Origin of the sequence: Chryseobacterium pennae, from assembly GCF_003385515.1 — a bacterium.
GTDB lineage: Bacteria > Bacteroidota > Bacteroidia > Flavobacteriales > Weeksellaceae > Chryseobacterium > Chryseobacterium pennae.
The window spans coordinates 1-207,831 of sequence record NZ_QNVT01000007.1; the positions used below are offsets into that span (position 1 = coordinate 1).

At 36.1% G+C, this 207,831-nt stretch carries 167 protein-coding genes, 8 tRNA genes and 1 other RNA gene; 85 read left to right on the forward strand and 91 right to left on the reverse strand.

The window, feature by feature from the left end:
• Positions 1 to 270 precede the first annotated feature (270 nt).
• From DRF65_RS08985 to rpsU, 10 genes are all read right to left on the reverse strand, one after another.
• Positions 271 to 342: transfer RNA gene (locus DRF65_RS08985), tRNA-Thr, on the reverse strand.
• Between the two features lie 41 nt (positions 343 to 383).
• A tRNA-Gly gene (locus tag DRF65_RS08990) sits at positions 384 to 456 on the reverse strand.
• 89 nt (positions 457 to 545) lie between these two features.
• Positions 546 to 626, reverse strand: a tRNA-Tyr gene (locus tag DRF65_RS08995).
• Positions 627 to 646: 20 nt separating this feature from the next.
• Positions 647 to 720 (reverse strand) — tRNA-Thr (locus DRF65_RS09000).
• 89 nt (positions 721 to 809) lie between these two features.
• Positions 810 to 882 (reverse strand) — tRNA-Gly (locus DRF65_RS09005).
• A gap of 88 nt (positions 883 to 970) precedes the next feature.
• Positions 971 to 1,051 (reverse strand) — tRNA-Tyr (locus tag DRF65_RS09010).
• Between the two features lie 19 nt (positions 1,052 to 1,070).
• Positions 1,071 to 1,144: transfer RNA gene (locus tag DRF65_RS09015), tRNA-Thr, on the reverse strand.
• 107 nt (positions 1,145 to 1,251) lie between these two features.
• Positions 1,252 to 1,542, reverse strand: coding sequence for an HPF/RaiA family ribosome-associated protein (locus DRF65_RS09020; RefSeq protein ID WP_115970438.1), 291 nt, complete (start codon positions 1,540 to 1,542; stop codon positions 1,252 to 1,254).
• Entirely contained in the window at positions 1,539 to 2,426 is an 888-nt protein-coding gene (locus DRF65_RS09025; protein ID WP_115970439.1) for a tyrosine-type recombinase/integrase, read from the reverse strand. Before DRF65_RS09025 ends, DRF65_RS09020 begins: the two co-directional genes overlap by 4 nt.
• 79 nt (positions 2,427 to 2,505) lie before the next feature.
• Positions 2,506 to 2,703, reverse strand: a complete 198-nt coding sequence (gene rpsU, locus DRF65_RS09030; RefSeq protein WP_045501128.1) for a 30S ribosomal protein S21 — start codon at positions 2,701 to 2,703, stop codon at positions 2,506 to 2,508.
• Between the two features lie 272 nt (positions 2,704 to 2,975).
• On the opposite strand from rpsU, the gene DRF65_RS09035 reads away from it, so the two are divergent.
• The gene (locus DRF65_RS09035) at positions 2,976 to 6,392 is read left to right on the forward strand and encodes a choice-of-anchor L domain-containing protein (protein WP_115970440.1); all 3,417 of its coding nucleotides are present in this window, start codon (positions 2,976 to 2,978) and stop codon (positions 6,390 to 6,392) included.
• Positions 6,393 to 6,524: 132 nt separating this feature from the next.
• Positions 6,525 to 6,923: a transfer-messenger RNA gene (gene ssrA / locus DRF65_RS09040) on the forward strand.
• Between the two features lie 54 nt (positions 6,924 to 6,977).
• On the opposite strand, the gene DRF65_RS28810 is transcribed toward ssrA, so the two are convergent.
• The 5 genes from DRF65_RS28810 to catB all read right to left on the reverse strand — a co-directional run bounded on the left by DRF65_RS28810 (position 6,978) and on the right by catB (position 10,705).
• A complete protein-coding gene (locus DRF65_RS28810; protein ID WP_228438593.1) occupies positions 6,978 to 7,262 on the reverse strand; it encodes an NADPH-dependent FMN reductase in 285 nt (94 codons plus the stop codon).
• Entirely contained in the window at positions 7,237 to 7,539 is a 303-nt protein-coding gene (locus tag DRF65_RS28815; protein WP_228438595.1) for an NADPH-dependent FMN reductase, read from the reverse strand. The genes DRF65_RS28810 and DRF65_RS28815 overlap by 26 nt, the downstream gene beginning before the upstream one ends.
• A 95-nt stretch (positions 7,540 to 7,634) precedes the next feature.
• Positions 7,635 to 8,426, reverse strand: coding sequence for a helix-turn-helix domain-containing protein (locus tag DRF65_RS09050; protein WP_115970441.1), 792 nt, complete (start codon positions 8,424 to 8,426; stop codon positions 7,635 to 7,637).
• Between the two features lie 72 nt (positions 8,427 to 8,498).
• Positions 8,499 to 9,914 carry an aldehyde dehydrogenase family protein gene (locus tag DRF65_RS09055; protein WP_115970442.1) on the reverse strand — a complete coding sequence of 472 codons (1,416 nt, stop codon included), beginning with the start codon at positions 9,912 to 9,914 and terminating at the stop codon, positions 8,499 to 8,501.
• 161 nt (positions 9,915 to 10,075) lie between these two features.
• Complete coding sequence (gene catB, locus DRF65_RS09060; protein ID WP_115970443.1) at positions 10,076 to 10,705, reverse strand: type B chloramphenicol O-acetyltransferase; 630 nt, start codon at positions 10,703 to 10,705, stop codon at positions 10,076 to 10,078.
• A gap of 394 nt (positions 10,706 to 11,099) precedes the next feature.
• On the opposite strand from catB, the gene DRF65_RS09065 reads away from it, so the two are divergent.
• From DRF65_RS09065 to pyk, 5 genes are read left to right on the forward strand one after another with little or no spacing between them, the layout of a single operon-like run.
• Entirely contained in the window at positions 11,100 to 11,339 is a 240-nt protein-coding gene (locus tag DRF65_RS09065) for an acyl carrier protein (RefSeq protein WP_002976354.1), read from the forward strand.
• Positions 11,340 to 11,373: 34 nt separating this feature from the next.
• Positions 11,374 to 12,618: a beta-ketoacyl-ACP synthase II gene (fabF, locus tag DRF65_RS09070; protein ID WP_115970444.1), complete on the forward strand. Its 1,245-nt coding sequence runs from the start codon at positions 11,374 to 11,376 to the stop codon at positions 12,616 to 12,618.
• Positions 12,619 to 12,627: 9 nt separating this feature from the next.
• A complete protein-coding gene (gene rnc, locus DRF65_RS09075; protein WP_115970445.1) occupies positions 12,628 to 13,392 on the forward strand; it encodes a ribonuclease III in 765 nt (254 codons plus the stop codon).
• Positions 13,370 to 13,843, forward strand: a complete 474-nt coding sequence (locus DRF65_RS09080) for an IPExxxVDY family protein (RefSeq protein ID WP_115970446.1) — start codon at positions 13,370 to 13,372, stop codon at positions 13,841 to 13,843. Before rnc ends, DRF65_RS09080 begins: the two co-directional genes overlap by 23 nt.
• Positions 13,836 to 15,281, forward strand: a complete 1,446-nt coding sequence (gene pyk / locus DRF65_RS09085; protein WP_115970581.1) for a pyruvate kinase — start codon at positions 13,836 to 13,838, stop codon at positions 15,279 to 15,281. Before DRF65_RS09080 ends, pyk begins: the two co-directional genes overlap by 8 nt.
• A 112-nt stretch (positions 15,282 to 15,393) precedes the next feature.
• Here pyk and DRF65_RS09090 read toward each other — a convergent pair whose 3' ends face one another.
• From DRF65_RS09090 to hutI, 4 genes are all read right to left on the reverse strand, one after another.
• Complete coding sequence (locus tag DRF65_RS09090) at positions 15,394 to 16,686, reverse strand: aldehyde dehydrogenase family protein (RefSeq protein WP_115970447.1); 1,293 nt, start codon at positions 16,684 to 16,686, stop codon at positions 15,394 to 15,396.
• 137 nt (positions 16,687 to 16,823) lie between these two features.
• Entirely contained in the window at positions 16,824 to 17,747 is a 924-nt protein-coding gene (gene hutG / locus DRF65_RS09095; protein ID WP_115970448.1) for a formimidoylglutamase, read from the reverse strand.
• A gap of 160 nt (positions 17,748 to 17,907) precedes the next feature.
• Complete coding sequence (locus DRF65_RS09100; protein WP_115970449.1) at positions 17,908 to 18,972, reverse strand: DUF695 domain-containing protein; 1,065 nt, start codon at positions 18,970 to 18,972, stop codon at positions 17,908 to 17,910.
• Positions 18,973 to 18,984: 12 nt separating this feature from the next.
• Positions 18,985 to 20,211 (reverse strand): imidazolonepropionase, encoded by a 1,227-nt coding sequence (hutI, locus tag DRF65_RS09105; RefSeq protein WP_115970450.1) that lies wholly within the window; start codon positions 20,209 to 20,211, stop codon positions 18,985 to 18,987.
• A gap of 227 nt (positions 20,212 to 20,438) precedes the next feature.
• Here hutI and ruvB point away from each other — a divergent pair, with 227 nt between their 5' ends.
• The 4 genes from ruvB (at position 20,439) to coaE (ending at position 23,651) form a co-directional block, all read left to right on the forward strand.
• Complete coding sequence (gene ruvB / locus DRF65_RS09110) at positions 20,439 to 21,461, forward strand: Holliday junction branch migration DNA helicase RuvB (RefSeq protein WP_115970451.1); 1,023 nt, start codon at positions 20,439 to 20,441, stop codon at positions 21,459 to 21,461.
• A 63-nt stretch (positions 21,462 to 21,524) separates the two neighbouring features.
• Positions 21,525 to 22,136, forward strand: coding sequence for an FMN-binding negative transcriptional regulator (locus tag DRF65_RS09115; protein ID WP_115970452.1), 612 nt, complete (start codon positions 21,525 to 21,527; stop codon positions 22,134 to 22,136).
• A 12-nt stretch (positions 22,137 to 22,148) separates the two neighbouring features.
• Entirely contained in the window at positions 22,149 to 23,015 is an 867-nt protein-coding gene (locus DRF65_RS09120; protein ID WP_115970453.1) for an MBL fold metallo-hydrolase, read from the forward strand.
• A 9-nt stretch (positions 23,016 to 23,024) separates the two neighbouring features.
• Positions 23,025 to 23,651 (forward strand): dephospho-CoA kinase, encoded by a 627-nt coding sequence (gene coaE / locus DRF65_RS09125; protein WP_115970454.1) that lies wholly within the window; start codon positions 23,025 to 23,027, stop codon positions 23,649 to 23,651.
• A gap of 64 nt (positions 23,652 to 23,715) precedes the next feature.
• On the opposite strand, the gene DRF65_RS09130 is transcribed toward coaE, so the two are convergent.
• The 13 genes from DRF65_RS09130 to lpxB form a co-directional block, all read right to left on the reverse strand.
• Complete coding sequence (locus tag DRF65_RS09130; RefSeq protein WP_115970455.1) at positions 23,716 to 28,743, reverse strand: GEVED domain-containing protein; 5,028 nt, start codon at positions 28,741 to 28,743, stop codon at positions 23,716 to 23,718.
• 245 nt (positions 28,744 to 28,988) lie between these two features.
• On the reverse strand, positions 28,989 to 34,151 hold the full coding sequence (locus tag DRF65_RS09135; protein WP_115970456.1) for a fibronectin type III domain-containing protein: 5,163 nt from the start codon (positions 34,149 to 34,151) through the stop codon (positions 28,989 to 28,991).
• Between the two features lie 775 nt (positions 34,152 to 34,926).
• A complete protein-coding gene (locus DRF65_RS09140) occupies positions 34,927 to 35,592 on the reverse strand; it encodes a DUF6048 family protein (RefSeq protein WP_115970457.1) in 666 nt (221 codons plus the stop codon).
• Positions 35,558 to 36,013: a DUF6452 family protein gene (locus DRF65_RS09145; protein ID WP_228438597.1), complete on the reverse strand. Its 456-nt coding sequence runs from the start codon at positions 36,011 to 36,013 to the stop codon at positions 35,558 to 35,560. Before DRF65_RS09145 ends, DRF65_RS09140 begins: the two co-directional genes overlap by 35 nt.
• A 53-nt stretch (positions 36,014 to 36,066) precedes the next feature.
• A complete protein-coding gene (rlmD, locus tag DRF65_RS09150) occupies positions 36,067 to 37,479 on the reverse strand; it encodes a 23S rRNA (uracil(1939)-C(5))-methyltransferase RlmD (RefSeq protein ID WP_115970459.1) in 1,413 nt (470 codons plus the stop codon).
• Positions 37,480 to 37,587: 108 nt separating this feature from the next.
• A complete protein-coding gene (locus tag DRF65_RS09155; protein WP_115970460.1) occupies positions 37,588 to 39,120 on the reverse strand; it encodes a TlpA family protein disulfide reductase in 1,533 nt (510 codons plus the stop codon).
• 312 nt (positions 39,121 to 39,432) lie between these two features.
• Positions 39,433 to 40,200, reverse strand: coding sequence for a succinate dehydrogenase/fumarate reductase iron-sulfur subunit (locus DRF65_RS09165; RefSeq protein WP_115970462.1), 768 nt, complete (start codon positions 40,198 to 40,200; stop codon positions 39,433 to 39,435).
• Positions 40,201 to 40,224: 24 nt separating this feature from the next.
• Entirely contained in the window at positions 40,225 to 42,237 is a 2,013-nt protein-coding gene (locus DRF65_RS09170; RefSeq protein WP_115970463.1) for a fumarate reductase/succinate dehydrogenase flavoprotein subunit, read from the reverse strand.
• 15 nt (positions 42,238 to 42,252) lie between these two features.
• Complete coding sequence (locus tag DRF65_RS09175; protein ID WP_115970464.1) at positions 42,253 to 42,915, reverse strand: succinate dehydrogenase cytochrome b subunit; 663 nt, start codon at positions 42,913 to 42,915, stop codon at positions 42,253 to 42,255.
• Between the two features lie 147 nt (positions 42,916 to 43,062).
• A complete protein-coding gene (locus DRF65_RS09180) occupies positions 43,063 to 44,835 on the reverse strand; it encodes a ComEC/Rec2 family competence protein (protein WP_115970465.1) in 1,773 nt (590 codons plus the stop codon).
• Between the two features lie 155 nt (positions 44,836 to 44,990).
• Entirely contained in the window at positions 44,991 to 45,176 is a 186-nt protein-coding gene (locus DRF65_RS29100; RefSeq protein WP_115970466.1) for a hypothetical protein, read from the reverse strand.
• A complete protein-coding gene (locus tag DRF65_RS29235) occupies positions 45,152 to 45,301 on the reverse strand; it encodes a hypothetical protein (protein ID WP_115970582.1) in 150 nt (49 codons plus the stop codon). Before DRF65_RS29235 ends, DRF65_RS29100 begins: the two co-directional genes overlap by 25 nt.
• Positions 45,302 to 45,420: 119 nt before the next feature.
• Entirely contained in the window at positions 45,421 to 46,524 is a 1,104-nt protein-coding gene (gene lpxB / locus DRF65_RS09195; RefSeq protein WP_115970467.1) for a lipid-A-disaccharide synthase, read from the reverse strand.
• 146 nt (positions 46,525 to 46,670) lie between these two features.
• On the opposite strand from lpxB, the gene DRF65_RS09200 reads away from it, so the two are divergent.
• From DRF65_RS09200 to DRF65_RS09210, 3 genes are all read left to right on the forward strand, one after another.
• Positions 46,671 to 47,180, forward strand: a complete 510-nt coding sequence (locus DRF65_RS09200) for a DUF2480 family protein (protein WP_115970468.1) — start codon at positions 46,671 to 46,673, stop codon at positions 47,178 to 47,180.
• Between the two features lie 2 nt (positions 47,181 to 47,182).
• Positions 47,183 to 48,442 carry a protein O-mannosyl-transferase family gene (locus DRF65_RS09205; RefSeq protein ID WP_115970469.1) on the forward strand — a complete coding sequence of 420 codons (1,260 nt, stop codon included), beginning with the start codon at positions 47,183 to 47,185 and terminating at the stop codon, positions 48,440 to 48,442.
• A gap of 82 nt (positions 48,443 to 48,524) precedes the next feature.
• A complete protein-coding gene (locus DRF65_RS09210; protein ID WP_115970470.1) occupies positions 48,525 to 49,181 on the forward strand; it encodes a DUF937 domain-containing protein in 657 nt (218 codons plus the stop codon).
• A gap of 58 nt (positions 49,182 to 49,239) precedes the next feature.
• On the opposite strand, the gene DRF65_RS09215 is transcribed toward DRF65_RS09210, so the two are convergent.
• The 3 genes from DRF65_RS09215 to DRF65_RS09225 all read right to left on the reverse strand — a co-directional run bounded on the left by DRF65_RS09215 (position 49,240) and on the right by DRF65_RS09225 (position 52,750).
• The gene (locus DRF65_RS09215; RefSeq protein WP_115970471.1) at positions 49,240 to 49,359 is read right to left on the reverse strand and encodes a 30S ribosomal protein THX; all 120 of its coding nucleotides are present in this window, start codon (positions 49,357 to 49,359) and stop codon (positions 49,240 to 49,242) included.
• Positions 49,360 to 49,418: 59 nt separating this feature from the next.
• Positions 49,419 to 51,161, reverse strand: coding sequence for a hypothetical protein (locus tag DRF65_RS09220; protein ID WP_115970472.1), 1,743 nt, complete (start codon positions 51,159 to 51,161; stop codon positions 49,419 to 49,421).
• A gap of 194 nt (positions 51,162 to 51,355) precedes the next feature.
• Positions 51,356 to 52,750 (reverse strand): MATE family efflux transporter, encoded by a 1,395-nt coding sequence (locus tag DRF65_RS09225; RefSeq protein ID WP_115970473.1) that lies wholly within the window; start codon positions 52,748 to 52,750, stop codon positions 51,356 to 51,358.
• A 182-nt stretch (positions 52,751 to 52,932) separates the two neighbouring features.
• On the opposite strand from DRF65_RS09225, the gene aspS reads away from it, so the two are divergent.
• The 4 genes from aspS to DRF65_RS09245 all read left to right on the forward strand — a co-directional run bounded on the left by aspS (position 52,933) and on the right by DRF65_RS09245 (position 58,711).
• Complete coding sequence (gene aspS / locus DRF65_RS09230) at positions 52,933 to 54,687, forward strand: aspartate--tRNA ligase (RefSeq protein ID WP_115970474.1); 1,755 nt, start codon at positions 52,933 to 52,935, stop codon at positions 54,685 to 54,687.
• 34 nt (positions 54,688 to 54,721) lie between these two features.
• Entirely contained in the window at positions 54,722 to 56,881 is a 2,160-nt protein-coding gene (locus DRF65_RS09235; protein WP_115970475.1) for a hypothetical protein, read from the forward strand.
• Positions 56,882 to 56,956: 75 nt separating this feature from the next.
• Positions 56,957 to 58,090: a DUF6438 domain-containing protein gene (locus DRF65_RS09240; RefSeq protein WP_115970476.1), complete on the forward strand. Its 1,134-nt coding sequence runs from the start codon at positions 56,957 to 56,959 to the stop codon at positions 58,088 to 58,090.
• A gap of 24 nt (positions 58,091 to 58,114) precedes the next feature.
• Complete coding sequence (locus DRF65_RS09245; protein WP_115970477.1) at positions 58,115 to 58,711, forward strand: hypothetical protein; 597 nt, start codon at positions 58,115 to 58,117, stop codon at positions 58,709 to 58,711.
• A gap of 23 nt (positions 58,712 to 58,734) precedes the next feature.
• On the opposite strand, the gene DRF65_RS09250 is transcribed toward DRF65_RS09245, so the two are convergent.
• Both DRF65_RS09250 and DRF65_RS09255 read right to left on the reverse strand, forming a co-directional pair.
• Positions 58,735 to 60,003, reverse strand: a complete 1,269-nt coding sequence (locus tag DRF65_RS09250; RefSeq protein WP_115970478.1) for an adenylosuccinate synthase — start codon at positions 60,001 to 60,003, stop codon at positions 58,735 to 58,737.
• A 300-nt stretch (positions 60,004 to 60,303) separates the two neighbouring features.
• On the reverse strand, positions 60,304 to 60,876 hold the full coding sequence (locus tag DRF65_RS09255; protein ID WP_115970479.1) for a Crp/Fnr family transcriptional regulator: 573 nt from the start codon (positions 60,874 to 60,876) through the stop codon (positions 60,304 to 60,306).
• A gap of 144 nt (positions 60,877 to 61,020) precedes the next feature.
• Between DRF65_RS09255 and ku the strand changes: the two genes are divergently transcribed.
• From ku to DRF65_RS09275, 4 genes are all read left to right on the forward strand, one after another.
• The gene (gene ku / locus DRF65_RS09260) at positions 61,021 to 61,806 is read left to right on the forward strand and encodes a non-homologous end joining protein Ku (protein WP_115970480.1); all 786 of its coding nucleotides are present in this window, start codon (positions 61,021 to 61,023) and stop codon (positions 61,804 to 61,806) included.
• Positions 61,806 to 62,411 carry a DNA polymerase ligase N-terminal domain-containing protein gene (locus DRF65_RS09265; protein WP_115970481.1) on the forward strand — a complete coding sequence of 202 codons (606 nt, stop codon included), beginning with the start codon at positions 61,806 to 61,808 and terminating at the stop codon, positions 62,409 to 62,411. The genes ku and DRF65_RS09265 overlap by 1 nt, the downstream gene beginning before the upstream one ends.
• Positions 62,412 to 62,482: 71 nt before the next feature.
• The gene (gene ligD / locus DRF65_RS09270) at positions 62,483 to 64,366 is read left to right on the forward strand and encodes a DNA ligase D (protein WP_115970482.1); all 1,884 of its coding nucleotides are present in this window, start codon (positions 62,483 to 62,485) and stop codon (positions 64,364 to 64,366) included.
• Positions 64,367 to 64,396: 30 nt separating this feature from the next.
• Complete coding sequence (locus DRF65_RS09275) at positions 64,397 to 64,948, forward strand: hypothetical protein (protein WP_115970483.1); 552 nt, start codon at positions 64,397 to 64,399, stop codon at positions 64,946 to 64,948.
• 64 nt (positions 64,949 to 65,012) lie between these two features.
• Here the strand turns inward: DRF65_RS09275 and DRF65_RS09280 are convergent, their stop codons facing one another.
• The 5 genes from DRF65_RS09280 to DRF65_RS09300 form a co-directional block, all read right to left on the reverse strand.
• Positions 65,013 to 65,858, reverse strand: a complete 846-nt coding sequence (locus tag DRF65_RS09280; protein WP_115970484.1) for a mechanosensitive ion channel family protein — start codon at positions 65,856 to 65,858, stop codon at positions 65,013 to 65,015.
• 341 nt (positions 65,859 to 66,199) lie between these two features.
• Positions 66,200 to 66,934, reverse strand: a complete 735-nt coding sequence (locus DRF65_RS09285) for an SDR family NAD(P)-dependent oxidoreductase (protein WP_115970485.1) — start codon at positions 66,932 to 66,934, stop codon at positions 66,200 to 66,202.
• Positions 66,935 to 67,256: 322 nt separating this feature from the next.
• Positions 67,257 to 67,622 (reverse strand): preprotein translocase subunit YajC, encoded by a 366-nt coding sequence (gene yajC / locus DRF65_RS09290; protein WP_115970486.1) that lies wholly within the window; start codon positions 67,620 to 67,622, stop codon positions 67,257 to 67,259.
• A gap of 10 nt (positions 67,623 to 67,632) precedes the next feature.
• On the reverse strand, positions 67,633 to 68,142 hold the full coding sequence (locus tag DRF65_RS09295; RefSeq protein ID WP_115970487.1) for a DUF1573 domain-containing protein: 510 nt from the start codon (positions 68,140 to 68,142) through the stop codon (positions 67,633 to 67,635).
• 1 nt (position 68,143) lies between these two features.
• Positions 68,144 to 69,049, reverse strand: coding sequence for a transcription antitermination protein NusB (locus DRF65_RS09300; RefSeq protein WP_115970488.1), 906 nt, complete (start codon positions 69,047 to 69,049; stop codon positions 68,144 to 68,146).
• A 91-nt stretch (positions 69,050 to 69,140) separates the two neighbouring features.
• Here DRF65_RS09300 and DRF65_RS09305 point away from each other — a divergent pair, with 91 nt between their 5' ends.
• Entirely contained in the window at positions 69,141 to 70,802 is a 1,662-nt protein-coding gene (locus tag DRF65_RS09305) for an ABC transporter ATP-binding protein (RefSeq protein WP_115970489.1), read from the forward strand.
• Positions 70,803 to 70,901: 99 nt separating this feature from the next.
• Positions 70,902 to 71,237 (forward strand): DUF3276 family protein, encoded by a 336-nt coding sequence (locus DRF65_RS09310; RefSeq protein WP_034701927.1) that lies wholly within the window; start codon positions 70,902 to 70,904, stop codon positions 71,235 to 71,237.
• Positions 71,238 to 71,393: 156 nt separating this feature from the next.
• On the opposite strand, the gene DRF65_RS09315 is transcribed toward DRF65_RS09310, so the two are convergent.
• From DRF65_RS09315 to DRF65_RS09375, 13 genes are all read right to left on the reverse strand, one after another.
• Positions 71,394 to 76,436 (reverse strand): DUF4132 domain-containing protein, encoded by a 5,043-nt coding sequence (locus tag DRF65_RS09315; protein WP_115970490.1) that lies wholly within the window; start codon positions 76,434 to 76,436, stop codon positions 71,394 to 71,396.
• A gap of 26 nt (positions 76,437 to 76,462) precedes the next feature.
• Positions 76,463 to 76,897: a hypothetical protein gene (locus tag DRF65_RS09320; protein WP_115970491.1), complete on the reverse strand. Its 435-nt coding sequence runs from the start codon at positions 76,895 to 76,897 to the stop codon at positions 76,463 to 76,465.
• Positions 76,898 to 77,252: 355 nt separating this feature from the next.
• Positions 77,253 to 77,328 (reverse strand) — tRNA-His (locus tag DRF65_RS09325).
• Between the two features lie 35 nt (positions 77,329 to 77,363).
• Positions 77,364 to 78,083, reverse strand: coding sequence for a bacillithiol biosynthesis deacetylase BshB1 (bshB1, locus tag DRF65_RS09330; protein ID WP_115970492.1), 720 nt, complete (start codon positions 78,081 to 78,083; stop codon positions 77,364 to 77,366).
• 82 nt (positions 78,084 to 78,165) lie between these two features.
• Positions 78,166 to 79,818, reverse strand: coding sequence for a tetratricopeptide repeat protein (locus tag DRF65_RS09335; protein ID WP_115970493.1), 1,653 nt, complete (start codon positions 79,816 to 79,818; stop codon positions 78,166 to 78,168).
• A gap of 92 nt (positions 79,819 to 79,910) precedes the next feature.
• Positions 79,911 to 80,789, reverse strand: coding sequence for a PstS family phosphate ABC transporter substrate-binding protein (locus DRF65_RS09340; protein WP_115970494.1), 879 nt, complete (start codon positions 80,787 to 80,789; stop codon positions 79,911 to 79,913).
• A complete protein-coding gene (locus DRF65_RS09345; RefSeq protein WP_185018900.1) occupies positions 80,779 to 80,976 on the reverse strand; it encodes a C4-dicarboxylate ABC transporter in 198 nt (65 codons plus the stop codon). The genes DRF65_RS09340 and DRF65_RS09345 overlap by 11 nt, the downstream gene beginning before the upstream one ends.
• 77 nt (positions 80,977 to 81,053) lie before the next feature.
• Positions 81,054 to 81,896 (reverse strand): energy transducer TonB, encoded by an 843-nt coding sequence (locus DRF65_RS09350; protein ID WP_115970496.1) that lies wholly within the window; start codon positions 81,894 to 81,896, stop codon positions 81,054 to 81,056.
• A gap of 27 nt (positions 81,897 to 81,923) precedes the next feature.
• Positions 81,924 to 82,490 (reverse strand): ExbD/TolR family protein, encoded by a 567-nt coding sequence (locus tag DRF65_RS09355; RefSeq protein ID WP_115970497.1) that lies wholly within the window; start codon positions 82,488 to 82,490, stop codon positions 81,924 to 81,926.
• 10 nt (positions 82,491 to 82,500) lie between these two features.
• Positions 82,501 to 83,109, reverse strand: a complete 609-nt coding sequence (locus tag DRF65_RS09360; protein ID WP_115970498.1) for an ExbD/TolR family protein — start codon at positions 83,107 to 83,109, stop codon at positions 82,501 to 82,503.
• 55 nt (positions 83,110 to 83,164) lie between these two features.
• On the reverse strand, positions 83,165 to 84,028 hold the full coding sequence (locus DRF65_RS09365; RefSeq protein WP_115970499.1) for a MotA/TolQ/ExbB proton channel family protein: 864 nt from the start codon (positions 84,026 to 84,028) through the stop codon (positions 83,165 to 83,167).
• 240 nt (positions 84,029 to 84,268) lie between these two features.
• Positions 84,269 to 87,082, reverse strand: a complete 2,814-nt coding sequence (gene leuS, locus DRF65_RS09370) for a leucine--tRNA ligase (RefSeq protein WP_115970500.1) — start codon at positions 87,080 to 87,082, stop codon at positions 84,269 to 84,271.
• Positions 87,083 to 87,261: 179 nt separating this feature from the next.
• Positions 87,262 to 87,741 (reverse strand): lipocalin family protein, encoded by a 480-nt coding sequence (locus DRF65_RS09375; protein WP_115970501.1) that lies wholly within the window; start codon positions 87,739 to 87,741, stop codon positions 87,262 to 87,264.
• Positions 87,742 to 87,939: 198 nt separating this feature from the next.
• On the opposite strand from DRF65_RS09375, the gene DRF65_RS09380 reads away from it, so the two are divergent.
• The 3 genes from DRF65_RS09380 to DRF65_RS09390 are packed head-to-tail and all read left to right on the forward strand — an operon-like array spanning position 87,940 to position 90,325.
• Positions 87,940 to 88,917, forward strand: a complete 978-nt coding sequence (locus tag DRF65_RS09380) for an acyltransferase family protein (protein WP_115970502.1) — start codon at positions 87,940 to 87,942, stop codon at positions 88,915 to 88,917.
• A gap of 24 nt (positions 88,918 to 88,941) precedes the next feature.
• Positions 88,942 to 89,697, forward strand: coding sequence for a glycosyltransferase family 2 protein (locus DRF65_RS09385; RefSeq protein WP_115970503.1), 756 nt, complete (start codon positions 88,942 to 88,944; stop codon positions 89,695 to 89,697).
• Position 89,698: 1 nt separating this feature from the next.
• Positions 89,699 to 90,325, forward strand: a complete 627-nt coding sequence (locus DRF65_RS09390) for a calponin homology domain-containing protein (protein WP_115970504.1) — start codon at positions 89,699 to 89,701, stop codon at positions 90,323 to 90,325.
• On the opposite strand, the gene DRF65_RS09395 is transcribed toward DRF65_RS09390, so the two are convergent.
• The 7 genes from DRF65_RS09395 to DRF65_RS09420 all read right to left on the reverse strand — a co-directional run bounded on the left by DRF65_RS09395 (position 90,317) and on the right by DRF65_RS09420 (position 97,789).
• Positions 90,317 to 91,555, reverse strand: coding sequence for a 3-deoxy-D-manno-octulosonic acid transferase (locus DRF65_RS09395; RefSeq protein ID WP_115970505.1), 1,239 nt, complete (start codon positions 91,553 to 91,555; stop codon positions 90,317 to 90,319). The two genes, DRF65_RS09390 and DRF65_RS09395, sit on opposite strands and share 9 nt — an antisense overlap.
• A gap of 11 nt (positions 91,556 to 91,566) precedes the next feature.
• Complete coding sequence (locus DRF65_RS09400) at positions 91,567 to 92,034, reverse strand: DUF1648 domain-containing protein (protein ID WP_115970506.1); 468 nt, start codon at positions 92,032 to 92,034, stop codon at positions 91,567 to 91,569.
• A 3-nt stretch (positions 92,035 to 92,037) separates the two neighbouring features.
• Entirely contained in the window at positions 92,038 to 92,754 is a 717-nt protein-coding gene (locus DRF65_RS09405) for a C40 family peptidase (RefSeq protein WP_115970583.1), read from the reverse strand.
• Positions 92,755 to 92,825: 71 nt separating this feature from the next.
• Complete coding sequence (locus DRF65_RS09410; protein WP_115970507.1) at positions 92,826 to 93,473, reverse strand: O-methyltransferase; 648 nt, start codon at positions 93,471 to 93,473, stop codon at positions 92,826 to 92,828.
• 138 nt (positions 93,474 to 93,611) lie between these two features.
• A complete protein-coding gene (locus tag DRF65_RS29340) occupies positions 93,612 to 93,767 on the reverse strand; it encodes a CCPGW family putative bacteriocin (RefSeq protein WP_409013142.1) in 156 nt (51 codons plus the stop codon).
• 483 nt (positions 93,768 to 94,250) lie between these two features.
• Positions 94,251 to 96,746, reverse strand: a complete 2,496-nt coding sequence (locus DRF65_RS09415) for a M1 family metallopeptidase (protein WP_115970508.1) — start codon at positions 96,744 to 96,746, stop codon at positions 94,251 to 94,253.
• A gap of 209 nt (positions 96,747 to 96,955) precedes the next feature.
• Positions 96,956 to 97,789, reverse strand: a complete 834-nt coding sequence (locus DRF65_RS09420) for an OmpA family protein (RefSeq protein WP_115970509.1) — start codon at positions 97,787 to 97,789, stop codon at positions 96,956 to 96,958.
• Between the two features lie 87 nt (positions 97,790 to 97,876).
• On the opposite strand from DRF65_RS09420, the gene tilS reads away from it, so the two are divergent.
• The 6 genes from tilS to DRF65_RS09450 all read left to right on the forward strand — a co-directional run bounded on the left by tilS (position 97,877) and on the right by DRF65_RS09450 (position 104,639).
• On the forward strand, positions 97,877 to 99,226 hold the full coding sequence (gene tilS, locus DRF65_RS09425; RefSeq protein WP_115970510.1) for a tRNA lysidine(34) synthetase TilS: 1,350 nt from the start codon (positions 97,877 to 97,879) through the stop codon (positions 99,224 to 99,226).
• Positions 99,216 to 101,285, forward strand: coding sequence for a protein-disulfide reductase DsbD family protein (locus DRF65_RS09430; protein WP_115970584.1), 2,070 nt, complete (start codon positions 99,216 to 99,218; stop codon positions 101,283 to 101,285). The genes tilS and DRF65_RS09430 overlap by 11 nt, the downstream gene beginning before the upstream one ends.
• A gap of 249 nt (positions 101,286 to 101,534) precedes the next feature.
• The gene (locus DRF65_RS09435; RefSeq protein ID WP_115970511.1) at positions 101,535 to 102,062 is read left to right on the forward strand and encodes an ExbD/TolR family protein; all 528 of its coding nucleotides are present in this window, start codon (positions 101,535 to 101,537) and stop codon (positions 102,060 to 102,062) included.
• A gap of 106 nt (positions 102,063 to 102,168) precedes the next feature.
• A complete protein-coding gene (locus tag DRF65_RS09440) occupies positions 102,169 to 102,951 on the forward strand; it encodes an alpha/beta fold hydrolase (RefSeq protein ID WP_115970512.1) in 783 nt (260 codons plus the stop codon).
• A gap of 5 nt (positions 102,952 to 102,956) precedes the next feature.
• Positions 102,957 to 103,769, forward strand: a complete 813-nt coding sequence (locus DRF65_RS09445) for a hypothetical protein (protein WP_115970513.1) — start codon at positions 102,957 to 102,959, stop codon at positions 103,767 to 103,769.
• Between the two features lie 45 nt (positions 103,770 to 103,814).
• A complete protein-coding gene (locus DRF65_RS09450) occupies positions 103,815 to 104,639 on the forward strand; it encodes a patatin-like phospholipase family protein (protein ID WP_115970514.1) in 825 nt (274 codons plus the stop codon).
• Between the two features lie 19 nt (positions 104,640 to 104,658).
• Here the strand turns inward: DRF65_RS09450 and DRF65_RS09455 are convergent, their stop codons facing one another.
• A complete protein-coding gene (locus tag DRF65_RS09455; RefSeq protein ID WP_115970515.1) occupies positions 104,659 to 106,272 on the reverse strand; it encodes a T9SS-dependent choice-of-anchor J family protein in 1,614 nt (537 codons plus the stop codon).
• Between the two features lie 77 nt (positions 106,273 to 106,349).
• Positions 106,350 to 107,363, reverse strand: a complete 1,014-nt coding sequence (locus DRF65_RS09460) for a DHH family phosphoesterase (RefSeq protein ID WP_115970516.1) — start codon at positions 107,361 to 107,363, stop codon at positions 106,350 to 106,352.
• Between the two features lie 236 nt (positions 107,364 to 107,599).
• Here DRF65_RS09460 and rpmH point away from each other — a divergent pair, with 236 nt between their 5' ends.
• Both rpmH and DRF65_RS09470 read left to right on the forward strand, forming a co-directional pair.
• Entirely contained in the window at positions 107,600 to 107,758 is a 159-nt protein-coding gene (gene rpmH, locus DRF65_RS09465) for a 50S ribosomal protein L34 (RefSeq protein WP_115970517.1), read from the forward strand.
• A gap of 153 nt (positions 107,759 to 107,911) precedes the next feature.
• Positions 107,912 to 108,622: a cell division ATP-binding protein FtsE gene (locus DRF65_RS09470; protein ID WP_115970518.1), complete on the forward strand. Its 711-nt coding sequence runs from the start codon at positions 107,912 to 107,914 to the stop codon at positions 108,620 to 108,622.
• Between the two features lie 38 nt (positions 108,623 to 108,660).
• Here DRF65_RS09470 and DRF65_RS09475 read toward each other — a convergent pair whose 3' ends face one another.
• From DRF65_RS09475 to DRF65_RS09485, 3 genes are read right to left on the reverse strand one after another with little or no spacing between them, the layout of a single operon-like run.
• Complete coding sequence (locus tag DRF65_RS09475) at positions 108,661 to 109,368, reverse strand: tRNA1(Val) (adenine(37)-N6)-methyltransferase (protein WP_115970519.1); 708 nt, start codon at positions 109,366 to 109,368, stop codon at positions 108,661 to 108,663.
• Positions 109,368 to 110,822: a sensor histidine kinase gene (locus tag DRF65_RS09480; protein ID WP_115970520.1), complete on the reverse strand. Its 1,455-nt coding sequence runs from the start codon at positions 110,820 to 110,822 to the stop codon at positions 109,368 to 109,370. The genes DRF65_RS09475 and DRF65_RS09480 overlap by 1 nt, the downstream gene beginning before the upstream one ends.
• 1 nt (position 110,823) lies before the next feature.
• Positions 110,824 to 111,408 (reverse strand): riboflavin synthase, encoded by a 585-nt coding sequence (locus DRF65_RS09485; RefSeq protein ID WP_115970521.1) that lies wholly within the window; start codon positions 111,406 to 111,408, stop codon positions 110,824 to 110,826.
• 48 nt (positions 111,409 to 111,456) lie between these two features.
• Here DRF65_RS09485 and pdxA point away from each other — a divergent pair, with 48 nt between their 5' ends.
• The 5 genes from pdxA (at position 111,457) to accC (ending at position 115,497) form a co-directional block, all read left to right on the forward strand.
• Complete coding sequence (gene pdxA, locus DRF65_RS09490) at positions 111,457 to 112,548, forward strand: 4-hydroxythreonine-4-phosphate dehydrogenase PdxA (RefSeq protein ID WP_115970522.1); 1,092 nt, start codon at positions 111,457 to 111,459, stop codon at positions 112,546 to 112,548.
• A gap of 85 nt (positions 112,549 to 112,633) precedes the next feature.
• Positions 112,634 to 113,164, forward strand: coding sequence for a YceD family protein (locus DRF65_RS09495; protein ID WP_115970523.1), 531 nt, complete (start codon positions 112,634 to 112,636; stop codon positions 113,162 to 113,164).
• Positions 113,165 to 113,231: 67 nt separating this feature from the next.
• Positions 113,232 to 113,435 carry a 50S ribosomal protein L32 gene (gene rpmF, locus DRF65_RS09500; RefSeq protein ID WP_002976251.1) on the forward strand — a complete coding sequence of 68 codons (204 nt, stop codon included), beginning with the start codon at positions 113,232 to 113,234 and terminating at the stop codon, positions 113,433 to 113,435.
• A gap of 127 nt (positions 113,436 to 113,562) precedes the next feature.
• A complete protein-coding gene (accB, locus tag DRF65_RS09505; protein ID WP_115970524.1) occupies positions 113,563 to 114,048 on the forward strand; it encodes an acetyl-CoA carboxylase biotin carboxyl carrier protein in 486 nt (161 codons plus the stop codon).
• A gap of 93 nt (positions 114,049 to 114,141) precedes the next feature.
• Complete coding sequence (gene accC, locus DRF65_RS09510; protein WP_115970525.1) at positions 114,142 to 115,497, forward strand: acetyl-CoA carboxylase biotin carboxylase subunit; 1,356 nt, start codon at positions 114,142 to 114,144, stop codon at positions 115,495 to 115,497.
• A 20-nt stretch (positions 115,498 to 115,517) separates the two neighbouring features.
• On the opposite strand, the gene DRF65_RS29240 is transcribed toward accC, so the two are convergent.
• Positions 115,518 to 115,646 (reverse strand): DUF4751 family protein, encoded by a 129-nt coding sequence (locus tag DRF65_RS29240; protein ID WP_394337815.1) that lies wholly within the window; start codon positions 115,644 to 115,646, stop codon positions 115,518 to 115,520.
• Here DRF65_RS29240 and DRF65_RS09515 point away from each other — a divergent pair.
• From DRF65_RS09515 to rocD, 3 genes are all read left to right on the forward strand, one after another.
• The gene (locus DRF65_RS09515) at positions 115,589 to 117,436 is read left to right on the forward strand and encodes a WG repeat-containing protein (protein WP_165852196.1); all 1,848 of its coding nucleotides are present in this window, start codon (positions 115,589 to 115,591) and stop codon (positions 117,434 to 117,436) included. The two genes, DRF65_RS29240 and DRF65_RS09515, sit on opposite strands and share 58 nt — an antisense overlap.
• A gap of 57 nt (positions 117,437 to 117,493) precedes the next feature.
• Positions 117,494 to 118,045 carry a YdcF family protein gene (locus tag DRF65_RS09520; RefSeq protein WP_115970527.1) on the forward strand — a complete coding sequence of 184 codons (552 nt, stop codon included), beginning with the start codon at positions 117,494 to 117,496 and terminating at the stop codon, positions 118,043 to 118,045.
• A 294-nt stretch (positions 118,046 to 118,339) separates the two neighbouring features.
• Complete coding sequence (rocD, locus tag DRF65_RS09525) at positions 118,340 to 119,590, forward strand: ornithine--oxo-acid transaminase (protein ID WP_115970528.1); 1,251 nt, start codon at positions 118,340 to 118,342, stop codon at positions 119,588 to 119,590.
• Here rocD and DRF65_RS09530 read toward each other — a convergent pair.
• Together DRF65_RS09530 and DRF65_RS09535 are read right to left on the reverse strand one after the other, a co-directional pair.
• Positions 119,587 to 120,672, reverse strand: coding sequence for a glycosyltransferase family 4 protein (locus DRF65_RS09530; RefSeq protein WP_115970529.1), 1,086 nt, complete (start codon positions 120,670 to 120,672; stop codon positions 119,587 to 119,589). The genes rocD and DRF65_RS09530 overlap by 4 nt on opposite strands.
• Before the next feature lie 5 nt (positions 120,673 to 120,677).
• Positions 120,678 to 121,805, reverse strand: a complete 1,128-nt coding sequence (locus DRF65_RS09535; RefSeq protein WP_165852197.1) for a glycosyltransferase — start codon at positions 121,803 to 121,805, stop codon at positions 120,678 to 120,680.
• Between the two features lie 40 nt (positions 121,806 to 121,845).
• Here DRF65_RS09535 and DRF65_RS09540 point away from each other — a divergent pair, with 40 nt between their 5' ends.
• From DRF65_RS09540 to DRF65_RS09555, 4 genes are all read left to right on the forward strand, one after another.
• The gene (locus DRF65_RS09540; RefSeq protein ID WP_115970530.1) at positions 121,846 to 122,748 is read left to right on the forward strand and encodes a glycosyltransferase; all 903 of its coding nucleotides are present in this window, start codon (positions 121,846 to 121,848) and stop codon (positions 122,746 to 122,748) included.
• Positions 122,745 to 123,575, forward strand: a complete 831-nt coding sequence (locus DRF65_RS09545) for a glycosyltransferase family 2 protein (protein ID WP_115970531.1) — start codon at positions 122,745 to 122,747, stop codon at positions 123,573 to 123,575. Before DRF65_RS09540 ends, DRF65_RS09545 begins: the two co-directional genes overlap by 4 nt.
• Positions 123,576 to 123,768: 193 nt before the next feature.
• Positions 123,769 to 125,496: a glutamate--tRNA ligase gene (gltX, locus tag DRF65_RS09550; RefSeq protein ID WP_115970532.1), complete on the forward strand. Its 1,728-nt coding sequence runs from the start codon at positions 123,769 to 123,771 to the stop codon at positions 125,494 to 125,496.
• Between the two features lie 49 nt (positions 125,497 to 125,545).
• Positions 125,546 to 126,502, forward strand: a complete 957-nt coding sequence (locus tag DRF65_RS09555) for an acetyl-CoA carboxylase carboxyltransferase subunit alpha (RefSeq protein ID WP_115970533.1) — start codon at positions 125,546 to 125,548, stop codon at positions 126,500 to 126,502.
• 57 nt (positions 126,503 to 126,559) lie between these two features.
• Here DRF65_RS09555 and DRF65_RS09560 read toward each other — a convergent pair whose 3' ends face one another.
• Positions 126,560 to 127,324, reverse strand: coding sequence for a DUF6759 domain-containing protein (locus DRF65_RS09560; RefSeq protein WP_115970534.1), 765 nt, complete (start codon positions 127,322 to 127,324; stop codon positions 126,560 to 126,562).
• A 143-nt stretch (positions 127,325 to 127,467) separates the two neighbouring features.
• On the opposite strand from DRF65_RS09560, the gene tsf reads away from it, so the two are divergent.
• The 9 genes from tsf (at position 127,468) to DRF65_RS09605 (ending at position 142,190) form a co-directional block, all read left to right on the forward strand.
• Positions 127,468 to 128,292 carry a translation elongation factor Ts gene (gene tsf / locus DRF65_RS09565; protein ID WP_115970535.1) on the forward strand — a complete coding sequence of 275 codons (825 nt, stop codon included), beginning with the start codon at positions 127,468 to 127,470 and terminating at the stop codon, positions 128,290 to 128,292.
• A gap of 251 nt (positions 128,293 to 128,543) precedes the next feature.
• Positions 128,544 to 131,825: a gliding motility-associated C-terminal domain-containing protein gene (locus tag DRF65_RS09570; protein ID WP_165852198.1), complete on the forward strand. Its 3,282-nt coding sequence runs from the start codon at positions 128,544 to 128,546 to the stop codon at positions 131,823 to 131,825.
• 78 nt (positions 131,826 to 131,903) lie between these two features.
• On the forward strand, positions 131,904 to 134,729 hold the full coding sequence (locus DRF65_RS09575; protein ID WP_115970537.1) for a T9SS type B sorting domain-containing protein: 2,826 nt from the start codon (positions 131,904 to 131,906) through the stop codon (positions 134,727 to 134,729).
• 113 nt (positions 134,730 to 134,842) lie between these two features.
• A complete protein-coding gene (locus DRF65_RS09580) occupies positions 134,843 to 138,238 on the forward strand; it encodes a T9SS type B sorting domain-containing protein (RefSeq protein ID WP_165852199.1) in 3,396 nt (1,131 codons plus the stop codon).
• A gap of 194 nt (positions 138,239 to 138,432) precedes the next feature.
• Entirely contained in the window at positions 138,433 to 139,239 is an 807-nt protein-coding gene (locus DRF65_RS09585) for a hypothetical protein (protein ID WP_115970538.1), read from the forward strand.
• Between the two features lie 244 nt (positions 139,240 to 139,483).
• Positions 139,484 to 140,257, forward strand: a complete 774-nt coding sequence (locus DRF65_RS09590; RefSeq protein ID WP_115970539.1) for a DUF6759 domain-containing protein — start codon at positions 139,484 to 139,486, stop codon at positions 140,255 to 140,257.
• A gap of 100 nt (positions 140,258 to 140,357) precedes the next feature.
• Positions 140,358 to 141,035: a tRNA (guanosine(46)-N7)-methyltransferase TrmB gene (trmB, locus tag DRF65_RS09595; RefSeq protein ID WP_115970540.1), complete on the forward strand. Its 678-nt coding sequence runs from the start codon at positions 140,358 to 140,360 to the stop codon at positions 141,033 to 141,035.
• 21 nt (positions 141,036 to 141,056) lie between these two features.
• On the forward strand, positions 141,057 to 141,743 hold the full coding sequence (locus DRF65_RS09600) for a DUF6759 domain-containing protein (protein ID WP_228438599.1): 687 nt from the start codon (positions 141,057 to 141,059) through the stop codon (positions 141,741 to 141,743).
• Positions 141,744 to 141,749: 6 nt separating this feature from the next.
• On the forward strand, positions 141,750 to 142,190 hold the full coding sequence (locus DRF65_RS09605) for a DUF6759 domain-containing protein (protein WP_115970541.1): 441 nt from the start codon (positions 141,750 to 141,752) through the stop codon (positions 142,188 to 142,190).
• A 281-nt stretch (positions 142,191 to 142,471) separates the two neighbouring features.
• Here the strand turns inward: DRF65_RS09605 and rpsB are convergent, their stop codons facing one another.
• The 3 genes from rpsB to rplM form a co-directional block, all read right to left on the reverse strand.
• Positions 142,472 to 143,233, reverse strand: coding sequence for a 30S ribosomal protein S2 (gene rpsB / locus DRF65_RS09610; RefSeq protein ID WP_045501217.1), 762 nt, complete (start codon positions 143,231 to 143,233; stop codon positions 142,472 to 142,474).
• A gap of 207 nt (positions 143,234 to 143,440) precedes the next feature.
• A complete protein-coding gene (gene rpsI, locus DRF65_RS09615) occupies positions 143,441 to 143,827 on the reverse strand; it encodes a 30S ribosomal protein S9 (RefSeq protein ID WP_045501218.1) in 387 nt (128 codons plus the stop codon).
• Between the two features lie 6 nt (positions 143,828 to 143,833).
• Positions 143,834 to 144,289, reverse strand: a complete 456-nt coding sequence (gene rplM / locus DRF65_RS09620; RefSeq protein WP_047385928.1) for a 50S ribosomal protein L13 — start codon at positions 144,287 to 144,289, stop codon at positions 143,834 to 143,836.
• Positions 144,290 to 144,805: 516 nt separating this feature from the next.
• Here rplM and DRF65_RS09625 point away from each other — a divergent pair.
• Complete coding sequence (locus tag DRF65_RS09625; protein ID WP_115970542.1) at positions 144,806 to 145,909, forward strand: DUF3667 domain-containing protein; 1,104 nt, start codon at positions 144,806 to 144,808, stop codon at positions 145,907 to 145,909.
• A gap of 43 nt (positions 145,910 to 145,952) precedes the next feature.
• On the opposite strand, the gene DRF65_RS09630 is transcribed toward DRF65_RS09625, so the two are convergent.
• Entirely contained in the window at positions 145,953 to 146,285 is a 333-nt protein-coding gene (locus DRF65_RS09630) for a hypothetical protein (protein WP_115970543.1), read from the reverse strand.
• 256 nt (positions 146,286 to 146,541) lie between these two features.
• Between DRF65_RS09630 and DRF65_RS09635 the strand changes: the two genes are divergently transcribed.
• The 3 genes from DRF65_RS09635 to DRF65_RS09645 all read left to right on the forward strand — a co-directional run bounded on the left by DRF65_RS09635 (position 146,542) and on the right by DRF65_RS09645 (position 152,004).
• The gene (locus tag DRF65_RS09635) at positions 146,542 to 149,889 is read left to right on the forward strand and encodes a methylmalonyl-CoA mutase family protein (RefSeq protein WP_115970544.1); all 3,348 of its coding nucleotides are present in this window, start codon (positions 146,542 to 146,544) and stop codon (positions 149,887 to 149,889) included.
• Between the two features lie 176 nt (positions 149,890 to 150,065).
• Positions 150,066 to 150,935 carry a hypothetical protein gene (locus DRF65_RS09640; protein ID WP_123947308.1) on the forward strand — a complete coding sequence of 290 codons (870 nt, stop codon included), beginning with the start codon at positions 150,066 to 150,068 and terminating at the stop codon, positions 150,933 to 150,935.
• A gap of 37 nt (positions 150,936 to 150,972) precedes the next feature.
• The gene (locus tag DRF65_RS09645) at positions 150,973 to 152,004 is read left to right on the forward strand and encodes a hypothetical protein (RefSeq protein ID WP_123947309.1); all 1,032 of its coding nucleotides are present in this window, start codon (positions 150,973 to 150,975) and stop codon (positions 152,002 to 152,004) included.
• 130 nt (positions 152,005 to 152,134) lie between these two features.
• On the opposite strand, the gene DRF65_RS09650 is transcribed toward DRF65_RS09645, so the two are convergent.
• On the reverse strand, positions 152,135 to 154,867 hold the full coding sequence (locus tag DRF65_RS09650; protein ID WP_115970547.1) for a M16 family metallopeptidase: 2,733 nt from the start codon (positions 154,865 to 154,867) through the stop codon (positions 152,135 to 152,137).
• A 127-nt stretch (positions 154,868 to 154,994) separates the two neighbouring features.
• Between DRF65_RS09650 and DRF65_RS09655 the strand changes: the two genes are divergently transcribed.
• Positions 154,995 to 155,705, forward strand: a complete 711-nt coding sequence (locus tag DRF65_RS09655; protein ID WP_115970548.1) for a Dph6-related ATP pyrophosphatase — start codon at positions 154,995 to 154,997, stop codon at positions 155,703 to 155,705.
• Between the two features lie 151 nt (positions 155,706 to 155,856).
• Here DRF65_RS09655 and DRF65_RS09660 read toward each other — a convergent pair whose 3' ends face one another.
• Entirely contained in the window at positions 155,857 to 157,266 is a 1,410-nt protein-coding gene (locus DRF65_RS09660; RefSeq protein ID WP_115970549.1) for a pyridoxal phosphate-dependent decarboxylase family protein, read from the reverse strand.
• 176 nt (positions 157,267 to 157,442) lie between these two features.
• On the opposite strand from DRF65_RS09660, the gene DRF65_RS09665 reads away from it, so the two are divergent.
• The 3 genes from DRF65_RS09665 to ruvC all read left to right on the forward strand — a co-directional run bounded on the left by DRF65_RS09665 (position 157,443) and on the right by ruvC (position 159,844).
• A complete protein-coding gene (locus tag DRF65_RS09665) occupies positions 157,443 to 158,549 on the forward strand; it encodes a serine hydrolase domain-containing protein (RefSeq protein WP_228438601.1) in 1,107 nt (368 codons plus the stop codon).
• Positions 158,550 to 158,647: 98 nt separating this feature from the next.
• On the forward strand, positions 158,648 to 159,178 hold the full coding sequence (locus DRF65_RS09670; RefSeq protein WP_115970551.1) for a 2'-5' RNA ligase family protein: 531 nt from the start codon (positions 158,648 to 158,650) through the stop codon (positions 159,176 to 159,178).
• A 111-nt stretch (positions 159,179 to 159,289) separates the two neighbouring features.
• Complete coding sequence (ruvC, locus tag DRF65_RS09675) at positions 159,290 to 159,844, forward strand: crossover junction endodeoxyribonuclease RuvC (RefSeq protein WP_115970552.1); 555 nt, start codon at positions 159,290 to 159,292, stop codon at positions 159,842 to 159,844.
• A gap of 63 nt (positions 159,845 to 159,907) precedes the next feature.
• On the opposite strand, the gene DRF65_RS09680 is transcribed toward ruvC, so the two are convergent.
• Both DRF65_RS09680 and DRF65_RS09685 read right to left on the reverse strand, forming a co-directional pair.
• On the reverse strand, positions 159,908 to 160,363 hold the full coding sequence (locus DRF65_RS09680) for a hypothetical protein (RefSeq protein ID WP_115970553.1): 456 nt from the start codon (positions 160,361 to 160,363) through the stop codon (positions 159,908 to 159,910).
• Between the two features lie 262 nt (positions 160,364 to 160,625).
• Positions 160,626 to 162,566: a zinc-dependent metalloprotease gene (locus DRF65_RS09685; protein ID WP_115970554.1), complete on the reverse strand. Its 1,941-nt coding sequence runs from the start codon at positions 162,564 to 162,566 to the stop codon at positions 160,626 to 160,628.
• Positions 162,567 to 162,781: 215 nt separating this feature from the next.
• Between DRF65_RS09685 and DRF65_RS09690 the strand changes: the two genes are divergently transcribed.
• From DRF65_RS09690 to DRF65_RS09710, 5 genes are all read left to right on the forward strand, one after another.
• Positions 162,782 to 163,852 (forward strand): DUF4407 domain-containing protein, encoded by a 1,071-nt coding sequence (locus DRF65_RS09690; protein WP_115970587.1) that lies wholly within the window; start codon positions 162,782 to 162,784, stop codon positions 163,850 to 163,852.
• The gene (locus DRF65_RS09695; RefSeq protein ID WP_228438603.1) at positions 163,852 to 165,729 is read left to right on the forward strand and encodes a hypothetical protein; all 1,878 of its coding nucleotides are present in this window, start codon (positions 163,852 to 163,854) and stop codon (positions 165,727 to 165,729) included. The genes DRF65_RS09690 and DRF65_RS09695 overlap by 1 nt, the downstream gene beginning before the upstream one ends.
• Positions 165,730 to 165,835: 106 nt before the next feature.
• The gene (locus DRF65_RS09700) at positions 165,836 to 166,429 is read left to right on the forward strand and encodes a phage tail protein (protein ID WP_115970555.1); all 594 of its coding nucleotides are present in this window, start codon (positions 165,836 to 165,838) and stop codon (positions 166,427 to 166,429) included.
• Between the two features lie 5 nt (positions 166,430 to 166,434).
• The gene (locus DRF65_RS09705; protein ID WP_115970556.1) at positions 166,435 to 167,121 is read left to right on the forward strand and encodes a T9SS type A sorting domain-containing protein; all 687 of its coding nucleotides are present in this window, start codon (positions 166,435 to 166,437) and stop codon (positions 167,119 to 167,121) included.
• A gap of 22 nt (positions 167,122 to 167,143) precedes the next feature.
• A complete protein-coding gene (locus DRF65_RS09710; protein WP_228438605.1) occupies positions 167,144 to 167,410 on the forward strand; it encodes a KTSC domain-containing protein in 267 nt (88 codons plus the stop codon).
• Between the two features lie 51 nt (positions 167,411 to 167,461).
• Here the strand turns inward: DRF65_RS09710 and guaB are convergent, their stop codons facing one another.
• The 7 genes from guaB to DRF65_RS09750 form a co-directional block, all read right to left on the reverse strand.
• On the reverse strand, positions 167,462 to 168,922 hold the full coding sequence (gene guaB, locus DRF65_RS09715; RefSeq protein WP_115970557.1) for an IMP dehydrogenase: 1,461 nt from the start codon (positions 168,920 to 168,922) through the stop codon (positions 167,462 to 167,464).
• Between the two features lie 225 nt (positions 168,923 to 169,147).
• Positions 169,148 to 169,648, reverse strand: coding sequence for a DUF4252 domain-containing protein (locus DRF65_RS09720; protein WP_115970558.1), 501 nt, complete (start codon positions 169,646 to 169,648; stop codon positions 169,148 to 169,150).
• Between the two features lie 10 nt (positions 169,649 to 169,658).
• Positions 169,659 to 170,939 carry a DUF4252 domain-containing protein gene (locus DRF65_RS09725; RefSeq protein ID WP_115970559.1) on the reverse strand — a complete coding sequence of 427 codons (1,281 nt, stop codon included), beginning with the start codon at positions 170,937 to 170,939 and terminating at the stop codon, positions 169,659 to 169,661.
• Between the two features lie 49 nt (positions 170,940 to 170,988).
• Entirely contained in the window at positions 170,989 to 171,660 is a 672-nt protein-coding gene (locus DRF65_RS09730; RefSeq protein WP_185148460.1) for a hypothetical protein, read from the reverse strand.
• Positions 171,635 to 172,144, reverse strand: a complete 510-nt coding sequence (locus DRF65_RS09735) for an RNA polymerase sigma factor (protein WP_115970560.1) — start codon at positions 172,142 to 172,144, stop codon at positions 171,635 to 171,637. Before DRF65_RS09735 ends, DRF65_RS09730 begins: the two co-directional genes overlap by 26 nt.
• 99 nt (positions 172,145 to 172,243) lie before the next feature.
• Positions 172,244 to 173,404: a putative sugar nucleotidyl transferase gene (locus DRF65_RS09740; protein WP_115970561.1), complete on the reverse strand. Its 1,161-nt coding sequence runs from the start codon at positions 173,402 to 173,404 to the stop codon at positions 172,244 to 172,246.
• 261 nt (positions 173,405 to 173,665) lie between these two features.
• Positions 173,666 to 173,917, reverse strand: coding sequence for a type B 50S ribosomal protein L31 (locus DRF65_RS09750; protein WP_027375398.1), 252 nt, complete (start codon positions 173,915 to 173,917; stop codon positions 173,666 to 173,668).
• 183 nt (positions 173,918 to 174,100) lie between these two features.
• On the opposite strand from DRF65_RS09750, the gene DRF65_RS09755 reads away from it, so the two are divergent.
• From DRF65_RS09755 to DRF65_RS09780, 6 genes are all read left to right on the forward strand, one after another.
• A complete protein-coding gene (locus DRF65_RS09755; protein WP_115970563.1) occupies positions 174,101 to 175,510 on the forward strand; it encodes a hypothetical protein in 1,410 nt (469 codons plus the stop codon).
• Entirely contained in the window at positions 175,510 to 175,836 is a 327-nt protein-coding gene (locus DRF65_RS09760; RefSeq protein WP_065395382.1) for a nucleotide pyrophosphohydrolase, read from the forward strand. Before DRF65_RS09755 ends, DRF65_RS09760 begins: the two co-directional genes overlap by 1 nt.
• A 73-nt stretch (positions 175,837 to 175,909) precedes the next feature.
• Positions 175,910 to 177,136: a 3-phosphoshikimate 1-carboxyvinyltransferase gene (locus DRF65_RS09765; RefSeq protein WP_115970564.1), complete on the forward strand. Its 1,227-nt coding sequence runs from the start codon at positions 175,910 to 175,912 to the stop codon at positions 177,134 to 177,136.
• 85 nt (positions 177,137 to 177,221) lie between these two features.
• Positions 177,222 to 177,710: a hypothetical protein gene (locus tag DRF65_RS09770; RefSeq protein ID WP_115970565.1), complete on the forward strand. Its 489-nt coding sequence runs from the start codon at positions 177,222 to 177,224 to the stop codon at positions 177,708 to 177,710.
• An 18-nt stretch (positions 177,711 to 177,728) separates the two neighbouring features.
• Entirely contained in the window at positions 177,729 to 178,394 is a 666-nt protein-coding gene (locus DRF65_RS09775) for a hypothetical protein (protein ID WP_115970566.1), read from the forward strand.
• Between the two features lie 238 nt (positions 178,395 to 178,632).
• A complete protein-coding gene (locus DRF65_RS09780) occupies positions 178,633 to 179,628 on the forward strand; it encodes a phosphatidylinositol-specific phospholipase C (RefSeq protein ID WP_228438607.1) in 996 nt (331 codons plus the stop codon).
• A 197-nt stretch (positions 179,629 to 179,825) separates the two neighbouring features.
• Here DRF65_RS09780 and DRF65_RS09785 read toward each other — a convergent pair whose 3' ends face one another.
• The 3 genes from DRF65_RS09785 to DRF65_RS09795 all read right to left on the reverse strand — a co-directional run bounded on the left by DRF65_RS09785 (position 179,826) and on the right by DRF65_RS09795 (position 186,218).
• Complete coding sequence (locus DRF65_RS09785; protein WP_115970567.1) at positions 179,826 to 181,652, reverse strand: alkaline phosphatase; 1,827 nt, start codon at positions 181,650 to 181,652, stop codon at positions 179,826 to 179,828.
• 142 nt (positions 181,653 to 181,794) lie between these two features.
• Positions 181,795 to 183,303, reverse strand: a complete 1,509-nt coding sequence (locus DRF65_RS09790) for a RagB/SusD family nutrient uptake outer membrane protein (protein WP_115970568.1) — start codon at positions 183,301 to 183,303, stop codon at positions 181,795 to 181,797.
• A gap of 26 nt (positions 183,304 to 183,329) precedes the next feature.
• Positions 183,330 to 186,218, reverse strand: a complete 2,889-nt coding sequence (locus tag DRF65_RS09795; RefSeq protein ID WP_115970569.1) for a SusC/RagA family TonB-linked outer membrane protein — start codon at positions 186,216 to 186,218, stop codon at positions 183,330 to 183,332.
• A 401-nt stretch (positions 186,219 to 186,619) separates the two neighbouring features.
• On the opposite strand from DRF65_RS09795, the gene DRF65_RS09800 reads away from it, so the two are divergent.
• From DRF65_RS09800 to DRF65_RS09845, 10 genes are all read left to right on the forward strand, one after another.
• A complete protein-coding gene (locus tag DRF65_RS09800; RefSeq protein ID WP_115970570.1) occupies positions 186,620 to 187,414 on the forward strand; it encodes an SDR family oxidoreductase in 795 nt (264 codons plus the stop codon).
• 132 nt (positions 187,415 to 187,546) lie between these two features.
• Entirely contained in the window at positions 187,547 to 189,151 is a 1,605-nt protein-coding gene (locus tag DRF65_RS09805; RefSeq protein WP_115970591.1) for a BamA/TamA family outer membrane protein, read from the forward strand.
• Positions 189,152 to 189,556: 405 nt separating this feature from the next.
• On the forward strand, positions 189,557 to 192,715 hold the full coding sequence (locus tag DRF65_RS09810) for a SusC/RagA family TonB-linked outer membrane protein (protein WP_115970571.1): 3,159 nt from the start codon (positions 189,557 to 189,559) through the stop codon (positions 192,713 to 192,715).
• Between the two features lie 19 nt (positions 192,716 to 192,734).
• The gene (locus DRF65_RS09815; protein ID WP_115970572.1) at positions 192,735 to 194,228 is read left to right on the forward strand and encodes a SusD/RagB family nutrient-binding outer membrane lipoprotein; all 1,494 of its coding nucleotides are present in this window, start codon (positions 192,735 to 192,737) and stop codon (positions 194,226 to 194,228) included.
• Between the two features lie 83 nt (positions 194,229 to 194,311).
• Positions 194,312 to 196,657 (forward strand): phosphocholine-specific phospholipase C, encoded by a 2,346-nt coding sequence (locus DRF65_RS09820; protein ID WP_115970573.1) that lies wholly within the window; start codon positions 194,312 to 194,314, stop codon positions 196,655 to 196,657.
• A 186-nt stretch (positions 196,658 to 196,843) separates the two neighbouring features.
• Positions 196,844 to 197,422 carry a hypothetical protein gene (locus DRF65_RS09825; RefSeq protein WP_115970574.1) on the forward strand — a complete coding sequence of 193 codons (579 nt, stop codon included), beginning with the start codon at positions 196,844 to 196,846 and terminating at the stop codon, positions 197,420 to 197,422.
• Positions 197,423 to 197,525: 103 nt separating this feature from the next.
• Complete coding sequence (locus DRF65_RS09830; protein ID WP_115970575.1) at positions 197,526 to 198,326, forward strand: WxL protein host-binding domain-containing protein; 801 nt, start codon at positions 197,526 to 197,528, stop codon at positions 198,324 to 198,326.
• Entirely contained in the window at positions 198,319 to 201,069 is a 2,751-nt protein-coding gene (locus DRF65_RS09835; protein WP_115970576.1) for a COG1470 family protein, read from the forward strand. Before DRF65_RS09830 ends, DRF65_RS09835 begins: the two co-directional genes overlap by 8 nt.
• On the forward strand, positions 201,066 to 201,590 hold the full coding sequence (locus DRF65_RS09840) for a hypothetical protein (RefSeq protein ID WP_115970577.1): 525 nt from the start codon (positions 201,066 to 201,068) through the stop codon (positions 201,588 to 201,590). The genes DRF65_RS09835 and DRF65_RS09840 overlap by 4 nt, the downstream gene beginning before the upstream one ends.
• Positions 201,591 to 201,600: 10 nt before the next feature.
• A complete protein-coding gene (locus DRF65_RS09845; RefSeq protein ID WP_115970578.1) occupies positions 201,601 to 202,179 on the forward strand; it encodes a hypothetical protein in 579 nt (192 codons plus the stop codon).
• 101 nt (positions 202,180 to 202,280) lie between these two features.
• Here the strand turns inward: DRF65_RS09845 and DRF65_RS09850 are convergent, their stop codons facing one another.
• Both DRF65_RS09850 and DRF65_RS09855 read right to left on the reverse strand, forming a co-directional pair.
• Positions 202,281 to 204,176 (reverse strand): SusD/RagB family nutrient-binding outer membrane lipoprotein, encoded by a 1,896-nt coding sequence (locus tag DRF65_RS09850; protein WP_115970579.1) that lies wholly within the window; start codon positions 204,174 to 204,176, stop codon positions 202,281 to 202,283.
• A gap of 16 nt (positions 204,177 to 204,192) precedes the next feature.
• Positions 204,193 to 207,096: a SusC/RagA family TonB-linked outer membrane protein gene (locus tag DRF65_RS09855; RefSeq protein WP_115970580.1), complete on the reverse strand. Its 2,904-nt coding sequence runs from the start codon at positions 207,094 to 207,096 to the stop codon at positions 204,193 to 204,195.
• Positions 207,097 to 207,831: the final 735 nt, after the last annotated feature.

Consider the following 207,831-nt stretch of genomic DNA (forward strand, 5'->3'; position numbering starts at 1 on the left):
AAAATCAAAAACTTTAGATTACAGCTCAGAGGAGTAAAAGATAAATCTTTTTTTCTTTTTAGATTAACCAAACTTTTTGCGTAATCCACAACTTTTGGTGCTGATCCTAGATTACCTAAGCTTTTTGTATCACCTGAAGTTTTATACCGATCCGATCTTTTGTTTATTTTTAAACAAGTGTATAACTATTTTACTCTATCACCATCAGTATTTTTCTTAATCTGAATTTTGAGCAAAAAAAAATTCCCGAAAAAATTCGGGAAAATCGAGAGCCAACTACGGGACTTGAACCCGTGACCTCTTCCTTACCAAGGAAGCACTCTACCGCTGAGCTAAGTCGGCATCAACTAAAAAAATCACACTAAGTAGCATGATTTTTATTGAGCGGAAGACGGGGGTCGAACCCGCGACATTCAGCTTGGAAGGCTGACGCTCTACCAACTGAGCTACTTCCGCAATTTTGTTTCCAAAATTATTGGTAAACGCTTTGCAAAACTAAGAATTAATTTTTAATTCTGCAAACTTTTTTCTAATATAAAATATAGTGGGGAGAGCAGGATTCGAACCTACGAAGCCGAAGCAACTGAGTTACAGTCAGTCCCATTTAGCCACTCTGGAATCTCCCCAGATATTTTATATTAAATTGAGCCTCCAGAGGGATTCGAACCCACGACCCCGAGATTACAAATCACGTGCTCTGGCCAACTGAGCTATGGAGGCAATTTAACTTTTAGACTGAAAGCGATTGAGAAACTCTACTCTACGCATTTCAGTGTTAAAAAAATCAACTTTAAATATTGATTTTTGTGAGCGGAAGACGGGGGTCGAACCCGCGACATTCAGCTTGGAAGGCTGACGCTCTACCAACTGAGCTACTTCCGCAATTTTGTTTCCAAAACTATTGGTAAACGCTGTGCAAAACTAAGAATTATTTTTTAATCTTGCAAGTTTTTTTTTCAAAAATATAAAGTGGGGAGAGCAGGATTCGAACCTACGAAGCCGAAGCAACTGAGTTACAGTCAGTCCCATTTAGCCACTCTGGAATCTCCCCAGATTTTTTATATTTTATGAGCCTCCAGAGGGATTCGAACCCACGACCCCGAGATTACAAATCACGTGCTCTGGCCAACTGAGCTATGGAGGCAAAATAAAAAAGAATTCAAAAGATCGCTGTTCCTTTTTTGCGATTGCAAAGATAGAACGGATTTTTTGAATTCTCAAATATTTTATAAACTTTTTTTATTTTTTTTTCTATGCCATTTCTTTTTTCTTGATTAATAGCTTTTTAGCAGTATCAACGCAAAGGTCCAAACTTTCCTCAAAACTTGCACTTGTCTTTTTTACTACAATATCATCTCCCGGAACCGCTAAAATAATCTCAGCTGTTTTGTTAGCTTTATCAGCATTATTTTCTACTTTTAGAAATATTTTACACTCATGAATTTTATCATAGAATGTTTCTAGCTTGCTTACTTTTTTTTCGATGTGTGATTCTAGTGGTTCATGTGGAGTTAAACCAATTGATTGTACTGTGATCTTCATAATTCTTCTTTTTTTGATGCTCGAGGGTGAGCTTGATTAAACACTTTTTTCAATTGTTCAATATTAGCATTCGTATACACTTGAGTACTTGCAAGACTGGAATGCCCTAATATTTTTTTTACTTTGGAGATCTCCGCCCCATTATCCAATACGTGAGTAGCAAAGCTATGCCGAAGGATATGAGGACTTTTTTTTTCTTTCGTTGTTATAAGACTAAGGTACTTATTAACTACCACATAAACAAATTTTTCGTTGAGTTTTTTCCCTTTCTTATTGACAAAAAAACAGGTTTGATATTCTGCCTGCGGATTTCTTATTTTCAAATAATTTTTAAGAAGCTCAGACAACTCTCCGGAAATAGGAACTACTCTTTCTTTGTTCCCTTTTCCGATGATTTTTAATTCATTTCCATTTAAGTCAACATGTTCAAATACCAGGCCACAAAGTTCCGCTTTACGCATTCCTGTCTGATAAAGAACCTCCATAATAGATTTCTCCAATATATCATGCATTTGCCCAAAGACACGTTCATTAAGATCTTTCATTTCTTCTTCAGACATAGGGATCTGTTTTTCAGCATAAAACTTAAGAGAAGAGACTCCTTCCGTGGGAGAAATTTTTATTTCACCTATTTTTAATAGAAATAGATAAAAACTTCTAAGAGAAGATAATTTCCTATTGATACTTCTTTTTGAGATATTCTTTTCACTTAAATCAACAATAAAGTTTCTGATAATTTTTTTATCAGCTTTCGAAATATCTTCAGAAGATTCTGTTCGGAGATAGAAATGGGAAAAGTCGTCAAGGTCTTTTTTGTAGCTTGTAATCGTGTGGGGAGAGTACCTTTTTTCGAATTGTAGATATTCTAAAAACTTTTCCAGCATCATGGGATATAAAATAAAAATTCACTTCTCAAATATAAGAATTTAAGAAGTGAATTAATATGTGTTTAAGAAAAAATTCTTAAGCCTGCTCTTCCTTGCTAAGTGCTCTTTGCTTGTAAGCAGCTTTCAACTTAGATTGTCTCAAAGTTACAGAAGGCTTGATAAACGCTTGTCTAGATCTTAATTGACGAACTGTACCTGTTTTATCAAATTTTCTTTTGTATTTTTTTAAAGCTCTGTCGATGGATTCACCATCTTTAACTGGAATTATTAACATATTTTACATCTCATTTTGGATTGCAAAACTAAACATTTTTTCTTAAAACACAAAATTAAAAGCATTTTTATTTTCAACAACTCATGGAATTCCCTAATCCTCCATCCTTTATAAAACTAATAAGTTAAAGAATCCACCGAAACAAGTTATTAATTTAGAATAAAATTCTATTAAAAATATCTCAAACTTGAAAAACAACCTAAAACACTAACTAACAGTGTTTTAAATAGGAAATAAGAATAGTAAATTTTATTTTGCAAAAAAACACACAAATGACTCGACACCTGTTTATTTCCTTAATTTTCTTCAGCAGTTTTGTATTTTCTCAGCAAAGAACTAAGATACCTCCACAGAAACCAGGTCCGGCCAGTATGAAAGCTGGTGCTTTTATAGATATTAACTCTGCTCCATATCCTGAGTCCAATTATGACATAACACAATTAGTAAAAGATGTACTTATTACAGGAGGATCTACATGTACTGGAGCTAATGTTAGCAATGTGATGGTATCTCTGAATTTGGCTGCCACCAACCAGAACAGAAGCTGGGGATACTTTAATAAGGCTACTACAAATTTCCCATTTGAAAAAGGCATAATGCTTTCAACCGGATTTGCCAGAAGAGCAGGAAATAATTTCCAGGCAGATTTAGGCGATAATCTCCCTTCCGGCGGAGATACAGATTTGGCAACAGCATTAGGAATTTCCAATTCAGATTTATTCAATGCCACTTTTATAGAATTTGATTTTATTCCTTTATCCACTGAGGTATCATTTAAATATTTATTTGCTTCTACGGAATATCAGAGTAATTTTACATGTAGTTTTACCGATGGTTTTGCCTTACTATTAAAAAAAGTGGGAGACCCTGATTATACTAACCTTGCTGCCCTTCCTAATGGAGAACCTGTAAGTGTAACCAACATCATTCCTTCCCAGTTGTCCTGCGGGCCAAAGAATGTTCAATACTTTGGTGGATTGAATCCTTCACAAACTGTAACCAATTTTAAAGGCCGCACAATACCATTAACAGCAAAAGCTACGGTCATTCCCGGCCAGACCTATCATTTCAAAATAGTTCTGGCAGATTTTGGTGATTCTCTATTTGATTCCGGGGTATTCCTGGAAGCAGGTTCTTTTGATATCGGAGTCAAAATATTAGACCCTACAGGTGTTCAACTCCCCCCTTTCATCAACCTTTGCGATAACAAGTCACAAGTTCTTACTGCATCGGTTCAGGCCGGAAACCCTACCTATCAATGGTCATTCAACAACATTCCTATTCCAGCTGCCACCTCGGCAAACCATACCGTAACACAGCCAGGAGTGTACAGTGTACAAGTGATCCTACCTGGAAATGCATGTCCAGGGACAGCCAGTATCACCGTCACAACAGGTACATCTGCTACAGTACAAAATACTAAATTAACAACATGCTATACTTCCGGAAATGCTATATATAACTTAACCTCAGCACAATCTTCTATAAGTACAACACCAGGGGTTACATTTCACTATTATCAAAACCTATCTGATGCTAATTCCGGAAATACAAATACCATTGGTACCCCAACAGCCTATTCAAGTCCTGGAAATCAGACAATCTATGTATTGGTAAAAAATGGATTATGTAATAAGGTCGCAGAACTCAGCCTAGTCAAGGCCAATGAAATCATTACCACTATTACAGCTTCCACATCCACTATATGTTATGGACAGAGTGCAACACTAACCTCCAATCATGCCTCCGGCAACACCTGGTCTACTGGAGAAACCACCCAGTCAATTACCATCACAACATCCGGAGTCTACACTTTAACAAACAGCTTAGGAGAATGTACAGGCCAACCAGCTTCTGTAACCATCACCGCCGAAGCAGATCCTAACATACAGATAACCGGCAAACTCTCATTATGCAACGCTCCAACACAGCTCACCGCATCTTCATCGGGAGCGGGAAACACCTATACATGGTCAAATGGAGCAACCGGAAACTCTATCACCGTTTCCACAGCTGGAACTTATACTGTCACAGTAGAAACCAGCAATGGATGTAAATATCAAAAATCAGTAACAGTAACGCAAGATATAATACCTATTCCAACAATCTCAGCTTCCTCTCAAGTAATCTGTGGTAACAATAGCATAATCCTGACTTCCAATCTTCCAACAGGCAATACATGGTCAACCGGAGAAACTACGCCAAGCATTACTGTGACCACTCCAGGCACTTATACGCTAACGAACAGCAACGGGGCCTGTACAAGCCTTCCCACCTCTGTCACAATTACCAAAGAAGCAAATCCTAACCTAAACATCATAGGAAATACAACTTTCTGTGGAGGAGCTTCTACCACATTAACCGCTACTGCAACAGGAAATGGAAACAGCTTTTCCTGGTCAAACGGGGTAAACACCGCCAGCAATACTGTAAGTACTCCCGGAACTTATACTGTTATTGTAACAACTGGAGCGGGATGTCAGTATCAAAAATCAATAACTGTAACAATGGATCCCAAGATCACAGTCAACATTGCTATACCCGAGGAGATCAACTGTATCAATAAGCAAATTACATTAGATGCTACTACATCCGTTTATCAAGCAGGAGCAACATTTTTATGGACTGCAGCAAATGGAGGGAATATTGTATCAGGCACTAATACTTTGACTCCCATTGTAAGTAACAGTGGAGTCTATACACTTACTATTACTAATCCCACCGCCAACGGATGTACAAAACAAGCTTCAGTAACTGTAACAAAAAATACAACTCTTCCTATAATTTCTATTTCAGCTTCATCTCTCACAATATGTCAAGGAGATTCTGTAATCATTACAGCTTCAGGAGCTACAACCTATACATGGTCCGGATTATCGGGAACAGGAAATACTCAAACCGTAGCACCCACTATCACCACAACATATTCAGTTACAGGAACCAATCCAAACGGCTGTAGCTCTACAACAACCGTAACCATTAAAGTTGTCCCTGAAATTATATCTACACTACATAATATTGAAATATGCCAAGGTGATAAAGCCCTTTTAGATGCAGGCCCCGGGCCCCAATACACTTACCTATGGAACAATGGAGCCACGACCCAGACAATTCTCACCAATACTGCAGGAAGTTATTCTGTAAAGATCAGTAACGAAAATTGTTCTAAAATCTTTACAGCAACCGTTTCTTATATTGCCGTACCGGAAATACAGGAAATAACCTACAAATACAATACATTAACAATACATGCAAAGAATAATGGGAATACACCTTTAGAATACTCTATTGATAATGGTGTCACCTGGCAGTCTTCTCCTGTTTTTCAAAATATTCTCAGAAATTCCCAATATTATATTGTTGTAAAGAATAAAGGAGCATCATGCGCATCCCATATTGAATATTATACTTTTTTCATGGCCAATATTATCACGCCCAATTATGATGGTATCAATGATGTCATCGATTTCAGTATCATCAGTAAATATGGAAATTTTCAGGGTAATATATTTGATAGGTATGGAAAAAATGTTTTCAAAATAGGTACTAAAAAACCTGTCTGGGATGGGACATTTTTAGATCGTCCACTTCCTACCGGCACTTACTGGTATACATTATCATGGGAAGACCGAATTACTAAAAAACCTGTCACATCATCAGGATGGATACTCTTAAAAAACAGAAACTAAAATTTTATATGCCGGCCATTGTGCCGGCATTTCTAATTGATCATCACTGTCTTCATTATTATTTTAAAAAGTAATCCAGAGTATTAATGGTATGTAAACAAAAAGTATTACCTTTGCATTCACTTTATTCATGGGGTTGACTGGTTTCGACAGCAAGATCAATGGGTAAGTAAGCATGCAGAGAACCGTAGCGCGATCTCTTAAATCCCTTGCTACAAAATTTTAACTGGCAACGAAGAGTTCGCTCTTGCAGCTTAATCCGAATAAAGTAAGATTCAAGCGCTTTCCCGAAGATAGTAAGGAAGCAAGATGTCTCACAAATGCTCCGTTCTACGGCGTTTGATCCTGAGATATAGTAATGTAGAAATAAGATTTCAGAAGCTTCGGCTGAAATTCGAAAACCTTAGAAGATAAGCTGGAAGTTGGGTGTCTATCCTCTGCCTTCAGTCGAAAACCAATGGTAGAATAAGCATGTAGAAAGCTTATGTGTTGCTTGTTTGGACGAGGGTTCGAATCCCTCCAACTCCACAGAAATATAAAAACCACTGATTTATTCAGTGGTTTTTTTCTATAATACAACATATATTATGAAGTGCTATTCTTTTTAAACCATTCAATATAAGCACCTACAGCTTTCTGGAGAAAATTTCTCACTTCTTCATCTTTTAAATCCCCGTTTTCATCCCATACTTTATCAATATGAGGCAAATAAGCTTCAGGTTGCTGCATCGCAGGGACATTCAAAAAAACAAGACTTTGCCTCAAATGATGATTAGCTCCAAAGCCTGATAAATTTCCCGGCGAACTACTGAATACCGCTCCCGGCTTTCCATCCCATACATTCTTACCTGGCAGGCCTCGAACCAACATCTATAGCATTTTTCAATACCGCGGGAACAGATCTGTTGTGCTCTGGGGTAATAAAAACAACTCCGGCAAGGTTTTTTATTTCATCTCTGAATTTCACATAAGATTCAGGAACATTATTATAATCATCAAAATCCTGGTTGTATATTGGCAAATTGTCTATTGAAATAATTTTAAACTCAAAACCATGAGGAGCCATAGAAATTAAGGCTTTTGCTATTTTTTTAGAGAAAGATTCTTTCCGTAAACTGCCGGCTATAAGTCCGATTACTTTGTTCATAATAATAGTATTTAAGTGATTATACTATTGATAACAGCAAAAATAATGCGACAATATCAGGAAAATCCGGATTACCAGATAACAGCAATAGAATATTAAGATATCATACTGGGGGATAGACCAAACTGCTTTTTAAAGGTAAAAGAAAAATGAGACAGGTCTTCAAATCCCAGATCCAGATAAATATCAGACGCTTTTTTGCCTTTCTCCAACAAATACCGGGCTTCCTGTAACCTCTTTTGAAGCAGCCATTTTCTGGGAGCAATTCCAAAGATTTTTTCAAAGTCTCTTTTAAATGTTGCCAAACTTCTTCCGGTGAGATAAGCAAAACGGTCTAGCTTTACATTAAAATGATAATTCTTCAACATAAACTCTTCAAGGTTGATTTTATATGGATCATAACTGTCATATAAAATATTTTTAAGGGTTACATCGTGTCCAAATAAAAGCAACAACGCCTCTTTTTGCTTTACCAAAGCTAGTTCTGGAGATTTATTTTCTAAAAGATCCTGATATTGCAACAAAGATTCCATAAAATATTTTAAATATGAAACTTCTGATAAATTGATAAATGCCGGTGTTTTCTTTTTTTCCTGCAATATAAAATCTTCCTCAGTACTCATTTGCTTTAGTAAAGTATCATCAAATCTTATAGACAGTGATTTAAATCCTTCCTCTTCACATGGCTTTTTCAGGAATTTTAAAAGCTGATTCTTCTGAACAAGATACACATCTCCACTTCGGAACACTCTTCTATGTACTCCGTCATTAAGTTCCATTTCTCCTGAAATCACCATAGACAATGCATTATAAGAAACAAACTGTTCTCCTTCACGGAAAACCGTAAAGTAACATGAGTAATTGATATAATCCAGATTTTCAGACATGATAATACTTTGAAATACAGTCAAACCAAAAAAATTCTGATGTGACTGTTAAAGATACTGCTTTTAATTATTTTATACTAAAATAGATTTCGGCTCAAGGTATTCTTCTAAGCCATAAACCCCAAATTCCCTTCCTATACCCGACTGTTTAAAACCTCCAAAAGGTGCTAAGGGATCATGTTTAAAACCATTTACACAAACTCTTCCCGCATCTATCTGTGAAGCTACGTTTAATGCACGCTGTTCATCTGATGATGAAACATAAGCAGCTAATCCATATGTAGTGTCATTTGCAATCGCAATAGCATCTTCTTCATTCTCATATGGGATGATTGAAAGTACCGGACCAAAAATTTCGTCCTGTGCTATTCTCATTTCATTCTTTACATTGGTAAAAATAGTAGCCTTGACAAAGTTACCATTTTCCAGACCTTCAGGCTTCCCTATACCTCCTGACAATAACTCGGCACCCTCTTCTACTCCAATCTTAATATAACTTTGTACCCGTTCATATTGTTTTTCTGAAACCATTGGTCCTACATTCGTGTTTTCATCCTCCGGATTTCCTACCCTTACCTGTTGAATCACTTCTTTTGCAATAGTGTTTACTTCCGCAAGCTTTGAATAAGGAACCAGTAAACGTGTTGGAGCAACACAAGCCTGACCACTATTCATATAGGCACCAAACACTGCCTGAGGAATTACCTGTTTCAAATCAGCATCATCAAGGATAATATTTGGTGACTTTCCTCCGAGTTCCAATGTTACCCTTTTCATAGAACCTACAGCCTCTTTCGCAATCATTTTCCCTGTCTGTGTAGAACCGGTAAATGATATTTTAGAAATATAAGAACTATTTACTATTTCACTTCCAACAACATTCCCTAATCCATTCACTAAATTAAAAATTCCTTTTGGAAGTCCCGCATTATGGAAGCACTCCATAATAACCTGCGTTTGCATTGCACTCATTTCACTAGGCTTTACTACCACTGTACAACCAGCAGCAACAGCTGTTGCAAATTTGCTACAGATAAAACTATTACTGGAATTCCAAGGGGTAATAATTCCCACTACTCCTACAGGTGTCATTTCTACCCTGGTGTTTCCTGCTTTTCGGGTAAATTCAAAATGACGCAAAACTTCTATCATACTATCGAAGCCACTTAGCATATTTTGAAAACTCATGGTACAAAACTGTCTAGTTCCACCATATTCCAGAATCATCGTCTCAATGAGATCTTTTTCTCTACTTTCAACAGCTTTCCTTACATTTTGAAGAATAACAATACGTTCTTCTACAGTTGACTTTGAAAATGTTTTAAAAGCTTCTTTTGCAGCAATAATCGCTTTTTGGGTATCTATTTCATTTCCCAATACCACCTCTCCAATTTTCTGATGGTTGGAAGGATTAATGAGGTCAAAAGTTTCAGTACCACTCAGTGTAATAAATTCGCCATTAATATAGGCTTGGTCAATATTTTTCATATGTATTTATTTTAATTTTACATGACAAATTTCTGACAATAGATCACTCATAGCTTTGCCAAGAAGCTCAATTCAACTTTGTTAAAAAGCTCAAAAAAATATAACGTGAAAAACATACCCATTAGAAAACAAAAAAGACCCTTAAAATAGGGCCTTTTGAATTATTTCATCTTTTTATAAAATTCGTAGAGTGCATCAATATCTGCAGAGCAAAGTATGGGAAGCACTTTCTCAAGAATTATTTCATCCCATTCCCACCATTTCATTTCAAGCAACAGTGCTATATGATGTTCACTAAACCTTTTTCTGATGGGTTTTGCTGGGTTTCCCCCTACAATTGTATAAGGTTCTACATCTTTGGTTACCAGAGCACGGCTCCCAATCACTGCTCCGTCACCAATTTTAACTCCAGCCATGACCATTGCCTCCGTACCAATCCAGACGTCATTTCCGATGACAGTATCACCTGCTGATTCAAAGGCATCTTTACTATTTTGAAAGCATTCCACTTCTGACATATAATAGAAGGGAAAACTTGAAATCCAGTCATAGCGATGTCCCTGATTTCCACACATGATAAAACTGGCACCACTTCCTATGGAACAATAGGAACCAATAATTAACTTATCTACATCATTTCTATCAGGGAGCAGATACCGGGCACAGTCGTCAAAGGAATGACCGTGGTAATATCCTGAATAATAAGAATATTTTCCAGCAATAATATTGGGGTTCTGAATATGGTCTTGTATGATTTTGCCTTTAAAAGGACTTTCAAAGAAATTTTTCATTTTTTAGCTTTTAAATATAACAATAGAGATAAAGAGAACAGCTGTAAGCCATTCTTTAGAAAAAAATAGGTTTTGTTAATTCAAAAAAGCTAACGTGTTAATTTCATAACACACAAATATAGGTAAAAAAGCATAGACTTTTCATTCATTTTTGATCCGGAAAAGACAAAATCTGACTTTTTTCAACCATTTTATTCAGAAAATAATTCAGTCTATCAGCAATTTAAAATTAATACTCTATAATCCAATCAAATATAAATAGCTGAAAACTAAAACACTAAACACAGCTCATCTAAAATGAAAACTCTCTGTCCACAAAAAAGACTAAAAAAATGTTTTATCGTAAAGAATTTTATATATTTGCAGCATCTAACAATTAAAAAAATAATTTACTATGTCAGACATTGCATCAAGAGTAAAAGCTATCATCGCTGATAAGCTTGACGTTGAAGAAACAGAAGTAACTCCTGAAGCTAGCTTCACTAACGATTTAGGAGCAGATTCACTAGATACAGTTGAGTTAATCATGGAATTTGAAAAAGAATTTAACATTCAGATCCCTGATGACCAAGCTGAAAAAATTACTACTGTAGGGCACGCTATCGCTTACATCGAAGAAGTAGTAAATAAATAATATTCTTCAACAAAAAAGAAATTAAACAAAGTTTATGGAATTAAAAAGAGTAGTTGTAACAGGTTTTGGAGCAATAACACCAATCGGAAATAATGCAAAAGAATACTGGGAAAATCTTGTAAAAGGTGAGAGCGGAGCCGCTCCGATTACTCTTTTTGATGCCACAAACTTTAAAACCAAGTTCGCTTGTGAGGTGAAAGGTTTCGATCCATTACAGCATTTCGATAAGAAAGAAGCTAAAAAAATGGACCGAAATACTCAATTGGGGCTTGTTGCTGCTAAAGAAGCAGTAGCACATTCCGGCATTATTGAAGATAATGTAGATAAAAACAGAGTTGGTGTAATTTGGGGCTCCGGAATCGGAGGTCTGGAAACATTTGAAACGGAAGTTTTAGGATGGGCAAATACGGAGATTCCTAGATTCAACCCGTTCTTTATTCCTAAGATGATTGCTGATATGACTCCTGGTCAGATCTCAATTGAATATGGTTTCCATGGTCCTAACTATACAACTGTATCTGCATGTGCTTCTTCAGCTAATGCTATAATTGATTCCAAGATGCTTATCCAATTAGGGAAAGCAGACGTGATTGTGTGCGGAGGCTCTGAAGCAGCCGTTACGGCAAGTGGTGTCGGTGGATTCAATGCAATGATGGCACTTTCTACAAGAAATGATGATCCTACAACAGCTTCAAGACCTTTTGACAAAGACAGAGATGGATTTGTATTAGGTGAAGGTGCTGGATGTATTATTCTTGAAGAATATGAGCACGCGGTAAAACGTGGGGCTACAATTTATGCAGAATTATTAGGAGGCGGTATGAGTGCAGATGCATATCATATGACTGCTCCACATCCTGAAGGCCTTGGTGCTTATCTGGTAATGAAAAACTGTTTGGAAGATGCAGGCTTAACTGCTGATGAAGTAGATCATATCAACATGCATGGTACTTCTACTCCATTAGGAGATATCGCAGAATCCAACGCAATTTCGAAATTATTAGGCGAGCATGCTTTTGACATTCAGATCAATTCTACAAAGTCAATGACAGGTCACCTTTTAGGGGCTGCAGGTGTTATTGAGGCTATCGCTGCGTTAGGAACTATTATTCATGGTATTGTTCCTCCTACCATTAACCATTTCACTGATGATGAAAAGATTGACAGCAGACTAAACTTTACGTTTAACACTGCCGTTAAGAAAGATGTAAAAGTAGCCATGAGCAATACTTTTGGATTTGGCGGGCATAACGCTTGCGTTCTATTTAAGAAAATCTAAATTCAATGAATGGAGTTACAGAAATACTTTTCTAAATTCCTTCTCAAAAAAAGAAAAAGACAATTAACGGAAAGAGATTATTTCCTCAGTACTGAACTTAAAAAAGTTTTGGGTACAGAGGTAGAAAATATGGCTCTTTACCGTGAGGCTTTTTCTTTAAAAAATTCTTCTAAAAATCAAGACAGTAATTACGAAAGGCTTGAATTTTTAGGAGATTCTGTTTTGGGTACAATTATTTCTTGTCATTTGTTCCAGACCTATCCTCAGGCTAATGAAGGATATCTGACACAGATGAAATCTAAGATTGTTAATAGGAAAAATCTTAATAAATTAGGGGAAGACCTTAAGCTTACAGACCTTCTGCAAAAGCAGAATAATTCTTCAGCTTTAGGGGAAAATATCTCTGGAAATTTATTTGAAGCTTTAATCGGTGCCGTTTATCTGGATTTCCATTATGATGCTTGCAGAAAGATCATTCTGGAAAGACTTCTGACCCCTTCCGAAATTAACAAACTTGAAAATAAAATTGTCAGCTACAAAGGTCTCCTTCTTGAATGGAGCCAGAAGAAGAAGGTAAGTATAAAGTACGAAACCTGTGAGGAAATACAGCCCAACAAGGCAGTTATGTTCCGTTGTCATGTATGGCTGGGTGATGAAAAGATTGCCAATGCCACAGAAACCTCCAAGAAAAAGGCTGAAGAAAAGGCAGCACAGAGGGCTTTTTATATTTTAAATAAAAAAGAAAATATACTTGGAAATTCAAAAACTTTATGATCTGGATGAGGTAGAATTTGAAGATATTGCCATAGGATTGGTAAGATTAGCAAAAGATATACCCGCTCATGAGTTTTTCTATAAAATAAATCAACTTAACAATCTCAGTTTTTCAAGAAAAAAAGACATGGTCTTTCATGGGGATTATTATGATTATTTTTTTCCAAGGTTTGAAGCTTATCACAAGTTTTCTAAGACCTGTTTTACCTTTATTTCAAATAAATCTTCTGAAAGTAAACAAAAAAAAGTTCAAACCGAGCTCTTTACAGAAGAAGAAAATATTAAATTTTTATTAAATAATCAGGTAGATGTAGAATATATTCTGCATAGTTCGGAACAGTTTCCTGATTTTTCCGTAATTTTGCTCCCTGAAAATCTTGTTTTTCCAATTCAAGATTATACACTGAGTTCTGATGAGGAACTTTATCAAATTATCCAGTATTATGAATAAGTATTTAAAGAAGACAAAAATTATCGCAACACTAGGACCTGCTTCATCATCGAAGGAGGTAATGTTAGATCTAATGAAGGCGGGTGTTGATATTTTCAGAATAAATTTTTCCCATGCAGATTACGACTTAGTTCGATCAAATATTGAAATAATTAGAGAGCTAAACAACGAGTATGGTTATTCAGTGGGTATCTTAGGAGACCTTCAGGGACCTAAGCTAAGAGTAGGTGTCGTAAAAGAAGGATCATATCTGAACCCTGGAGATATTCTTACTTTCACTAATGAAAAGATGGAAGGAGACTCTACCAAGGTTTATATGACTTATCAACAGTTTCCACAGGATGTAAAAGTAGGGGAAAGAATCCTTATTGATGATGGAAAACTGATGTTGGAGGTTATCGAAACCAATGAAATAGATACTGTAAAAGCAAAAACCATTCAGGGAGGTCCGTTAAGTTCTAAAAAAGGAGTTAATCTACCTAACACGAATGTTTCTCTCCCTGCATTGACAGAAAAGGATATTCAGGATGCTAACTTCATGCTTGACATGGAGGTAGACTGGATTGCTCTTTCTTTCGTACGTCATGCACAGGATATCATTGATTTGAAAGAATTAATTGCAAAACATCCAAACGGTAAATTCAAAACTCCGATTATCGCTAAGATTGAAAAACCTGAAGGGGTTAAAAATATTGAAGAAATCTTATTGGAATGTGATGGACTGATGGTTGCCCGTGGTGACTTAGGAGTTGAAGTTCCAATGGAGGAAGTTCCAGCTATCCAGAAAAACCTGGTAGAGAAAGCAAGATTCTATTCCAAGCCGGTAATTATTGCCACTCAGATGATGGAAACAATGATCAACAGCTTAACGCCAACCAGAGCGGAAGTAAATGATGTTGCCAACTCTGTATTGGATGGAGCTGATGCGGTAATGCTTTCAGGAGAGACTTCTGTAGGTAGATATCCGGTACAGGTGGTAGAAAATATGGCTAAAATTGTGAAAAACATTGAAACCACTCACTTCTATCAACACAAAAACGAACCAATTGAAAAAGACTACAACTGCATCGATGAGAGATTCATTACGAACAGGGTATGTCTTGCAGCGGTAAGAATTGCTAAAACAACAAACGTTTCTGCGATCGTAACCTTGACTCACTCAGGATATACAGCTTTCCAGCTTGCAGCTCACAGACCTAACTCTCAGATTATCGTATACAGTGGAAACAAAAGAGTAATTACTATGCTGAACCTTCTTTGGGGTGTTCACGCTTACTATTACGATATGAAAAAATCTACTGATGAAACAATCATCCAGGTAAATATGCTAACCCATAATTACGGTTATATTGAGACAGGTGACTTCGTTATCAACATCAATGCTACTCCATCGTATGAAGGGGGTAAAACTAATACGTTGAGATTAACGACAGTTTAATTGAATAAGCAATAAGCAATAAGCAATAAGCAAAGTTACTTTTTGCCAAAGCATAAAAAACTCCCGGAAATTGATTTTCGGGAGTTTTTATTTTATAATATAGGTTTAAAACTTAGTTACCTACAATAGTCTTTGCGGTTACAAACTCTTTTAAAGCATGTAAAGAAAGCTCTGTTCCATACCCTGAACCCTTTGAGCCTCCGAATGGGAAACGTGGGTCAGAACTGGTCATTCTGTTGATATTAACAGTTCCTGATTCCAGGTTTTCAATAAAGAATAGCTGACGGTCTTTGTCTTTAGTCCAGACAGAGTTTGAAAGCCCGAAAGGAATATCATTGGCAATCTGTAATGCTTCTTCAGCATCCTTTGCAATCATGACCATTCCAAGTGGTCCGAAAAGTTCTTCTTTTAAGATTGGATTTCCTTCCTTAACTCTGATTAAACCCGGTTGAAATTGATTCTCTGAAATTCTCTCCAAAGGAAGAATGATTTCAGCACCATTTTCCAACGCTCTGTTGAACTGAGCTTCTAACTCATCAGCCAAGTCTGGTCTTGCCATTCCTGCTAATCTAGTTTCTTTATTTAAAGGATCTCCGATTTCATATTTTTTATATTCTTCAATGAAAATAGGTAAAAACTGATCTTCGATCTTTTCATCAATAATAAATCTTTTAGCTGCAGTACAAGTTTGTCCACAGTTTTGAAGCCTTGATTTTGCTCCGGCTTTTGCAGCTCCTTCAAGATCTGCATCCTCAAAAATGATAAATGCATCACTTCCTCCCAATTCAAGTAAAGATTTTTTAATATTTAGGCCTGCAATAGATGCTACTTCACCTCCTGCTTTTCCACTTCCTGTAAGACTTACTCCCTTTACAGCATCGTGCTCAAGAATTTCTTTTACTGCTTTGTGACCTACTTCAAGATTCTGGAATACTCCTTCTGGGAAACCTGCTTCCAAAAGCACTTCTTCTATTGCATTTCCGCTTCCGAAACAAATTGAAGCATGTTTTAAAACCACTGTATTTCCAGCCAAAATTGCAGGAACAGCAAATCTCAATACCTGCCAGAAAGGAAAGTTCCAGGGCATTACTCCTAGGATTACTCCTTTAGGAGCATAATGAACTTCAGAATAGGTAAATTCAGATTCTATTTCTTCGGGTTTTAAAATATTTTCAGCATTGGCATAATAGTTCATCATTAAAGCGCACTTTTCTACCTCAGCAATCGATTCCGAAATGGGTTTATTCATTTCCGTAGTAATGATCCTTCCAAATTTCTCTGAATTATTTTTTAGTATTTCTGCTGCTTTTGCGATTAACTTCTGCTTTTCTTCAAACGGCACTTTTCGCCACACTGAAAACACACCATCTGCTTTAATAAGCTTGTTTTCAATTAATTGTTCCATAATATAATTTCTGTTTTAAATTCAGCTAATGAATTTATGAGCACTTTTATTTTAAAAGCACGATAAAGTCAGCAAATTCTATTCCTTAAGGGTCAAAAAAAGAATGATTTTCTCTATCGGAAGAATATAGACTTCTCTTAAATCATTAGCCATTCATTCACCAGACAAGCTGCAAGTCTTGCCGTTCTGTCCTGAATATCGAACGACGGATTGACTTCTGCTACATCCAATGCAACCAGTTTTTTGTTTTTTAAGATATGCCTGTAAAAATGCATAAAGGTTGCGTCTGCAAAGATACCATTATATGCTGAAGCTGAAACCCCCGGAGCGATAGATGCATTAAAAACATCCATACAAATGGTAAGATAAACATAATCTACATTCTCCAGCAAGTCATCAATACGCTGATAAATAGAAGGGAGGTTTTCAAAGAATAATTCATCTGCAAGGATATACTTCATTCCATATTGATGCGCTGTATCAAAGAGTTTTAAGGTATTGGAATTCCTCTGAATCCCGATGTGTAAAGAATTAATAGATCCTTCCTGAGCTATTTGCCAGAATCCGGTTCCTGAGCTTGGTCCTACTCCCTTTTCCGGTTGCCTGTTATCAAAGTGAGCATCAATATTGATAATTCCTATTTTTTGTTCCGGAAAAGCTGTTTTAATCCCCAAATAATGAGCGTAGGTCACTTCATGTCCCCCACCCAAAACGAGTGATTTACCACTTTTTAAAAGCACTTTTGAAACATTTTTGGCAAGATTGTTCTGAGTATTTTCCAGGTTACCATCCTCACAAGTAATGTTTCCGAAATCCAGCATGGCAAAATTGGGAAGAATTACTGGAAAATTAGCCATATTTTTTCTGATCACGTTGGGGGCATCTTTAGCACCCTGACGGCCTTTATTCCTCCTGACTCCTTCATCCACGGCAAAACCGTGCAAAGCGAAATCATTCGTTAAAATATTATCGTAATTCTGTTCTTCCTTTACTCTCTGAAATAGCCTGTGGAAAAGAAGCTCTTCTCCATCTAATCTACCCTGCCAAATATTTTGAAGCATAATCCTTTAAAATTCAATTTTAGTCACATCATTCTATTCAGTAAAGCTAATTAATATTGTTTACATATAAAAACTCCTTTGCACATTATATAAAGAATTCGTTGCAAGAATATTACCTATAAAAAATGTGGAAAAGAAAAGCTTATCCACATTTTTTATTTTAAACAGCGTTATTATAATACTTAAAATACTGCCAGTATTTATCTTTAAAGATATTGAATGAGATTTTATATTCAGGGTTTCTATCTTTTATGGTTTTAAAAACTTTAGAGATTTCTCTGAAATCTTTACCTGCAAAATAGCTTTCTTTGATGTTGTCTGAACTTTCCCTGCCTATATACAGATATCCTTTTTCTTTCAGGTTTTCAATAGCTTTATCTTCAATTTCACTTAATATTTCAAAATCTTCTTTTTCCGGAAGTCCATCATTATGCTCACCGTTATAATGGAACTTAAGGACTGATATCCATGGATAGGAAGCTTTTTCATGATAATTTAATAAAGAGAGATTCATACAGGCGATGAGGGGTTTTTCATTATCAAGAGTTGCTCTTAGAATAGAAAATTCTTCTTCAACATCAGCGCTCTTTATACTTTTATACTTTTCTGTAAATTCTCTTTCCCGCCATGACAGGAAGTCTTTCAGTTTTTCAATAGGAACAAGGTCCTGTTTAGCCTTGTCTATTTCAACTACAGTGAAAGTATCAATCTGAGTCGCAAAATTCAATTCTCCTAAAAAGCTATCCAAAAAGATGCAGACACCTGTTGTTACAGCGTTTTTATTTTCAGCATTTCCATCATAAACAAAGACTAAGTCAATTTCATCGGGATATTCTTCCTGCTCTTTGGAATAGAAGAAAATATTATCTTTCGAAAAGCTATACTCTCCCATCTCAACGCCTACATTTTCTATATTTTTTTCAGGCTTTAAGGCTGTAAACTTCCAATGACCAAGTGTAGGAGCTGCTTCTATAAGTTCTTCTATAAAAACAATGTTCCGGATTTCTCCATCTGCCGTAAAAACTAATTCTGCTGTAGAATCATTGCTCATCCCGGTCAGAAAGTAAAATCCTTCATTGATCTGTCTTAGCTTGGCAGCAATATGATCAAAAAAATCTTTTTCAATTGCTTCCTGGCCACCGTTTTTAACGATCTCATAAAAGTATTTTTCTTTTGCTAGAAACCAATCCCAAAAATCTTTATAATCCAACTGCTTCTGCTCCATTTCAAATAGTATTTAATCAATTTGCTTACCGTCAATATAAACATGTTCAGCCTTAAGACTTCCCTGATTATAAAGAACATTTTGGAAATTATTAGTTTTAAACGTCACAAAATCTGCTTTTTTTCCCGCTTCAAGTTTCCCTCTGTCTTCAAGATTAAGAGCATACGCAGCACGGTAAGTCATTCCGGCTAATATCTCAGCTGTTGTCAGCTTCTGGAATGTGGCCAAAATAGAAGCCTGAGTGATCAGGTTTCCCATAGGTGCTGACCCCGGATTCCAATCACTTGCAATCGCGACAATAGCTCCTGCATCTAATAATTTTCTTGCTGGTGTAAATTTTTCGCCCAATCCTAAACTTGCTCCCGGCAATGCGGTTGCTACAGTATCCGATTTTGCCAGGAAATCGATATCTTCATCAATGGTAGCTTCCAGATGGTCTGCTGACTTCGCTCCCACTTCTACTGCAATTCTTGAACTTCCCGGTGTAAACTGGTCTGCATGAACGGTTATTTCAAAACCTAAATCTTTAGTTTTAAGTAAAAATTCTTTACTTTCTTCCGGTTGAAATGCCGATTTCTCAATAAAGATATCTACACGCTTCGCCAGATTTTCTTCTTTTACTTTTGGAAGTATTTCGGTCAGAATATAGTTAAGATATTCTGGATTACTACCTTCGAAATCTCTTGGTTTTAAGTGAGCGGAAAGACAGGTAGGAACTAAAGTTGCCTTTGTGGATTCCTGAGCTTTTTTAATGATTCGAAGCATTTTTAATTCGTTCTCCACATCCAGTCCATAGCCACTTTTAACTTCAATGGTAGTAATTCCAAGATCCACAAGGAACTTGATTCTTTCCAGCAATGTTTTCAATAATTCTTCTTCTGAAGCATTTCTTGTATGCTGTACAGAACTCCAGATTCCACCACCACTTTCAGCAATCTCCAAATAAGTTTTCCCTGCATTACGCATCGCAAAGTCATTGGCTCTGTTTCCACCAAAGCAAATATGAGTATGTGAATCTACAAAGGCAGGCAGAACCACCTGTTCTCCTTCAATGGATTCTATTTCTATTGTTGGATTTTCATTTTTCAAAGTTTCAAAATTACCCATTTTCTTAATGGTTTCATTTTCAACTATTATTCCTCCATCAACAATAATTTCTAATTGTTCGTCTGTAAGTTTTCCTCTTAGCGGAAGGTTGGCAAGTGTTACAACCTGCTTAAATGGGCCTATTAATTTCATTTATTTAGGATAAAGGTTAGAAAATGAATGATCTCTATTTAATTTCAAATACAATCAATCAAATTTTAATTTTCCTCTCAAAAATACTTAAAATATCTCAATTTCGTTCTTAGTCTCAGTGTAAACCTCAGCCTAAATCTTAATCTCAGTTTCAAATTCACCTTTTCTCAATCTTCATTTCAATCTTAGCCTAAATTTGCTATCTTTGAGGTAAATGAAATGAATTAATGCCAGATTTTTTACATCCAGATAAGGAAAACTACTCTCGGGAGGAGTTGATGCAGGAAGAACAAATTCGTCCCCAAAGCTTTAAAGATTTTGCGGGACAGAGAAAAACGCTGGAAAATCTTGAGGTTTTTGTGACTGCTGCCAAGAGACGTGGCGGTGCACTTGATCATGTCCTTTTACATGGTCCACCAGGTTTAGGAAAAACAACTTTAGCCAATATTATTGCCAATGAACTTGGGGTAAACTGTAAGATTACCTCTGGTCCTGTATTAGATAAACCCGGAAGTTTAGCCGGCTTACTCACCAATCTGGAAGAAAATGATGTTCTTTTCATTGATGAGATTCACCGTCTTTCACCGGTTGTAGAGGAATATCTGTATTCAGCAATGGAAGATTATAAAATCGATATTATGTTGGAAACAGGTCCTAACGCAAGAAGTGTACAAATCGGACTGAATCCTTTTACGCTGGTGGGAGCAACTACCAGAAGCGGTATGCTTACCAAACCTATGCTTGCAAGATTTGGTATCCAAAGCCGGCTGGAATATTATTCTATTGAACTTTTATCGATGATTATTCAGAGAAGTGCAAGGGTTTTAGGAGTAGTTATCTATGAAGATGCTGCTATTGAAATTGCAAGAAGAAGCCGTGGAACACCAAGGATTGCCAATGCTTTACTGAGAAGGGTGCGTGACTTTGCAGAAATCAAAGGGAATGGTGAAATTGAAATTAATATAACCAAATATGCCTTGAACTCTCTAAACGTGGATGAGTTTGGATTGGATGAAATGGATAATAAGATCATGCGTGTTATGATTGAAAACTTTAAGGGAAAACCGGTAGGAATTTCCGCTTTGGCAACGTCTATTGGAGAAAATCCGGAAACACTGGAAGAAGTCTATGAACCGTTTTTAATCCAGGAAGGGTTTATTATCAGAACTCCTAGAGGTAGAGAGGTTACTGATAAAGCGTATCAGCATTTAAGTATTTCAAGACCGAAAAATCCGGGAGAACTCTTCTAGCTTAATGTTCAGGTTTTTGTTCAGGTTTTGAGTTTAAGATTTAAAAAGAAGAATTGCTAATTTATGTTTGTTCCTAAATTGTACAGAAGTGAAGATATGGATGTGATGAGAGAAATTATCAAGGTAAATTCTTTTGCATTGTTCATTTCTTCTGTTGATAAAATCCGTGCTACACATTCCATGATGATGCTGAATGAAAGTGATCCGGAAAATCCCTATATTGAAACTCATATTTCAAGGGCTAATCCGCAGGCGAAAACCCTGAAAAACGGAGATGAAGTGTTATGTGACTTTTTAGGTGCCCATACTTATATTTCCAGCAGCTGGTATGACCATATCAATGTTTCCACATGGAATTATGAAGCAGTACAGATCTATGGAAAAGTGGAGTTAATGGATCAGGATGAACTGTATGCACATCTGGATAAATTAACCTCGAAATATGAACAGTTTCAGCAATGTCCCATGATGGTAAAAGATATGGGAAGAGAATTTGTGGAAAAGGAAATGAAAGGAGCCTTCGGGATAAAGGTTATTCCAACAGAAGTCTTCATCAAACAAAAACTGTCTCAGAACAGAAAGGAGGATGATTTTAACAATATCATTTCGCATCTGGAACAATCGGATAAAGATGCCCGGAAAATTGCTGAGAAAATGAAATTAATAAAGAAATAAATCAAAATATATATGAAGTTATATCCAATACAATGTGGAAAATTTAAACTGGACGGCGGTGCTATGTTTGGTGTCGTCCCAAAGAGTCTGTGGGAAAAAACTAACCCGGCAGACGAAAAAAACTTAATCGAATTAGGAACCCGCTCCCTGCTTATTGAGGATGGAAAAAAACTGATCCTTGTAGACTGCGGTCTGGGCAACAAACAGGATGATAAATTCTTTGGGCATTATTCTCTTTGGGGAGATGATACCTTAGATAAAAATTTAAAAAAATATGGCTTTGTAAAGGAGGATATTACTGATGTATTTCTTACTCACCTTCACTTTGACCACTGTGGCGGTGCTATAGAATGGAATGATGACAGAACAGGCTACAGGCCTGCTTTTAAAAATGCACAATTCTGGACAAATGAAAACCATTGGCAGTGGGCAACAGAGCCTAATGCAAGAGAAAAAGCCAGCTTTCTGAAAGAAAATATTATCCCTATTCAGGAAAGCGGACAGCTGAACTTTTTACCCCTTCCTACTACCGGAAATTACGGATTTGCTCCTGATCTGAAAATGGATGTCATTTTCGTAGACGGACATACGGAGAAACAAATGCTTCCTGTTATTCAGTACCAGGAAAAAACAGTTGTTTTTGCGGCAGACCTTATTCCTACTGCAGGACATATCAATCAGGTATATGTGATGGGATATGATACAAGACCCCTTTTAACACTGGAAGAAAAAGGAAAATTCCTTAAACAGTGTGTAGATAATGAATATTTATTATTTTTTGAACATGATGCTCACCATGAGCTGGCAAGCCTTAAAATGACTGAAAAAGGAGTAAGGCTTGATGAAACGTTCAGTTTTAATGATGTTTTTGGGTATTAATTTTTAATTATGGAAGAATTACATTCAGAGGCTCAACAAGCAGAGCCACCCGCACCCAAGATCATTGGTTTAACAGGAGGAATTGGCTCGGGAAAATCTACAGTTGCTAAATTCATTGAAGAATTTGGTTTTCCGGTTTATTATTCTGATGATAGAGCAAAAGATATTGTCAATGATAATGAGGATCTGAAAGTTCAGATCAAAACATTACTGGGAGATGAAGCTTATGATGAAAATGGCTTATATGACAGGAAATTTGTAGCAGCTAAGGTTTTTAATAACACTGATCTCCTTCAGCAATTAAATGAGATTATTCATCCTGCAGTACGCATTGATTTTGAATCTTGGATAAAGCAGCAAACCAAATATCTGGTTTTTAAGGAAACAGCTTTATTATTTGAGCTAAGACTCAACAGACAATGTTATAAATCTCTATTGGTAACTGCAGAGGATAATATCCGAATCAAAAGAGTAATGGATAGGGATAGCAAAACCTATCGTGAGGTAGAAGCTGTTATGGAAAAGCAAATGCCTGAAAAAGATAAGATTAAAATGGCAGACTGTATCATTTATAATAATACAAATCTGGAAGAACTGAAAGAGCAAACCGAAAAGGTCATCTTTGCTATTGAATAAATCGTTAGTTTTCCTAACTTTTATATAAAAAAGCCCTCATTTCTGAGGGCTTTCTTTATATACATTATTCTTTAATAAATTTCTTTTGTGCAGTTTTATCATTATCATCAATATCTATTACATAGACCCCTTTGATAAGCCTGCTTACATTGAGTTGATTATTCAGAAGAATCCCGTTTGTTACAATCTGTCCTGCTGTATTGTAAATTTTATATTTTGCTTTCTTGCTGATATTCTTCACATACAATACTGAACTTACAGGATTAGGATAGATTAAAATATCTGTTTGGTTCAGAGGATTAGGAGTATATTTTCCAGATATCCTTATGGAATAGTCTTCTACTTCTCCGTTTTTAATATTAACACAGTTTACAGGAATACCATCACGCTCCATTGCAACCCGCATCACTACATACTTATAATCTGTCATACTTACAAAAGCGTCTGCCGGCACATTGAATCTTCCCGTAACAGGAGTTGTTGTATTTGGTGGGGAGGCGAGCACTTTTTCATCAATATCAAATTCTCCATTTCGGTTAAAATCAATCCATACGGCAATTCCTTCCTTATGGCTGGTTCCTGTCCATTTTTTTTCAATTGTGATTTCATTATCTGTAGACCCCTGAACCATTTCTATAAATGCCTTAGGAACTCCGGAATAATCCGTATAAGTTGATGCTCCTGAGGCATTTTCCATAACCGGCTTTCCATTTGGTCTTACAGTGACCTTGGCAATGTGTTCATTCGTAGCATTTCCGGAAACCATTTTACAATACGTTACAATTGGGGTTATAAAATAGTATGGAAGTGTGAATGTTCCTGATGATGCTCCGTTACACACATTGGCGACCTGCATTTCGTATTTTGTATTCTCCAGTAATCCTGTTAATGTATAGGCATTTGTGGCTACAGGAATATTGGTCCAGCTTGGAACCCCCACTCTTCTATATCTGAGAATATAAGTTACTCCTGGGAAAGAATCCCATTTAATTTCTGCTGAAGTAGGTAATAACTGGGTGATGGTTAATCCTGGTGGAGGAAGCTCACAGTTTCTTTCTGTCGTAAATACAATTGAATTTGAATATGAATTCCAGATCGTCTCATTCGCACACTGGCTTGCAATCTGTACTTCATAGGTAGTAGAAGGAACTAATCCAGATAACATATAACTATTAATCGGGGCAGCCGGAAGATCAATTTCAGGATTAGGCCAACCTGTAACCCCTACTTTTCTCCATCTCATTTTATATTTTACATTTACTACTGCAGTATTCCAGGTAACAACTGCAGTATTTGTTGTAACACTACCTACCATAACACCTGGCGGAGCAGGATCACATCTTGTCGTGAATGTTTGGACAGGAGTAAATATTCCTGCTGTTTTTCCACAATTTGCAGCCACCTTTACTTCATAGGTAGTAGAAGGAAACAGATTATTAAGCGTATATGGAATACTTGAAACGTATACATCGGTCCATGTTGGGGTCCCTTGCACTCTATATTGCAGAAGATAGGTAAGGTTATTAGCTGCTGCCACCCAATTAATGTTGGCTGAATTATGGGTTATTGTATTCACCATAAAACCTGTTGGAGTATCTGTACTGCATGGTCTTAAACGTACTACATAATCTTCCACTTCCCCATCTATTGCATTCTGGCACATTACAGGAGCGCTGTTTCGTTTCAGGACAACTCTCATTGTAGTTGTTAACGGGCCAGAATAGGCTCCTGCAGGAACATTAAATTTAGCAGTAACAAGAGTAGTTGAACTGGCTGCAGAAATAAGAATACTTTCTGAATTATCAAAAACACCATCTCTGTTAAAATCAATCCATGCTGTAACCGCTACACTTCCTGTAGCCCCGGTCCAATCTTTAACAACGGAAATCTTATTATCAACAGAACCTATTTCCAGTGTGATCAATGTAGCCGGAGTTGTATAGCTTATATAATTTGTTTGTGCAGAATTATTACTCATTACCGGCAATCCGGGATTTATTGGAGTAATCGTCACATTTGAAATATGATCATTGGTTCCTGTTCCGGTCATAGAACAATATGTTAATATAGGAGTGGTAAATTGCTGTGAAGGAGAAAATTGCCCCTGCACAGCTCCATTACATTTGGTAGCTACCTGAACTTCATACTGAGTCTGCTCCGTTAAGCCTGAAATAGTATAATTATTTATGGGAGCTGGTACAGGATTTATAGTGGTCCATGTAGGGCCTCCTATTTTTCTGTATCTTAAAACATAGATAGCCCCCGTTGTTGCAGCCCATGACACATTTGCAGAATTGGGGGTAAGGTTAGTGATTGTGATATTAGAGGGTGCAGCATTGGTACATGCTGGTATATCAATAATTTTCACTGCATAATCCTCAACTTCACCATTAGTAAATGAGGTGCATACATTAGGATTATTCACATCTCTTAAAATTACCCGCATACGTGTTGTAAGTGGTCCTGCATAGGCACCTGCCGGCACCTGAAATGTTCCTGTTACAGGAGTAACTGTATTATTGGATACATTTAAAATTCTTTCAGAAGTTTCAAAAGTACCATTTTTATTAAAATCAATCCAGGCACTTACAGCTTTGTTACTCATAGCAGCAGGCCAGGATTTGGAAACTGAAATGGTATTATTGTTAGTTCCTCTAACTACAGTAATTAACTGTGCAGCATTTACAGAATAATCTGTATAATTATTGGCTCCAGAGGAATTACTCATAGTATAAGAATTTGTTGCAGCTACTGTTACATTAGAGATATAACCATTGTCTGTATTACTGGAGGTTACTGCACAATAAGGAGTCATAAACAATGTTGGCGCGGAAAAATTACCGGTTATCCCTGAGCAGATATTGGCAATCTGAACTTCATAATGTGTTCCTGCTGTTAATCCTGTAAGTGTTACCGTATTTGTAATAGGATTTGGTGCATAAGTTGTCCAGACAGAAGTTCCTGCAACACGATACTGCACAATATAGGTAGCATTAAATGAAGCATTCCAGGTGATTGTTGCAGAGTTTTGAGTCAGGGTTGTAGCTACTACCCCTCCCGGAGGATTGGAAGTACAGATTGGTAATGTATCTATTGAAGCACTACCTACAGCATAAAATACATTATTGATAGCACTTACCCTGATTTTGGCAATCCCGCCAACTGTAAGGGGAAAGGAACTAAAGTCTAACGTTTCACTTCCGTCATTAGGAGTTGAAGCAGTCACTACGTTCCAGCTTCCTCCATTATCTGTAGTAAAATCTATTTTGACATTGGCTGCATTATAAGGTGCTGTATTAGTTCCTACAACATCCCAGGTTACGTTTGTTGGTCCGTTATTATAAACCGTGGTGGGATTTACTTTGAAAGGACCGTTATTTCCTACAATAATAGTCTGAACCGCGGACTGAGTCTGTTGCTGATTGGCAAGTGGATGATTATCCCTTACTGTTATTGAAAATTTTGTTGTTCTTGCAACTGTAGACACTGCTTCCCAACCATTGATATCATGTAAAACTCCTGCTAATACAGAGGACAATTTAGGAAAATAACGAATAGGGCTCGTAGATGGTATTACAGATCTGAATGATGCACCGGAAATTGTATTTCCCAAGTTGATATTATCAATAGGAGGAGTGTTATCAAGCATAGCATCCGCCTGTTCCCAAGTATAGGTCATCGGATCATTTTCAGCATCTGTGGCTGCAGCTGTCAGAACAAATGCTGTTCCTTTAGGAATATTATAGGTAGGCAGAGCAGCAATTACTGGAGAATTATTTGTTATTGCTGTTTCTATATCACATGTCGCGGTAGCTAAGACTGTTTGAACCTGATTAATACTGTTTCTAAGGAAATAAGCATCACTATTGGGCTGTATATCAAATGTTCCTCCTGGAGAAGGGGCAGTACCGGCATTGCCATTTGCAACTCCTGCATAGCCCATAATTGTTGTACCTGAGCCGGGTTCAAATTGTGTATTGGGTCCTTGAAACTCATACATAAATGTATGATTTCCTCCCAGTTGATGTCCCATTTCATGAGCAACAAAGTCAACATCAAAAGTATCTCCCTGTGGAACTCCATTAGCGGGAGAGGTATAGCCTGAACCTTTACCGTTTCCTGTTGCTGGATTTGGATTGCCTGGATCTAAACAAATACAGCCAATACAGCCAGCCATCCCTCCTCCTCCTGATGCACCAAATAGATGTCCAATATCATAATTGGCATGTCCCACATTGGAAGCTAGTGTTTGCTGCAATTCTGTACTCCATGGAAAATTTGGGGGTGAATTTCCTATGCTTGCAGGAGAGTAAGGATCAGTATTGGGATTTGTATATATGACATTCGGGTAGTTTTGTAAATTTAAATGAAGGGCAAAATCTTTTTCAAAGATTCCATTTACCCTGGTGAGTGTAGCGTTAATAGCTGTTAAAGCTCCTGCCACTGTACCTCCAAAAAACTGGGTATATTCACCCGTAACAGACATAACTAATCTCAACGTTCTATATTTTCGGTCAGAAGATCGTTTAAAATCTGTAGGTTGATTAGTAAAAGATTTCCCATATTGATGAAGATTTTCTATTTCTTGCTGATCACCCTCTCGTTCCCTAGTTGAACATATAAAACCATTTTTTCCACCTGATGTTTTCGGGTGGACTTCGTAGATTGTTTTATCTACATTGGCTGGTTCTATAAACTCGGTTCCTTCACTGGTCATAATCATAGACTGAAAATCATTAGGAGCCAGGCTAAACCGTAAATATTTAGAGGGATCATCTACTCCTACCCCTACATAGGAGCCTAACTGATATTGATCGGCCAACTCTTTCACTACAACAGGAAAACTATACACAGCAAATCTTTCAATTTTTCCACTTACAGTGGGTAAAGATATAGTGACAGGCCGAGCGTTTTGACCTGTCTCCTGTGCGCTCTCTAATTGAGATTTTAACAATGAAATGTCCAAAGAATAAAAGTTTTTGGCCTGTGAGCCCTCGTGAATCGCTTTTCCTCTGAATGCCGAAGGAGTCCATTGTGCATGGAACATTGCCAACAAGCTAAGGAAAAAGAAAGAAGTAAAAATTTTCTTCATAGTATTTCTCAAAACTTTGTATTAATCTCACAAACCTACTCACTTTATTATCAATAAACAACATTAAAACACAAATACAATATAAAGTCACTAATAAAACATTAAATAAATTGAAAATTTAAACAAATAATCAATATTCGAATAAAAATATCAACAATTGTTGATTTATTTTCCTTAAAATAAAAATCTGAACAAAAAAATAAGCCTTCATTTCTGAAGGCTTATTCTATATGAAATTTAGCTAATTATTCTTTGATAAATTTCTTTTGAGCAGTATTACCGTTATCATCGATATCTATTACATAAACACCGTTAATCAATTTGCTAACGTTAAGTTCATTATTTAATAGAATACCTTCTACTACGATTTGCCCTGCAGCATTGTAGATTTTATATTTAGCTTTTCTGCTGATATTTTTCACATACAATACTGTACTTACAGGATTAGGATAGATCAGGATCTCTGTCTGGTCAATCGGATTAGAAGCTCCCAGTTTAGAAATTCTAACTGTATAATCTTCAACTTCTCCGTTTTTAACATTCACACAGGCTACAGGAACCCCATCTCTTTCCATTGCCACTCTCATTACTACATATTTGTAATCTGTTGTACTTACAAATGCGTCTGCCGGTACACTGAACTTACCTGATATAGGAGTGTCAAGGCTTGGATATGAAGTCAGGATTTTTTCGTTGATATCAAACTCTCCATTTCTGTCGAAGTCAATCCAAACTGAAATTCCTTCTTTATACGTTTTTCCAATCCATTTTTTCTCGATGATAATTTCATTATCCGTAGATCCCTGGATCAGTTCAATCATTGCCTTAGGAACACCTGTATAATCTGTATAGCTTGATCCTTTTGATGCATTTTCCATTTTAGGTTTTCCATTTGGAATAACAGTTACCTTAGAAATGTACTCTGCTGCTGAATTTTCTGATTTCATCTTACAGTAAATCACAGTAGGTGTTGTAAAGTAGTACGGAGGAGTATAATTTCCTGGTTTTCCGCTACAGATATTAACGACCTGCATTTCATACTTTGTCATTTCCACAAGACCGTCCAGTACAGCTTTATTAACAGGTGTAGTAATTTCTGTCCAGCTTGGAATACCCACTTTTCTATATCTAAGGATATAGGTAGCTCCCGGATATGCATCCCATGCAACCTCTGCAGTCGTTGGCAATAGTTGAGTAATTGTCAGTCCCGGAGGCGGGATTTCACATATTCTTGTGGTTGTAAATACCTGAGAATTTGAGAAATCATTCCAGTTGGTTTCACCAGCACATTGATTGGCAATCTGAACTTCATAAGTAACAAATGAATCCAGATTATTCAGTACATAAGTGTTGGTAGGAGCAGCAGGAAGATTGATTTCAGCATTTGGCCAATTTGGAGTTCCTACTTTTCTCCATCTCATTTTATATATAGCATTTGGTACTATTGGATTCCACGTAATCAAAGCACTTGTTGGGGTGATATTGCTTACGGTTACTGTCGGAGGTGTTGGATCACATCTCGTCGAGAAAGTCTGAATTGGTGTAGCTGGTCCCACTGTTCCACCACACATTGTAGAAACTTCAATTTCGTAAATTGTTGCAGGATTTAATCCTGTAATAGTAAGTGGAACATTTCCTAATACTGTAGATGCATAAATCTGCGTCCATGTAGAAGTTCCCTTTACTCTATATTTTACAAGATAAGTTGTCGTATTAAGAGCTCCTGATAAATTAACAACAATCGAAGTATGAGCCGGAGTCCCAAAAACAGGTGGATTTGGCATCGCATTACTACATGGTCTGATTCTTACCGCATAATCTTCAACTTCACCATTAGCAGCATTTGCACAGGCTGTTGGAACACTTCCATTCTTCAGCATTACTCTCATCGTTGTAGTATATTGTCCTGTATAAGCTGTAGGAACATTAGGAACAGTAAACAGATCAGTAACCGGAGTGGTAGTACTTGCCGGAGAATTAAGAATTCTTTCAGAAGTTTCAAACTGTCCGTTTCTGTTATAATCGATCCAGGCTACAACGGCATCATTACCTGATGATCCTGTCCATCCTTTTCCAACAGCAATTTTATTACCACTTGAATTTGCATCTAAAGTAATAAGGGTAGCTGGTGTTGTATAGCTTGTATAATAGTTCTGAACAGTTGTGTTGCTCATCACAGGAACACCTAAATTAGATGAAGTAACAGTAACATTTGAAATGTGATCGTTATCTCCACTACCTGTTACCGGACAATATTGCAGCGGTAATGTAGTAAATGGCATAAGTGCAGACCAAGCTCCTGTTACCCCACCACAGATCGTAGCTACCTGAACTTCATACTCAGTTTGCTCTATTAAAGTGTTTGTTGGAATAGTATAAACATTTCCGGGTGCCGGTATTGTGTTAATAGGAACCCAAGCATTCCCTGGTGCCACTTTCTTTCTATACTGTAGTTTATAGGTTGCCCCAGTAGCTGCAGTCCAAGAGAATGTTGCACTTGTATCAGTAATGTTTGAAATCGTAATATTTGTTGGCGGAGCCGTTGTACATACTGGCTGGTCAATCAATCTTACTCCATAATCCTCTACTTCTCCATTGCCTGTAAAAGGCCCACAAGGAGAGTCAACATCATCATTCAGCATAACCACTCGCATACGGGTCAAAAGAGGCCCATCATAAGTAGCGGGAGATGGAGGAAGTGCTATTGTGAAACCAGTACCTGTTGAATTCACAGGATTGGTTGTGCTATAAGAACCATTAACAAATCTTTCAGTAGGTTCAAAAACTCCATTTCTGTTAAGGTCAATCCATACTCCTATTCCATAGCTTGATGAAGAACCAGGCCAGAATTTAGTAATCGTTATTTTATTATTTGATGTACCTCTCACTAAAGTAACTAATCTTGTAGGATCAGCAGAGTAATCTTTATATCCATCATATCCTGAATTACTCACCATTAACGGACCGTTCGTAGGAGTAACTACAACTTTACCAATATACCCGCTTGGCATAGCAGTAGGCGGAACATTAGCACAGTATGTAAGAGCTGGTGTTGTAAAATTAGTACTTGCAGAGAATGGTCCCTGTGGACTACCGTTACAAATTGTTGCGATCTGAACTTCATATGTAGTTCCATCTGCCAAATTAATCAACTGTTGATTACTAGCCAGAACTGCTGTAGCTGGCAACGTTTTCCAAGGTCCACCAGAAGTTGGCCTGTATTGTACCACATAAGTAGCTCCTAGTGAAGGCGTCCATGTAACAATAGCAGTACTTGAAGTAATACTATTTATGGCAATATTAGTAGGTGGTACTGCAGAACAAGGTACAAGTTCTATCCCAGTAAGTCTGATTTTCGGAATATCTTTGTGTCTACTAGTTGCAGTTGGAGGAGAAGCAGGATCTGGATTGGTGCTATCATTTCTGTATAACATTCCTCTCTCAACACTAACTGGGAAACTTCCCCATCTGGCTTTCGTAGCTGACGCATAGCCGGGAGAGTTTTCATCCACAGCAATAACAATATTACTTGTTCCATCCCATAACATCGGAGTAGTTAATGGTATGGTAACCCACGTTCCGGCTGTCATTGTAGGAAGAGTACCTTCCCATACTTTTTTCAAAGAAGAATATGGTACCCAACTTGAACTTCCAGGAAAACTATTTTGCGTGGTATTGCCCATATAGACTACCCACTCATTATATTTATTCTGCTCAGCAGTAACAGGCTGTTCAACATAGAACTTAAGTTCAGTGATAAATTTGCCAGCTCCTACAGCTCCTAAAACTTCTGCAGCAGTGTAAATCTGCTGAGAATAGTTATATCCATAGTATGCATCTACAGGAAGTTGTTCTGTATAAGCAGTTCCGGTTCCAATCTGCCCAGGGGCAAATGCAGGTCCCTCAACCCAGGAGCTTTTGTCTGTAGGTGTACAAACGGCTCTTACCCACCAATAATAAGTGGTTCCTGATACCAATGGAGATAAAGGGGCAGAAGTTCCTGCAACAATAGTTCCTATTGTACCAACAGCTGAAGTCGGTGGTGTCCCCGTTGTATTGTAATATACTTCATATCCTCCTGCAGGTGCTGAACTCGAAGCTGCCCAACCAACAACAACACTTGTAGGTGTCATTGATCCTACCGTCAGGGAACCAGCAGTTGAAGGAACCGGAAGACACGTAGGTGGTGTTGCAAAAGATTTTGGCGTAGTATTCCAGGCACTTTGATCTGTTGCACTACATCTTGCCCTTACCCATACATAATAGGTTGTATTAGGAAGTAAAGGAGTAAGTGTTGCACTTGTTCCTGACGGAACATTCTGTGTTGCCGGAGCTCCTGGAGGAGGCGTTGCCCCCGTAGTATTATAATAAATATCAAATCCTAATGCAGGTGTATAACCAAACGCAGTCCAGGAAATTGCTGCTGTTGTAGGCGTTATTGTTCCTGTTGTAATAGTTCCGGCAGCAGGCATTGCCGGACATGTAGCCGGCGTAGCAAAGGCAAATGATGCAGACCACTCACTTTGATCAGTTGCACTACATCTTGCTCTTACCCAAACATAATAAGTTGTATTAGGAAGCAATGGACCTATCGTAGCGGTAGGTGTTGCCGGCGGGACAGTTACATTAGGTGCTGTGCCGGCTCCCGGTGGTACATTAGTTGTGTTATAATACACATCATACCCTAATGCAGGTACCGGTACATAAGCAGGCCACTTGATCTCAGCACTTGTTGCTGTAATTGTTCCTGCAGTGATTACACCACCAGGAGGCATAGACAAACATGATGGTGGTGTTCCGAAGGTCATCTGAATATTAGGTCTGTTACCCGTAACCGTACCATTTCCGGTAGGCGCTGTAGTGTTGCCCTGAATATACATATGTCCTGTTGGTACACTAGAATAGGTAAGCTTTGCTCCTGTAGTGAAGGTTCCAGAACCACCATAGTTAGTTTCTACAAGCACCATAAGGTTATCCACTCCATTATAAGTGAAAGGAAGCTGTAAAGGGACAGTATACCATCCTGTTGGTACAAGACCTACAGTTCCACTATATAATAAGGTAGCCCCGGTAGTTGCAGCAGCCCAGTTTTGAGCTGTAAGCGTTGTAGCAGGTACAGCTTTTATATAAATTTTTAGAGGAATCCCTATATTGAAAGTTGAGGTAGAATTCCATCCCAAGGATAAAATACTTCCAGCAGTTCCTCCTGCGGCAGCAATTTCTGCAGCCGTGTAAACAGATGCGGAGCGTTCAAATCCATTAGCAACCCCTAAAGGATACTTTTGGGTTGCCGTTCCGGTACCAATTGTAATGGTTTGTGCCTGTATGGACAATCCGACGACCATACAGAGCAATGCAATGAGCACCTTAAAAGGTCGGCTCATTTTACAGAGTAAAAGTCCACTCATATTTTTTAAAATTTAATAATGATAACGATAATTAAGAATTATAGTATTTCCATTTAACAAGGCCCGTACTTTATTTCCAAAACCTCGTAATTTACAGAGTATCTGTAGTAAAAAAAGTAATTTTATTCCATAAACTAATATTTTAATATTTACACAAATCTAAACATTTTTTCATTATAATACATTCTTTAAATTGTTTTTTTGTAAAAATTAAACTATAATACCCTATATGATTAAAAATAAAGAATCCATATAAATTCAGTAAATTTATATGGATTTGACCCTATTATTATTTTTTAATGCATTCAATAATTTCCGAAAAATATTATCTTTTATCGCAATAATATAATTTACATTCAACAACCAAAGCACATTTACTTTATTATCATCAATAAAGACTTTTTTAACGATTTAACTTCCAAATTACACATTCATAAGGTTAATACATGAGAAACGCTGGGAGTATTCAGAATATCATTTACAGGGTTTGGAGAAATTACAAAGTTGCTGTCTTTTTTATTTACTTCATTGTTATCTAGCATTTGCTACCTTTTAATAGCTTATTCTGAACTGTTCCAGGAAACAATGTCACACTATACAGAGAATCTGAATATCTTTTCTGGTAGTGCTAGCTTCCTATGCTTCATCAGATTTTGATACTGAAGTTCTTCCAAAGAACTTTAACAACTATATACAGTAATCAACAGCCCTGATCAGTAAAAACAAAAAACCCGGGAAAGTTTCCCGGGTTCAATGTTATGATTAATGAGTTTAATTAAAATTTATATGCAATATTCCATGCGAATCCCATATTAAATTTGGAGGAACTTTTTCCAAATCCAGGAATAATCATTGGAGATATATTATCCTGTTTGGAAGTATAGGCCAGATAGCGGGGCTGCAGATTAACATCAATATAAAAATTGGAATCAAACAACTGTACTCTTCCTCCCAAAGTACCTTCCAGCCAGAAAGAAGACTGTGAGGACGCAGGAAAAGACACTGAAGAATTACTTCCTCCATATCCACGGACAGGAACAGCCATGTACTCCTGATTATAAAATGATCCGGCAACTTTTCCACCTGCATAGAAACCATTGAATTCATTTTCTCTATCCTTAGCCAGCATATAAAATGCACCAAGCTTAATAAAAGGACCGCTTACTTTAGCATCATAGCTGTTTTTCTGATATATATTTTTCTCAAAACCAGCTTCTGCAATAGCATGAACGTTCCCATTAATCTTTGAGGAAATAAATCCCTGATATAACTTTCTATCTGAAAAGAATCCCAATCCTGTATTCAAGACATCAAGCCCAACCATAAAATTTGGCTCATATTTCCAATGTACTTTTTTTACTTCTTCTTTCTTTTCTTCCTGTGCTGAGGCTAGAATCCCGAACAGGCTAAAAAATAAGGTAAAGATTAGTCTTGTCTTCATTCAATATTTGATTTTGTCCATTTTCCAGGCTTTGAACAGGGTCAGGAGTTATTAATTCTGAACTTAAATTGTCATATGTTTTTTTGGCTCCACATCCGGGAGATACATATATTGCCTGTGTTGTATATTTAATTCTTACTTTAGATTCTTTACCTTTAGTAGATGTTTTAAAATAAATATCGGTATAAGGTGAATCATCTACCCTTAGAGGAATAAGCCTTGAATCTATTTTTTTCTGCCATCCCAAATCCACTTTTCCTGAACCATAATCTACTGCTACAGACAATGAATCAAGTGTTGTTTCCTTACCATCTGATGCTGCAGTCTTAAAGGCAACCTTCATTCTTGAAGTTCCCTCTCCGCTTTCGCAGATATCATCATCACTGCCACATGAATAAAACATTCCAACGAAGCAGAGCATTATGAGAAATTTAAAATACTTCATATTAAGATTTGAGCTCAAATTTAATTAAATTATTTTTTAATCAGCAATGCTATATTTTCTACGTGATGCGTTTGTGGGAACATATCTACCGGTAATATTTTCACTACATTATAATGTTCTTTCATCAGCGCCAGATCTCTAGCCTGTGTTGCTGAGTTACAACTTACATAGACTACTTTCTCCGGAGCTAATTTCAATATTTGTTCCACTACTTTCTGATGCATTCCATCTCTTGGCGGATCTGTAATCAGGACATCTGCTTTAGGATGATTTTCCATAAATTCATCGTTAAAGACATTTTTCATATCTCCACAATAGAAAGTAGTATTGGTAAGGCCATTTAATTCAGCATGTTCTATGGCTGCATCAATAGCTTCCTGTACAGATTCTATACCGATTACCTGTTTTGCATTTCTTGCTACATACTGGGCAATTGTTCCTGTTCCGGTATATAGATCATATACTACTTCATCTCCTTTAAGGTCTGCAAATTCAAGTGTTTTTCTATACAGTTCCAATGCCTGCTTATAGTTGGTCTGGAAGAATGATTTTGGTCCGATTTTAAACTTCAATCCGTCCATTTCTTCCATTAAATATCCTTCACCAAAATATACATTAATATCCAGATCATAAATAGAGTCATTGGCTTTTGGATTGATCGCATATACCAACGTTTTGATCTGCGGAAACTTCTCCAGAATATATGCAAAAAGTTTTTCTCTGTTTTCTTTTTCTTCTCTGAAAAGCTGGAATAACACCATCCATTCTCCTTTAGAGTTCTGTCTCATCATCAGAGTTCTCAGGAATCCTTCATGGTTTCTCACATCAAAGAAATCTAATCCGTTCTCTACAGCGTATTTCTTCACCGCTAATCGGATTGCATTAGATGGATCTTCCTGTAGAAAACATTCTTTAAGGTCTAAGATCTTACTCCACATTCCCGGAATATGGAATCCTAGAGCATCTTTGCTTCCAAAGTTTTCTTCAGAGCTTATTTCATACTGAGTAAGCCATCTCGCATTGGAGAAAGAAAATTCCATTTTATTTCTATAAAAATACTGTTCTTTCGAACCAAGGATTGACAGGGTTTCAAAGTCTTCAATTCCACCAATTCTTTTAATATTGTTATATACTTCTTCCTGTTTAAAATCAAGCTGTTTTTCATAGCTCATATTCTGCCATTTACATCCACCACAGGTTCCGAAATGCACACACTTCGGCTCTGTTCTGAAAGGAGATCTCTCTAAAACATCTACAGCTTCTCCCTCATAATATTTGGATTTGGCTTTTTTCACTCTTACATTCACAACATCTCCCGGAATTGCCCCCGAAACCAATACTGTTTTACCGTCTTCCGTTTTTCCAATAGCAACACCTTTTGCTCCGGCATTTAACAGCTTTATATTTTCAAGAACTAAATTTTTCTTATTCTTTCTGCTCATTCTAAAATTTTCTATTTTCCTAATCGAAACTTTAAAAGTTTCACTTTGCAAAAATACAATAAAAAAAACCTTATCCGAGGATAAGGTTCTGATCTATATTAAAGTTTATTATTTTGTAGGAGCAGGCTGCGGATTTGCAGGCTGTGGTGCGGTAGGATCAACCTGTAATTGTGGCTGCACCTGCTGAGCATTCGGATCTACTTTTGGAGCTGAAAGTCCTGTAAGTTTATCCAGAATAGTTACCAATTCCTGTTCTCCAAGATTTACAAAAGATCTGCTTGCTATTTTTCCATCTTTGTCAATGATTACAAAGCAAGGTAATTTGAATCCGTATACTCCATATTTTTTAGCAATATCAGACTCCATTCCTTTTTCTCCGTATACATTCACTCCCTGAATACCTTTTAATAATGAATTGCTTGTTTTAATAAACTGATCTTTTGTATCGTCTACGTTTACAAAAACAAAGTTCATTTTAGATTTGTAGAAATTTACAACTTCTTTTAAAACTGGTACCGTAGCTTCACCGATATAAGGATTCCATGAAGCATAGAAGAACAACATATAAGGTTTCCCTTTGTTTTCAGAAAGTTTGTATGCTTTTCCATCCTGTTTTACTAAAGCAGCTTCAGGAGCCACTTCTCCAATTTTAAGACCTGTAATTGCCATCTGCATTTTTAGAAGGTCACTTTTGATCGTTGCATCTTTAATATCTGTATCAATAAGCTTTTTGATCTTATCAAGATTTGCAGTAGTGGATGTCGGATGAATATCTGTCTGAGCCATCACAAATGCTAAAAGATAGTCTTTTGCAGTTTGAGAAAGGTCTTTTTTAGTATTCAAATATTTAGCAAACATTTCTGAAGTGGTAATTGCAGGTTTTGTTTTGCTGTTTGCTTCTGCATATTTCTGGAAATCCGGAGTCATTTTTACAAGAAGATATTGTCTGTAAAGAGGAATAGATTTTACCATAGCTTCCTTATCGTTATCCAATTTAGCCTCATAATCCGTTAAAGCTTTAGAAGGTTTATATCCTGGATTTCCTGCCATTACTCCATGTGACATTTCATAATTGGCAAGAAGGTTAAGAACTGTTACCTTAACATCATTTTTCTTCCAAGCTAAAAGAGCTTTGCTAGGATTATTTTTAGCAGCAAGATCATCAACACTTTTATTGATGTCTGCTTCTACTTTTTGCATCCCTTTAACGAATCCGTTTTCATCTCCGGCCATTAATCCTCTTAAGTCAACTTTATTGCCATATTCTCCTAAAAATTTCTGCGTTGCTGCAAGGAAATCATTATTCTTTTTGGCATCTCCGGTGATAACATATTCATTAGGGAATGTCATTGCATTTCCTGAGATATTAACTTTTTGTCCACCTTCAAGGTAGATCAGGTTTTGTTTGTTGGCATAATTGATAACATACATACCGTCTTTAGGTGCTTCAAAGCTACCTGAGAAGTTCCCGTCTTTATCAAGACCTATATTAATTAAAGGCAATGTTCCTACTCCGGAAGCTTCTACAAATTCGATTCTTTCTAATGGTGAGCTTCCCGTAATTTTTCCTTTTACTTCTACTTTTTTTGAACAAGACATCACGAAAATCGCGATGATAAACAATAAAAGATATTTTTTCATTTCAATTTTTAATATTACACAAAAATAAGCTTTTTAGGGCCTGTTAATTCACACTGATAATTTTTTTTGAAAAATTTTATTACATCGATAAAAAGGGACATTCCAATTACTTTTTTTGTCTGTTTTTTATCGTTAAAAAACAACTGAAACAATGCATTTTTTACATCCTTCAACTGCCCTCCAAATATATACTTATTCAACAAAGTAAACCTAAGATCCGGCAATAAGTTAACAAACTTTAACAGATAAAATAGAGATATAAAAAAAATCGCTCCCGAAACGAGAGCGATTTTTAAGTATTTTGAATCAATTCTATCCTTGATCTACAAGAGCAGACATGTATTCTCTGTTCATTCTTGCGATATTCTCAAGAGAAATACCTTTAGGGCACTCAACTTCACAAGCACCAGTGTTTGAACAGTTTCCGAATCCTTCTTCATCCATAGCTTTCACCATGTTCAGAACTCTTCTCTTAGCTTCTACTCTACCTTGAGGAAGTAATGCATACTGAGAAACTTTAGCTCCCACGAACAGCATTGCTGATCCGTTTTTACATGTAGCTACACAAGCTCCACATCCGATACAAGCAGCAGCATCCATTGCTTTGTCTGCATCTTCTTTAGGAACCGGAATTGCGTTAGCGTCCAATGTATTTCCTGAAGTATTTACAGAGATGAAACCACCTGCTGCCATTACTCTGTCGAATGCGCTTCTGTCTACCATCAAATCTTTGATAACAGGGAAAGCGGCACTTCTCCAAGGTTCAATAACGATCGTCTCTCCATCTTTGAACATTCTCATGTGAAGCTGACAGGTAGTAATACCTGTATCAGGACCATGAGCTCTACCATTGATGTAAAGGGAACACATACCGCAGATTCCTTCACGACAGTCGTGATCGAAAGCGATAGGTTCTTTACCATCGTTAATTAAATTTTCGTTCAGAATATCCAGCATCTCCAAAAATGAAGAGTCTGTAGATACATCTGATATTTTATAGGTCTCAAACTGACCTTTAGTTTTACTATTTTTTTGTCTCCAAATTTTCAGCGTAAGATGAAGGCCTTTTTTTGCACTCATAATGTTATATTTATAGGTTGGAGATTATTTGTAACTTCTCGCTTTAACTTCGATATTGTCATAGATAAGATCTTCTTTATGCAGAATTTCCTGTTTGATATCATCACCCTGATATTCCCAAGCTCCTACATATTTGAAGTTCACGTCATCTCTTTCTGCTTCACCTTCCGGGGTAGCATGATCTTCTCTGAAATGCCCACCACAAGACTCGTTTCTGTGTAATGCATCAATAGCCATTAATTGTCCAAGTTCAATAAAGTCTGCCACTCTGAATGCTTTTTCAAGTTCAGTGTTCATTCCTTCAACATCTCCCGGAACTTTTACGTTTTTCCAGAAATCATTTTTCACTTCTTCAATTTCTCTGATTGCTTCTCTTAACCCTTCAGGAGTTCTTCCCATTCCTACTTTGTTCCACATAATGTGTCCTAATTGCTTATGGAAGTGGTCTACAGAATGAGTTCCTTTATTATTTAAGAAGAAATCGATTTTTTCTTTAATTCCTTTTTCAGCCTCGTCAAACGCTGGTGTAGTGGTAGGAATCGCACCTGTTCTGATATCTGCAGAAAGGTAATCTGCAATCGTATAAGGAAGTACGAAATATCCATCTGCAAGACCCTGCATCAATGCAGAAGCCCCAAGTCTGTTGGCACCGTGATCTGAGAAGTTAGCTTCACCGATTACGAAACATCCCGGAATAGTAGACTGAAGATTATAATCAACCCATACACCACCCATTGTGTAGTGAACTGCAGGATAGATCTTCATTGGAGTTTTGTAAGGATCATCAGCAGTAATCTTTTCGTACATTACAAATAGGTTACCATATTTTTCTTCAATCCAAGCTTTTCCTAGGTCGTAAATTTGCTGGTCACTAGGATTATGAATATGCTTTTCAATAGCAGCTTCTTTACCTTTTTTGATAATTTCTGTAGAGAAATCTAAGTAAACTCCTTCTTTAGTATCATTATTTTCGATTCCGAAACCAGCATCACATCTTTCCTTACCCGCTCTAGACGCAACGTCACGAGGAACTAAGTTACCGAATGCAGGATATCTTCTTTCTAAATAGTAATCTCTATCTTCTTCTTTAATATTTTCAGGTCTTAATTTGCCTTCTCTGATGGCTACAGAATCTTCAATTTTCTTAGGAACCCAGATTCTTCCTGAGTTTCTTAATGATTCAGACATCAAGGTAAGCTTAGACTGCTGTGTTCCATGAACAGGAATACAAGTCGGGTGAATCTGTACGTAACAAGGGTTTGCAAAATATGCTCCTTTCTTGTGAATCTTCCAAGCTGCAGAAACGTTTGAACCCATTGCGTTTGTAGAAAGGAAATATACGTTTCCGTATCCTCCTGAAGCAATGACTACAGCGTGAGCAGAATGTCTTTCAATTTCACCTGTCACAAGGTTTCTTGCAATAATTCCTCTTGCTTTTCCGTCAACAATAACAAGATCTAACATCTCATGACGGTTGTACATTTTAATTCTTCCTTTACCGATTTGACGGCTCATTGAAGAATATGCACCTAATAATAACTGCTGTCCTGTTTGTCCTTTTGCGTAGAAAGTTCTTTTTACCTGAACTCCACCAAATGAACGGTTATCTAGCTGACCACCGTAGTCTCTACCAAAAGGAACCCCTTGAGAAACACACTGGTCAATAATATTTGCAGAAACTTCAGCTAATCTGTAAACGTTAGCCTCTCTTGCTCTATAGTCACCACCTTTAATGGTATCATAGAATAATCTGTAGGTAGAGTCACCGTCTCCCTGGTAATTCTTAGCTGCGTTGATCCCTCCCTGAGCTGCAATAGAGTGCGCTCTTCTAGGAGAATCCTGGTAGCAGAATGCTTTTACATTATATCCCTGCTCAGCTAAAGTAGCTGCAGCAGAACCTCCTGCCAAACCTGTACCTACAACAATAATATCAATCTTATCTCTGTTGTTTGGTGCAACAAGGTTCATATGATCTTTATGATTTTTCCACTTGTCTTTAAGAGGACCCGCTGGAATTCTTGAATCTAATTTACTCATACTAGTATATTGATATTATTGAGTTATAAAATGATAAACCGCCACGATGATAAATCCTGCTGGAATAAGGATAGAATACCATGTTCCGAAAGCCTTAATCACAGGCGTATATTTTGGGTGTCTTGCTCCGATAGACTGGAATGAAGACTGGAATCCATGAGCTAAGTGTAAGCCCAATAGCACAAAAGAGATCACGTATAAAGCAACTCTCCATAAGTCTGCGAACTTCTCATGAAGCTCTGGCCAGAAACGTTCTGAATCAGGAGCTATTCCTTCAACATACTTATAGTTGATTTCATGTAGCCAGAAATCATATAAGTGAAGCGCTAAGAAAGCTAAAATAACAGCCCCCGAAATAATCATATTTCTGGACATCCATGAAGAATTCACTGATGCGTTGTTTGCTGCATACTTTACTGGACGCGCTTTATTATTCTTGATCTCCAATACAAATCCCATCGCAAAATGGAAAATTACTGCAAAACCAAGAATAGGCTGCATTAAGAACTGCACAAAAGGATTATAGCCCATAAACTCAGATGCTGTATTGAATGCATCCCTGTTTAGAACTGATAACAAATTGGTCGTCAAATGCAGTATAAGAAAAATCAGCAAAAATAGAGCTGATAATGCCATCGCATATTTTCTACCTATCGTAGAACTCGTTAAACCTGCCATATAAGTTTAAATTTGAATTTCCCACAAAATTAAGAAATGTTAACAATATCAAAAAGTGAGAAATCTCACAATTAGTCAGTTTGTAATCTTTCTAAATAAGAGCTTAATAGGTTATAAATAAAGAAAAAACCAAAAAACCAAAAATCATCATTCCATATCATACACCTGATCTCCAAAAACTATTTTTTTAGTTGAAAAAGGAATCGCCCTTATTTCAAAATGATGTATTCTTCTGGATGAACAATAGGGGTCTACTATAAATTGTAAAACCTTTTTCCTGTCTGCTTTATGCGGAATCCAAAAGCGAACCTTATTTCCTGTCTTTATAGAGATGACTGTACACTTACTGAAGGAATGAATAATCACCTCTTCCTTCTGATTTTCAACAATATTACATCCGGTCCTTATCATTAGAAATGCTAAAACAGAGATTATCAAATTCATGGAATTTCTAAGGTTTAATTTTAAAATCACAGCCCGTAACAAATATACTACAACTGATACAGACAATACTTCAATCAGATTCATAGGAATGTTTTTAATGAGTACTGCATCTAACCCGGCAAACCAGTGAATAATCTTAAGAAGGAACTGGATCATATAATCATAAACTATATCAATAAAGCTGAAATCCATACCAAAAGCGATAAGAAGTGTCATCAAAAATGAAAACACAATAATCACTTCAGAAAAAGGAACAATTGCAAAATTGGCGATGACTGATACAAAAGAGAACTGATGGAAATAATATAACACCAACGGAAGCGTTGCCAACTGGGCAGATACTGAAATGGTTATGGTATTAAAGATCAGTTTCTTTAAATAATTATCGGCGGGGGGGAAGTATTTCAAAAGAGGCTGATTCAACCAGAAAATTCCTAATACAGCAACAAAACTAAGCTGAAATCCCACATCAAAAAGCTGTTGGGTATCCGGAATCAGAATAATAAATGCAGACAAAGCCAATGAGTGCAATAAATCCGGTTTCCGCTGCAGTAAAACAAAAATAAAATACACACTCAGCATAATACAGGACCTCAACACAGAGTTTCCAAATCCAATAAATCCGGCAAATAACCAAATAAAAACCAAACTTGAAATAATCGCATATTTCCTGAATTGTAATGGGATGAAACGAACCATTAAAAAATAAAAAAGTCCGAAAATAATGACAATATGGGTTCCGGAAATCGCTAACAGATGAACCAGCCCCGATCTATTGAAATCCTGTACAGTACCGGCATCCATTTCGGTTCTGTCTGCCAGAATAATTCCTTTCAAAAATTCTCTGCTGCTTCCTGACATTCCGGTTTTATCAATTTTCTTCAGAACATTGAGCCTATACTGTCTGATCTTATCGGTAAAGTTTATATCATCACGTTCTGCAGAGAAAACTGCATTTGAAATATACACCTGATATCCAATATTTTTCCGTTTCAGATACTGCGCATAATTGAATTGAAAATTATATTGAGGCTGCTTAGGCTGTGTGATGTAAGATTCTGCTTTGTAGTAATGTTTAAAATCTAATTCGTCATGGTTTCTCGGAATATAAAAAACTGCATTAAAACTCATTTCCCCAGATTGGGCTATCCCTTCATATTTTTTATATTTTTCTGTTGAATTTAATTTCTGGGAGATTTTAAAAACAATGACTTCTTTATTATTGACAGTTATATCAGTATTTTGAGAAAAAACAGTACAGAAATGAAGTAAGATGCCTATTCCGAAGAACAGTACTCCAAGAAGAGCCACCCTGATTTTATACAGCACATAGGTATTGAAGAATAGGGAAAGTAAAATTCCAAAATTGATAGCTGCAATCCCATACATCCATACTTTTCCCAATAAAAATTTATCCTGAAAAAAAATTCCAAGAATAAAACATAGTATCAGGATCAGTAGTGGTTCTCTATTCAATGACAGCTAATTATATCACCAATATAGGAAATTAAAGATTCACTTATTACCACTGTAATTACTAAATAAAACACCCTGTAATCTTTAAAGAGATTAACAGGGCGCTTATTTTTTTGCTATAAAATTGTATTTATATAAAAAGTTTTACTTTCCATTTAAAAACTTATCTGTGAGACGCTGGTTTCTTTGATATAGAACCAGGGATCTTTTCCATAATCTTCATAGATAAAATTTTTGTTTTTCTTAGAAGCGGCAGGTTCTATCCGGGTACCTTCATACCATTCGTTAAACAAAGTAATTCCAATCAATTCAGGATTCAATTTAGTGGCTGCATCAAACATTCTTTCATATAATATCTGCCGTTGTCTCTGTTTTTGAAATCAGCCTCATTCCAGGGTCTGATCCTGGTATCGAAATAGCCCGGGCCAATGCAAGGGATAAAAATAAGATGATGGTCTTTGCATATTGAGCCATCCCCCTAATTAGAGGTTGTACTTCCAAAAACAAAACCTTAATTGACAAAATAAGTATAAAACACCATCAAATCCGGCTCCGTAAGGGAATTAAAATTTCCGGAGAGTCGTCTCAGACCTTTAAAATCACCTCAGCAGCATGATCACTGGCTCCCTTACCACCAAGCTTTTCTCTCAAAAGGCTGTAGTCATTCAGGACCTGTTCTCTTTTTCTTCCTTCTAAAATTTTATTGAGTTCATCTACCAGATTCTTAGTATTCAGATCATTCTGGATAAGTTCTTTTACAACTTCCCTATCCATGATAAGATTCACTAACGAAATATAATTGATATTTTTTACGAGTCTTTTGGCAATCGCATAAGAAATGGTGCTTCCACGGTAGCAAACGACTTCAGGGATATTCAGCAGAGCAGTTTCTAAAGTGGCTGTTCCGGAAGTAACCAAAGCAGCTTTTGAACATCTAAGCAGATCATATGTTCTGTTGGAAACAAAATGAACATTGTCATCCACATACTTCTGGTAGAATTCTTTAGGAAGGCTTGGCGCTCCGGCAATCACAAATTGATAATTTTTAAAATGAGGTCTTACGGAAAGCATGACTTCAAGCATTTTCTCTACTTCCTGTTTTCTGGATCCCGGTAAAAGTGCAATAATTTCTTTTTCGTTCAGCCCGTTCTCTTTTTTAAAACCATCAATATTGATTTCTTTTAAATCAGAAATAGCATCAAGCAACGGATGCCCTACAAAGTGTGAATGAACACCATGTTTTCTGTAAAATTCTTCCTCAAACGGAAGGATGACCATCATTTCATCCACATATTTTTTGATGGTCTCTACTCTACCTTCTTTCCATGCCCATAGTTGTGGGGAAATGTAGTAGATCACCTTAATTCCCAATTCTTTGGCAAACTTAGCAATCCTCAGATTGAATCCCGGATAATCTACCAGAATTAAAACATCAGGCTTATTGTTCTGGATATCTTGTTTGCAGAATTTAATATTATTTAAAATAGTTCTCAGATTCATAACCACTTCCAGAAACCCCATAAAGGCCAGATCCCGGTAATGCTTTACCAGTGTTCCGCCCTGAGCTTTCATCAGATCACCACCCCAAAACCTAAACTCTGCACCAGAGTCCTTTTGTTTAAGGGATTTCATCAAATTGCTTCCATGAAGATCACCGGAAGCTTCTCCTGCAATAATGTAATATTTCATTTCCTCCGAAATCTTTATTTGTTTTAATAACCGTCAAAAACAGCCTGTTACTTTGCATCATGGGCAGTTTCTATGGTAAGGATAGAGAACAAATTAAGAGGTATATTGATCTTAATTTGTAAATTTGTTCAAAGATAATGATAAAAATGTCAGAAGAATTTGAAATCAGAAATAAAGTTGCCGAAAGCGGCCTTGTAAATTTTGACCTTACCACTTTACTTCCAAAAGGGGAAAGAAAGGGTATTGATCTTAAAGACTTTCTTTTTCAGGAGATGATCCTGAAGGAAAAAGATTTCCGCGAAAAAGTAGAGGTCATCAACACTGAAGAATATAAAGATTCCTATATCTATATCTACAACTCGGTAGATACCATTATTCCGCTTTGGGCTTACTTTGTACTCACTGCTAAGCTTACAGATGTGGCCAAAAAGATCGTATTCGGAAACCGCGAGGATCTGGAAGTTATTCTGATGCACAATGCTATACAGACCTATGATTTTGAAGATATGAGAGGAAAGAGGGTTCTTGTAAAAGGATGTTCGGATAAAGAAATTCCTGAAAATGCTTATATAGAGCTGGTGGAACAACTAAAACCTCTGGTAAAGTCTCTGATGTTTGGAGAGGCCTGCTCTAATGTTCCCATTATAAAGAACTAAGAATGAAGCAATATCTATCGGCGGCAGCCCTGTTCTTTATTTTTTTAGCAATTTATTATATCGGGAGTTTTACTAAAATTCCCTTTGCTGATTGTGTAGGATTTGTCCTGTCTGTAGAAAAAGGTGAGTTTGAAACTGCCGCTACTGCAACTTCCCATTTTTTATATACCAATACAGCGATCTTTATTAAAAACCTGACAGGTCTTCATCCTATTGAGGCCAGCCGTCTTTTGGTAGTAGCTTCAGGTGCTTTCACTGTTTCTATTGTATATCTTATTGTAAAAACCATCACAAAAACACAATGGACAGCCATTACAGCTGCGTTTGTCTTTGGATTCAGTTTTTCTTTCTGGAGAAATGCTGAAATTGTAGAAGTATATACCTACAATTCTTTATGGATAAGTCTTTTCTTCCTTTCTATGGTAAAGGTCTTTATTGAAAAGAAAAATGTTCACATTATACTGAGCAGCCTATTCCTGGGAATTGCTCTCTGGGTGCATATTCAGAATATTTTACTGATTCCTGCTCTCTTAATTTTCTTATTTTACTTCAGACAGGAAAAGAGGTATGCCAGCTTTTCGGTTATACTTTTTGCTTTATTGTTTTCATCCCTGTTTATTCTTAATATGTCGCAGGGACTGCCATTTAAGGCCTTCTACTCTTCCGATCAGGGAACATGGGTGGAGGATTCCCTGAAACAGACTCCGGTGCAGCTGGTAAAAGATTTTTTCCAGTCCTTTATATACCTCATCTATAATTTCAATATTTTTATATTTTTCGGAATAGCAGGAATGGGACTTTTGTATAAAGCCAACCGACAGATGTTTACTGTTTTCTTTGTAGCAGCGTTATTGGTTTACGGGTTTGCCACTTTCTATCTTGTTTCTGATAATTATGTATTTTTTCTTCCGTTCAATATCATTTTTGCGCTGTCTATCGGATACGGACTATCTTCTGTTAAATATGTTTCATTTAAAAAGTTTTCGTGGGTTTGCCTGCTGATTCCTTTAGGTTATATTTCTGCTTATAATGTGGTCTTACTTACGGAAAAAGGTAGAGAAGCTGATGCTTTCAAAAAATATAAAGGCGGAATGAATTATTATCTGCTTCCCTGGATGAATGATAATGTAGGGATTCTGGAATTCACTGTTGACAATAAAGTAGCTCCTGAACCTATTAACTGGATGACTGTGAGCGCAAAGGAATATATCAAAGTATTAAAAAATAAGGGATATACTGAAGAAGAGATCCGAAAACTTTAACAATAATTATGAATCCGGGGTATTTTGGGAGGCATATTTTTTGATAACTTTGAGTCAATTAATACATTAACAAACACAAACAATGAGCTTAATCGACCTACTTACAGGGAACACCAGCAACCAGGTTGCTGAACAGGCTGAAAACAAATTCGGAATCAATAGAAACCAGGTAATTGCTTTACTAGCAGTAGCAACTCCTCTTATCATTTCTTACCTTAGAAATAAATCCCAGGATGCAAAGGAAGCTGAAGCTTTAAACAATGCTTTGGACAAAGATCATAACGGCAGTATCTTAAATGATCCTTCACAAGTAGAATCCAGACAGGCTGAAGGCGGATCTATTCTTGACCATATTTTCGGTGGACAAAAGAGCACCGTGGAAAATCAATTATCACAAAATACGGGAATCTCTATAGATAAGATAGGACCTATCCTTGCGATGCTAGCTCCAGTTGTAATGGGGTATATCGGCCAGCAAAAGCAACAAAGCAATGTGGGAGCAGGAGGTTTAGGAGATCTTTTGGGAGGAATCTTAGGAAATGCTTCTAATCAGGCTCAGGCTCAACAATCAAGTCCTTTAAATGATATTCTTGGAAGTGTTTTGGGTGGCGGACAATCTCAGTCATCAGGAAACCCTTTGAATGATATTTTAGGAAGTGTACTTGGCGGTGGTGGAAACCAGCAGCAGCAAGGCGGCGGTGGATTAGGAAGTATTCTTGGTAATATTTTCGGAAAATAATTAATTTAATTTGTCATAAAAAAGACCGGAGAGAGATCTTCGGTCTTTTTGCTTTTTGTTACTTCTTAGGTTTCTCTTCGGTTGCTGTAAAGGATTTTGAAGCTTTTCTAGGTCTTCTTTTTCCGTAGTTTCCGGCATGAATTTTACCTCTTCTTGATTTATTGTCTCCTTTTCCCATAGTAATAAAGTATTTGTTGTTGTTGTTACGAATTTAGGAAAAATAATTTGATCGTTAAATCAGTTTTTCAATAATCCACTTGTATGGAGTTGTTGAATTAATTCTTCCAGTCTTGTATTGGTAGAAATCAGATCTTGTTTACTATAATTATCAGAAGGAGCACTCGGAGCCGGTGAAGTTAAATGTTCTACCGTTTTATTAAGCAGATCCCATTGAGTCCATAGTCCTCCATATCCATCATAGCTTCTTATATACTTCTTATTGCTTATGATTGTAGCATATTCCTGATGAACATTTCCTGTGCTCGGATCTTCACTATTATAAACTGTTAACATCCCCATTTCGTTTACAGGGTAATTAACTGCAGAAGTAAAATCTGGTTGGGTGGTAACAAAAAAAACACCTGTTTTAGTATAATCATTTAAGTTTTCACTAACATTTAAATAATTCTTCGATACTGTAATTGGTGTGGTGAAAGTTCCGAATTTTTTCCACTTGGCTTTTTCATATGATCCTCGCTCTATACATATTGCCCCCACCCAATCATTATTTTTATCAAGATTAATATTCCAAATAAGAGATCCTATTGCAATATCTTCATTGAATAAAACAACATTACCATTATTCCCGTTTTCCAAAACAGTATCACCGTAGAAAACTCTAGCTCTTTTGGAAGGTTGATTTATTGCAGAATCTCCTCCATTTAATCCATATTCAATATCATGTTTGGTTGTTTTAAAAAAAATTAAATTATTACTATCCGTACAGCTATTACCTCTTATAGTACCTGAATATAATTCGCCCAAGACAATATGATAATACCCAGAACCAGTATTATCAATGGCATTATTACCAACAGGACCAAAAAAATTATCCAGAATATTTACTCCATTATCAGCAACAGGTAATGCAGGATTATCTGTAATGATATCTCCTTTTTTATTTGACTCAAAATAACAATCTTTTACATTGACAATGGATGACCCTCTAAAATTAATTCCAAAGCCCTCTAAACCTTCAATTACAGAACTCTGAATGAATAATTGCACTTTATCATATTTGAAATATTCATAAGCTTCTATAAAGCTTTCACCATGCTCTGCTGTAACCTGGCTAAATCTTATATCATAACAACCTTTACCCGCCTTAAACCAAGTTCCAACCCAATCCCTTATACTACATGATTGAAAATACAATGACTGCACATAATCTACATTGGCTTCAAGCATTTTAATCTTTACAAATGAACAGGTAACAAATGAACATCTTAAAAATTTATTACCATCAAACACAAACGAATTATCCATAGTTGATGTAAAATTTACTCCGATAAATTCTACCATTTGACTTACAGGTAGATATTGAGTATAAATGAGATTACCATGTTTATCCTTAACATCATTTTTTTGATCTATAGTTGATGAAAACAATGGAATACCCGTTGTTACCCTTAATTCCCCCCCAATAATCTTAAACCAACTTCTGTTATTCGGGCCATCTACTAATCTATCAATAATTACAGTATGTTCAATTCTGAAATTACCGTCTATGACCAAGTCTTTTTTAGCTGCTATACAAAAATTGATGGCAGCTTGTAATGCCTGCGAAGAGTCTAAAACTCCTTTTTCATCACCTCCAAAAGTGGTTAGTTTCACACATGTTTCTGATTTCTCAAAATATTTTGTTCCTAATTTCAGATAAAAGAAGCCATCTTCCTGATTGGCTATAGGACTTCCATCTGCCCATGTTGTTGTTTCTTTGTAAATTCCTTGATTGTTGTCTTTGTTTAATAGTATTGACATGATTAATATTTTTTGATTCTGTTAAATATACCATTTAAACCTTAAGCATTTTCCTCTTTTACACAGAATAAAAGCAACCACAGTCATATTTGCTGTTACTATCGAAATAAAAACTACCGACTGCAAAAGCGTAATAATAGATTTATCAAACAATTATTTCATTAACGACTAATAGAACTACCATCATCCATTCATTACACCTTGACCGTCTTCCACTTTCCTTTTTTAAACAGAATAAAAGCAACCACAGTAATCAATCCCTCAGCTGCCGGGATTGAAATGAATACTCCTTTCGGACCCATCTCCAGATGCTTGGAAAGAAAATAAGCTAAAGGAATCTGAAACAGCCAGAATCCAAAAAGATTCACCCATGTTGGAGTCCACGTATCTCCTGCCCCGTTAAAAGCATTGATCATAACCATCCCGATTCCATAAAAAATAAAGCCTATACTCATAATGTGGAGTGCATTTGTAGCAAAATCTTTAATCTCTATCTGCTGAGTAAAGAAACTCACTAAGAAATCCCCGAACAAAACAAATATTAAGCTAACAATCACCATAAAGATGACATTATATTTCACTGTTTTCATCACAGACTGCTCTGCTCGCAACATTTCATTTGCCCCCATATTCTGTCCTACCAATGTGGATGCTGCATTACTCAGGCCCCAGGCCGGAAGCATAAAGAACATCATTAATCTTAAGGCTGTCTGATAACCGGCTGAGGCATTTTCACCTCCTGTAGTCGCTACCAGCTCTGCCAAAAAGATCCAGCTGCACGATGCAATCACAAACTGGAAAATTCCGGGAGTAGCAATTTTTATAATGGATTTAATTAGATCATAATGTGGTTTAAAGTAAGAAAGCTTAATACGGATTTGGGTATCTGCCACCAAAAGATGATACAGCTGATAAACTACCCCAATACTTCTTCCAATGGTAGTCGCTAATGCTGCTCCGGTAAGACCCATTGCCGGAATAGGCCCAAACCCTTTAATCAGGACCGGACAAAGAATAATGTTGGCAATATTGGCAATCCATAAACTTTTCATAGCAATCATCGCATTTCCCGCTCCCCTAAAGATTCCATTGATCAGAAACAGAAGCATAATGATGGTACTGCTTCCCATCATAATTCTCGTAAAGTCTTTTCCATAAGCTGCAGCTTCCGGTCTTGAGCCCATCAATATCAGAATTTCTTCAGCATAGATGACCCCGAATGCACTTAAAACAAGTGTTATGACAAATGAAACCAGCAATACCTGTGCTGCACTTCTGGAAGCCTGTTCAGTATTTTTCTCCCCAATTCGTCTTGCTACCATAGCGGTTGCCGCCATACTCATTCCAATGGCAATGGAATACATTACAGAAAGTACAGATTCTGTAAGACCAACTGTCTGAATGGCGAAACCACTTTCCTTTAGATGTCCCACAAAATAAAGGTCAACCAATGCAAATACTGACTCCATCGCCATTTCCAGCATCATAGGTATAGCCAGAAGCAACACAGCACTTCTGATATTAACCTTCGTAAAATCGGTTTCTTCTCCGCTAAAGGCTTTTTTAATAAAGTCAATATATTTCGTCATTTCTCCGGTTATAATTTATATATCCTCAAAAATACAAATCTAGTTCGTAGTAAGTCTTAGCAATTGACAATAAAATTAATCAGAAGTTTTTTTATCTATAAAACCTGCAAAAATCTTATCTTTGCAAACGTAAAAAAAGGTTCTAAGCTAAACCTTAAACATTGAACTTTAAACAAATAATTATGTTTCGATCACACACCAACGGGGAGCTATCTCTGAAAAATCTGAATGAAGAAGTTACACTATCCGGATGGGTACAGACTATCCGTGATAAAGGATTTATGATTTGGGTAGATCTTCGAGATCGTTACGGAATTACCCAGCTGGTACTTGACCAGGACCGTTCTTCTGCACAATTGATGGAAGAGGCTAAAAAATTAGGACGTGAATTCGTAATTCAGGCAACCGGAAAAGTTATTGAGAGAGTAAGTAAAAATCCTAATATTCCTACAGGAGAAATTGAAATCTTAGTTGAAAAACTAACGATACTGAATGATTCTCAACTTCCACCTTTCACTATCGAAGATGAAACTGATGGTGGAGAGGAATTAAGAATGAAATACCGTTACCTGGACATCAGAAGAAATCCGGTAAAAGATAAATTGATCTTCCGTCATAAAATGGCTCAGAAGGTAAGAAATTATTTATCTGATGAAGGTTTCATCGAAGTAGAAACTCCTGTTTTAATTAAATCTACCCCGGAAGGAGCAAGAGACTTCGTTGTGCCAAGCAGAATGAACCCAGGGCAGTTTTATGCATTACCACAGTCTCCACAGACCTTCAAACAGCTTTTGATGGTAGGTGGAATGGATAAATATTTCCAGATTGTAAAATGTTTCCGTGATGAGGATTTAAGAGCAGACAGACAGCCGGAATTTACACAAATCGACTGTGAGATGGCTTTTGTAGAGCAGGAAGATGTAATGAATGTATTCGAAGGAATGACTAAAACCCTTATCAAAGATATTACAGGTCAGGAATTCGGGGATTTCCCAAGAATGACATTCGCAGAAGCAATGCAGAAATACGGAAATGATAAACCGGACATCCGTTTCGGAATGGAATTCGTAGAACTTAACGAGATTGTAAAAGGAAAAGACTTTAAAATATTTGATGAGGCAGAACTTGTTGTAGGAATTAATGTGGAAGGATGTGCAGACTATACAAGAAAGCAGATTGACGAGCTTGTGGATTGGGTAAAACGTCCACAAATCGGAGCTTCAGGAATGGTTTGGGCTAAATTCCAGAATGATGGAGTGAAAACCTCATCAGTAAACAAATTCTACAACGAAGAAGATCTAGCAAAGATCATTGAAAAATTCGGAGCAAAAGAAGGTGACTTAATGTTGATTCTTTCCGGAAACGAAAACAAAGTAAGAGCTCAGCTTTCTGCATTGAGAATGGAACTTGGAAACCGTTTAGGATTAAGAAAAGGAAATGTATTTGCACCTCTTTGGGTTGTTGATTTCCCTCTGTTGGAATGGGATGAAGAATCTGAAAGATACCATGCAATGCACCACCCTTTCACGTCTCCAAAACCAGAAGATATCCACTTATTGGAAACAGATCCCGGTAAAGCAAGAGCCAACGCTTATGATATGGTTCTTAACGGAAATGAAATCGGAGGCGGATCTATCAGAATTTTCGACAGAGATCTTCAGTCTAAAATGTTTGACCTGCTAGGGTTCTCAAAAGAAGAAGCAGAAGCTCAGTTTGGATTCCTGATGAACGCATTTAAATATGGAGCACCGCCACACGGTGGTTTAGCATTCGGATTTGACCGTTTGGTAGCAATCCTGGATGGAAATGAAGTGATCAGGGATTATATTGCATTCCCTAAGAACAACTCCGGGCGTGATGTGATGATTGATGCACCGGCTTCCATTGCTGATGCACAGCTCGATGAACTAGAGTTAAAATTAAATTTAAAAGCATAAATTTAAAGCGGGGTATTTGCCCCGCTTTTTTATTATGAAAAAACTAATTCCATTTATTTTATTATTCTTTTTAAATCAATACAATTGTCAATATGCTGAAGGAGCATATTCTAAAAGTAGAATCTACAATTTAGTCAAACAATTACAGAAAGGTAATAAAAAAGCTTTTAATGAGCTTACTCCTTATTTCGATAGTGACAAATTACTTTCCGAAAATTTAGGTTATCATTATTTGGAGACGGCAGAACAGTCTTTTGCTCACAGAGCTCTTACTGAGAATTTCATATACCCTGACAACGAATTACAATCAGAGAATATTAAAAACTCTAAAGACTTTATCCGTTTCTTAGCCATTAATAACGATAAAATAAAATATTATCCAGAAGTAGAAGCATTTTATATCACTCCAATTAATCAGAAAAAAGAATTCATTGAATTTCGAGAATTACCCGAAGTTAAACTACAGAAAATAAAAAGCAGATACACTGAAATACTAAGTAAAAACTGGATCAAAGAAAAAGGGATCGACTTATTAATTAAAAAGAATAACCCTATAGTCTTTTTAAAAATATGTGAAGAGTTTTATCGGCAAAGGGATAAGTTTAATAATTACAATCGAAACAAAGGAGATTTTCATGATTTATTAAGAATATTAATAGGTAAAGACATTGGATCTGCAGACCAAAATGGCAATATAACCTGGGATACTGAGGATATGAATTTTGATAATACTGCAACGCTTAACTTATTTGTTTTTTTCTCTAAAAACTATAAAAATTTCAAATGGAACAGTTCTAAAAACTATTTTGAAAATCATTCATTACAAGTAAAAGATACTGAACCATTAAGCAATCTAATAGAAGATCTTTATAGTGAAAATGATTCTATAGCTATACAATCATACATTATTCTTTCCCAAAGCGACCCTATCCGGGTAGGAAAACTATGTGATGAAAAAGAAAAAAACAGTTTAGACCGCCCCAATTCCATTACGCCATTATTTCCCTTCAGATTTCTGAAACAACTTTCGTTATTCACAAATTATTGCAGGCAAAATACAATTGATTATCTTGGTTCTGATGAACTCACTTCTCAAATTGAAAGATTAAAATCTGAACTGACATTCAATGAAAGAAGAAAACTTGAAGATCAGCTAATCAAAAACTTAACATTCGAAGATATCACCTCATTGGAATACTGGTCTCTCATTCATGAAAAAGAAGTAGAATTAGGAGAATCTGCAGCCAGAATATTAGATATTTATTATACTAAAAACTGGCCTACCATTTTAAACAATCCTGATTTATTAAAATGGTACTTAAAAAAATCTATTTTATTTAGCCGGATTGGCATCAATGGAAGCCTTAATTATTATCTTATAAAATTCACAGGCAACGGTTCTGCAACAATTAAGATTCTTGATCTGATCAAATCTGATGATCCTGATATAAGCCTTCAGGTTGAAAAAGCAAAGAAAATATGTTTAAACACATTTGAATTTCCAATTGATAATTTAAAAATCAGTGAAGCTAACTTCAACAGTAAAAGAATAAATATCGAACAAGAAATTGAGACACTCAGATCCAAAAGTATAAAGCAGAATGATTTTGAATATAATATATTGTCTCTATCAGCGAAAATTGGTTATAGTCAAATTCCTGAAGCCATTAAAAACTTCAAAAAATTAAAATTTGACGAAAAGAGCTATCGTTCCCCATATTCTTTCCTTGAAAGAGATTATGGTTTTTTTATGATTAAGAATTGGAAATTCCAGGAAGTACAGGATCAGTTTCTATCGATTTATAATTCCCATACAGAAAAACAATTATATCAATATTATTTGGATAAGGCCAAAATTGATTATAAAAATAAGGAGGCAATTATTGATTATGATAAGATCTTTGAGATTTTAAAATTTAACATTGGAATCCCTTTTACAGGAAGTTCACTGCAGGAAAATGAAGTAGGGTCCATCATTAAACTGTTAGAATTAGAGTTAAAAACAAACTTAAACTACCCTGACAAACTTTGTAATTCAGCAGGAATATATATTTGTCCACCTACAGACAGAGCGTGGGAATGGCAAAGATATTTGATAGACAACAATTTTTTAAAAGCCCAACATTCCGATATTGTTTCCTTCCACTATGGTTACTATCTGGATAAAGTTCTACCATATCAATCAAAAGATTAATCTTTTCCTTCACAGAGCATTCAATACATGATCTCATAATCAATATGTTTTTTTAGGATCTATAAATTTAAATTTATGAAAAAACTAAGCTTATTTCTTTTACTTATATTACTACTTTCTTCCTGCAATTCCTTTGATAAAAAAGATTTATTAGGTGAATGGACTATTGAGGAAAAAGAAGAAAAAAAGCAAGATGACCAGCCACCAGTACCTTTTCAACGTGATCCACAGATTATTGTTTTTAATAATGATGACACTTACATCTACAAAAATGGAATGTTCAATTTTGATCGAGATTCTATACGCTATTATGGAGAAAAGACTCAATTTAAGATAAAAGGTGATTCGTTGCTTATTTTTAACCCAACAACAAAAAAGTTTGATTCACAAAAAATTGTGGAACTAAGTAAGAATAAGATTGTTTTAGAAACCAAGAAAAAAACTTTAACAACTTTAATTCCATTTAAAAGCAAAACTTACGATAATCTGAATCCACAAATTGATAAAGTTATTGTTTCAAAATCACTGTGTTTTGGTACCTGTCCCTCCAATTCTACGGTTATAGACAATAAAGGCAATTTTTTATTCTATGGAGACTTATACAATCTTAAGAATGGATTTTTCAGTTCTAAAATTTCCTCCCATATTACAAAAGAGATTTTTGATGAAATGAAATATATTGATTTCTATTCTTTAAAACCGATGTATTCAACATATATAACAGATCAGGCTTCTTCAACCATTACTTTTATGTCAAAAGGAAAGATTATAAAAACAGTACATGATCATGGAGAACAGTCCGCTTTTGAATTAAGAAGGCTGATCAGAAACATCAGCTATCTTTATCAGCGTATTCCATTACAGTCCCTTATTACTGATCCTGTATTGGTTTACGATTTCAATTCCGGTACAAAGGCTGTTGATTTACAGGAATCTGAAACATTCTATTTATTCAGTGAGCTATTAAAAGCAAAAACAATCAGTCAATATTCCGGAAATCTTCCTTTTACTGGAAAATATCTCCTTCCTGTTCCTACCAATGAAGATTATAAAAAGTTCTACTTATATGAACGCAGCATCAATACTGATGGTAAAATATTTAAAATCCAATTAGAAGATAAAACGTTCAAAACAGTTGATTTGGGCTATAATTTCTTTAATAAAAATTATTTGATCAGATTTAAGAACGACAGTGTAAGAGCTCGCTAAAAAAAGAGTATATATTTTAGATTAATGAAAGAAAAACGAAAACTCAAAATTTGGGAAATCCCTATTACCATTGCCGGATTAATTGGGCTATTCATGTTCATTCATGGGATCGGTGGAAAAATAAAAGGAACAAACAGAACAGAATCTTTTAAAGCTGAATACTTTATCGGTGGAATTTCTATTCTGGCTCTTGTCTATTTTTTTATTTTTACACAAGGCAGCGATGAAGAGGAAGAAGGTTTTTCTTTAAAGAACTTCAACAGAAATCTTATTGTTGATGACATTAAAAGATATCATATTTCTGGTACAATAGACTTAAGTACAGCCATAATAGAAAGCTTCATTTTTGGAGTGGGAAAAACCCAGAATGATTATGTGAATATTTTTTATAATAAAAATGATATTGAATTTGTAAAGACCAAAATGACCGTTGAATATATCAATGGTGATTCTCCATTACTTCTTACAGCCTATACCAATATTGATACAATAACTTTAAGGGATATTATTCAGCAACAACCTTCCACTACAGTGTATTTTGATAAGTATATCCCAAGTGATTATTATATTGACTTAAGCTTCTTACAGAGTTGGGAAATACAAAATAAAAGCGGGAAATAATCCCGCTTTATCTTTATAAAACCTTATTTCATTTTTAAAATCTCTTCTCTTCCCGGCCCTATAGAAAGGTATGTTACCGGAACACCCATTTCCTGCTCCAAAAAGGAAAGGAAGTTCATCAGTTCCTCCGGAAGTGCAGAAGGATCTTTAATCACAGAGAAATCAGCATTCCAGCCCTCCAGCCATTTAAATATAGGCCTGGCATTTTCAGGAAGAGTTCCGGCCGTAGCTTCAACAGATCCGTCTTCCAGTTCATAATGGGTACAGACTGCTACTGATTTTAATCCGCTTAAAACATCTGCTTTAGTCAGAACCAATTGAGTAATGCCATTGATCATTACTGCATATCGTAACGCAGGAAGATCCAGCCAGCCTGTTCTTCTCGGGCGTCCAGTATTCGAGCCAAATTCATTACCTTTTATCCTGATTTCTTCTCCCATTTCATCAAAAAGCTCTGTTGGAAATATTCCGTTTCCTACTCTTGTACAGTATGCTTTGGCAATTCCATAGATCTCACCGATCTTTTTCGGGGAAATCCCCAGTCCGCTGCAAGCTCCTGATGCAATGGTGGAAGAAGAGGTTACATAAGGATAAGTTCCATGATCTATATCTAATAATGTTGCCTGAGATCCTTCTCCCAATATTGTTTTTCCTTCGATCAAGGCTTTATTCAGGAGCAGTTCGGTTTCTGTGCAGTTGAATTGTTTTAAAAACTCTACAGCTTCAAAAAATTCTTTACTAATCTCTTCCAAAGGTGGAATAAGCATATCCTCCCCTGCCATAAAGCTGTAATCTCTCTCTAAAATATGTTGTACTCTCTCCTGAAAATCCGGAGCATACATATCCCCGATTCTCACGTTTTGTCTTAAAATTTTATTTGAATAGGCCTGAGCAATTCCGTTCTTTGTCGTTCCAATAGTTGTGTAAGCTGGGTTTTCTTCCATGAAAACATCCATCAGCCTGTAAGTAGGCAATACAAAATGAGCTTTTTTAGAAATAATCAGGTTGTTCTCTGGCTGAAGCGTTTCGTCAAATTTCTTTAAATTAAGAATTTCATTTTTAAAACTTACGGGATCAAGAACAGTTCCCGTTCCGATAACATTCTGTACTCCCTGCATAAAAATTCCTGAAGGAATCATTTTAAGAGTAATTCTTTTCCCATTTCTTTCGATACTGTGCCCAGCATTTGAACCGCCGTTGAAACGGGCAGCAATATCATAATTTTCACTGATAAGGTCAATAAACTTTCCTTTTCCTTCATCTCCCCATTGAAGTCCTAATACAATGTCCATATAATTATTTTTTTATGGAACAAAGCTATGACAGTTTGAAAAAGAGACCATTGTCATTTGGCAAAAACGGTTTTTATCAATATAGGGTACAAATATTTATGAATCTGAAATCGGGATTTAACTTCATCTTTACTTTTGTTATAGGTTTGAAAGCCAATGGAATTTTTATAAAATGAGAGAACGGGCTAAAGTCCGTTCCTATTGAATTTATAATCAGTATGTATATTTAGGTAAAAAATAAGAAGATCAGAGACATTGTATTTTGATCTTTACCTCATATTTTACTATAAAAAGACTTCATTACTCATTGATAGTTCTCCTAATTCTGCTCAACGATGAAGGTGTCACTCCAAGATAAGAGGCCAGCATAGATTGCGGAACCCGGTTGGCAAGTCCCGGATAATGAGTAAGGAAATGTATATATCGGGATTTCGCATCCTGGTTGAGCATAATGCTTGCAACCTTAAGTTTGTTTTCTGCAACAAACCCATGAATTCTGGCAAATAACACGGGCCATATTGTAATCTTTTCCTCTAATATTTTAAAATGGTTAAGATCTATAACAAGTAAAACAGCATCTGTAATGGCTTCTATATATTCATGAGCAGGAAGCTGATCGGTAAATCCTTGAAAATCTCCGATAAACCGGCCCTCATAAATAAAATAACGGGTAAAATCATCTCCTTCTTTGTTGTAATAGAGAGAACGGAATACACCTTGCTTTACGAAGGCAATCTTTTGGCTTACTTTTCCAGCCTCTACAAAAATTTCACCTTTCTTCACCAAAGTTTCCTGAATTCCTTCTCCAATCAGAAATTCATCCTGAGCATTCAGTAATCCAAATTTTTTGATGTAGCTAAAAAGTTCTTCCATATTATTGTATCCACAGATTGCGGAAATATAAAGGTATAAAAGTAACCCATAAAAACAATTGTCATTTGACAAAAAGCTTCATCACACATACCACACAACTCCCCATCGGCATGTTAATTGCTTGATTTTTAAAAACGTAAGACAATGAAAGCAATCTGGAATGGTGCCATTGGCTTCGGTTTAGTAAATATCCCTGTTAAGATTTACTCAGCAACGGAGACCAGCAAACTGGACCTTGATATGCTCGACAAATCCGATTTTTCCAATATTCGGTTTAAGCGAGTCAATGAAAATACAGGAAAAGAAGTAAAGTGGGAAAACATTGTCAAAGGCTATCTCATGGATGATAAATATATTGTTCTTGATGAGCAGGATTATGAAGCAGCAAGCCCTGAAAAGACAAAAATCCTTTCTATTGATCAGTTTGTAAAAGAGAAAGAAGTAGACAGTATCTATTTTGAAACCCCTTATTATCTCGAACCGCAGAAAAATGGGGAAAGTGCCTACAGACTTCTATTAAAAGCCCTTGAAAAAACGGGCATGGTAGGAATCGGAACTTTTGTTCTTCGGGAAAGTGAAGCAATCGGAATGATACGTCCTTACAATGATGATATATTAATTCTGAACCGCCTGAGATTTGACCAGGAAATAAGGGATTATACAGATTTAAAAATCCCTGCTCATAAAGTCCCAAAACCTGCAGAGCTGAAAATGGCGGTCAATCTTATTGAACAGCTTTCCCAGGATTTTGATCCGGCGATATATAAAGATACCTATTCTGATGATCTACTTAAAATCATCAGGCAGAAAGCAAAAGGTAAAAATATTAAAACCCAAAAAGTACCTGCTGCAAAAGAAGGTAAAGTGATTGACCTTATGGCTCAATTAAAGGCCAGTTTAAATACTTCCAAATCTAAATCTGCATCATAATGGCTCTCAAAGATTATCAACAGAAACGTAAGTTCGATGAAACCAGTGAACCTAAAGGGAAAGCAAAAAAGAGTAAAAACAAACTGATTTTTGTTATTCAAAGGCATGCTGCAACACGTCTTCATTATGATTTCCGCCTTGAAATGGAAGGTGTATTAAAGAGTTGGGCTGTTCCAAAAGGACCTTCATTGGATCCGCAGGATAAACGATTGGCCATGATGGTAGAAGATCATCCTTATGATTATAAAGATTTTGAAGGTAACATTCCTGAAGGCAATTACGGAGCAGGACAGGTGGAAGTCTGGGACAGCGGAACTTATGAACCTTTAGAAGAAAACAGCAAAACATCTGATGAAAAAGAATTGTTGAAGGAGCTGCATGCCGGTTCCTTAAAGTTTATTTTACACGGTAAAAAGCTGAAAGGTGAATTTGCCCTCGTGAAAATGAAAAATGTGGAAGACAATGCATGGTTGCTTATTAAACATAAAGACGAATTTGCGGAAAGCCCTTATAATGCTGAAGAAAATACTTCACCAAAATCTTTGGTTACCAAATTCCTCGAGGAAAAAAAAAGCCTAAAAACAAACGCAAAAAAGAAGTCGTAGCTTCAGAAAAAAGATTCAGGAATTTTAATACTTTAACCAACGAAAAAAAGCTTAAATCATTCATCAAACCTATGCTTGCCAAACCTTTTGATAAAGCATTTGATGATAAAAACTGGCTTTTCGAAATAAAATGGGATGGCTACAGAGCTATTGCTGATCTCAGTCATGATGATCCTCTTTTCTATTCCAGAAACGGGATTTCATTTTTATCAAAGTTTGATCAGGTAGCTCAGGATTTTGACCAACAGAAATATCAAATGATTCTGGATGGTGAAATTGTTGCATATGATGATCATGGAAAGCCTAGTTTTCAGCTTTTACAGCAAATAGGGGATAATCCCGGCCTAGCTTTGGTTTATCAGGTTTTTGACCTTCTCTGGCTGAATGGCCATTCTACAAAAGAACTTCCGCTGGTTCAAAGGAAAGAACTTTTAAAAGAAGCACTCATTGAAACGGATACAATCAAATATTGTGACCATATCCCTGAAAAAGGCATTGCCTTTTTTGAACAGATGAAAAAAATGAAGCTTGAAGGTATGATTGCTAAACTGGCGGCCAGCCAGTATGTAGAAAATTACCGGGCTGCTGACTGGCTTAAAATCAAATTTTCCAATACAGAAGAGGCTATTATCTGTGGTTTTACAGAACCCAGAGGTTCCCGGGAAAGTTTTGGTGCTCTTATTCTGGGAAAATATATCAGTCATGATTTGGTTTATTGTGGTCATACGGGAACGGGATTCAACAATACTTCTTTAAAAGATCTTTATCAAAGGCTTCAGAAATTAATAGTAAAATCTTCACCCTTTGAAACCATTCCTGAAACCAATACACCTGTAACATGGACAAAGCCTGAGCTCGTTTGTGAAATCAAATATTCTCAAATCACAGAAAACGGAATCTTCCGTCATCCGGTTTTTATGGGTATTCGTGAAGATAAGGAACCGGAAGAAGTAAAGGATGCAGCAGATTCGGATATTCAACCTAAAAAATCAAGAACAATGAAAGCTAAAGCATCAACAAAAAGAACAGAAACTTCGGAAAAGGAAAAAGAAATTACCCTAAACAAACATATTGTAAAGCTGACCAATCAGGATAAAATTTATTTTCCAAAAGATGATATTACCAAAGGTGATGTGATAGAATATTATCAGTCTGTAGCAGGATATATTTTGCCTTATTTAAAAAACCGTCCCTTATCCCTCAACCGCTTCCCCAATGGCATTGAAGAACATAGCTTTTATCAGAAAGATGCCGGAGAGCATGTTCCTGATTGGGTCAAAACCACACAAGTATACTCTGAATCTAATGATAAATACATTGATTATATCTACTGCAACGATAAAGCAACCCTGGCTTATCTGAACAATCTCGGATGCATTGACTTTAATCCATGGAGCAGCTCACTGCCGGACCTTGAACATCCGGATTATCTGGTCTTGGACCTTGACCCATCAAAGAAAAATACTTTTGATGAGGTAATTGAGACAGCTCTTCAGGTGAATGAAGTGTTACAATCCATTAAAATTAAAGGATATTGTAAGACTTCCGGAAGTACGGGCATCCATGTTTATATTCCGATGGGTGGCAAGTATGATTTTGACCAGGTAAAAGACTTTGCGCATATTCTAATGAAACAGGTTCATGAAAAACTTCCTGAAATCACAACATTAGAAAGAAGCCTTCAAAAAAGAGACAGTAAAAAAATTTATTTAGACTATTTACAAAACCGAACAGGTCAGACATTAGCAAGTGCTTATAGTTTACGCCCAAAACAGGGAGCTTCAGTCTCTATGCCTTTGGATTGGGATGAACTGAAACTGGGAATACTGCCTACAGATTATAATATTGACAATGCTTTGGAGAGAATTAAAGACAAAGGAGATTTATTTAAACCAATTATAGGAAAAGGAATTGATATGATGAAGGCTTTGGAATTACTTCAGAATATTGATTAATTTCTATACTTTTACCTGCAAAAACTATCCATGAACGAATCTATTACATTAGAAATTGCTTTTAATGAGAAGACGGAACGAGAACACCAACAGTTTTTCTTTCGTTATCAATGGAAAAAAGGCTTTACAGAACTTAAGAAAGCAATCATCTATGCTCTCATATTTCTGTTTCTTGGCTTTTTTTCTCAATCAAAGTTTATTAATAACAGTCCTGCTTCCGTTGTTTTCAGATATGCAGGATTTATTTTTATTGCCTATATTTTTTTACTTCTTTATCAATTCTTTACCGGTAAAAAGAAGTTTTATAAATCAATTGAAGAGCAAATCAGTGATTTTAAACGGAAAGATGAAAAATTTAGTTTTATAATTCTTAATAAGGATGATATTACTTTAGAAAATCCATTTAATACCATAGGTTCTGTTTGGAGTAAAACCAACTATAAATTTGTAGACCAATATCTTATTCTGGGTATTCTTAACAACAATCTTAATTTTGTATTTACTGAACATGACTTTAAGGAAAATGATTATAAAACTTTTACAAATTTTCTTGAACAATACTCAAAGAAAAATAAAGAATAGCTATTACATAAAAAAACCTGCATTATTGAATGCAGGTTTTTTTTATTATCATTGTAAATAATCATTACTTATTATAAATGTGGATATCTCTTTGTGGAAAAGGAATTCCAATTCCAGCCTGATCTAAAGCTTCTTTACAGTCAATAATAAGTTCCTCGTTCATTTTCCAAAAATTTTCAGTAGAAGAGCTCACTCTGATCGATAGGTTGATCGCACTATCACCTAGTGTTGTTACGACTACCTGTGGAGCGGGTTCTGCAAGAGCAAATTCATTCTTTTTGATCATGTCCATTAATATTTCCTTTGTCTGTCTAAGATCAGCATCATAAGCAACTCCGATATCCAGAGAGGTTCTTCTGGTTCCTAACTGAGTAAAGTTTGTAATACTGTTATTGGAAACTACTCCATTAGGAATAATAATTAATTGATTTTGTGGCGTAATCAGCTTTGTGTGGAAGATATCAATCGCCTGTACTGTCCCTGAAACACCGGAATTGGTAGAAATAAAATCTCCTATTTTAAATGGTTTTAATAACAGAATAAGAATTCCTCCTGCAAAGTTGGTTAAAGATCCCTGTAATGCCAGACCTATAGCCAAACCTGCGGCACCAATCATAGCCACAAAAGCTGAAGTCTGTACTCCTAATTGGGTGACTACGACAATGAAGAGAAGAATATTAAGTCCCCAATTGATAATATTAAGTAGGAAGTGCTGTAAAGAAGCTTCCATACCACGTTTTTTGAAACCTTTTGATACAAGTTTCTTAATCATTCTGATCATCCATGATCCGATCAGATAAATCAGTAATGCGGAAATCACTGCGGTAAAAATTCTCGGTGCCCATGAAATCGCTGAAGATATTAAGGTATCCCAATGTTTTTGAATGTTGTTCAATTGTAAATCGTCCATTTTATACTACTTATTTTTTTATCATATTCGTTATCCGCCCTTATAGCAGTAAGATTTCAAAGTGGATCTGAATAGAAAGCATGCCTGTTTTCAAAAGAAGGCTGATCTTAACTTTTAAAGTTAAAATCAATAGTATTTGCATTAAAACAGATTGATTACTGAATGGATATTTTCAGCTTACTCAATGGTCATTTAGAAATTGAAATCTTACGGGAAGAATAATCAGTATCTACAATTACAAAAAAAATACCGAAGTTGTTTTTTTAAGAGATAAAATCACTTATTCAATGAAAAATATCATATTTTTTCATGTAAACCCTTTAAAAATATAAGATTTAAAATTAAGGAAGTTTCGCAGCAAGGCTTTCCGGTAAAAGTCTCAAAATATGATAAATGATTTTCCATTTAAAATTCGGAACAATGGTAAAGGAGTTTCCGGCATTGACAATAAATTTTGCAACATAATCCGGTTCCATGATCAAAGACTCATTGAGTTCCAGCCCTTCATTAATTTTTGTTCTGATATAGCCTATCACTAAGGCATTGACTATTATTTTTCTGGAAGCCAGTTCCTGCCTTAACCCAGCCAGATATTGGGTAAATGCAGCCTTGGTACTTCCATAGACAAAATTACTTTTTCTTCCTCTTACTCCTGATAATGAAGAAAGTCCAATAATCCTTTCCAGGTTTTTATTACCTTCATCCATGGCAATCATGTTCAGAATAGAAACGCCCCCCATATAATTAACCTCCATCATTTGTTTTGCTCCTTTAAAATCTCTCAATGCCTTTTGGTTATCAACCAGGAAACCGGCTGAATACACAACAATATGAGGTTTTACAGGTAACTCCTGATAAAATTGATGATGAGAATCAAAATCTGCCGCATCGAAATACAAAACCTTAGTTCTTTTCTGATCCAGATTATTTGAGGAGATAAAATCTTCCAGTGATTTTGTATTTCTGGAAGCTGCCATTACAGAAAAACCTTTTTCAAGGTATTGAATGATACATTGCTTTGCTACATCTGAATTGGCTCCTAAAATAAGAACAGTTTTGTCTGTGTTTTGATTCATAAGGCAAAGATAATTTTTTATTAAACATTAATTTTACAAATGGATTCAATGATTATAGAACATACAGATACCAATCTTTATATTGTAGTATCCTAGAAACTACCTTTTATTTTCATCTAGCAGTGAAATCCGCAGGAGATTTTTATAGTTTTTGAATTGTTTTTCGCACAGATTCCACAAATCTCACGAATCTTTTATTTGAAAGTCAACAGAGAATTTTGCTATAGAAGTCAATACTTTTTGGCTTACTATTTATATAAAAAATTGCGGCGGGTGAACAAAGTTCACCCGCCGCAGCTAAATATTTTCAGACTGAATTAAATTATTTCTTCTCTTCAGTTACTGTTTCTTTGTTATCTGCTGATTTCTCAGTAGTTTTTGCTTTATCTCCGAAACGAGTTTGTGTCATTTCTCTGGAAATTGCAGCTTTTTCAAACTTTAATTTTCCGGATAATGTTTCAATAACAAAACCGTCATCCTGAACCTGGGCAATTCTTCCGTGAAGACCGGATGTAAGTACTACTCTGGTTCCTACTTTAAGTTCTTCCTGAAAGTTTTTTTCCTGCTTTTGCTTTTTCATTTGAGGTCTGATCATCAGGAAATAAAACCCTACAAACATCACACCCATCATGATCAGCATCATTGATGAAGATCCCTGTGGCTGTGCCTGTAAAAATAATGTCAACATATTTTATAAATTATGGTTGAATGTTCGCAGTGAACGTTAATTTGATTGGAGCTTTTTCTACGTTTGCAAAAACATCTGCATACTTCTGAACGTTTCCGTCAAAGTTTGAAGAGTCAAAATGCAATGTAATTTTTCCTTTTTTACCTGGCATGATAGGTTCTTTTGTAAAATCAGGAGCAGTACATCCGCATCCAGGTTTTACTTCAGAAATAACCAATGGATTTTTTCCTGTATTAGTCACTTCATATACGTGCTCTACTTTGTCTCCTTTCTTGATTTTTCCAAAGTCGAAGTTGCTTTCAGATAAAGCGATAGAGGTAGATGGCTCGTTAGAAACAGGGGCTGCAGCATGCGCTTCTGTTACGGATGTAGCAGCAGAGTCAGCTGTTACCGGAGTTCCTGCAGCTGTTGAATCAGTAACTACAGCTTCAGCGCTTTGAGTTTCTTTGTTTTCTTTTTTACATGAAACTAATCCAAAGCCTATAATTGACAAGGCGATAATTGATAACGTCTTTTTCATTTTATATTCTATTTTGATCTTTACAATATTTATCTAAAATACCATTAATGAAGATATTCGAACGGTCTGTAGCAAATACTTTTGCAATCTCGATATATTCATTAATAATAACTCTTGAAGGCGTTAAGGCAAAGTTATCTAGCTCTGAAATAGCGGTTGACAAGATCACTTTATCCATCAGGGAAACTCTATCAAGATCCCAGTTTTCTAATCTTTCTTCCAGCTTTTTCTCGTTGTTTTCCCAGTTGTTCAGGGTATCTTTCAATAACTTAGCTGCGAAGTTCTTGTCCTCTTCATCTTTAATCATTTTGATTAAAGTTCTGCTTTCTTCATCTTCTCTTAGGAATCCGATTGTTTTCTGTACCATTGAATTGGCAATATGGATATCGTCATACCATGAAAGTTCTTTATCTCCAAGATAATCATGGAAATCATCATTTTCAGCAATATATCTTAAAAATAATTTCCCGATAAACTTCTGATCATCTTCAAAAGAAAATCCTTCTTCTTTCATGAAATCCTGATAACGTTTTCCTGCAGTAATTCTTTGGAAAGTCTTTACCAATAAATCATCATGCATATCCCACTTCAGCTGCTTATGCTGACCTGTAAAGAATAATCTTTCCGGATTTTCTTCCAGCTTAAGCAATATCTGATTGTTGATGAATTTTTGGTTAGGATTAATATCAGCATCGGTTTTAAGGTATTTATTCTTTCCGATTTCAATTTGATGCTCAGCTAATTCTTTTAGACCTACTAAAAAATTAAGCTGATAGATATAGAGATAATAGATTTTCTCTATTCCAGCGAACATGTTTTTCTCTAAAACATCAAATTTTACAGGGTTCTGATAGTATGAATACACCGCCTGTACTACTTTTTCACGAATTTGTCGTCTTCCTAACATTCAAAGAGCTTTTTAATGAGTGCAAAGATACAAAATTTAAAATTGATGAAATTCGTAGAGTGAGGACATTTTTGTAATTTTGTAAAACTATATGAAAGCGCTAAAAACCTTAAACCCCTATTTTTGGAAACACAAAATACTATTGTTTTGGGGGGTACTCTTCATCATTGCCAGTAATTTTTTCAATATATATAAAGTTCAGTTTGTAGGAAAATCTGTAGATGAGCTTACTAAAAGCGGTAACCTCGGTTTCAATCAACAGGTTTTAGTCTATGTTGGGATCATTGTAGGCTGTTCACTTTTAACAGGAGTTTTTACTTTTATGATGCGGCAGACCATCATCGTTGCCTCCAGAAGAATTGAATATGAACTGAAGAATAAAATTTACAGACATTATCAGGATTTATCTTTAACGGATTATAAGCAAACGACTACCGGAGATTTAATGAACCGATTGAGTGAGGACGTGGTAGCCGTAAGAATGTATCTTGGTCCCGGAGTAATGTATGTGGCTAACCTTATTGTTCTTGTCCTGATTACAGCAATTTATATGGTAAAAACGGATGCTTCCATGACATTATGGACTTTATTGCCGCTTCCTATATTATCATTTGCTATTTATAAGGTAAGTTCAATTATCAATAAGAAGTCGAAGATAATGCAGAAAAGCCAGTCTGCAATTTCAACTTTTGTACAGGACAGTTTTTCAGGAATCCGTGTTGTGAAGTTTTTCGCAAGAGAAAAATATATTCAAAAAAACTATGGAATAAAAGTCACTGATTACCAAAATAAGGCTCTGGATCTTGCCAAAACAGAAGCTTATTTCTTTACGATTATTCTGTTTGTAATTGGCCTGTTGAATGTTGCCATTATCTGGATTGGCGGGACAAAATATATTGCAGGAGAATTAAGCATCGGTAAAATTGCTGATTTCTTCATGTATATTAACACCCTGATCTTCCCATTCTCTATGGTAGGCTGGGTAACGTCCGTCAATCAGAGAGCTGAAGCTTCCATGCAAAGGATCAATGAATTTATGGATAAAAAGTCGGAGATCGTCAATACCAACTTTGAGACTTATCCTATTAAAGGAGATATAGAATTCAAAAATGTATCTTACGTTTATCCCAATACAGGTATTAAAGCACTTGAAAATTTAAGTTTTAAAATCAAAGCCGGGGAATCCCTGGCTATTATGGGAAAAACCGGAAGTGGAAAATCTACTATTGCACTGCTTTTATGCAGGCTGATTGATCCTACTGAAGGGGAAATCCTGATTGATGGGAAAAACCTTAAAGAACATAATCTTGAGAACTATAGAAACTTTATCGGATACATTCCTCAGGAGAGCTATTTATTCTCTGATTCCATTGAAAATAACATTGGATTTGCGATTGATCATCCGTCCCATGAAAAAGTAATTGAGTACGCTCAGATTGCAGATGTTCATAAAAATATTGTGGACTTTAAAGAGCAATATAAAACACTTGTAGGTGAACGCGGGGTCATGCTTTCGGGGGGACAAAAGCAAAGAATTTGTATTGCCAGAGCTCTGATTAAGGATCCAAATATCATTATTTTTGACGATTCTTTATCTGCTTTAGACACTGAAACAGAGCAGAATATTCTTGAAAATATTGATAGAAAAATCAGCAATGCAACTTCCATAATTATCACACACAGAGAGTCTAGCGCTCAAAAAGCAGACCAGATTATTAACCTTACCGAAATTGCCAATTCTGTAACCGCATAGCTGTTTCATTCCTAATTGTTAAATAAATCATAAAAAAAATTTTGTGATTAAAAGAATTCTTTTATATTTGTTCTTAACAAGATTAAAAAATATCTAACAATGAGTGAATACAAGGAACGCCATGAAAATGAGATTTTCACGAAGGTGTTAAAAGCAGGGAGAAGAACTTATTTCTTTGATGTGCGCGAGACGAAAGCAGGAGATTATTATCTTACAATCACTGAGAGTAAGAAAAATTTCGGAGAGAATGGGGAAGCTACATTCGAGAAGCATAAAATTTACCTTTACAAGGAAGATTTTAAGAGTTTTCAGGAGATGTTTAATGAGTCCACAGATTTCATCATTAATGAAAAGGGTGAGGATGTAATTTCAGAAAAACATGATAAAGATTTCAAAAGCAAATCATTCACAATTGATTCTGACGACGAAGTTTAAAAAAGAATATCTAAAAACACAAGCATCTGAAAAAGATGCTTTTTTTATGCCCTGAAATGGGCTATGGCTTATGGCTTATGGCTTATGGCTTATGGCTTATGGCTTATGGCAAAAATAAAAGGTACACTTTAAAAAAGCATACCTTTTTGTTTTCATTTATACATACTCTCGTTTAATCTGCGACAATATGGTTGGATCCTGTATTTCATTGTCTTTAGCCAGCAATAGTACTTTTGACAATACTTCTGCTGATTTCGGATCATCTTCTGCAAAAGGCAGGAATAATCTTCCTCTATGCTGGGAATGAACCGGCAGAATTGACAAGTACATCCCCGGAGTCTGATGAACAACAGCACTTCCCAAATGCACACTATACTCCGCCAACTGCCCTTTTATTAATACATGCGAGCCTTCAATTCTTACATTATCTAATTTAAATAGGCGTGCTGTTTCTGTCATCAGTACAGCTCTCATTTCAATGGATGAATGACTGGCTTCAGGATCTACACTTCCTACATGTGCCACTGAAACTACCAAATCCACATCCCGCATTACTTCTGAGAACAGTCTTGGACTAATATCTTCAAAAGGAATATTCTTATAATCCTTTAATGAATGGAATTCTATCGTTTCCAAGGTTGGGCTTTCTATATCTGCTGGGGAAAACCAATCTGCCATGGCATATAATTTTACCTGAAAGCCTTCTTTATGATATACTTTCTGCAATCCTTCCTCATAATCTACCTTCCATCCTCTTGTTTTAAGCAACGCCAGTGCCTGCTTTGGCTGAATCTGATGACCTGCATATCTGCGGGAAATAGACTTCTCTTTCAATTCATCAGGCGTAGGAACATAAAGTTCTCTGAAAATCTGCTTGAAAGGCTGAATCAGTTTTTCTTTAAAACAATAATGCTGATAATCACTCCAAACAGAATGTTCATGAAGATCTACACAATGCGCAATACGTAAAGTGTTTTCATCATTTAACTCCTGGATCTCACCATGAGCATTGATAAGACTTCCATCATGATAGAAACCTATTGTATGATCATTGGAAATAAACACTAGCTTCTCTAAATGCTTGACAATAACAGGATGTTCAAAAAGAGTTTTAATTTCTTTCAGGAAGAATTCATCTCCTCTTACCATAGCTTCTTCCAATCCTTTTCTGGAGCGTGTCCACTGTTCCCGCATGATCTTGCGGTTATTGGTTAATTCCACAATGGCTTTATCTTTTTTAATTTTCGGCGGAATAGATTTCAGCTGTTTATCATCTCTGAATACCACCAATTCTGCTTTCCCATTTTCTTCTATGATTAAACCTACTGTTACACCATCAAGGGTTACCTGCGTTTCTTTTGACAGAAGTGATTGAATTTGTTTAGTTTCCATAGCCCATGTCAATCTTATCGGATCGGGATACCCGGCATTTCTTGCCAAATTCTCCAAAGCCACGCGAATTGCCAGTGCTTCACTTGCCTGCTTCATTGAACCAAACTCTCTGCTTTCTTTTTTAAACTGCTGAATGTATTCATATCTGCTCAATACATCTTTTTCCGGATTTGTTTTGCTTAATGGCACTAATCCATAAACACGTAGATAATCCTGATCCCGTTTATCTTTTACTTTAGCCGTAACCTCTTTAATCTTTAAGATTCCGGCTAAGGTATCGGAATAAAGCCTTGCTCTTCGGTGTCCATTACCGTCTGATATGTATTTTGCAGATTCGTATAACATCTCCCAACGGGCTTTACCCAGTTCTTTATAGGCTTTTGTAAACCAGTCTTTGTCTACAGCTCCATCTTTAAACTCCTGAATATCTACGGATGAATATTTTGCCACCTCACTTTCAAGTTTCGCATTCTGATCTTCATAGACACTGGTCTTGGTATGGGCATGCATCCACCATATTGCTGAATCCAGACCTTTCCAACCTAAGTAACTGCTGACGAGCGATTGCCATTGCGGCGCGTACACTGCTGCCTGAATCAAACGAAGCTCTGAGATTTTCTCTTTCTTCATCATTTCATCAAAAGCCTTCTGTGTATCAGTTTCTGAAGGATAACAATCCGAAATCAATTTAGAAAAGAGCTTTTGCTTGGTCATATTTTCATTCCTGTAAGCATAAATATAGTTGGCATACAATCCTGATTTCCCCAACCCTTTCAGAAGCTGAACCAAACGTTGCGCTCCATATATCGTATGAAACTCCTGCACAAAGTGAGAAACTGCAGTATTAGCATCACCGCGGATAACCTCTACATCAAGGAATTTATCCTGTATTTCCGCAATCATAGGTTTCAGGAAAGGAAATTCTTCCAGAATATTCTGATTACTATTGATCAGTTTACCTCTTGTAAGATCTCCAATTGCAGAATCTGCAGTAAGTATTCCTTCGTAAAGTTCTTCTTTGGTAATGAGTTTTAATTCATAAGCTTTACAGAAGAAATAGAAGTCAGGAACAGATTTGCTTATATTTTCTTTCAAACCGCTATGCTGCATCCATCGGTATAAATTCCATTGTTTGATATGCTGTTCATCGGTAAGATTCGCTTTGGGAATTGCCCATAAGAAAGGCTTAAAAAAATCAAGTTTCTGCCAGCCATTTCCCTGGTCCTGGTAATAATAATCATTGCTATCTTTTCCTTTATAAGTAATCACACTTTCAGGAAGATTGGCAAAGACTGTACTGGCAGCATCTAATGCAAAATCTACACGCTCTTCGAAGACGAATTTATCCTTTAACGATTGCAGAATCATGATGATTGGATTTTCCCATGCATATCTTCCTTTCAGTGGATTTATTAAAAGATCTTTGTAATAGAATACATAATTCTCCATAAAATCTCTGAAGGTTTTCCTGTCACAGCTCTCAGCCAATGTTAATAAAAATAAATCTCTCGGCTGTAAACCTGAATCCAGATACCATTTCTCCCAAACCTCATGCAATGGGTAATTTTCTGCTAATTGTACAGAAGTAAAACCATCCGTATTTCTTTTAATCTGGCGGAAACTATTTCCCATTAGCAAAGTAGTTACAGAGCCATCCCATTCATCAGATTCATATTCATGATCTTTATGCTGGAGAAATAAATCATTAAGCTTCTTTATTTCTGCTTTTATATCATCCATAGGTTTTGTAAACCCATATTTATCTTTTTTAGTAGCCTGTGCATATAACGAGTCTGGTTCTACCTTTGGCAAAGCAAACTTTGATACCACGCCAGGATTATAAAAACCATATCCATTGTCTTCAGAAAGAATCGTCTGATCTCCGGATGGATTAATCTGATCCAATAAACTATGTTCTCTTTCTGTTATTTTTGATCTTTCAGCATATTGTAGAGTCCAATTGGTAATCTGAGCAGATACTCTTTTTTCCTTTTGAAGCTGAAGCATGATATCCAGAGATGCTGCACGCTGTTCCAGGTCTCCTTTATTCATCAATTCCTCAACCAATGGAGTAACCACACCATCTTCCTGCTGAATAACCAATTCTATAAGCTTTTTACGAAGTACACCACCCTTTCTTTTAAATAGATCAAAGAAAACCATGATTTCTTCTTTGTTTAAAGGATCCTGCAACAATACATTGATTCCTGAGGCCACCAATGCTTCTCCTCTGTCTTTTAAAGTTTTAAAAGCAAATTCTTTTTGGAAATCCGTTACTTTCAGTTTCTTTTTTCCTACTGCATATGAGAGGGAATAACAGTAAAACTCCCTTAATATATTCCTGGCCAATAATTCGCGTAATGAAAGGTCAAATTGATCGAAATAAGAAAGTAGCAAATCCAATTTATCACGATCTTCCCCTACCAGATAAAACATGGAAGCGTATAGATCACTTTTTTTGAAAGCAGCATTTAGCCAAGAAAATATCTTCCCTTCAAATTTCTTTTCCTTGATCTCAATCTTTTGAGTCAGTTCATGGAGTTTTTCAAAGAAATCCGGATAGTCTGCATTATTGATGAAAAATTTCGTCTCAGTATTAGTGCTGAGTAATGTAGACATATGATCACCGGCAAAAGCTAATACTTCTACCTTCCCATCCAATACCGCTTTATAATACAATGGCATCTGAATGTAAGGATCAGCAGTTTCTGCCGCAAATTTAATGGCAAGACATTTCTTTTCCATATCTCCTTTTTCAAACAGCTGATGCAGATAGGGAACCGTTTTTTCAACATCCCAAACGCCCTGTACCCAAAGTGCCATATACACTTCATTATTATTCTTGCTTTTCACAGCCTCCGGAATTTCCTCAGGATGCTTGAAGTAATGATCTGCTAATGAAAGGATATTCTTTACTACAGATTCTTTCTCTGATTCCCAGCCTAAACCGGTCCAGGTATCTATAGCTCTTACAACAGATGAAAATCGGGTAAGCTTTTGCTCAATAATTACATTCGTCATATATTCCAAAGCCCCGATACTTGTTTCATCCAAAGCTTCCAGAATTGTCTGACGCAAGCCTTCCTGTCTTTGAGCAGCCAGTAAAAGCTTTTCTACCAATTCCCAGCACTTCTTCTGCTCACTATTGAGTAAAGCTTTAATAATATTCAGAGAGATTTTTCCTTCATGGTGTTTATTGAAAATAATATCTTCAATCAGTTGATAGATTACTGTATTTCCAGTATCTATGGCTGCTGACCATATATAAAAACGGCTTGAGTTATGTGTAAATTCATTATCATAAATAATTTGTTCTTCTAAAGACAGGTCAAAATTCTCGTCACCATTATAAGAATAAACAGAAGGAAATATCATCAATTCCCGAATTAAATTAATTCGATTAAGCAATACATAATGTTCACTATGAGGAGCTCTGAACGAACGTCTAAAATAACTACTCTGATACATTTTGTAAGGCATTTTATTCCATGCATATTTTACCAGGTCTGCATTTTCTCCAAAAAGATAAATCAAGAGATCATAATATTCCTGATCTTCCCAAATATCAGGTTTGATAGATTCTTTGAACTTTTCAAATTCTTTTGAACCTAAGTTTACTCGCTCAAAATAATTAGGTTTACCTTTCAGTAATTTACCTAATTCCGCTGCTTCCTTTGTAAGGATCGGTCTATCTGGAAAAAGCGAAGAAGGAACACCTTGTTCAGAATGTTCTAAGAGATCTTTTCTTTGCTTTTCATAAAAGTTTTTAATAAGTTTTTTCGATTCTAATTTTTTTGTGATTTCCATGTATGTTAGTTGTTAATAGAATTAGATTACCAATAGCTTCCTGCAAGAAAAGTAAGCCTGATAAAAGTAAATGTATGTTGTAAACTCAAATCTATGGTTTGGCCAAGGTCTGAAAACTGCTCATCATTGTAAAATACAGCGAACAGCCTGTCTTCAAATGCCTGAATAGCATTATCCTGAGCTTTTTGTACATCAGCTTTTTTTAGATTATAAATACTTCCAAAGCCCACCTTACCCGTATCGGTAAGAATGTTCAGATAGTTATCTGTTGGGATCTTCGTAGAATCTTCATCTTCAAGCTCAAATGATTGAGCGTTAAATTTTTCAACTTGTTGCTGAACGATGAGCTTTAATAAGTTTTCTAAAGAGATAACTGAATCTTCGTAAATGATTTCAATTTTTTGTTCCGAAAGAACAGGATGCTTCCTGCCCAACTGCTTTACAGTGACTTTTATATTCATATTTGAACTTAGTGTGCTTAAATATAGTAAAATTTAAAACCCATATTGTATCAAATTGAGGTTTTATGACGAATATCAAGGAAAAACAAAGTCAGTAGTGAATTTTTCAGGCAAGTGAATTACAAATAAAGAGAAACAGGGATTATTACTCATTATTAATTGCTCATTATTCATGAATCAGCTCCGATAGAAATGGTTACCCTCAACAAGGAATGCCATTTTTAAGTGCCGACTTGAGGAGTATGAGCGAATACCGGGAAAAAGCTTCCGGAAAAAAGATAAAAAATAGACATTATTTCACCATAGAAACAGGTGTAAAATAAAAAAGTACACTTTCAAAAAGTGTACTTTCTTTGGGTGAATGAGGGGTCTCGAACCCCCGACCTTCGGAACCACAATCCGACGCTCTAACCAACTGAGCTACAATCACCGTTTTCTGAGTGCAAATATAGGACAATTTCCTCAACTACCAAACAATTCCGTCAAAATTTTTCAAAGAAATTAATCTTTCAGATGTAAATCCCTCAGCATAAGTAACTCCCGATAATCGGCCTAAATCCTGTGCACGGTATGTTAAACTCTCAAAAAAGTCTTTTGTGGTAATAGGAGTCTCAGGCTCTTTAGAAGTTGGGTCATAAAACTGAGTTTTATAAGCCATACATGAAGCAATTTTTTTATCCAGAAATTCTGAAATGTCAATAACAAATTCCGGTTTGATATCTTTCCACTGAATATAATGAAAAACATGCTTGGGTCTCCATACTTCCTGAGCTTCTCCTTCCTCTACCGTCTCTATTTTTCTCAATCCGGACAAAAAGCACGCATCCGATACTAATTTCGCTCCTTTTGCATGATCCGGATGTCTGTCATCAATTGCATTCGCTAAGACGATTTCCGGTCTGTATTTGCGGATCATTTTTACAATCCTCATTTGGTATTCTTCGGAATTCACCAAAAAGCCATCTTTCATTCCCAGATTCTCTCGTGCAGAGAGCCCCAGAATTTTGGCAGCATCTGCTGCCTCTGCTTTTCTAGTTTCATCAGTACCTCTTGTTCCGAGTTCTCCTCTGGTAAGATCTACCACAACACATTTTTTTCCTTCAGAAACCATTTTGGCAATAGTTCCGCCACACCCTAGTTCTACATCATCAGGATGTGCTCCAAAAGCAAGTATATCAGTTTTCATATAATCAAAGATAAGGTTTAAAATAAAAACTTCCCAAACATTACGAATGGGAAGTTTTAATATCTATAATTTAAATTTTAAATTATTTGTTGATCTCTGCATTAAGTTTTACAGCATCCTGATAAGTAGGATCTAACTGTAGTGACTTCGCTACATAGTCTTTAGCTTTTGCCATATCAGATTCTTTGCTCATATAAGCTACTGCAAAGTAAGCATAAGCAAGAGTCTGTTTATTTGCTTCCTGATCAGCTGGTTTTACAGTACTGATGAATTTTTCATAAGCAATCTTTGCAGCGTCGTTGTTTCCTGCCTGTTGGTAAGAATACCCCTGGCTGTAGTAAGCCGGTGCCCAATCAGGAAGAAGCGCTGACATTTTCTGCCATGTAAGGATCGCTCCGTTCCAGTTTTTAGCATCCTGGTAAGCTGTTGCTAATTTAAATAGTGCATCAGAATCCTGGCTGTTAGCAGCCACTTGCTTCTTCAATGCTTCGATTGCAGGGTTTGTAGGTCCTTTATCAACGTCAGCCTGAGAAGCACCACCACCTCCAGCGATGTTTGCCAATTCTAAATCCCACTTCATTGTTTCATCTTTTGCAGCTTTAGCAATAGCAATTTTTTGTTGAGATTCTGTTGTTAAAGCAGATTTTTTAGCAGCATCTTTCTCATCTTTTGCTAATCCAGCAGCGATAAGTCCTTGTAGACCTTGGTCAGCTGGTAATATTCTTGTTTTCTCTGCCTGAGATACAAAAGTATCCATGTTTTGCTTAGCCCCTGCATAGTTTTTATCAGCGTAGTCCTGATAAGCTCTTAGTTTGAACTTGATAGGGTCTTCAATTTTATCAAAGATCTTGTCTAAAACTGTTTTAGAGTTTGCGTAATCTTCGTTCGTGAAGTATAATTTAGAAATTTCTAATTGAGTATATGGATCTTCATCAGCATATTTTGTATAATTGATAAGATCTTGTGTAGCCTTTGCATTTTGCTGGTATCTGATATCATATCCAGCCATAGCCTTATATGCAGGAGCATAGGTAGCGTCTACTCCAATTGCTTTATCAATATTTTGTTTTGCTTGTTGCCATTGTTGAGCAGCCATCCATAAAGTAGCCATTCTTGTGTAAACGGAAGCTTTGTTTTTAGCTAAAGGTAATGCTTTGTCATAGGCAGACATTGCTTCACCTGGTGATCTTTTCAATCTGTAAGCATCTCCTAAAGTATAATAATAATGTGCAGGAACTCCTTTCTTTTCAGCTTTTTCAATTGCTTTAGTAAGGAATTGAATCGCAAGATCCGGAGAACTGTTCTTTTCAAATAAAGTTAAAGCTTCTGCTGCTCTGAATAATACATCAGCATCTTTTTCTTTAGAATCAGTTACTACTTTCTGAATTTCAGCAATAGCACTTTTGTCTCCTTTTCCTAATTTTACGGTAGCTAAACCGATTTTATTAAGAAAGCTTTTACCATCAGCAGCCAGCCCTTTGTTAAAGTTTTCAGTAGCCTTTGCATAATCAGGTTCTCCTTGCTTTAAGAAAGTATTCCCTAAATAGAAGTAGTTTTCAGCGGTAGGCTCTTTAGCGATCATATCAGTGAAGTTTGTTTTTGCCTGAGCAAATTTATCACTGTCTATACTGTTAATACCATCCTGCAACGTCTGTGCAGTGGCAAAACCGGTAAAAAATACCACGGCTGCTCCAAAAGCAATCTTCTTTACATTCATAATCATTATATCTTTCATTTTATATTTTCTAATCAATTGAGTTATATTCTACACAATTTTCAGACCAAAATATATTATTTATTATGGTTAAATTGTGAATTTAATAATTTTTAACGCATCTGTACCTCTCTTTTGTACAGATTATAAGGTTGTAAGCCCTCTTTCTGAACAATTTTCTGTCCCAAATGAGTACATGAGAATCTTATAAATCCACTTGCAATATTGAATCCGCCTTCGTTAGCCAGAAAATAAAGAACTCTGGTAAATGGATAATCCATAGAACGAAGCCCTTCAGAATCGGCATTGTAAGTTTTTCCATTATTAACTACCGGAAGAACTTTCACCATATCTCTCAAATTCTCAGAAGTTTTATCATAAGGTCGGCTGAAAGTATTAAGTCCTATAACGCCTATTTTATCCGGATATTTTCCTAACTCCTCAATGACCTTCTGGTTTCCAGGAATAATGGAAAATTTAAGGTCTTTCGGCTGTTTTTTTAATTTTTCAGCTACAAAATTCAGATTACTAGAGTTCGTGCCATCAAAAATAAAATCCTTCTTATCTGAAAGCAGTCCGCTATTAATTTCATCCATTGAAATACTTTCTCTAGGAGAATCTTTTGGAACTACAAAAACCACGGCATCTGCTGCAAATCTTGCAGGAGTAAATTTTAATTCGGTTCTTTCTTCGTAAGTTTTTATCTCTTCTGCATTAAGATTTCGGGACATTACAATAATCTTTGCCTTATTATTCAATAAGTCCAGAAAACCTAAATCTTCTTTTTTTGTTTCTACTTTAATATGCGTTTCAGGATAACTGATCATATACCCATCAGCTAATGCTTCTGTGACACTTTGAAAAGAACCGTCCGTAAAAATTGTTAGATTGCCTTTATTATAGGAAGGAGCATTATCATCCTTTTTTTTGCAGCCTGCTACCATTACAGTAAGGGCAACAACAGCTGCAGCTTTAAAAAAGCTATTCTTCATCTTTGGATTTTTTGATTTGTGAAATGGCTCTATAGATTCTGAATACACCATAAAGCGCAAACACCCCGCCTAAAGCATAGGCAATAATAGGGTCTAAAATAGTAAAAAAGAATCTGTAGATCATTACTACAATTCCTAAGACAATATAAAACAATCCCGCAATAAGGGATAACCACTTGAACATCATGTAACAAAAATACGAAAAAAATAAAAAGAGAAGCATAAGCCTCTCTTTTTATTTATATTCTGAATGAATAAATTTAATTATTCAAAGTTCATAGTAAATGGTACGCTATAGTAAGATCTAACGCTCTCCCCGTTTCTCTTCGCAGGAGTCCATTTTTTAAGTTTCTTAACTACACGAATTGCTTCATTGTTGAAGTCGCCATTTGGAGATTTCTCTTCAATAGTAACTGCAGAAACAGTTCCGTCTCTTTCTACAACGAACTTAAGCTTAGCTTTAAGTGTACCTTCACCTCCTTCCATTAATGAAGTATCGAAATTTTCACCTAAGTATTTTCTTAATGCTCCCATACCTCCAGGATATTCTGCAGACTGGTCTACATCTTTGTAGATTTCGTTAGGGTTATTCGCTTTCACTTCTACAGTTGCAGTTTTTGTTCCTGTAGATGGTGGTGGCGGTGGTGGTGTATAAGCCGGAGCTTTTACTCCCTCCTGATTATTCAAACCAGTTGTAGTTTCCAACTGCTTAGAAATTGGTGGAGGTGGAGTTTCAATTTTCGGAGCTTTTACAGGCTCTGGAACCACGTTCTGGATCACCTCAATTTTTGGCTCCTCTTTTGGAGGTGGAGGTGGTGGAGGTGGTTCTTCTTCTTTAGGCTGCTCAATAATCGGGTCATCTTCAACAATGTTTACAAGATCTGCCTTCACTTCTGTTTTAGGCGGAGCTGTAAGGTTCTTAATTGTAAGATAGATGAACGGAGATAAAGCTACCAAAAGAAATATAGATGTTCCAACAATAAAAGATTTTGTCAGAAGTCTAGGATACTGATGTCTAAGATCATAGGCACCATATTCCTTGTTTCTATTTTCAAATACGATTTCGTCTAAAGTAAGATTCTGACCGTATACATTTTCATCTGCCATAGATAATATAACAATTTTATGGTTAAATTACTTTGTAGCAGCCGGTGCAGCTGCACCACCTACTTTTTTCTCATAAATAGCTTTCTCCCAAGGTTTGATATCAGTAACACCGTACTGTTCACTTTTGGTAATTGCCATTTCGTCTAGAATATCAACAAAGTTTTTATATACAGCATCGTCAGTTGGCTTAATGATCACCGTAAATTTGGCTGGATCTACCGCTCTAGATTTTGCTTGCTCAATTACTTTTCTAATTCCTTCTCTGTCAAAACTAGTTTCCATAAGGGTTTGGTCATTCAAGGATGTTGCATCCTGTTGGTGCCAAAACACTTTATTATCTTTTCCTAGTAATAAAGAGATAGAGTTAGCAAGTTTAATTTCTGTTGGTTCCGGTTTAGGATCTGTAGGCTTTGGTTTAGCCGGAAGACCTAAGTCCATTACATTCGGTTTACTAAAAGTTGACGTAAACATAAAGAACATCAATAGTAAGAAATTAAGGTCAACCATCGGAGTCATATCGACTCTGGGGTTGTTTTTCTTGGATCGAACCTTGCCACCCTTGGCACTCTTATCCTGTACTTGTACTTCTGCCATTTCTTATTAATTATTCATTAGGTTTACCTTCTTGTGATGTAATCAACCAAAATTTAAGAAAATCGATATCTCTTAAACCCTCAAATAGGCTTTTAACTTTAGGGTATTTTGTTGTAACGTCACCTTTGATGGCTAACTTGTAGTCAGGATTAACGCTTAAACTTTCTTTTACCCAGTCAATTAATTGCTTATTTGTACTATCCATAGGAATCCCTGAAGGACTCTTGTAATTTTTCTGCTCATCTTCAGGCAAATCCAAATACCCTTTTAATTGGTTCATTGGAACTCCAATAGCCTGAACTTTCTGGAAAGCTGCTTTTTGATTATTATCAAAAGTAACGCCATACTTTTGACCCATTTTATCTAAAAGTGCAAGTCTTTCTGATGCATTTTCTACTGGCTGGAAATAAAATTTCCCGTCCGGTGTAGCATTAATAGTCATTAAACTACCATCAGGAAGTAATTTTTCCGAAATTGAAGATGGCGGTTTGATCTGCTCCACATCAGGTTTTTTAAACTGCGTGGTCATAATAAAGAACGTAAGTAATAGGAACGTAACGTCGCACATCGCGGTCATGTCCGTAACTACTCCATGTCTTTTTGGTTTAATTCTCGCCATTATTTTTATAAATTATTTTTTAAACTTCTTTTATTGTGCAAAACACAGTTCCATCTTAGTGGAATTCAGCAAAAGACTGTTGGATGCTCATTGCGATCTCGTCGATCTTATAAGTTAACCCGTCAATTTTAGAAGTAAAGAAGTTATAAAGAATAATTGCTACTGCAGAAGTACCAATACCTAATGCCGTGTTGATCAAGGCTTCAGAAATACCGATTGATAAAGCTGCTGCATCAGGAGTACCTCCACTAGCACCTAAAGCGAAGAATGCTCTAATCATCCCGATTACCGTTCCTAGTAGTGCTACTAACGTTGCAACAGTACCTAATGTAGAAAGGATCATCATGTTTTTCTCAAGCATTGGCATCTCAAGAGTTGTAGCTTCTTCGATAGCTTTGTTAAGCGCTACCATTTTCTGCTCTTTATTTAAAGTAGTATCGTGAGCAAGTGCTTTGTAAGTAGTAAGACCTTCTTTTACAACGTTCCCTACAGAACCTTGTTGTCTGTCGCACTCTTCTAAAGCTTCGTCAATTTTGTTTCCGTTTAGTAAGCTTCTTACTTTTACTACAAAGTTGTCTACATTACCTGAACCTGAAGCTTTGCTTAATACAAAGTATCTTTCAAATGAGAAAACAATTACAGTAATCATGAATGTTACAAGTAATGGTACAATAACACCTCCCATGTAGATCATCCCTAAGAATCCTTCTGGATGCATCTCTTTACCTTCTACATCAGAAAAAGCAACTGATGCACCTGCTAATCTTGGATCAGCTTTAAAATTACTTGGACTACCTAAAACGAATAACCAAATACAAATCCCTATAACTAATAGAATAGGAATAATAACAGCTGGATTTAAACCTCCCGCTTTTCTAGCAACTACTTGCTCATCATTTTTTGAAACATTCATTTCCATATTTAACTAAATTATATTGTTTTAAAATTTTACAGGGTGTAAATTAAAGGCAAAATTAATTAAAATGCAAGAGTCTTAATTAAACATTTTGATATTTTTTAATAAAGAAAATTTAATACGATTTTGATATTATAATTATTCGCAAATATTTTATTTATTTTCCTCAAATTTAACATTTGAGTTAAAAAATCTAAAAAATAAGGACTCCATTTTTTTTAATTTCCCAATGTTAATTTTTTTTTAAATTACGATATTCACAATACGGTGAGGGACTACAATGATTTTTTTAGGGGTTTTGCCTTCCAAAATCTGTTGCATTTTCTCATTTGAAATCACCAAATCTTCCACTTCCTTTGCAGATAATTGAGCTGAAAGAGAAATTTTGAACTTCATTTTACCGTTTACGCTTACCGGATACTCAATTTCATCCTCAACCAGATAATCTTCATTCAATACCGGGAATTGTTCAAATTCTATTGATGTACCGTTTCCTAGTAAATTCCACAATTCTTCACAAATGTGAGGTGCATACGGAGAGATGATAACGGATAACGGTTCTAAAATATTGCGCTTGTTACATTTAATTTTCTGCAACTCGTTTACAGCGATCATAAATGAAGATACCGAAGTATTGAAAGAGAAGTTTTCAATATCATAAACTACCTTTTTAATTAAGGTATGTAGAACTTTATATTCTGCTTTCGTAGGCTCTTCATCAGAAACTTCAAATACATCCCCGTTGAAATAAAGATTCCAGAATTTTTTAAGGAAACCGTATACTCCACTTAGACCTTGTGTATTCCAGGGTTTGGATTGCTCTAATGGACCTAAGAACATTTCATACAATCTTAAACCGTCTGCTCCGTACTCTTCACAGATGTCATCAGGATTTACCACATTATATTTAGACTTGGACATTTTTTCTACTTCACGGCCTGTGATGTATTTTCCGTCTTCCAAAATAAACTCTGCATCGGCATAGTCTGGCCTCCATGCTTTGAATGCTTCAGTATCCAATTCATCAGATGTTCCTTTTAATAAGGATACATCTACGTGGATCTGCTGGGTCTGGTATTCGTTGGCTAAATTTTTAGATACGTATTGATTAGTACCATCAATTCTGTACACAAATGCACTCATTCCCAAAATCATCCCCTGATTGATTAATTTCTGGAAAGGCTCATCACTGTTAATGTACCCTCTGTCTTTTAAGAACATGTTCCAGAAACGGGAATACAATAAGTGACCGGTTGCATGCTCACTACCTCCTATATATAAATCTACCTGTCCCCAATAATCTGAAAAATTCTTAGCACAGAATTCACCATCGTTCTGAGGATCCATATATCTAAGGAAATACCATGAGCTTCCAGCCCACCCTGGCATTGTAGATAATTCTAACGGGAATATTGTTTTGTCATCAATTAAATCTGTAGCAACTAATTTCTGGTTCTCTTCATCCCACGCAAATGTTTTAGCATTTCCTAGTGGTGGATCTCCATCTTCGGTTGGCAAATATTTTTCAACTTCAGGAAGTTCCAATGGTAAAGCAGAAACTGGTAAGGTATATGGCATTCCTTCTTTATAATATATAGGAACCGGTTCTCCCCAATAACGTTGTCTTGAGAAAATCGCATCACGCTGTCTGTAGTTTGTAGTTCCGTGACCGATACCTTTCGTCTCAATTTCTGCAATTATTTTTGACTTGGCATCATTATAATTTAATCCATTTAAGAAATCTGAGTTTACACAAACAGAGTCTTTAGAATCAAAAGAGTTTTCCTGAACGTCTTCTTCAGTTTCAACTACTTTTTTAATTTCTAAATTAAATTTCTTTGCAAACCTGTGGTCACGCTCATCATGTGCAGGAACAGCCATCACGGATCCTGTTCCATAACCCATCAATACATAATCTGAAATATAGATTGGCATTTTTTCTCCACTGAATGGATTGACAGCATAACTTCCTGTGAAAGCTCCGCTCACGTTTTTCACGTCAGACATTCTGTCTCTTTCCGTCTTTTTGGAAGTTTCTTCTATATAAGTATCTACTTCCACTTTCTGAGCATCGGTAGTAATGGTATCTACTAAAGGGTTTTCCGGAGCCAATACCATAAAGGTTGCTCCAAAGATGGTATCAGGTCTTGTGGTAAAAACCTCAACAATTTCGTCATGTCCTTCTACATTAAACTTAACCTGTGCTCCCTGAGATTTCCCGATCCAGTATTCCTGAGAATCTTTCAACGGCTGTGGCCAGTCTAAAGTAGAGAGACCCTGCAATAATCTTTCAGAGTATGCAGAAATTCTCATACTCCACTGCATCATCTTCTTTTGGAATACAGGAAATCCTCCTCTCTCAGATTTCCCGTCTTTTACCTCATCATTGGCTAAAACTGTACCCAATGCAGGACACCAGTTTACCGTAGTCTCTGCTCTGTAAGCAAGACGATAATTTAGTAAGATATCTTCTCTATCAATAGCTGAAGCGTTTGCCCATTCTTCTGCAGTGAAATTCAATTCATCGTTCTGATTGGCACTTAATCCTTCTGTTCCCTTTTCTTCAAAATGTTTGATCAGGGTATCAATAGCTTCGGCCTTATCAGTATTTTTATTATACCAGGAGTGGTACAATTGGATAAAAATCCATTGTGTCCATTTATAATAAGATGCATCGGAAGTTCTTACTTCTCTGCTCCAATCGAATGAAAATCCGATTTTTCTTAACTGCTCTTCGTATCTGTTGATGTTTTGCTCTGTTGTGATTGCCGGATGCTGACCTGTCTGGATCGCATACTGCTCAGCAGGAAGCCCGAAGCTGTCATATCCTACCGGGTGGAGAACGTTAAACCCCTGATGTCTTTTGTATCTCGCATAGATATCTGACGCAATGTATCCCAGTGGATGCCCTACGTGAAGTCCTGCTCCGGATGGGTACGGAAACATATCGAGTACATAAAATTTAGGTTTATCGGTATTGTTGGAGGTTTTATAGGTTTGATTTTCCTCCCAATATTTCTGCCACTTTTTTTCTATCTGCTGATGATCGTAAAACACTTTATATAGATGTTATATGTTAGACTTTAAATAATTGGATTGTTTTCTTTTAAACAAGATTCACAAAAATAATGATTTTAAAGGAAATAGAAATTTAAATTATGATGAATTGTAATTCTCGGTTCAACAAAAAGGTCCCATCCGAAGATGAGACCTTTATTATATCTTGAAATACACTATTAAGGCTTAGCGCTTACCCTTTTAAAAGTAATAGTTCTTGTTTTATAAATTGTAGGATCTTCGGTTTCTTCTCTTACTGATAAATTGAGCGTAGTGGCATCCAATGTTACCACTTTTGTATTTACCGGTGCTACCACTCCCTGGTATTTCATCTGAAGGGCTTTGCTGCTCTTATCATATGAATAGGTAAAGTTTTTATCAGGCAAAATGTTACAAGCGGTTCCTGTAGTAGGATCCTGCACATCTATTCTTTTCCCGCTTGTCTCAGTACTGAACCACCATCTGGACATTTTCTGACATTCGGTATAAGTAATCACATCTGAAATCGGTTGCTCACCTACCTCAACGGTAGTAACCACCTCTTTTATCGGTTGCCAGAATCCAATAATCGGTTCTTCTATAACAATTTCGTTGCTATTATTACATCCGGTAGTTACCAATAATGATAAACCTAAAAATAGTAGTGCTAATTTCTTCATAGATCAATTTTTTCAAGCGCTAAAATTATACTTTTTTTGATTTATATTACTATTTTTTGTGAAAAATTATTTTATCAGCTTTTATTTATACATATTTTAAAACATTGAGAGGCTATATTGCCTTTATTTAACAAATATTGAACATTCGAAAACACCTCTGTTTTATTAAAAAAGTTATTTTTGTAACAAAGAAAAAAAATGCAAGCTATAACGAAAAACAATTTTGACTTCATTCGTGTTCTCCTCGCTTTTATTGTCTTCGTAGGACATCTGGGCGCTTTAAGTGCTTCTGAAAAGCTATTATTCTTAACACATAGCCCTGTTGAAGTTGCTGTTTTCTCGTTTTTCATTGTGAGTGGTTTTCTGATTGCAAGAAGCTATGAAAGGGCATCAAGCCTAAAAAGCTACGCCAAGAAAAGGTTCAACAGGATTGTCCCTGCTTATCTGCTTGTTGTATTCCTTTGTGCTATACTCCTGAGTCTGGTCAGTACTTTATCTTTTACTGAATATTTCAGCAATACACAGGTTTATAAATACCTTTTCTGGAATTCACTATTCCTCAATTTCAAAGCTCCATGGCTTCCGGGTGTATTTGGCAACCAGGCTGTAAACGGGGCATTATGGACTCTTAAGATTGAAATATGTTTTTATATAGCAGTTCCACTGATGTTCTTACTGTTTGGAAAGAATAATAAATACCGAACCATTAGCCTGATCGTTCTTTATTTCATTTCTCTGGTCTATCTCAATTATTTTGAAATGACAGGAAAAGCAGCACTTTCAAGACAGCTTCCGGGTTCATTATGTTATTTTATCGGAGGAATGCTTGTTTATTTTCATTTCGACAAATTTATCAAGCATAAACATTTACTTTTTATCATTGCTATTATTACGGTCTGGATTGATCTTATTTTTAAAATAAAACTTTTTTCCCCGATAATGATCAGTATTATTGTTCTGTATATTGCTTATTCCTTCAGCTTCCTGAATAATTTCGGGAAATACGGGGATTTCACTTATGGAATTTATATTTTCCACTTCCCTATCATCAGGGTATTTGCCACATTGGGACTTTTTGCCAACTACAATCCTTACCTTATGAGTATTGTATGTATGTTTACAGTCATCGGAGTGGGAATAGCCTCATGGCACTTGTATGAAAAAAGATTTTTATAATTTTACACCTATTTTAAAACGCGAATGAAAGACCTTGTCTCCATTATCACTCCCTGCTATAATTCAGCTGAATTTATAGAAGAAACAATACAATCTGTTCTGAACCAAACCAACGAAAACTGGGAATGGCTTATTACGGATGATCTTTCTAAGGACAGCACTGTTGAGATGATCAGAAAATACAATGATCCAAGAATCAAACTTAAGGTTCTGGAGAAAAACGGAGGTGCAGGAAATGCGAGAAACAACAGCCTTGAAAGAGCTCAGGGAAGATATATTGCTTTCCTGGATTCCGATGATTTCTGGCATCCTGAATATCTTGAGACCATGACAGATTATATGCAGGAACACAACGCAGAGCTTGTATACTGTAATTATTCAAGATGTGACGAGCAGCTTCGCCCTATATTAAAAGATTTTCTAGCGGATAAGGTGGTTACTTTTTCGAATTTACTGAAGACATGCCGGCTGGCTCCGGTTTCCACGATGTATGATACCAAAAGAGTAGGGAAATTTTTATTCCCTGTAAAAAGTAAGCGTGAGGATCATGTGATGTGGCTAAATCTGCTAAAAGTAATCCCGGAAGGAATTCCTATCAATAAAACAATGGCAAAGTACAGAATGCGGGAGAACAGTGTTTCCAGAAAGAAAAAGAATATCATTAAGGATCAGTATCTGGTGTACAAAGATTTTATGGGATTCTCTACATTAAAATCTTTGTATTATACGGCAAATTGGGCCTTAAATGGGTTTATGAAATATTCAAAAATATTCAACTAAAATGGAGTATTCAAAAGAGTTTAAAGCAGCATTGAGTGCTTTTACCGGCACAGAGAAGGATAAACTTATTTTCAGACTTCTGAGAAAGGATAAATTATTGTCTAAAAAACTGTATTTCGAGCTTATCGATCCGGAAACCACTGATGATAAAAGAAATGCCAAGGAAGCGGATGTAGAAGAAAAAATTATTTTAGCCTCTAAATATATTGGTAATGCAAAATATTTCCTGACCATTATCCGGAAACTAAGTGCAGAAATTACAGAACATGTTAAGATAACAACAGATAAATTTGGAGAAGTTTCTCTGAATTTATTGATGATCGACAAGGTTTTGGATTACAATAATGACCTTAGCAGACAAAGATTTGACAACGTCTATAAACTCTATCTTTATATCATCAATAAACTATTTAAATCCTTGATTCTGATAAAGAAACTGGATGAAGATTATTGGATGGAATTTGATGAGCTCCTAAGAAGCATTTATCAAAAAATACTGGAGAACAATTATCTTCAAAAACTATGTATTAATAACGGACTTGATCTTAATTGGTTTGAATCAGACAATATTCCCGAGAATATCGATCAGATTATGAAAGAGATAAAAAGTCAGGGGTTTTTACGATAGAATCTTTTGCATAATCATCTGGGTAGAATCGGGTTTTTCGCTAACGAATTTTTCTGCATTTCCGGACATTTCTGCAAGTTCTTCTTCATTGTCTTCACCGGAAATAAATAAAACAAATTCTGCAGCGGCATGTTCGTCTGCAAAAGACTTTCCTCCATTCACAGAGAGTAGATCATCTGCCTCAGGATTCTTTTTATAATGATTTCCAAAGATCACCGGAACGCCGAATGTGGCCGCTTCCAGAATATTATGAAGACCGGCATCATGAAAACCTCCTCCTACAACGGCTATATCGGCATAGGAATAAAGCTTTGACAATAAGCCAATACTGTCAATAATCAAAATTTGAGCATTGAAAACGGTATGTTGGGTATCTTTGATTTCACTGTACAATAAAGCATCAGAAAAGGTATTTTTCAGGTGCTCTACTCTTTTAAGGTCATGAGGAGCAATAATCATTTTAAGGGTATTATTTTTAAGGGAAACCATTTCTGCAATTTTCTCTTCCGACTGCCAAGAACTACCAAAAACAACCACTTTATTACTCCCTATAAAATCTGTAATATGATCCACATGATTATCACGGTTCCGAAGTTGCTTCACTCTATCAAATCTTGTATCTCCCGTTACTGAGGATCTTACCAACCCAACACTCTTAGCTAGTGCAAGTGAGAATTGGGTCTGATGAAAAAACCAATCTACATTTTCTTTAAGCTGTTTTACCAGCCACTTTCCATAAGAAGTGAAAAACGATTGTCTTTCATAGAACAATGCTGAAATTACATAGATCTTAGTATTTTTTCCTTTAAGTGCTGCCAGCAGGTTATACCAGTAATCATACTTAACCGTAAAAAATAGTTTAACATCAAATTGCGATATAAACTCTCTTACCATGCTTTTTTTATCAAATGGCAGATAACAGATCACATCCGCAATATGTTTCTTCTTAACAACATTATCATATCCTGACGGTGAAAAGAAGGTTATCAGAATTTTATAATCAGGAAATTGTTCTTTAAGCTTTTCCAGAACAGGCAATCCCTGTTCATACTCTCCTAAACTCGCGGCATGCATCCAGATCACCTTATCTGTTTTGGAGAAAGCAGACTTCACTTTATTCAAAGACTCCTTCCTTCCATCAACGCCCTTTTTAGTTTTATCGTGAAATAAAGCAAAAACCTTCATTCCAAAGATAAGAAGGCTGATAAATATGTTATAAAGTAATTTCAATTTTGATGGATCTAGTTGTTAGATTTTGTTTTACTTTCCCGAACCGATTTTATAAGTCCAATTCCAATCACAGCAAACATTAACCCTAAAATAAACAAAACAGCATCACTAAGCTCTGTCTGCTTTCCTTCTGCCACCCGGATACTTTCAACAATAATATCCAGAAATAAAATCATCACTGGAAGCTCCAGAGAAAACAGATATAGTTTCAATGTTTGTGTATTACGAAAGCTTTGGGGAACATTCAGTAACGGAGAATTCGGATTTCCGGACATTCTAAGAAAAAGAAGGTGAATCAAAGTAGCAATACCTACTAAAAACCAAATTGTTGCTTTCCCGGATTCCCCATCTACCTTTCCCTGAAAATTAAAATGGGTAGGAATGATATCAGGCAGCTCAGCATATTTAACTCCTGTAAAAACCCAGATTACAATCAGTAACAGAGTATTCACGATTAATAATATGCCGGAAGTTTTCATATTTTAAATAATACTTTTAAGTACTCTCAGCTTATGGGTATGCTTATTCATTTCCTCGTTAAAAATTCCGGTAGAATCCAACGTATCAATTCTCACTTTTCCTGAGGCATGAATAATCTTCTGGTTTTCCAGCATGATTCCAACGTGGATAATTTTTCCTTCAGCGTTTTCAAAGAAGGCAAGGTCACCGGGCTGTGTTTCTTCCACAAAAGTGAGAGCCTCCCCCACCTCAGCCTGTTGGGAAGCGTCTCTGGGAATTTTAATATTATGTACTTTGTATACCAACTGCGTAAACCCTGAGCAGTCTACTGCAAAAAAGCTTTTGCCACCCCATAAATAAGGAACGTTAAGAAATTCTTTGGCTGTAAGTGCAATGCTCTCCCTCACATCATGACTTCTTCTTGAAGCAACAACAGGAAACTCCACTTCAGACCCCATAGAAAGAAGGGTTTTCCCATCTTTCATCAATACGGAGGAAAAGTCTTCTGTAACTACAGTAACTTTTCTCTTCGCCAGTTCTTCGTCTGTTACAGGCCTTAGCTGCTTGGTATCTATCCATCCTTCATAGCCGTCATAGTGCATTTTTATTCTGGTCCAGTTTTTATCGACCTTCAAAATATCTGCACTTTCCCCAAACAATATTTCTGTAACAATCTCTGCTTTGTCAGAACCTTCTGCACGAACCGGCGCTACTGTTACGATACAAATCCCTTTATTCATTTTATTCATTTAGAAATTAGGAAAGTAAAAGATGTGGAAATTACATTGCATGTATTTCTCCTGTCTTTTAATTATTTTCTTCTCAGAAAATTTACTCCATCACGCAAAGGTAAAATAAGATTTTCAAAATCTTCGTCTTTTGCCACTAAATCATTCAGCTCCTGAATAGACTGAGTAGATTTAAGTTTTGGATTTTCCTCAAGTACTTTTCCATACCACAAAACATTATCGAACATCACTACTGATCCGGATCGGGTATGAGGCTTTATCAATCTGAAATAATCTGCATAGTTTTCTTTGTCTGCATCTACAAAAATCAAATCAAAAAATTCATCTGTTTCTTTTAAAAATTCTTTAGCATCCTGAAGTTTAAAATCAATCTGAGCAGCATATTCACTGGATTCAAAATATTTCTTTGGCAGATAGGCCAGATCTTCATTCACATCCAATGTAGTGATCTTACCGTCCTTTGCTAATCCTGAGGCCAGGCACAGAGTAGCATATCCTGTAAACGTACCTATTTCAAGGATACTTTTAGGTTGCAGCATTTGGGAAATGATAGTCAGCAACCTTCCCTGCTGATAGCCTGAAATCATGTGCGGCTGTGTTGTTTTCTGATAAGTTTCTCTTCTCAGTTTTTTCAGAATTTCTGATTCTGAGGAAGCGTGTGCTTCCAAATATCTATCCATTTCAGGATTCTTTTCTTCAAAAAAACTCATACAATTTTAATTTAAACAAATTTAAGGATTTTAAAATTCTTTTTAAACAAACCGCCTCTGGTCAGTATAAGATAAAAAAAGAGAGGAATTAATTCCTCTCTTTTTCTTAGGTGTATCTAACTTTTAAGTAAAAAATCATTATATGGCTATACAATATTGTCTTATACCGGCACAGACCCATCCTGGGCAACACTTTGTCTGTGGACTGGTACAAAATATCTGAGGATTACATCCTTTAATAGCACCTTGTACGGTTTTCATTTCTCCTCTTGAAAGTTTTTTTGAATTTTTCATAATTATTTTGTTTAGTATTAATTTCCTACTCTTTAAGATTTTCGGACAACTCTATATTTATTTCCTATTATGGAGATTTAAATATATGCATTCTTTTATTAATCAGGCAATTATATTTATAATAAAATATCTTATAGAATTTACCCCTCTAAATTCCGGGAAAAACACCGTACAAAATTCCGGGAAAATACGGATGTTTTTTATGAGGCATTAATGATAAGTTTGCAAAGAGAACGAAGGGGTAAAAACACTGGAAAACAAAATGATTGCAGAAGACCAACTACAAACTAACCATGAGAATCAAAAAAAAGTACCTCTGAAAAGAAGTACACAGTCTTCTGCAAGAAAAAACAAGACTGAAATATCCAATCCTTTTTTGAAGCGAATTATTTCCCTTTTGAAAAAAGAAGAATTAATTTGATTAAAAAATAAATCCCGAATTTCTTCGGGATTTATTTTTGGAATATTTTTATAACGAAATATCTATTTATACATCTCAAGTATTTGTTTCAGAGCAGTGATCTGCTTATTAATACTCTCCTTTTTCTGTGGATTGTTTTTCAAAAGTTCGTTCTTTTTATTCAATCCGCTCTCCAACATATTATAAATTGCTTTTTTAATCTCTGGAGTTTTTACCATTTGAGCTTTTGCACTATCTAAAATCCTGGTAATTCTCTCCGTAGCAGCAATATTATCAGACTCCATAATCCTGTTGAATCCTTCTTCTGCAGATTTCCCCAATTCCGGATTATTGGGTTTTATTAATGGATAAAAAGCTACAATGGGAACAGTATACTGCATCTGGGAATCTATTTTATTTTGAACAACAATAGGAAGCATTTTGATAAGTACATCCTTAGAAGCCTCTGAAAGATCAATCTTATCAGTAAGAGTTTTCGTTTTTGAGGGATCAGTAGCAATGATGGCAAGTAGTGAATTTGTTTTTACGGCATTAGATACCGCTCCTATTCCTTTTTCAAATACCGGCAGATATTTTTTATTTTTTGTCTTTATCAAAGCAGAGATAGCCGCAGCCTGCACTAACGTTCTTGGATCATTAACTGCCAATTTTTCAACTTCTGTTGCCAGATTTTTATTCTGATATGTATTGGTAAGATCTAATATTTCCAACGCTTTAATTCTTATTCTGAAGAAAGGGTCCTTTAAGGCAGCAGACAACAGTTTAACAGATGCCGGATTACTCAGATCATCTTTAATTCCGGCCAATGCTTTAAGGCGACTTAAAAATTCTTTAGAATGGGTAAACTGCATTAAATTTTGTTCTGCTGTTTTCTTCTCTGTGATTTCGGAAAGTAATATTCCGTCTGCATTGATATTGATCAGGTCAGGTTTCCCGGAAGCATTAAAACTAAAAGTATTTTTCGCCCTGGCATTTACCCAAACATTATACCTTGTAGGTTTTCCATTATCATAGACATCTATTGCCAAAGGAAACTCAAAAGGGACTTCTTGTGATTGATTAATGACTACTTCTACCTGTTTTTTAACAGGCTCAAAAGTATATGAATACTCTAATTTGGGATTCCCGTTTCCGTAATACCATTGGTTAAAAAACCAATTCAGATCTTTTCCTGATATTTTTTCAAATGATAATCTTAATTGCTGGGCCTCTGCATTTTTATATTCATAGGTTTTTAAGAAATCAGTTGTTCCTGCAAAAAAAGCATCATCCCCTAAATAGTTTCTCAACATGTGAAGAATGCCGCCTCCTTTCTCATAGGATACCACATCAAAAACATCTTCGGGAGAATCATAACTGAATCTTACAAGATCTTTCTTAAATTCCGAAGGGTTGCTGATATACTTATTGATATTAGACATTAAATGATAATCTGCCTGATCTTTTCCATATTTGTATTCGTTCCAGAGATATTGGGAATAGTTAGCAAATGATTCATTCAACGTAAGATTACTCCAGCTCTCTGCAGTTACCAGGTCCCCGAACCAATGATGAAACAGCTCATGAGCAATATATTCTTCCCATCTATTTTCATCAATTAATTGTCCTGGTTTCTGCAATACTCCCATATTATGAAGGGTAGCAGTTGTGTTTTCCATGGCTACGCTTGGATAATCTCTTCCGGTTATTTGTGAATATTTCGGCCAGGGATAGTCATAGTTTAGCTTTTTAGAGAAAAACTCCATCATTTCAGGGGTATTTCCGAAGATCTGTCTGGCATAAGGTTCATATTCCTTTTCTATATAATAATCTATTGGAACATCCTTCCATTTATCTTTTACAACACTATATTCTCCAACCCCCATAAAGAAAAGATATACCGCATGCCTTTTCTCCATTACCCAATGATCCGTTCTCATATTACCGGATTCTTTCTGCGACTCTTTTAAAATACCATTAGAAAGGGTTATGTATTTATCCGGAACGGTCATATAAATTTCCTGGGTAGTTTTTTGATTCGGTTTATCAATAGTAGGAAACCATACAGATGAAAATTCAGATTCACCATCTGTCCAGATTTGGGTAGGTTTATCAGAATCCTTGCCATCGGAATTAATGAAATACAACCCCTTTGCCGGACTTCCCTGTTGGTCCACTACATTAGGCCGGGAAGTATATTTGATATAAACCGTATAATCCTGATTTTGGCTGTATGTTTTATCCAGGTTGATTGTAAGAAGGTTATTACTGTACTGATACTTTAATGGAAGCTTACTTCCTCCTCTATCCATTGCCACTTCGTGAATCAGCATTCCTTTTGCATCCAGCACCAATGAATCTGACGGATAGAAATAAGGTGATGCCGTAAGCCATTCTTCTCCGTTCATTTCCTCCTTCTGGTAATCAAAATTTACTTTCAGTTTGGTATGCTTCAGTTCTGTTTTTTTCGTATGGGTTGCTTTATATATTTTTTCTCTTCCTGAAGTCTCTGTTTGGGCAAAAGCCGTTCCGGATAAAGAGAAAACTAATAAGCTTACCGATAGAATAATTCTTTTCATATGATTATTATTTTTATGGGTAAATTCATGATAAGCGGTGGCAACCTCCTTTCTCAGCAGTAAAACATCTCATTGATTTCCAAAGATCATATCAATTTATTTTCAATAAGTAGAGCTATTGATTTAAAAGTTACATCCAAAACAGACATTTCATTGCATAAAAAAAGATCCCGAAAAATCGGGATCTTGTGTACTGTATTATTCAGTAATTATTTTTTAGGAGCAATATCCATCAGCTTCATGAATTCATCCAGTTTAGGCATGATGATAATTTCCGTTCTTCTGTTTTCTGATCTTCCGGAAACACTCATATTCGTCGCTTTCGGGTTGTATTCAGAACGACCTCCTGCGGTTATTCTCGCCGGATCTACTCCAAACTGAGTCTGAAGAACCTTAGCAACAGATGTACCTCTTAATGCAGAAAGATCCCAGTTGTCTCTTGGTAAGTTTACAGAATTTAGCGGAGCGTTATCTGTATTACCTTCGATCAATACTGAATATTTATCATAATCATTGATTACTTTAGCTACTTTACCCAACACTTCCTGGGCAGCAGGCAAGATATTGTAATCTCCTGTTTTGTATAACATTTTGTCTGAAAGGGAAATCATTACCACTCCTTTCAAGACTTTCACCTGTACGTCTTCATCAGATACATTATCTAAAGATCTCTTCAGCTTATTAGACAAAGCAAGATTTAAGCTGTCGTTTTTAGCATTGCTAGAAATCAACTGCTTGATATATGAATTGGAAGCATTGATCTCTCCCACAAGTTTGTCAATATTAGCAGAGCTTTTTCCTGTATTGGAAAGACATGCATCCAATGATGATTTTAAAGCATCATGTTGGCTTTTTAATAAATTATTTTCACCTGTCAATGCAGAGTTCTGAGATTTCAAATCCTGAATTTCTCTTTGTCTTTCTCCGATATTTTCAATACACTCCTTATAGTTTGTGCTTAAGGCATCATACTGCTTCTTGCTTACACAAGATGTCATTCCCAACGCCACTGCAGAAACCGCTAAAATTTTAAAAATCTTCATAAGTAATCATTTTTAGACTACTCAAAGTTAGGGAAATTCAATTGAATTATATGGTTTATCTTTGCATAAAAGAAATTCTCAACATCTATGTTGAAAAAATCAAGCTTCAGAAAACAATTAGAAAATCTTATTCAGCAACCTGAAAACCACAGCTATCTTTTAGCAGTGAGCGGAGGTGCCGATTCTATGGTTTTAGCCTCTTTATTCAGGGATTTAAGAGACGAAAAACAACGTCCGGGATGTTCATTTCAGATAGCCCATATCAATTACAAACTTCGCGGGGAAGATTCAGCTCTTGATCAGAAAGTGGTACAGGATTTTTGTGAGAAAAATCATATTATGTTTCACCTGTACGAAGTTTCTGAAAAGGATAAAAAACCGGAAAATTCTATTCAGCTTTGGGCAAGAGAACTCCGGTATGCTTTTTTTAAGGAAATTCAGGAAAAGGAAAAACTGGAATTTCTGGTTACCGCCCATCACCTGAACGACCAGCTGGAAACTTTTATTATCAATCTGTCTAAAGCTGCCGGAATTAATGGTCTGAGCGGCATCCCTTCCAATGACAATAATATTCTTCGCCCGCTTTTACAGTTTTCAAAACAGGAAATCTATAGATTTGCAGAAGACAATACGATTGAATTCCGGGAAGATCTCTCCAATAAAAAAAGTGATTATTTGAGAAACAAGATCAGAAATGAGATTGTCCCAAAATTGCAGGAAACCAATGAGCATTTTCTGGAAAACTTTAAAAAAAGTTCCTCATATCTGAACCAAACCAGAAATTTTGTTCAAAAACAGATCCAGGAGATAGAAAATAAGCTTAGTATATTTAACCCAGACCATAAAATCCTATCAAAGGAAAAGCTGGATCAGGAAAGTGATTTTGTCAAGTTTGAAATTTTAAAAAAATATGGGTTCAATCAGGAAGAGGAAATTCCCAAAATTTTTAAAGCAGAAAACAACAGTTCTTTTTTCTCTAAAGAATATCAGCTGATTGTCAACAGAAACGAATTAGTCTTTATTGAAAGAAGTAAAGACACTGAAAGCGAAAACGAAATTCTTCTGATTGATCATTTTGATTTATCAGAAAACCCAATCAGGATCAACCTTCAGGTTTCTATTGCAGACATTGATGGATTCAATAAAAATATAGAATGGGATTTTGATGCTGAAAAACTTCAGTTCCCACTGTATTTAAGAAAACAGCAGGATGGTGATGAATTTTATCCGATGGGATTTTCGGGGAAAAAGAAAGTTTCTAAATTTTTTAGGGACGAAAAATTATCTATTTTAGCGAGGCAAAAAATTTGGATATTGTCTGACAGTAACAATTCCGTACTTGGAATCATACCTTTCAGACAAGATAGAAGATATGCAAAGGATGAGAAAACAGAACGTATTCTCAAAATTTTTAATGAAACGAAAAATGAAATTTAGAAATTGGTTTTTATTAATTCTACTCTTTTTAGCAACAGGAATTAATGCACAGATTAAAAATCCTGTAAAGTTTAAGTTTACCATCAACGATCTGGGCAACAACCAGTATGAGGCGGTTTTGAATGCTACCATGGAAAAAGGCTGGCATATCTACTCCAAAGATCTTCCTGAAGATACGGGAATTCCAACCGAATACAAGGTTTCAGGAAAGAATATTGAACTTATCGGAAAATTTACTGAAGTGGGTAAAAAACATGAAGAATTCTCTGAAGCTTTCGGAGGAACTATTGTTTTCTATTCCAATACCGCTGGATTCAAGCAGAAATTCAAATTAAAAGATCCTGCAAAACCTGCTGATGTAACGTCTGAAATTACTTATCAGACCTGTGATGACAGGGTTTGTCTTGCTCCCAATACTTTAGAATTCAATCAGAAGGTGACTCCAAAAGGGGTAACTGAGGCAGCTACCCCTGAAGAAACTACAGAGCCTGTAAAAGATTCTGTAAAAACAGTGGAAACAGTAACTGAAAATCCAACCAAAACAGAAGTTACCGTGGCCGAAACCTCTGTACTGGATCCTAAACAGTTAAAAATTGAAACCCTTGATTTCAAAAATCCATTAACGGATTGTGGTACAGCCACTACAAAAGTAGAAGAAAACTATTGGACTTATCTGTTTTTAGGTTTCATTGGAGGCTTAATCGCCTTATTGACTCCATGTGTATTCCCTATGATCCCTTTAACGGTTTCTTTCTTTACGAAAGGAAGTAAGGATAAGGCTAAAGGGAAAAGAGATGCTTTGATCTACGGATTTTTCATCCTTCTTATTTTCATTTTATTAAGTATTCCTTTCCATATTATTGATGGTATTGCAGGAAATATTTTCAATGAGATTTCCACAAGTGTATGGCTGAATATTGCTTTCTTTATCATATTCATCTTCTTTGCCGGAAGTTTCTTCGGATATTATGATATTACGTTGCCTAGCTCTATTGCCAACAAGTCTTCAAAAGCTGAAGAAGCAGGTGGTATCATCGGTATTTTCTTTATGGCATTAACACTGGTAATCGTTTCTTTCTCTTGTACCGGTCCAATTCTGGGAAGTCTATTGGGAAGTGCTGTAACCGGTTCTTCTAATGTTCCGATGCTGTTAACGTTTGCCCTGGCAGGATTCGGATTAGCTTGGGCTATTGTTTTCGGATTATTGGCTTTATTCCCGCAGGCATTACAAAGTCTTCCGAAATCAGGAGGATGGATGAATACTGTGAAAGTGGTTTTAGGTTTTGTAGAACTGGCTTTAGCTTTAAAATTCTTATCAAAAGCAGACCTTGTATCGAAGACTTTCTTCTTAAAAAGAGAACTTTTCATCGCCATATGGATCATTGTTGCTTTAGGATTAGCTTTATATCTGTTTGGATTAATCAAATTCCCGCATGATGATAAAAAACCTAAGATTTCAATTACAAGAAAAATATTAGGGGCATTAGGAATCGGATTTGTGATCTATCTGATTCAGGGATTGATTCCGTCCGACCGTCCGAAACTTCAGTTATTAAGTGGAATCCTGCCTCCATTGAACGTGAGCTACTTCCATGATGAAAAAGACGGTATTTTAGGCATGCACCCTGAACATGATTTCTTTAAAGCCATAGAGCTTGCTAAAAAGGAAAATAAACCGATCTTAATTGACTTTACAGGGTATGGTTGTGAAAACTGTAGAAAAATGGAAGAGTTTGTATGGAGTGAAGCGGATATTTTACCGATCCTTCAAAATGATATTGTTCTGGCTTCTTTATACGTAGATGACAAGGAAGAGCTTCCTGAAGATCAAAAAACAAAAATTGACCTTGGGGAGGGACAGATCAAAAAGGTTAAAACTATTGGAGACCGTTGGAGCTTATTCCAGCAGGTTAACTTTAATAACAACTCCCAGCCACACTATGTCTTAATAACTCCGGATGGAAAAGTAATCAATACACCTGTTTCAGGGTATATGCCGAAGGAAGACTTCAAAAAATTTCTGGAATGCGGAGTGAATTACTTCAAGAAAAACAAGTAAATAAACATTTTACATATATTCTAAACTCACACTTTTTCAGTGTGAGTTTTTTTTTATCATTGAAACCCAGACAGATCATCTATATCCAAGCATGCTTTTTAACACCTTTTAAGCATAATTATTTAATAAAAACAATAATTTATTACATATTTAAATAGTTAGGCATCAACTTTGTATCAACTTTTCAAAATCACGATCAGATTTTTAAAGTTTTCACCAAATACCGTTTAACATTTTAAAATATGAATTATGGCTGAAGTAATTGCACAAGAACAACAAGGCGGCAAGCAAAAAAAGAAATTAATAAAAATTGACATGACTCCAATGGTAGATCTCAATTTCCTACTGTTGATGTTTTTCATGTTTACGACTAATTTTACCAAACCCAACGTGATGGATCTTGGACTTCCCGCAAAAGACCACAACCCCAAACCACCTATTAACGACTATGTTATTGGAGATAAAAATCAGGTTACATTCATTCTGGGAAAAGATAACAGAGTGTTTTACCACCAAAGCAATGCAACAGATTTAAACACCTCAAACCTTAAAGAAACAGACTTTAGTGGATTAAATATTTCAAAAATCATTTCTGAAGCTTATAAAAACGCCCCTAACCAAAAAAAATTCACCGTAATTATCAAACCTACTGATGAAGCTAACTACAAAAACTTTGTAGACATATTGGACGATCTGGCTATTTCTAAAAAAGAGCGTTACGGAGTAACTGATATCAAACCTTGGGAAACAAAGGTTTACAAAGAATTAACTCAATAAAACAGGGAAGAGCATTTTTAAAATGCTCTTTTTTGTTTACATTTGAAAGTAAAACTGGTCAGCAGTAGATCTGCTGTATTATTTTAACCTCTCTAATTTTGAAATCATGCTGAACTTTGAAAGAAAAGGAAATGGAAAAGAAACCTTAGTACTCCTCCACGGATTTATGGAAAACCTGTCTATCTGGAGTGATATGGAGACTCATCTATCCAAAGACTTCTCCCTTTTAAAAATTGATCTTCCGGGTCACGGACAATCGGAGATCTTTGGAGAAATCCATACTATGGAACTAATGGCTGATGAAGTAAAAAAAGTTTTAGATAATCAGAATATAGAGAAAGTACATGTACTGGGACATTCCATGGGTGGCTACACTTCTCTGGCTTTTGCTGAAAAATATCCTGACACACTGAAGAGCTTAACTCTTTTCTTCTCCACTTATTTTGCAGATGATGAAGAGAAGAAACAACAACGCATCAAAAGTTACAGGATCATCAAAGATGCTTTTGCCCATTATGTCAGAGCCGGAATCCCCAACCTGTTCAATCCCAATGAGAGAGATATTCTGGAAGGAAAAATTGAAACGGCACTGGAAACAGCACTTTCCACCAATAATATGGGAGCTCTTGCCTGTGTAAAAGGAATGGTAGAAAGGACTGATAAAAAGCATGTCATGCAAAATCTGGAAGCCAAGATCCTTGTACTGGCAGGCAAGCATGACACTGCTGTAAAAACAGATCTTACCATCAAAAATCTTCCGGACAGAACGAATATCAAATCCTATATATTAGACTGCGGACACAACGGACATTGGGAAAAACCAGGCATTTGTGCAGAAATTATCAATACAGAGCTTTTACATGATTTACCTAAAAAATTAGTATTATAAAAATCATGAGAATTGCTATAATGTCTATCTTTCTTCTTGTATTTCTAAGTTGCAAAAAGGAAAAACAGCCAACATCCAGTACTGAGCCTGCAGATTCAGCTCAGGCATTATCTCAAAAAGCAGATACTTTAACGGCTGTTCAGCCTAAGCAGGAAGTTTTTCAATTTGTAACAGAATTATGTGACAACAAAGGATATTTTGACAGCAATAAATACTCAAAAGAAGAAATTAAAGGAACTTATAAACTTTGGTTTGAACTGAGCGGTTCTTTACTTGATTCCCCATTTGTTCACAACCTTAAAGACCTTACAGAAGTAAGAAATAATAAAGATAAAATTCTGGCAAAGCTGGATAAAGATTTTGCAGAAAGAAAAGCTCAGATTCAAAACCTGAAGGTTGTAAATACCCCATACTGGCAGGATATCAAAAAGAAAACTTATGAAGAACTTGTTCAAACTTATGAGAAATTGAAAACCCAGACTCTTGCCTATTCCGACCCTTCAGTTCTGCTCAAAAATGATAAATGTAAAAACTTTTCAAAGGCTTTAAATTCAACTGATGATCAAATGTTTGCAGAATGGAAAAAGCTCAGGGAGGAAATGAGTAAAACAAACGGGAATCCGCAACGTATCATGGATGAATTCAATGAACAACTGGGTTCATCAGACAATAGAGACTATGCTCTTCTTGATCTGATTACTTTTGGCTGGGGAAATTGTGCCAACGATAAAATACAGAGGGTTTCTCATGATGAAAAAATAAATAATGAATTCAATGCTTTATTCATCAAGATCGATTCTGAATGTGACGAGCCATAAACATTCACAAAAAATCCTGTATATTAGTAAGGTATAATTTTCTCAATGGGAATATTCTCGTTCAAAAAAAAGACACCCCCGAAACCTCCGGTTATCGGACTTACACTTTCAGGCGGAGGAATGCGTGGAATTGCCCATATTGCCGTTTTAAAAGCACTGGAAGAATACAATCTTAAACCTCATATTATTTCCGGGACCAGCGCAGGTTCTATCATTGCCGCTTTTTATTCATTTGGAAAAACACCGGACGAAATGATGGAAATTGTAAGGCAAACTTCTTTTTTTTCACGGTCTGCCCTGAAGTTATCAAAAAATGGAATTTTCAGCTCTAATTTCATCTTAAAACTATTCAAGGATTATTTCCCTGAAGACAATTTTAACATTCTGAAGATCCCTGTTTACATCGCCACCACAGAAATGACTCACGGTATTGTTGACTTCTTTTCTGAAGGTGAACTATTCACTCCTCTTTTGGCTTCATCAAGTGTCCCTTTCATCCTGCCGCCAGTAAGAATGGGTGATAAAATATATGTAGATGGTGGAGTTCTGGATAACCTTCCCATTGAACCTATTATGGATAAATGCGATTTTCTGATTGCTTCCCATGTGAATTCAATAAGCTATGATGAATTAAACAAGATGAGTCTGATGAAAGAGTTTGACCGTATTCTCCATTTGGCCATCGCAAAATCAGTATATTCTAAAGTGAAACACTGTAATATATTTTTAGATCCGCCTAAAATGACAAAGTACAGTCTTTTCAATAAGAAATATATGGATGAAATGTTCCAGCAGGTCTACGAATACACCTGTCAGGAACTGGAAGAAAAAGGGCATAAAAAAAGCTCTCAAATTGAGAGCTTCTTATAAAACTAACGGATACTTTCCATTATTCTTTTATTACTTTGAATGTCTGTTCAGAATCTGATGTTTTTACTTTTACGATATACACTCCTGAATTCAGACCATCTGTATTAACAGTAGAGATATTTTCTTTAACAGATTTCACTAATCTTCCGTCGGCAGAATAGAATGAAACTTCTGTTATTTTTTTATCTGCAGTAGAAATATTGAGAATATCTTTCATTGGGTTTGGATACACTCCTACTGTAGATTTAGCTTTACTTTCATTTACTCCAAGGGTTCCTGCAGCAGACACCATAATACTATAATCCTCAGCCTGTCCCCAACCTACAGCACCAGCAGTAGCAGTAAGAGCAGCTCCTGAAGAATAGCATGGACTTAAATAAAAGTTTGCTGCTGAAGCATAATTCTTCTTAATTCTCATTCTTGTTTTCCCTAATGTTGCTGTAGCTGGAACAACAATATTTCCAGTAGCTGTTACTGCATCTACACCTGTCGAATTTGTTATTGTTACTGCAGTAGCTGCTGTTCCAAAATAAACCTCACCTGCATCCAGGAAGTTTCCATTCTGATTCCAGTCTATAAATACTGTAAATTTATCTGTAGCATTCCCATCTGTATTCCCTTTTAAAGTAATTGGATAGGTTCCCCCTTGTTCTACAGACGCAATTTTATCTGTAAAATTTTCATGAGGAAGACTCGTTAAAACTTCTGAAGAAGTATTGGTCATATTAGCTAGCTGTACCGATGTAATAGGTTCAATTCCACCACTTGTACCCGTAGCTCCCGGACCAAATAGTAAATTACCTGCACAATAAGGAGCAAATGCATCTCTTGTTGTAAAACTATAAACCTGGCAACTTGCAGCTGCCCCCACAACATTTTTAGGAACAACCTTCCAATAATAAGTAGTATTTCCTTGTAAATTACTAAAATCAGCAAATAAATAACTGCTTGAAACTAAAGTTGTAGGATTAGGATTGGTATCCATATATACATCATAACTATCTACCGTCGCTCCAGCTGCAGGAGCAGACCATGTAAGCGTCATTGAATTTGGATTTACGTTGGTAGCTCCATTAGCTGGTGATACCAATGTACTACAACCAGGAGCTGTAGTAGGAGCAACATCATTGTTAATACTGTCAAACAGCAATCTGAATTTATCTGCAGAAACTGCATGAAACCCTACATACACTGTTTGCCCTACATAAGCAGAAAGATCTACGGAAAAGAACGTCCACTTGTTAGGAGCTGGTGCCTCCGGAGTTAATACAGTAGTAAAAGCTGCAGCCGTAGCTGTTGTTGTGGACAATTTAATTTCATAATTTTCCACATAATTAGGGTCCTGATTCTTTACAAAATAAGTTAATCTGGTATTAACCCCTGCAGTCACAGTAATAGCGGGAGTTACCAAATAATCATCATGTGCTGTAGCTGAATAATTAATCTGAGCGGCATTGGGTAATGAATACACACTTCTTGGAGCCCCGGCACTAAAGATAAATCCAGCAGCATCCCCTCCGTTAATGACAGTCCAGCCGGCAGGAGTGGTTGTTCCGGCATCAAAGTTTTGGGTAAATTGCGCATTTGCAGCCAATGGCAATGCAAACAGCATCGCGAGTAATCTTGTTTTCATAATGTCTCGTTTTTTAGTAGGTTTTACATCAAAACTAACAAAAAGCCATCATATAAACAAGCAATTACAAAATAACTTTAGGATTTAATAAAGTCGTCTTTATCTAAAACATCTTTAAAATTTCCAATCGTATTGTTCAGAGAACCATATGATTTTCCTCCGGCAGCATTAATGTGACCGCCACCATTGAAGTATTTTCTTGAGAATTGGTTTACATCCACATCATCTTTACTTCTAAATGAGATTTTGATAAAGTCTTCATAAAGATCTTCCATAAAGAAGGCAGACATTTTCACTCCGGCAATACTTAAGCCATAATTTACAAAGCCTTCTGTATCACCTTTCTGGAAGCCAAATTCTTTAAGCTCATTTCTTGTAAGGCTTAAAATAGCTACAGTACCATTATTCACCACTTCTATTCTTCCTAAAACCAAAGCAAGCAAATGAAGGCGTGAAACAGTATTGGTATCCCAGGTATTGGAAGTAATCATCGCCGGATCTGCTCCTTTTTCAATCAGATTCGCAATAATTCTATGGGTAGTAGCACTGGTAGAACGGAAACGGAAACCACCTGTATCAGTCATAATTCCGGTATACATACATTCTGCCATATCCTGGTTCACCAGTTTTTCATCTTCCAGCGCTTCAATGAAATGATAAATCATCTGTGAAGTAGCAGGAATTACCGTATCCGAGTAAACAAAGTCAAATTGTTCCGGCTGTTGGTGGTGGTCAATAAGAATTTTCTTTCCCTGAGCCTTTACCAGCCAGTCTCCCAATAAACCGATTCTGGAAGGAGAGTTAAAATCTAGACAGAAAATAACATCTGCAGCAGCAATCATATCAGCAGCCAGCTTTCTTTTGTATTCTGCAATAATCACTTTTTTGGACTCCGGCATCCATTTCAGAAATTTTGGAAAATCGTTGGGAACGATAACCTCTGCATGAATTCCTTTTGCCTTTAAATAATGTTTCAATCCCAGACTGGAACCAATAGCATCACCATCCGGATTATAGTGGGTAAGAATAACTATTTTGTTTTCAGGTGTAAGTAATGTATTGATCTCTAAAAGTTCTGCTGGTGTAAACATCTTGTGTTTATTTTCGTTAAAATTTAAGTTTTCAAAGATAAAGCTTTTATATAAATCATTTAAATATTATTTTTGCACAGATAAATTCAGGTCTCCATAAGGGTTTGTAAATGTCTGATAAAAAAAACACAATAGATAATTTTAAAAAAAGATAATTAAAGTTTGTATCTTATAAAATTTTATATATCTTTGCAACCTGAAAATTAATAGATTAATTACGATTTAAACATATAGTAATGAGTAAAAGAACATTCCAGCCATCAGAAAGAAAAAGAAGAAACAAACACGGTTTCAGAGAAAGAATGTCTACGCCAAATGGAAGAAGAGTTTTGGCTGCGAGAAGAGCTAAAGGCAGAAAGAGTTTAACGATCAGTGCAACACGCGCTAAGAGATAATCTTTTATTATCATATACAAAAAATGCTTGAAAATTTCCTTTTCAGGCATTTTTTGTTGTTAAAATTTATTAAAATTAGAGTCAAATAGACTTCTTTTTTCTATTTTTAAAGATTGAAAATTTTTTGTTAGAAATAGCCTTTAAAATTAAATTATGCCACATACAAATATCTCCGGAGACAATATTATAAGTTTACAGCACGCTAAAATTGCTCAAAAAAACTTCACTGTTCTTTCTGATGTCAATCTTAATATTAAAAAAGGCAGATTCTGCTATCTTATTGGAAAAACAGGCTCCGGAAAAAGCTCCCTTCTGAAAACGCTTTATGGACACATTCCATTAGCATCAGGACACGGATCTGTGGTAGGATTTGACCTGGCTAAATTAAAACCGTCTGATATCCCCAATCTAAGAAGAAAACTAGGAATTGTATTCCAGGATTTCCAGTTGCTTTCTGACAGAACTGTTGAAAAGAATCTTAAATTTGTTTTGGAAGCCACAGGATGGAGTGATAACGTAAAAATAGAAGACAGAATCAATGAAGTATTGGGAAGTGTGAACATGAAGAGCAAAAAGCACAAAATGCCACACGAACTTTCAGGAGGTGAACAACAACGTATCGCCATCGCAAGAGCCCTGCTTAACCACCCGGACCTGATCCTGGCAGATGAGCCAACAGGAAACCTTGACCCTGAAACTTCCAACGAAATTATGACCTTACTGAAGCAGGTTGCCCTTGAAAATGGAGCCGCTGTAGTAATGGCAACACACGATTACCATATGATCCAAAACTTCCCTGGTGAAGCTATCAGATGTGAGGATGGAAAAGTATCAGTATTGGATACAGCAGAATTATTTGAATAAAAAATTAAGAAATACGGAGAATAAGAAATTATAAAATTCTAACCTCTGGCTTCTTTTTTAAAGATATGAAACTCTTTAGTGAGTTCAAGATATTGGTCCGAGTATATTCTCGGACTTTTTTCTATAATAAACTCAGATTCCAGAAGTTTTTTTTCAGTTGGAGAAAATTCTAAGACCAATCTTTTTGTTTTGGCATTTTCAATTCCTTTGATATTAACCTTTCTGTTGAGAAACAGATTACAGTCTTCTGCCATTGAGACAAAGACTTCTCCACCCTCAACCGGAATAATAACAGAAAGAGAGCCATCTTCAGACAAAAAACCGGCAGACTGAGCGATAAGCTGCTTAAAATTCAATTCTACTGTCTGGCGGGCAATTTTATCTTTATCGGATCCGGATTCTTCAAAATAAGGAGGGTTTGAAACAATCAGATCATATTTTTCTTCCGTTTCAAAGGTTTTAAAATCCTGATACAGATTCTTTAATCTTGCGCTGAAAGGTGCATTTTCAAAATTAAGTCTTGTCAGGGCTACAGCATCTGCATTAATATCCAATCCTAAAAAATCAGCATGCAAATTTCTTTGTGCCAGCATCAATGAGATCAACCCCGTTCCGGTTCCTACTTCCAAAACACGAAAAGCCGATTCTATATTTGCTAAAGCGCCAAGCAGAACACCGTCTGTTCCTACACGGAAGACGTCTTTGGATTGCCGGATCTCAAATTGCTTAAACTTAAAAGATTTCACTATAAATTGGTAGGTAATGTAATGATGAATGTAGACCCCTTCCCTACTTCCGATTTCACGGAGATCTCTCCTTTATAGTCTTCAATCATTTTTCTTACCATAGACAGGCCAAGCCCCATTCCACTGCTTTTGGAAGTGAAGTTAGGTTCAAAAATTCTTTCGTACATATTTTCAGGAATTCCAATTCCGTTATCCTGAATAGAGATGATCACCCTTCGCTGATGCTGCTCCACATCTACATTGATAATCAGCTTTCTTTCATCACTTTCAGCCTGCTTAGCATTGGTTACAAGATTAGTAATGATCCTGGAAAGATAAATCCTATCCATATTAATCATAATATCACCCTTGTTAGCATGCATAAAGATACTGTCATCATTGAATACACAAAGAATATCTTCCACTTCAGTATTCAAATTGATTACTTCGTTATTTTTTTCAGGAAGCTTGGCAAACTCTGAGAATGCAGAAGCTACAGTAGCAATCAGATCGATCTGATCTACCATTGTTTTACTCATCAGCTTTACCCTCTCTCTGATGTTTGGATCTTCCGGATCAAATTTTCTTTCAAAATTCTGAATGGTAAGCTTCATCGGAGTAAGTGGGTTTTTCACTTCATGGGCCACCTGTTTTGCCATTTCTCGCCACGCTTCTTCAGATGCTTTAAACCTTAACCTTTCTTTTTGGTCCTGAATCTGAAGAATCATCCTGTTATATGCTCTTGCCAAGGCATTCAACTCATCATTTTTATAATACCTGATAGGACGCATTTCATTTTCAAACAATGTAATACGGGTAATCATATCAGAGAATTTTGTAATGGTTTTTGCCAGACCGTTAGAGGTCACCCAACTTATCCAGATACTGAACAGGATAAGGAATATATCGACTAAAAGAATATATTTGACATACTGATGCAATACATCAAGGTAGGCTGATTCATTATGATACAAAGGAATATAAACAATACCGATAGGCTCCAGTTCATTGTTCTTCAGTAAAAGATAGGAAGAAGTAAGCTTAGCATCTTTGGCTGCATCATATCTGGTCATATCAACTCTTGCATCTGTAGACAGAATCTTGTTGATAATTTCTATAGAAAGTCTTTTCTGATCAATCAGGCTTTCATCTTTATTGGAAAGTACATAGTTCCCCTGTAGATCATAAATGACAATATCATGCTGATTAATATCTGCGATCTCAAAGATCTTATTCCCCAGAACCTTCGGCAGATCTTTTGTCTCTACCAATGTACGGCTTACGGCATAATCCAGATATCTCATTACCGCATTGGTCTTTTCCTGCATATCGATATTACTCTGCTGCAGGGAATTATTTCTCAATACAAAATAAGGAACCAGTGATGTTGCCACAACACTTAAAAAGCATACCAGTAAGAAACCGAAAAACACACGATTCCTTAAGCTATATCCTTTATATTTATTTAATGACATCCTACTTTTTAATTAACCTAGCAATATACTTACCAATGATATCAAATTCCAGGTTTACTTTATCACCAATTTTCAGGTGTTTCATATTGGTAAACTCCCAGGTGTAGGGAATAATGGCTACAGAAAACTGTGTATCTTCACTTTTCGCAACAGTTAAACTAATTCCATTTACTGTAATAGAACCCTGAGGTACGGTTACAAAACTTCCATCTGCATCATATTTCATGGTAATGAAATAACTCCCGTCTTTATTTTCGATCCCTACCACTTCTCCTGTTTTATCTACGTGACCCTGAACGATGTGACCATCCAGTCTTCCATCCATTTTCATACAACGTTCCAGATTCACAACAGTTCCCAAACCCCATTTTCCAAGATTTGTTTTCTCCAGTGTTTCGTTGATTGCTGTAACTACATATTGGTTTTCCTTAATCTCAACCACTGTCAGACAACAACCGTTGTGAGCAAGGCTCTGATCAATTTTAAGCTCGTTTGTAAAAGGGCATGTCAGGGTGAAATCTATGTTGCTTCCTTTCTCTTCAATCTTTTCAATAACACCAACTGCTTCAATAATTCCTGTGAACATATTATTTTTTGCTAAATTTGTAAATTATAATCTTCAAAGATAATCAAAATGAGCCCAAAAAACCATAAAGTACGAGTAGGAATTTCAATCGGTGATTTCAATGGCATCGGTCCGGAGATCATCATGAAGTCTCTGACAGACAAAACCATTACGGATTTTTTCACTCCTGTGATTTTTGGTTCGGGAAAATTATTTACTTATCAGAAAAATATTTTCAAGCTGAATCTTAATTTCAATTATATCAATGAAGCTTCCCAGGCCCAGCCCGGCAAGCTGAATATGCTGAATCTTACCAAAGAAAATGTAAATGTAGAACTGGGAGTCCCTACAGAAGAATCCACCAAAATGGCAATTGATTCTTTAGACGCAGCTACTGAAGCTTTAATGAATGGAGATATTGATGTTCTTGTAACAGCTCCTATCAACAAGGATGAAATGGTAAAAATGGGCTTTAAACATACCGGACATACTGGATATTTTGAAGAAAAGTTCAATAAAAAAGGATTAATGTTTCTGGTAACTGAAGATCTTAAAGTAGCTGTTTCCACCCATCATATTCCTATTGCTCAGATAGCTGAGAATATTTCCAAAGAAAAAATCAAAAAACAGATTAAGGTCCTGAACCAGACTCTTATTGAAGATTTCTGTATTCAGAAACCTAAAATTGCGGTATTGGGATTAAATCCTCATGCTGGTGATGGCGGTGTTATCGGAAGTGAAGAAATTGAGATCATAAGCCCGGCTATTCAGGAACTTTCAGATAATGGAATTCTCGCATTTGGTCCTTTCCCCGCAGATAGTTTCTTCCAGCCTAACAAATACAAGAACTTTGATGCAGTTTTAGCAATGTACCACGATCAGGGATTGGCTCCGTTCAAAACACTGGCTTATGAAGAAGGGGTAAATTATACCGCAGGACTTCCTTTTATCAGAACCTCTCCGGATCATGGGGTAGCATATGATATTGCGGGAAAAAATATTGCTGATGAGCAGAGTTTTATGGAAGCAATTTTCACTGCTATTAAGATTTTTAAGAACAGAAGTGAATATGGTGAACTGATGAGCAGCCGCCTTCAGCCGAGAAAAATAGCTGTTGATAACGGAATAGACGAAGATCTTCCTGAGGAAACTGAAGCATAAATTGTTAAAACAAATTTTAAATTAATTTGTTTTAGATTTTGTTTGTTATTATAAAAAAAAATGCATATTTTTGCACACTCATTTTATGGACAAGTTAAGAAACTACGATGTAAGCTTTTCCGGACTTAAAAACGGAAAACACGAGTTCAAGTTTGAGATAGATAAAACGTTCTTTCAATTATTTGACACTGAGCAGGAATTTACAAATCCCAGAATAGAAGTAAATGTATTTTTAGATAAGCATACTACATTTCTGGAGTTTGAGATTAAAATACAAGGTTTAGTTGAACTGGTTTGTGATATCACAAATGAAAATTTTGACTACCCTATTGAGAATGAAATCAAAATTCTGGTGAATTTTGGGGAAGAATATGATGACAGCAATGAAGATGTTATCACTATTCCTACCACAGAGCACGCTTTTAATGTAGCTCATCTGATCTACGAAAACGTAATGCTTTCTATTCCAATGAAAAAAATATCACCGAATGTAAGTGATGAAGATATAAAAATTCTTGACCAGTTCAGTCCGAAAGAAATTGAAGAAGCTGAAGAGGAAGAACATGAGAGTGATCCCAGATGGGACGCTTTAAGAAAATTAAGAGACAATAATTAAATAGAATAATTTAAATATGATGAGATGATGAATCTCATCGCTCATCAATTAAAAAAGTTATTAGAAAATGGCACATCCAAAGAGAAGACAATCGTCCACAAGAAGAGATAAGAGAAGAACTCACTACAAAGCTGTAGTTCCTCAATTAGCTAAAGATGCAACAACAGGAGAGCTTCACCTATACCACAGAGCTCACTGGCATGAAGGAAAACTTTACTACAGAGGTAAAGTAGTATTGGAAAAAGAAGTAGCTGCTACTGAAGAAAACTAAGAGTCGCTTTTCATTGAAAAAGCCTCATTTTAATACAAAAACCGCCCAATTTTGATAAAATTTGGCGGTTTTTTGTTGTTTTTTACGTTTTTTTGGTATCTTTGGATCAAAATCAAATATCAAATTTATGGACATTAAAGACATACAGAATCTTATTAAGTTTGTATCTAAGGCTGAAGTTTCAGAAGTGAAGTACAAGACTAAAGATTTCGAAATCACTATTAAAACTCCATTAGCTGGAAGTGACGCTGTTTACGCACAGCCTGCAGTATACCACACTGCTCCACAAGCGGTAGCTGCTCAAGCTCCTGTTGCAACTTCTGCTCCTGCTCCTGCTGCTGAAAAAGCTGAGACTGCATCTGATGACAGTAAATATATAACGATCAAGTCTCCAATGATCGGTACTTTCTACAGAAAACCATCTCCGGATAAAGACGTATTTGCAAATGTAGGTGACGATGTTTCCGTTGGTAAAGTAGTTTGCGTAATTGAAGCAATGAAGTTATTCAACCAGATTGAATCTGAAGTTAGCGGAAAAATTGTTAAAATCTTAGTTGATGATGCAACTCCGGTAGAATATGACCAACCATTATTCTTAGTAGATCCATCTTAAGGAATTTTAGATTAAAGATTATAAATTTTAGATGAAACTGTTTCATTTAAAATAATTTAAAATTCAAAATTTATAATTTAAAATTTCGGAGAGATGTTCAAAAAAATATTAATTGCCAATCGTGGCGAAATTGCAATGCGTATTTTACGTACTTGTAAAGAAATGGGGATCAAAACCGTTGCAGTATACTCTACTGCTGATAAAGACAGTCTTCACGTAAGATTTGCTGATGAAGCGGTTTGTATTGGTCCTGCAATGAGCAAAGACTCATATCTTAAAATCCCTAACATTATTGCCGCTGCGGAAATTACAAACGCAGACGCCATTCACCCAGGTTACGGATTCTTATCTGAAAATGCTAACTTCTCAAGAATTTGCGAGAAAAACGGAATCAAGTTCATTGGAGCATCTCCTGAGCAGATTGAAAAAATGGGAGACAAAGCTAACGCTAAGGCTACCATGAAAGCTGCAGGTGTACCATGTGTACCAGGTTCTGACGGACTTATTGAATCTTATGAGCACGCTGTAAAGGTTGCTGAAGAAACAGGATACCCTGTAATGATTAAAGCAACTGCCGGTGGTGGTGGTAAAGGAATGAGAGCAGTATGGAAAGCTGAAGACCTTAAAGATCACTGGGAATCTGCAATTCAGGAAGCTGTAGCTGCCTTTGGAAACGGAGGTATGTATATGGAGAAACTGATCGAGGAGCCTAGACACATCGAAATTCAGGTTGCAGGTGATCAATTCGGTAAAGCTTGCCACCTTTCTGAAAGAGACTGTTCTGTACAGAGAAGAAACCAGAAATTAACGGAAGAAACACCTTCTCCGTTTATGACTGATGAACTTCGTGAGAAAATGGGTGATGCTGCTGTAAAAGCTGCTGAATTCATTGGATACGAAGGAGTGGGAACTATCGAATTCCTTGTAGACAAACACAGAAATTTCTATTTCATGGAGATGAATACAAGAATCCAGGTAGAGCACCCTATTACTGAGCAGGTAATTGATTATGACCTGATCAGAGAACAGATTCTTCTTGCTGCAGGAACTCCTATTTCAGGAATCAACTATTACCCGAAATTACATTCAATCGAATGTAGAATCAACGCTGAAGATCCTTATGCAGACTTCAGACCGTCTCCAGGAAAAATCACAGGATTAAACATCCCTGGCGGACACGGAATCAGAGTAGATACTCACGTATATTCCGGATACAGCATCCCTTCTAACTACGACTCTATGATTGCTAAGCTTATCACTACGGCTCAAACCCGTGAAGAAGCTATTGCAAAAATGAGACGTGCTCTTGAGGAATTCTATATTGAAGGAGTAAAAACAACGATTCCTTTCCACAGACAGCTGATGGATAATGAAGATTATCTTGCAGGAAACTACACTACGAAATTCATGGAGGATTTTGTAATGGACAGAAAATATGATAATCACTAAGATTATTTATAATACAACTTTTAATAGTCCGTCATACTTATAGTGTGACGGATTATTTTTTCTTGGTATATTTGGTTAAACCATGATTTATATGAAAAGAATCGCTTTATTTTTTTTATTGACCTTTTATACCCTTGCTTATTCTCAATTCAAACAAATTCTAACTATTCATAGAGACAGTATCTTAAGCCCCGACACTCCTCTAAAAACCAATCCTTTTGAAGGAAAATTTCTACTGGTGGGCCAATTTCTACCGATAAAAAGAAACTCTGACATTAAACTTGCAAAAGTTCTTACAGCGACAGGATGGGGATTGATTGATGAAAAAGGTAAATTTATTCTCCCTACCCAATATTACAGCATATCAGATTTTAAGAATGGCCTGGCAGACATTATTCTTTATATTCCGCCAAAGCCCGGACAGTCTCAAGGATCTAAATGCCATGCTGTAATCAATGCTCAGGGAAAGATGATCACTCCAAAATGCTTTCCAACCAATGATTACTTTATCTCGGATAAAAAAGATGGATTTTCAAGACTTCGGGTTAAAAACACCTCTCAACTTGCTGATGGATTTATCAAAGTCCGCATCGATAATTTAACAAGCGTTTATAATGAAAAAGGAGAACAGATTATCCCTGCCGAATATTCAGAAATAACCTTTTCCGGGAAATATTTTCAAGCTCAAAAAGAAGCCCCTCAACGGCATACTGTAATCTATGATCAGACAGGAAAAAAAGTAAAAACAGTAGAAAGCACCACTATTTATATTACCGGTGATCTGGCAATTATTCAAGATTACAGAAAAATTTATGTGGAGAACCTGATTACAGGAAAAAGGTATTTTGAAAATCAGTTTGATAGCTTAGGTCCATTGAACGATGAAGATGAAGAATATGATAAGGAAATTATGTTGGTTGGAACCAATTATGTTGATCATATTTATTCAAAAATAAAATCCACAATCTACATCAACAAAAGTCTTGAAATCATTCAGAATAAAATTTATTCAGAATCTAACCTTAGATATTCCGAGGGCCAGATAATTGCAGAAAATCCCGAAAATCATGGTCTTGCAATTTTAAATTCTAAGGGAGAAATTTTACACGAATATACTCGCGAAGAATCTATCAATTATATGTCTTTAGATAGTCCGGGATATCAAAACAAAGAAAACTTAGAAAAAAACATTCTTAAATATCACCCTTTATGGTCAAAACAAACCATAACACAACGGGTAATGTATTTGGAAGATATTTTTATACTACGAATCAACGATAGTAATGATCAAAATAACTCAGAAAGTATATTTATTCAGAAAAAAAACGGCAAGACCATGTATCGTATTAAAGGCCCAACCTATTATTTTGCCACATTTTCTAAAAACAAATTTCTTATCGGCGCCAATAGAAATGAAAAGACAGGCGCCTACACCCATATAATTACTGATACCAAAGGAAATATTTTAAAAACAGCAAAAAAAGGGCAGACATATTATACCTTTATGAAAAAACCTTTTACTAAAGAGAATAGCAATAAATACCCCTTAGATAAAAACTACAATCCTATTTATAAAGAAAAACTCTTGGCCAGTGAACAAATAAGAAATACTCTCAATTATATTATAATTTCACCTGAGAAAACAGAAATCTATAATAGTAATGGGAAAATAGTACAAACAGTCAATGGTTCTACGGATAATCAATATAATGATTACATTAATGGATCTATAGGCGAGGATTATTTAATTATTGGCACAGAAAAAAGCTACACACTTCTTAATAAAGATACATGGAAGCCTGCGATGCAATTAAAATTCAAATCAACGCTTAAAGGTTATTCAGAAGGAGGAATGTTTGTACATGATGATTATGATGGAGAAACAACTTCTAAAACATATATTGATCCTTATATGAATGTTATCAAAATCATTTATTAACCTGTTGAAATATATTTACAAAAAAAATCCAAATTTAATTATTTGTACCTCTACAGTATGCTTAAAAATATTATTAAATTCACCCTCTTAACTGCCTTCTCCTGGTTTGTTATTCATTCCCTATATATCACTTATGATGGCCTTACAAACCCTAATCAGAAAGCCGATATTGCTGTGGTCTTCGGAAATAAGGTAAATGAAGATGGAAGCCTTTCTTCAAGATTGAAAGCAAGATTAGACAAAAGTATTGAGCTCTATCAGAAAAAACAAATCAAAGAAATCCTGGTTAGTGGAGGCCTTGGAAAAGAAGGCTATTGGGAAGGTACGGAGATGAAAAAATATCTGATAAGAAATAAAATCCCTGCCAATAAGATACTTGTGGATAACTTTGGGGATAACACAGAGAAGACTGTTATCAATATTATAAAAATTGCTGATAGCTTAAAGTATAGCCGTATTATTTCTGTATCACAATTTTATCATCAGACCAGAATCAAAAAATTATTCAGGGAACATCATTTTAAAAATATTGAAAGTTCAAGTCCGCTCTATTTTGAAATAAGAGACTTCTATTCAGTTTTCAGAGAGTTCTTTGCTTACTATTTATAAAAATAATAAGAATGTATCTGAACCTGGCCTGGAAATCAAAAAAACCTGATGGATTTGATCTCTGTTTAAAATAATTTCCTGACTCCCAACTCATTTCCAGATTAATAAAAATTAATCTGAAAAAAACTGTTCTCGTAAAGATATAATACCTACTACGGACGATCAGCAAAGAAAATATTCTCTGATACAGCTTTATTCCGCCTCAAAATTTACTTCAGTTCTGATCTTTTACTGCATAGGGTATTTGTTTATTGATCTCATTAATATTATGTAAATTTGTAAAAAACCAACAATATGTCAACAGCAGAACAAACAAAAAACTCACAGTATTTTATTGACCTTGAAGACAAACATGGAGCGCACAATTATCACCCTCTACCAGTAGTTCTGGATCGTGGAGAAGGTGTTTTCGTGTGGGATGTAGAGGGCAAAAGGTATTATGATTTTCTTTCAGCATATTCTGCTGTAAACCAAGGGCACTCGCACCCGAAAATCGTAGGAGCTTTGGTAGAGCAGGCCCAGAAATTAGCTTTAACTTCAAGAGCATTCTACAACTCTAAATTAGGAGAGTACGAACAAAAAATCACAACTCTTTTTGGGTTTGATAAAGTATTACCTATGAACTCCGGAGCTGAAGCAGTAGAGACAGCTGTAAAATTAGCCAGAAAATGGAGCTATGAAGTAAAAGGAATTTCAGAAAATGCAGCAAAGATCGTAGTTTGTGAAAATAACTTCCACGGAAGAACAACCACTATCGTTTCTTTCTCTAATGATCCGGATGCCAACCAAAACTATGGTCCTTTTACCCCAGGATTTATCAAGATTCCTTACAATGATATTACAGCATTGGAAGAAGTATTAAGCAGAGAAGCTGGAAATATTGCAGCATTTCTTGTAGAACCTATCCAGGGAGAAGCCGGAGTATATGTTCCGGATGAAAACTTCCTTAAAAATGCTTCTGAGCTGTGTAAAAAACATAATGTACTTTTCATTGCCGATGAAGTACAGACAGGGATTGCAAGAACAGGAAAACTGATCGCCTGTCATCATGAAAATGTACAGCCGGATATCTTAATCCTTGGAAAAGCACTTTCAGGAGGAATGTATCCTGTATCTGCAGTATTAGCTAATGATGAGATTATGAATGTAATTAAGCCAGGGCAACATGGTTCTACATTCGGTGGAAATCCAATTGCCTGTGCGGTAGCTGTAGCAGCATTAGATGTAGTAGCTGATGAAAAATTATCTGAAAGAGCAGAAGAGCTTGGACAGCTTTTCAGAGCTGAGATCGATAAACTTATTGAAAAGACAGATCTGATTACCAAAGTAAGAGGAAAAGGACTTTTAAATGCTATCCTGATCAACGATACTCCAGACAGTTCTACAGCATGGAATCTTTGTTTATTATTAAAAGAAAACGGATTGCTTGCTAAACCAACCCACGGGAACATCATCAGATTAGCACCACCATTGGTAATTACTGAAGAGCAATTATTGGATTGTGTAAAAATTATTGAAAAAACTATTCTGGAATATAAAGCTTAGTTCTTATTCAGAACAGATTCATAAAATTTAAGATAATTATTGGACATTGCGGTATAACTATATTGCTCTGTCCAATTTTTTATTTCCTGGCTCATTTCTTCCTCATGACTGCGATAAAGATTCATTTTGTCCTGAAATAACTGAGCCATTAATTTTGGTTCAAAACTTTCAAAATAAAAAGCCGCATCCCCGCCTATTTCCGGAAGGCTTGTATATTTCGAAAGAAAAACAGGTTTACCAAAAGCCATAGCTTCAATAGGAGGTATCCCAAAACCTTCTGCAATAGAAGGATGGCACATTGCTTCCGAATGCTGAATGACAGCATACTTCTCCTCTTCCGAAAGATTTTTAAGAAAATAAACTCTTTGTTCTAAATGTAACTCTTTGATTCTCTGTTTCACTTCAGCGGCATAAGATGACTTCTCATCTGATGCAATAAGCACCAGATCCTCCTTTATATAAGGTAGCATTTCAACTAAAGTCAACTGATTTTTTTTATTAAAAAGAACCCCGATATTTAAAATATACTTTTTATTTTTTAAATAACTGTATTTTCCCAATTGATATTCCCTTTGCTCAGGAAGCTGAATTCCATTGTGAATAACAACAATATCTTTAAGTTTAGTAAAAGTAAAAAGCTTTTTATTCTGAATAAAATCCTGCTTGGCATGTTCTGAGATACAGACAATATAATCTGCATTTTTTACATTGCTTCTCACTTTACCAAGCATTTTTTTCTTTTTGAAATCGGTAAGGTTTTCATGCAAAAAATTCAGATCATGAAGGGTAATGATTTTAATTGTGTCTTTGTAATTTCTATGAAAATAAGAAGAAAGCTGATGGCTTACATGAATCAGATCAAACTCACCACTAAAACGCTCAAAAAAACGATGTGTTTTGTTCCAGAGCACACAATTCGGTATAGGCTCAAATTTTTCGAGCTGTTCTTTCTTACCGAAAAAAAATATTTCAAACTTAGAATTCCCCTCTTGTAATCCTTTTGCGAGGTTTCTAAACACATTAGCTATTCCTGAATTGGGGTATCTTAGACGTTCGAGGTCAATTAAGATTTTTTTCTTCATAAATTTTATAAAAAAATAGAATCAAGAATTTCTTTTTCTATTTTTGAGTTGTGGTTTTCTTTAAAATAACAAATTGCCTGTTTTTTTACCTTTTCATAAAAAACATCATCATTCATAAGCTGATGAATGGATTCTGAAAATTCTACAGGGTCCTGGCTTACCAAGCATCCGTTATTTTTTTTATTAATGAGCCCATCTACTCCTCTTCTGTTTGTTACTACCGGTAATCCATAAGATAAGGCTTCCAGTACTTTAATTTTCACACCTGTTCCGCTCATCATTGGGCAAATGGCAACTCTTGCATGGCTGTAGAATTCCTGTAAGTCATCTACCATACCATATTTAACTACATTTGGATAATCTTCTGCAATTGCCTTACCAATTTTACCAATGATATGAATTTTAACATTATTCAGCAAAGGTAATACTTCTTTTAAAAACCATTGAATTCCATTTATATTGTGTGGATTATCACTGGCAACGTAAATAATATCATATTTAAACTCCTGTTTTTTTTCAATAAAGTTCTCAGGAAATGAAACAGGCATCAAAGTGACCTTCTTATTGGTAAACTGATCAAATATATACTCCTCCTCTACCGAATAAGTCCAGATATTATCATACTGTTTCAAAATGGATATCTCATCCTGAAATAGCTTTCCGACAGTACGTTTATGACGGCTCTGTGCAGTAATAAAATCATGGGTATCAATAATTTTACAGGTCCCGGCAGAAACTTCGTTAACCAGTCTTCCCCATGTTGCATAGCTTATTAATACAACATCAAAAGCAGATTTTTTAATAATTTCCGAAAATTCTTTTCTAAGAATATAACTTGTTGTATCTATCGAATTTATTTTAAATAAATAAGGTATTTTATATAAAAAAAGATACTTAAAAAAACTCTTTTTATATTTCTTATCCAAAAGATGCAACTGAATATTCGGGAATTTCTCATGAAACAGGATTTCTTCTTCCTTTTTCCACATTCCCCAGTCTCTCAATGAAACAAAAGTAACATCAAGCGCCTTGTTTTCGTTAAAATAAGAAAGCATATAATTAAGCCTGGTAGTATTTCCGGCCTTTCCAGACATCGGATTATCAGGCATAAAATAAAGAACTTTCTTTTTCATTATATTTATTTATTTTTGCGGCTACAAATATGACTATTTAATGAGAGATATAAAAGAATTAATTATAATAATATTAAATTATAACTCCTCTAAAGAGATCATCAGACAGCTGTCAATGCTCACCGATAAAGGAGAAATAAGCAATGATTCTTTTATTATTCTTGATAATAACTCTAATGATGGAAAAGAGCTGGAAACCTATTGCAAAGCTCATCATTTTTTCTTTCATCAGATGGGAAGCAATCTTGGGTATGCATATGCCAATAACTGGGCAATCAGGCAAGCTATTGAATCGGGAAAGAAATATTTTTTCATTCTTAACCCTGATATTCATATCGACGCCACTACTATCGAACAGCTGTATTTAAAATTAAAATCCGACGCATCATTGGGCGTAATTGGCCCAAGATTACTGTACCATGACAATCCTGATTTTATTTTTTCTGACGGAGGGCTCCTATTTCCTAAAAAGGGATTTGAAGGAAACCATATCAATTTCCTGAAAAACGTAAAAGATGCAGGATCTCAGGGAATGACTTATGATATGGCCTATATCAATGGAAGTGCTATGATGTTTAAAAAGGAAGTTCTGGATGACATGGGATACATGGAAGCAGATCTGTTTATGTATTATGAAGAATCTGAATGGTGTTACAGAATCAAAAAGAGCAACCGATGGAAAATTGCAGTTGATACGGAACTTGTAGCATATCAGTCTGACAGCTCCAGAGGAAAAGTATATGAATACTATATGACCAGAAACAGGATCTGGTTAACGAAAAAATATTCAGGAAGTTTATTTTTTGTAATCCGGGAACGTTTGATTGTAGCCCGTAAAAAATTCTTCTCATCTAAAGGAAACTTTAAAGAAAATATATTATTTTCCAGAAATATTCTCAAAGGAATAGTTCATGGGTTAATCGGAAAAACAGGAAAATTATGAATGAAATTGTATCTATTGTAGTTCCCTGCTACAATCAGGAAAAATATCTGGCTGAAACTTTAGATTCTGTTATTGCCCAAACCTCAGATTCTTGGGAATGTATCATCGTAAATGATGGCTCTACAGATCATTCTGAAGCTATAATAGATGACTATTGTGCTAAAGATCCAAGATTTACCAAACTTAATCAGGAAAATCAGGGGCTTGCCGCCAGTAGAAATAATGGAATAAAAATGGCCAAAGGGAAATATATCCTTCCTTTGGATGGTGATGATAAAATCGGAACTCAGTATATAGAGCTTGCCAAAAAAGAATTTGAAAAAAATCCAAAGCTCAGATTAGTTTACTGTAAAGCCGTATTTTTTGATGCTAAAAATGAGCCTTGGGATCTACCGAAATATGATTACGAAGCTTTACTATTTGCCAATCATATCTTCTGTTCCGGGATTTTCAGGAAAGAAGATTACCTGAAGACCAGTGGTTATGATACTCATATGAAATTTGGATATGAGGACTGGGAATTCTGGATTCAGCTTCTAAAGAAAGATGATGATGTTGTACAATTGAACTCTGTACAGTTTTTTTACAGACAGAGACAAAGTTCCATGTTAAAATCTTTACAGGAAAGTAAAGCAAAGCAAAACCAAATGGAGGCATATATTTTCAACAAACACCGTGATCTTTATGCTCAGGTTTTAGACTCTGATCTGTCTCTGGCTGATATACAAAATGCATTTCAAACCAGACAGACGATGAAACAGGTAAAAAAAACCTTCACTTATAAAACTATTTATAAGCTGGAGCGTGCTATAAGATCTATTTTCTAAACTAGCTTAAGCACATTATATCATAATAGTACATTAAGTTTCCTGTAATCTACCTAAGGAAATTTAATGTACTTTTTTTATCCCTCAACCAGAATAGCTGTGAAGGAGAATTTGGGATCAAAAGAACAACAATCAGTTATAATTGTATCGCAACCGTATAATTTTAAGTAAATTTGCAAAAATTTTAATTGAAATGGAGAAAGTAAGAGTACGTTTTGCTCCAAGTCCTACCGGACCTTTACATTTGGGAGGCGTAAGAACTGCATTATATGATTACCTTTTTGCAAAAAATCAAGGGGGAGAATTTGTATTGAGAATTGAAGATACAGATACCGCAAGATATGTAGAAGGAGCTGAAGAATACATTGAAGAAGCTTTAGAATGGTGTGGAATCATCCCTGATGAAAGTCCTAAGAAAGGAGGAAAATTTGCCCCTTACAGACAATCTGAAAGAAGAGACATCTATGACAGATATACAGAGCAGATCTTAAAAACGGATTATGCTTATATGGCTTTTGACACTCCGGAAGAATTGGATGCTGTACGTGCAGAATTTGAAGCAAACGGAGAGGTTTTTTCTTATGATAATAAAACAAGAAACCGTTTAAAAAACAACCTTTCCCTTTCTGAAGAGGAAGTTCAGAAATTATTGGATGCAAAAACTCCATATGTGGTAAGATTCAAAATGCCTGTAGACAGAGTATTGAATCTTGAAGACATCATCCGTGGAAAATCATCGGTTAACACCAATACATTAGATGATAAAGTGCTGGTAAAAAATGACGGAATGCCAACTTACCATTTTGCCAACATCATCGATGATCACGAAATGGAAATCTCCCATGTAATTCGTGGTGAAGAATGGCTACCATCTTTAGGATTACACACTTTATTATATGAAGCAATGGAGTGGGAAGCTCCACAATTTGCTCACCTTTCTTTGATTCTAAAACCTGATGTTTCAGCATTAATCAGTAAAGATAATATTGACGGGATCACAAAATCTTTTACGGATGAATTTATAACAAAGAACAGTCAGTTTTCTTTTGACGAATCTGCCCCGATCATCAAATCATTCTTTGCAGAAGTAAAGAGCCCTAGATTCAAATCAATGCTGGGTGAAAATGATAATGACAATCCGTTAACTGCTGCTGTAAAGCAATTTTTAAAGAAAGGACTTTCAGGAAAACTAAGCAAAAGAGATGGTGATAAATTCGGATTCCCGGTATTCCCACTTGATTTCAAAGATCCTGCAACAGGTGCTGTTTCTAAAGGATACAGAGAAAACGGATATCTTCCTGATGCGTTCATCAATATGGTTGCGTTATTAGGCTGGTCTCCGGCAGATGATAAGGAAATTCTTTCTTTGGATGACATGGCTAAAGAATTTGACCTTCATAAAGTACATAAGGCAGGCGCAAGATTCAGCAAAGAAAAATCAGAATGGTTCAACCACCAGTATATTCAGATGAGATCAGATGAGGAACTTCTTCAGATGCTTAAAAGCTCAGATCTTGATCTTTCAGGTGCTACCGACGAAAAATTATTGAAAGTAATTCCTCTGATGAAAGAAAGAGCTACTTTCCCGAAAGACATCTATGAAAACGGAAAATTCTTCTTTGAAGCCCCTACTTCTTATGATGAAAAAGCTTCTAAAAAAGCATGGAATGATGAAACATCTGCTATTTTAGGAGAATTATCGACAACCCTTGAGTCTACAGACTTTGCTGCTGAAACATTAAAGCAGATGATGCATGATTTCGCAGAAAACAAAGGATTGGGAATGGGTAAAGTAATGATGCCATTGCGATTAGCTTTAGTAGGAGAACTGAAAGGGCCAGATGTTCCGGATATTCTGGAAATCATTGGAAAAGAGGAAAGTATCGCCAGAATAAGCAATGCTATAAATAATTTTAAATAAAATTACCATAATTTTTCATACATTTGAAAGATTTAATTTACTTCAAGAAATGGAATATTTAAGTTTCGAACTTCCTATCAAAGAATTGATGGATCAATACCAGACATGTTCTTTAGTAGGAGAAGAAAGTGGTGTTGATGTAAAATTAGCATGCAGCCAGATTGAGGATAAGATTTTAGAAAAGAAAAAAGAAATCTATTCAAATCTTACACCTTGGCAAAGAGTACAACTGTCCCGTCATCCGGATCGTCCTTATACTTTGGACTATATTAACGGAATGGCAGACAAAGGCAGTTTCTTAGAACTTCACGGAGACAGAAATTTCGCTGATGACCCGGCAATGATTGGAGGATTGATTACCCTGGATGGTCAGAGAGTAATGATCATCGGGACTCAAAAAGGAAGAACGACTAAGGAAAGACAGCACAGAAGATTTGGAATGCCCAATCCGGAAGGATACAGAAAAGCTTTAAGACTAATGAAGCTTGCTGAGAAATTCAACATCCCTGTAGTGACTTTAGTGGACACACCGGGAGCTTACCCGGGACTGGAAGCTGAAGAAAGAGGACAAGGAGAAGCAATTGCAAGAAATATTTTTGAAATGGTTCAGCTAAAAACTCCGATCTTCACTTACATCATCGGGGAAGGAGCCAGCGGTGGAGCATTAGGAATAGGTGTAGGTAACAAAGTATATATGTTGGAAAACACTTGGTATACTGTAATTGCACCGGAAAGCTGCTCTTCTATCCTATGGAGAAACTGGGATCATAAAGAAGATGCTGCCAATGCATTAAACCTTACTCCAAACGATGCTCTAAGAGAAAAATTCATTGACGGAATTATTGAAGAACCACTTGGAGGTGCTCACTACGATCAGGAGACCACTTATCTGAACTTGAAAAATTCAATTTTACAGAATATCAAAGCTTTTTCCAAATTTACAGGACAGGAGCTTGAAACCCAGAGACAGGATAAATTTATCGCGATGGGTCAGTTTAAAGGATAAAAAATAAAAAAGGTTAAGAAATATTTCTTAACCTTTTTACTTTAGTTTTCTTCTTCGTTAATCAGCTACATTGAGAGCGATCTCAACATCCTGAGTAATTTTCTTCAGTGAAGAATACTTTGCATCACATACCATCGTGGTCAGCACGTATTCTCCTTTATCAATCAGAATAAAGTTTTCCCCTTTAGCAGGAACACTCAAATTATAATATTTTTTACCACTTATTTTCACGATCAGATTACAGCTTGACCTGTTTTTAATATTGATATAAGCTTCATTTTTATTAATATCATTATTAAAAAGATGGGTAAGCATAGCTGCTGTTTTCTTATTCGCTTCGCTAGGTTCGGATTTAGCCGAAGAACCTGCACTTTTTACAGAACCTGCTGAAGCATAGGTTGCCAACCTTTCTTCTTTCAATGCATTGATAGCATTATTTACTTTATCTGTATTCTTCGTATTATTTGTAGTAGATGCCTTATTAGCGGCAATTACTTTACCGCTGTTCAGTTCATTATTTTTAACAATGTTTTCAATCTTTTCTTTACTGATTGGCTTTATAGTAGGTTTTGCTTCAGGAGAATTATCTGCCATGATAATTTCCATCAATCTTTTTTTAAAGTAATCGGTTCGTGCATGCCCGGGATTTTGCTTGATGAAACCAGCAATCACCCTGGTCTCTTTTGAAGTTTCAGCTTCCTGCTCCGTGTAAATGATCAGAGTTTCTTTTTCCACTACGGCTTTGGATTTTGTCTTTTTCTTTTTTTGAGAAAAACCAAGAGCAAAAATGCATACAAAAAGGAGAAGGAAGATTTTTTTCATTAATCAAATCTTTAAAATAGTATTAAATATATTAATAACGTGAAAAGTCATTTTTTAGTTTATCATTAAAATCATTATCTTTGCACTGCTTTAAAATTAAGCTAAAAATTAATACTAATCTTAAATAAAAAATAATAGATATTATGTCTTATACACCAGTTGCTGCAGACGTAGCTAAATTAAGAAACCAAACAGGTGCAGGTATGATGGACTGCAAAAAAGCTCTAGTTGAAGCTGAAGGAGACTTCGAAAAAGCAGTAGATATCCTTAGAAAAAAAGGACAAAAAGTAGCTGCTAACAGAGCTGACAGAGAATCTACTGAAGGTGCTGTAATCGCAAGAGTAAATGAAGATAACACTTTAGGTGCTATTATCTCTTTAAATTGTGAGACTGACTTCGTTGGTAAAAACGAAGCTTTCATCGAGCTAGCTTATGAATTAGCTGAAATGGCAATCTTTGCTGCTACTAAAGAAGAATTATTAGCTACAGATTTCCACGGAATGACTGTTGCTGATAAATTGATTGAGCAGACAGGTGTTATCGGTGAAAAAATCGAAATCGGTACATTCGAAAGAATCGAAGGACCATTCCTAGGAGCTTATATCCACGCTGGAAACAAAATTGCTGCAATCACTTCTCTTTCTGCAAAAGTAGACGGAGCTGACGAAGTTGCTAAATCTGTTTCTATGCAAGCTGCTGCGATGAACCCTATCGCTCTTGACGAAACTAAAGTTTCTCAGGAAACTATCGACAAAGAATTAGAGATTGAAAGACACAAACTTACTGAAGAAGGTAAGCCTGCAAACATTATCGATAATATCTTGAAAGGTAAAATGCAGAGATTCTACAAAGACAACACTTTGGTACACCAGGATTTCATTAAAGATTCTAGTATGTCAGTTGCTGATTATGTAAAATCTGTAAACGCTGATCTAAAAGTAACAGGATTTGTAAGAGTAAGCTTATAATCCCACTTTTTAAAATAGTGAATCCCGATGATTTTTTCATCGGGATTTTTTTATGGAATAAAATCAACAAACATGAACGTAAAATGAAGTAAATTTTAAATATTTAATAATTATGGAATAATCCGGAATTCAAAGATTTTTTTATATAAAATTTTGATTATTAATGCTTAAATTTGCGGCCCTTATAATAACGCATGAAAAAATATCTACTAGCTTTTTGCACTTTTTTTTGTCTATTAGTGAATGCCCAATTGGATACAGAACACTGGTTTGCTCCAATGGCTGCGAAAGCTAATGTTAGCCAACTTCAAGGATTTTTGTATCTGTCTACAGACGAATCCACTCCATTTTCCGTACAGGTTTTCAATAATAATATGCTTTACACTACAGTACAGGTAAGCAAAAACAACCCTATATCGGTATCAGTACCTAATAATTTTTTAATTGCCACTTCTCAGTCTCAGCTATTCACCCCAAATTCTATGGGACTTCATGTGAAGGGAGCTAAGAAGTTCTTTGCTAATTACAGATTCTCACTTCAAAATCAGGCTGAAATCCTTACTTCCAAAGGAGCAGCAGCTTTGGGAACTACCTTCTATGCCGGCATGGCTCCTATTGCAGGCTCTGCCACCTATATGAATTCTTCTATTGGTGTTACCGCAACCGAAAACAATACAGTAGTGGAAATTTCAGGTTATGATCCTTCTCTTCTTTTTTCAAATGGAACGACTTCCCCAACGAAAACTTTTACTCTCAATAAAGGCCAGTCTTATATTCTTGATGTAGTAAGTTCTCAAAAGAATATAAATAAAACAGGTCTGATTGGAGCTAAGATCACATCTACAAAACCCATCACAGTTACGAATGGAAATTTTAACGGGGCTTACGTAAATGTAACCAATAATGATGTATTGATGGATCAGTCTGTTCCGGTAGACAGACTGGGGAAGAGCTTTGTAATGGTAAAAGGTAACGGAGGGGTCACTTCTCAAATGGAAAGTGCAGTAATTGTTGCTACAGAAGACAATACACAGATTACATTCAACGGAACCGGGTCACCTGTGATCCTTAATACAGGGAAGTACTATCTTGTTCCCAGTAATAAATATATCAATCAGGGAAATGGTCATTATAACATGAATATTTCTGCTACCAAGAACGTTTATGTATATCAGTTGTTATCAGGAGCAGTAAGTGGAAATGAATTTGCCTCCGGAGGAATGAATTTTATCCCTCCTGTGAGCTGCTTCATGCCAACAAAAATAGACGAGATAGGAATTATCAACAAAATCGGAAGTGATTCTTTCACCACGAGACTGAATATCATTACACAGAAAGGAGCCATTGTAACAGTAAGCGGAAATCCGATTGCTGCAGGAAACGGTCCTTATTCCGTAACAGGAAATCCAGATTGGGAAACTTATTCCATATTGGGAGTGACGGGGAATATTACAGTAAACTCAACCAAGCCTGTAACCGCTGGAATTGCTGCCGGAAACGGAGCTGTAGGATACGGAGGATATTTTGCAGGATTCTCTTCAATTCCGGTGATCAAGAAAACCGGAGACTGTTATAATGGAGTTCTTTTAGAGGTAGAATCAGGCTATGACAACTACAAATGGTACCTTAATGGCACTGAAATCACAGGGGCAACAACTCCTTCAATTAATCCGGACACATACGGATCCGGAATCTACACCTGCAAGATTACTAAGAACAGCTGTGAGACCAGACTTACCGCAGAGTACAATTATACAGTATGCCCACCTATTACTACAACAACCTATGATATTGGTTCATGTAACCCTAAGGTAATTATTCCTGTATTTACAAGCTCTAGTCAGACAGTAGATCCTTCCAAGACTAGCATTATGGCACAGCCTGCCAACGGAACGGTTACCATCAATCCGACCACAGGACAAATCACTTATACTCCTAATGCAGGTACACCTACAGATTTCACAGATACCTTCACCTATTATATTCAGGGAAATGGAGACCCTGCAGCTTTTGAATATTTTAAGATAGAAGTGAATATTCACACACTTCAGGTTACTAATGATGTTATGTTTTCCTGTGCTGACACTAATGGAAATGGAACATACAATCTGAAAACAGCCAGTGTAAGCCCAACTCCGGGAGCTACGATAACTTACTTCACCAATGCTAATCTAACAGGACCTATTGCTAATCCGCTCAGTTATACAGGTCCGGCAGGAGTTGTGTATGCCAATGTAACCTCTTATGGATGCTCTAAAGTAGCTACCATTACTTTAAACACATTCCCTGTTCCCATTATTAATACCAGTAATTTCAATGCCAATAGCTGTGGAAGTGATCTTGACGGAAGTGTAGTGATCAACTTTAACAATGTTACTCCGCAGATTGTTGCCAACTCAGCCATCTTTACAGTAAAATATTACCTTAACCAAGCTGATGCCACTGCAGGAAACAGTAATACTCTTCCTGATAACTGGACTTATACAGCGAATACTACGGTATATGTAAGAGCGACAGGTAACACCGGAAGCTGTCCCGCAGTCTTCGGACAGATTAATTTCACAATCGGAAATAAGGTTTCTTTAATTACAAATAATGCTAAAGCTGATGTCTGTGATAATGATATCAGTGGTTCTGAATCTGTAAACCTGAATGATTACAAAGGGTTATTTACAGTTGATCCTAATGTGACCTTAACATTCTATGCCTCTGCTGCCGATGCGCAGGCGGGAACTAATACTGTCTCAGCATCACAGATTATTACTTCTACAGGAAGTATTTATCACGTAAGATTCCAAAGCAGTACAGCATGTCCTACTACAGGTGTCTTAACACTTGTTTTAAAAACTCCTAAAAAGTCTACTACACTCTATGACCAGATGATCTGTTCTAATGAAAAAATTCTTTTGGATGCAGGCCCAGGATTTTCGTCCTATTTATGGAGTAATGGAGCAACCAGCCAAACCATTAGTGCTTCTGCAGGAAACTATTATGTAGATCTTGGGTTTAACGGTTGTGTATACCGTCAATATGTAAAGGTAACCACCGCACAGTCACCTGTTATTTCAAGAATAGATGTTTCCGGTACCACAGCTACTGTACAGGTAACCGGTGGAACGCCTCCTTACCGATATTCATTAAATGGTTTTGATTATCAGAATTCCAATGTATTTACAGGATTATCAAGAGGAATGCATACAGTGTATGTATTGGGCTCAGACGGATGCCGACATGTAACCAAAGAGTTCCTGATTATTAATCTTATCAATACCATCACGCCCAATGGAGATGGAATCAATGATGTCCTGAACTATTCCGAATTAAGAATAAAACAGAATGTATCAATAGAGGTATCAGACCGATATGGAAATCCTGTATATAAGTCTTCTGACAAAAATTATATCTGGGATGGAAAATCCAATGGCAGAAGTCTTCCTACGGGAACTTACTGGTATGTTATAAAATGGGTTGAACCAGACACTCAATTACCAGTTTCACATTCAGGATGGATTTTAATTAAAAATCGGGAATAATTTTCAACATTTATTTACATTTTATTAAAAGTATTTGATTTTTTATTTTAATTTTGTAGAAATCCTAATTCCATACACATGAAAAGATTTCTACTCAGTCTGGTATTAACTTTTTTAACAATTAATACCCTCTTCGCGCAAAGGGATACCGAGCACTGGATTGCACCTTATTATAGTGTGTTGCCATCAACGTTTAACAGCTATGAAAATAAGGTATATCTATCCACTGATTCTACGACTCCCTTTGACGTAAAAATATTCAGCGCAAACACCCTTATAGGTACCGTTACTATTGCCAAAGGAGACCCTAAAACATTTGATGTCGAAGAATCTCTTATTACAGCTAATGGAGCTACCGATGCATTTGTTGTAGGTTCAAAAGGGCTTTATTTAAAAGCGGACAAACCATTCTATTGCAGTTTACGATTAGCACAGGATGCCCATGGTGAAATTATTACCAGTAAGGGAAGAGCTGGAATCGGTAACCTATTTTATGTAGCTACCAGCCCTAACCAAAGAAACCCAGGTGATTCTACACTAGATGGCTTTACAGCAGGAATCCTGGCTACTGAGGACAATACAACCGTTACTGTAAGCTGGACTACTAACGACTTAAAATTTGTTAATGGTACTCCACCTGGCAAAAACCATTCGTTTGTTTTAAACAAAGGGCAGTCTTTTATTTTTGCAGGAAGAGGAAATACAAAAGCTAATCAGGAAGGCTTCATTGGTGCTAAGATTGTTACCAACAAACCAGTGACCCTTACCAATGGTAGCTGTAATGGTAACTTTTCAACCGGCGGAAGTGGCGGTTCTGATGCCGTTCTTGACCAGTCTGTCCCTGTAGAAAGATTAGGGAATACATTTGCTATGGTGAAAACCATATCTACAGATCCTTCTCTAAATATGGAAGGAGGTCTTATTATTGCCACTGAAGACAATACTGAAATATATCTTAATGGCTCAACCACTCCTGTTGCTACCAGAAATGCAGGAGGCTGGTATAGAATCAACGAGACCAACTATGTGGCTCAGCCTGGAGGAACCCATTCTAATATGTTCATTTCTACCTCTAAGAATGTATACCTATATCAATTCGTTGGAGTTGGATCAAGTGGTGCAACCAACGGCTATAATTATATACCACCGTTGAACTGTTTCTTACCCCGAAAAATTGATGAAATTGGTAAGATCAATGAAATGCCGGGCATTGCTACTAGTGATATTAAGTTAAAACTTAATATATTAACTGAGGTAGGAGCAACTGTACTGGTCAATGGTGTATCACCTTCTGCAGCTGATGGACCATATCCTTTAACGGGAAATTCTCAGTGGGTAACCTATTCAGTGGGAACCTTCCCTCCTAACCTTACCATTACCTCTACAAAAGCGGTAACAGCTGGTATCAACGGAGGATACAGCTCTGCCGGATATGGTGGATATTTTGCAGGGTTCTCATCTGTTCCTGGAATTTCTAAGACAGGTGACTGTGTTCCTGGAATTGTTTTAGATGTGGCTGATACTTATGATACGTATCAGTGGTTTCTTAATGATGTAGCCATTTCCGGAGCAAATGCTTATAAGTATTCTCCTACACAACCTGGCTATTATTCTGTAAAAGTTACAATGGGAGCATGCCAATCAATAACAACAGCTCCATATAAAGTAACGAACTGTCTGAAGCTGACTACTAAAGAAGAACCAGCATGTTCTACTAAGATCATTACTCCAGCCTTCTCATCTTCGACTCAGACTCCGGTATTCAGTACTTTAAAAATCCTTACCCCTCCTACTAACGGAACGGCAGTGATAAATCCAGATGGTACAATTACCTATACACCGAAACCTAATTATGAAGGAACTGATACAATCGTTTATACATTCTGTGGAGACTCCCCGGATTTTATGGATTGTGAAGAAGTTACCTTAAAACTTACGGTTATCCCTTTCATTGTGAAAGATGCTTCTATTAAAGCTTGTTGGTACGATGTAGCACCCTATGCTTATTTTGATCTGACAACAGCAAACGTTACAGACTATGGATTAGCAATAAAAAAATATTACCGTACATTAAAAGACCTTACTTCAGGTTTGAATGAAATAAAACCAGCGAACAACTATCCTGCTACAGGAGGTTTTGTTTATGTGAAGATTACTACTGAACAAGGATGTAGTGCAACTGCAAAAATTGAACTGATCCCTCTTCCAATCAAAAAATCTCCAGTCCTTGTAGATAAATACATCTGTATTGATGCTACAACTGACCTGGATGCTGGACCTGGATATGATTCTTACTTATGGAACAACGGAGCAACATCTTCAGGAATCAGAGGTGTAGGTGTAGGTGAATATTCTGTAATTCTTGAGAAAAACGGATGCCTTCTTACACAGGTAGTAAGAGTGAAAAAAGCAGTTGAACCAGTTATCCAGCAAATTGAAATCAACAATACTACAGCTACAGTAGTTGTGGTAGGAGGTAAAGCCCCTTACAAATATGCTGTTGACGGAACTACGAACTGGCAGGATTCAAATACTTTCACAGGGTTAAGCAGAGGACAGCATAAATTCTATGTAAAAGATGCTTACAACTGTACTCCTAACTCAGCAGAAGTAACAGTTCCTAATTTATTGAATGCCATTACTCCTAATGGAGATAACATCAATGACTATATCGATTACAGTGATCTTTCATACAAAGACAATCTTAACTTTGTAGTGTATGACAGATACGGAAATATGATATTTACAGGAAATAAATTCAATAATTACAAGTGGGACGGAAGACACTTCGACAAGAAACTGATAACAGGTACATACTGGTATCATGTTTCATGGAATGAATCAAACAAAGAAAAAACCGAAATTAAATACACAGGTTGGATTATGGTAAAAAACAGAGAATAACCATACACCTTTATAACTTTCAAAACCACGATTTCAAAATCGTGGTTTTTTTATTTCATTTTCAACACTTTAATACATTTTATTGTTAAATTTGTGATAAATACCATCACTGAATGAAGAAAATTCTATCTTTTTTATTTATACTTTATATATTCAATTCTACCTTTGCACAATTAGACAGAGAGCATTGGTTTGCTCCTATGATAGACCGGTCAGGCGCTTCCTTTCCCTATCAGAAGCTCTATTTATCTACCAACCGCACCACATCATTTCCGGTAAGTATCTATAATAATAACGTTCTGATAGGAACCGTGGATATCAGCAAGAACAATCCTCAGAAGTTTGATGTTTTAAGAAACTTTATCATTACCACCCAACAGACAGATCTTTTTACTCCTACCACAAAAGGATTATACCTGAAAGCTGAATTTCCGTTTTATGCAAACTTAAGGTTTTCAGTATTTAACCACGCTGAAATCATCACTTCTAAAGGAATCCCATCAACCGGGAAAAGTTTCTTTGCTGCTTCAGCTCCCATCAGCGTAAATAATGATATTCTGAACTTTATGACCAGTATTCTGGCAACAGAAAATAACACCACTGTTACCATTACCGGTTACAGTCCACTTGTACAATTCTCAAACGGGACCACGGGAGCTACCAACCCCACTATAAACATTACTCTAAATAAAGGACAGTCTTATATTATTGACGGAATCGGAAATAATACAGGAAATTTCGATGGGTTTATCGGTGCTAAAATAACTTCGAACAGGCCAATCAATGTTACCAATGGAAACTTCAATGGCCAATATGCCGGAAACTACCCTACCAGCTCTGACATTTTAATGGACCAGGCTGTACCTGTTGACAGGCTCGGAAGTGAATTTGCTCTCGTAAAAGGTAATGGAAGTATTGGCGCCAATATGGAGGGAGCTTTGATTATTGCCACGGAAGACAATACCCAAATCTATGTAAATAATGAATTAACACCTATCACCACACTGAATACCGGAAAATATTTTGTAATTCCCGACACTAAATACAGTCTTCAGGGAGGCAACCATTATAACTTATTCATTAAAACCTCTAAAAATGCTTATGTTTACCAGATCTTAGCAGGAGATTCAAAAACATCGAATGAAGTGGCTACCGGAGGATTTAATTTTATTCCGGCTTTAAATTGTTATCTTCCCAAGCAGATCAATGAGCTGGGGTTTATTGATGAAAATTTTGTTCACTCCAATGTAAACCCGTCCGGGGTTCTCAATATCCCCACTAAGCTGAACCTGGTTACAGAAAGAGGAGCTGTGGTTACGGTAAATGGTGGAACTCCGCCTGCATCAACGGGGCCTTATAATATGACCGGTACCACTAACTGGGTTACTTATGGAATTCCTGATGTAACCGGAACAATCACCGTAGTTTCAAGTAAAGCCATTACAGCAGGAATTACGGCAGGAAGTGATGCTGTAGGGTACGGAGGTTTCTTTGCAGGCTTTCCTACACAGCCTGTTATTTTAAAATCCGGGGGAAACTGTATTCCAGGACTTGTACTTACGGTAGACCCTATTATTTATGATACCTATCAGTGGTACAGAAACGGAATAGCAATTTCAGGGGCTAACAGTTCTTCCATCAATCCTACACAATCCGGGTATTATACTTGCTCTGTAACAATGGGAAGCTGTGCTCCTTTGGTTACCGAAAAATTTAAAGTTACCAACTGTACAAAACTGACCACTACAGCTTACGACGTGTGTACCACACAGACGATAATTCCCACCTTCAGTACCTCTTCACAAAATCCTGTACCGGCTACAGTAGCAGTGACTACGCCTCCTGCATTGGGCACGGCAGTCGTAGATCCGGCTACCGGTAAAATTACCTATACTGTCAATACTCCCGGCACAGCAGGAACTGATACATTCACTTATACTTTCTGTGGAGATGATCCTGACTTTCCGGATTGTGAAACGGTAACAGTAACCATTAATATTAAAGCAATTACGGTCACCAATTCAGTATTATTTGCCTGTGACATAAATGGAAAAGGAACATTTAACCTTACAACAGCCAGTGTAACCACAAATTCTCCCGTTACCATAACTTATTACCCAACACTGGCAGATGCCCAAGCGGAAAACCCAGCTACCAGAATCACAGTACCTAATGCTTATTCGGCAACAAACGGTACAATCGTCTATGTTGTAGTTAAAAATACACTCGGATGTAAAAGCATCGCCCAAATCACTTTGTTCTTTTACAACAAAATAACATTAGTAGATAATTACAAAGGAGAATTCTGTGATGATAATTTCGATGGAACCGTCAATATCATTCTTTCTAATGTTACTGCTACAGTCCTTAATAATCCTACTTATTTCACCGTAAGATATTATGAAAAATTAATTGACGCCAATGCAGGAAATACAAATACCCTGCCTAATAACTGGAGCTATACCGCAGCTACCACCATCTATATCAGAGTAGATTCACCTGACGGGTGCCCATCTGTCATTAAGCCTTTACAGTTCAGTATCGGAGCAAAAATACAATTGGCAAGCCAGGCAATAGAAGAAAACGTATGTGATGACGACCTGGATGGAGTAAAGAGCGTAAACCTGGCTCAGTTTATTCCACAATTCACACTAGATCCGAATGTTACTTTTACTTTTCATGCAAGTTTAGCTGATGCCCAGAACAATGTATCTCCATTAGCAGCTACTGTAAATATTACTGCATCTCAAACATTTTATATCCGTTTTGAAAAAAATGGAGTATGTCCGGAAGTTGCTTCTATTAAAATAACCATCAAAATTCCTAAAAACTCAGAACTTCTTAAAGACCAGATTATCTGCCCAAAAACAACAACTACATTGGATGCAGGTCCGGGATTCGAAAAATACCTGTGGAGCACCGGAGCAACCAGCCCTTCAATTAACAATGTATCTGCCGGCAGCTATTGGGTAGAGCTTACCTTTAAAGGATGTGTGTACAAACAGAATGTCAACGTTACTGAATATCAGATTCCGATTATTACGTCTATTGAAATTGAAGGAACAACAGTGAAGATTGGAGCTAGTGGTGGTACTCCACCTTACGAATATTCATTGGACGGAGTGATCTGGCAGACTTCAAATATTTTCTATAATGTACCCAGAGGTGCACATTATGCTATGGTAAGAGACTCTAAAGCATGTGGAGAAGCTAAAAAGGAATTTGCCATCATCAATCTGATCAACACCATTACGCCTAACGGAGACGGGCGCAATGAGTCCATAGACTATTCTGCGCTGATGTCTCACGATAATCTTGTATTCAGAATCTTTGACCGGTATGGTGCAGAGCTCTTCAGAGGTACTCATGAAAACCGGTATACCTGGGATGGAAGGGTTGGAGGCAGATATGTCCCTACAGCTACCTATTGGTATTTCATCAGCTGGACAGAATTTGGTTCCACAGTTTCAATAAAATACTCAAGCTGGTTACTCGTAAAACATCGATAAAATCATAAAAGGTTGAAAGAAAACAATACTCCTTCAACCTTTGTATCTTAAGTATATCAGGACACAATTCAGCCTGGAAATATATTTATAACATTCATTAACAATTGAATACTAAAGTTTAATATAACTTTAACCACTATTCGTTATCTAATTAAGCAGAAATTGCTGGATTTCTATGTAATTTTGCCAATTATATGAAGAAACTGTTTACTCTGTTGCTGTTGATTTTTCTGGCAAAAATCAATGCCCAAATATATTCCGGAGAGGTATTTCTGAGAGATAACTCGATCCTTTATCTTAATCAGGTATATGTTACCAATTTAAATACTCAAAAGACTGTACTTGCTGACTATAACGGTAACTTCAGTGTTCCTGCCAATTCTGGAGATGTCATCCGTTTTACCTCAATTGTTACTGAACGGAAGGATATTAAGCTTACTCCTCAGCTTATGGAACAAAAAAATCTGGTAGAACTGAAAATTGCCTATTATGAGATCCAGGAAATTGTACTCAGCAGATTTAAACCTACAGGTAACTTAAGGTATGATGTAAACTCACTAAGAAAAGAAGACAAAGCACTGGCGATCAAAAAAGTGATAGGGCTTCCTGAGCCTAAAGGAGACGGAACACCACCAGAGCTTCCGGTTGCCGGATTAAGAGATGGCGGATTGACCTTCAGCATTGAAAGCATCTATGATATGCTTTCCGGAGAGAGAAAGAAAAAACAACGTTATAAGGCTTATGAGAGCATGAATACTTCCATCACCCAGATCAAAAATTACTTAGGTAAAGATTATTTTGCGAAATTTAAAATTCCTGAAAATCTGATCGATAACTTCCTGCAATTCGTTTATACTTCTGAAAATATACAACCTTATGTACTGGCAGGAAATTACGAAGCTATAAAAATTCCTATTGAAAAATACATGCCTATTTATCAGAAACGACTAAAGAACTCGCATCTTCAGGAAGTCATCAGTCCTCAACAGGCTGATAAATAGCCATCCAGATCTATACAAACCATGTAATTTTTACATGGTTTTTTTTATAACAAGCAGAACACCCCATTATTAATCATTTATTTTTCATTGAATATATTTCATTTATATTTAAAAATATGTTTAATTTTATGTCACAATAATGTGTTTAAAATAAAAACAATACTATTTCGTTATCCTATTAAATACTAATTGCCCAAAAACCAAATTAAGAAAAAGTAACCCATTTTTAACTTAATATTTATTAATGAAAAAAATACTTTTACTTCTTGCATCGGTCTTGTTTTTCAGTATGTCTGCCCAAAAGAAAGGAAAAGACTACAGCGAAATTCTGAAAAGCAATAATATTTACGAAATCAATGCTTTCTTAAGGGACGCTCATCCTGATGATCCCCGAAGGTCAGTACTGAAACCCCGGGTTATGGAAATGATGAAAGAATACATTAAAAATGCCCATCCGGAAGATCAAAAAGTAAAAGACATGCAGGAAATGCTGGCTTTGTTACGGAGGCGACCTTCTACGAAGATTACTTTTGATGAAATGAATGCAATCATCAAACAGAAGCAGATTGCTAAATATAAAGCTGAACTTGCCGCTAAAAAATCTACAGAAACCTATACTCCAAGCAGCGCTCAGAATGCTTTTGTTGTTAATACATCAGCCAATGCAGCCATTCCTAATGCAGAAGCAGAAGAGTTTAATATGCTGATGAATATTTCTCCTATCGAACATCAAAATAAAACAGTGAAGATCCTTAACTCTCTGTTTGATAATGATCCCAATGCCAAGGAATGTATTGTCCTTATCCAAAATCAATCTGACTGTAACATTATCGTAAGAATGGAAGGGGTAGGAACTACAAAATATAGACTTGCTGTTCCGGCTCATAAAGACAACTCAATTGTAGTGGAAAAAGGCCAGTATCTTTTCACAAGTTTAGTCTGTGGTGCAGAGTACGCATCACAAAAGACCATCCAAAGACCCATCATGGTTGCATTAGGCAGCGCAACATCAAAATAATCAAAACAATATAATAGTTTCCCCATAGGTCTTTTAGCATTAAAAGACCTCAATTCTGTCTAAATTTTACTATTTTTGCACTCATTTTATAAATGACTTAATGGGCAAGAATAAATTAGCAAGATTTGCAGAAAACAAGATATTACCGAATGTAATTCAACCTACAAGAGAAAACGCTTTAGAAGGCTTTGAACTTAAGGGAAAATGGAGAGAAAACTTCTTTAAAAATGACAACCCTATTGTTCTTGAGCTAGGCTGTGGAAAAGGAGAATATTCTGTAGGATTAGCCAAAACATTTCCTGAAAAAAACTTTATCGGGATTGATATTAAAGGGGCTAGGTTCTGGTTCGGTGCCAAAGAAGCAGTGGAAAACGGAATGACTAATGTGGCTTTTTTAAGAACACAGATCGAACTTGTAGATTATTTCTTTGCCGAAAATGAAGTGGATGAAATCTGGATTACCTTCCCGGACCCACAAATCAAATACAAAAGAACAAAACATAGATTAACACATCCGGACTTTTTAGCCCGTTATAAAAAATTCCTGAAGCCAGGAGGGATCATCCACCTGAAGACGGACTCAGAGTTTCTTCACGGATATACTCTTGGATATTTACAGGGAGCAGGATATGAAATCATTACCGCTCACCACGATATCTACGGAGCTCCTGAATACGATCCTAATACGCCGCATTTGAGAGACATCCAGACGTATTATGAGCAACTGTTCTCAGCAAAAGGAAAAACGATAACCTATATAAAATTCCGGATACACTGATGAAATAAACAAACACTATTGATGAAAAAAAAATTTTTGACGATTTTATTTTTCTCTTTCCTTACCCCTGTCTTTATCTATTCACAAAAAGGTAGTAAAGATATCCTAAAAAGCACAAATATCAAGGAAATTGAAGAATATCTTAAGACCGCACACCCTGACGATCCTAAAAAAAGTGTGCTGAAACCTAAGCTCATTGCTTTAAAAAACTCTGAGTGGACGAAGGGATCACGTACTGCCAAACCTATGGAAGCCAGGCCCGTCATTGCAGATATCCCAAAAAATGCAATGAAAGATCCCAACTCTAATGAAGCAGAAGAATTCAAGCGGTTACTTGCCGAAACATCTGCCGAACGTAAGGAGAAAACCGCACAGCTTTTAAATACAATGCTTAATGAGGACATTACTAAAAAAGAATCTATTCTTTTATTTAAGAATAATTCGGATTGTAATATTGTTCTCCGGATAGAAGGAAAAGATTATTACAATCTTGCAGTTCCTGCTCACGGAGAAAACTTCATTATAGTTAATAAAGGCTCTTATACACTAAGCAGCAATGTTTGTGACATGAAGTACTTTTCTCAAAAAGATATAAAAAGAAGTATCTTTGTAACCATAGACAATCCACGTCAGCCAGGAGCTCAACCGGTTTCAACAACAAAAGCTCCACCTGAAAAACCATTAAAAAAAAGAAAAGCAAAAAAATAAACGGGTATGAAAAAGTTATTAGTTCTTACCGGGGTTTCAATGATCCTTACCAGTTGTAGTGTAAATTACGGTGGTTATCCCATAAGAAACCCCTACCCTACCAATACTGGTGGAGGCAGCAGTGCTGCTAATGCGGAAAGGGAATACAATGAACTGATAAAGACCTATAAGCCTGAAACAGCTGAAGTTCTGAGTGATCTTCTCAATAATGATGACCCCGGTAATCCTAAGACTTCCATTTCTGTAGAAAACAAATCTCCATGCAATATGGTTCTTACAGTAAGCGGAAACGGTTTTTTTAAAAAAATTCCAATAGGTGCCGGAAAAATAGGATATACAATGGTGACGAAGAATCAGAACTACAGATTATCCGGAATGCTTTGTAACTCTTCTTATCAGTCTACAAAGTTTATCACCACTTCTTATGCTATAAAAATTTCAAATTAAATAAACCCCGCAGATTACTGTGGGGTTTCTATTTTATAAATATTTTTCAGATATTCTAAAGGCAGTCGATTTCTGCTTTCTTATACCATTTTTTCAGATCCTCTAATTTATTCCGTAGGAAGGAATCAATATATCATTTAAAGTTCTTATTGAGGCTTGTATAGGATTATAAACGCTTATATAAGTCTGCATTATCTGCAAAAAATCTGTGAGTACATATAAAAACAAAAAAACGCTGGATTTCAATCCAGCGTTTTTCCTATATTAAAGAAAATCTTTAATTATTCTGCATCAAAATCAGCATCTGTATCAGCAGATACTTTTTCTCCTTCTTCTTTAGATTTTTCTTTATCAGCTTTTCTTTGAGACTGACCTTCTTTGATAGAATCAGAAACAATGCTCAAGATCATATCGATAGATTTAGAAGCATCATCGTTTCCTGGGATAACGAAGTCTACTTTTCTAGGATCAGAGTTTGTATCAACGATACCGAAAACTGGAATACCTAATTTCTTAGCTTCAGTTACCGCGATGTGTTCTCTTAAGATATCAACTACAAAGATTGCAGAAGGAAGTCTAACCATGTCAGAGATAGAACCTAAGTTTTTCTCTAAGTTAGCTCTTTGTCTGTCAACTTGTAATCTTTCTTTTTTAGATAAAGTTTCGAACGTACCGTCTTTTTTCATTTTGTCGATAGAGTTCATCTTCTTTACCGCCTTTCTGATAGTAACGAAGTTCGTTAACATACCCCCTGGCCATCTTTCTGTAATATAAGGCATATTAAGTTCAGAAGCGTGTTTTGCAACCACTTCTTTCGCTTGCTTCTTAGTAGCTACGAAAAGAACTTTTTTACCTGCAGAAGTTAATTTTTCTAAAGCGCTGCACGCTTCATCTAATTTAACTGCTGTTTTATGTAAGTCTACAATGTGAATACCGTTCTTCTCCATAAAAATGTATGGAGCCATATTTGGATTCCACTTTCTAGTCATGTGACCGAAGTGTACGCCAGCCTCTAAAAGGTCTTTTACATTTGCTTTTGCCATGTTTTCTGTTTTTGTTAGTTTACTTTCCGTCTTTTAAACAATCAACAACTTCTTTAGATGGGAGAAGCGTTTGGATGCTAAACATAACGGGCAATGGGCGCTTTGCTTTTTGCTTTTGGCAGCAGGCTTTTCGCCGAGATTAAGTTTAAATAAAATGTAGTACATTTCTGTAGCCAATAGCCAATAGCCATTCGCCAACAAGAAATCTTAACGTTTTGAGAATTGGAATCTCTTTCTTGCTTTTTTCTGACCTGGCTTCTTTCTTTCCACCATTCTTGCGTCTCTTGTAAGTAAACCAGCTGGCTTTAATGCTAATCTGAACTCAGCGTTGATTTCGCATAAAGCTCTTGAAATACCTAATCTGATAGCTTCTGCCTGACCTGTATTACCACCACCGAAAACATTTACGGTAACGTCATACTGACCAACAGTCTCAGAAAGGATAAACGGTTGGTTTAATTTGTAAACCATCACGTCTGTAGAGAAATAAGTTGCAGCATCTTTACCGTTTACTGTAATAACACCAGAACCTGGTCTTACATAAACTCTAGCTACAGAAGTTTTTCTTCTTCCGATTTTGTGAACTATAGACATAATTAATTATTTAAATTCGTTAACATTAATTGTTTTAGGCTGTTGAGCTTCATGTTTGTGCTCAGTTCCTTCATATAAATAAAGGTTCTTAAGGATAGCAGATCCTAATCTGTTTTTAGGTAACATACCTTTTACAGACTTCTCTAATACCTTTAAAGAATCTTTCTTTTGAAGTTCAGCCGCAGTCATAGACTTCTGTCCTCCAGGATATCCTGTATGCCAGATATAAGTCTTATCAGCCCACTTGTTTCCGGAAAGCGTAATTTTCCCAGCATTCAAAACGATTACGTTATCACCACAATCTACGTGAGGTGTAAAATTCGTTTTGTGCTTACCTCTCAAAATCTTTGCAACCGTAGAAGCTAGTCTTCCTAACGGCTGTCCTTCAGCGTCTACCACAACCCATTCTTTATTAGCAGTAGCTTTGTTCGCTGAAACAGTTTTGTAACTTAATGTATTCACACGTTTTAGTTAAAGATTAAACATAATTTACCCCTAAAAGGGTGTGCAAAGGTACAAATTATTTTTATATCCCAAAAACATATTTCATTTAATCTATAGAATATCTGCTATTCAACTCTATAGCAATAGATTTTAACACTATTTATACTTTTGGCACAAAACTTGTTAAATGTTGTGGCGATGAAAAAAAACGTTTAGAAGGTTCTAAAAACACAAATTATGATAAAGCAAGAGTTCTTTCCCTCAACTCTTTCTTTATTACTTTTCTTCTAAAATTCAAGTAAAGTACTTTTCCTGACCTTTAAGTTCTAATCTTAAGAGAATCTATTATATTTTATAAAGCAGATATTTCAACTCAACCTATTAATATTATAGTTCATTTATATATTGACTCCTTTTTCTTTGAAGCATCATTATTGATTCTAATTTTAATTTTATTTAAAGATTCCTTTAAAAGTCTAGTGATATCATTGCTTATTTACTGAAATAATTATCTTTGTCGCACAAATAAGTACTATGAGCCACGGAAAGATACGAGAAGATAAAACCTGCCTGAATTGCGGGCATCAAGTAGAAGAAAGATTCTGTCCTCACTGCGGACAGGAAAATACTGAACGTAGACAGCCTTTCTATTTTCTATTCACTCACTTCGTTGAAGACTTTACTCATTATGACGGACAATTTTGGGGAACCGTTAAGAATCTGATATTCAAACCTGGAAAACTTACCAATATTTACTTGGAGGGTAAAAGACAGACCTTTGTTCCTCCCGTAAAGCTCTATATTTTTGTCAGTTTTATTACATTTTTCATGTTTGCCCTTTTTCCTATGGTTCTTTTTAATAGTGATAGCAATAAAGGAGGAACCCTGGACAAAGCAGCCATTATTAAGAATATAAAGCCTGCTGATACCCAAAAATTAATAGATAGTATAAAAGCTAGAAAAAATCTAACAAAAGAAGATTCCCTTGCCATCAAAAGCCTACAGGTACTTCCTGATTCAGCCAAAATAGAGGATTTCGCCAAAATTCTGGAGATGGATAAAAAAATAGATTCGAATAGCGGCTTTGGAAACTACAAAACCAGAAAATCTTATGATTCAGCGATGGCCAAAAACCCTTCATTTTTGGATTTCATTCAAATTCCAATCGCTCATAAATTCTTTGAACTTAAAGATAATGGGGTAAAAAAAGAAGAAATTGTAACCAGCATGGTAGAAAAATCATTTCATAATCTACCCAAAGCGCTTTTTATCTATCTCCCAATCTTTGCTTTCTTTTTATGGATTTTCCACAATAAGAAAAAATGGTGGTATTTTGATCATGGAATTTTCACTCTGCATTATTTCTCATTCCTATTGCTAATAATATTACTTATATTCTTAATATCCAAACTGACAGGATTATCGGGCTTCAAGATGATCAATGCTCTTTTGTATTTAATAATGTCATTGCTGACCTTATACAGTATGGGATATTTCTTTATTGCTCACAGACGCGTTTATCACTCACATGGATTGGTCAGTCTTATCATCGGAATGATATTATTCACCATTAATTTTATTGCATTTATGTTTTTAGTTGTCGGTCTTGCTTTGATAAGCTTCCTGATGATTCACTAAAATAAATAAGGCTGTCCAGTGTGACAGCCTTATTTATATTTGTTTATTTTCTTAATGACTTGGTTGCCCTAAAACTTGCAATTACATAATAGGCTACAAACACCATTGAAAATTTCAGTATGGATGGAATGGCCAGTTCAAGTTTAAAAATTAAAGTTCCTATCAAAACTAAAATTCCCATCACAACAAATGACAGGCCCAATTTTTTAGGCAATGTAAAATCCGGAGTATCCAAATAATAAGCAATGCCCCATGCTGCCCCAAAAGCAACGGCATAATAAAGCTCCAGGCCAATATTATCTGAACTTAAAAAGAAATAATTGATAAGGAAGCTTACTACTGTTCCCAACGCAAAATATATTAAGGCTTTCTGCATGTCTGTAAAATATGGTGCAAAAGTAAAGATTTTAATTTGAGTAATTCAGGATCTGTCAATTTCTAAACAAAATCCGGAAGTCATTTTTAATTCTGTAACTACCGAACCTTTAGACTTTCAAATTCTCAAACCTAAAATTGGAGATATTTTATTAAATAAGGCAATATAAACAAATGATAATCAATTTAATAAAATCAAACACAGGGTTGTTTTTTTATTATTATATTTGAAAACTTAGAAACTTTCTAGAATTTTTATGGAAACCCAAAAATATACTCCAACCAACAAGGTAAGAATCGTAACGGCTGCCTCATTATTTGACGGCCATGATGCTGCGATCAATATTATGCGTCGTGTCATTCAGGGAACTGGATGTGAAGTGATTCACTTAGGACATGACAAATCAGCAGAGGAAGTTGTAAATACAGCGATCCAGGAAGATGCCAATGCCATTGCACTAACTTCATATCAGGGAGGTCACAATGAATATTTCAAATATATCTATGATCTTTTAAGAGAAAAAAATTCACCACAGATCAAAATTTTTGGCGGTGGTGGTGGTGTTATCCTTCCGGAAGAGATTAAAGATCTGATGTCTTACGGAATCGACAGAATCTATTCTCCGGATGATGGCCGTGAACTTGGCCTTCAGGGAATGATTGATGATTTGGTACACCGTTCAGACTTTGCTACCGGAAAAGATGTAACAGCCAACGATCTGGACTCAATCAGTTTTGAAAACTCAACAAGTATTGCCAGAATTATTTCCGCAGTGGAGAACTTTTCAGATGAAAAACCTGAATTGGTAAAGGCTATTGATGAAAAATCAAAAGATTTAAATATTCCGATCATTGGGATTACAGGAACAGGAGGTGCCGGAAAATCATCTTTAACGGATGAATTGGTAAGACGTTTCCTGCGTTCCAATACAGATAAAAAAATTGCAATCATTTCTATTGACCCTTCTAAAAAGAAAACAGGAGGTGCACTTCTTGGTGACAGAATCCGTATGAACGCAATTAATGATCCTAGAGTGTATATGCGTTCAATGGCTACCAGAGAGAACAACGTTTCTGTTTCTCCGTTCATTCATTCTGCATTAAATGTCTTAAAATTGGCTCATCCGGATGTGATCATTCTTGAAACTTCAGGAATCGGACAATCCGGATCGGAGGTTTCTGATTTTGCAGATGTTTCCATGTATGTAATGACTCCTGAATATGGTGCCTCTACTCAGCTGGAAAAAATCGACATGTTAGATTATGCGGATCTGGTTGCGTTAAACAAATCTGACAAACGTGGTGCTCTTGATGCTCTTCAGGCCGTAAGAAAGCAGTTCCAGAGAAACCACCTTTTATGGGAAAACCCATTGGAAGATATGCCTGTATATGCTACAAAAGCATCTCAGTTCAATGATCACGGAACAACAGAACTTTATAACAGACTGGTTTTAAAAGTAAACGAAAAATTTGCTGATTTAGGACTTAAAACTTTCGTTGAACAGGAAATTACGGAGGAAGTAACGATTATCCCTCCAAAAAGAGTCCGTTACCTTTCTGAAATTGTTGAAAATAACAAACATTATGATGCCAGTGTTGAAAAACAGGCTGAACTTGCAAGAAAACTGTATCATATTGAAGGCGTAAAAAATATTATTTCCAATGAAGCTTTAGATACTGAATATCAAAAGGCTGAAAAAGAACTTCAACAGGAAAACATCGACTTCCTGAGAACCTGGGATGATACAAAGAAAGCTTTTCAGGCAGAATTCTATTCATATTTTGTAAGAGGAAAAGAGATCAAAGTAGAAACGTCTACAGAATCTTTATCACATTTAAGAATTCCAAAAATTGCCTTACCAAAATATAACGACTGGGGAGATCTTATTCAATGGAAAGGCCAGGAAAACCTTCCGGGAAGCTTCCCTTATACTGCAGGAATTTATCCGTTCAAAAGAACAGGTGAAGATCCTACAAGAATGTTTGCAGGAGAAGGAGGTCCGGAAAGAACCAACAGAAGATTCCATTATGTATCTGCAGAAATGCCTGCAAAACGTCTGTCTACAGCGTTTGACTCGGTAACTTTATATGGACAGGATCCAGCTTTACCACCGGATATTTATGGTAAAATCGGTAATGCCGGAGTTTCTATTGCTACATTGGATGATGCTAAAAAGCTATATTCAGGATTTGATTTAGTCAATGCATTGACTTCTGTTTCTATGACAATCAACGGACCTGCTCCAATGCTGCTGGCTTTCTTCATGAATGCTGCTATCGACCAGAATGTTGAAAAATACATCAAGGAAAACGGATTAGAGGCTAAAGTTGAGGCTAAGCTTAAAGAAAAATTCGATGATAAAGGGTTAGAAAGACCGAAATATAAAGGTGAACTTCCACCATCCAACAACGGATTGGGATTACAGCTTTTAGGATTAACAGGTGACGAAATTATCCCTGCAGAGGTATATGCTGAAATTAAAGCTAAAACGATTGCTACTGTTCGTGGTACCGTTCAGGCTGATATTTTAAAGGAAGACCAGGCTCAGAATACCTGTATCTTCTCTACTGAATTTGCCCTAAGATTAATGGGTGACGTTCAGGAATATTTCATCAAGGAGAAAGTAAGAAACTTCTACTCTGTTTCCATTTCAGGATATCACATTGCTGAAGCAGGAGCCAACCCTGTTTCTCAGCTGGCATTTACATTGGCAAACGGTTTCACTTATGTGGAATACTACCTGTCCAGAGGAATGGACATCAATGATTTTGCTCCAAACTTATCTTTCTTCTTCTCTAACGGTATTGACCCTGAGTATTCAGTGATCGGACGTGTAGCAAGAAGAATCTGGGCAAAAGCCATGAAACTGAAATATGGCGCTGACGAAAGAAGCCAGATGCTGAAATACCATATCCAGACTTCGGGACGTTCGCTTCACGCTCAGGAAATTGATTTCAACGATATCAGAACTACCCTTCAGGCGCTTTATGCGATCTACGATAACTGTAACTCACTTCACACAAATGCTTATGATGAAGCAATTACAACTCCTACAGAACAGTCTGTAAGAAGAGCTATGGCCATTCAGCTGATCATTAACAAAGAATTAGGTCTTGCTAAAAATGAGAACCCGCTTCAGGGATCATTTATTATCGAAGAGCTAACTGATCTTGTGGAAGAAGCTGTGTATGCAGAATTCGACAGAATTACTGAAAGAGGTGGTGTACTGGGTGCAATGGAAACGATGTATCAGCGTTCCAAGATCCAGGAAGAATCTATGCATTATGAATGGTTGAAACACACTGGAGAGTATCCGATCATCGGGGTGAATACATTCCTTGGAAAAGACGGTTCACCAACGGTACTTCCGGGAGAGGTTATCCGTTCTACTGAAGAGGAAAAACAAGCACAGATTGAATCTCTTCATAACTTCCAGAAAGCCAATGAAGATAAATCTGAAGAAGCTTTAAGTAAACTTCAGCATGCTGCGATCAACCAGCAAAACTTATTTGAAGTGATGATTGATGCTGTTAAATTCTGTTCTTTAGGGCAGATCACCAATGCTTTATTTGAAGTGGGTGGGAAGTACAGAAGAAATATGTAAGACGATATTCATCTTAATATAACAAAACCTAACAGGATTCAGAATCCTGTTAGGTTTTTTATTTATGAAGCAGGTAGTACAGGAGAAATATAACCGGTTATAAAAAAAAATAAATCAAAATCTCAAGAAATTTTCTTGAGGTTTTTTTGTACTTTTAAGTAAGAAAACTGATGATCATGAAAAAGGAATTTCAAATTAAAGAACCTTGCCCCGTTGCCCGTGAGGACATGCGGAAAGTATCTGGCGGGAGCTTTTGTAACCTTTGCTCAAAGAATGTATATGACCTTGCAGATAAAACAGATGAGGAAATTAAAACATTATTAAAATCCAATTCCTCTGTTTGTGGAAGAATTCAAGCCGATCGCTTATTCATTCCGAAAGAAAAACCGGAAACCCAATACAATTTTTTCCAGTTTCCTTTTAGAAAAATAGCCGGTGGAATTTTTCTGTCAATTTTATTTACCTCAAATCTCAACGCTCAAAAAATGAAAATCGATACTTTAGAGGCCGTTGAAATTCAGGGAATGGTCTGGATCGCTCCCAAATCAGAGGATGACGATTATGATGTTCCTCAACCTGTAATTAACAGGACACTGGAAATAAAACTATCCGGAGATCCCGGAAACCTCATCCAATATCAGTCTATTACCCTTCTTACTCCTTTTAAAAGATTCAGCTCCGGAAACTATATCCACGTTCCCGCTGATCTCATCAAAATGAGCAATGTATTCGTTCTTGAAGGAGTAGATCCCAAAAACGGAGAGCTTAATGCTAATAAATATTTTCTTTTTGTAAATAAAAGGCACATTAAGGATAATAACATACTGAATCTTAATCTGGATCAGGCGAAAAGGGTCCCTTTTAATCCAAAAAATAAAGAGTTCATCTATTTTCTGGATGGTGAAGAAATTACAAAAAGAGAATTTGAACACTATCAGAAAGAAAATAAGATAGAGTCCTATTTTCTGCCGGAAATCTATGCGGAAGAACTTTTTGGAGACGACTATTACCTTGAAAACGGAGCTATTGTATCTTACAGGAAATAATACTTCCAGCCTACCCCCTATCACAAAAACAATGCTTATGAAAAGTTATCTTGAGAAATTTTCATCATTACTTATCTTCTGTTTCATAGCAATAATATCGGCACAGAAGCAACCTGATCAATTCAGCATCAGCCTTCCCACTAAAAAATTAGATAAGAGTTATTATAAGACTATTAAACTTATTGACCGTAGGATTGATACAACCTCATTAGGAACGATCCGAAAGGGACTTTTAAATAATCCAGCCAATTTGTTTGCAGCGGCCTCTCTTTCTGACCAATTTCAAAATGTTTTAAACAGCCTCAACGGAGAGCATACAGAAAACGGAACTTTAGTTTTATATCTTAGACAGTTATTTTTTGCTGAAGTGGCAGTTCATGGCTATTGCTATTTCCAGGGCTTTTTATTTTCAAAAAATGAAGACGGCACCTATTCTTTACTGGAGCAGGTAAATCATGTTATTGATCACAAGGCCAAATCGGATGTTACCAAAGAACTTCTGCAGAAAGGAAGTGAATTCCTGGTAGATTTTATCACTGTCAACGCTTCTAAAAAACCGGTATCCCGTCATCATTATACTTATCAGCAAATTAATGATTTTGAGGGAACCGCTAAAAGTTCTATCAGTATTTTCAGTTCCTCTGAATTGAAAGACGGGGTATATAATGATTATCAATCTCTAAAAAATCAGCAACCCAACAAAGAAATCACCAATGTGAAATTTTATGGTAATGCTCCGAAAATAGTAAGAATCTATGAAACTCTTGATGGCAAAGAAAAAGAGATAAAAAAAGACAATATCTATGCGATAGTATACAAAGGAGAACTTTATCCCTATCTCTCCATAGAAAACCTGTTTACAAAGGCTGAAAAGAGAGACAATGACTATTATTTCGTTGGGAAAATAAAATCAAATACAAATTCACCCAGTATAACTGTTGCACCGGCATACACCTATGCATCTATTGGGGTTTCTTTCATGAGCAGCCCTGTTCTTCCCTTTGAAATGAAAATTGATTATTTCAATGGAGATTTTATTCCGATAAGAGAAATTGAGAACAAAAGATAAGTTATAGAACAGAAGCTGGAAGTATGAGGATGGAAGTTATTTTCGTCATAGAATTACTGATTGTTACATCAATGTTTTAAAAACAAAAACCGCAGAATTACCTGCGGTTTTATTTGTTATGTATTTTCAATTATTTCTTGTTGAAATCCCCTGCAAAAACAGAAGTCAGTTTATCTTCACTGATATACTTTTTAAGGGCATCATTCACCTGTCCTACTTTTAAGCCAGAAACTTTTGCTTCCAGTGTATCATAATCCTCCAAAGGAATACCATACTGAAGCTGAGAGTTTACAAGCCCCATCAGGGTACTTTCATTTCCTAGGCTTGTTTTTCTTGAGGTCAGCCAGGAAGTTAGATTGGATTTAAATTCTTCCTCGGTAAATCCTTCTTTCACAGCTTTATTCACTTCTTCTTTTAATGCCGAATTCACAGCATCTTTTTTCGTTGGATTAAAGAATGCATACCAACCCCATGAGGCAACGGCATTATCTGCCGGAACATTCATATACGAACCTGCTCCATAGCTGATTCCTTCTTTTTCACGAAGTCTCATAGGAATTCTCGCGGTCATAAAACCTCCGCTTCCCAATATTTCGTTCGCTATAAGAAGTGCCGGATAATCAGAGCTTTTTCTATCCATAGAAAAGCTGATTTTTCCAACTGCAGCGCCGTTTTCTTTATCCGGAGTCAAATAGATCTTATCTTCTTTTTTAGTGGCAAAAAGTTCAGGCTTAATTTGTTCGTAATTCGATTTTGAGTTCCATTTCCCAAAGGCACCTTCCATTAATGAAGAGGCTGTCTTGGAATCCAGGTCTCCGATCATGGTTCCTACCCCATTATTACTTCCTATAATTTTACTATAAAAGTCTACAAGCTCCTGTCTTTTAATGGTTTTATTAGCTTCAATCTGCTCTTTGAAAGATGGAGTATAGAAGATGCTTTCTTTAGGATAGTTTTCCGTAATTTTTCCAATCTCAGTAAATGCCAATGCCTGCGGATCATTTAAAGAGCCTTCAAGGGAAGTATTATATTCATTGACTGTTTTTACCAATTCTGCTTCAGGGAAGTTAGACTCTGTAAGGATTTCTTTCATCAGATCCATTACTTTTGGCAAATGCTCTTTGTATGTGCTTACATTGGCAGATAATGTTTGTCCTCTGAATGAGAAACTGATGGAAGATTTCCACTGATCCAGCATATCCTGAATCTGTTCTTTTGTATGAGTCTTAGTTCCTGTTTTCATCACCTGAGCCATTAAAGCTCCAATCTGAGCTTTTCCGCTTAAGTCTTTAGCATTACCTACAGGAAAACGGAAACTTCCCAATACTTTTCCGCCTTTGATTTCTTTTCTGATCACCCCATACTTCATCCCGTTGCTTAGTTTGCCTTCAGACAGATTAGCTTTTAGGTTTTTAATACTTGCTTCAAAAGGAGCCACTTCTTTTTCAAGAGCTTTTCCTTTATAATTATTTGTTAAAGTAGCAATCTGATTGTCAGAATATTCAATATTCTTAACTCTTACCTCATCTTTAGAAGGCACAAATATCCCTACCGTTCTGTTATTCGTTTTAAAATATTTATCGGAAACTCTCTGAACATCAGCCAAGGTCAGTTTTTCGATATTATCACGATATAACATTCCTAATTTATAATTTCCAGCTCCTACAATTTCTGTCAGCTCAATAGCAAAATTAATCGTATTGTTTTTTGTATTCTCAATTTGCTTTAAAATCTTAGCTTTGGCTCTTGCAACATCCTGTTCTGTGTACTTAATGCCTGAAACTTTATCCAGTTCTGTTCTGAATTCACTTTCTACAGCTTTTACATCCTTATCTGCAGGCACTTCCAGACCAAAGTACATAAATGCCGCATCTCTTACTGTTGGCTGGTATGAATAGACAGAAGCTGCTTTATGAGAATCAATCATAGCTTTATATAAATAGCCTGAAGGATCTGCCGTTAAAATTTCTGATAAAGCATCCAAAGCCGCATAGTCTTTATCCGCATAAGGTGCTGTGTGATACAATGCTCCTACAATTTTGCTGTCTCCTGAACGTTTCAGCTCTACAAAGCGTTCTCCGTCCTGCGCAGGTTCAACGGTATAGGTCTGGTCTAAAACTCTTGAAGGTTTGGGAATAACAGAGAAATATTGAGAAATATAGTTTAAAGCCTGTTTTTCATCAAATTTACCTGCTACAACAAGGGTTGCATTATCCGGCTGATAATGTTTCTCATAGAATTTTCTAAGTGTTGCAGCTTTTACCCTTTCAATATCTTCTTTACTTCCGATGGTGCTGTTTCCGTAATTATGCCATAAATAGGCTGTGGATACAATACGTTCCATTAAAACGGATCCTGGATTATTTTCACCGATCTCAAACTCGTTTCTCACTACAGAAAACTCTTTATCCAGGTCAGATTGAAGAATCGTAGCATTGATCATCCTGTCGGCTTCCATTTCTAAGGCCCATTTCAGGTTTTCATCACTTGAAGGAAAGATTTCGTAATAATTTGTTCTGTCATACCAGGTTGTTCCATTGGCATCTCCTCCTTTATCTGACAATTGTTTTTTAATATCACCTAATTTTTTAGTGCTTTTAAACAACATATGCTCCAGTAAATGTGCCATTCCTTTTTCTCCATAGCCTTCATGTTTGGATCCTACATTATAAATGATATTCACCACCATATTACTTTGGGAAGGATCCGGAATCAAAAGGACTTTCATCCCGTTATTCAGAGTATATTCTTTTACTCCTTCTGTGTTACTTACAAATTTTGGAGTGTCCGCTTTCTGTGAAAATAAGGGTGTGGCAATTCCCGTAAAAAACAGGACAGCTGTCCCAACCAATAGATTTTTCATGTGTTTTATTTTTAAATCTGTTTAATTTAGAAAGTTTTCAAATGTATTATAATAATTAGACAGTATAAATCACCCAAATGTTACAAATTTTGTCATAAAATTGCAGGATTAATAAACGTGTTCATCCATGAAGCCTAAAGCCTTATTCAACTGGAGCAGCGGAAAAGATTCTGCATTGGCTCTTTATAAAATATTACAGGAAGATCAGTATGAGATTGCAACTCTTTTAACCAGTATCAATAAAGAGTTTCAAAGAATTTCCATGCACGGTGTACATGTTAATCTTTTGGAACAGCAAACTTCTCTTCTTGGTATTCCTCTTATTAAGATGGAACTTCCCAAAGAACCATCTATGGAAGAATATCAGAAGATCATGAATAAAACAATGGCTGAAATACAGGCTCAGGGAATTACTCATTCTATTTTCGGGGATATTTTCCTGGAAGATCTTCGTCAATACAGGGAGAAGCAATTAAACACCATCGGGATGCAGGCGGTATTTCCTCTCTGGAAACAAAATACTTCAGACCTGATTCAGGAGTTTTTAAAATCAGGATTCAAAACGATTGTAACCTGTGTAAACGGAACTTACCTGGATAAAAGTTTTGCAGGAAGAATTATTGACCAGCAGTTTCTTGATGATCTTCCTGAAAATGTAGATCCGTGTGGAGAAAATGGGGAATTTCATACATTTACTTTTGATGGACCCGTTTTTAAAAGTCCTGTTCAGTTTGAAACCGGAGAAACAGTAAAAAAGACTTATCCCAAACCGAAATCTAATCCGGAAGATGAGGATGAAGAATATATTTTCTGGTTCTGTGATCTGATTGCAAAATAAAACAGCAATATTTTTTGCCACGGATACACGGATAAATAGGCTTAGAATATTTTGATTATTATTAATGGAGAATAATAATTAAATTACTCAGAAGGGTGGCTTAGTGATGAAAGCACAATTAAAATATTCGTGTATTCGTGGCATTAAAACTTTACTTTAATTTTGTAATAATGTCATTCATTGTATCAAATATCAGCTGTACGTCTGTTTCTGTAGTTTTCCAATTTACAAAAGCTGCTCTGATTCCTTTTTGCTGATTATAAACAGTAGGAGTCATAAAGACTTTTCCTGTAGCATTAAGCATTTCAAGGAATTTCCCTACTATATCCTGTTTTTCATCATCCCTTAAAGTGAAACAGACTGTATTAAGACGTACTGGCGCCAAGAGTTTAAAATCATCACTGTTTTCAATAAGTTTTCCGAAGTTTCTTGCCAGCGCAACATTATTTTCTACAATATACTGATACCCTTTCTTACCATAAGCCATTATAGAAAACCAGGCAGGAAGTGCTTTTAAACGTCTTGAATTCTCAGGAAGAAAATTTAAATAGCCAAAATTTTCCAAAGGATCACCTAAATAAGGAGCATTTGAGTTCTGGAAGGTTTCTACCTGTAAAACTTTGTATTCTTCTTTTACCAGGAATACAGCACTTTCATACGGTACATTCAACCATTTATGACAGTCTACGGTAATACTGTCTGCATATTCCCAGTCTTTGACAAGATGTTTATAATGATCTGAACAAGCAGCAAAGCCTCCGAATGCAGCATCAATATGCCACCAGAAATTATATTTTCCCTTCAGTTTTCTGATCTCTGTAAAATCATCAAAGTCAACGGTATTTACTGTTCCACCACTGGAAATCAAGATGAACGGCTCATTATTCAGATGTATAATCTGCTCTTCCAGATCCTTAATGCAGATAGATTCACGATCACTCCCTTCAGTTTTAATCCTGATGATACTATTACTTCCGATTCCCAAAAGAGATAATGACTTAATAGATGATGAATGCGGAGTTGCAGTCAGAATTTTGATGGGTTCAGAAATTCCTTCTTTGGCAATATCTCTGCCTTTTGCTTTTCCCAGCCATTGACGGGCTACTGCAAGACAGGTAAAATTAGAAATGGTAGCTCCGGTTACAAAACCACCCAGAAAACTGTCCGGGAGTTCCAGAAGTTCCAGCATAAATCTAATAGTCTCAATTTCTACATTCGCTGAAATATCTCCCTGTCCTTTTGTTGATTGGGGATTCTGGTCATAAATGGTAGAAAGCCAGTCTCCTGCCATAGAAGCTGGAGTAGCACCACCGGTAACAAATCCCAGATACCTTGGACCTGCTGATCCCACCATAATAGGTTCAAATCTTTTATTGAATATCTTTAAGACTTCTTCCGTTCCATAGCCATATTCCGGAAGATCTACCGACTCTGGTATAAGGGCATTATTTATTGATGTAGGTCTGTCTGCAAGGGTATTCAGGTATTCGGTGCCTTGCTTTTTTATAATATCCAATAGATGGCTTATGTTTACTGAATCATTTTTCAAATGTTCTTCCATGATGTTGGGGTTAGAGATATTCTATTCAAATGTATTGAATACCAGACAAAGAATCATTAAATACGCATTAAATCCCTCAAAATTCCCTTCTTAGCACGCATTTTGCATCCTACACTGCTCTTAAAAATTTCAGTATCTTTAAGAATATCAATGTTAATCTAAAAAAATAAACACCCGTGATCAAAAATTTAATGTTCCTTCTGCCTCTGTGTTTTTTATTTTCATGTAAAACAGAACCCTCGGCTCCTTCTGTTGATAAAAATGCCATTGTTGATTCTACCATCACCGCTTTTCAGAAAACACTCTTGAAACAGCAGGTTGATTCTGTATTCAAAAAATATCATTTCAATGGAAGTATTGCAGTTTTCAAGGATTCCCTTCCTCTTTACAGAAAAGAAAACGGATATTCAGATTTTAAGAGAAAAATTAAAATCGACAGCGCAACCATTTTTGCGATTGGATCCATAAGTAAGCAGTTCACGGCAGCTATGGTTTTGCTTCAGATGGAGCAGGGAAAATTAAATATGACGGATAAAGTTTCCAAATACTTAAAGGAATTCCAGATTAAGGAATACGAAAATATTACCATTCATCAACTGCTGAATCATACTTCAGGACTGAATATGATGGGAAGTAAGCTAATGTTTAAAAGCGGAACAGATTTCAACTACTCCAACGATGGGTTTAATGCACTGGGAAAAATCGTAGAAACAGTCTCGGGAAAATCATATAATGACAATGCGCTGGAACTGTTTAAAAAGGCAGGTATGGCTCATTCCTCAACCGGCGATATTTTTAAAGGAACCCATTTTGCATCCGCTTACCTTGGAAATGCAAATAAATCTGAAGAAGTTCCGAATATGCCCAAAAGATTGGGGGGAAAAGAAATAGGAACTCCTGCAGGGGGAATCCTTTCTACCATTGATGATCTTCACACCTGGAACAGTGCTCTTTATGGCGGAAAAATCCTGAAACCGGAAACCCTCAAGCTCTTTATGGCAAAAAGCTCAGAAAGACGACATGCTATCTTTGGAAAAATGGGCTATGCCTATGGAATCATGCTGAATATCGGCAAGCCCAATTCGTATTTTCACAGTGGGTATGTAAAAGGTTCTCCTTCCCTGAACATCTATTATCCTGAAACGAAAACTTCTGTTATTATCCTTTCTAATATTGCAGATGAAGAAAAAGGAAAAGGCTTAGTATTCAAACCGCATATTGAAGTAAAAAAGATTACCGATCATCTTGAAAACACCCTTAATCAGCTTAGATCAGGAAATTAGTCTTTCTATTCCTTTCCGAAGATCAATCGCAAATATAAAGAGTCTGCATTTTGGGCAGGCTTTTTTTATGCATTCAAGTTTATTTATTAATTTGCCTTATGAAAAAAATGTACTTCATTGCCATTTACCCATCAGAAGAAATCATCAAAGAGATAGGAGCTTTTAAAAAAGACCTTGCTGTTTCTTATGGAAACTCTAAGGCATTAAAAAATGAAGCACATATCACTCTTTTTCCACCTTTCTCCAGGGAACTGGAATTGGAAGAAGATATTCACATTGCTTTTCAAAAGATTAATACTACCCTTTCTCCATTTGAAATTGAACTGAACGGTTTCGGAAGTTTTGCCAATCCCAAAAATCCGGTGATCTTTGTACATCCTGAAGACAATGTTCATTTAACAGATCTTCACAACAGAGTAAAACAGCAGTTTAACTTTGCTAAATATTCCTTTACCCCTCATATGACGGTAGGATACAGAGATCTGACCTGGGAAAATTATCTTAAAGCCTGGGAAAAATATGAGCACAAAGAATACAAAACGAAATTTTTAGTTGACAAAATTCTATTGTTGCGCCATGACGGAAAATGGGTTTCTATTGCCGAGAAACTCTTTACAGAAACAATGTAAACCCCACCTGTTTTTTCCTTAGCTTTTATTTTTCTATTATCTATCATCTATTAGCCTCTTATCTTTTCGTCTTATCTCAATATTATTTTATAAAGTCCTATCTTTGACCCAATGATTGCAGAGAAGATAATTTTAGGTATTGATCCCGGAACAGCCGTTATGGGCTTTGGTCTTATTTCCGTTAAAAAAGGTAAAATGGAGATGGTTGCCGTTCATGAACTGATTCTAAAAAAATATCCCAACCATGAGACCAAACTAAAATATATTTTCGAAAAGACATTAGCTTTAATTGACGAGTATCATCCGGACGAAGTCGCTCTTGAAGCTCCCTTCTTTGGAAAAAATGTACAAAGTATGCTGAAATTGGGACGTGCACAGGGTGTAGCCATGGCTGCGAGCTTATACAGAAATGTTCCCATCACAGAGTATTCTCCTAAAAAGATCAAAATGGCCATCACCGGAAATGGAAATGCCAGCAAAGAACAGGTAGCAGGAATGCTTCAGAATCTTTTTAAGCTAAAGGAATTTCCTACCAAATATTTAGATGCTTCTGATGGTCTTGCTGTTGCAGTGTGTCATCACTTTAACTCTGGAACGATTACAGATACAAAGTCGTATTCTGGGTGGGATAGTTTTTTGAAGCAGAATCCGGACCGGTTGAAGTAAAGTATTTTCCTTATCCGTTACAGATGGAAATACTTATTCTTTCTTGCTTAGCATTCAATTGAATTATTTCTTAAAGTAAATCCAGTTGCTGCTTATATAATTACAGTTTTTACAGATCTTTGTTTCCAAGGAAGCTTTAAAGCGATACCATTTATTTTTTTCTAAGGAAGAGCTACCGGATATATTGAACTTATATTGTTTTTCCATATTCTTTTCGAGTAAAAATCTATAGGGAAAACATGGCTCTATAAAGCAGTCAAAATGTTTCTTTGGAAAATCTATATCTTCATATACTCCTGCTTCAGTATCACTTTTCTGAAATGCTGTTATCACCAATCCATTGTTATCAATACCATCAGGAATCTTAAATGATTCTTTATCAGCATTTCTGATTTCAAGAATTACCTCTCCTTTATTCATATTATCAAGATGAAATTTATAGGTATATTCAGTTTGCTTTTCCTGGCCTCGGCAAGTAATGGACAACAAAATAAAAAAAGAAAGTATAGTTAGTTTCATAGTATAACAATTTAGAAAGAGGTTATTTTCTTTCCCTCTTTTAATTAAATTTTCACTTGAGTTACTCTTTCATATTATTATTTAATTATACTTAATCTTTACCAAAGAGAATATCTACCAAAAATACATTTTCAAATAAAATTAGAATAATATGAGCGCTCATTTCACATATATTCGATGATCTATCAGGATTTTTAACATCTTAATTAAAAACCTGGTATAGAATTAAAATTTAAAAGCCCTCTTACAAGGGCTTTTAAATTTAGTTATTCATGAATTTCTTAGAGTTATTGTTCTTATTCTTATCAAAATAGTTGACAATAAATGCTCCCTTAGGAAGGGTTTTATCAATCTGAATTTCATTCGTTTTAGTTTTTCCTTTCTGGATGATCTTACCACTTAAATCATAAATCTGATAATCTCCAAAGATTTCGTTACTGTCTCCTGTCAGTCTTAATTTATTTTCAGACTTCATATATACCAATTTTGATTCTGTATTGTTTTTTATTTCTGAAGTACCTAGACTACCCATAATACGTACAGCATAATCTTCCATCTGTCCGTATTGTAATTGAGAACAGGCATCAACATCCGGAAGTACAGTTCCATTATAGGTCGCAGCATCTACAGCTACTCTCATTCTTAAATATGTATTTGTAACCGCACCAGCAGGTGGAGTAATATTCATTGTTACCATCTTGCTATAGTTGGTTGCATTCTGAGCTCCTGAAGATTGTAATACACCTGACAGATCATTCACCACAAGTTCAGATGCTTCAAACACTCCGTTATTATTATAATCAATCCATACTTTTGTTTTGAATTTATCAGACTGTGGTAAACCATTTTCATAATATACCTGTAGCTGAGTACTTGAATTTAATGGCATATCTGTATAATAGGCAGGTCTTATACAGGTAGCAGCAGCGTAATCTTCATAAAATTTAGGAGCCGGTTCGTCCGAATCATATCCATTGGTCATACTGCTGATAGATCCAAACTGAACTCTTGTAGGGCCTATTGCAAAATTATTGTTTGTTGGATGTACAGTCCCTGTAGGAGAACACTGCGCTGCAACAACTGCAACCGGAGACGGAATAACAATGGCCGGGTCTTTACCAGCAGTTGAATTAAGAAGATTTTTTCTGTATTCCATCATTTGCATCACTGCTCTTTCTCGTTGTCCCTCAGTAAACTTACGCTCAGTATTTGAGTAATTCATGATATTATATTGAACGCCCTGATAATTAACCCCCGTACAAGGATTAATAGCAGTATTGGAAGGTGCCGGAAACTGAAAATAAGCAGCACCGGAAACCTCTGTATCACATACCCTGTCATTGTCTATTGTACAATCAGTCTGAGCCGGAGGACAATATCCTGCCGTTCCACTTGTCACCTGATAGTTTCCACCCTGGAAAGTATGATACAATCCAAATGCATGTCCTAGCTCATGGGTTAATGTTGTATCATTTTGATTTTTAATAGTAGCTACTTTCATAAAGCTCTCATAAAAATAATCATAGGTATCGGGGAATCTTGCATATCCCATTAACCCACCAGAATTCAATTGCTGCCCGTTAAATCCAATGATGACATAAATATTGAAATAAGAAGACTCCGGCCAATGTGGTGCTAAAGTTTTAATAGCACTATCACTAGCTCCAGTACCTCCGTTACCCTGTTTTACCCCCTTAGTATCATACAAAGGAATCGGACTTCCATTATATCTTACAATACCATTAGTAGGCGTACAGGTAGGTGATCTTTTTGCTAAAACCAACTTAAAAGGAATTACATTCCCTCCATCTATTCCAGCTCCTTCCGGATAAAAACCATTACCATAGGTAGTAGCATACATCTGATTAGCTCTGTCAATCCAGTCTGAAATTTCCTTATCAGTCAATGCTAAATTTGCATTAGCAGTTGCCTGAGACTCAATAACATGAACTACAACCGGGATTTCATAAACCTGACCTGAGTATAATCCGTTCCACGACGTTCCACCTCCTACTTTATTCAGAAAGGATTGCTTATCAATACTTCTGAGTTTCTTCTCTGTTTCTTCTCTTCTTTTTTTCAGAGCAGGAAATTGTTCATCCATTTTTTTGAGTTCTTCATCAAAACCGCAATAACGTTCCAGGCTTTGAGAAAAAACATTAGAAAACAACAAAGTTGCCGAAATAATAATAATTTTCTTCATTTTACTTAATTTTATTAAAATATAAAAAACAAAAATATCATTTTAACTCTGAAAAACACAATATCAATCTATATTTTCTTTTTAAAATTAGCAATACAAAATACCTCAAATTATATTTCAACAAAAAAACATAAAATAAAATTACTTGGTAAAACATAATACTATCTTTTACATTGGTATGATTTTTAATACTACCTTTGTATAAATTTTCTATGATGAAAACAAACCAACAAACTATAAATCAAACGAATCATAAAATAAATTGGTTCCAGAAGTTCCTGATGGTATGCTCCGGCGGGAACATCCATATTTTAAGAAAAACTCCAAGTGAATGGAATAAATTTTCCGGAATTGGAGGAATTGTACTTTTTACGGCGGTGTTCGCCACTCTATCTGCAGGTTATGCTATGTATACCGTATTCGACAATATCTGGGCAGCAGTGGGGTTTGGAATTCTATGGGGATTAATGATCTTTAACCTCGATCGCTATATTGTATCTTCCATTAAGAAAACCGGTACATGGTGGAATCAGATCTTGATGTCTATTCCCCGTTTGATTCTTGCCACATTTTTAGGGATTATTATTTCAAAACCTTTAGAACTGAAAATCTTTGAAAAGGAGGTGAATAAACAATTAAATACCATTATTCAAAGGAATAAAAAACAGCTTCAGGGTGAAATGACAGGAAGAATTCTTCAGCAAAGCGGGCCTTTTGAAACGGAAAAGAAACAGATCGCAGAAAAAACAGCCCTCTATCAGCAATCCTATGATTCTGCCTCTGTAGAACTTGAAAAGGAAATTTTGGGAAAAGAATCCGGACTAACCAGTGGAAAAGAAGGATTCGGGTCTAATGCCAAACGTAAACAGCAATTGAAGGAGCAACGCAGACAGGATCTTGAAAACTATCAGAAACAGGTAGCTCCAAGATTAGAATATCTTGATAAAGAGATTTCAAAAGTATATACGAATCTTGAAACTGAAAGAAAGTCTACCGAAACTTTTGAAGATAAATTCAATGGATTTGCAGCACGACTTCAGGCTTTGGATGAGTTGGGTAAAAATTCTGCCATTATAGGATTGGCAGCTACCTTTATTATGGGATTATTCATCTGTCTTGAAATTTCTCCGGTGCTGGTAAAACTGATCTCTCACGTAGGTCCTTATGACTATCTTTTAGAAAAAACCGAAAACGACTTCAGGCTTTATTCTAAGGAAAAAATTGAAAAAGGAAATGCGCTAACCGATTTCAGAGTTGATGATTTCAAGGATAATCTAAAAAAATAATGTATTTTTCATCCATGATTATTGATAAAGAAGAAATCCGGAAGAAAAAGAAAAAGCTGGACGACTGTAAAGCTTACCTTAAAAAAGAATTCATCGGTATAGATAAGATCATCGATGATATCATGGAATACATCCAGATCTGGTATCTGATGCCTGAGATCCTGACCCGTCCCGTAGTAATTAACCTATGGGGAATGACCGGCGTAGGAAAAACAGATCTGGTGAGAAAAATGGTCCGTTTTCTTGATTTTCAAAACCGTTTTGTAGAAATTGAACTAAGTAATTCGGATGAAACATCATGGAGCAAAAGTGTGTCTGATATATTACAAAGTAATGGATTAAGCGATGAAAAACCCAGTATTGCTCTCTTCGACGAAATCCAGCGTTTTAATACGATTGATCCGGATGGGATGCCGGTTCCACAAACCAAATTCACAGATTTCTGGGAACTTTTAAGTGACGGACGTCTCAGCAAAAGAGAACGGGAAGATCTTGAACATTATTTATTCTCTTATCTATTCCGTAAAAAAGAAAATGACAGAAGAAAACTGAACGGAGAAACGGAACTGGATGAAAACCCTTATCTGAACCTCTGGGATGCCAAAGAATTAAAAAAATACCTCAGCATGGATGATGATGTCATGAGCATTATTGAAATGAAAGAGGAAGATATGATTAAGCTGATCCGCAAGAAGCAGAAAGAAAAGAAAATCTATGAGCCGGTAGATTACAGCAAAATGCTGATCATCATCAGCGGCAACCTGGATGAAGCTTTTCAGATGTCAAAAGAAACCAGTGAAGCAGATGTGGATGCCAATATTTACCACGCGTTTACTAAAAAAATAACTATAGTTGATATAAAAAATGCTTTAGCCAGAAAATTCCGCCCTGAGCAGGTTGCCAGATTCGGAAATATTCATCTGATCTATTTTTCGTTAAAAACCGAAGATTTTCATAAGCTTATCCAACGGGAGATCAATAATCTGAAGCATAAAACAAAAAACAAATTTGGTATTTCTTTAAAAACAAGCAAGGCAATCAATGAGCTGATCTACAGAAACGGTGTATTTCCGGTTCAGGGAGTGCGTCCTGTATTCAGCAGTGTAGTGGATATTTTAGATACTAACCTGAGCAAGTTTCTTTTTGAAGCCATTATTCATGAAGATAACAGCATTGAAATCGATTATCTTCAGGATAAAAAGATCATTATCGGAAAGGTTGGCAGCAGAACTATTGAAATTCCTTATCTGGGAAGAATCGACAGCATACGGCAAGCCAACCAACAAGATGCTGTAGCCAACATCAGTGTCCATGAATGCGGACATGCCATTTCTTATATGCTCTATACAGGTTTCGCTCCATTACAGCTTAAAAGCAAGGTGGCAAGCAGCTATGCAGCCGGTTTTACTTTCCCACATCAGATTCATGATACCAAAGGAAGCCTTCTGGACAGGATCAAAATCTATCTGGCAGGTGGTATCGCTGAAGAAATTATTTTTGGTGATCAGCATGCAAGTATCGGAAGAAGTCATGATCGGGAACAGGCTACAGGTTTAGCCATTGATTTCATCAGGAAATACGGTTTTGAAAAAGATTATCAGGCCACTTATAATCTGGAGGACTATGCTCACCGAATGCAGCAGCATATTACAGATGAAAGAGTTGAAAAACTGATGCAGGATCTTGTACAAAAAACACGGGAAGATCTGATCCTTCATCTTGATCTGCTTAAAAATATGAGCAAAACACTTAGCGAGAAAGGAAGCATGTCTCCAAAAGAAATTTATGATATAGCTATTAAACATCAATTAGTAGTAAGCATTAAAGAAGAGGGATATTTGCATATAATAAATTATCATGATTTATTAAATTCCTAGAGAAAATATCTATAGAAATCACCAAAACCATTAATAAAATCAAGCCTTTTAGTTGAATATGAAAGGTTTTTTCTTTTTAACTTTATACTAGTAAAAATCAATTATCATGAAAAATTTACTTTTCGTATGCACACTGCTCATCTGCAGTGCATTTTCCCCTGCATTAAAAGCTCAAGGGTCAGATCCTTTCTTAGGACAAATTGCATTCGTACCCTATAATTTTGCCCCGAATGGCTGGGCCGAATGTAACGGACAAATTTTACCAATTGCTCAAAACCAAGCTCTTTTTTCACTGTTGGGAACAACTTATGGTGGAAATGGGACCACCAATTTCGCATTACCGGATATGAGAGGCCGGGTACTTATTCATAACGGGACAAGCCCTTCAAGTGGAACCACTTACACTTTAGGAGAAGTTGGCGGTGCTGAAGGAGTAACATTAACAGTTACCCAAATGCCAGCCCACAGCCATTCAGTAAGTGCTGTAACAGCAGAAGGAAATCAGAATGTACCCACCGGAAGCCTTCCGGCTAATACAAAAGTTCTGGATAAAGAATATTCAGACGCAGCAGCAGATACTACCATGAAAAGTAGTATGATAGGCAATACCGGAGGAAACCAACCTCACGAAAACAGACAACCATTTATTACATTAAAATGTATTATTGCGCTAAATGGTATTTTCCCTTCCCATAATTAATTGTTATGAAATACCTTTACTTACTATGTCTGGTACTTGCAGGCTCAGCTTCAGCCCAGACGATTACCTTTAATGGATGTCATAACCTGTTTGAAAATCAGAATTTTACTTTTAATAAAACAGGAGTGGATACTTTCAATAAAAACATCTACATGACAACTCCTATTAATGATCAACAACCCTGTGGAGGGTTGGGAAACTGTGAATTTAAAATTCAATGGAACAATGCGCTTACCAGATGGGAATTCCTTGGTGACGAAGGAAATGGCACTTTCACCACTCCTTATTTAATTTATTACAATTCAACAGGAAATAATTCCCTTTCGATACCTCCGGGTAATGCAATAGGAACATGGATTGAAAATACAACTGTAACCAATGGAGACTGTAACGGAAATCTTACAGCTGCCAATTCTACCATGATGGGCGATGTACAGGGCGTGACATTAGGAATACAGGAAATTTCCAAAAGTAAAATTCAGATCTTCCCCAATCCTGTTTCTGATTTCATTCAGGTTTCAGGAATTAATGATGCACAGGTTATGCAGATCTACAATATTGATGGACGACTTATTAAGTCTGAAGTCTTCGATTCAAAGGTTGATGTGTCAAAACTTACTCCGGGAATGTATATCTTAAAAATTATAATGAGGAATCTACAGTCTCATGAATTTAAATTCGTGAAAAAATAAAATAATTTTCTTCATAAAACTAATGAAGGCTTTTGGAGACTCCGAAAGTCTTTGTTTTATTTTAGGGAATATTTTTTGCTGGAAACTGAATATGCCATCCAGTGTTGTCAATAATTTCATTTATTTTCCGGAAACTGAAATATTAAGAATTATATATCAGTCTGGAGCCGTATATGATTATTTTAAAGTCCCGCTTCATATTATTGAGAACTTTGGTAAGGCTTCATCCAGAGGTAAATATTTAAACAAGGTTATCAAACCCAGATTTGCATATAAAAAAGTGAAATAAAAAAAGACTGTCTTTATGATGAGACAGTCTTTTCTATATTATTAAAATTCTTTATAAAGAATAGTTAGGAGCTTCCTGCGTGATGATCACATCATGTGGGTGTGATTCTTTCAATCCACTTCCTGTAATCATTACCAGTTTGGAATCTTTTTGTAAAACTTCAATATCTTTAGCCCCACAATATCCCATACCAGCTCTTAAACCTCCGGTTAACTGGAAGATCACATCTTCTAATTTTCCTTTGTGTGGTACTCTTCCTTCAATTCCTTCCGGAACGAATTTTTTAGCTTCACTCTGGAAATATCTTTCTTTTCCTCCTCTCTTCATGGCAGAAAGGCTTCCCATTCCCTGGTAAGACTTGAATTTTCTTCCCTGGAAGATAATTTCTTCTCCTGGCGCTTCGTCTGTACCTGCTAAAAGAGAACCCAGCATTACTGCTCCTGCTCCACTTGCAATAGCTTTTACAATATCTCCGGAAAGCTTGATCCCACCATCTGCAATTACAGTTACGTTCTGAGATTTAGCATATTCGTATACATTATAGATTGCAGATAGCTGAGGTACCCCAACTCCGGCAACTACTCTTGTTGTACAGATAGAACCTGGTCCAACACCTACTTTAAGGACATTAGCCCCTGCTTTGATAAGATCTGCAGCCGCTTCAGCAGTTACAATATTTCCACCTACGATATCTAAGTTCGGATAAGCTTTTCTGATTTCAGAAATTTTATCTAAAACTCCCTTAGAATGTCCGTGTGCAGAGTCAATAGCAATAATATCCACTCCAGCCTGTACCAAAGCTTCAATTCTGTCTAAAGTATCTTCTCCCACTCCCACTCCGGCTCCTACGATAAGGCGTCCGTTCTGGTCTTTATTGGCATTTGGATATTCTAGTTGATTATCGATATCTTTAATGGTAATTAAACCTACAAGTTTGTTATCCTTATCTACAATAGGTAATTTCTCTACTCTGCTTCTAAGAAGGATTTCTTTTGCTTTTTCAAGATTGGTATCTTTGTCTGAAGTGATCAGGTTTTCTTTTGTCATGATCTCCTCTACTTTCACATCAAGATTTTCCTGATACTTTACATCTCTATTGGTAATAATTCCGATAAGAACATTATCAGTATCCACTACAGGAAGTCCTGAGATTTTGAACTTAGCCATCATCTCTTTAGCCTGTCCTAAAGTGTAGTCTTTTGATAGGGTAACCGGATCTGAAATCATCCCGTTTTCGGAACGTTTCACACGGTTTACCTGTGCTGCCTGCTCGGCAATCGTCATGTTTTTGTGGATAAAGCCTAAACCTCCAACTCTTGCCAGGGCAATTGCTAAATCACCTTCAGTAACAGTGTCCATTGCAGCGGAAACTATCGGAACATTCAGCGTGATTTTGTCGGTAAGTCTTGATTTTAATGAAACCTGATTAGGTAAAACTTCTGAATAAGAAGGGACTAGAAGAACGTCATCGAAAGTGATGGCTGTCTCTACAATTTTGTTATGAATAGACATCTTTACTTTCTGTGCAAAATTAGGTTATTTTAACGACATATGAAAATCATTTTTAATAGTTTAAATAAAAATTAATAATCAATAACTTAAATCGAAAAACCGCTCTTTTTAAGAACGGTTTTCCTTTACAAAATAAATTGATTATGTCTGAAACTACTTGCAACAATTAATTTTCTCTCATGATTAAAAAGCAATCTGCTGTTTTAAACAAAATTCTTAATAAGATTATTTATCTGCAACGGCATTGATCATTTTTGAAATATCATCCGGGGTAAAACTTCCTTTTACATCCACAAAAACCAATTCTTTATGTGAATTTACAGTAATAAGCATATTTTTAATGGCCTCTCCTTCCTGTTTCACGCGTAGATTTACATTTTCTCCATTATGTTTTATAGTCGCCCACTCTTCAAAATGATTATTATTTAGGAATTTAGCATAGTCGTTCAGCATTTCTTTACTGCCGTTTTCTACTGTAAGAATCTTTATTTTAGAGATCTTTTTGATAAGGCTGATGAGTTCTTCACTTTCCCCATCTTTTCTCAGAGCTTTCTTGATATAGGGTTTGGCCAGCATTAGTGGCACATTAAAACTTGTAAACCTGGCACCTTTAAAATCATATCCGGAATCTGAGAAGAAATCCATCTTTGGTTTACTGGAAACAATACAGGATTGAAGTGTACCTATTACCAAAAGCGAAAATAAAATAGTTTTAAGAGTTTTCATGGTGATGATTTTAGTCTATTGCTTTTAATAATCCTCCTGATGTTTTACTGATGTTGGCATCTATTTCAGGTCTTCCTTTATATCTTACCGATCCTCCTGAAGAGGCCCTTACTTTCAGTTTTCCTGATACATTTACACTAAGGTTACCCCCGGAAGTAGCTTCTGTTTCAAGATAAGTAAATTCCAGATCATCTGCTTTACACAGTGCTCCACTACTGATATCAATAGTTCCGGAGTCTGCTTTTCCGCGCAGGCTGATATTGGAACCGCTTGAAATTTTGACACCGATATTCCCCGATGTAATTCCTGCTCTGATATTTGATCCGGAAGAAGCTGAAATGTTTGTAGTATTTGAAACCTTGAAATCTCCTGTTAGGTTGGAACCGGATGAAGCATCAATTTTCATATTTTTCTCCTGAATAGACTGCACTACTGTAAAGTTAGATCCTGATGATACATCAATATTTTCCATTCTTGGGGAAGATACATTGATACTCAAATTTTTAAATCTCAGATTTCTTACCCCTTTATTATCGATATAAACTTTCAAAACTCCATTCTCCACTTTTGTAATAATATATTGCAGCTTATCTGCATCTGCAATCACTTTTACACTGGTTTGTTTTTCCTGTTTAAAGATTACGTTTACTCCTGTACTCACCTGGATTCCTGAAAAATCGCCTACATTCCTTGCTTCTCCGTTCAGGTAAGATGAATTATTCTCTGAAGTCAGGCTATTTCTTGTGCTGGTTACCGGATTCTTTTTCGTTTCGCTGGAGTTGATGATCTTGCTTACATCATCCATGGAAAGTTTTCCGTCAAGCATTACAAAAATGTTTTCACCGTTTCCCCCGTCAATACTCAGCAACAGGTCTTCTAAAATACCGTTCTTAGCTTCTGCGGAAAGAAATTTCACTTTAGCCCCTGCGTTATTCACCGACATGATTTCGCTATAGTTCAGATTTTTCAAATAAGATGAAATATCTTTACCCAGCTGAGACGTATTAGTCTGAACCTTGCGGCCATCAACAGTATTTCCTTTTTCCTGATTTTCAGTAATAAGAATTTTTAATCCGTTGATTTTTGATAATAACGGTTTAATCTGATCCAGCTGGGAATCATCTATATTGAGACTGCTCAGCATACCAAACATTGGTTTTGCAATCTTAATAGAGGTTACTCCTTCCACTTCCTGATATTTGTCAAAGAGCTGGTCAAATTTATCTTTTTGTCCATATACATTAAAGAAATGGGAAAAAGCGAGAGCGAATATTATGAATAGTTTTTTCATGAGTCAATTTTTATTTTCTTAAGGTTAATGATGGCAATTCTTTTTCCGATTAATAATCATCATCTACCACCGTAGGCTGTGCCAGTTTTTCACTAACGTTATTTGCAAATATCTGGAATGAATACTTTGTTACATTGATTGCTTCTTCTACATTGTCTATTCTTTTACCATTTACAATGACATAAGAATTTTCATATCCTGTAGAATCTTTAGACTTATTATTTTGTAAAGAGGAGTTGTCTGCATACCTTGGTTTTCTTTCTTTTTTAAGTCTTCCTCTTTTCGGCAATATCTCATCCATTACATCTTTTTCAGCCACATGATTATCCTGAAAGATAGAATCTTTTTTTGTTCCTGAAATAGAATCGGTATGATTTACTGCCACCTGCTCCTGGTGATTATTATTTTCTTCAATGAAGCCGGATTTTTGCCTTAATACTTCATTTTTCACCAGACTTTCCTTATCATGAACTTCTGTTCCGGAATTGTTTTTAAGGAGAAGTCCGACACCAAAGACCAGCATTATACTGGCGGCCATCCAGAACCATTTGGGAAAAGAGGGCTTTCTCTTTTCTTCCAACGGAATAACAGGAGTTGCATTCTCTTCAGGCTTTGTATTTTCTGCCTGTTGAAGAAAATCATCAAAGCTCCATTCCATTTTTTCTTCCTTTATATCCCGGAAGATTTCATCGTATTTATCTTGTAATTGATCTTTTTTCATAGCTCATCAGTTGTGAGATTTGTTCTTTTACTTTTTGTCTTGCCCGCATAAGGTTTACCCTTACTGCATTTTCCTCCATTTCCAGCATTTCGGAAATTTCAGAAACATCGTACTCTTCTACATCTTTCAAGTGGATCACCAGTTTCTGTTTTTCGGGGAGCTGATTGATAAATCCTATAATATATTCTTTAAGATTATCAACTTCCATACTGTAAAGTTCCGACCGGTGAAGCTGCATATCCGCAAAGCCTATCTTCACATCGTGATGCTTCAGACGGTTCAGGCATTCGTTCCGGACAGACTTCAGCGCATAGGATTTTAAATTCCCAAACTGCTCCAGTTCATCCCGTTTCTGCCAGAATTTCATCATAATATCCTGCACTACATCTTCTGCCTCATCACTACTCATGACGAATCGCTTCGCAAAACGATACATCTCGTCTTTGAGAATAAACACCGTATTCTTGAAAGTTTCTTGGGTCATGAGTTTTGTTTCTTATAGGTAAGACAATTGGTCTTTACAATCTATTACATCAAAAATAAAAAAACTTCAAAAATATTTGAAGTTTTTATTATCATTAGATTAATATGTCTCAAAAATATGCTTCAGAATTGCCTTATCTTCTTCCGTTAAAGCTACTTTTCTTCTCGCCATCGCCCTTTCTGCCACTTCATACACTTTATCCAATCTGAATCTTTCATCATCTTTTAAACCTCCCCATGAGAAATTTTCCACAAGGTTCGGTGGAAAACCCGGTTTGAAAATATTGGATGCCACTCCTACAACGGTTCCGGTATTTAACTGAGTATTGATAGCAGTTTTAGAGTGGTCACCCATAATCATCCCGGCAAATTGTAAACCTGTATCTTCAAAAGCTTTGGTTCTGTAACTCCAGAATTTTACATGTCCGTAGTTATTTTTCATATTGGATGAATTGGTATCGGCTCCAAAGTTACACCATTCGCCAATCACAGAATTTCCGACAAAGCCTTCATGGCCTTTGCTTGAATATCCGAAAATAATAATATTGTTTACTTCTCCTCCTACTTTACAATGTGGCCCTACCGTGGTAGCACCATAGATTTTAGCCCCTAGATTAAATTTAGAATCGTCACAAAGCGCAATAGGCCCACGAAGATGACACCCTTCCATTACTTCTGTATTTTTCCCGATATAGATTTTTCCTGTTTTCGTATTGATCGTTGAAAATTCAACAGAAGCCCCCTCTTCGATGAAAAGGTCTTTTTTGTCACCTAAAAACCCATTGGTAGAAGACAATTCCTGTGAAGTTCTTCCATGGGTAAGCAGAGCAAAGTCAAAATCAATCGCATGATGATTGTAAGTAAACAGATCGGCCGGCTTTTTGAAAAAGATCAGTTCTTCCTTAATATCCGTCATTTTTTCGATCTGATGAAGGGAAAACCCTTTCATATTAATCTTCGCTGCTACCAATTCATCTTCATATACCAATGCCTCTCCCTGCTTAAGGTCTTTGATCTGCTGAATAACAGATTCTGTGGGAATAAAGTTCGGAACGATAAAAAGACTCTCTTTTTCTTCCGGAACTTTAAATTTATCCTGAAGGTACATTTCTGTAAAAAAAGAAACTTCTGTATTCTCCAGAATTCTCTGCCATCTTTCAGAGAAAGTAAGGATTCCGCATCGCATCGCTGCAACCGGTCTTGTAAAGGTAAGCGGAAGAAAATCTTCCCAATATTGTGCGTCTGAAAATACTAATTGCATTTTTTAGATGTTAAAGGTTACAAGACAGAAGGTAAAGACTAAGGCCGAACTTTTACTGTCTAAAAACAAAAATACAAAAAGATGGGAGAAGTTGGGAGAGAAGACAGAAGATAATAAATGGATAGATAAGAGACAAAGAGATGAGAGATGGATGATACCTTTGACATATCCTATCTTGTTCATAAGTTCTGTCATTTATTTTTTACAACAAAAAAGCCTTCCAAAAGATTGAAAGGCTTTAATATTTTGAGTATACAAAAATTACTTAGCGAATTTTTTGTATTTGTTCATGAACTTATCAACTCTACCAGCTGTGTCAACTAACTTAACTTTACCTGTGTAGAAAGGGTGAGAAGTTGAAGAGATTTCCATTTTGATTAATGGATACTCTTGTCCTTCGAACTCGATAGTATCTTTTGTTTCTGCAGTAGATTTGCAAAGAAACACCTCGTCGTTACTCATATCTTTGAAAACAACAAGTCTATAATTTTCTGGGTGGATTCCGTTTTTCATAATGCTATTTTTAAAAAATTAAAGTTTGCTTTCGAAATAGTAATGGATATTTCTCTGCTAATTTTAGGTTGCAAAAGTACAACTTTTTTTCTAATATCCAAATAGTGAATTCAATATTTTTTTATTGATAAGAAATTCAAAGTATTTTCGTTAAATTTGGAACTTACTTAAACTTTAATTTCGATGAAATTCAAATTATTACTGGCTTTTTCTTTCTGGATGCTCCTTGTCGCAGTATCATGTAATAAGGATGACATTACGTTTGATGCACCTTCACAACAGTTAAGATTTTCAAGAGATACCGTATTCTGTGATACCGTTTATAATCAGGTACGTTCCGAAACCTATGTAGTAAAAGTATATAATAATGAGGATAAAGATATTCTGATCCCAAGGGTGAATCTTGAGAATGGGGCATCATCATTATACAGAATCAATGTGGATGGAAAACCGGGATATGATTTTAAAGATGTTCCTCTGAGAAAAAAAGACAGCCTATATATATATGTAGAGATTGCTCCACAGGCAACAGGGCCGGAAGCCATTGCTGAAGATAAGGTAATTTTCACAGGACCTGCCGGGCAGCAGCATGTAACCCTGTTCTCTGTGGTTCAGGATGCAGAATTCTTTATTCAGACTCCTACGAATCCTAATGTAATTACCAGTTCTACGACCTGGACCAATAATAAGGCGAAGATCATCTATGGAGATCTTACCCTGGATAAGAACGTAACGTTGGATATAGATCCTGGCACCAAGGTATATTTCCACAAAAACAGTGGAATGAAAGTTTCATCGAATGCTGTTTTAAATATTAATGGTACTTTAGACAAGCAGGTTATCCTTCGTGGTGACAGGAATGATCCTTATTATGATACGATATCCAAAAACTGGAATTCTATTAAAATGGAACCTGCATCTATTCTTAATATGAATCACGCCAGATTATTCGGAGGAACAAAAGGTCTGGAGATGAAACAGACCACTGCCAATATTACCAATTCATTTATACATACTTTCTTTGAATATGGAATTTATGCCGTCAATTCTAAAGTTACAGCAAGCAACTTAGTGATGAATAACTGTGGTTCATCATGTATCGGGATTTTCAAAGGCGGAAGCCATAATTATACTCATGCTACTGTTGCCAACTATTCTAAATCGATGGGAACTTTTAACAGAAATGGGATCTTCGTAACGAATGAATGGAAGAATGAAAAAGGACAGTCAGAGCAAGGTGCTTTACAGCAATTTAACCTCAGAAACAGCATCGTTTATTCTGACAGGGATAATGCATTACAGTTTGAAGCAACACCCGGACAACAGTTTGACTACATAATTCAAAACTGTTTATTGAAATATTCCGGTACTTCAGAAGCTGGGTTTACGTTTGATAATAATGTAAATGTAGTAGAGACAATCAAAAATGAGGATCCTCAGTTTATGAATTATTTTGCTGCAAAAATGAATCTAAGAGTAAAAACGACATCTCCGGCAAAAGGAAAAGGAAATGTAACTGTAGCAGGCAACGTACCTTTTGATATTGTAAATGAATCAAGAACCACTAACCCTACACTCGGAGCTTATCAATAATGGAAATTACGCAATTACAACAGCAGGTTGACGAATGGATAAAAACCATCGGTGTAAGATATTTTAATGAACTGACCAATATGGCCATGCTTACTGAAGAAGTAGGTGAAGTAGCCAGAATCATTGCCAGAAGATATGGTGAACAGAGTGAAAAGGAAAGTGATAAAAGCAAAGATCTTGGCGAGGAGCTGGCAGATGTCCTGTTTGTAACATTATGTCTGGCTAACCAAACCGGTGTTAATCTGCAGGATGCTTTTGACAGAAAAATGAAAATAAAAACCGATCGTGATAAAGATCGTCATCAGAATAATGAGAAATTAAAATAAGACTCCAGATGCTAGATTTCAAATACAATCACACTTGAAATACGGCATTCGGATTCTGAAATCTGAAGAAATAATGAAGAAGCTAGAAAAATCAACATTAATAGGAAATAAAACAGTACAGATCAGCGGTTCGAAAAGTATTTCGAATCGTTTATTGATTCTGGAAAGTCTGTTTAGTAATATAAAAATCGGGAATTTATCTAATTCTCAGGATACTCAATTGCTGAAAAAGGCATTGTCTGAAGTTACGGATGTAGTAGATATTCACCATGCAGGAACAGCGATGCGTTTCCTTACATCCTACTACTCTATTCAGGAGGGAAAAACTACAATACTTACCGGCTCCGGAAGAATGAAGGAAAGGCCTATCAAAAATCTGGTAAGTGCCCTGAAAGATCTTGGTGCTGAGATCGAATATATGGAAAACGAAGGGTTTCCCCCTTTAAAAATCACAGGAAAAAAGATTACACAGACTTCTGTAAATGTCCCTGCTAATATTTCCAGCCAGTTTATTACTTCTCTGCTTCTTATTGCAGGAAAACTTGAAAACGGACTGGAAATTCGTCTTGTGGGAGAAGTGACTTCAAGATCTTATATTGAAATGACCCTTGATATTCTGACAAGATTTGGAATTAAAAACAGCTTTGAAGGAAATACCATTAAAGTAGAACCTTTCACTCAAAATAATGACGCTTCCACCAAAAGCTACGAAGTGGAAAGTGACTGGAGCTCTGCATCCTACTTCTACTCGATCTGTGCGTTGGGAAGAGAAACCATTCATCTGAAAAGTTTCTACAAAGAATCTACCCAAGGAGATTCAGCTATTGCAAAAATTTATGAGAATTTCTTCGGGATTACAACAACCTATTCTGAAGCTGAACATCAACTTACGCTGGAACCTCAGCCTGATTTTTCTTTCCCTGAAAAAATTATCCTCGACATGAACAACTGTCCGGATATTGCACAAACACTTTGTGTAACGGCTGCTGCATTGAAAATTCCTTTTGAAATTTCAGGATTGGGGACATTAAGAGTAAAAGAAACAGACAGGCTTCAGGCTTTATATAATGAACTGAAGAAGCTGGGTACAGAAACAGAAATTACAGATTTAACCATTGAATCGGTAAGTTTTGGAGAACCTGAAAAATCTATTTCAATCAAAACATACCAAGATCACAGAATGGCCATGAGCTTTGCCCCTTACTGCCTGATCGGGGAACTTACTATTGAAGATGAAAATGTTGTGGAAAAATCTTACCCGATGTTCTGGGAAGACCTTTCAAGCATTATGTCAAATTAATTTGAAAATCTGAAAATGTGGTAGTTTGAGAATGAATCATTGAGTATTCTCAAATTACTGCATCCATTAAAAACCACACCCAATCATGAAAAAATATCTGATCTTATTTGCCCTGACGCTTCCGTTATCAATATGGGCACAGTACCTTCTTCCCAATGAAGAAATCATCTATTCTTTTGAAACAAAAAACGGAAAGAAAATGACATTGGTAAAAGATAAAAAAGATGAATACATTCAATATCGTTTCGGAAATAAGACTAAAGTAGAAATGGAGTTTCCTGCAGCAAGAACTAAAGATAGCTGGAAACAGTTTAGCTACAGATCTTATCACAGAGGCGGAGGGAAGCAAAATGCAGGAATGGATCTGAGTTACTTGTCATTCACTAATAATAACTATCAGTATCAGGTATACAATTCTTATTATGCGGAAGATGCATCCCATTCCACAGGAGTTACTGTAACAGATAACAAAGGGAAAGAAACCGATATTCCGGGGATATACAAATCGATAAAGGGCAATCTAAACAGTTTGGACGAATCCACATTGATTGTAAAAGAGAATACAGGATTATAATTCCTGAATATTTTTCCTATGAAAAAGTTATTTTCTTGTATTGCCATTATACTTGCAACTCTGTCTTTTGCTCAAAACCTGAAAAATTTTTCTGTCCCAAAAGGTTATAAAAAAGTGAAGGAGATCAAAGGAGATCTGGATAAGGATGGCAAGAATGAAACTGTTCTTGTATTCGATACTGATAAACCAATATCTGCCGAAGAAAAAGATTATAAAAGAGTTTTCTATATTCTGAAAAATGATCAGGGAAATCTTAAGATCTGGAAAGAAAATTCTACTCTGCTTTATTCAAGTAGGATGGGCTTTTATCCTGATGGTAATATTCTTGACATTCAGATTAAAAACAACTGCCTGATTGTCGAACAGCATTTCTCCAGCAATTCAAGACATACCCTGACTAATAAACATACTTTCAGATTCCAGAACGGAGATTTTTATCTCATAGGTTCCTATGATAATTTTGCAGATAACTGTGAGTTTGATTTTACCAATGAAATCAATTTTTCTACAGGAAAAGTCATTGTGGACAGAGAGTATTCGTCATGTGATGATGAGACCAAAGTACCAGAAAGCTTCAACAAGGAATTTAATTATAAGCTTAAGACCCTTATTAAAATGGATGATTTCAAAATGGGTGAACACAAGTTCAAAATTCCGGGATTGAAGGAAGATTTTGTATTTTAAGATGGAACCAGCATGCTTGAAGATGGAGGTTATCTATCCTGGAAAAGCTATAGCCGACTTTTGATCTGCTATTTCAGTATATAAAAAAGAAAATACCTCATCCTCGACTCAAAGTACTTCCCTCTTCCAACTCCCAGCCTCCTACCTTCCATACAACAATTTAATCATCTTTTAAAGTTAAATTAACTCCTACCTGCTTGACATATTCTTAATTTTAACTCCAATTAAAATGTAAACTATGTTCAAGCACCACATGAAATATGTAAAAATTTTTACCTTTAGCATTGCCACTGCAACAGTTTTCTTTTCCTGTTCAGAAGGAGTAGTAGAAAGGGATTCCAATGAAACAGGTCTTAATCCTCTCAACAAATCGAGTTATAAAATGGCTCTGGTTCCTGTAGAAATGAACAGCTGGATGGCTGGATTGCAGGATAATATTTCAATTTCAAAAATTTCCATTCCCGGCACCCATGATTCCGGAGCGCGTATAGATGCCCCCGTAGTAACAGGTACAGCAAAGACACAAAACCTCAGTATTGCTGAACAGCTGAATGCAGGAGTTCGATTCCTGGATATCCGTTGCAGACATATTGATAATTCATTTACGATCCATCATGGCGCTATTTACCAGAATTTAAATTTTGATGATGTTCTTAATGCTTGTTATGCTTTCCTGGCAAGCCATCCATCAGAAACCATTATCATGTCTGTAAAAGAAGAACATGATGCCTCCAATACCACAAGAAGTTTTGAGAGCACTTTTGATTCATACATTCAGAAAAATCCTTCAAAATGGGATCTTGGAACAACTATTCCTACTCTTGGAGAAGTAAGAGGAAAGATTAAATTACTCAGACGGTTTTCATCCGGAACATCTAAAGGAATCAATGCTACTTCATGGGCAGATAATACCACTTTTGAAATCAATAATCCCGGGGCTCAGCTTAAGGTTCAGGATTATTATAAGGTGTCCAATAATGATGATAAATGGAACGGAATTTCCAATCTTTTCAATGAAGCCAAAAGCAGCAGCAGTAACAGACTATTCATCAATTTCACCAGTGGTTATAAGCCCGGAATCTTCGGAATCCCAAGTATTCCTACGGTTTCCAATGCGATTAATCCTAAACTTAACACATTCTTCCAAAGCAATACAAAAGGTTCTTATGGAATCATGCCTGTTGATTTTGTAAACACTGAACTGGCTGAACTGATTGTAAAAACTAATTTTTAGTGTAATTAAATATAAATTGTAGTCGTGAAGCTGCCTCCAATAAGAGGCAGCTTTTTTATACTTGCAGCTTGAGAAGATTACAAGGATTTTTATTTTATGGGTATTCAATGAAGCAACATTTACAACAAATAAAAAAATGCAGTCTTTAGCTGTTAAAGACTACATTTCTATTAAAAGTATACATTGAATAAGTTCAGTTATTTTTCAATTCCGTATGCGGCCATGATCTTGTTGAAAATTTCTGTATTTTCAATCAGTCCTGTAAACTCTTTGGAATTCGGACCATAGGCAAAAACACTTGAAGGAATAGAGGTATGGTCGTTGGTACTGAAGTTTCCGAATATCCAACCCTCTTTCAGGCTTCCGTCCAGAAGGGTTAGGCCACCGGTTTCATGATCTCCTACCACAATGACCAATGTTTCTTTATTTTCATCTGCAAACTTCATAGCTTTTCCTACCACATGGTCAAAATCCAGCAATTCGGTGACAAGCTGTTCTATATTATTGCTGTGTCCGCCGCCATCAGTTTGGGAAGCTTCCACCATCATAAAGAATCCTTTTTTATTATTCTTCAGATCATTTAAGGTAAGATCAAAAGCCTCAGCCAGCCAGTTTCCTCTTCCGTTGGTGATTCTTTGTGAAGCAAGAGGATCAATAATAAGGGTTTTGTTATTTATTTTTTCGACCGATTTAAGGTTATGATACAGGTCTACTTTTGCCTCTTTAAGTTTCTGTTCCGTTTCCTGTGTCAATCCGCTCGTAGGGCCTCCAATCAGAATTTTGGTTTTTGAGGTAGCAAAGTCTTTCAGAATAGATTCTGAACTGTTTCTGTTATCAGAATGGGCATAGAAATCTGCCGGAGTTGCATCGGTTACATCCCCTGTAGAGATCAATCCGGATACAAGTCCTTTAGAAGCAATAATATCAGGAATCTGAGCCAGCGCTTTTCCCATAGTATCAACCCCAACAAATGTATTTTTAGTCTTTACGCCTGTAGCAAATGCTGTAGATCCCGGTGCAGAATCGGTAACGTAGGCATTGGATGAATTGGTTTTAGACAAACCTGTAGCTTTCATATGAAAAACATTCAGTTTTCCTTTATTGGCAGTAAACGCAGCATAATATTGTGGTAAGGAAGTTCCGTCCGGAATCAAAAGGATTACATTTTTCACCTTTTTACTGATTCCGTCTGTTTTATTAGTGGGTGTATAAGTTGCATATTCCTTCGTGTTTTTATAATAATTCTTCGGAATGCTGTTCATAAATTTTTTAAGATCCGGAATATGATCGGTATTGATATAATCTACTCCCATATCCATCAGATTCACCCAGGCATTAGGGAAATCCGGAGCGCCATAGAACCGCATCGGCTTTTGCTGGGTATGTGCTTTGTCTACAGCTTTTCTGATCTTTTCCGTTTCTTCATCCCTCGGAATTCCTTTTCCATTCCATTTTACAAGACCGGGTAGATCTGCACTGAACATGCCGATTCTATTTAATTGGTCACCAGAATATGCTTTATCCAGATCACCATCAAAATAAAGATAATTTGGATAATTTTTAAAATCACCTGGCTGAGGTCTCCCCCCTGTGATCACTATTTTCACTCCGGAATTTCCAGTAATTTCCGGATATTTTTTCAATGTATTAACCAATGCAGCCAGAGTCGTTTTATAATCCTGTTTAATATCGATCAGCAATTGTAATTTTTTATTCGCATCCGGATAAATGGTCCCTTTATTTAGTTTGATCTGTTTTGAAATATTATCCAGATATAAATTTTCCAGCGTTCTGTCTGCAGAAAGCTCTTTTTCTATATGTGCTACCCAAAGCTTTCCTTTTACCAGGAAAACATCTGCCTCTATAGAACCGAAATTGGCATAATATGCCTGCCAAAAAGGGATTTCCTGCATATAATCATTGTGAGAATGAGCATTCCCAACATTATAATTCAAATAATTCTGTGCCTGATTTTCAGAGAAAACTGCCAGGGCCAGCAAACCCAATATTTTTGATAATTTCATTCGTAAATTTTTATGGTTTTTGTAGGTTAAAATAGAATATCACTCATATCATTAACATCGTTATTCTATATTTCCTTTTAAAACACGATATCATCACAGAGTTCCTGCAATGATATCGTGACTGATATATAAGATTAAAATTTTACCAACCTTCATTTTGTTTAATAATACCATGGCTGTTGACAATCTCAACCTGTGGTACCGCCCAAACATTATGAACCGCCGGGTTGAAGTTTCTGGCTGCCCATGCTTCTTTTCCGTCCATACCATGAAGTGGTTTAGCATAGGTTGCCTGCGCATCTCCCCAACGCACAAGGTCTCTGTGCCTGTCTGCCCATTCACCAGCAAGCTCGCAACGTCTTTCGTGTTTCAGATCAGCCATAGTACAGCCACTTTTTGAGATAAGACCAGCACGTTTTCTGATCATATTGATTTCCTGATCTGCAGGTTTATTTTGCATCAGTAATGCTTCTGCTTTAATAAGGATTACCTCAGCATAACGCATAATGGGAACAGAAAGATCTGTACAAGGATAATCTCCGTTGGCATTTACGTGTCCATCTTTAAATGGATATTTGAAAGCATCCATATATTTATTGAACTGGCATTTTGTAAGGGAGTTTGAGCTGGCATATGTTCTTACTGCCCCATCAAAAGTAAACTGATCTCCTTCTTTAAGGATGGTTACACTTCTTCTAAGATCCCCTGTTTCATATTCATCATACAGTTCTTTTGTGGGCTGGAAGTATCCCCAGCCGTTATATTTTCCCCAACCTTTGTTTTCTAACATTACTCCCGGAAGGATACTTCCTACTCCATTAAATTTAGTAGTACTTGGTACTGACCAGATATATTCTGAACTGTAATTATTTTCAGCTTTAAAAACATCTCCAAAATTATTCAGTAAATTTCTGTTTCCTTTGGTCATTACTTCATTTGCCCAATATTCTGCATTCTTCCAATCTTTCATAAACAGATATACTTTAGCCAACAATGCCCAAGCTGCTGCTTTATGGGGTCTTCCATAATCTTTAGCTGGAAGTTCTTCCTGGCTAGGCAATATTTCTGCTGCTTTTTTCAAGTCATTTACAATGTAATTGTAGTTTTCCATTACATTGGCAGCTCTTGGAATTGGATTAGGATCCGGCTCTTTTGTACGGTCTATGATAGGAATACCTGCTTTTTCATTTCCATAACTGTAGGCAAGTTCAAAATACATTCTACTGCTCATAAACAATGCTTCTCCCAAATATTTGTTTTTCACAGCCTGTGAAGCCTGAATATTATTCACATTACGGATCACACGGTTAGCAACCCCTATCACTGTATATCTTTTATTCCATTGAGTCTCCAGATCTCCTGCTGCGATATAGTTGCTGCTAAAATTCTTCACATTATCTGCCTCACTCTTCGATCTTCCTGTTACCATATCGTCACTGGCATTGATAAACCAGAAAAAACCTCTTCCATAGAATTCACTGTCAGAAAGCGGTTTATACATGGCATTGGCTCCTGTAATAAGGTCATTTTCACTTTTCCAGAAGTTAGCTTCTGTTGGAGTACCTTCCGGCTCAATGTTCAGTTCATTGGTACATGACAATACTGATGCTGACAGCCCTGTTATTAAAATGATTGTATTGAAAATCTTCATTTTTTTACTTTTAAATTTGTTTTAGATTAAAACCCGACTTCCAGTCCGAAAATAAATGAACGGGCCTGAGGATATCTCCCGGTATCTACGCCATACGTTTCCATTCCCACTTCAGGGTCAAAACCTGTATATTTGGTAATGGTAAACAGGTTATTGCTGGTAACATACACTCTGATTTTATTCACATCAAGTTTTTTGTAAAGTTCACGTGGTAATGAATATCCAACTGTAAGGTTTTTAAGCCTCAAATAAGAACCGTCTTCTACATAGAAATCTGATACTTTGGAGTAATTACCGCTTGGATCACCCTGCACCACTCTTGGAATATTGGTATTGGTATTCTGAGGCGTCCATGCATTCAGGATATCTCTGTCCATATTATAATTCTGTCCTGTTCCTCCTGGGTTTAATGAAATAAATTTCAATCCGTTGAAGATTTTGTTTCCATAGACACCCTGAAAGAATAAGTTAAGGTCAAAGTTTTTCCAGGTCATGTTATAAGAGAATCCGTAAGAGAATTTTGGATATGGATTTCCAAGGTTTACAAAATCATTATTATTCAATGCTCCTGTATTGCCTTCTTTTTTCAGGAATTTAATATCTCCGGGTTTCGCATTAGGCTGAATAAGATTACCGTTAGCATCTTTATAATTGTTAATTTCTGCCTGGCTCTGGAAAATCCCATCGGTCTTATAACCATAATAAGAATAAAGAGATTCGCCCACTTTTATACGGGTAGGCTTCAGAACTCCACGTACGTTATTACTGTTAACAAAAATCTCATCCACATCGGCTAACTGCTTCACCGTATTTTTTAGTTGACTAAGAGTTACTCCGATTGAATAGGTAAAATCTCCGGTATTTTTACCATTAAAATTAATTCCTATTTCATATCCTTTATCCTGAAACAACCCTGCATTTACATACTGATCTACATAGGTTGCTGTACTCGGAAGGTTCACATTGAAGATTTGATCAGTTGAATTCTTCACGAAGTAATCAAATTGCATAGAAAGCCTGTTACGGAAGAAGGAAGCATCTACCCCAAAGTTGGTTTGTTCTGATTTCCCCCATTTTAAATCCGGATTGGGCCTTGTCTTCGCGTAGTAAGCAATATTCTGTGTCGGATCCTGTCCGAAAATAATGTTATTATCACGAATCATCTGCGGATTTACTGCCTGGTAAGAAACCCCGCCAAGGTTTCCTAAAATACCATGACTTCCTCTTAATTTCAGGTTGGAGAGCCATACAATATCTTTCATGAAATTTTCTTTGGATACCATCCATGCTCCTGAAATGGAATAATAATCTGCAAAATGTTTTTCTTTAGAGACTAAAGATGTTCCATCTCTCCTTCCCAGTAAACTGATCATATATTTTCCGGCATAGTCATAGTTTACCCTTGCCAGATAAGAAGTTAAAGCACTTCTGTATTTATAACTTTCTGCTTCTTTATAAGTATCTGCAGCATTCTGAAGATATCGGAAGGCTTCCGCTTCACTTCTGAAATCAAAAGTTTTTGCCCGGAACCCATCTTCTGTTGTTTTCTGGAACGTTAAACCTGCAAGAAAGTCAAAACTATGTTTACCCGTTGTGAATTTATAAGTAAGGAGCTGCTCAGCAAGAGAGGTAGATACATTGTTGTTCTGATATTCCAAACTGTTGGTATCGAAGATCTTCCCTACCTCCAACACTCTGGAAGTAAATTCTTTCACATTTCCTATTTTAAATGTTTGAGCAAAGTTGGATCGGAATTTCAAATCTTTAGCTAACGCAACTTCGATATAAGGATTAATCAATATCTCATGGGTAGGATTCTGAATACTGATTCTTTTAAGATAAGCAACCGGGTTAATCATATCTCCATATCCTCCTGCCACATCAATGGGTAATCCTGAAAAGGCTCCTGATGGTGTATAAATCGGAACGTTAGGTGGGTAATACATGGCAGCAACCAAAGCTCCTGTATATCCATTCTTTGTGTTGGCTGTATTTCCGTCAGAGTAATTATAATACATATTCTCTCCAATCGTCAGCCAGTCTTTTACTTTGTGTTCAGAGTTTACCCTGAAGTTATATCGTTTTGCCTGAGTGTTCAATAAAATTCCTTCAAGACTTCTATGGTTCATTCCTACGAAGAATTTGGATTTATCACTTCCTCCGCTAAGATTTACATTGTATTCCTGGATGGTTCCTGTACGGAAGATATCTTTCATCCAGTTGGTTCTAGTAATACCTCCATCAGCATATTTCTCAGCATCGAAGGCCAGTGGAAGACTGCTCAGTTTTCCTGCATTCTCATATGCCTGACGCATTACATCCTGGAACTCTGCAGCATTTAAAGATTCTCTTAATTTCCATGCCTGATTAATTCCGTATTTTACATCAAAATCCACTGTCAGTGTTCCTTTTTTTCCTCTTTTTGTGGTAATCAGGATCACCCCTCCGGAAGACCTAGCTCCGTAAATAGCAGCAGAAGCATCCTTAAGCACAGAAATATCCTGAATATCGTTAGGATTAATAGCAGGAGTTCCGTTAAAAACAACGCCATCCACAACATAAAGAGGGGTTTCACCATTCACCCCGCCCAGACCACGGATATTTACTTTAGGGGAGCCATTAGGATCTCCTCCTTCGTTCACTACAGTTACTCCGGGAGCTTTTCCCTGAAGAACTTCACCTACTCCAGACAGAGATCTGGAAGTAAGCTTATCCAATGAAGCCTCCGAAACAGCACCGGAAACCTTACTTTTTTTCTGTGTTCCGTATCCAACAACGACAATCTCGTCGATGGATTTTTCTTTTAAACTGTCTTTTTTTTGAGAGAGGAACATCGGTGAAGCTGAAATTGCACCAATAAGTAATACCCTACCCGTTAAATATGTTACTGAGACAGGGATTTTAAATACATTCATGACATCCTTTTTAATTAGATGCAAAATTAGAACAGCCCTACCTCCCGTTAGATTAATATTTCCTTATGTTTTTATTAAGAAATTTTAGTTTCTCATGAATATTGGATTCAATAACAAAAATTAACTTGTTTATTTACAATATGATAAACTATTAAAGTAATTATTCTATCGATATTCTATACATAGCTAAGATTAACTTTACCTTAAGTTTAGAATCCATCAGACCCAGACGAAAGAACAGGTTTTCCTCTTTCCTGCAGAAGTATTCGGGGTTAATAAATTACAGACTTCTCTTTTCTTTTTTTACATTTGCTGAAAATAGATTTTCGTACTCACAGACAATCGAAAAACAGTGATTGATGGGTAAGAAAAATGAAACAATAAAAAATCATACGAATTAAATGACCATTATCATCACAGGAACCTCTTCAGGAATTGGATTTGCTTTGGCCGAATACTTTGGTAAAAAAGGGCACAACGTATATGGTTTGAGCCGAAAATATACAGAAAGCCAATACTTCAAATCTATCCCTACGGACGTTACTGATAATTCCGCTGTACAGAATGCCATGGCAGAAGTTTTGAAAACTGAAACCAGAATAGACGTTCTCATCAACAATGCAGGAATGGGCATGGTAGGGGCTGTAGAAGATTGTACCAAAGAAGATATTCTAAAACTTTTCAGCTTAAATCTTGCCGGCCCTGTTCAGATGATGAGTGCTGTTCTTCCGAAGATGCGTGAACACCAATTCGGAAAAATTATTAATGTATCCAGCATCGGAAGTGAAATGGGACTGCCGTTCCGTGGATTTTACTCCGCTTCAAAATCAGCTTTGGATAAAGTAACCGAAGCCATGAGATACGAAGTTTACCCTTGGAATATTGAGGTATGCTCTCTGCATTTGGGTGATATTAAAACGAATATTGCAGAAAACAGAGTGATTGCTCAGGTTTCTCAGCCATATAAAAATGTTTTTGATAAAGTCTATGCTCTGATGAACTCCCATGTGGATGAAGGAACTGAACCATTGGAAGTAGCAGAATATATTGAGAAACTTTTAGGAAAGAATAAATGGAAAGCTCATTATTATTTTGGTAAATTCGGGCAGAAAATCGGAGTTCCGCTAAAATGGATTCTTCCGCAGGGTGTTTATGAGAATTTAATGAAGAAATATAATAAACTGGATAAAAATTAGTTGATTGATAGAACGCATTGTCATTCTGAACGGAATGAAATGCGGTGAAGAATCTTTTTGTATTTTTATGCGGTTCTTTATTCGCTTTTGAACGATGTTCACAAGCCTTCAATTTATATTCAGAATGGCAATTTGAAGTTACTTTTAAAAATATTTTTTGTTCTGTTCTGCGTTTTTATACAAGCGCAGAAAAAACAGTATTGGCTGATCGATACGGAAACCAAGGTCAGAAAAAAAGTAAAGGATTCCACGTCTGCAGTAAAATTTCTGGACTCTCTGGCTCAAAACAATTACTTTTTCACCCAACTGAAGGAGGTAAAAATAAAAGGCGACAGTACAGAAATTTTCTTTGACAAAGGAAAAAACTTTAATCAAAGCTATGTAAATCTTTCCGACTCTATTGTTCAGAAACTTAAAATTCAGAAAGATTTTTTTACTAAAAATTTAGATTCCACCAAGAAGAGCATCAATAAAAATTATATTGATGAGGGATATTCTTTCAGCAGGATCAAATCAAAATACAAAGGACAGAAAAACGGATATCCGGTTGTAGAACTTGATATCAATAAAAATGATAAAAGAACGATCAACGGATTTGTTGTAAAAGGGTATGATAAGGTTCCACAAAGGTTTATTAAAAATCTTGAAAAAGAATTCAAAGGCAAAAACTATGATGACAAAAACCTCTTAGCTATCAACAAAAGCTTTCAGAGTCATCCTTTTGTTATGCTTGACCGGCAGCCTCAGACCTTATTTACCAAAGATTCTACCAATATATATCTGTTTTTGCAGAAGAAAAAGACCAATACCTTTGATGGGGTGATCGGTTTTGGAAATGATAAGTCTGAAAAATTCACTTTAAACGGGACGATGAATGTGAATTTCAGAAATATGTTCAATGGATTTGAGGCGATCAATCTCTATTGGCAGAGAAACCCTGATAAAGGACAGACTTTTGATCTTCAGGTAGACATTCCTTATCTTTTTAAATCTAATATCGGAATGAATACAAAGGTGAATATCTACAGACAGGATTCTACCTTTGCCAACGTAAAATTCCTTCCTGCTTTTTACTACCACATCAATAACCGTAATAAACTTGGTCTTCGTGCAACATTGGAAACTTCTACCGTTATAGATTCTTTGTACGCCATAGGGAAAGACTACAACAAAAAAGGGATCGGGATCTGGTTTGAAATGACTGAACCTACCGATATTGATCTTTTTCTTCACAAAACAAAGATCACTGCCGCATATGATTATCTGACAACTACCTATACCAAAGGAAATATAAAGGCTGCCCAAAATCAGTTCTATTTCTCCGGTGAGCATAATTACCATATTTCAGGAAACCACTTCCTCAATATCAAAGGGGAAGGGGCCATGATGGATTCTAAGATAGAGTTTTCTGCCAATGAACTTTACCGCTTCGGAGGATGGAATTCTATGCGGGGGTTTAATGAAAATTCCCTCGCCGCCGATTTTTATTATTACGGAAGTTTAGAATACCGGTATCTCATAGGCAATCAGGCTTTCTTTGACCTCTTTGGACAGTATGGCCAGCTCAATAATAAATCTTTGAATGTAAAGCCTAAGCTTTATAGTGTCGGACTCGGTTTTAATTTCTTCATCCCGATCGGGCTGATGAGCTTTCAGCTGTCGAATGGTAATGAGTTTGGAAATCCTTTCAAATTCAATGATATAAAAATCCACTGGGGAATTCTGAGTAGATTTTAACAGAGAATGGAAGCAGGATCCGGGAAGCTTGAAGTTACTGTAAGGTTACTATTTTGAGTAGCAGCCTTGTGATAAAAAGCTAATGGAATATGTTCCAATTATTTTCTGAGCTCAAGAAAGTCGCACCCTCTTACTTCCAGCTTATAGCAGTATAATTTAAAAATTCCTCCATTACCAGAAGCTAATAGAAAAAGCTCCAGTTATTTTGAAAACGTGAACAACCCCCAGCCTCTGACTCCCAGCTTCCAGCCCCAATAATAAAGCAAAAACAGCTATACGACAGACTCTTCTTATTTTACCATTTTATTAATTATTTCTGTTTAAACATATATAAATCGTATTTTTATTTTAATATGGCCGTAAAATTCAGGTAATAGTGCACTGCTAAATTTGCTTTCAAAAAAAATGAAGAAAACTCTAGCTACGTTTGCTGTTTTTTTACTTCCCTTATATATTACAGCTCAGGAAATTAGCATCTCCGGAAATGTAAAATCTGAAAATGGCAGCAGTGTTTCAGGGGTAAATATTACCGATAAGAACACAGGAAAAACCGCTACAACAGATGAAAATGGGAATTTTACCATTTCTGCTAATCCTAAAGATATTCTTGAATTCTTTTCACCCGATTTTCCCGTTTATACTGTGGAAGTTTCCTCAAAAAAACAATATTCTGTTGTTTTAAGGAAAACCAATGAAAAACAGATTGAAGGGGTAGTTATTACTGCTCTGGGAATCGCTAAGAAAAAAGAAAAGATCGGATATTCTACACAGGAGGTTGGAACTAAACAGTTTGAAACAATTACAACTCCAAGCATTGGAAATTTATTTTCAGGACAGGTAGCTGGTCTGAATGTTTCCAACCCTACGGGAATGCAGCAGGCACCTCAGTTTACATTGAGAGGGAATTCCAATCTGGTATTTGTAATTGATGGAGTAATTGTAGAAAAGGAAGTTTTTCAGAATTTAGATCCTAATAATATTGAAAATATCAATGTACTGAAAGGGGCAACAGCATCTGCTCTGTATGGTTCAAGAGGAAGATACGGCGCCATTTTGATTACTACAAAAAATGCAAAGAAGAAAGGTTTCTCAGTAGAATTTTCTCAAAATACAATGATTACCGGAGGCTTTACCAATCTTCCAAAAACTCAGACCGAATATGGAAACGGTTCTCATGGAAAATACGAATTCTGGGATGGTGCTGACGGTGGTGTTAATGACGGAGATATGATCTGGGGACCAAAATTCGTTCCCGGCCTGCAGATTGCTCAATGGAACAGCCCTATCAGAGATAAAACAACCGGCCAGATTATCCCCTGGTATGGTGCAGTAACCGACACTCAGTATAATGATAAAGCAAGATACGAAAGAGTCCCAATTGACTGGAAATTCCATGATAACCTGGATACTTTTTTAAAGCCATCTATTATCAATAACAATAATTTTGCAATCAGTTATAGAAATAATAAAGATGTATATAGGTTTTCGGGGAACTTCATGAATTATGATGACAGAGTCCCTAATTCTTATCTGCAGAAATATGGAATCAATTTCTCATCTGAAAATCACCTGGGAGATAAACTCATCTTTGATACAAAATTCAACTACAATCAGGCTTTCACTCCTAACGTTCCCAATTACGAATATAACCCAAGCGGACACATGTATACTATCCTGATCTGGATGGGAGGTGACGTAGACGGCAGAGCTTTAAAGAATCACATGTGGGTTCCAGGAAAAGAAGGTGTAGCACAGGCTAACTGGAATTATGCATGGTACAACAATCCGTGGTTCGGAGCTGAATATTATAAAAATCAAAACAGAACCAGCATCATTAATGCCCAAACAGGATTGGAATATAAGGCAACAAAGGATTTCTCTGTAAAAGGCAGAATTTCCCTGGTTGAAAATCATAGCAAAACCGAAATATTCAGCCCCTATTCTTATTTCAATTACAGCGCCCCAAGAAGTGGCGGATATATTGTAAAAGATCTGAAAACATGGAATCTGAACTATGATGTATTGGCAACTTACAAGAAAAAAATATCTGAGAATTTTGACTTTACAGTCAATGCCGGAGGTTCAACATTTTACTATAAAAACAATAACAATGAAACGTCTACTGATGGCTTAAAAGTTCCTGAACTCTACAACTTTGAAAACTCCATCGGAGCAATTAAAAAGTACACTTACCTGAAGGAAAAGCTGATCTACAGTGTTTATTCTACGATTGACATTGGATTATACAATGCTTTCTTCATCAACTTTTCCGGACGTAATGACTGGTCTTCTACTCTGCCTAAGGCTAACAGATCTTACTTCTATCCTTCTGCATCCATCAGTGCAGTAATCTCCAATCTTGTTAAAATGCCGGAAGCAGTCAATATGCTGAAACTTTCCGCTTCATGGGCAAAAGTAGCCTATGATTTCCAGCCTTACTCGATCAAAAATTACTATGCGAATAATAAAGGGATCAGTTTTAACGGTAACCCAACCTATCTTTATCCTACCATCCTGAATATTGAAAACAGTTTAAAACCTGAACAGACAAAGTCTTACGAATTGGGATTAAGTGCCGGTTTATTCAAAAACAGGATTACTTTAGATGCTACTTACTTCAGAACTCTGGATTACAATAATATTCTCGAGTTCCCAAGTGCTGAATCATCAGGTTTCAGTTCTCAGTATGTGAATGGTAACGAATATACGACAAAAGGATTCGAAATTTCCCTGGGAATGGTTCCTATAAAGACTTCGGATTTCACGTGGAAGACATTAATCAACTGGAGTACTTATGAGCAAAAGCTGACTTCTATTTATGATAACATGCCTAACTATAACAATATCAAGTTAGGAGAAAGAATGGACAGCTATTATGATTATACATGGCAAAAATCTCCGGACGGACATGTAATTCTCGATGCTAAATCAGGAATGCCAACCAGAGCCAATGCTCCAAGTAACTTAGGTCATTTCAATCCGGACTGGACTTTTGGTTTCAACAACACTTTCAAGTATAAAAAATTATCCTTGAACATCGGAATCGATGGAAGTATTGGTGGTATCATGAGATCTCAGGTGGTCGAAAAAATGTGGTGGGGAGGAAAACATCCGAATTCTATAGCCTACAGAGATCTTGAATATGCTAAGCCGGGAACTTATTATTTTGTACCGGACGGGGTAAACTATAATCCGGAAACAGGTCTTTATACTTCACATACCAAACCTATCAGTTTCCAGGACTGGGCACAGAACTATCCCTACCAGGCAAGGGTTACGCAAGATGAAAGTAAAGAGTTTGCAAATGTTTTCGACAGAACTTTTATCAAGCTGAGATCAGTAGTTCTGGAATATGATTTCTCTTCTTTGCTGAATCCAAAAGGAATGATCAAAGGATTTACCGCCAATATTTCTGCTTATAATCTTGCAATGTGGAAAAAATCCAAAAATCTTTATTCTGATCCTGATTTCCAAATCAAAACAGGCAGAAAAGATGACATTACGAATGACATTCAGGATCCTTCCAGCAGATGGTTCGGAATCGGATTTAATCTTAAGTTTTAATTAAAAGTACGTCAATACAATGAAAAATAATATAAAGGTCAGAAGACTTATACAATCTGTATTCACCGCAGGTCTCCTGACATTAGCTTCATGTGAATCTAATCTTGATAAGATCAATGACAACCCGAATGATCAGGCCAGCGTTGATCCAAAATATCTTTTAACCTATGCTGCCAAAGCTACCTTCCAGGTGGACGGTGACAATATGTATGCTTCCAGAATGATGATCGGTACAGACGGGGAAAATAAATACCAGTACATGAAATGGAACGAAACCTCTTTTGAAGTGTACTCTAAAGCGCTTTTGAACACTGTAAAAATGATGCAAGAAGCGGAGAAAATCAAGAATAAAAACTATGTGGCTATCGGTAAATTCTTAAGGGCCTATCATTTCTTTAATACAAGCTTAAAAGTGGGAAGTATTCCTTATTCTGAAGCTATAAAAGGAGAATCAGGAATTACACAGCCAAAGTATGACAGCCAGGATGTTGTAATGTCCGGAATTTTATCAGAATTAAAAGAAGCTAATGATCTGATCAATACCAATGATAAAATTGAAGGTGATATTGTCTTCAACAGTGATGCTTCAAAATGGAAAAAACTGATCAATTCATTCCGTCTGAAAATCCTGATCACATTATCTAAAAAAACAACAGTTGGAAGTTATAATATTGCAACAGAATTTGCATCTATTGCAGGGAGCCAGCCTTTGATGACTTCTATCTCAGACAATGGTGAACTTAAATTTGCAGATGCTGCAGACAGCCGCTATACAATGTTCAACAACAGTGGATATGGATCCAGCTTATATATGGCAGATTACTTCATTAATTTGTTTAAAGACAGACAGGATCCTCGTTTGTTTACTTTTGCAGCCCAAACTACCGGTGCCAAAGAAGCAGGAAAAGCAATTACAGATTTTACCGGATACAATGGAGGAGATCCTGTTTCTCCTTATTCTGATAATGCAAAATTGATCACGGCAAAAAATATCTCCAAAGTAAATGACCGTTTCTATAAAGATCCTACTAACGAACCATCTTCAATTTTGAGCTATTCTGAGCTGGAGTTTATCCTGGCAGAAGCAACCGCCAGAGGATGGATCTCGGGATCTGCAAAAAATCATTATGATAATGCCATCAAGGCAAGTTTCAGTTTCTATCAGACGTATGTGAAAAATCCAGGACAATATTTCACAGGTTTTAATGTGAACCAGTATCTGGCCACTCCTCTCGTCGTATACAATGATTCTGCACCATTACAGGAACAGGTAGAAAAAATCATCACTCAGAAATACATGACCATGTTCCATCAGTCACAATGGACTTCTTATTATGATTATTTGAGAACAGGATATCCCAATTACCCTTTAAAACCTGGTGTTCCCGCGCCTTTCAGATTCAGGTATCCTCAATCTGAATACAGCTATAACAGCACAAATTTAAAGGCTGCCCTTACAGCTCAGTATGGAGGAGATGATAATATCGACTCCAAACCCTGGTGGCTACAATAGAAATCTTATTTATTTTTATATCCAACAAAGAAATCGCAGGAAAATCCTATTAACTTGCGGTTTCTTTCTTATTACGATTGATCATGGACAGAAGAGAATTTTTAGAAAAATCAAGTATTTTATTAGCAGGATTAGGAACCTCCGGTATCTTACACCCTGCTATCATAAAGGCTTTAGCGATAGAACCGGCTGCACAGTCTACCTTTTATGACGCAGAACATGTTGTTATTCTGATGCAGGAGAACCGTTCGTTTGATCATGCCTTTGGAACTCTTAAAGGGGTTCGGGGATTTCTGGATAAAAGAACTTTCATCAAACAGGATGGGCACTCTGCCTTTTTCCAAAAGGAAAATACCGGAAAATATGCTGCTCCAGCCCGCCTGGATCTGAGAAATACCAAATCAACCTGGATGAGTTCACTGCCCCATTCATGGGAAAATCAGCAACTGGCATTCAATAAAGGGAAGTATGACCAATGGCTTCAGGCTAAAGCTTCAGGTAATGAAAATTATAAAAATATTCCTCTTACCCTGGGATACTACAATCGCGAAGACCTTCCGTTTTACTACCAGCTTGCGGATGCTTTTACCATATTTGACCAATATTTCTGCTCTTCAATGACAGGAACTACGCCTAACAGGCTTTTCCATTGGTCAGGAACTCTTAGAGAACAGCAAAACGGTAAATCTAAAGCAAATGTTGTAAATGATGATATTGATTATGATAAAGCCAGACAGGCAAAATGGAAAAGCTTCCCTGAAATTTTAGAGGAACAAAATGTATCGTGGCGTATTTATCAGAATGAAATAAGTCTTCCCAAAGGTTTATCCGGTGAGCAGGAAGCATGGCTGAGTAACTTTACAGATAATCCGATTGAATGGTTTTCAAAATATAATGTCAAATTTTCAAAAGGATATTATCAGCATATTCCTGACATGATTGCTTCCCTGAAACAGGAAATTCTGAAAAAGCCTGCTCAGAAAGAAAGGCTGCAAGAAATCATTGCAGAGCTTCAGGAAGATCAGGTAAAATATCATCCGGATAATTATTCAAAGCTTTCTCCAATGGAGAAAAACCTTCATGAAAAGGCTTTTACCACCAATTCAAATGATCCGGATTATCATAATCTGGAAATCGGAAAGGACGAAAACGGAGAAAGACTGGTTGTTCCAAAGGGTGATGTTATGTTTCAGTTCCGTAAAGATGTGGAGGAGAAAAAGCTTCCGTTGGTTTCCTGGCTGGTAGCCCCTGAACACTTCTCAGATCATCCCGGTTCGCCATGGTATGGAGCGTGGTATATTTCTGAAGTTCTGAATATTCTGACCAAAGACCCGGAAATGTGGAAAAAAACAATCTTCATTATCAATTATGATGAAAATGACGGTTATTTCGACCACGTTATTCCTTTTGCTCCTCCGCTGAATCCAAGCCAGCCTGTTGATATCAACGGAAAAAGTGGTGTGGAATATGTGGATAAAGCCCAAGAATATATGTCTGATCCTACCTTAAAGAATTATGAAAAAGCAGAAGGAACAGTAGGGCTTGGCTACAGGGTTCCTATGATTATTGCTTCTCCGTGGACGAAAGGTGGTTTTGTAAATTCTGAAGTCTCAGACCATACTTCTGTTCTACAGTTTCTCGAGAAATTCGTTATGAAGAAATTCAATAAAAATGTTCATGTAGACAATATCAGCGAATGGAGAAGAGCTGTTTGTGGTGATCTTATTTCCGCCTTTAATTCTCCTGATATCAAGGCTGCCCCACAAATGGATTATCTGGATCAGAAAGATTATGCTAAAACCATTAATGCAGCCAAAAATAAGCCTGTTCCCCAACTAAAATGGTATTCTGAGAATGAACTGAAGAATGAATTACTGGAAATCCAGGAAAAAGGGTTGAAACCTTCTAACCCACTTCCTTATAACTTCCACGTAAATATTGAAGATGGCAAGATTACAATGGCTAACTTAAAGGAAAATGGTGTTCCTCTTCATCTTTATGACAGAACCCAATTCAATAGCAGTCATTATTATTTTTCTTATGCATTATATTCCGGTCAGGAATTATCTCACTCTACTGTACAAACAGGAGGTTATGATTATGAAGTTTTCGGTCCAAACGGTTTCTTCCGGAAATTTAAAGGGAATGGAGTTTCGGAATCAGAGGTTATTTTAATTAATAATCCTTCAAAGGGTCAGATTGAACTGATTATCAAAAACGGTAATAAAAGAAATATTATTCTGGAAGATCTATATGAAAAAAATAAAAAAACAGTATCTATCCTGAAACAGGAGCAGAAAATAGTCATTGATCTTAATCGATTTAAAGGCTGGTATGATCTAAAAGTGACCCTAAACGAACATATCTGGCATTTTGCAGGAAGACTAGAAACAGGAAGGGTCTCTGTTTCAGATCCACACTGGGCATAAATTATTTTTACTATAAAGCATTATAAATCCTGTACGTTTGTACTGGATTTTTTACAGATGAAAAGTGAAATATTTTTCAATTATATTACATTACGAAAGAGAAATAATCAACAATATAAAAATTATTATATATTTATTTCATAATTTGTTGATTTTTATTATTTTCACTTAACTAATATTAAGATCATGACTAAATTAAAATTAACTATTGCAATGCCTTTTATTGCAGCTGCTATATCCGGCAACTTAAGTGCTCAGGACACAAATACGGATGGCCATACAATTACTATTTCTATCCCTGAAGTTGCCCTGGTAGATATTGAACCTGCTGCTACGAAAAATATAACATTAGGATTCGCAGCCCCTACAGAAGCAGGAAACCCTGTTGTAGCAAGTGCCGCCAATACTACTTTATGGCTTAACTATTCTTCTATAAAATCTGTTGCAGATCCTACCCGTAACGTAAGTGTAAAGGTTAATGCTATCATTCCTGGAGTAGATATTCACGTAACTGCTGCTGCAGCTACCGGCTCAGGAGGTGGTACTTTGGGAACATCTGCAGGCCTTTTAACGTTAAGCGCTGCCGATCAGACTATTATTTCCGGTATCGGAAGTGCCTATACAGGAAATGGGGCAAATAATGGTCATAACCTGACTTATGCTCTTGCTGCAGGAAGTGGACCTGGCGGTGTTGCCGCTTATGCTGATCTTCAGGCAACAGCAACTACTGCAGCTACTGTTACCTATACAATATCAGATAACTAGTATTTAAATAAAATTCAATTCTATATTTCAAAGACAAGAAGAAATTGGATCTCAGTTTCTTCCTGTTTTTGTATGATTAATTATAAAACTCCCAACCTACATAATGATAAAGCGTATTCTTTTTTTAATCACTATGATTTTGCAGTTCAGTATTTTACATGCCGGCATTGTGGTTCTTAACGGGCTTACGCATTCCTATAAAGTAGAAAACGGACAAGTTTACAAAGGAAAAATAGCCATTGAAAATACAGGGGCCAATCCTCAGAGTGTAAAATTATTTTTACAGGATTTTACTTATCACGCTGACGGAACGATTAATTACGCGGCATTGCATACCCAAAAAAGAACCAATGGCGACTGGATAAAACTCAATACAAATTTAGTAACACTGAAGGGTAAAGAAAAAACAGAAGTTTTTTATGAAATTACCATTCCCGATCAGGTAATAGATCCAGGCAGCTACTGGAGTGTGATCATTGTAGAACCTGTAGATGATATAAAACCCAGTGATAAACAGCCTGGAGTAAGCATTACCTCTGTTATACGGTATGCTATTCAGGTGATTACAGATTATGACACAGAAAAGGCCAAACCGGACCTTACATTCGAAAATATCAAAGTAGAAAAAGAAGAAGGAAAGCAAACTGTAAAAATTGCAATAGCCAATCATGGAAATCTTTATTGTAAGCCCACAGCATCTATTGAAATTTATAATCGTAAATCAGGAGAAAAGATAGGCACTTTTTCAAGTTTAACGATGGGATTGCTGCCTTCTACTTCCAAAACATTTTATATTGATATCAGTAAAGTGCCCTCTGCTCAGTACAAGGCTACTGTAATAGCAACGGATGAAGATGAGAACGCATTTGCGCTCAATGTGGAATTAGAAGTAAAAAATGATTAAAACCTGGACACAATTTATTATTATATTATTCCCGCTATTTGCTTTTTCTCAACATCAATCTCACCGATTGGCCAGTAAAAAAGATAGCTTAATGCCGGGGATGTCTACTTCTATTCCCTTTAGTCTTCAAAATAATTCATCTGAAAATAAAGTATATGATATTTCAGTTACCACTTCAAGTCCGCTTATCTCTCCCATCCTGGTAAAAGGAGAATCTCAGATCCCGCCCCATGAAGCTTCTGTATATCTTGTTCCTTTACGTATTTCAGCAGAAGCTACACAAGGTAACTATTCTGTCATTTTAAATATAACTGATCGTTCCAATGGAATATCTCTTACAAAGGTTTCACAAATTACAGTTTCTGCAAATAGAAATCTTTCCCTTACCGTACTGGATTCACCTGAGTTTACAAGGTCAGGAGAAACCATTCATGTTTCTTTTCTTGTAAAAAATAATGGAAATGTAACGGAAAATCTTATTCTGGAAAGTAAAAATGCAACCATTGATCATGCCTCCTCCATCACTCTGGGACCTAATGAATCCAAAGTGATTTCCATCTATAAAAAGACCAGTCCGGAACTGGGTCAAAATGAATTTCAAAATCTAAATCTTTCGGTATATTCTAAAGAAAACCCTAAAGAAAACCAGACTGCCTATATCAGTACTCAGGTTATATCCGTGAAGCCTGCCAATATGGATATATACCACAGGCTTCCTATTGCTGCTTCCCTATCCTTTATCGGGATGAAGAATATGGGGATCTATCATGATGGCTTTCAGGGTGAGATTTATGGTAAAGGAAGTTTGGATAAGGAAAATAAAAATCAGATTGAATTTCATGCTGTCACACATAATCCAATAGAGCTAAATACTTTCACTCAGTATGAGGAGTATTTTGTGAATTATAAAAGAGATAATTTATTCATTCATTTGGGTGATAAAACATATTCTTCCTCGTACTTAACTGAATTTGCAAGATATGGCCGTGGTGCAGAAATCCGGTATGATTTTAATAAGGTAAGTCTGGGTGGTTTTTATAATCATCCCCGGTTTTTCAGAGATATTAAAGATGAATTTAATATCTACTCAGCATTTAAAATCCGCAAGGAGTCTGAAATTTCAGTCGGATATCTTTACAAAACTCCTATAACGGAAAACGTTGATTTTGGAAGCACAAGATTAGACACTGAAGCTCACCTACCTTATACTAAAGGAAAATTTAAAATTTCGAAGAATATCAACCTTTCCGGGGAATTTGCTTACAGTACAACCAAGAAAAATGAGGGAACAGCTTATATGGCACAGGCTGAAATCAATTTTACAAAGTTCAACGGGAATTTGATGTATATGAAAGCAAGCCCTGAATTTGCCGGTTACTTTACCAATACCAACACCTTCAGCGGAAGTATCCAGTACAGGCTATCGAAGAAGATCAATGTTTTTGCCAACTATATGCAGGATGCCAAAAATTTTCAGAGAGATACCTTATTTCTGGCCGCTCCCTACAGAAAATATTTCCAATATGGAATACAGTATAAATATCTGTCCAACGGTTTTATAATATTTAATAATGGATACCAAAAATATCAGGATCGTTTAGAACCTAAACAGTTTGATTATTATGAACGCTTTTTCAGAGTTTCTGTAGATCAGCAGATCGGGATATTTCAGATTAACGTTGAAGGACAATTCGGAAAAACAGATAATTATCTGACAGATTTCAGCGGGAATTCAAGTTTATACTCAGCTAATTTATCATTTGAAAAATTCAAAACCTCTTTCACCCTTTTTGGGAGCTATGCCATCACTTCCAGATATCAATTACTAAATCAAAAACAATTCTATTACGGTGCAAGGGTTTTCAGTAAATTCTCTGACAAAACCAGTTTAAGTGTATTTTATCAAAACAATTATATTCCCGAAGAATACTTTAAAGACCGGAATTTATTTGAGCTCCTGTTTCACCAGCAGCTATTTCCGGGAAATGAGCTTGACCTTTCGGGAAGATATGCATTACAAAGAGGGCAAATAGGAGACAAGGATTTCATATTCTCAATTCGGTATACATGGCGACCTAATATCCCCGTACAAAGAACAGCCGAGTATGTCTCGTTATCCGGAAATGTAAGTAATCTTGGTATCAAAAAAACGGAAGGGATAAGATTAATGATGGGCAGTTATTTATCTGTTACGGACAAAGAAGGAAATTATATTTTTAAAAACGTTATTCCTGGTAATTATTTCCTCGAAATAGACCGTTCTACCACAGAGATCAATGACATCCCGACGGTTATTCTTCCTGCAACACTGCCTCTCAATAACAAAGAAAACATCTTTAACTTTGGGTTAACTACAGCAGCGAGTATACAGGGGTCTATTCAACTTTCTGAAACAGAAGAAAAAAAACAAACGGATATTGAAACATTCCAAGCTAAGAAAGGCAGAAACAAAAGAGAAAGCATCATTGTAGAAGCAATCAGCAATGAGCAGACCTATCGTAAAATTTGTTTTATAGGAGAAGATTTTGATTTCACTTATCTGCGACCGGGAGAGTGGGTTATCAAACTGTACAGAAATGGTCTTGACAAACGTTATAAAATTTCAAATGATAAATTTCAATTTACTTTAAACCCTTCAGAAACAAAAAAACTCAGCATCCAGATTGTTAAACAACAGATAGAAATTAAGTATCAGCAGGAATCCTTAAAAGTAGGATATAATCAAATAAAAAATAAGAAATGATTTTGAAGCGCTCCTTATTATTAACCTCTTTTATTTTTTCTGGTTTATTGTATTCTCAGGCAAATGTGACTTTAACTTTACCTGTTGTGACCTTAATGGATGTAGAGCCAACAGGAAATATTACATTAAACTTTACAGCACCTACTGAAGCCGGAAATCCTATTGGTAATCCAACGCCAAATACCACAAAATGGATTAACTATACTTCTGCAATTACTTCGGGAGGACTTACCAGGAGAATTACAGCAGCAATTAGTGGCACCCTCATTCAGGGAGTCAATATCAGACTGCAGGCAGCGGCAGCATCCGGAGCTGGTGGTGGCACCTTAGGAACTCCTTCTGCTCAGGTTACTCTTACCAATACACCTGTTACCATCATTAGTGGTATTGGAGGGGCTTATACTGGTAATGGAGCCAATAACGGGCATATGCTTACCATTTCCCTAGTTCCCAGTACCTATACAGATTTATCTGCACGGCCCAGTACAGCGCTTACCATTGTCTATACCATCACAGAGTAAAACCTGAACCATGAACATGAATAATAACTCTCTTAAAAAAATTATCTTAAAAAGATATTTATATATTTCTCTTTTAATAATCAGTTGCTATGTAAAGGGACAGGTAGTAAATGTCACCGGAAACTGGACTGCCAATATACCTGCTATTACTGAAGCGGGTAATAACTATTCAGGAATTTATGATAATAGTGCCAATACTGCACCGAATCAAATAGTATTATCCGGTTCAATACCTGACTCCGTTATTAAATTACTTTCAAGTTCAGGAGCAAAAATCACGATGCGCTATGTTTCCAATCCCTGGCACAGTTCCCTGGGGCTGTCTGCCAAAAGAGTTGGTGGAACTGCCAGTATATCTGGTCTTTGTCTTGGTTGTACGGTTAGTATTAATGGAGGTACTACCTATATACCCATATCATCGGCAACAGATGTCACCTTATCAACAATAACTTTCAGCGGGCTTTTAGGTATTGGTAATCACATCACATATTCAGGAATTGTAGTAAATACTCAGATATCCGGTGTTTCTGTTACAATTCCCGCCAGCACCTATAGTGCACGAGTAGTTTTCACGATAGTTGCCAACTGATGCAACAGATCATTGAGGATAATAACCTTAGAGTTTATCATTATATTAAAAAAATAACCCTTTCCAATATTCAGAAAGGGTTATTTTTTAATATAGTCAAATTAGTGCTTCGCCCACCAAAGAGGCGTAAGTACAGCATCTTGTCCACCCAATAGCTGTACTGCTTTCGTATACCCGTCCTGATCGGTATTTCGGAAGGTACTTGGATATCTTAACCGTTGCGGAAAATTCTGAATAGAGTTTGTCATATAATTTCCTGAATTCAAGTTAGGTAAATTAACCAATGGCGTTTCTACCGCAGGATTTTCAAAGAAAGGTAATCCCAGTCTTCTTTGATCACTCCAGGATTCCAATGGAAGCCATGGCATATTGGCAATATACTTTTGGGTAATGATTTTCGTAAGCTTATCATTTTTCACCGACCCGTTTTTGTAAATAGTATTTACCGGATATTTAATATCAACAGAAACCATATTTCCTGTGGAAGGATCTTTATAATTCATGGTATGGAAGGTTCCCGGTTCTGTAATGTGAGTATAAGCAACAGAAGTTCCATCACGATTATAATCCGTTGAGGTAATATACTGAGTATAAAACTGGGATACTCCATTATAGGCAAAGCTATCCTGGATTCCTTTATTATAGGCCGCATCATCACTCATTGGAACTGCCCATCCTTTCAGTGCCGCTTCAGCCATCAGGAAATAAGTTTCCCAGCTTGCAAAGAAAATTCTAAAGTTTTTACCTTCTCTATATTGCTTTCCTAAAGCCGGCATGCATCCAATAACTCCTCTTAGCCCATTTCTCTGGCCTTTTACTCCCCAACTCCCTATTGTCGTCGTATTCCAGGTATTTACCGTATTGATTGTTACTTTAGAACCGTTGGCAAATGTAAGATCTCCACTATTAGTAGAAGCTTGATTGGTATACGTGGGATAAAGGGAATAAATTGGATTGTTGAAATCACCTGGAATATAGAATGTTTTATAAGCTCTCGGATCGATTTTGTTTGGAAGCCCATCCAGCCAATATCCGGCACTTGGATCATTGGTCATTGTGGAGAATTGTTCATCATATCTTATACCAATATAATCAACATTTTTCACAGCTGTATGCTGTGCAGCCGGTAATTGATCTGTAGAGTTAATTCCCCCTAAACCGATATACATATTATTAAGAGTAGCTGATAAAATCTGTGAATTCCATTCCCTGGACATTACCCCTGATAAAGGATTCCATCCGGTATCTTCTTTAACTTTAAAATTATCATCACTGGTACTGATGAACATATTAGAATTAGCTGCCGCCTCAAACTCTGTTTTTGCTTTTGCCGGATCTACTTCTGAAATTCTCATGGCAACTCTCATTCTCATGGAATTGGCATACTTTACCCATTGCCCCCATTTAAATCCATATACCATATCATAAGCATTTGGATTGGAAGGAACAGGTTGGTTTACATCCAGTTTAGCTACTGCATCTTTTAGTTCATCTAATATAAAATAGTAAACCTCTTTTTCAGAATTAAACCCAGGATTTACTCCTTTAAATGCCTGAATAGGCTGTGGTCCAAAATTATCAGAAAACTCACTCATTAAATAAGCTCTCCAAATTCTGGCCACCTGAATAAGATTATCATAGTGAGCTTTGCCCTGGCCTATTGCTTTCTTTTCATTGGCAATTTCAATAGTTGCATTGGCATTATTTAACCATTCTGAAATTCCCTTCCAGTATTCTACAGTCCAGGAATCATCATATGATCCACCTGCTATTCCTGTTGTCAGATGTTGTCTTGCTGCAGTTTTCCAATAAAGGACAAAAGTACGTTCTGCAATATTGGGATCCTGTTGAGCTCCTAAAATAGAATTGTTTAAAAAATACTCTGGTTCTGCCTTATTAATATCTACGGAAAACGGATCATTATTGATGTCTTCAAAATCATTACATGATGTACAGATTACAGCTAATGCAATGAGGGATAAAATATATTTTTTCATAATGTTATTATTGATATTAAAAGCCTAATGTAATCGAAAATAAGTAAGATCTTGTAGTAGGGAATGCCAGATTTTCAAATCCTACAGCATTAGAATTGATCGCAAATACAGATTCAGGATCTATTCCTTTCGCCTTACTGTAGATCATCCATACATTATTTGCTGTAAAGGAAACTTTAGCACTTTGCAATGCAAGCTTTTGAAAAATGCTTTTAGGGAAATTATAAGAAACCTGAATATTTCTTAACCTGATATTGGTGGCATCGTAAATATTCTGTTCTGTAATTCCTAAGTTTCCAATCGTCACGGCTGTCCAGTAATCCTGCTGTGTAATTTCTTTTGTATTACCTGTATACACTCCGTTTTCCTGTACTACTGCGTCAAGAACAAAATTATCCCTTCTTCCTCCAGGAGCCGTGTCAGAAGCAAGCCCAACTTTCTGTAATGCCGATTGGGTAGACGAATAGAATTTTCCTCCGATTCTTCCGTCAATAAGGAACGAAACTCCGAAATTCTTATATACAAAACTATTGGTAATTCCAAACAAAGCTCTCGGTGTCTGATCACCTAAATAATATTGTTCAGCAGTAGCCCTGGGTAAACCATTTAGATCTACAATAAGTTTTCCATAGTGAGGGCTATTGGGATCTTCTACTCTTAAAAACTTTGTTCCATAAATAGACCCATAAGGTTGACCTACTTCTGCAAAAAAACCAACATTATCAAAACCTCCCAAAGGATATTTTACAACTTCTCCGTCAATCCGGTCAATCACACTCTTTAATTTAGAAAAGTTTGCATTTACATTCCATGTAAAATTCTCCTTTTTAAAAATATCTGTATTGACAACGATTTCAATTCCGCTATTACTAAGCCCACCCGAACTTATTTTCTTGTACTCATATCCGGAAAGTGGATTCATAGGTAAATCTATTAATTGATCCGTGGCAGTATTTCTGAAATAACTTACGTCTAACGAAACTCTGTTGAAGAATTTAAGATCTGCACCCACTTCAAACGTTTTAAGCTTTTCAGCATGTAGATTAGGATCATAAAGAATTTTCTTACGGCCTAGAATAGCATGACCACTTGGATCTGCCCCAAGCTTATAGGTATTATACAACTCGTAAGGATTCAGAGAATTTCCGGTTACCGCATAAGCTGCACGAAGCTTCGCAAAAGTTAATACTTTAGAAGTAGTTCCATTCAACTTATTCAACATTTCAGTTAAGACCAAAGAGGTACTGATAGAAGGATAAAAATAAGATCTGTTTTCAAGAATAAGTGTAGAAGACCAATCATTCCTTGCTGTTGCATTGATAAACCAATACCCATCATAATTAATTTCTGCAGAGGCAAATACAGAGTTGATCTTCTTCCAGAAATCGATCTCGTTATTAGCAATACCCGCAATATCACTTGTATTATTTACGCTAAACACATTGGGTACAATTAGATTTTGGGTACTGAAATACATGGCTTTTGTTCTGCTTTCCATCATTTGTCCATAGACTGAAAGTGATCCTCCCCATTTCCCAAATAAATTATCTTTTTTGGCTGTAAGACTTGCTATATAATTATTCTCATAAAACTTTTCTTCACTGGTTGCATAAGAATTTCTTCTTGAAGAGCCAGTCCAGACTCTTGCATCTGCATTTAAAGCATAGAAATCTGTACCTACTCTTACATCTCCACTTAGCCAATCATTAAATTGATACTTAAGATATCCATTCAAAAGGAAACGATCCTTCTTATCTGCATTAAGGCTGTTATAGGCAGACCAATAAGGATTGATGCCATTAGGAGTAATCCAGCGCGACTTTATATCATTTTGAGTTTGCCCGTCCCGATAATCCCTTATATCAATATTTTGGGGCATGAGAAGAATATTAGGATAATAATTACCTTCTCCTTTACCTCCTGAAGGTCTGTTATTGGCTTTTGTGCTTATGTATTGAACCTTTACTTCAGAAGTCCATCTTTTATTCACTCCAAAATTTGAGTTCATTTTAGCCATAAAATTGAATCTCTCAAATGTAGAGTTAGGAACCTGGCTGTTATCATTTAAATAATTAGCTGAAGTATATAAGCTGGTACCTTCTCCCAAATTTTCCTGAAAACTTAACGTGTGTTGTGAGCTTATTCCTGTCTTAAAGAAATTTTTCAGATTATCATAACTTTTCATATTGGCTCCTTCCAAAGCAGGCCCCCAAGAACTGGAATTATCACTAGTTGCAGAATTTACTACCCCATTCAGCCCTAAACCAAAACTATGCTGCATATCCGGCTTCATAAAAATAGTTTCAAAGCCTAAACTTGTAGAGTAAGTAATCCCTAGTCCTCCTTTTCTCTTCCCGGTTTTGGTAGTGATCAGGATAACCCCGTTCCCCCCTCTGGATCCATACAATGCAGAAGCAGCTCCTCCTTTAAGAACAGAGATACTCTCTATATCATCCGCATTAATATCAGCTAATCCATTTCCCATATCTAAATCCGGATTCCAGAAATCATTATTATAGTAACCATCATTCTGCTTGGCTTTTGAACCCGCACTATTACTCAATGGTACACCATCAACAACAATAAGAGGCTGATTATCTCCTTTAAGCGAATTAAACCCTCTAAGATTTATCTTTGATGAAGAAGCGGGTCCAAAGCCTCCTTTTACAACTTGAAGGCCCGCAACTTTACCAGCTAAAGCATTGGTCACATTAGTTTCTTTGGCATCAACCAGTGTTTGACCTTTTACATCCTGGAAAGAATATCCCAAGCTCTTTTTTTCCTTTTTAACTCCGTAGGCTGTTACAACAACTTCATCAATTTTCCCAACTTTAGTGGAGTCTGTATTTTGTGCAGACAATTCAGTAAAGCAGAAGAATAAAGCTGAAAGGAGCCCCACCTTAATTATTGTTTTATTCATAATTATATTTAATATTTTGCAATCAAATATAATATTTTATCAGTATTTAACAACACACTAATAAAAAACAAGCATAAAATTCAAAAATATCATTGAAACAATGAAAGTTATGATATTATAAATTAAAAAAGAATTACAATTTTAATAGAAATACAAAATTTTTGAATGAAAAAATGCTTACCAACAATGTGCAAATAAATAAAAGAATTTGATGAGTATTAAAAAAAATTGGTGATTTCTGTACAATCATCAATGAAGAATAGATGTAGAGACTTTAGTTCACAAGTAATCCTTAGGCATCCTGTAGAGATCAAAGACGTTGAAGATCTGCTACATTGTAACTTTCTTGCAACTCATTAAAATGAATATTATTTACAGGGTATAATCCTTCCAGAATGACAGAATATAGTAAGACAAACGATTCCAATGATATCAGAAATATAACTTGATAAAAATAAAGGATGGAGGGATAAAAATAAAGACAATGTAAAGAGAAAATAAGCATCAGGGATTCTACAGGCTCAGCATTCAATAGAAACGGGCTTTAGCCAAAACATAGATACTAGATAATATTCAATACTTATTGCTTATCACCCATTGTATTGGAGTATTGGGGTATTGGGATCTCTGAGCATTTTGATCCTTGAGTATAGAGCAAAAAAAAATCCTTTATCTTTCGATAAAGGATTTTTAAAAATAAAATAAAAACTGGCGGCGGCCTACTCTCCCGCGTTA

Bases quoted from the DNA above. Each gene is read 5' to 3' on its own strand.
- DRF65_RS09650 (WP_115970547.1), bottom strand. From the start codon at position 154,867: ATGAAAAATCTATTGGTTGGGACAGCTGTCCTGTTTTTTACGGGAATT.
- DRF65_RS09555 (WP_115970533.1), top strand. From the start codon at position 125,546: ATGGAATATTTAAGTTTCGAACTTCCTATCAAAGAATTGATGGATCAA.
- DRF65_RS09250 (WP_115970478.1), bottom strand. From the start codon at position 60,003: ATGGACATTGTATTAGGACTTCAATGGGGAGATGAAGGAAAAGGAAAG.
- DRF65_RS09740 (WP_115970561.1), bottom strand. From the start codon at position 173,404: ATGCAATTAGTATTTTCAGACGCACAATATTGGGAAGATTTTCTTCCG.
- DRF65_RS28815 (WP_228438595.1), bottom strand. From the start codon at position 7,539: ATGAACAAAGTAATCGGACTTATAGCCGGCAGTTTACGGAAAGAATCT.
- DRF65_RS09305 (WP_115970489.1), top strand. From the start codon at position 69,141: ATGAAAGCGCTAAAAACCTTAAACCCCTATTTTTGGAAACACAAAATA.
- DRF65_RS09350 (WP_115970496.1), bottom strand. From the start codon at position 81,896: ATGGCAGATGAAAATGTATACGGTCAGAATCTTACTTTAGACGAAATC.
- DRF65_RS09690 (WP_115970587.1), top strand. From the start codon at position 162,782: ATGAAAACAAACCAACAAACTATAAATCAAACGAATCATAAAATAAAT.
- DRF65_RS09470 (WP_115970518.1), top strand. From the start codon at position 107,912: ATGCCACATACAAATATCTCCGGAGACAATATTATAAGTTTACAGCAC.
- DRF65_RS09420 (WP_115970509.1), bottom strand. From the start codon at position 97,789: ATGAAGATTTTTAAAATTTTAGCGGTTTCTGCAGTGGCGTTGGGAATG.
- DRF65_RS09830 (WP_115970575.1), top strand. From the start codon at position 197,526: ATGATAAAGCGTATTCTTTTTTTAATCACTATGATTTTGCAGTTCAGT.
- DRF65_RS09590 (WP_115970539.1), top strand. From the start codon at position 139,484: ATGAAAAAAATACTTTTACTTCTTGCATCGGTCTTGTTTTTCAGTATG.
- DRF65_RS09235 (WP_115970475.1), top strand. From the start codon at position 54,722: ATGAAAAAACTAATTCCATTTATTTTATTATTCTTTTTAAATCAATAC.
- fabF (WP_115970444.1), top strand. From the start codon at position 11,374: ATGGAATTAAAAAGAGTAGTTGTAACAGGTTTTGGAGCAATAACACCA.
- DRF65_RS09170 (WP_115970463.1), bottom strand. From the start codon at position 42,237: ATGAGTAAATTAGATTCAAGAATTCCAGCGGGTCCTCTTAAAGACAAG.
- DRF65_RS09815 (WP_115970572.1), top strand. From the start codon at position 192,735: ATGAAAAATAATATAAAGGTCAGAAGACTTATACAATCTGTATTCACC.
- DRF65_RS09600 (WP_228438599.1), top strand. From the start codon at position 141,057: ATGAAAAAAAAATTTTTGACGATTTTATTTTTCTCTTTCCTTACCCCT.
- DRF65_RS09770 (WP_115970565.1), top strand. From the start codon at position 177,222: ATGAAAAAATATCTGATCTTATTTGCCCTGACGCTTCCGTTATCAATA.
- lpxB (WP_115970467.1), bottom strand. From the start codon at position 46,524: ATGAAATATTACATTATTGCAGGAGAAGCTTCCGGTGATCTTCATGGA.
- DRF65_RS09725 (WP_115970559.1), bottom strand. From the start codon at position 170,939: ATGAAAAAACTATTCATAATATTCGCTCTCGCTTTTTCCCATTTCTTT.
- DRF65_RS09130 (WP_115970455.1), bottom strand. From the start codon at position 28,743: ATGAAGAAAATTTTTACTTCTTTCTTTTTCCTTAGCTTGTTGGCAATG.
- DRF65_RS28810 (WP_228438593.1), bottom strand. From the start codon at position 7,262: ATGTTGGTTCGAGGCCTGCCAGGTAAGAATGTATGGGATGGAAAGCCG.
- DRF65_RS09320 (WP_115970491.1), bottom strand. From the start codon at position 76,897: ATGAATATAAAAGTCACTGTAAAGCAGTTGGGCAGGAAGCATCCTGTT.
- DRF65_RS09560 (WP_115970534.1), bottom strand. From the start codon at position 127,324: ATGAAAAAAATCTTCCTTCTCCTTTTTGTATGCATTTTTGCTCTTGGT.
- DRF65_RS09435 (WP_115970511.1), top strand. From the start codon at position 101,535: ATGGCTGAAGTAATTGCACAAGAACAACAAGGCGGCAAGCAAAAAAAG.
- DRF65_RS09205 (WP_115970469.1), top strand. From the start codon at position 47,183: ATGAAGCAATATCTATCGGCGGCAGCCCTGTTCTTTATTTTTTTAGCA.
- DRF65_RS09020 (WP_115970438.1), bottom strand. From the start codon at position 1,542: ATGAAGATCACAGTACAATCAATTGGTTTAACTCCACATGAACCACTA.
- rnc (WP_115970445.1), top strand. From the start codon at position 12,628: ATGGAGTTACAGAAATACTTTTCTAAATTCCTTCTCAAAAAAAGAAAA.
- DRF65_RS09055 (WP_115970442.1), bottom strand. From the start codon at position 9,914: ATGAAAAATATTGACCAAGCCTATATTAATGGCGAATTTATTACACTG.
- rlmD (WP_115970459.1), bottom strand. From the start codon at position 37,479: ATGAGCAGAAAGAATAAGAAAAATTTAGTTCTTGAAAATATAAAGCTG.
- DRF65_RS09090 (WP_115970447.1), bottom strand. From the start codon at position 16,686: ATGGAACAATTAATTGAAAACAAGCTTATTAAAGCAGATGGTGTGTTT.
- DRF65_RS09730 (WP_185148460.1), bottom strand. From the start codon at position 171,660: ATGAAAAAAGATCAATTACAAGATAAATACGATGAAATCTTCCGGGAT.
- DRF65_RS09800 (WP_115970570.1), top strand. From the start codon at position 186,620: ATGACCATTATCATCACAGGAACCTCTTCAGGAATTGGATTTGCTTTG.
- DRF65_RS09680 (WP_115970553.1), bottom strand. From the start codon at position 160,363: ATGAAACTAACTATACTTTCTTTTTTTATTTTGTTGTCCATTACTTGC.
- DRF65_RS09480 (WP_115970520.1), bottom strand. From the start codon at position 110,822: ATGTCATTAAATAAATATAAAGGATATAGCTTAAGGAATCGTGTGTTT.
- DRF65_RS09760 (WP_065395382.1), top strand. From the start codon at position 175,510: ATGGAAATTACGCAATTACAACAGCAGGTTGACGAATGGATAAAAACC.
- DRF65_RS09850 (WP_115970579.1), bottom strand. From the start codon at position 204,176: ATGAAAAAATATATTTTATCCCTCATTGCATTAGCTGTAATCTGTACA.
- pdxA (WP_115970522.1), top strand. From the start codon at position 111,457: ATGAGCCCAAAAAACCATAAAGTACGAGTAGGAATTTCAATCGGTGAT.
- DRF65_RS09855 (WP_115970580.1), bottom strand. From the start codon at position 207,096: ATGAATAAAACAATAATTAAGGTGGGGCTCCTTTCAGCTTTATTCTTC.
- DRF65_RS09145 (WP_228438597.1), bottom strand. From the start codon at position 36,013: ATGCTCTGCTTCGTTGGAATGTTTTATTCATGTGGCAGTGATGATGAT.
- DRF65_RS09385 (WP_115970503.1), top strand. From the start codon at position 88,942: ATGAAAGACCTTGTCTCCATTATCACTCCCTGCTATAATTCAGCTGAA.
- DRF65_RS09390 (WP_115970504.1), top strand. From the start codon at position 89,699: ATGGAGTATTCAAAAGAGTTTAAAGCAGCATTGAGTGCTTTTACCGGC.
- DRF65_RS09840 (WP_115970577.1), top strand. From the start codon at position 201,066: ATGATTTTGAAGCGCTCCTTATTATTAACCTCTTTTATTTTTTCTGGT.
- rpmH (WP_115970517.1), top strand. From the start codon at position 107,600: ATGAGTAAAAGAACATTCCAGCCATCAGAAAGAAAAAGAAGAAACAAA.
- DRF65_RS09210 (WP_115970470.1), top strand. From the start codon at position 48,525: ATGAGCTTAATCGACCTACTTACAGGGAACACCAGCAACCAGGTTGCT.
- DRF65_RS09820 (WP_115970573.1), top strand. From the start codon at position 194,312: ATGGACAGAAGAGAATTTTTAGAAAAATCAAGTATTTTATTAGCAGGA.
- DRF65_RS09375 (WP_115970501.1), bottom strand. From the start codon at position 87,741: ATGAAGAAATTAGCACTACTATTTTTAGGTTTATCATTATTGGTAACT.
- tilS (WP_115970510.1), top strand. From the start codon at position 97,877: ATGTTGAAAAAATCAAGCTTCAGAAAACAATTAGAAAATCTTATTCAG.
- DRF65_RS09825 (WP_115970574.1), top strand. From the start codon at position 196,844: ATGACTAAATTAAAATTAACTATTGCAATGCCTTTTATTGCAGCTGCT.
- DRF65_RS09405 (WP_115970583.1), bottom strand. From the start codon at position 92,754: ATGAATAAAGGGATTTGTATCGTAACAGTAGCGCCGGTTCGTGCAGAA.
- DRF65_RS09265 (WP_115970481.1), top strand. From the start codon at position 61,806: ATGGCTCTCAAAGATTATCAACAGAAACGTAAGTTCGATGAAACCAGT.
- DRF65_RS09100 (WP_115970449.1), bottom strand. From the start codon at position 18,972: ATGGAGCAGAAGCAGTTGGATTATAAAGATTTTTGGGATTGGTTTCTA.
- DRF65_RS09335 (WP_115970493.1), bottom strand. From the start codon at position 79,818: ATGAAAGATATAATGATTATGAATGTAAAGAAGATTGCTTTTGGAGCA.
- accC (WP_115970525.1), top strand. From the start codon at position 114,142: ATGTTCAAAAAAATATTAATTGCCAATCGTGGCGAAATTGCAATGCGT.
- DRF65_RS09545 (WP_115970531.1), top strand. From the start codon at position 122,745: ATGAATGAAATTGTATCTATTGTAGTTCCCTGCTACAATCAGGAAAAA.
- tsf (WP_115970535.1), top strand. From the start codon at position 127,468: ATGTCTTATACACCAGTTGCTGCAGACGTAGCTAAATTAAGAAACCAA.
- yajC (WP_115970486.1), bottom strand. From the start codon at position 67,622: ATGTTGACATTATTTTTACAGGCACAGCCACAGGGATCTTCATCAATG.
- DRF65_RS09780 (WP_228438607.1), top strand. From the start codon at position 178,633: ATGTTCAAGCACCACATGAAATATGTAAAAATTTTTACCTTTAGCATT.
- DRF65_RS29340 (WP_409013142.1), bottom strand. From the start codon at position 93,767: ATGAAAAATTCAAAAAAACTTTCAAGAGGAGAAATGAAAACCGTACAA.
- DRF65_RS09285 (WP_115970485.1), bottom strand. From the start codon at position 66,934: ATGAATCAAAACACAGACAAAACTGTTCTTATTTTAGGAGCCAATTCA.
- hutG (WP_115970448.1), bottom strand. From the start codon at position 17,747: ATGCTTCAAAATATTTGGCAGGGTAGATTAGATGGAGAAGAGCTTCTT.
- DRF65_RS09785 (WP_115970567.1), bottom strand. From the start codon at position 181,652: ATGAAATTATCAAAAATATTGGGTTTGCTGGCCCTGGCAGTTTTCTCT.
- DRF65_RS09360 (WP_115970498.1), bottom strand. From the start codon at position 83,109: ATGGCGAGAATTAAACCAAAAAGACATGGAGTAGTTACGGACATGACC.
- DRF65_RS09790 (WP_115970568.1), bottom strand. From the start codon at position 183,303: ATGAAGATTTTCAATACAATCATTTTAATAACAGGGCTGTCAGCATCA.
- DRF65_RS09630 (WP_115970543.1), bottom strand. From the start codon at position 146,285: ATGCAGAAAGCCTTAATATATTTTGCGTTGGGAACAGTAGTAAGCTTC.
- DRF65_RS09485 (WP_115970521.1), bottom strand. From the start codon at position 111,408: ATGTTCACAGGAATTATTGAAGCAGTTGGTGTTATTGAAAAGATTGAA.
- DRF65_RS09655 (WP_115970548.1), top strand. From the start codon at position 154,995: ATGAAGCCTAAAGCCTTATTCAACTGGAGCAGCGGAAAAGATTCTGCA.
- DRF65_RS09240 (WP_115970476.1), top strand. From the start codon at position 56,957: ATGAAAAAACTAAGCTTATTTCTTTTACTTATATTACTACTTTCTTCC.
- ruvC (WP_115970552.1), top strand. From the start codon at position 159,290: ATGATTGCAGAGAAGATAATTTTAGGTATTGATCCCGGAACAGCCGTT.
- DRF65_RS09380 (WP_115970502.1), top strand. From the start codon at position 87,940: ATGCAAGCTATAACGAAAAACAATTTTGACTTCATTCGTGTTCTCCTC.
- DRF65_RS09400 (WP_115970506.1), bottom strand. From the start codon at position 92,034: ATGAAAACTTCCGGCATATTATTAATCGTGAATACTCTGTTACTGATT.
- ligD (WP_115970482.1), top strand. From the start codon at position 62,483: ATGCTTGCCAAACCTTTTGATAAAGCATTTGATGATAAAAACTGGCTT.
- DRF65_RS09050 (WP_115970441.1), bottom strand. From the start codon at position 8,426: ATGTCTGAAAATCTGGATTATATCAATTACTCATGTTACTTTACGGTT.
- DRF65_RS09495 (WP_115970523.1), top strand. From the start codon at position 112,634: ATGGACAAGTTAAGAAACTACGATGTAAGCTTTTCCGGACTTAAAAAC.
- aspS (WP_115970474.1), top strand. From the start codon at position 52,933: ATGTTTCGATCACACACCAACGGGGAGCTATCTCTGAAAAATCTGAAT.
- rpmF (WP_002976251.1), top strand. From the start codon at position 113,232: ATGGCACATCCAAAGAGAAGACAATCGTCCACAAGAAGAGATAAGAGA.
- DRF65_RS09625 (WP_115970542.1), top strand. From the start codon at position 144,806: ATGAGCCACGGAAAGATACGAGAAGATAAAACCTGCCTGAATTGCGGG.
- DRF65_RS09140 (WP_115970457.1), bottom strand. From the start codon at position 35,592: ATGAAGACAAGACTAATCTTTACCTTATTTTTTAGCCTGTTCGGGATT.
- DRF65_RS09530 (WP_115970529.1), bottom strand. From the start codon at position 120,672: ATGAAGAAAAAAATCTTAATTGACCTCGAACGTCTAAGATACCCCAAT.
- DRF65_RS09445 (WP_115970513.1), top strand. From the start codon at position 102,957: ATGAGAATTGCTATAATGTCTATCTTTCTTCTTGTATTTCTAAGTTGC.
- DRF65_RS09515 (WP_165852196.1), top strand. From the start codon at position 115,589: ATGAAAAGAATCGCTTTATTTTTTTTATTGACCTTTTATACCCTTGCT.
- DRF65_RS09670 (WP_115970551.1), top strand. From the start codon at position 158,648: ATGAAAAAAATGTACTTCATTGCCATTTACCCATCAGAAGAAATCATC.
- DRF65_RS09775 (WP_115970566.1), top strand. From the start codon at position 177,729: ATGAAAAAGTTATTTTCTTGTATTGCCATTATACTTGCAACTCTGTCT.
- DRF65_RS09520 (WP_115970527.1), top strand. From the start codon at position 117,494: ATGCTTAAAAATATTATTAAATTCACCCTCTTAACTGCCTTCTCCTGG.
- DRF65_RS09540 (WP_115970530.1), top strand. From the start codon at position 121,846: ATGAGAGATATAAAAGAATTAATTATAATAATATTAAATTATAACTCC.
- DRF65_RS09580 (WP_165852199.1), top strand. From the start codon at position 134,843: ATGAAGAAAATTCTATCTTTTTTATTTATACTTTATATATTCAATTCT.
- DRF65_RS09245 (WP_115970477.1), top strand. From the start codon at position 58,115: ATGAAAGAAAAACGAAAACTCAAAATTTGGGAAATCCCTATTACCATT.
- DRF65_RS09810 (WP_115970571.1), top strand. From the start codon at position 189,557: ATGAAGAAAACTCTAGCTACGTTTGCTGTTTTTTTACTTCCCTTATAT.
- DRF65_RS09835 (WP_115970576.1), top strand. From the start codon at position 198,319: ATGATTAAAACCTGGACACAATTTATTATTATATTATTCCCGCTATTT.
- DRF65_RS09415 (WP_115970508.1), bottom strand. From the start codon at position 96,746: ATGAAAAGAATTATTCTATCGGTAAGCTTATTAGTTTTCTCTTTATCC.
- DRF65_RS09215 (WP_115970471.1), bottom strand. From the start codon at position 49,359: ATGGGAAAAGGAGACAATAAATCAAGAAGAGGTAAAATTCATGCCGGA.
- DRF65_RS09025 (WP_115970439.1), bottom strand. From the start codon at position 2,426: ATGCTGGAAAAGTTTTTAGAATATCTACAATTCGAAAAAAGGTACTCT.
- DRF65_RS09410 (WP_115970507.1), bottom strand. From the start codon at position 93,473: ATGAGTTTTTTTGAAGAAAAGAATCCTGAAATGGATAGATATTTGGAA.
- DRF65_RS09795 (WP_115970569.1), bottom strand. From the start codon at position 186,218: ATGAATGTATTTAAAATCCCTGTCTCAGTAACATATTTAACGGGTAGG.
- DRF65_RS09120 (WP_115970453.1), top strand. From the start codon at position 22,149: ATGAAGTTATATCCAATACAATGTGGAAAATTTAAACTGGACGGCGGT.
- DRF65_RS09255 (WP_115970479.1), bottom strand. From the start codon at position 60,876: ATGGAAGAACTTTTTAGCTACATCAAAAAATTTGGATTACTGAATGCT.
- rpsU (WP_045501128.1), bottom strand. From the start codon at position 2,703: ATGTTAATAATTCCAGTTAAAGATGGTGAATCCATCGACAGAGCTTTA.
- accB (WP_115970524.1), top strand. From the start codon at position 113,563: ATGGACATTAAAGACATACAGAATCTTATTAAGTTTGTATCTAAGGCT.
- DRF65_RS09175 (WP_115970464.1), bottom strand. From the start codon at position 42,915: ATGGCAGGTTTAACGAGTTCTACGATAGGTAGAAAATATGCGATGGCA.
- DRF65_RS09645 (WP_123947309.1), top strand. From the start codon at position 150,973: ATGAAAAGTTATCTTGAGAAATTTTCATCATTACTTATCTTCTGTTTC.
- ku (WP_115970480.1), top strand. From the start codon at position 61,021: ATGAAAGCAATCTGGAATGGTGCCATTGGCTTCGGTTTAGTAAATATC.
- DRF65_RS09165 (WP_115970462.1), bottom strand. From the start codon at position 40,200: ATGAGTGCAAAAAAAGGCCTTCATCTTACGCTGAAAATTTGGAGACAA.
- DRF65_RS09280 (WP_115970484.1), bottom strand. From the start codon at position 65,858: ATGGACGATTTACAATTGAACAACATTCAAAAACATTGGGATACCTTA.
- rpsB (WP_045501217.1), bottom strand. From the start codon at position 143,233: ATGGCAAAAGCAAATGTAAAAGACCTTTTAGAGGCTGGCGTACACTTC.
- DRF65_RS09605 (WP_115970541.1), top strand. From the start codon at position 141,750: ATGAAAAAGTTATTAGTTCTTACCGGGGTTTCAATGATCCTTACCAGT.
- DRF65_RS09450 (WP_115970514.1), top strand. From the start codon at position 103,815: ATGGGAATATTCTCGTTCAAAAAAAAGACACCCCCGAAACCTCCGGTT.
- DRF65_RS09845 (WP_115970578.1), top strand. From the start codon at position 201,601: ATGAACATGAATAATAACTCTCTTAAAAAAATTATCTTAAAAAGATAT.
- DRF65_RS09695 (WP_228438603.1), top strand. From the start codon at position 163,852: ATGTATTTTTCATCCATGATTATTGATAAAGAAGAAATCCGGAAGAAA.
- DRF65_RS09640 (WP_123947308.1), top strand. From the start codon at position 150,066: ATGAAAAAGGAATTTCAAATTAAAGAACCTTGCCCCGTTGCCCGTGAG.
- rocD (WP_115970528.1), top strand. From the start codon at position 118,340: ATGTCAACAGCAGAACAAACAAAAAACTCACAGTATTTTATTGACCTT.
- DRF65_RS09535 (WP_165852197.1), bottom strand. From the start codon at position 121,805: ATGAAAAAGAAAGTTCTTTATTTTATGCCTGATAATCCGATGTCTGGA.
- DRF65_RS09735 (WP_115970560.1), bottom strand. From the start codon at position 172,144: ATGACCCAAGAAACTTTCAAGAATACGGTGTTTATTCTCAAAGACGAG.
- DRF65_RS09700 (WP_115970555.1), top strand. From the start codon at position 165,836: ATGAAAAATTTACTTTTCGTATGCACACTGCTCATCTGCAGTGCATTT.
- DRF65_RS09065 (WP_002976354.1), top strand. From the start codon at position 11,100: ATGTCAGACATTGCATCAAGAGTAAAAGCTATCATCGCTGATAAGCTT.
- DRF65_RS09685 (WP_115970554.1), bottom strand. From the start codon at position 162,566: ATGAAGAAAATTATTATTATTTCGGCAACTTTGTTGTTTTCTAATGTT.
- DRF65_RS09585 (WP_115970538.1), top strand. From the start codon at position 138,433: ATGAAGAAACTGTTTACTCTGTTGCTGTTGATTTTTCTGGCAAAAATC.
- DRF65_RS09750 (WP_027375398.1), bottom strand. From the start codon at position 173,917: ATGAAAAACGGAATCCACCCAGAAAATTATAGACTTGTTGTTTTCAAA.
- DRF65_RS09660 (WP_115970549.1), bottom strand. From the start codon at position 157,266: ATGGAAGAACATTTGAAAAATGATTCAGTAAACATAAGCCATCTATTG.
- pyk (WP_115970581.1), top strand. From the start codon at position 13,836: ATGAATAAGTATTTAAAGAAGACAAAAATTATCGCAACACTAGGACCT.
- DRF65_RS09365 (WP_115970499.1), bottom strand. From the start codon at position 84,028: ATGGAAATGAATGTTTCAAAAAATGATGAGCAAGTAGTTGCTAGAAAA.
- coaE (WP_115970454.1), top strand. From the start codon at position 23,025: ATGGAAGAATTACATTCAGAGGCTCAACAAGCAGAGCCACCCGCACCC.
- DRF65_RS09705 (WP_115970556.1), top strand. From the start codon at position 166,435: ATGAAATACCTTTACTTACTATGTCTGGTACTTGCAGGCTCAGCTTCA.
- DRF65_RS09225 (WP_115970473.1), bottom strand. From the start codon at position 52,750: ATGACGAAATATATTGACTTTATTAAAAAAGCCTTTAGCGGAGAAGAA.
- DRF65_RS09720 (WP_115970558.1), bottom strand. From the start codon at position 169,648: ATGAAAACTCTTAAAACTATTTTATTTTCGCTTTTGGTAATAGGTACA.
- DRF65_RS09710 (WP_228438605.1), top strand. From the start codon at position 167,144: ATGAAGGCTTTTGGAGACTCCGAAAGTCTTTGTTTTATTTTAGGGAAT.
- DRF65_RS09440 (WP_115970512.1), top strand. From the start codon at position 102,169: ATGCTGAACTTTGAAAGAAAAGGAAATGGAAAAGAAACCTTAGTACTC.
- DRF65_RS09345 (WP_185018900.1), bottom strand. From the start codon at position 80,976: ATGATGTTCAAGTGGTTATCCCTTATTGCGGGATTGTTTTATATTGTC.
- hutI (WP_115970450.1), bottom strand. From the start codon at position 20,211: ATGAAATTAATAGGCCCATTTAAGCAGGTTGTAACACTTGCCAACCTT.
- trmB (WP_115970540.1), top strand. From the start codon at position 140,358: ATGGGCAAGAATAAATTAGCAAGATTTGCAGAAAACAAGATATTACCG.
- DRF65_RS09115 (WP_115970452.1), top strand. From the start codon at position 21,525: ATGTTTGTTCCTAAATTGTACAGAAGTGAAGATATGGATGTGATGAGA.
- DRF65_RS09340 (WP_115970494.1), bottom strand. From the start codon at position 80,789: ATGAAGAATAGCTTTTTTAAAGCTGCAGCTGTTGTTGCCCTTACTGTA.
- DRF65_RS09035 (WP_115970440.1), top strand. From the start codon at position 2,976: ATGACTCGACACCTGTTTATTTCCTTAATTTTCTTCAGCAGTTTTGTA.
- DRF65_RS09430 (WP_115970584.1), top strand. From the start codon at position 99,216: ATGAAATTTAGAAATTGGTTTTTATTAATTCTACTCTTTTTAGCAACA.
- DRF65_RS09275 (WP_115970483.1), top strand. From the start codon at position 64,397: ATGAACGAATCTATTACATTAGAAATTGCTTTTAATGAGAAGACGGAA.
- DRF65_RS09635 (WP_115970544.1), top strand. From the start codon at position 146,542: ATGGAAACCCAAAAATATACTCCAACCAACAAGGTAAGAATCGTAACG.
- DRF65_RS09200 (WP_115970468.1), top strand. From the start codon at position 46,671: ATGTCAGAAGAATTTGAAATCAGAAATAAAGTTGCCGAAAGCGGCCTT.
- DRF65_RS09755 (WP_115970563.1), top strand. From the start codon at position 174,101: ATGAAATTCAAATTATTACTGGCTTTTTCTTTCTGGATGCTCCTTGTC.
- guaB (WP_115970557.1), bottom strand. From the start codon at position 168,922: ATGTCTATTCATAACAAAATTGTAGAGACAGCCATCACTTTCGATGAC.
- DRF65_RS29100 (WP_115970466.1), bottom strand. From the start codon at position 45,176: ATGTTTGATGCAGCCACTAAATTGAATCCTGAATTGATTGGAATTACT.
- DRF65_RS09310 (WP_034701927.1), top strand. From the start codon at position 70,902: ATGAGTGAATACAAGGAACGCCATGAAAATGAGATTTTCACGAAGGTG.
- rpsI (WP_045501218.1), bottom strand. From the start codon at position 143,827: ATGTCTATAGTTCACAAAATCGGAAGAAGAAAAACTTCTGTAGCTAGA.
- DRF65_RS09220 (WP_115970472.1), bottom strand. From the start codon at position 51,161: ATGTCAATACTATTAAACAAAGACAACAATCAAGGAATTTACAAAGAA.
- DRF65_RS09460 (WP_115970516.1), bottom strand. From the start codon at position 107,363: ATGTTTACACCAGCAGAACTTTTAGAGATCAATACATTACTTACACCT.
- DRF65_RS09300 (WP_115970488.1), bottom strand. From the start codon at position 69,049: ATGTTAGGAAGACGACAAATTCGTGAAAAAGTAGTACAGGCGGTGTAT.
- gltX (WP_115970532.1), top strand. From the start codon at position 123,769: ATGGAGAAAGTAAGAGTACGTTTTGCTCCAAGTCCTACCGGACCTTTA.
- DRF65_RS09575 (WP_115970537.1), top strand. From the start codon at position 131,904: ATGAAAAGATTTCTACTCAGTCTGGTATTAACTTTTTTAACAATTAAT.
- DRF65_RS09135 (WP_115970456.1), bottom strand. From the start codon at position 34,151: ATGAGTGGACTTTTACTCTGTAAAATGAGCCGACCTTTTAAGGTGCTC.
- DRF65_RS09355 (WP_115970497.1), bottom strand. From the start codon at position 82,490: ATGGCAGAAGTACAAGTACAGGATAAGAGTGCCAAGGGTGGCAAGGTT.
- ruvB (WP_115970451.1), top strand. From the start codon at position 20,439: ATGCCAGATTTTTTACATCCAGATAAGGAAAACTACTCTCGGGAGGAG.
- DRF65_RS09765 (WP_115970564.1), top strand. From the start codon at position 175,910: ATGAAGAAGCTAGAAAAATCAACATTAATAGGAAATAAAACAGTACAG.
- DRF65_RS09315 (WP_115970490.1), bottom strand. From the start codon at position 76,436: ATGGAAATCACAAAAAAATTAGAATCGAAAAAACTTATTAAAAACTTT.
- DRF65_RS09155 (WP_115970460.1), bottom strand. From the start codon at position 39,120: ATGAAAAAATATCTTTTATTGTTTATCATCGCGATTTTCGTGATGTCT.
- DRF65_RS09455 (WP_115970515.1), bottom strand. From the start codon at position 106,272: ATGAAAACAAGATTACTCGCGATGCTGTTTGCATTGCCATTGGCTGCA.
- bshB1 (WP_115970492.1), bottom strand. From the start codon at position 78,083: ATGAAAACTGATATACTTGCTTTTGGAGCACATCCTGATGATGTAGAA.
- catB (WP_115970443.1), bottom strand. From the start codon at position 10,705: ATGAAAAATTTCTTTGAAAGTCCTTTTAAAGGCAAAATCATACAAGAC.
- DRF65_RS09295 (WP_115970487.1), bottom strand. From the start codon at position 68,142: ATGAAAAAGACGTTATCAATTATCGCCTTGTCAATTATAGGCTTTGGA.